The sequence below is a fragment of the Haloferula rosea genome (genome assembly GCF_016595525.1).
GTDB classification, from domain to species: domain Bacteria; phylum Verrucomicrobiota; class Verrucomicrobiia; order Verrucomicrobiales; family Akkermansiaceae; genus Haloferula; species Haloferula rosea.
In genome coordinates this window covers 227,011-411,955 of the sequence record NZ_JAENII010000003.1, presented here as the reverse complement: position 1 = coordinate 411,955, position 184,945 = coordinate 227,011, and the positions used below count along the sequence as shown (strand labels likewise).

General features: G+C 61.3%; 146 protein-coding genes and 2 tRNA genes (1 of these 148 cut by a window edge). 57 read left to right on the top strand and 91 right to left on the bottom strand.

From position 1 onward, the window contains the following. The 3 genes from JIN81_RS06160 to JIN81_RS06150 all read right to left on the bottom strand — a co-directional run. On the bottom strand, nucleotides 1-2,918 hold a 2,918-nt coding region (locus JIN81_RS06160; RefSeq protein WP_200277706.1), incomplete at its 3' end, for a family 78 glycoside hydrolase catalytic domain. 28 nt (nucleotides 2,919-2,946) lie between these two features. Beyond that, complete coding sequence (gene rhaT, locus JIN81_RS06155) at nucleotides 2,947-4,041, bottom strand: L-rhamnose/proton symporter RhaT (RefSeq protein WP_200277704.1); 1,095 nt, start codon at nucleotides 4,039-4,041, stop codon at nucleotides 2,947-2,949. A gap of 29 nt (nucleotides 4,042-4,070) precedes the next feature. Continuing rightward, nucleotides 4,071-5,501: a hypothetical protein gene (locus JIN81_RS06150; RefSeq protein ID WP_200277702.1), complete on the bottom strand. Its 1,431-nt coding sequence runs from the start codon at nucleotides 5,499-5,501 to the stop codon at nucleotides 4,071-4,073. Between the two features lie 198 nt (nucleotides 5,502-5,699). On the opposite strand from JIN81_RS06150, the gene JIN81_RS06145 reads away from it, so the two are divergent. Beyond that, on the top strand, nucleotides 5,700-6,467 hold the full coding sequence (locus tag JIN81_RS06145) for an AraC family transcriptional regulator (RefSeq protein ID WP_200277700.1): 768 nt from the start codon (nucleotides 5,700-5,702) through the stop codon (nucleotides 6,465-6,467). A 263-nt stretch (nucleotides 6,468-6,730) separates the two neighbouring features. Here JIN81_RS06145 and JIN81_RS06135 read toward each other — a convergent pair whose 3' ends face one another. From JIN81_RS06135 to JIN81_RS06085, 11 genes are all read right to left on the bottom strand, one after another. After that, nucleotides 6,731-7,816: a hypothetical protein gene (locus JIN81_RS06135; protein ID WP_200277696.1), complete on the bottom strand. Its 1,086-nt coding sequence runs from the start codon at nucleotides 7,814-7,816 to the stop codon at nucleotides 6,731-6,733. Between the two features lie 53 nt (nucleotides 7,817-7,869). Next, nucleotides 7,870-8,595 carry a 3-keto-disaccharide hydrolase gene (locus JIN81_RS06130; RefSeq protein ID WP_200277694.1) on the bottom strand — a complete coding sequence of 242 codons (726 nt, stop codon included), beginning with the start codon at nucleotides 8,593-8,595 and terminating at the stop codon, nucleotides 7,870-7,872. Further along, the gene (locus JIN81_RS06125; protein ID WP_200277693.1) at nucleotides 8,592-11,426 is read right to left on the bottom strand and encodes a family 78 glycoside hydrolase catalytic domain; all 2,835 of its coding nucleotides are present in this window, start codon (nucleotides 11,424-11,426) and stop codon (nucleotides 8,592-8,594) included. The genes JIN81_RS06130 and JIN81_RS06125 overlap by 4 nt, the downstream gene beginning before the upstream one ends. A gap of 60 nt (nucleotides 11,427-11,486) precedes the next feature. Beyond that, nucleotides 11,487-15,014: a LamG domain-containing protein gene (locus JIN81_RS06120; protein WP_200277687.1), complete on the bottom strand. Its 3,528-nt coding sequence runs from the start codon at nucleotides 15,012-15,014 to the stop codon at nucleotides 11,487-11,489. A gap of 35 nt (nucleotides 15,015-15,049) precedes the next feature. Next, nucleotides 15,050-16,141 carry a hypothetical protein gene (locus tag JIN81_RS06115; protein ID WP_200277685.1) on the bottom strand — a complete coding sequence of 364 codons (1,092 nt, stop codon included), beginning with the start codon at nucleotides 16,139-16,141 and terminating at the stop codon, nucleotides 15,050-15,052. A gap of 71 nt (nucleotides 16,142-16,212) precedes the next feature. After that, the gene (locus tag JIN81_RS06110; RefSeq protein ID WP_200277683.1) at nucleotides 16,213-16,434 is read right to left on the bottom strand and encodes a hypothetical protein; all 222 of its coding nucleotides are present in this window, start codon (nucleotides 16,432-16,434) and stop codon (nucleotides 16,213-16,215) included. 349 nt (nucleotides 16,435-16,783) lie between these two features. After that, nucleotides 16,784-19,156, bottom strand: a complete 2,373-nt coding sequence (locus JIN81_RS06105) for an alpha-L-rhamnosidase-related protein (protein WP_200277680.1) — start codon at nucleotides 19,154-19,156, stop codon at nucleotides 16,784-16,786. A 54-nt stretch (nucleotides 19,157-19,210) separates the two neighbouring features. Beyond that, nucleotides 19,211-19,561 (bottom strand): hypothetical protein, encoded by a 351-nt coding sequence (locus JIN81_RS06100; RefSeq protein WP_200277678.1) that lies wholly within the window; start codon nucleotides 19,559-19,561, stop codon nucleotides 19,211-19,213. A gap of 107 nt (nucleotides 19,562-19,668) precedes the next feature. Next, complete coding sequence (locus tag JIN81_RS06095) at nucleotides 19,669-20,439, bottom strand: PEP-CTERM sorting domain-containing protein (RefSeq protein ID WP_200277677.1); 771 nt, start codon at nucleotides 20,437-20,439, stop codon at nucleotides 19,669-19,671. Between the two features lie 224 nt (nucleotides 20,440-20,663). Beyond that, nucleotides 20,664-23,426: a sulfatase family protein gene (locus JIN81_RS06090; RefSeq protein WP_200277674.1), complete on the bottom strand. Its 2,763-nt coding sequence runs from the start codon at nucleotides 23,424-23,426 to the stop codon at nucleotides 20,664-20,666. A 232-nt stretch (nucleotides 23,427-23,658) separates the two neighbouring features. Beyond that, entirely contained in the window at nucleotides 23,659-26,382 is a 2,724-nt protein-coding gene (locus JIN81_RS06085) for a LamG-like jellyroll fold domain-containing protein (RefSeq protein WP_200277672.1), read from the bottom strand. Between the two features lie 181 nt (nucleotides 26,383-26,563). Here JIN81_RS06085 and JIN81_RS06080 point away from each other — a divergent pair, with 181 nt between their 5' ends. Next, nucleotides 26,564-27,346 carry a sigma-70 family RNA polymerase sigma factor gene (locus tag JIN81_RS06080; protein ID WP_200277671.1) on the top strand — a complete coding sequence of 261 codons (783 nt, stop codon included), beginning with the start codon at nucleotides 26,564-26,566 and terminating at the stop codon, nucleotides 27,344-27,346. Next, nucleotides 27,343-29,553 carry a LamG-like jellyroll fold domain-containing protein gene (locus JIN81_RS06075; RefSeq protein WP_200277670.1) on the top strand — a complete coding sequence of 737 codons (2,211 nt, stop codon included), beginning with the start codon at nucleotides 27,343-27,345 and terminating at the stop codon, nucleotides 29,551-29,553. The genes JIN81_RS06080 and JIN81_RS06075 overlap by 4 nt, the downstream gene beginning before the upstream one ends. Nucleotides 29,554-29,797: 244 nt before the next feature. On the opposite strand, the gene JIN81_RS06070 is transcribed toward JIN81_RS06075, so the two are convergent. The 8 genes from JIN81_RS06070 to JIN81_RS06035 form a co-directional block, all read right to left on the bottom strand. Continuing rightward, a complete protein-coding gene (locus JIN81_RS06070; protein WP_200277669.1) occupies nucleotides 29,798-33,238 on the bottom strand; it encodes a glycosyl hydrolase in 3,441 nt (1,146 codons plus the stop codon). After that, nucleotides 33,235-34,425, bottom strand: a complete 1,191-nt coding sequence (locus tag JIN81_RS06065) for an alginate lyase family protein (protein ID WP_200277668.1) — start codon at nucleotides 34,423-34,425, stop codon at nucleotides 33,235-33,237. The genes JIN81_RS06070 and JIN81_RS06065 overlap by 4 nt, the downstream gene beginning before the upstream one ends. Before the next feature lie 197 nt (nucleotides 34,426-34,622). After that, on the bottom strand, nucleotides 34,623-35,369 hold the full coding sequence (locus JIN81_RS06060; protein WP_325100854.1) for a PEP-CTERM sorting domain-containing protein: 747 nt from the start codon (nucleotides 35,367-35,369) through the stop codon (nucleotides 34,623-34,625). 272 nt (nucleotides 35,370-35,641) lie between these two features. Continuing rightward, entirely contained in the window at nucleotides 35,642-37,135 is a 1,494-nt protein-coding gene (locus JIN81_RS06055) for a BNR repeat-containing protein (RefSeq protein WP_200277666.1), read from the bottom strand. A gap of 60 nt (nucleotides 37,136-37,195) precedes the next feature. Then, nucleotides 37,196-40,465, bottom strand: a complete 3,270-nt coding sequence (locus JIN81_RS06050) for a BNR repeat-containing protein (RefSeq protein WP_200277664.1) — start codon at nucleotides 40,463-40,465, stop codon at nucleotides 37,196-37,198. 97 nt (nucleotides 40,466-40,562) lie between these two features. Continuing rightward, nucleotides 40,563-42,803 carry a beta strand repeat-containing protein gene (locus JIN81_RS06045; protein ID WP_234044515.1) on the bottom strand — a complete coding sequence of 747 codons (2,241 nt, stop codon included), beginning with the start codon at nucleotides 42,801-42,803 and terminating at the stop codon, nucleotides 40,563-40,565. A gap of 297 nt (nucleotides 42,804-43,100) precedes the next feature. Continuing rightward, nucleotides 43,101-43,571: a nucleoside deaminase gene (locus JIN81_RS06040; RefSeq protein WP_200277660.1), complete on the bottom strand. Its 471-nt coding sequence runs from the start codon at nucleotides 43,569-43,571 to the stop codon at nucleotides 43,101-43,103. Then, complete coding sequence (locus JIN81_RS06035; protein ID WP_200277658.1) at nucleotides 43,568-44,029, bottom strand: ion channel; 462 nt, start codon at nucleotides 44,027-44,029, stop codon at nucleotides 43,568-43,570. Before JIN81_RS06035 ends, JIN81_RS06040 begins: the two co-directional genes overlap by 4 nt. Before the next feature lie 180 nt (nucleotides 44,030-44,209). On the opposite strand from JIN81_RS06035, the gene JIN81_RS06030 reads away from it, so the two are divergent. Then, nucleotides 44,210-44,938: an N-acetylmuramoyl-L-alanine amidase family protein gene (locus JIN81_RS06030; protein ID WP_325100853.1), complete on the top strand. Its 729-nt coding sequence runs from the start codon at nucleotides 44,210-44,212 to the stop codon at nucleotides 44,936-44,938. 7 nt (nucleotides 44,939-44,945) lie between these two features. Here the strand turns inward: JIN81_RS06030 and JIN81_RS06025 are convergent, their stop codons facing one another. The 6 genes from JIN81_RS06025 to JIN81_RS06000 form a co-directional block, all read right to left on the bottom strand. Further along, nucleotides 44,946-46,046 carry a HupE/UreJ family protein gene (locus JIN81_RS06025; protein WP_200277654.1) on the bottom strand — a complete coding sequence of 367 codons (1,101 nt, stop codon included), beginning with the start codon at nucleotides 46,044-46,046 and terminating at the stop codon, nucleotides 44,946-44,948. Between the two features lie 8 nt (nucleotides 46,047-46,054). Next, entirely contained in the window at nucleotides 46,055-47,347 is a 1,293-nt protein-coding gene (thrC, locus tag JIN81_RS06020; protein ID WP_200277652.1) for a threonine synthase, read from the bottom strand. A gap of 9 nt (nucleotides 47,348-47,356) precedes the next feature. Then, nucleotides 47,357-48,319, bottom strand: coding sequence for a homoserine kinase (locus JIN81_RS06015; RefSeq protein WP_200277650.1), 963 nt, complete (start codon nucleotides 48,317-48,319; stop codon nucleotides 47,357-47,359). Between the two features lie 466 nt (nucleotides 48,320-48,785). After that, nucleotides 48,786-49,196 carry a BUD32 family EKC/KEOPS complex subunit gene (locus JIN81_RS06010; protein ID WP_200277648.1) on the bottom strand — a complete coding sequence of 137 codons (411 nt, stop codon included), beginning with the start codon at nucleotides 49,194-49,196 and terminating at the stop codon, nucleotides 48,786-48,788. Nucleotides 49,197-49,200: 4 nt separating this feature from the next. After that, complete coding sequence (gene mgtE, locus JIN81_RS06005) at nucleotides 49,201-50,601, bottom strand: magnesium transporter (RefSeq protein ID WP_200277645.1); 1,401 nt, start codon at nucleotides 50,599-50,601, stop codon at nucleotides 49,201-49,203. A 54-nt stretch (nucleotides 50,602-50,655) separates the two neighbouring features. Next, on the bottom strand, nucleotides 50,656-51,156 hold the full coding sequence (locus JIN81_RS06000; protein ID WP_200277638.1) for a hypothetical protein: 501 nt from the start codon (nucleotides 51,154-51,156) through the stop codon (nucleotides 50,656-50,658). 208 nt (nucleotides 51,157-51,364) lie between these two features. Between JIN81_RS06000 and JIN81_RS05995 the strand changes: the two genes are divergently transcribed. Next, nucleotides 51,365-53,182, top strand: a complete 1,818-nt coding sequence (locus JIN81_RS05995; RefSeq protein ID WP_325100852.1) for an NPCBM/NEW2 domain-containing protein — start codon at nucleotides 51,365-51,367, stop codon at nucleotides 53,180-53,182. A 21-nt stretch (nucleotides 53,183-53,203) separates the two neighbouring features. Here the strand turns inward: JIN81_RS05995 and JIN81_RS05990 are convergent, their stop codons facing one another. Further along, on the bottom strand, nucleotides 53,204-54,064 hold the full coding sequence (locus JIN81_RS05990) for a GH25 family lysozyme (RefSeq protein WP_200277636.1): 861 nt from the start codon (nucleotides 54,062-54,064) through the stop codon (nucleotides 53,204-53,206). Nucleotides 54,065-54,132: 68 nt separating this feature from the next. On the opposite strand from JIN81_RS05990, the gene JIN81_RS05985 reads away from it, so the two are divergent. The 3 genes from JIN81_RS05985 to JIN81_RS05975 all read left to right on the top strand — a co-directional run bounded on the left by JIN81_RS05985 (nucleotide 54,133) and on the right by JIN81_RS05975 (nucleotide 56,422). Beyond that, a complete protein-coding gene (locus tag JIN81_RS05985; RefSeq protein WP_234044514.1) occupies nucleotides 54,133-54,825 on the top strand; it encodes a hypothetical protein in 693 nt (230 codons plus the stop codon). Beyond that, nucleotides 54,818-56,197, top strand: coding sequence for a hypothetical protein (locus JIN81_RS05980; protein WP_200277632.1), 1,380 nt, complete (start codon nucleotides 54,818-54,820; stop codon nucleotides 56,195-56,197). Before JIN81_RS05985 ends, JIN81_RS05980 begins: the two co-directional genes overlap by 8 nt. Nucleotides 56,198-56,345: 148 nt before the next feature. Continuing rightward, a tRNA-Arg gene (locus JIN81_RS05975) sits at nucleotides 56,346-56,422 on the top strand. A 339-nt stretch (nucleotides 56,423-56,761) separates the two neighbouring features. On the opposite strand, the gene JIN81_RS05970 is transcribed toward JIN81_RS05975, so the two are convergent. The 3 genes from JIN81_RS05970 to JIN81_RS05960 form a co-directional block, all read right to left on the bottom strand. Then, on the bottom strand, nucleotides 56,762-57,679 hold the full coding sequence (locus tag JIN81_RS05970) for a dihydrodipicolinate synthase family protein (protein WP_200277631.1): 918 nt from the start codon (nucleotides 57,677-57,679) through the stop codon (nucleotides 56,762-56,764). Between the two features lie 107 nt (nucleotides 57,680-57,786). Continuing rightward, entirely contained in the window at nucleotides 57,787-60,600 is a 2,814-nt protein-coding gene (locus tag JIN81_RS05965) for a beta strand repeat-containing protein (RefSeq protein ID WP_200277630.1), read from the bottom strand. A gap of 173 nt (nucleotides 60,601-60,773) precedes the next feature. After that, the gene (locus JIN81_RS05960) at nucleotides 60,774-63,485 is read right to left on the bottom strand and encodes a beta strand repeat-containing protein (RefSeq protein WP_200277629.1); all 2,712 of its coding nucleotides are present in this window, start codon (nucleotides 63,483-63,485) and stop codon (nucleotides 60,774-60,776) included. 195 nt (nucleotides 63,486-63,680) lie between these two features. Here JIN81_RS05960 and JIN81_RS05955 point away from each other — a divergent pair, with 195 nt between their 5' ends. Then, the gene (locus JIN81_RS05955; RefSeq protein ID WP_200277628.1) at nucleotides 63,681-64,394 is read left to right on the top strand and encodes a zinc-dependent peptidase; all 714 of its coding nucleotides are present in this window, start codon (nucleotides 63,681-63,683) and stop codon (nucleotides 64,392-64,394) included. A gap of 28 nt (nucleotides 64,395-64,422) precedes the next feature. Further along, nucleotides 64,423-65,757: an arylsulfatase gene (locus JIN81_RS05950; protein WP_200277622.1), complete on the top strand. Its 1,335-nt coding sequence runs from the start codon at nucleotides 64,423-64,425 to the stop codon at nucleotides 65,755-65,757. An 85-nt stretch (nucleotides 65,758-65,842) separates the two neighbouring features. Here the strand turns inward: JIN81_RS05950 and JIN81_RS05945 are convergent, their stop codons facing one another. Continuing rightward, nucleotides 65,843-67,240 (bottom strand): sulfatase, encoded by a 1,398-nt coding sequence (locus JIN81_RS05945; RefSeq protein ID WP_200277620.1) that lies wholly within the window; start codon nucleotides 67,238-67,240, stop codon nucleotides 65,843-65,845. A gap of 3 nt (nucleotides 67,241-67,243) precedes the next feature. Further along, nucleotides 67,244-67,999, bottom strand: a complete 756-nt coding sequence (locus JIN81_RS05940; protein WP_234044513.1) for a hypothetical protein — start codon at nucleotides 67,997-67,999, stop codon at nucleotides 67,244-67,246. Between the two features lie 126 nt (nucleotides 68,000-68,125). Between JIN81_RS05940 and JIN81_RS05935 the strand changes: the two genes are divergently transcribed. After that, on the top strand, nucleotides 68,126-70,804 hold the full coding sequence (locus tag JIN81_RS05935; protein WP_200277616.1) for an endonuclease/exonuclease/phosphatase family protein: 2,679 nt from the start codon (nucleotides 68,126-68,128) through the stop codon (nucleotides 70,802-70,804). A gap of 13 nt (nucleotides 70,805-70,817) precedes the next feature. On the opposite strand, the gene JIN81_RS05930 is transcribed toward JIN81_RS05935, so the two are convergent. The 5 genes from JIN81_RS05930 to dnaK all read right to left on the bottom strand — a co-directional run bounded on the left by JIN81_RS05930 (nucleotide 70,818) and on the right by dnaK (nucleotide 78,431). Beyond that, nucleotides 70,818-71,597, bottom strand: coding sequence for a glycerophosphodiester phosphodiesterase family protein (locus tag JIN81_RS05930; RefSeq protein ID WP_234044512.1), 780 nt, complete (start codon nucleotides 71,595-71,597; stop codon nucleotides 70,818-70,820). Nucleotides 71,598-71,610: 13 nt separating this feature from the next. After that, on the bottom strand, nucleotides 71,611-74,298 hold the full coding sequence (locus JIN81_RS05925) for a hypothetical protein (protein ID WP_200277605.1): 2,688 nt from the start codon (nucleotides 74,296-74,298) through the stop codon (nucleotides 71,611-71,613). A gap of 157 nt (nucleotides 74,299-74,455) precedes the next feature. Further along, a complete protein-coding gene (gene groL, locus JIN81_RS05920; protein WP_343217932.1) occupies nucleotides 74,456-76,102 on the bottom strand; it encodes a chaperonin GroEL in 1,647 nt (548 codons plus the stop codon). 33 nt (nucleotides 76,103-76,135) lie between these two features. After that, the gene (locus JIN81_RS05915) at nucleotides 76,136-76,426 is read right to left on the bottom strand and encodes a co-chaperone GroES (RefSeq protein WP_200277601.1); all 291 of its coding nucleotides are present in this window, start codon (nucleotides 76,424-76,426) and stop codon (nucleotides 76,136-76,138) included. Between the two features lie 73 nt (nucleotides 76,427-76,499). Beyond that, on the bottom strand, nucleotides 76,500-78,431 hold the full coding sequence (dnaK, locus tag JIN81_RS05910) for a molecular chaperone DnaK (RefSeq protein ID WP_200277599.1): 1,932 nt from the start codon (nucleotides 78,429-78,431) through the stop codon (nucleotides 76,500-76,502). 334 nt (nucleotides 78,432-78,765) lie between these two features. Here dnaK and JIN81_RS05905 point away from each other — a divergent pair. After that, a tRNA-Ser gene (locus JIN81_RS05905) sits at nucleotides 78,766-78,855 on the top strand. A 205-nt stretch (nucleotides 78,856-79,060) separates the two neighbouring features. Then, nucleotides 79,061-79,471 (top strand): hypothetical protein, encoded by a 411-nt coding sequence (locus JIN81_RS05900; protein WP_200277591.1) that lies wholly within the window; start codon nucleotides 79,061-79,063, stop codon nucleotides 79,469-79,471. A 91-nt stretch (nucleotides 79,472-79,562) separates the two neighbouring features. Here the strand turns inward: JIN81_RS05900 and JIN81_RS05895 are convergent, their stop codons facing one another. Continuing rightward, a complete protein-coding gene (locus JIN81_RS05895; protein WP_200277589.1) occupies nucleotides 79,563-80,858 on the bottom strand; it encodes an MFS transporter in 1,296 nt (431 codons plus the stop codon). Nucleotides 80,859-81,038: 180 nt separating this feature from the next. On the opposite strand from JIN81_RS05895, the gene JIN81_RS05890 reads away from it, so the two are divergent. After that, a complete protein-coding gene (locus JIN81_RS05890; protein WP_200277587.1) occupies nucleotides 81,039-81,941 on the top strand; it encodes a malate dehydrogenase in 903 nt (300 codons plus the stop codon). A gap of 34 nt (nucleotides 81,942-81,975) precedes the next feature. Here the strand turns inward: JIN81_RS05890 and JIN81_RS05885 are convergent, their stop codons facing one another. Continuing rightward, nucleotides 81,976-83,208 (bottom strand): MFS transporter, encoded by a 1,233-nt coding sequence (locus JIN81_RS05885; RefSeq protein ID WP_200277585.1) that lies wholly within the window; start codon nucleotides 83,206-83,208, stop codon nucleotides 81,976-81,978. 258 nt (nucleotides 83,209-83,466) lie between these two features. On the opposite strand from JIN81_RS05885, the gene JIN81_RS05880 reads away from it, so the two are divergent. From JIN81_RS05880 to JIN81_RS05865, 4 genes are all read left to right on the top strand, one after another. Further along, on the top strand, nucleotides 83,467-84,753 hold the full coding sequence (locus tag JIN81_RS05880) for a nucleoside permease (protein ID WP_200277583.1): 1,287 nt from the start codon (nucleotides 83,467-83,469) through the stop codon (nucleotides 84,751-84,753). Beyond that, nucleotides 84,750-86,018 carry a Gfo/Idh/MocA family oxidoreductase gene (locus tag JIN81_RS05875; RefSeq protein WP_200277581.1) on the top strand — a complete coding sequence of 423 codons (1,269 nt, stop codon included), beginning with the start codon at nucleotides 84,750-84,752 and terminating at the stop codon, nucleotides 86,016-86,018. The genes JIN81_RS05880 and JIN81_RS05875 overlap by 4 nt, the downstream gene beginning before the upstream one ends. Before the next feature lie 69 nt (nucleotides 86,019-86,087). Beyond that, nucleotides 86,088-87,140, top strand: a complete 1,053-nt coding sequence (locus tag JIN81_RS05870) for a hypothetical protein (protein WP_200277579.1) — start codon at nucleotides 86,088-86,090, stop codon at nucleotides 87,138-87,140. Then, nucleotides 87,137-88,234 (top strand): hypothetical protein, encoded by a 1,098-nt coding sequence (locus JIN81_RS05865; RefSeq protein ID WP_200277577.1) that lies wholly within the window; start codon nucleotides 87,137-87,139, stop codon nucleotides 88,232-88,234. Before JIN81_RS05870 ends, JIN81_RS05865 begins: the two co-directional genes overlap by 4 nt. A 5-nt stretch (nucleotides 88,235-88,239) precedes the next feature. On the opposite strand, the gene aroE is transcribed toward JIN81_RS05865, so the two are convergent. Together aroE and JIN81_RS05855 are read right to left on the bottom strand one after the other, a co-directional pair. Next, nucleotides 88,240-89,127 carry a shikimate dehydrogenase gene (gene aroE / locus JIN81_RS05860; RefSeq protein WP_200277575.1) on the bottom strand — a complete coding sequence of 296 codons (888 nt, stop codon included), beginning with the start codon at nucleotides 89,125-89,127 and terminating at the stop codon, nucleotides 88,240-88,242. Between the two features lie 26 nt (nucleotides 89,128-89,153). Beyond that, nucleotides 89,154-90,464 (bottom strand): glutamate--tRNA ligase, encoded by a 1,311-nt coding sequence (locus tag JIN81_RS05855; RefSeq protein WP_200277573.1) that lies wholly within the window; start codon nucleotides 90,462-90,464, stop codon nucleotides 89,154-89,156. 105 nt (nucleotides 90,465-90,569) lie between these two features. Between JIN81_RS05855 and JIN81_RS19435 the strand changes: the two genes are divergently transcribed. Continuing rightward, a complete protein-coding gene (locus JIN81_RS19435) occupies nucleotides 90,570-91,691 on the top strand; it encodes a DUF58 domain-containing protein (RefSeq protein WP_200277571.1) in 1,122 nt (373 codons plus the stop codon). After that, the gene (locus JIN81_RS05845) at nucleotides 91,684-93,393 is read left to right on the top strand and encodes a transglutaminase-like domain-containing protein (RefSeq protein WP_200277569.1); all 1,710 of its coding nucleotides are present in this window, start codon (nucleotides 91,684-91,686) and stop codon (nucleotides 93,391-93,393) included. Before JIN81_RS19435 ends, JIN81_RS05845 begins: the two co-directional genes overlap by 8 nt. 7 nt (nucleotides 93,394-93,400) lie before the next feature. Here the strand turns inward: JIN81_RS05845 and JIN81_RS05840 are convergent, their stop codons facing one another. Genes JIN81_RS05840 through panC form a run of 3 tightly spaced genes read right to left on the bottom strand, consistent with a single transcriptional unit; the run spans nucleotide 93,401 to nucleotide 96,724 of the window. Beyond that, nucleotides 93,401-94,261, bottom strand: a complete 861-nt coding sequence (locus JIN81_RS05840) for a hypothetical protein (RefSeq protein ID WP_234044511.1) — start codon at nucleotides 94,259-94,261, stop codon at nucleotides 93,401-93,403. Between the two features lie 10 nt (nucleotides 94,262-94,271). After that, complete coding sequence (gene nadB / locus JIN81_RS05835) at nucleotides 94,272-95,885, bottom strand: L-aspartate oxidase (protein ID WP_200277567.1); 1,614 nt, start codon at nucleotides 95,883-95,885, stop codon at nucleotides 94,272-94,274. 14 nt (nucleotides 95,886-95,899) lie between these two features. Further along, entirely contained in the window at nucleotides 95,900-96,724 is an 825-nt protein-coding gene (gene panC, locus JIN81_RS05830; RefSeq protein ID WP_200277565.1) for a pantoate--beta-alanine ligase, read from the bottom strand. 157 nt (nucleotides 96,725-96,881) lie between these two features. On the opposite strand from panC, the gene JIN81_RS05825 reads away from it, so the two are divergent. Both JIN81_RS05825 and lpxD read left to right on the top strand, forming a co-directional pair. Then, on the top strand, nucleotides 96,882-97,517 hold the full coding sequence (locus JIN81_RS05825) for an OmpH/Skp family outer membrane protein (protein ID WP_200277563.1): 636 nt from the start codon (nucleotides 96,882-96,884) through the stop codon (nucleotides 97,515-97,517). Beyond that, on the top strand, nucleotides 97,450-98,559 hold the full coding sequence (gene lpxD / locus JIN81_RS05820) for a UDP-3-O-(3-hydroxymyristoyl)glucosamine N-acyltransferase (RefSeq protein ID WP_200277562.1): 1,110 nt from the start codon (nucleotides 97,450-97,452) through the stop codon (nucleotides 98,557-98,559). Before JIN81_RS05825 ends, lpxD begins: the two co-directional genes overlap by 68 nt. Before the next feature lie 319 nt (nucleotides 98,560-98,878). Here the strand turns inward: lpxD and topB are convergent, their stop codons facing one another. Then, nucleotides 98,879-101,431 (bottom strand): DNA topoisomerase III, encoded by a 2,553-nt coding sequence (gene topB / locus JIN81_RS05815; RefSeq protein ID WP_200277561.1) that lies wholly within the window; start codon nucleotides 101,429-101,431, stop codon nucleotides 98,879-98,881. A gap of 139 nt (nucleotides 101,432-101,570) precedes the next feature. Then, complete coding sequence (locus JIN81_RS05810) at nucleotides 101,571-103,901, bottom strand: alkaline phosphatase D family protein (protein ID WP_200277560.1); 2,331 nt, start codon at nucleotides 103,899-103,901, stop codon at nucleotides 101,571-101,573. Nucleotides 103,902-104,364: 463 nt separating this feature from the next. Here JIN81_RS05810 and JIN81_RS05805 point away from each other — a divergent pair, with 463 nt between their 5' ends. The 4 genes from JIN81_RS05805 to JIN81_RS05790 all read left to right on the top strand — a co-directional run bounded on the left by JIN81_RS05805 (nucleotide 104,365) and on the right by JIN81_RS05790 (nucleotide 107,391). Then, nucleotides 104,365-104,538, top strand: a complete 174-nt coding sequence (locus JIN81_RS05805) for a hypothetical protein (protein ID WP_200277559.1) — start codon at nucleotides 104,365-104,367, stop codon at nucleotides 104,536-104,538. 160 nt (nucleotides 104,539-104,698) lie between these two features. After that, entirely contained in the window at nucleotides 104,699-105,247 is a 549-nt protein-coding gene (locus JIN81_RS05800) for an RNA polymerase sigma factor (RefSeq protein ID WP_200277558.1), read from the top strand. Beyond that, nucleotides 105,240-106,157, top strand: a complete 918-nt coding sequence (locus JIN81_RS05795; RefSeq protein WP_200277557.1) for a hypothetical protein — start codon at nucleotides 105,240-105,242, stop codon at nucleotides 106,155-106,157. Before JIN81_RS05800 ends, JIN81_RS05795 begins: the two co-directional genes overlap by 8 nt. Nucleotides 106,158-106,317: 160 nt before the next feature. Beyond that, the gene (locus tag JIN81_RS05790; protein ID WP_234044510.1) at nucleotides 106,318-107,391 is read left to right on the top strand and encodes a pyridoxal-phosphate-dependent aminotransferase family protein; all 1,074 of its coding nucleotides are present in this window, start codon (nucleotides 106,318-106,320) and stop codon (nucleotides 107,389-107,391) included. 92 nt (nucleotides 107,392-107,483) lie between these two features. Here the strand turns inward: JIN81_RS05790 and JIN81_RS05785 are convergent, their stop codons facing one another. Continuing rightward, a complete protein-coding gene (locus tag JIN81_RS05785) occupies nucleotides 107,484-108,824 on the bottom strand; it encodes a sulfatase-like hydrolase/transferase (protein ID WP_200277553.1) in 1,341 nt (446 codons plus the stop codon). Nucleotides 108,825-109,013: 189 nt separating this feature from the next. Here JIN81_RS05785 and JIN81_RS05780 point away from each other — a divergent pair, with 189 nt between their 5' ends. After that, entirely contained in the window at nucleotides 109,014-109,490 is a 477-nt protein-coding gene (locus JIN81_RS05780) for a Crp/Fnr family transcriptional regulator (RefSeq protein WP_200277551.1), read from the top strand. Nucleotides 109,491-109,916: 426 nt separating this feature from the next. Here JIN81_RS05780 and JIN81_RS05775 read toward each other — a convergent pair whose 3' ends face one another. Beyond that, on the bottom strand, nucleotides 109,917-110,645 hold the full coding sequence (locus JIN81_RS05775) for an SDR family oxidoreductase (protein WP_200277549.1): 729 nt from the start codon (nucleotides 110,643-110,645) through the stop codon (nucleotides 109,917-109,919). A gap of 129 nt (nucleotides 110,646-110,774) precedes the next feature. Between JIN81_RS05775 and JIN81_RS05770 the strand changes: the two genes are divergently transcribed. The 9 genes from JIN81_RS05770 to mnhG all read left to right on the top strand — a co-directional run bounded on the left by JIN81_RS05770 (nucleotide 110,775) and on the right by mnhG (nucleotide 118,271). Further along, on the top strand, nucleotides 110,775-111,611 hold the full coding sequence (locus JIN81_RS05770) for an ion transporter (protein ID WP_200277547.1): 837 nt from the start codon (nucleotides 110,775-110,777) through the stop codon (nucleotides 111,609-111,611). Nucleotides 111,612-111,843: 232 nt separating this feature from the next. Beyond that, nucleotides 111,844-112,746, top strand: a complete 903-nt coding sequence (locus JIN81_RS05765; protein ID WP_200277545.1) for a universal stress protein — start codon at nucleotides 111,844-111,846, stop codon at nucleotides 112,744-112,746. 12 nt (nucleotides 112,747-112,758) lie between these two features. After that, entirely contained in the window at nucleotides 112,759-115,086 is a 2,328-nt protein-coding gene (mbhE, locus tag JIN81_RS05760; protein WP_200277543.1) for a hydrogen gas-evolving membrane-bound hydrogenase subunit E, read from the top strand. Next, nucleotides 115,083-115,502: an MnhB domain-containing protein gene (locus JIN81_RS05755; protein WP_200277541.1), complete on the top strand. Its 420-nt coding sequence runs from the start codon at nucleotides 115,083-115,085 to the stop codon at nucleotides 115,500-115,502. The genes mbhE and JIN81_RS05755 overlap by 4 nt, the downstream gene beginning before the upstream one ends. Then, the gene (locus JIN81_RS05750; protein ID WP_200277539.1) at nucleotides 115,499-115,846 is read left to right on the top strand and encodes a sodium:proton antiporter; all 348 of its coding nucleotides are present in this window, start codon (nucleotides 115,499-115,501) and stop codon (nucleotides 115,844-115,846) included. The genes JIN81_RS05755 and JIN81_RS05750 overlap by 4 nt, the downstream gene beginning before the upstream one ends. Continuing rightward, on the top strand, nucleotides 115,843-117,336 hold the full coding sequence (locus JIN81_RS05745; RefSeq protein ID WP_200277537.1) for a proton-conducting transporter transmembrane domain-containing protein: 1,494 nt from the start codon (nucleotides 115,843-115,845) through the stop codon (nucleotides 117,334-117,336). Before JIN81_RS05750 ends, JIN81_RS05745 begins: the two co-directional genes overlap by 4 nt. Before the next feature lie 59 nt (nucleotides 117,337-117,395). Then, nucleotides 117,396-117,671, top strand: a complete 276-nt coding sequence (locus JIN81_RS05740) for a Na+/H+ antiporter subunit E (RefSeq protein WP_234044509.1) — start codon at nucleotides 117,396-117,398, stop codon at nucleotides 117,669-117,671. After that, nucleotides 117,652-117,939 (top strand): MrpF/PhaF family protein, encoded by a 288-nt coding sequence (locus tag JIN81_RS19280; RefSeq protein ID WP_200277533.1) that lies wholly within the window; start codon nucleotides 117,652-117,654, stop codon nucleotides 117,937-117,939. Before JIN81_RS05740 ends, JIN81_RS19280 begins: the two co-directional genes overlap by 20 nt. After that, entirely contained in the window at nucleotides 117,936-118,271 is a 336-nt protein-coding gene (gene mnhG, locus JIN81_RS05730) for a monovalent cation/H(+) antiporter subunit G (protein ID WP_200277531.1), read from the top strand. The genes JIN81_RS19280 and mnhG overlap by 4 nt, the downstream gene beginning before the upstream one ends. Nucleotides 118,272-118,316: 45 nt before the next feature. Here mnhG and JIN81_RS05725 read toward each other — a convergent pair whose 3' ends face one another. From JIN81_RS05725 to JIN81_RS05710, 4 genes are all read right to left on the bottom strand, one after another. Further along, entirely contained in the window at nucleotides 118,317-119,078 is a 762-nt protein-coding gene (locus JIN81_RS05725) for a sulfite exporter TauE/SafE family protein (protein ID WP_200277529.1), read from the bottom strand. 63 nt (nucleotides 119,079-119,141) lie between these two features. Next, nucleotides 119,142-120,572: an SLC13 family permease gene (locus tag JIN81_RS05720; RefSeq protein ID WP_200277528.1), complete on the bottom strand. Its 1,431-nt coding sequence runs from the start codon at nucleotides 120,570-120,572 to the stop codon at nucleotides 119,142-119,144. 152 nt (nucleotides 120,573-120,724) lie between these two features. After that, a complete protein-coding gene (locus tag JIN81_RS05715) occupies nucleotides 120,725-121,591 on the bottom strand; it encodes an FKBP-type peptidyl-prolyl cis-trans isomerase N-terminal domain-containing protein (protein WP_200277527.1) in 867 nt (288 codons plus the stop codon). Between the two features lie 77 nt (nucleotides 121,592-121,668). Next, nucleotides 121,669-122,688 carry an NHL repeat-containing protein gene (locus JIN81_RS05710; RefSeq protein WP_200277526.1) on the bottom strand — a complete coding sequence of 340 codons (1,020 nt, stop codon included), beginning with the start codon at nucleotides 122,686-122,688 and terminating at the stop codon, nucleotides 121,669-121,671. Between the two features lie 158 nt (nucleotides 122,689-122,846). Between JIN81_RS05710 and JIN81_RS05705 the strand changes: the two genes are divergently transcribed. After that, complete coding sequence (locus JIN81_RS05705; protein ID WP_234044508.1) at nucleotides 122,847-123,410, top strand: hypothetical protein; 564 nt, start codon at nucleotides 122,847-122,849, stop codon at nucleotides 123,408-123,410. 20 nt (nucleotides 123,411-123,430) lie between these two features. On the opposite strand, the gene rnr is transcribed toward JIN81_RS05705, so the two are convergent. From rnr to JIN81_RS05690, 3 genes are all read right to left on the bottom strand, one after another. Beyond that, on the bottom strand, nucleotides 123,431-125,788 hold the full coding sequence (gene rnr / locus JIN81_RS05700; protein WP_200277524.1) for a ribonuclease R: 2,358 nt from the start codon (nucleotides 125,786-125,788) through the stop codon (nucleotides 123,431-123,433). Between the two features lie 312 nt (nucleotides 125,789-126,100). Beyond that, nucleotides 126,101-126,979, bottom strand: a complete 879-nt coding sequence (locus tag JIN81_RS05695; protein WP_200277515.1) for a S1 family peptidase — start codon at nucleotides 126,977-126,979, stop codon at nucleotides 126,101-126,103. A 36-nt stretch (nucleotides 126,980-127,015) separates the two neighbouring features. Continuing rightward, nucleotides 127,016-129,034, bottom strand: coding sequence for a PDZ domain-containing protein (locus JIN81_RS05690; RefSeq protein ID WP_200277514.1), 2,019 nt, complete (start codon nucleotides 129,032-129,034; stop codon nucleotides 127,016-127,018). Nucleotides 129,035-129,232: 198 nt separating this feature from the next. Between JIN81_RS05690 and JIN81_RS05685 the strand changes: the two genes are divergently transcribed. Beyond that, nucleotides 129,233-129,811: a prepilin-type N-terminal cleavage/methylation domain-containing protein gene (locus tag JIN81_RS05685; protein ID WP_200277513.1), complete on the top strand. Its 579-nt coding sequence runs from the start codon at nucleotides 129,233-129,235 to the stop codon at nucleotides 129,809-129,811. A gap of 67 nt (nucleotides 129,812-129,878) precedes the next feature. Here JIN81_RS05685 and JIN81_RS05680 read toward each other — a convergent pair whose 3' ends face one another. Beyond that, nucleotides 129,879-131,603, bottom strand: coding sequence for a hypothetical protein (locus JIN81_RS05680; protein ID WP_200277512.1), 1,725 nt, complete (start codon nucleotides 131,601-131,603; stop codon nucleotides 129,879-129,881). 158 nt (nucleotides 131,604-131,761) lie between these two features. Between JIN81_RS05680 and JIN81_RS05675 the strand changes: the two genes are divergently transcribed. Genes JIN81_RS05675 through JIN81_RS05655 form a run of 5 tightly spaced genes read left to right on the top strand, consistent with a single transcriptional unit; the run spans nucleotide 131,762 to nucleotide 137,224 of the window. After that, nucleotides 131,762-132,394: a pilus assembly FimT family protein gene (locus tag JIN81_RS05675; RefSeq protein ID WP_200277511.1), complete on the top strand. Its 633-nt coding sequence runs from the start codon at nucleotides 131,762-131,764 to the stop codon at nucleotides 132,392-132,394. Continuing rightward, complete coding sequence (locus JIN81_RS05670; protein WP_200277510.1) at nucleotides 132,391-132,885, top strand: hypothetical protein; 495 nt, start codon at nucleotides 132,391-132,393, stop codon at nucleotides 132,883-132,885. Before JIN81_RS05675 ends, JIN81_RS05670 begins: the two co-directional genes overlap by 4 nt. After that, a complete protein-coding gene (locus JIN81_RS05665; RefSeq protein WP_200277509.1) occupies nucleotides 132,882-133,625 on the top strand; it encodes a PilW family protein in 744 nt (247 codons plus the stop codon). The genes JIN81_RS05670 and JIN81_RS05665 overlap by 4 nt, the downstream gene beginning before the upstream one ends. Next, nucleotides 133,615-136,566 (top strand): type IV pilus modification PilV family protein, encoded by a 2,952-nt coding sequence (locus JIN81_RS05660; RefSeq protein WP_200277508.1) that lies wholly within the window; start codon nucleotides 133,615-133,617, stop codon nucleotides 136,564-136,566. The genes JIN81_RS05665 and JIN81_RS05660 overlap by 11 nt, the downstream gene beginning before the upstream one ends. Next, complete coding sequence (locus JIN81_RS05655; RefSeq protein ID WP_200277507.1) at nucleotides 136,550-137,224, top strand: hypothetical protein; 675 nt, start codon at nucleotides 136,550-136,552, stop codon at nucleotides 137,222-137,224. The genes JIN81_RS05660 and JIN81_RS05655 overlap by 17 nt, the downstream gene beginning before the upstream one ends. Nucleotides 137,225-137,230: 6 nt before the next feature. Here the strand turns inward: JIN81_RS05655 and JIN81_RS05650 are convergent, their stop codons facing one another. The 6 genes from JIN81_RS05650 to JIN81_RS05625 form a co-directional block, all read right to left on the bottom strand. Next, a complete protein-coding gene (locus JIN81_RS05650) occupies nucleotides 137,231-138,106 on the bottom strand; it encodes a hypothetical protein (protein WP_200277505.1) in 876 nt (291 codons plus the stop codon). Between the two features lie 4 nt (nucleotides 138,107-138,110). After that, nucleotides 138,111-139,127: an MlaD family protein gene (locus tag JIN81_RS05645; protein WP_200277503.1), complete on the bottom strand. Its 1,017-nt coding sequence runs from the start codon at nucleotides 139,125-139,127 to the stop codon at nucleotides 138,111-138,113. Next, nucleotides 139,124-139,828 (bottom strand): P-loop NTPase family protein, encoded by a 705-nt coding sequence (locus JIN81_RS05640; RefSeq protein ID WP_200277501.1) that lies wholly within the window; start codon nucleotides 139,826-139,828, stop codon nucleotides 139,124-139,126. The genes JIN81_RS05645 and JIN81_RS05640 overlap by 4 nt, the downstream gene beginning before the upstream one ends. Continuing rightward, nucleotides 139,825-140,604: an MlaE family ABC transporter permease gene (locus JIN81_RS05635; RefSeq protein ID WP_200277499.1), complete on the bottom strand. Its 780-nt coding sequence runs from the start codon at nucleotides 140,602-140,604 to the stop codon at nucleotides 139,825-139,827. The genes JIN81_RS05640 and JIN81_RS05635 overlap by 4 nt, the downstream gene beginning before the upstream one ends. 226 nt (nucleotides 140,605-140,830) lie before the next feature. Beyond that, complete coding sequence (locus tag JIN81_RS05630; protein WP_200277498.1) at nucleotides 140,831-141,469, bottom strand: NAD(P)H-dependent oxidoreductase; 639 nt, start codon at nucleotides 141,467-141,469, stop codon at nucleotides 140,831-140,833. A gap of 16 nt (nucleotides 141,470-141,485) precedes the next feature. Then, the gene (locus JIN81_RS05625) at nucleotides 141,486-144,002 is read right to left on the bottom strand and encodes an LPS-assembly protein LptD (protein ID WP_200277497.1); all 2,517 of its coding nucleotides are present in this window, start codon (nucleotides 144,000-144,002) and stop codon (nucleotides 141,486-141,488) included. Between the two features lie 86 nt (nucleotides 144,003-144,088). Here JIN81_RS05625 and JIN81_RS05620 point away from each other — a divergent pair, with 86 nt between their 5' ends. From JIN81_RS05620 to mpl, 3 genes are all read left to right on the top strand, one after another. Next, nucleotides 144,089-144,979 carry a TIGR01777 family oxidoreductase gene (locus tag JIN81_RS05620; protein ID WP_234044507.1) on the top strand — a complete coding sequence of 297 codons (891 nt, stop codon included), beginning with the start codon at nucleotides 144,089-144,091 and terminating at the stop codon, nucleotides 144,977-144,979. A gap of 75 nt (nucleotides 144,980-145,054) precedes the next feature. After that, complete coding sequence (locus tag JIN81_RS05615; RefSeq protein WP_200277495.1) at nucleotides 145,055-145,936, top strand: HAD family hydrolase; 882 nt, start codon at nucleotides 145,055-145,057, stop codon at nucleotides 145,934-145,936. A 51-nt stretch (nucleotides 145,937-145,987) separates the two neighbouring features. Beyond that, nucleotides 145,988-147,376 (top strand): UDP-N-acetylmuramate:L-alanyl-gamma-D-glutamyl-meso-diaminopimelate ligase, encoded by a 1,389-nt coding sequence (mpl, locus tag JIN81_RS05610; RefSeq protein ID WP_200277494.1) that lies wholly within the window; start codon nucleotides 145,988-145,990, stop codon nucleotides 147,374-147,376. A gap of 20 nt (nucleotides 147,377-147,396) precedes the next feature. On the opposite strand, the gene JIN81_RS05605 is transcribed toward mpl, so the two are convergent. The 5 genes from JIN81_RS05605 to upp all read right to left on the bottom strand — a co-directional run bounded on the left by JIN81_RS05605 (nucleotide 147,397) and on the right by upp (nucleotide 152,291). Further along, nucleotides 147,397-148,266, bottom strand: coding sequence for a hypothetical protein (locus tag JIN81_RS05605; RefSeq protein ID WP_200277493.1), 870 nt, complete (start codon nucleotides 148,264-148,266; stop codon nucleotides 147,397-147,399). Between the two features lie 30 nt (nucleotides 148,267-148,296). Beyond that, complete coding sequence (gene acs / locus JIN81_RS05600; protein WP_200277492.1) at nucleotides 148,297-150,249, bottom strand: acetate--CoA ligase; 1,953 nt, start codon at nucleotides 150,247-150,249, stop codon at nucleotides 148,297-148,299. Nucleotides 150,250-150,325: 76 nt separating this feature from the next. Further along, complete coding sequence (locus JIN81_RS05595; protein ID WP_200277491.1) at nucleotides 150,326-151,267, bottom strand: pseudouridine synthase; 942 nt, start codon at nucleotides 151,265-151,267, stop codon at nucleotides 150,326-150,328. 121 nt (nucleotides 151,268-151,388) lie between these two features. Further along, nucleotides 151,389-151,544 (bottom strand): small basic protein, encoded by a 156-nt coding sequence (locus JIN81_RS05590; RefSeq protein ID WP_200277488.1) that lies wholly within the window; start codon nucleotides 151,542-151,544, stop codon nucleotides 151,389-151,391. 126 nt (nucleotides 151,545-151,670) lie between these two features. Then, complete coding sequence (upp, locus tag JIN81_RS05585) at nucleotides 151,671-152,291, bottom strand: uracil phosphoribosyltransferase (RefSeq protein WP_200277486.1); 621 nt, start codon at nucleotides 152,289-152,291, stop codon at nucleotides 151,671-151,673. A 512-nt stretch (nucleotides 152,292-152,803) separates the two neighbouring features. Here upp and JIN81_RS05580 point away from each other — a divergent pair. Further along, on the top strand, nucleotides 152,804-153,370 hold the full coding sequence (locus JIN81_RS05580; protein WP_234044505.1) for a hypothetical protein: 567 nt from the start codon (nucleotides 152,804-152,806) through the stop codon (nucleotides 153,368-153,370). 107 nt (nucleotides 153,371-153,477) lie between these two features. Here the strand turns inward: JIN81_RS05580 and JIN81_RS05575 are convergent, their stop codons facing one another. The 6 genes from JIN81_RS05575 to JIN81_RS05550 form a co-directional block, all read right to left on the bottom strand. Then, entirely contained in the window at nucleotides 153,478-153,990 is a 513-nt protein-coding gene (locus tag JIN81_RS05575) for a hypothetical protein (protein ID WP_200277482.1), read from the bottom strand. 145 nt (nucleotides 153,991-154,135) lie between these two features. Next, nucleotides 154,136-154,408, bottom strand: a complete 273-nt coding sequence (locus JIN81_RS05570) for a hypothetical protein (protein WP_200277480.1) — start codon at nucleotides 154,406-154,408, stop codon at nucleotides 154,136-154,138. A gap of 73 nt (nucleotides 154,409-154,481) precedes the next feature. After that, complete coding sequence (locus tag JIN81_RS05565) at nucleotides 154,482-154,925, bottom strand: hypothetical protein (RefSeq protein ID WP_200277478.1); 444 nt, start codon at nucleotides 154,923-154,925, stop codon at nucleotides 154,482-154,484. A gap of 41 nt (nucleotides 154,926-154,966) precedes the next feature. Beyond that, nucleotides 154,967-155,665 (bottom strand): proprotein convertase P-domain-containing protein, encoded by a 699-nt coding sequence (locus JIN81_RS05560; protein ID WP_200277476.1) that lies wholly within the window; start codon nucleotides 155,663-155,665, stop codon nucleotides 154,967-154,969. 577 nt (nucleotides 155,666-156,242) lie between these two features. After that, nucleotides 156,243-156,569: a hypothetical protein gene (locus tag JIN81_RS05555; RefSeq protein ID WP_200277466.1), complete on the bottom strand. Its 327-nt coding sequence runs from the start codon at nucleotides 156,567-156,569 to the stop codon at nucleotides 156,243-156,245. Next, the gene (locus tag JIN81_RS05550; protein WP_325100851.1) at nucleotides 156,569-157,330 is read right to left on the bottom strand and encodes an ABC transporter ATP-binding protein; all 762 of its coding nucleotides are present in this window, start codon (nucleotides 157,328-157,330) and stop codon (nucleotides 156,569-156,571) included. The genes JIN81_RS05555 and JIN81_RS05550 overlap by 1 nt, the downstream gene beginning before the upstream one ends. Nucleotides 157,331-157,454: 124 nt before the next feature. On the opposite strand from JIN81_RS05550, the gene JIN81_RS05545 reads away from it, so the two are divergent. Next, the gene (locus tag JIN81_RS05545) at nucleotides 157,455-158,444 is read left to right on the top strand and encodes a ThuA domain-containing protein (RefSeq protein WP_200277463.1); all 990 of its coding nucleotides are present in this window, start codon (nucleotides 157,455-157,457) and stop codon (nucleotides 158,442-158,444) included. 9 nt (nucleotides 158,445-158,453) lie between these two features. Here the strand turns inward: JIN81_RS05545 and JIN81_RS05540 are convergent, their stop codons facing one another. From JIN81_RS05540 to JIN81_RS05510, 7 genes are all read right to left on the bottom strand, one after another. After that, nucleotides 158,454-159,287 (bottom strand): amidohydrolase family protein, encoded by an 834-nt coding sequence (locus tag JIN81_RS05540; protein ID WP_200277461.1) that lies wholly within the window; start codon nucleotides 159,285-159,287, stop codon nucleotides 158,454-158,456. 103 nt (nucleotides 159,288-159,390) lie between these two features. Then, nucleotides 159,391-160,635 (bottom strand): tagaturonate epimerase family protein, encoded by a 1,245-nt coding sequence (locus tag JIN81_RS05535; protein ID WP_200277459.1) that lies wholly within the window; start codon nucleotides 160,633-160,635, stop codon nucleotides 159,391-159,393. 123 nt (nucleotides 160,636-160,758) lie between these two features. Then, nucleotides 160,759-161,793, bottom strand: a complete 1,035-nt coding sequence (locus JIN81_RS05530; RefSeq protein ID WP_200277457.1) for a zinc-binding alcohol dehydrogenase family protein — start codon at nucleotides 161,791-161,793, stop codon at nucleotides 160,759-160,761. Then, entirely contained in the window at nucleotides 161,790-162,323 is a 534-nt protein-coding gene (locus JIN81_RS05525; protein WP_200277455.1) for a hypothetical protein, read from the bottom strand. Before JIN81_RS05525 ends, JIN81_RS05530 begins: the two co-directional genes overlap by 4 nt. Before the next feature lie 7 nt (nucleotides 162,324-162,330). Beyond that, nucleotides 162,331-163,269 (bottom strand): aldo/keto reductase, encoded by a 939-nt coding sequence (locus tag JIN81_RS05520; protein WP_200277453.1) that lies wholly within the window; start codon nucleotides 163,267-163,269, stop codon nucleotides 162,331-162,333. Next, entirely contained in the window at nucleotides 163,266-164,078 is an 813-nt protein-coding gene (locus JIN81_RS05515) for a sugar phosphate isomerase/epimerase family protein (protein WP_200277450.1), read from the bottom strand. The genes JIN81_RS05520 and JIN81_RS05515 overlap by 4 nt, the downstream gene beginning before the upstream one ends. Next, nucleotides 164,078-164,482 (bottom strand): RbsD/FucU domain-containing protein, encoded by a 405-nt coding sequence (locus JIN81_RS05510; protein WP_200277449.1) that lies wholly within the window; start codon nucleotides 164,480-164,482, stop codon nucleotides 164,078-164,080. The genes JIN81_RS05515 and JIN81_RS05510 overlap by 1 nt, the downstream gene beginning before the upstream one ends. 130 nt (nucleotides 164,483-164,612) lie before the next feature. On the opposite strand from JIN81_RS05510, the gene JIN81_RS05505 reads away from it, so the two are divergent. Continuing rightward, the gene (locus JIN81_RS05505; RefSeq protein WP_200277447.1) at nucleotides 164,613-165,065 is read left to right on the top strand and encodes a Dps family protein; all 453 of its coding nucleotides are present in this window, start codon (nucleotides 164,613-164,615) and stop codon (nucleotides 165,063-165,065) included. Nucleotides 165,066-165,318: 253 nt separating this feature from the next. Continuing rightward, nucleotides 165,319-167,442: an elongation factor G gene (fusA, locus tag JIN81_RS05500; RefSeq protein WP_200277445.1), complete on the top strand. Its 2,124-nt coding sequence runs from the start codon at nucleotides 165,319-165,321 to the stop codon at nucleotides 167,440-167,442. 102 nt (nucleotides 167,443-167,544) lie between these two features. On the opposite strand, the gene JIN81_RS05495 is transcribed toward fusA, so the two are convergent. Further along, complete coding sequence (locus JIN81_RS05495; protein WP_200277443.1) at nucleotides 167,545-168,498, bottom strand: SMP-30/gluconolactonase/LRE family protein; 954 nt, start codon at nucleotides 168,496-168,498, stop codon at nucleotides 167,545-167,547. A 122-nt stretch (nucleotides 168,499-168,620) separates the two neighbouring features. Here JIN81_RS05495 and JIN81_RS05490 point away from each other — a divergent pair, with 122 nt between their 5' ends. Then, nucleotides 168,621-169,445: a hypothetical protein gene (locus tag JIN81_RS05490; RefSeq protein ID WP_200277441.1), complete on the top strand. Its 825-nt coding sequence runs from the start codon at nucleotides 168,621-168,623 to the stop codon at nucleotides 169,443-169,445. Nucleotides 169,446-169,572: 127 nt separating this feature from the next. On the opposite strand, the gene JIN81_RS05485 is transcribed toward JIN81_RS05490, so the two are convergent. Both JIN81_RS05485 and JIN81_RS05480 read right to left on the bottom strand, forming a co-directional pair. Next, the gene (locus JIN81_RS05485) at nucleotides 169,573-171,033 is read right to left on the bottom strand and encodes a DUF1501 domain-containing protein (RefSeq protein ID WP_200277439.1); all 1,461 of its coding nucleotides are present in this window, start codon (nucleotides 171,031-171,033) and stop codon (nucleotides 169,573-169,575) included. An 11-nt stretch (nucleotides 171,034-171,044) separates the two neighbouring features. Then, on the bottom strand, nucleotides 171,045-174,272 hold the full coding sequence (locus JIN81_RS05480) for a DUF1553 domain-containing protein (RefSeq protein ID WP_200277438.1): 3,228 nt from the start codon (nucleotides 174,270-174,272) through the stop codon (nucleotides 171,045-171,047). A 233-nt stretch (nucleotides 174,273-174,505) separates the two neighbouring features. On the opposite strand from JIN81_RS05480, the gene JIN81_RS05475 reads away from it, so the two are divergent. Continuing rightward, nucleotides 174,506-174,994, top strand: coding sequence for a hypothetical protein (locus JIN81_RS05475; protein ID WP_200277436.1), 489 nt, complete (start codon nucleotides 174,506-174,508; stop codon nucleotides 174,992-174,994). Between the two features lie 69 nt (nucleotides 174,995-175,063). Then, entirely contained in the window at nucleotides 175,064-176,494 is a 1,431-nt protein-coding gene (locus JIN81_RS05470) for an SLC13 family permease (RefSeq protein WP_267907959.1), read from the top strand. A gap of 39 nt (nucleotides 176,495-176,533) precedes the next feature. Here JIN81_RS05470 and JIN81_RS05465 read toward each other — a convergent pair whose 3' ends face one another. Together JIN81_RS05465 and JIN81_RS05460 are read right to left on the bottom strand one after the other, a co-directional pair. Further along, nucleotides 176,534-177,439 carry a M56 family metallopeptidase gene (locus tag JIN81_RS05465; RefSeq protein ID WP_200277432.1) on the bottom strand — a complete coding sequence of 302 codons (906 nt, stop codon included), beginning with the start codon at nucleotides 177,437-177,439 and terminating at the stop codon, nucleotides 176,534-176,536. A 3-nt stretch (nucleotides 177,440-177,442) separates the two neighbouring features. Continuing rightward, a complete protein-coding gene (locus tag JIN81_RS05460; protein WP_267907958.1) occupies nucleotides 177,443-177,835 on the bottom strand; it encodes a BlaI/MecI/CopY family transcriptional regulator in 393 nt (130 codons plus the stop codon). Between the two features lie 91 nt (nucleotides 177,836-177,926). On the opposite strand from JIN81_RS05460, the gene JIN81_RS05455 reads away from it, so the two are divergent. After that, nucleotides 177,927-178,736: a hypothetical protein gene (locus JIN81_RS05455; protein WP_200277428.1), complete on the top strand. Its 810-nt coding sequence runs from the start codon at nucleotides 177,927-177,929 to the stop codon at nucleotides 178,734-178,736. Between the two features lie 36 nt (nucleotides 178,737-178,772). Here the strand turns inward: JIN81_RS05455 and JIN81_RS05450 are convergent, their stop codons facing one another. After that, on the bottom strand, nucleotides 178,773-179,408 hold the full coding sequence (locus JIN81_RS05450) for a LolA family protein (RefSeq protein WP_200277426.1): 636 nt from the start codon (nucleotides 179,406-179,408) through the stop codon (nucleotides 178,773-178,775). Nucleotides 179,409-179,537: 129 nt separating this feature from the next. Here JIN81_RS05450 and JIN81_RS05445 point away from each other — a divergent pair, with 129 nt between their 5' ends. Both JIN81_RS05445 and JIN81_RS05440 read left to right on the top strand, forming a co-directional pair. Beyond that, entirely contained in the window at nucleotides 179,538-179,852 is a 315-nt protein-coding gene (locus JIN81_RS05445) for a YbjQ family protein (RefSeq protein ID WP_200277424.1), read from the top strand. An 8-nt stretch (nucleotides 179,853-179,860) separates the two neighbouring features. Beyond that, nucleotides 179,861-180,367 (top strand): YbjQ family protein, encoded by a 507-nt coding sequence (locus JIN81_RS05440; protein ID WP_200277421.1) that lies wholly within the window; start codon nucleotides 179,861-179,863, stop codon nucleotides 180,365-180,367. A 4-nt stretch (nucleotides 180,368-180,371) separates the two neighbouring features. On the opposite strand, the gene JIN81_RS05435 is transcribed toward JIN81_RS05440, so the two are convergent. From JIN81_RS05435 to JIN81_RS05425, 3 genes are read right to left on the bottom strand one after another with little or no spacing between them, the layout of a single operon-like run. After that, nucleotides 180,372-181,178, bottom strand: a complete 807-nt coding sequence (locus JIN81_RS05435) for a hypothetical protein (protein WP_200277419.1) — start codon at nucleotides 181,176-181,178, stop codon at nucleotides 180,372-180,374. Next, nucleotides 181,175-182,416, bottom strand: a complete 1,242-nt coding sequence (locus tag JIN81_RS05430; protein ID WP_200277417.1) for a thymidine phosphorylase — start codon at nucleotides 182,414-182,416, stop codon at nucleotides 181,175-181,177. The genes JIN81_RS05435 and JIN81_RS05430 overlap by 4 nt, the downstream gene beginning before the upstream one ends. 19 nt (nucleotides 182,417-182,435) lie before the next feature. Next, nucleotides 182,436-183,617 (bottom strand): phosphopentomutase, encoded by a 1,182-nt coding sequence (locus tag JIN81_RS05425; RefSeq protein ID WP_200277415.1) that lies wholly within the window; start codon nucleotides 183,615-183,617, stop codon nucleotides 182,436-182,438. Nucleotides 183,618-183,854: 237 nt separating this feature from the next. Between JIN81_RS05425 and clpB the strand changes: the two genes are divergently transcribed. Beyond that, on the top strand, nucleotides 183,855-184,945 hold the beginning of the coding sequence (gene clpB, locus JIN81_RS05420; protein ID WP_200277414.1) for an ATP-dependent chaperone ClpB. 1,486 nt of this gene lie beyond the right edge of the window; the window shows 1,091 of its 2,577 coding nt (coding positions 1-1,091); it begins with the start codon at nucleotides 183,855-183,857; its stop codon lies off the right edge, out of view.

The following is a 184,945-nucleotide window of genomic DNA, read 5'->3' as shown; positions in this document are numbered from 1 at the left end:
TCGAGCCATTGATCGTCTGCGGATGCGGCCCGCCATGAGGTCGCGGGATCTTCGTCGTTGGCTTTGAACGCTTCAAAGCCGGGGATCTTCTCAGTTTCGATATGCATCGACGAGGCACTCATGCGCGCGATCCGCGACAGGTTCGGGCCGCGGAACATCGGCTCGGGGAAACTCGTTACCGGCAGCTTGGAAACGCGGAAGTCATAGGATCCCGAGCCGACCTCGTAGATCACGTAGTTCCCGACGGCAGCGCTTGCTTCCGAGCCGAGATAGCGGACGCCGTCCGCCTCCTCCGCAGGCCCGCCGCCCTCCTCGACGTCCGACTTGTCGTTCGCGGGAAGGAACACCTTCGCCCGGCTGTTGACCGGCACCTCGATATGGAAACTCGCCCCTTCGCCGTTGCGTTTCCAATTCGAAACGATCGGCCCGTAGCCCGACACGAACTCGGTGTTCGCATACGTCAGGTCGCCGACCGGGGAGGGCTTGACGAGAAAGTGGCGCATGCCGGGTTTTTCAGGATCCGGGCGAATGCCGCCGAAGCCCATGATGAAGTAGCCTCCGATGCCGGTGTAGCAGGTATGGATGCGGCTGCCGCCCACCGACGACCAGCGCTCGGGCCAGGTCGTTTCGTCCTGGGCGAGGAAGTAGCCGTAGCTCGGATGGGCTTCATCCCGGAGGAGTTCGTAGATGAGATCCATCCGTTCGCCGTATTCGGTGAAGTAGCGGGTGTAGAGGCCCTGGCCGGAACTACCAGTATCGTAGTAGGGAAATTCGTAGAGCACTTCGTCCACGAGGCGGTCGTAAACCTTCTGTTTCTCGGATTCAGGCGGCACCCCGGCGATCAAAGCGAAGGCTTGGTTGACCTGTTGGCCGTTTCCATAGTCACCGGTGGCGGGATCGTAGAACTCGTCGTGGATCGCCTTGCGCTGCACCTTAAGCCGGTCCGCGTACTTTCTCGCGTCGTCGGTCTTTCCGAGGGCCGACGCGACTTTACCGGCAGTTTCGAGCATGAAGGCGTAGAGGCAGTTGTTGAAATGGTTGGCTTCGGGCGAGTTGGCGCTGTCCCAGAAATTTCCTTTCGGCGTGCACCAATCGCCCAGACCGGGGAACTCGCGCTTGCCCCGCTCGCCGACGATGAGGCTGCCGCCGGTCGAGTAGTTGGAGTGCTCGAACAGCCAGGTCATCCAACGCTCCATCGAGTCGTAGTTGTCTTCGAGGATCTTGATGTCTCCGAGCATGCGGTAGCTCGCCCAGACGGTGATGGGGCTGTTGGCCTTCCACATGAAGAAGGGGCGATCCTGCTCGTTGACGATGGCGCGGATCTGGCCGTCGTCGAACTGTGCGTCGCGCTGATATTGAAGATACTGGTCCATGTAGGCACCGCTCTCGAAGTTCGGCAGGGCGTCGCCATACATGGCGGCCACGGTGACTTCGCCCCAGCCGCGTCGTTCGCGGTGTGGGCAGTCCATGAGGATGCCGTCGAGGGTGTTGGCGAGGTAGGTATCGAGATTGATCAGGTAGATGCGATTGAGCAGTTCGCTCGAGCTCTCGAACTTGCTGATCTGTTTGCGGTCGTTGGTGATGACGTATCCGGCGATGTCCTCGAGATCTGGTTGGTAACCCAAGCCGGTGACGGTCACCCAGCGACCACCGGCGACATTGAAGCGGTTGGTGAAGGTCCCTTCGCCGGTCTCGTCGAAGATGTATTCGCTTTTCTGGCCATAACAACTGGGCCTTCCTGGCTCGATCCTGTTGGCGACCTCGAAGGTGACTGTTTGTCCGGCTGTGCCGTTACGGAGATTGATTTCGAAGTAGCCGGTGTAATTCCGCCCCATGTCGATGAGGTGGGTGCCGTCATCATTTTTGGAAATGGCTTTCGGGGTCACCTTCTGGAACTTCACCTGAGGCTCCACCATCTGGGCGCTCAGCGTTGCAGGAATCTTGCCTTTCCAGACTCCGGCATGGGGCCATTTGGCGTCGTCATAGTCGGCTTGGTTCCAGTCGGGAACCTGACGACGTGCGTCGATTCTTTCGCCTCCAAAGTCGAGGATATCCCATGGTCCGATGTATTCGCTGTGGCTCTTCCAGCACTTCCATGAGCGGTCGGATCCCAAGACCATCGTCTCGCTTTTGTCCTGGATCACGGCCTGTGCCTTGAAGGTGAAGGGAGGTTTCCGGTACTCTTTTACCCGTGGCCAGCGCGCCCAACCGGCGGCGTGCCAAACGGCAATCACGTTGTCGCCGGGCTTCAAGTATTCGGCGATGTCGTAGGTGAGATAGGGGAGGCGCTTCTTCATGAAAGAGAGCACCGGATTCATCACGCCATCGCCGACCTTCTGACCGTTCACGTAGAGTTCGTGATAGCCGAAGGATGCGAGATGGATCGTGGCGGATGAGGGGTTCTGCGCGAGCGTGAAGTTTTTGCGAAACCAATTATGGTCGGTCATCTTCTGATCCTTCTTGTGGATCCATTGGCCTTTCCAGTCTGTGGGGGCCAGCAGACCGATGGTGAACTTTGCCGGCTGACTCCAGTCCGAGAGTTTGCCGGTCGAATCATTGACCCGAACCTTCCAGTAACAATGCTGGCCCGATTCCAGTGGGACACCGGCATAGACGCGGTGCAAGGACTCGGAATCCTCTTTGCCGCCGCTGTCCCACAAGTCGCCGCGATTGGCCTCAAGCTTCTCCAAGCTGCTGGCGACGAGCACCTGATAGCCGGTTTGCCTCTGGCCGCGCTTGTTTTCGGAGTCCACAAGTTTCCAGCTCAGTCTTGGCTTGGTGTTGTCGATGCCGAGTGGATCGACGCGGTATTCGCAGCGCAGATCGGTGGGAGCCAGGGCTCCGAATCCTGCCAAGGTGAAACAGAGAGAAAGGAGAGCCAGAATCCCGAAAGACGGTCGCGTGGATGCAGGAATCATGTTTCTTCTAGGGTTGGATCTGTGGGAATCAATGAGCGCTTTGGCCGCCGATGTAGTTGCCGTATCCGATGATGATGGTGGAAAGAACTAGAATACCCAGGCCGATGAAGAGTCGGGTTTTGGCGCTTCGGCTGGCACCCTTCCACTCACCGAGGCAGAGTCCCCAGATCGAGCTGAACAGGATGATCGAGGCCATGTGCAGCGTCCACGAACTGAACTTGTAGTCGCCCATCTGAGTCTCGCCCATCGAGTAGAAGAAGAACTGGAAATACCAGACGACTCCCGCGAGGGCGGCGAAGCCATAGTTGAAGATCAGGGGGATCTGACGGGTGTCGGAGCCATCGGGCTCTGCGGTTTCCCTTTGCTTGGCGGCAAGGTATTCGTAGCACGTACGATTTCTGATGTTCAGGATCACGCACCAGATGAAGTTGGTGGTGAATCCGCCTAACAGAACAACGATGAGCACCGGTAGACCGCTCCAGATGGCATCGGTGCCATGCTCTTTTGAGATTTCACCGATGCGGTCGCCAGCGGCGAGGCCGAAGGCGAAGCAGGCACTCATGATGCCGGAGAAGGTCGCGACGAGGATTCCTTTCCTGAAGTTGAACTCCTTGACGGTGGTCTTCTTCTGTTCCTGATCCATTTCGCTCTCTTTGGCCTTTCCTGCGAGGGCGTTGATCACGATCCCGATCACGCAGACCACCAGCCCGGCGAGGACCCAGCGACCGCTGACCGGTTCGATGAGCTTGGCATGGAACTCGCCCTTGAAGAGGGGCGGAATCAGGGTGCCGAACACCGTGCAGTAGCCGAGCGCCACCGCCATGCCCAACGACATGCCGAGGTAGCGCATCGTCAGTCCGAAGGTCAGTCCGCCCATGCCCCACATCGCGCCGAAGAGGTAGGTATAGAACCAGGTCTCACGTGGTGTCTCTCGAAGGACGGCGACGACATCCTTGGTGTTGATCAGGGCGAAGACCCATGGGGCGATGATCCAGGAGAACACGCCGGCGACCAGCCAGGCGGTTTCCCAGGACCAGCGCTTGACGCCGCGGAAGGGGACGTAGAAGGACCCGGCGGCAAGACCGCCGAGCCAGTGAAAGAGAACGCCGAGAAGGGGATTCATGAGTTTTTGGGATGAGCTTGTTGAGGGTGTTAGATAACGTTGATCACTTGGATCTCGAGGAGTTCGCCGAGTTTCTCAATCTTGTCGGCGAGATGACCGATGCCAACCGCGCAGTGGTGGGCGGGTCCTGCGTCGTTCCAGCGGTTCACGAATTCCCTCGCTCCGCATTCGAATCGATAGCGGCTGTTGGTATTGCCGATCTCAAGGATCGGGCCGGCCACCGACTCGCCTTGAGCCACCAGTAGCGCGAGCTTTCCGCTGGGGCGCTCGATCACCGAGAGCAGGGTGACGGGACCGTGTTTGACCGCCATTTCGACCGAGACCCCTTTGCCGACCTTGCCGTGATAGACTTTGAGCGGCCGCACCTTGGTCTTGCCCTCGGCGATTGCGATGTGTCCTGGTCCGTCGTGACCCATCAGCACCACGTCGTCGTTGAAATCCATGGCGTAGTATTCGGTGAATGATCCCCCGGCACCGAAGAGGTCCATGATTTTCATCGCCTGCACGTTTTTCACTTCATACTCGCCCGCCACCGGAATGCCGCGCCCGGTGAGTTGTGAACTTCCGAGGATGATGGATTCGACCGCAGTTTCGTTTTCGCTGACGCCGGTGCCCTTGTAGTAGTAGGCCATCGATCCGAGACGGTGATCAGCCACCATCGCATCGAGCGCCACCGCGGTCCTCGCTGCTTCGGCGAGGTCTTCAGCCGGGCAGTCGGATTGGACGTCGAAGACCTGATGAAATTCCGCGACTCGGTCGGCGATCTCCGTTTCGATGACATCACGCCGCCGCGCGGCCAGTTCATCGACCTCGAGGATCTCGATGTGGGTTCCGAAGACGGCGCATTGCAAGGTCACGTCCGAGTAGATGTCCAGCATGCCGCTGTAGTAGTGGCCCATCAGGCCCAGACGGTTCTCCGCCATCACCGCAGCCACCCGTGCGGCTTCCACCCAGGCATCGATCTCGTCCCAGCAAATCGGGTCGTCGTGAAGGACGCCGGTGACCTGATGGAAACGGATGCCCGCACGCTGAAGAACGTTTGCGATCTCCGGGACGGGGCAGGCCGAACAGTGGGCCAACCATTCGCCTGTCATTTTGGTCCGGTCGCCGAGAGCGTTAAAGCTGGCGTAGTCGATCGCCGGAGCGGGGGCGAGATTCAGCACGATCACGGGAACCTTGGCGCGCCGCACCACCGGCAGCACCGTCGATGACAGCGCGTAGGTGGTGACGTGCAGGAAGATCAGGTCGACATCGGCGCGGCGCAGCTCCCGGCCAGCCTCGTAGGCGCGTTCGGGGCTGTCGACGAGGCCGACGTTGACGATCTCCACTCCGAGACGGCCGAGTTTCCTGGCGACGGTTTCGAGATCACCCTCAAGGCGCTGTTTCAGGCCCTCAAACTGCGGCCAGTAGGTATCGAGTCCGATCCCGAACAAGCCGATGCGCAGAGGTGTGTCACTCATGGTCCCAGATTAGAGGGTCGCCAATCTGAAGGGAATAGTCAGGATGATCATCACCATACAGAAAATGACTTTTTTATGGAGAATTACTTTCGCTATCTCCCGACGCCTCCGGAGCTTCTGAAATGGGGCTCGGTGCTGTCGGCATCCGGTTTCACCCGGGTGCCGCCTCATAGCTCATACCCACCGGCGGAACATCCTATGGATCATGCGCTTAACTGGGATCACGGGCGTGTCATCGAAGCGCTGCAGGTGGTCTTTCTGGCGGACGGTGGTGGAGTCATCGAAACGCGCTCAACCGAGCAGGAACGGGTCGAGGCAGGCATGGTGTTTTTGATCCTTCCGAATACCTGGCACCGCTACCGGCCTGATCCGGAGACCGGGTGGGTTGAGAGCTGGATCGAGGTTCGTGGACCAGTGGTTGATGGCTTGCTTGAGAATGAGGTCTTTCCGGAAGACCCGGTTCTCCGGCAGGGCGTGTTGGGTTCCGGGATCGAAGAAGCCCTCAACCGGATTCACCTGCGAGTGGGAGCCGACGAACCGGGAAGCCAGCCGGAGTTGGCGGCCCTTGCACTGCAGGTCCTTGCCCAATGCGCACGGGTTGCTGCCGGTCCTTCGGTGCTCTCTAACATCCAGCGTGCGGTTCATCGTGCCGAACGCTACCTCAGTGATCACTACCGCGAGCCGCTGAAGATCGAGTCTCTGGCAAAAGATCTCGGCGTCGCCTACTCGCACTTCCGTCGCGAATTTCGGAAGCACACGGGCTTCTCGCCATGGCGCTATGTAATCCACCTGCGTCTGACCCGTGCCCGTGCTTTGATGGCCTCTAGCGAGGCCACCCTCGATGACATCGCCGCGCAAACCGGTTTCAGCTCCGGCTTTCATCTATCCTCTTCGTTCAAGCAGGCTTACGGAATTGCTCCCGATCTGTGGCGGATAGCGACCATGGCCAAGGGACGCGGGCTATGATATTGATGCAGGGGTACTCGTTGGAGTCCTACATCTTCAAACTGAAGTCGTGTTTCCCCGCTCCGAGGATCTTGCTCATTCTGTGATTTGGGAATTCGATCGTGATGCTTGTGTTTGGAGGAACGATATCCATCAACTCGAGTGTCCCATTCGTCGAGCATCCAGCGAGTGCACAACTTGCGTGGAAGGCGATGAGGGGAGTGGAGGCTTTGCTGAGGTTCTTGAGCTGTCCTGATGGGAGAGGTTTCGCCATCCTGATTGGTTCAATCGGGAAGTGCTTCCATGGCCTTAGCCAGTTCCTTCCGGTCGGTGTCTGAGAGTTCTTCAACTGGGTAGGGGATCCATTTGCCGCGGACCTTGAGTTTGATGACATCGCTTCCCGCCTCGAAGCGGGCTTCGGCCCTGATGCTTTCTCCATTGCGGTTCTTCCAAGTGCGGAGCGGAATGGGAATGCCTGGTTCCGGTTCTGGTTCGGGTTGAGGTTCCGGCTTGGGTTCGGCTACGAGTTGTTCCCCGGAATCCTTCGGATTGATCGCGGCACCGGTGACGAGGATCATGGCGTCGTGGGTGACCGGCTTGGCGCCGAGATACATGCCCCAGCGAAAGCCGGTTTCGCCCTTGGGTCGATCGTAGCTTCCTGCGCCCTCCAGCTTGCCGTTGAAGTAGACTTCGTAGTCGTGGCCGTTCTCGCGGACCCGGATGTGGAAGGGTTTGCCGGTCATGTTACTGGCCAAGCGTTTGTCTTCGCCGCGACGATGGTTGAGATTCACATCGCCATTCTTGTTCATGTTGATCATGACGGACCAGTCGTTGATCGGATTCTTGGCCTGGAAGATCGAGCAGTTGTGCGGCTTGATGATTGTGTAGGTGGCGACCCACTCCTGCCAGCCGTCGCCTTTCTTCCATTTGAACTCGCTGAACGCCTCGATCCGGGCGGCGAGTCCGCGGGAATTTCGGACGTTCTCCTCGTCCTTGAAAAGTCGGAAGATCTGGGTGTTTCCATCCTCCTGATACCACCTCGACCACTTGGGGAAATCCTTCCGTCGAATCACGCTGTTGCCCAGGGTGTGGATCATGATGTCTTGGATCAGGGGCCGGCGGGCATTCGGGCCATCCTTAAGGAGCTCGTGGTTGATCGAAATTCTTGCGCCTTCGAATCCGGTTGCCGAATTCTTTCCTCTGGGCAAATCGCCGCTCTCCATCACCTCTTCGAAGCTTGGGTCGCTGCCTTTCTGGGTGTAGAAATCGTCCACGTTTCCCGCGATGGCACTCGTCTGGAGAACAGCACCGGCAAGCAGCGGGGCGGCTGCGGTCCGGACTGACAAGGTGTGTGGGAATCTTCGGGTCATGTGGTGGGTGTCCTTTCGGGACTGGTTGGGGAATTGCTTGGCGAGGACTGTCTTCAGAGTTCTTTAATTTTCAGCTCTCTCCACAGGATGGTGCCTTGCTTTCCTCCGTGAACCTGGAGCCCGATGAAGCCTTTCGGATACTCGTTCTTGTCATCGACCCAGTGGGCGGCGGGCTTGCCGTTGATCCAGGTTTTGAAGACGTTTCCCTCGACCTTGACGGTGATGCGATTCCAGCCGCTGCGGTCGATGATGTTCTTGAGCGGCTTGTGCGCGGGGGACTTGAGGGGATAGAGCCAACCGCCGCATGCCTGTCCGTAGATCCCTCCGGACCAGCCACGACCATTCTTGGCGAGGTCTTCCATTTCGACCTGGGGACCGAAGACGACGTCCGTTTTCTTTTCCTTGCGAGTGCGTGATCGAACTTGAACCCCGCTGTTTCCATCCACTTCCCATTTGGTCTCACAGGTGAAGATAAAGTCGGTGTAGTCCTTGTCGGTGCAGAGGAAGGTGCTGGGTCCCTTGCTGCAGGTTCCAACGATCACGCCATCCCTGACTTCGAATTTCATGGTTCCCTGCTTTGGCGTCCACCCCGTCAACGTCTCCCCGTCGAAGAGAGAAACGAAACCTTCCACCTTCAGGTCGGGTTCCGGGTCGTTGTTGATGAGTTGGGTTTCCACTTTTGGTGTGGATGTCTGCTTTTTGACCGGGTCGGCGGTGAGCAATCCGGTGGAGCCAGCGATCACGCCGAGAAGGGCTAGTGTTGCGAGTTGTCGTTTCATGATTGAGAAATGGTGAAATGGTAGAGTCCGGACCCAACTTCGTGCTTCAGCCAGGTCTGGCGGCCTTCCTTGCTGCTGCGGGTCCCCATTTCAATGACCTCGTCTCCTTCCATGAGTTGACGGCCTTCTCGATAGGGGAAGTAGAGCGTCGCCTTCGAGTTCGGAGGGACTTCGACGCTCCACTCGAATTGATCGTCGCTGTTCTTCCAGTCACTGCGGATGGTGCCGTAGGGCGACTCCATGCTGGTCTTGGCCCACTGGAGTTCCGAGGTGAGGTGGGGTTTCAGGGTGAAGCGCTTGTAGCCGGGTTGCTCGAAGGCTGGTTCGATACCGCCCACGGACTCGTGCATGAAGGCGGTGAAGCCACCCTGCATGGGGTGGTTGAAGGAGTTGCGATAGACCTCCTTGTCCCACTCGAATTGCCGCTCGGGCCAGGTGGAGAGACCCTGGTTCATGATGTAGGCGGGCCCGGGGAAGGTGGTGTCGGTGAGCATGCGGTAGGCGAGGGCTTCCTGATCGTTCTCCGCGAGGACAGTGTAGAAATGGCGCAGGCCGTGGATGCCGCAGGAATGGTGGCCGTCGTGGAGTTCCTCGATGTCATGGAGCAGCGCGGCCATGCGATCCGCGACCTGATCTTCAGGTGTCATGCCGAAGCGGAGTGCCATCACGGTGGCGGTTTGGCTGCCGTAGTGCTGGTGCTTCGAGCCCTTGACCGGCTTGAGCCAGGTCTTATGGAAGGCGCGGTTGATGTTCTCCGCTTCCTTGAAGCACCAATCGGCATACTTCGTATCACCCATTTCGCGAGCCATCTTTCCGGTGATCTGGAGGGCTTCGTAGTAGAAGGCGGTGCCGGAAACGTGGGGATGGCATTCCATGAATTCCGGAGCAGCTTTCCGGTCCCAGCGTGGCGGGCACCAGTCGCCGAGGCCATCCGCGATGATGCCGTCCTTGTTCTTAAAGCTCCCGTAGTAGGTGATGAAATCCTTAATGTGGGGGTAGTGCTCCCTGAAGACATCGAGGTCGCCGGTGTGCAGATACATCCGCCAGGGGACGATCACGTAGGCGACGGCCCAGTCGATGTTGCCGACGCGGTTGGCGCGCTTCCCAGGGGAGACCATGGGGGGGACGCCGGGGCGATTCTTCAGGAATTTCCGGACGCGTGCATCCTTGGTCAGGCTGTCTTCGATATCCCACATGAACTTGGTGAAGAAACGGCTCATGTCGTAGCTGTAGAAGCTGATGTCGGCGGCGGCGTGGGCGTCGCCAAGCCAGCCGCATTTTTCGCGGTGCGGGCAGTCCTCGGGGATCGAGTGCCAGTTGTCTTCCAGAGTAAGCAGGCTGGCCTGATACTGTTTGTTGAGCATTTCGTCCGAGCAGGAGAAATCGCCGGTTCGGCGGATCGCGCTGCGGATCATGAGGGCCTGGATGCTGTCCTTGGTCGGTGGTTCCTTCAGGCCACTGATTTCGACAAACTGGAAGCCGGTGTAGGTGAAACGCGGCGACCATGATTCCGGCCCGCCACCCTTGCAGATGTACCAAAGTTCGTGATCGCTTCCCGGTGCGCCGCCCATGGTTCGCATGTTCAGGCTCTTGCCGTCCTTGTTGAGGACTTCCGCCGGGACGATCTTGATCAGGTCGCCGGCCTGCTGGTCGACGGTGATCTCAACCGAGCCCGCAATGTTCTTGCCGAAATCGACGATGTATTTCCCCTCGCCGCTGGGGAACACCTTGACCGGATCGAGACGATCCATCACCTGAATCGGCGGGATCAACTGCGAGCGGAGCTTGTCGTCGGGGCAGGGGGCTGGTTGCTTGATGGCGGCCTGCCATTTCGAGTCATCGAAACCGGGTTTCGACCAATCAGGGATCTCGATGCGGGCGTCGTAGGTTTCGCCCCAGTAGATGTTGTCGAAGATGATCGGGCTTTGGGCGGTCTTCCAATCGGTGGTGGTTGCGAACTCAACACGGCTGCCGTCCTGATAGTCGATCACGAACTTGGCGCGCACCGAAGGTTTGCCGTATTTGAATGCGGGGTTAAAGGCGAGGTTCTGGCCGTAGAAGCCATTGCCGAGCCAGATGCCGAGTGCGTTGGTTCCGGAGGTGAGATGCTTCGTGATGTCGTGGGTGACGTAGAGCGTGTGCTTGTTGTAGTTCGTCTGACCCGGATCGAGGAGGTTTTCTCCGACCTTGCTGCCGTTGATGTAGAGTTCGAAGTAGCCGACGCCGCTGACGTAGGCTCTGGCGGAGCGGACTTCCTTGTCGAGGGCGACTTCCTTTCGCAGCAGGGGGGAGGGGAAGGCATCGAACTTTTTCTTCTCTTGAATTTGTTCGCGGGCCGAGTGCTCTGATTTGCGGGTATCGTCCGCGTGGCCGATCCACTGGGAGCCTTCCCAGTCGCTGGCTTCGAGCAGGGCCATTTCCCACGATGCGGGGGCGGACCAGTCGCCGGGTTGCTTGTCTTGATCCCAGACACGGACTTTCCAGAAGGCGCGTTGGCGACTCTCAAGTGGAGAGCCGCCGTAGGGAACGAGAATCGATTGCGAAGACTTCACACGACCGCTGTCCCACAAGTCGCCTTTGTCTTCGGCCAGGCGCTCCGCGCTGCTGGCGACCAGAACCTGATAGGCCGTTTGGGAAATGTCGCGGGCGTTCGGGTCCACGGGCCTGAGTTTCCAACTCAGCCGAGGTGTCGCCGTGTCGAGTTGGATCGGGTTGACGAGATATTCCGTCTTCAATTCGTCGATCCCGACGTTCATCGCGGATGCGGTACCGGAAGCGAAGAGGAAGAGGATCCCCGAGTAGAGGAGAGGGATGTATTGTCTGGTTTGCATGGATAGCGGAGACAGAGGTAGGAGGGTCAATGGATGTTGGGATCTCGCTTGGACAGAGCGTCAGGGATTGGAAACTTTCAGGTGAACGAATCGCCTGCCGGCACTGCCCGCTGGAATGGTGGCGATACGATTCTCCACTTCGCTGTCTCCGGGGTTTTCCGGGTCGGTCGTTTCCGTGACGCCGTCCGCGCTCCATGAGTCAGGCAGAAGCGTATCACTCCACTCGACGGTAAAGTTCATCCCATCGGCCAGCGCGGCCTTGCTGCGGGTGTAGCGGAACTCGAGATTGCCGCCGTTCACTGTCAATGGCGTGGAAGCCAAGGTGCCTGCACCCGGATCCTGCCCGGTCGCGAACTCGATCAGGTTACTTTCCCCGTCGAAGTTCGCGTCGTAGGAATCCGCGGCGATGCCCGTTCCCGAAATGAAGGCGGGTCCGAAGTAATACTCGCGCCAGGCTTCGATCGCGGACAGGGACAGCGGCGTCGTGAATCCTGAAACCGCAAGGTTGTCCAGGAACAGGTGATGTCCCAACGCGGATCCCGCACCGCCACCGAAGGTGATCCTGATGGTCGCCGACTCTTCGACCTCGAGGGTCCGGTCGGCGAGTTCCGTGAAATAGAGATCGATCTGGTCATGGGTGTCATGGGTGCCGGGGAGCGTTCCCGCTACGTGGTTGATCTCCTCAGCCGAGGACTCGAACACGCTGCCCGTGGTCATGTCACCGCTCACGACCACCAGCTCGTAGCTCCTCGGTGCGTTGGGACGGAAAGCGAGCACATCGAAGTGGACGCCGTCGAGATTCCAGTCGGTCGGGCCGTTGTTCGTCAGGGTGAGTGTGATCTCTGCCTCTTCCACACCATTGAGGGCCGTCATGTTCGCTCCCGCTCCGGATGTCGCGCTGCTGGCGGACGCACCTCCGCCATCAAACGTCCCCCAGGTGCCGTCGCCGCTGGAGCCACGACCATCGTTGCTCTTGTCGCTGTTGCTCCAGTTCCCCTCGGCGGTGGAAGCCGCCGCCGTGGCCGTGATTCCTTGTGCGGTCACCGTCGCGACCGGAGCCGTTCCGCTGGACCATTGATCCCATCCGGCGACGACCTGCATTCCGGCTGCCGGGTCCCCGACCGTGATCGTGCCGGTGCCGGAAAAGATGGCATTCCCAAGCCCAGAGAGATCGGCAGGCGTGTAAACGCCATCGGCAACCGCAACACTTCCCAGATTCAAGCCGGCGATCGTCCAACGGTTGGTGCCCACCTTGACTTCCGTCCCGGGAGCATCCGCCACGCTGAGCATGGCCTCTTCGTCCCAGTCTCCGAGGATTTCGAGCATGCCGCCCGCGACGACCTCGATGTCGGCATCGCCCACCGCGCCGCCTTGCTCGAAGATCAGCGTGCTCCCGCCCGCCACTTCCCAGATGCCCGAGAAGGTGTTGCTACCATTTGAAATCGTGATCGAGCTGAGCCCCTGACCGCTTTCCTTTGCCTGGATCCGACCGCTTCCCCCGATCCGCGACGACACCTTGAGGCTCCGGTCAAGGGTGCTGCCACCCGAGCTTCCAAAGGTGAGAAAGCGTGTGAATCCGGAGTTCGTGATGGCTCCGCCGAGCGCATTGGTGATCGACGAACCGGTGCCGGCCGTCACATCAGCGAAGTCCCCGGCGCCGTAGCTTGATCCGCCTTCGAGAATCAAGGAGTCGATCATCGTCATCTCCCCGGAATCCTCGATCGCCCGGACCTGGAATCTTCCCCCCGCCTCGACTGTCAGGGAAAACCCGGGGAAGGTCGAGGTGCCGCTTTCGCCCCGCAGGTTGCCCGTGTTCGGAACCAGATAGTTGTATCCCGCGTGCGGAGGCAGACCGTCTGCCCACGTGCTACCGTCGACCAGGTTCACGGGGCCACCTAGTGCTGCAGTGGCCATCGGGATCGTCAACGCATAGCTCCCGCCCATGACATCCGTCACTTCCGCCGCACTCAGCGCACTGCGGTAGAGCACGACATCGTCGATCGCTCCTTTGAAATGCTCGTTTACCGGGCCGTCGTTGGCGTTGGTGTTGTTGTCATCGCCACCGATCAGGAACGGAATCGGCGAGGTCTCGTTGTAGTTGATCGTGACAGGCGATCCTTGCGCGACACCATCCACATACCACTGGCAGCTCGTCCCGTTCTTCACCATCGCATAGTGATGCCACTCGTTCGAAGGAAGGTCCGCGTAGTTGTAATCCTCGATGCTCGCACTACTGCCCGTATTGGCGAATGCCGCCTTGATCGGCATGAACTTGATGAATTCGAGGCTCTCCGAACCGGTGCCGCCATAGCGGTTGCCCACCATGATCGAATTCGCATGGGAAGAGAGATCCTTCTTCGCCCACCAGGTCCAGGTGAACTTGTCCGTGTTGGAAAGCGCGTAGGTAAAAGCCGTTGCAATGCGGTCGTTCGTGCCGTCGAAGACCACATGGCTGCCACGGGTCGCGTCGCTGCCCCACGAGGCACCATTCAGAAGCGAAGCATCCGAGCCGAATCCGGAAACGTCGGCGGTCGATGTGCCCGATCCCTCGTCGAGCGGCCAGTGAGCCACCAGGCCGGAGGTGGGGGTCGGGCTGACCAGGATCCGATCATAGCTCAATGCCTGTTCCAGGGAAATCAGTCCACCAGGACCCCTTCCTTCAAAAAGGTCTCTTTGCTCAATGATCGAGAGTGCTGTTGAGAATAGTGTGGCTTCATATTGCGTACCATCTGGGGATGTTTCAGGAAGCAAGGGGAAATTGTCCGAGTAGGTGATGATCATGAAGGCGACGTCATCGCGACGAATAAAGTCCGTGCTTCCAAGCATCGCAGGGGTGGACAGCCACCTCATGAACTCACGCATTCCTTGGAATCCACTGTCGCTACCGTTTGTGTTGAAAGGCACCTGAAACTTGAAAAACTTGTCTTTGACCGAAGGATTTCCCAGGGCCCAAAGGAGGTAATCCTGCCGGCTCCCATTGTTCTCGAACCAAAGCTCCGCTCTGGCTTCGATGGAAACCCCTTCCACGATTGCCTTCTGGGAAAAAGAACGGGAGCGTGTGCCATTGTTCCTTACGTTGCTGATGATTCGAACATCCGCATGACCATTGTTGTCCAGCCAGTCACGCAACTCCTGCAGGTCGGCATCGGACCACTCCTCCACCGGCAGGTCGCGATCTTCGCCAGGCTGATTATCGAATGGCATCACCCACTTGATAGTGCAACCGAGTCGGGATTCCTTCCTGAACTTCACGACCAACGTATCAGGCAGCGGATCCCGACGATCGCCGCCAAATCCATCATAGGCGAAATGCGTGCGGGGAAACTCGAGAACGGCATTGTTCTTGCCGTTTGGCATACACTGCACGATCTCCTTCCACTCGGCCGCGGTGTTTTTTTCAGCGCTGGGTCGCTGGGTGTCTACATTGTTGGTGTTGATCCCCTCTATCTGCTCCGCCACGATGTCCCATTGATCTTTGAGTTCGTCGTGGGAGCCTTTGGGAATATACGGCAGGCCGAACCAGACTTCGTAGCCGAAGCTCACTTGGGCGGCAAAGACCGCCATAAATATGGCAAATGCGGTTTTCATCTTTCTCATCAAGTTCATGCGGTTTATGGGGCAAATCAGGGTTGCAGGCGCTCGGCCACGCGGTTCATGAAGGCTTCGTCCATCGCCCCACGTTTGATCGAATCCTCCGCCCAGGCCACGGCGGCATCGCGGTCCTTCGACATCCAGACTTTGAACACGAGCGAAACCAATTCTTCGCGCTCCTCAGCGACGAGATTCTGCGTCAATACCCACTGGCCGGCTTTCACGGGGTCCTTGCGGGTCCACTTCACCGCCACCCGGGACCGTGTGACCGACAGTTCATCGGTACCGAGTTCCTCCAGTTGATCCAATCGTGCCAATGCCCGGTCGGGATCCTGATCCACCAGCATCCAGGCACTTTCCGCGATTGCGGTGGCCTGATCCTCCGAAGGCAAGGTCGGCACCCAGGCATCGAAGAGCGCCTCGTGATCACGCTGCAAGGTCCGGGCGACCGACTTGATCGTGAAATTCCGCCTCTTCGGCTCCTCGATTCTGCCCAGGGCATCCTCGAACATCGCACGCTCCCCACTCGCTGCAGCGCCTCGCGCAAGCGCGCAGTCGATCACATCCTGCGAAACACCCGCCAATCCCTCTTCCTGCAGAAACGCTCGAACCTCCTGCGGCGCACGCCCCGCCCAATCCTCCAGATAGAGTTCGATTCTGGAGTCCCTCCGATCGGCAGACAGTGACGAAGCGGCGATCGCACGAAGGGCCTCAGCGGGATCGAGGTGATGCCACCGCTCGAATGCCGCCAACTTCATTTCCTCCCTGAAACCCGCGGAATATTCCTCCGTGCCGTCGCTGAGCGCCAATAGCTCCCGAACTTCCTCCAGCGGGGCTTCGAGCATCAGATCATAGAGAACCTCCGACTGATCCCTTTCGTCGGCTTCCGCCAGAAGCGCATTCAGCTTTTCCGCAAGACCAGAGTGACTGCCTCCACTTGACGGCTTCGATGGGCCCCGATCGGAAGTGCGGGTTGTGGAGGGTGAATCCGTAGGGATGCCGGATATGTGATTTGTCTTCGCCATATCCGATTGAGGTCCCGAGATGAAGACAAGCGCGGCCATGCCGATCACGAGTGCGGAAACACCGAGCAGGAAGGAGCTTCTATGCTTGCCGGAGGACATGGGTTGAATGGCAGGGCGACTAGCGCCGTGAAGGATTTTACGAATGGGCTTCGGTGGTTCTTGGATTTCAATCAAGGCCTGACGATGTCTGGCCGGACGAGGCGTCTCTGAGTGCGCGGCGGGATCGTCGCTCCGATCGAAGATGAACTGGATGCCCGAAGGTCCCAATCGGAAGTCTTGGTGGCATCGGAACTGCGCATCAGGCGGGCACCGGTCCAGACTTCGTAGGCGGAGGCGTCGATCTTTCCAAGAGCGGGGGAGAGGGTCGCATCGATGAGATGGGTTCGTTTCATGGAGCTTCTTCGCCTTGGTGTCGTGGCCGGGAATTCTTGGGGAATCCGGGCAACGGTGTCAGGAGGACGGATTTGGGCTTTTGGTGAGGATTCGGAATGGAGTCATCCACCGTTGACTGTTTAACGAACGAACCCGCCAAAAGGGCATGTGGGGTTTTGTCGCTTGTTTACGTGACAGAGGGATTTTTTCCTCATGAACCGTCCGCTTCAAGCCCGGTAGAATTGGGTTATGAATTGTCAATAAAGGTTAACCCGATTTGCTGAAGGCGCCTTTCCCTGATGCCTGCAGCGGGTGACGCCAAGACGGCCCTGAGGCCGCCGTTGCCGGTAAGGGCAATTTCTCTATGGCCTACGGATTCTGTGTTTCAGCTGAAAACGTCCACGTTCCGGGTGCCACTTTGAACTTGAGGTATTTCTCATCTTCACCGCTCGGGCTAAGGCCGACAACGCTACCAACAATGGTGCCATCGTTCCACACCACCGAGCCATTGACCTTGATCGTCTTTGGCGTGATGGACGTCTTTGGAATCCCGACCAAAGCTGTGGTGTCTTGCGGCGATATCAGCTTCATGCGATAGGCTGAATCCGTCAGGTTGATATCTACGGTAATGTCACCTTTCACGCTGGGGATCACCTGTTTCAGTGTGGTGAAGTGCTCCAGGTTTGGAAGAATCTGATACTCCTTCCACCCGACCTCGGTCGGAGTGATGCCGACCATATGCTTGGCGAGGATCGTGTTCGGTGCATTCCAGGCGTGATTATAGGATCCTCCTTTGGGGAACATCTCATAGAGGGTGCTCAAGCCCTTGCGGTCAACTTGGCTTTGGTAGCGTTCCTTCATCCGCTTGAGGGCGGCGCCATAGTGCCCGGCATTGGACATGGCGTCTTCCACCATCCACTCGAAATGCGGACTGCAGAATTGATTCGGGATCAGGACGTTCTCGACGATGGCGTCATGCTTGTCTGGTCTGGCGACGCCGCTGAGAATGGCTAGCGCATTGGCGCGGTCATCCTGGAATTTCTTGGCATTGCTGCTGTAGAATTTCCCGGTCCAGTATTGGTTGTTGAAGCCCTTTTGCAGAGCCTCGATACGTTTGTCATACCAAGGGAGGTCCTGCTTTTCACCCAGCTCCAGAGCCATCTTTTTTGCGCTGTTGAGCGCCATGAAATAGAGCGAATCAAGAATCACCTTGTCGTCCACGGTTCCCTTTTGACCCCAATCGCTCCAGTTCCAGGAATCCATGGAGCGTTTCGCTCTTTTGGGTAAACCATCAGCGCCCATTTTCCAGAGGTTCAGGTAGTCGCGCACATAAGGGTAGACATCGCGAAGGGTTTCCTTGTCACCAGTGTTGAGGTAGTATTGCCAGATTCCCTGATCAACAAACTGCAGGCTCTGCGTGGGCAGTTCTCGCAGGCGCAGCGGCCCGAGTGCGCCGTAGACTCCTTCGTGGCTGTAGGCCATGGTGATCCGGATCGCCTTTTTCAAGAGTTGTCGGCCGGCATCATCCATGCAGTAGAACAAGTAGCTGGCCTGGTCCGCCACGTCGCCGATCCAACAGGCACGCTCGCGGTCGGGGCAATCCATGAAGTTATCGCGCGCACAAACGAAAAGCGTGTTGCGGCCCATCCACCAGAGGCGTTCGTAGAAGGGGTCGCTGCATTCAAATGAACCAGCTTCGATGTCACCGACACTCATCCAGCGATACTTCAGTCCCAACACCTTGACCCCGGCCGGAATATCGTAATGGATCGTGTGGCCGCTCATCCAGGAAAAGCTCTCGAAGGACTGCTTTCCTTGTTTGGTCGTGTAGTAGGCGTTGATCTGATTCAATCGGTTGTCTGTCGTGATCTTAATTTCAAGACCGGCATCGGCCTCCACCTCAAGGTAGGGAGTGATCTGTTTGTTGAACGGTAGTTCACAGGTGATGATTTCTCCTTTGCTGACAAAGGGGAATTTGGATCCAGGATAATTTTCGTAGTCTTTCAGCCCGTGGTTAACCAAAGCAGGCACATAATTTTCTTCCAGCTTGTACCAAGGAGCCGTCGGCGGAGTGCCTTTCTCGGTCGCGGCGTTCCAGTCCGCATCGGAGAACTCCGGAGAAATCCAGTCGCTCATTTCATGGCGTGCGTCATAGCGGACGCTGAACTGGACGATGTTCTTCCCGGCGTCGCAATTCTCCAGCGCATACGCAGGGTCGGCTTTGACCTTCCAGCTCCGATCTGAAATTACCTGATGGTCGCCGAAATCCGCCTGGAAAATAAAGCCCCCTTTGCCGCTGTCGATATGCGTTCCCTTGTGGGTTTCCTTGCCCCAATACCACGCCAGGACCGCAATCGTGTTTTTACCGGGATTGAGGTGTGAGGTGATGTCCACTTCTTCGTAATACGAATTGGAGGGCTTGGTTTCCGGTGGAAGCGTCCAAATTTCCTTAACCCGGTTCCATGGTATGGCCGGGCTGGACCCCCGTGCCACACTGCCCTCAAACACCACCATTTCGCCATTGATCCACATCCAGTATTTGCTGTCCGCGGAAATACTCGCGATCACCTTGTCCGGCACCTCGGTAATCTGAACCTCTTTCCGGAAAGCCACCCACGAATTGTCGGGCCCATCCTCTTCCTGCCAGATCCACTGAGCCTTCCAGTCGACCGGTGCCTCTTTCGCCCAAGATCCCATCACCGAGCAAGCGGTCAGGGCTCCAAATAGAATCCATTTCTTCATCGTTGTCTTCATCGTTGAATTCCAATTGTGTATTTGAACTGCTTCTTCCTCTTTTTAGGCCAAACGTCTCCGTTCCAGAGTCGTCCCCGATGATCTTTCCACCGACCCTTGAGGTGCCGGTGCCTTCTGTAGCGGGGGGATGCCAGAGGGGTTGGCGTAGTTGTTGGCGTAGGCCAGACCCTCATCAACGAGACGGACCACCGACGGGTTTATTGCCACTTGATGGATCGAACTGTTAGCATCGATAGCGGCCTTTCCCACCCCGGGTGGATAAACGAAGCTGTAGTCATACGAATTTTGGTCCTCGCTGAGGATGAAGAGGACGTTCGGGGGGGCGGTGTCGGCTACGGAGATGGAGACGGTGACCAGCAGGACCACGGATGCGCTGGCAGAGATGGGCTTCATGATGAGGTGATCTGGGTTTTGAAAAAGGGGCGCCCCGTCCCTCCATGACGGAGACGGGGCGCAAAAAGCTCCTGGGATCCGAATGGATCGCGGTGCTTGGAATCGCTTCAGGCTCTGCGGCGGCGAAGCAGAAGAAAGCCACCCAGTCCGCCAAGGAGGGCGGTTGATGGTTCGGGAATAGTGGCAGTGCCGATGACATCCAGCTCGGAATAACCGACACCGTTGGCTTCCTGTATAGCAGGAAAATCGAAGCGGATCGCTGCGATTCCGGTGCCGATGAGGCCGCCGCCATCACCAGTGATGTTCATAGCGCCTTGGGTATTGGCAGTCTCAAATTCAATGAATTGATTCGTGACGACGACTTGGTCGAAGACAGTGGGAGTGCCAACCAATGACATGGAGATGGTGACCCGAATATCGTCGCGGCCCGATCCGTCTCCCCAGTTACTGTAGAGGTCGATCTGGGTGATGTCGTAGCCAAGCGGACTGGCAGCGAGATCAAGATTCCATTGCCCAAATGTGTCGGGGGTAGTCACAGCCGAGCCGCGGCTCTCGGTGTTGGCGTTATCCAGAGTGTCGTTGAAGTTGCCTCCTCCTGCAGCATAGACGGAAGGGTCGTGATCGTACCAAACGCCATCACTCAAGGAGGCACTACCGACCGTGATTCCCTCACTCGCCAAGGCGTTCAGGAAGGTTGTCTGGCCCCCCGATTGGAGAAAGTCGTCGCCGGTGTAAGAAGCCAGCGAGGTCTGAAGCAGATCGGTGTTTGAAACGGTGTAGCTTGTCAGGTTTGAGGTGTTGACCACCACGGCCTGAGCGGAGGTCGCCAAGAGGCCAAGCAGCGTGCTCGCCGTGAGGGTTCTAGTTTTCTTTTTCATGAGTGATCGAGTAGCCGAGGGTTTGGTCTGGGAGGCGGAAGATGGATCTGACGCAGTCGAGTGAGAGTCGCCCTCGACTTCTTCCTATTCCATGAGGAGTGGATCGGTTAATGTCATTTTTACCTAGTTGAACAACCTGTTGTGAGACTGTTGCTGGATCGGCTTTTCCTGCGTTGGTGCCTGAAGGGGTTCTTGACGCTCTTCGCGGCGGGTAGGGAGTGTTGCTACGGGGCGGTGCTGCCAAAGACGTCGATCTCGGAATAGCCAACGCCGCCGTTCTCTTGGCCGGTGGGCCAGTCAAAGCGAATGGCGGCGATGCCGGATGCGCCGATGTTAGAGATGCTCATCTTGCCTTGGGTTTCGTTGGGTGGGTCGTAGATCTCGTTGGAGACGACAATTTGATCGAAGACGGTAGGGGTGCCGACGAGGGACATGGAGATGGTGACCTTGATCTCGTCGCGGCCCTGACCGGTGCCCCAGTTGGAGTAGAGGTCGATTTGGTCGATATCGTAGCCCGCTGGGCTGGCGGTGAGATCGAGGAGATACTCTGCGACTTCGCCGTTCTGGGCCATGGCAGCGCCCCGACCCTGAGCTCCTTCATTCTGCCACACGCCGTCATGGAGGGAGGCTTCGCCGTTTGGCGAGAGTCCCCCGAGGAAAGTGGTGTCGGTCGCCCCGGGCGCATCGTTGAGGGCCGAGCCACTGTAGGAACCGAACGCGGTCTGGAGGAGGTCGGTGTCCGAGACGGTGAAGCTAGTGGCCTCCGAATTGGTGACGGTCAGTTCCTCACCGCCGGGAGTGACGGTGAAAGGGTCGCCGATCGTGGAGAGTCCGAAGCGGTAGAACTTCCGCTCGGGCAGACTGGAATCCGAGAAGGCAACGAGACCGTCGGGATTGTCGTCACTTCCGATCTCGACCCAACTGCCGTCACTCAGATCCGTCGAAGATTGAATCACGACGGGTTGACCCTTGACGCCGAGATCCGCGGAAACCGTGATTTCATCGCCGTCGAGGATGATGCGGAAGTTGGATTCGTTGCGGTAGATTCCGGTGAAGACCTGGAAGGGCAGGTCGAGGTTGGCTGCATCCCAGGCGAGGCCGTCGATCTGGCCGGAGTAGTACATCTTTCCTCCGGAATATATGCCGGAATTATCGTAAGCGATGTTGAAACCGATGTTCGGCTGGCTTGCGCTCTTCACGAGGAAGCCAAGCTGCTGGCCATCCGTGACTGTGACCGGGTTGGCGAATGGGAAGAGGCCCCAGCGCAGGCCCGCCTGGTAGATGGGGTCGGGGCTGAGGCTCGTCTCAGCCAACAAGGTGCCGAGCGGAGCACCGCTGCCGTCCAGCTGACGCAGCTCGAGGGTCATGTCTTCTGAAGGATCGGTATGTTCGAAGGGCAAGCTGATGCCCCTCAGCATGCCGTCACCGTTCACCGTGAAGGATTGTCCGAGGCTGTCAGGGGTTGCCATCGTGTCCGTGGCATGGGGTTGGGAAAGACTGGTGGTCCAGGCCATGTCCTTGGGTTCGTCATACCAAGCTTCGATCAAGTTCAGAAGCTCGCTGGCCTTGGCGGGGTTGGACCCTGAGAGGTCGTTGGTTTCAAACGGGTCCACCGGGTCGCCGGTGGCGGTGTTGTAGAGCTGGTAGAGTTCCTCCGAGCCGTCGGGATACGACAGGAGTTTCCAGCCGTCCTTGACGACGAAGCGGGCGACGATCGTGCCCTCGGGATTCACGGGCGTTCCCTCATCGTGGGCCATGTCGTGTGCGTAGACGTCGCAATAGACCGCATCGCGGGCGTTGACGGCGTCGAGGTCCATGAGATTGATGCCCCGTTGTTCGGGGGAGGGTGGCAGATCGACGGCTGCCAAGGCGGTGGTGACCATGTCGATCACGCTGACTGGTTGGGTGATGAGCTGCGGTTCGATGGGGCCGCCTGGTTTGATCTTGTCGGGCCAGCGGACGATGATTGGTGTCCGCGATCCGGCGTCGGCGGGGTTTCTTTTTGCCTGCCCGGTTCGTCCTCCGGTGTCTTTTCTGGTGATCCAGCCATTGTCGCAGATGAAGATGATCATGGTGTTGTCGGCGATGCCGGCGGAGTCCAGGTGGTCGAGGATGGCACCCACTCCGCCATCGAAGCGTTCGACGCAGGCGTAGTACTTGGCAGTCCAGTCGAGATCCTCATGCGGGCTATCATCGACCAGGGCGTCATATTTGGCCCTCAGATACTCCGGCGGATCGAAGGGGTTATGTGGAAGGAAGGGCGCATACCAGATGAAGAAGGGGTCGTCCTCGGCGACGCAATCGTCGATGAAGTCGGTCAGTGGGACGACGGTGTTGGCGTAATTGATTTCTGTTTCACCGGCCGCCGGAGGATTCGGGATGTCGTTGACGTAGTCGACCCGGCCGATCATCAGTCCCCAGTCACCGTGTCGCCCGCCGCCATTGGCGCCACCCACATATCCAGGTCTGCTTCCGGTGTATTGGGGTGGTCTGACGCTGGTGGAAAAACTGTCCTGAGTGTCGCCTTCGGTGAACCCACCAAGCGAGTAGTGTCCGCCCCACCATTTGCCGGTTTGATAGGCACGATAGCCGAGGCGTTCGACCAAGGTGCGGGCGATCGACTGATTGAATTGAATCCGTTGGTCAACGGCTTCGTCATCGCCCTTTCCGATCAGATCATTTCCGCTGACCAGATTCTGGTGGGGAAAGGTGCCGGTAATCATTGAATGGAGCGAGGGCCGGCAGAGTGGCACGGTGTAGCCGTGGGTGAAAAGCAGGCCTTCATCGGCGAGGGCATCAATCTCCGGAGTTTCGGCCACCTGCTGGATCACAAAATCCTTGGGAACTGAAGCATCGAGAGCCGGACCTTCGACATCGTTCCGGTACATGAAGCTGTAGTCCCACCATGCCTGGTCGTCGCTGATGATGAAGATGATATTTGGCCTATCCGCAGCGTCAGCGCTGGAGAGGGGAAGAAGGCACATCATGGTGGCGATGCAGCTTGGAAGGTGGAGAAGTGAGCTTTGTTTCATTGAAATGAGATCGAGAAGACAGACGGAAATGATCCATCCATGGCGTGGCGGGTTTGCCAGGGGGGCCACTGAAGGGGCTGGGGCGCGGTAGCCGCATTCCAGCCCCTCCACGGGCAAACTCTTGAATCGTTGACCATCCGATGCGCGATATAACATCGGATGGATGCCTCGAAGTGGATCGGCGACGTCAGGGCGTCACCGTCACATCATCGATGTAGAATCCAGCAAATTGGCTGCTGCCATTGCTGACGAATTGGAACTGAATTTTGATGTTCTTTCCGAGGGCGGCGGCAGGGAGAGGGAACGAAAGTTGATTCCAGCCCAGCTCGAAACCCTCGATCTGGGTGATGGGGAAATCGCCGTCTACAATCTCGGCATCGGCGTTATCGGCATCTAGAATTCGGACGGAGCCGAAGTCAGGGCCACCCTCGCCAACGTCCCCTTCTGTATCGACGTAGCGTTGGAAGCTCAAAGTTGCTCCGCCTGCGGGAGCGGCGAAAGCAGGCGATGTGAGGGTCGCATCCGCGTCGGCGGTATAGTCGCCGGCGAGATTGGTGCCGGCGCAGTTGGAGCCGTTGGCTGCCGCTGCAGGGAAACCATTGGTGGGTGGGCCAGCTTCCCAAGCGGTTCCGTTTCCGTTGTCGGCAGCAACCCAACCTGCGGGGATGCTGGTCCCTCCCTCGAAGTCTTCGGAGAGCGGGACCGGGACATCTTCCTCGACGATGGCAAAGAAACGGGTCGTGCCCACCTTCTCGACACCGCTCAAGGTGGTAAGGGCACCTGTTGAGGGAATGTCTTCGTAGGGTGGGTTGACGAGGTCATCGTAGACGGCCCAACTCGCGACCGGCGTGCTCAGGTCGGTGGAACTGACAAGGTCATACTGCTTGCCGGCCTTGCTGTTCCATGAGAAGGCCAAGGTGCTTCCGGTTTGACTGATCTCCAGGGTGATTGTTTCGCTGGGAAGGGTGGCTAAAGCGGCGATTTCGGAAGCTGAAAGCACTTCGGCGTAGATACGAACTTCGTCGATCAGGCCGACGAAGTTCTCAAGGAGAACGTCGTTTCGTCTGCCAACCGTAAAGTTGTCGGTCACTGTATGTCCGGTGCCGAGCGGGTCATTGGCGACCTCGGTGCCGTTGACAAAGAGAGTAAGACCATTGACCGAATCCACGGTGTAAGCGAGGTGAGTCCACTCATCGGTATTGACGGGATTGGGGGCTCCCAGAACGACCGGGCTCTCCGACTGGAGGCTGACCGTTGGAGTGCCTCCGCCTACGAGCCTCAGGACGGCCCCTGCAGAACCGGCAACCCGGGTTCCAAAGACGTGTTTGCTACCCGTCAGATTGGTGGGGTTGATCCAGCATGCTGCAGTAAAATCGCTGGCCGGAATCGAGGATGTCCCCATATTGGCTGAACCGGTTCCGTTGTCCAGAGCACCTCCAAAAAGGCCCTCTGCGGTGAACCCAGTACCACCAACCAAGGTGCCGTCGTGGGTGCCGATCGAGTCGCTTGCATCGCCATCGAATGACCAGCAGTGAATCAGAAGGGATGGCATGTCCGAGACGGTGGATACCGCAAGGCTGGTGGTGTCGTTCACCTCAGGGAGCGCGTTGCCCGAGACATCGGTGATGGCCCCGGCCGTCACGTTCACATAGTAGGCCGTGTCGAAGGAGAGGTCGGCGATATCGATCACCACGGAGTCACCCTCGACTGAGGCATCGGCCGGGAGATTGAAGGTTTGCAGGATGCTGTCGTCACTGGCGAGGTGGATCGTCACCGTGCCTGTGCCGAGAGCTGCCGGTTCATTGAGCTCAATCTCAAGATCGGCTGTCGGTAGAAGATTGAGGAGGAGTTCCTTGCCGGTGTGGGCTGGTGGAGTGTCGTCGGTCGTGAAGGTGAAAGCGCTGGCATCTGGTGGAGCGGGGAAGCCGGCGAAGTCATTTCCCGAAGCGTCGTCAATCGCACCGATGGGAACGTCCAGATAGTATTCCACTCCAGTGGTGAGGGGGGAGGTGGGAGTGATGGTGAGACTCTGACCATCAAAAACGAGTTGTCCGGATGAGGTGACATCGAAGGTTTCCACCGAAGCGTCCGGGCTCACCGTGCGGAGATCGATGATGCCGGCTCCGGCCTGGATGTTCTCATTGAAGGTCAACAGGATTTCTGTGTTCGTTGGCACGTTGACGGCGCCATTGGCAGGATCACTGCTGGAGAGAGTGGGTGGATCGATATCCCCAGCGGTGGAGGTGCCGAAGACGTCGAGTTCCGAGTATGCGACACCTCCATTCTCCTGAGAGGCGGGCCAATCGAACCGAATGGCGGCAACGCCGGGAATGCTGAATCCAGAGAGTGCTGTCTTGCCCTGAGTCAGGCTGGGCGGGTTGTATTGGAAAAGAGGATCGGCGGGCGCCTGGACAAGGATCTGATCGAAATTCGTGGGGTCTCCGACCAACGAGAAGCTGACGTTGACTTGGATTCTATCGCGGCCACCTCCGGTTCCCCAGTTGGTGTAGAGGTCGACGCCGGTGATCGTGTAGCCGCTCGGGCTGGCGGTGAGATCGAGAGAGAACTCCGCAAATTCATCATTCTGGACCATGGCTGCACCACGGCCCTGGGCTCCCTCATTCTGCCATACGCCGTCGCGAAGGGACGCTTCGCCGTTTGGTGATAGTCCGCCGAGAAAAGCGGTGTCACCTCCACCGGGTGCGTCGCTCAAATCGGAGCCGTTGTATGAATCAAATGCGGTTTGAAGCAGGTCGGCGGCTGAAACACTGAAGCTTGCGGCCTCGGAGTTGGTGACGGTGGCGGTGTGTTCGGTTTGGGCGGAGACACTCGCAGGGACGAGGATGGCGAGCCCTGCTATGATGCCGGGCAGACACAAGGGGATTGTTGGGGTTTTTCGGGTTCTATTCATGGGATCAAGGTTTGCTGATCTGATGGCTGAATTCGTGCTCTGCGGCGTATTTGCGACGGTGGCTGCGCAGATGTTTGAGCTTCAGAAGGCTATTGAGTTCTGAGTTTTCTTTTGCGTGGGTTGTGGTTTCCGGGATGATGGGGATTTCTGCGTTGTCGGCGGGTGATCCTAGCTGACGCGCATGGTTCCCTATTCCGGTGGATGCTTCTTGGTTAATGGATTTCTGTTCCCTTGCAGAAACTCTTCTCGAGCGCTGAACTCCAATGGAGGGAGAGCGCTTTGGTTGGACGGACGGAGCGAGTTCAACAGGTTTGAACTCGACCGGAGGTGGAGAGAGCTGGGACGGGCAATGCCGGGCGGAGAAACTCCGGAAAATATCGGATTACCATTCGGGTGGAGTTGGAATAGGTTGGTGAGCTTTGACATGGTAGCGCGCCCCGACCCTGAGGAGACTTTTGTGCAGCTGGTGGTCTCCCACCAGGCGGCGTTGCGTGCGTTCGTACTGTCGCTCTTGCCTGGAAGCCCTGAGGTGGATGACGTGATTCAGGAAACGAATGCCGAGATTTGGAAGAAGCGGGGTGATTTCAGGATCGGCACGAATTTCAAATCATGGATGTTCTCGGTAGCGAAGTTCAAGGTGATGGCTACCTGGCGGGACCGACAGCGCCGCAAGGAGTGGGCGGTCCCGGAGGAGACGCTGGTGAAACTTGTCGAGCGAATCGAGGATCATGAGGGGATGGCGCTCGAGACGAGGCAAGTGGCTTTGAGAATTTGTCTTGAGCAATTGCGTCCCGTGGATCGGGGCTTGATTCTTCGTCGCTACGTCGAGGAATATGGCCTTGCAAAGCTGGCTGGGGAAGTGGGCCGTAGCGCGGAGAGTCTGAAGGTCTCGCTGCATCGGATTCGAACGTTGCTGAGAACTTGTGTCGGACGGAGGGTCAAGGCGGAGGAGGCGACATCATGAAGGGGATTGAGTCAGGAGATGGGAGGATCGATCCCAGCGAGTTGTGCCGGGTGCTGGCAGAACTGGAAGCGGACGAACTCGGGCGGCAAGACCGAGCCGACCTGATGGCGCTGATCGATCGATCACCAGCGGCCCAGCGGATCTACCTCGAGTATTTCGAGATGACTGCGATGCTGGAAGTCGAGGCGCGTATCCATGCCGAACAGGGAAAGATGCCCGTGGTGACAGGTCAGGGGGGGATGGCGAAGCGGATCTTCCGGCGCTCGGTGTTGGCTGCGGCAGCCATCATCATGCTCTCAGCGATCGCGGCGACCCTCTTTGTCGTGGATCGGTCCGAAGCCGGGGATCTGTCCGTATCTGCGACCGCTGGTGCTCAATGGCTGGTTGATGGTGTGTTGCGAGACCCTTCCGATGGCGAATCGTTGGTGGCCAAGGGCTCATCGATCATGGTGCGATCGGGTATGGTGGAGCTGAAACTTGCAACGGGTGTCACGTATGTAGTCCAAGGCCCTGCTCATGTGTCATTTTCGGAACCTGAGCGGGCGGTGCTTCACGATGGCTGGCTATGGGTGGATTCGGCGTCCTCGGATGAGTCGCTCGAGGTGGAGACCCCTGAACTGCTCGTCCGCGACATCGGAACTCGTTTCGGGGTGAGGGTGAGGAGCGAGGGCCCCGCCGAAGTGCATCTGATCGAGGGGAAGGTAGAAGTTCTTGCGAGGTCGACGGGGGAATTGCTTGCTTCGTTGGAACCTGAGAACCGAGCTTTTACGATTGCTCCGACCGGCGAACTGAAAGTCCTGAGTTTGGAACGCGATCCTTTTTCGGAGTTTTCCGTCCTGTCAGAAGGTCCGGTAAACTTTGCCACCACCGTGCGGAGCCAGAAGCCAGCGGGATACTGGCGGCTGGATGAGTCTAAAACTGGATACTTCGTCAATCGAGTGCCGGAAGGAGTGGTGGGTCGCGGTCAGCCGAGAGAGTTGATCGATGAACTTGGTCCTACCCCGCAGGACGGCTTCCATGGGTTTGAGGACGAGAATCGATCCGCGTTGGCGGGGCTCTCGCTCGGAACGGCACCAGTTCACGATGGAGTCCTGTTCCAAGATAATTTCACCAGAGGTGGTGGTGCCCTTGATGGCATGTTGCCCGATGTTACGATGGGATCGGTGAAGTGGGCTGCTTCTTCAGCATTTAATGGGGATGGTTCGATCAATTCCGGGAAGGGTAGTGCGATTCTGCCGTTGGTTCCGATTGATGGCGTGATCTACACTCTGGATGCGAGGGTTACGGCAAGCTCAGGTCCGAATGAGAGCTGGATCGGCATGGGCTTTGGTAGGAGCCGGAGCGCGACGCTGTTCCGAATCGGGTCGGGTGGGATGTCGGGATGTGCGTGGATCCTGCATCGCGCAGCGGATACCACCAAACCCGTGAACCGGGCGTGGCTCGGTCCCACGGTGCAGGACTGGTCCTGGCCATCTGGATCGCCTCTCGGTGGAACCATGGACATGCGGATCATTCTCGATACGACCGCTGGTCCGGGCTGCTGGACGGCGACTTGGTTCGCGAAGCGACCGGATGAGAATGATTACCGCAAGGTGCGGGATACCGAAGGCTTGATCAATGAATCGGTCTCTTGCGTGGTATTGTCTGTTCTCGGCCCAGGGCTCTCCGCAGAGGTGGAGAGCGTCTCATTGCGTGCCGACAGGCAGCCGGACCGCCGGCCGGAAGGGTATCTTGCGGATGGTCCGGCGCGGTTATCGCGGAAGGAAGGGTCGGTTTCGTGCTGGGTGCGCCGCGAGCCGGGAACCGGGAGGCCCGAGATGCTTTGGGCTGCTGGTGAACGGCGGTTGGATGGTGCTGTTCATGCCCATCTTACTGTCGATGGTCGCGCCGGGTTCTTCATGGAAAACGGTCGCTACGATGTGCTTATTGCCTCGGAGTTCCCGGTCGACGATGGCGAGTGGCACCATTTCGTAGCCACCTGGGATTCCGACTCCGTGAATCTATATATCGATGGAAGGCGGGTGGCACAGGATACAGAGTTTCGAGGGGAGCAAAGGGGGTTGCTTCCTGAGCTTGAATTTGGAGTTACCGATGCAATCTCGAAATTCGAATCATTCTCGGGCGCTTTTGACGAAGTCGCGATCTGGGACAGGTCTTTGACTTTTGCCGAAGTGGTGCATCAGTTTCGCTCGGCAAGGGGAGAATGATCGGGTGAGTCCGATCTTCATCTGTAGCAATTCGGAGGGTTCGATGCTCTGCTGAGCATTGAGGCTGTGGCCCGAAGCGCATGAGTGATCGAACTTCGAAAACCTCCTCAAGGAATTGCGGCTGGGTCGATGGTGTCTGAGGGTTGGAGCTGGTTCTCGTGGGGTGCTTGACGTTGGACTACCTGGTTCCAAGAGTAGCAATGCGGATCAATCCGTGCCGTAAGGAGCTTGTAGCCGACAAAGGTTAGAGTGGTGAGGTTACGGCGATTCGGATCACGGCCGGGCCGATGAGACCGGCGGGTTTGAGCGGGCTGTCTTTCTTGGGACCGCTCAGGGTCCAGCTCTTCCTTTCTTTCCTTGGAAGGGCTTCATCATAGCTCAGACGATTGTGCCAGGTATTGGTGACCTTGATCTCGATATGGTTCTCTCCGGCTTTGAGAAGGTGGGTGATATCCGTGCGGAAGGGAGGCGCCCAGAGGGTGTCGGCATGTTTTCCGTTGATGATGATTTCGGCAATGTCTGCCACCCGGCCAAGATCAAGGATGGCCCGCTGAGTGGCTGATAGAGCAAGCTTCTCCAACTTGGTGCGGTACGTGGCGGTGCCGGAGAAGGCTCTGGCTGAGGGATCCTTCAGGGATGACCAGGGTGTCAGCTTGTCGAGTGTCCGGTCCGGGATGTTCACCCAATCCCTGGGGAAGCCGAGGGTCCATGGTGAGTTGATGGGTTGGACGCGTGCTTCTTCGATGATGATCTCCCGCGCCGATCCGTCGGGTTTGGTGAGTTGGTAGTCGCCGTTCTGATAGGCGAGGAGGCCGGTGCCTCCATCGATGATCTCGAACTCGGGATCCGCGGGGGCGACCCACGGTTGCGTCGGGGTGGACCTTGGCAAGCCGAAGTGGGGATAGGGCTCCGCGACATCGGTGCGGGAAGTGTCGGTGGCGTCTGCCAGAGTCTTGTTGTCTCGGGTGATGCGGGTGAACGCTGGTCTGCTCTCGCCGGGGCGGAAGATCACGAACGTGGAGCCTGCGGCGGGTAGTCGAACAGGGATGCGGGTTCTGCCGTTCTGGCGCTCGAACACCGTGACGGGAGTCGTGGTATGCGTCAGGGGGTCCCAGAACTCCGGAATGCCGCTGGCGCGGAAATCGAGGGTGGCATCGAGCGGGGTGACGCGGTCCGCGGTGATGAAATAGATGTCGGTTCCCTCCGCGCGTCGATGGTTCCAGGCGAGGGGGCGCATGCCCTTGAGATCCGGTTCGATGCCGAGTTTGGTGAGGCTGTTTTCCAGATCCTCCCCCCAGATGAGTCGACCCTTGCCAAGGGGACGGTTGCCAGTTGGGTTGCCATTCCACATGGCTGAGATGAGTCGGGTGAATTCGGTGTCGGCCTGTTTGCCGCCGACGAGGCTCGGGTTCGCGAGGGGAGCATTACCGATGACGGTGGTGCCCTCTTCGATGAGTTGCTTGAGGCGTTTGAGGGTTGTCGGCGTGAGGTGGCGGCATTGGGCCTCGGGGAGCCAGATGACTTCCCAGCGGGTGCCCTCGGGAGTCTGGAGTTTGCCGTCGACGACGGATAGCCGGTTGAGAAGCACGTCCTGATTGAGGTAGTCGAAATCGTAGCCATCCGGGAAGGGGGCGTCCTGACGGGGTCGGTGGTCGAGGTCGTCGCCGAGATACCAGAGGACGTCGGCGACGGGTTGGCCCTGCTGCAGGAGGTGCTGGCAACGGGATAGGTAGTCGGTGAAGAGCGGCATGTGTTTCCACCAGGTCTGACCGCGGATGAAGGGTGAACCGATGCGGCCGCCGAAGGAGGTGCCGGGCAACTTGTCGAGCGGGTTGTGGGTGTAGGTGTGGAAGACGAGGTGGTTGATCCCGAGGGCGAAGTTCCGGTCGGCCACGTGTTTGAAGCTGAACAGGTGGTCACTCCAGTCGTGGACGATGTCGGTGAATGCTTCGGCGGCGATACGAGGTTTGCCGTAGATGTGTGCGGCGGAGACCGTCGGGTGGATGGGCTTGGTCTCGTAGCCGCCCCAGTGGGGATCGTTGGGTTGCCAGATTTCGCACATCGGAATGTCGGCCTTGCTCTGGTAGCGGAGAATGTCGCCGGGCGAGACGTCACCGATGGCGGTTTCGAAGGAGAGCTGCATGCCGCGTTGGCGGGCGAGTTCGGCGAGGCGGCCGAAGTAGTTTTCGACGAGCAGGTCGCTGATCGTTTGGCGCCAGTCGCGCAGGAACCGCTCGGTGGTCGGGTGGTCATCGACCACATAGCCGGCGAGGGCCGGGAGCCAGCTGCGGAGCGGGTAGTCCCGGCGCTCGACGAATTCCGTCTCCATCTCGGGGGTCCAGGTCTGGGTGTAGCATTCCCAGCTATCGATGAGCATGCCCTGGAGGCGGCCCTTGTCGGCGGGTCCGCCTTCGGCACTGATACGGCCGATGTAGCCGGCGAAGTGTTGTTCGGCACCCGCGGCGGAAAGCTTGTCACATTCGAATCCGGTGGCTTCCGGAGGGGCGGGTTTGTTCTTGGTGCCGGTATTGACATGGCCGAAGCGGAGGATGGTCCACGGGCCGGTCGGTGGCTGCCAGGTGAGCCGGCCTTTCGGGTCGAGGTGCTTGCTGATGTCGAGCACTGACTTGCGTGACACGGCACTGGCCGGGTCCTGAGTGAGAGGGTTGCTGCGGTGGATTTTCCGCAGTGCAAAGCCTGCCTGCGCGCGCCAGTCGTGAACTCGGGCGGTCGATGACAAGCGGAGGAAATCGAGTGCCATCGAGTGTCGGTTCTCGAAGACGAGTCGGTAGCGTCTTGATTCGGCGTCGGGAATGGCGAGGCCGAAGGGATGTTCGGGTTGGCGGTCCTGCCAGTTGGCGTAGGGGACCTGGTGGGTCACGAGATCCTGCCATCCGCTGTCAGCCATCGCTTGCACACGGATGCGTGATTCGGGGATGAAACAGCGCCGAGCCATGAGGTTTTCGATGGGAGGTAGCTCGATCGAACGAATCGTCGTGGGCTCGGCGAACTCGAACTCGACCCAGATGGGTTCTGGTTGAACCGGGATCTTGAGCGAGACCTCTTTCTTTCCGGCCAGCAGGTCGTTCCACGCGAGCTGGTTCCGGTTGCTCCTGATCCTGGTGGGATGCAGGAACTCTCCGGTGTCACCTTCCGGAGTGGGAAAGGCGAGGACGGTGATGTCGCGATAGTCGCGCCATTCTTCTGCGCTGGGCTGAGGCTGGGGAAGGTTGAGGGTCAGAGCCTTGCCGCCGGTCACTTGAGTGCGGCTCCAGATGATATGGCGCATCGCCTTGTCCGGCGTGATCCACGGGCCACCGGACATCGCCCAGCCGGGGCAATTCTGCATGGTGAACTTCAGTCCGAGTCGCTGGGTCTCGTCGGCGACATGGGAAATCATGCCATCCCAGGTCGGGCTGAGCGTCTGGATCTGTGGCTGGACGCCGGGCCATGCCCGACCGCGGCCGTGGAAGAGTTGGATGCCTTGGATGCCAGCCTGGGAAACGGCTTCGAGGTCGGTGGTGAGGAAGTCCCGGTCGACATTGCCTCCGATGAGGTGGAACCAGGTCTCCGGGCGGCTTTCGTGTGGGGGTGTGATAAAGTCTTCCTCCAGAGAGTTGGCGGAGGAAGGGAGGATGAAAGCGGCGACAAGTGCGACGAGGAAGGGGCGGGTGATGGGACTCATTTCGAAAGCCAGAGGATGGGTTGGGTGATGGCCACGTTGCGTTGGATCTCCTCGATTTCGGGGTCGGGTTTCAGTTGCTTCCATAGCTCCAGGAAGCGTGCTTCATCGAAGGCGATGGAAGCGAAGAGCAGGGCGGACTGCCGGGTTGGCCAGCCTTCCCAGGATTGGACGTCGGGCTTGTGTGGCCAGGTTGACTTGTCGGCGATGTAGGGGGCGAGGAAGTCGACGGCGCGGCGCATGCTTCGTCCCTCGGAGTCTTGATAGGTCCAGAGCTTGTGTTCCTCATCGGAAAGCACTAGGCAGAGGGTGGCCATGTTGTCGAGTTGGAAGAGGGAGTAGCCGTAGGGTTTGGTGCGGGCGAGTTCGCGGGGGAAGCTGCCGTCCGGGGCCATCTGCTCAGCGATGAAGTCCTCCCTGAAACGTCGTCGGCATTCGGTGAGGTGCTTTTCGTTGCCTGTGAACTTGGCGAAGACGGCGACTTGGAGCCAGTAGCAGACGGCATGGTTGTTCTTGGTCTCCGCTTCCTCTTTTCCGTTTCTGCTGGTGAGCATCCAGTCGGTGTAGTCCGCGAACCACTGCTTGAGCTGCTGCAGTTTCTTCGGCGGGAAACGGTTGGAGCCTGCCAGAACCTCGATGGCCTTCGGGACCTCGATCAGGTGGAGCGTGTCGATGATGCCGATTCCCCTCCCCGGGGTTTTGCCGGGGATTGCCTGAGCATACTTGAGATGAGGATTCATCCGGCTTTCGGGATCGAGAAAGAAGCTGTCGAGGAAGTCGAGGGATTGGGTGACGTAGGTCTCGTCGCCGGTGATGAGGTAGGCGGCGGCGAGGGCAGCGACGCGGTCGCGCATCTCCCGCAGGACGCGGCGGTGGCTGTCGAAGTTCTGTGGGTTGGTTTCACCGTCCCGGCGGATGTAGGGTAGTCCGTCCTCCTTTGTGGGGTCGGGCCACCAGTAGTCACCGTTGGAGTAGTAGTCATTGGGACCACCCTCACTGACTTCGGAGCGGAAGGTGGTGATGGTGAGCGGTTCCGCTTCCATGGCGACGGTGGCGGCTTGCAGGATCCGGTTGCGATCGACTTCGGCGACGAGCGCGGTGGTGTCGTGGACTTCTGACGGGAGTGAGGCGGCCAAGGAGCATGGAGCGAGGGGGACCCAGGCGAGGACGAGGTAAGCGAATCGGTTCATGCTTTTCGTCGGAGAGTAGGGGGCCGCTGGAGCAGAGTCCATTTCTTGTCTTGTTCTACCACGAAAGGGTGGTGGCTGTTGATCAAGGGACGAGCTTGTGCGGTTGGATGGGTTTGCGGGTGGTGTTCTCCACGCCTACATGAAAAAGCAACGACCCACGAATGGGCCGTTGCTTGGAAGGTGTGGATCAGAGCGAATCAGCGACGGCGACGTAGGAAGAAGATTCCCGCGCCGAGGAGTCCGAGGAGTGCGGAGCCCGGTTCGGGAATTGTGCCGCTAATGCCAACGTTGTCGACGAACAGGTGGTGACCTCCACCGGCTCCGGTTCCGCTTGAGAAGGCAAGCTGAATGATTGCAGTTTCGCCTGGGGCAAGCGTGTTATCGGCGAGGCCGGTCAGGCTGATGTCGATGTCGTCATGCTGGTTGTGAGTGTTGGGGTCGAGATCGTCGGTGAGGAGGGCTCCCCCCAGGCTCGTAATGGCATCATCAGCCGAAGTGATCACGTTGCCAATGGTGATGTCGCTGCCAGCTAGTACGTTGACAGCGTAGGTCCTTGCGGCATTTGGACGGAAGGCAACGGCGTCAAAGTGAAAATTCTCCAAGGTGACGATGCCCGTGCCGCCGTTGATGATCGTGATGGTGATTTCACCATCAGTCTTGCCATTGGTCAGAGTGAAACTTTCGTCACTCCCTGTGGTCACCGCGCTCGCGGCAGCAGGGCCGACGAATGTTCCCCAAGTTGTGTCCTTGCTCGATCCACGGCTGCCACCCTCACCCGGGGCCCAGTTGCCACCAGTCGCAGACGCCGTAGCAGTTGCGGTGACACCGGCTTTCACTCCGACGGTCGGAGCGGTGGCGCTATCCCAGACGTCGATGCCTGCGATCACAACAGCTGCAGATGAGGTGGCGGCGCCGAGCAGACTGAAGCAAGCGATGCTTGCCACGATTGAACTTGGGGTTTTCATGGTTGGCTCAGTTTTTTCTTAAGGGGGTGGTCGAGGCCAGAAATCAGCCCGATCCATGGCCAGACATTCCGAGATTAGCAGTCCCCTCGAGCTTGTCATGTCGCGGAAAGACGTGACACCTGGTGTAGGGGGGGCTTGATGGCCCGCCGGAGCCGCCCATGGGGCCCGATTTCCGCGGAGTGGGTAGCAGAAGCGCCTTTCGGTTCCGCGAAGGACGGTTGGGGGCAAGTCCGCTGGCCTCACCGTGCGCGCTATCTGGCCAACTGTGAAGGGGCCTTCAGTCGGTAATCGAGCACCTTGAGGGCAGAGGGCATGCCATCGACCGGTTCGGATTTCTGGGTTCGGATCAGCTTTTGCGGTTTCTCCTGAGAGTAGATGGACAGCACTTCCTCCGCCTCCCACCTCGTCAGGTCGGGGAGAGGGTCTCCGGCGCAGGAGGCATTGCTCGGCATGCGGATGTTCGACCATGTCCATGCAGTGCGGTCGGAATTCGCCCGGCCTTGGGCCATCGCGACCCGGTCTCCCTGACCCGAGTAGATGAGAAGCAGCGTTTGGTCCCGGGTGCCGACGAGTTTCGGTCGTCCTCCGGAGAAGGGAAGTGCCTGGGATCTCCAAACGCCGTCCTTGGTGCGCCAATGATGGTGATAGGACCTTTTCCGGGTGCTGTCGTTACGCTGGAGATGCACGACATGCACGCTGCCGTCCGGATAGGCATACTGGGCGTTCTGGTTTGAAAGATCCATCTGGGTTGGAATCGGGGAGACGACGAGACCGGGCGAGTTCAGATGGATGGATGATTTCCCGGTCCTGCCGATGACTTTCCCGTCCGAGTTATGCCATGTGCGACCATGGTCATCGCTGTAGGCGTAGCAGAGGTCGTGCTGGTTCTTCGGGTGGGTTCTGTCGAAGCGGTCTCTCCAGATCCAAGTGGCATGCAGTCGGTCGCCGGCGTATGAAAGGGTGTTCATGTAGGGGCAGCGGTATTTGCTGGATTCACCTGCTGCGGAGAAGGTGCCCAGGTCCCTGGCGATGAACTGACCCAATCCCGGCGTCCAATCCTGCCGGTCGCCATTGTATTCCTCGATCATTCCGTGGCCATTGCCCGAGGTCACCGCCCGGTAGTAGAGCATCAGGTTACCGTTCGGAGCGTTGAAGAAGCGGGGGTAGGTACACTTCTTGTCGGGGGTGACCGACCCGAGGGTGTGGAGGACTCCGCTGAAGGCAGAGGCATCCCAACGCACGGACTCGGGGTGATGAGCGACCCCGGGTTTTGAGATCCGGTAATTCAGGCGCGAGGAATGGTGATCGAACGCCATGTGGATCGTGCCGTCGATCTCACAGATGCCGAGCACCGCGGTGTTGTGGGAGTCGTTTGATTTGAAGTGATGGTCGTTGAAGCGAATCGTCTCCCATTTCCCGGTGGGCAGCTTCCGACGAGCGATGCAGAGGCGTCGCACGGCATCGAACCAGGTCGCGTACTGATAACCGCGGGACGTGACCAGTGGCGATTGTTGATGAGTCCGGCCATTCACGACATTGCCGAAGCGGGTGGCCGGGCCTGATGCGAAGCTCAGTGCCTTGGCATCGACGATGCTGGTATGAATGAGTTCAAGCTCACCCGCCTTGAGGGGGGTGAAGCACGAAAGCACCAGAGCTCCCAAAAGGATGGGGAGAGTCAGGCGCGGGCTGCGGGGCCGGGTGGTCCTGCCAGCAGTAAGAATCTGCTTCTGCGGGGTGTTGGTCATGTTCTCGGAAGATGTGCCGATGGATTTGGAGGACGAACGAACCGAGGGAGAAGGGCACATCTAATTCGAGGGTTGGGGCGAGGAAACCTGAAGGCGGACGAATCGGCGGCCGAGCGGGCTTGGCGGGACGCTTGCTTCGATATGCTGCATTCCCTCGCTCTCTGCGGCGACCGTGTGGCTCACGCCTTCGTCGCTCCAAGAGCCGTCGAGCAGGGTATCGCTCCAGACGACGGTGAATGTGAGCCCCTCGGCCATGGCATCGAGGCTGCGATCAAAGGAGAAGGTGAGGGACGTTCCTGCGTCTGTGAGAGGGGTTGTGGCCAAGGTCGATGCGTGGGGGTCCTGACCCGTGCCGAATTCCAACAGATTGCTTTCTCCGTCGCCATTGGCATCGGCCTCGTCGTCTGCCGGGCCGAGGCCGGCGGTGGTGCCGAAGTGCTCGAAACGCCAGAGTTCGAGCGGGGAGGCGTCTGCTTCGGCGGTGAATGAAATGCGCGGGCGGGTGTCGACGGGACTCTGCTGTCCTCCTTCCGACATGGTCAGGGTTGCTCGGTCGATGCCGTCCTTGGGGTCGGCGCTGTTGAGCCTCAGAAGCACATATTTCCCGCTACCTGATCCCCCGTCGTAGGCATCGTTCAGGAAAGCGCGGAGGGCTTCGTTACCCGTCGCTGAGGTTTCCACCAAGCCGAAGGGTGTGCTGTTCGTCAGAATGTTGCTTTGAAGGCGGATCGCGTCGCCGGGGTCGAGGATGCTCGTTTGACCATAGTAGTCGGAGGCAAGGACCTCGGGTGATGTGGAGACCCTGACGGCGTAGAGGTCGTTGTTGTAGAGGTCACCCTGCTTGCTCTGGTAGTTGAAGGTCAATGCACTGGTCAAGAAGGGGTCGGCCGAGTCTCCGAGGTCCGGTAGCCGGAAAACGAATACGGTGCATCGATCGACCCAAGGGGAGGATCCGCCGGTGCCGAGCAGGGTGGTGGTGGAGGATTGGTCGACGACGTCAGGGTTCTCCCGGACGCTGGCGTCCTCGGGTTGACTGATCAGAAGGGCGGCGAGAGGTGGTCCGACGCGGATGGAGCCGGATCCTGAAAATACGGGATGGGAAGCGATCAAGTTGAGGCCCGATGCGGTGTAGTGTCCGTGGGGCATGGCGATGTCGCCGAGGTTCAGTGCGGTGACGGCCCAGTGGTTTGCTCCGAGTTGGACCTGTGCCTCCGGGCTGTCGGCGACGGTCAGGGTCGACCCGGTTGCGGTTCCATCCCACTCCCCATGGATGATCAGTGAGCCATGTTCCTTCACTTCGATGCTGCCGCTGCCGATGGACTCGGGTGATTGGAATTCCAGAATGCCGGCTTCGCTGATCCAGGTGCCGGCGAAGGTGTTGGCAGGATGGGTGATGAGGAGCTGGTGCGATGAGTCAGGATCCGAGGCAGTGCTGGTGAGGGTGGCGTTGCCTTCGATCTGAGAATCGATGCGAAGGCTGCGTCCGCTGGTGCCGCTCCAGTATCCGCGAAGTTCGGAGTCGGAAGCGACGTCGATGCCGCCGTCGAGGATGCTGGTGACGTTGCTCCCGGTTCCGGCGTAGATGTTCCCACCATCGAGGATGAGGGTGTCCACCGTGGTGACGTCCGTGCCGGTGTTGCGGAGTTGTAGTTGGCCGCCGTCGAAGAGGGTGAGGGAGGCTCCGGGGAAGGTGGCCGTGGTGCCGGGTGTGCGAAGGCGCATCGTGGTGGTGTAGTGCCGGCTGAAATGGGGAGTGCCGTCCGGATCCCATGTGGTCGGGTCTTCCCACGACTGAAGGTCAACGTCCTGGGGGATGGGTCCGGTGCTGACGGGGGAGATCTGCAGATCGAGGGTGTGAAGGTTCTGGGATGAACCGGGTTCGGCAACCAGCAGGGTCAGGACGCCCTCGTTCCTCATCCGCTCTTCGTCGAACAGCGGTTCACCGGCGAAGTTCCCCGAGTCGGCGCTGTAGACGAGGCTCCAGTCATCGAAATCATTCTCTGGAGTGGCGGCATAGATTCGCGCACTCGAAGTGATCAGGTAGGCATTGCCGGATGGGTCGGTGGTGATCTTATGGCGCCCTCCGTCGATGGTGGTGAGATTCTGGTTCCAGGTGCCGCTGGTGTCGCGATGGATGTGGAGAAATTTTCCGTTCTTCCTTTGGACGACATGGACGCGGCCGGCGGCATCGACCGCTTGTCCCGCCTGGTTCACGAGGCCGGTCCCTTCCGGGTAGTCGAGGACTTTGACCGGCGGATCATTGTCATAGGTGATGGCGTCGCTGTTGGTCGTGCCGGCGATCTGGCCGGCGTTGTTCCGCCACGTGATTCCATGGTCGTCGCTGTAGGCGTACATGAAATCAAAGTTCTGATTCGAAGTCTGTCCCTCCGTCCGCCACACCCAACTCGCATGGAGGCGGTTGCCACCGTAGGTGATGCCGTTCAGGTAGCCATTGAGCTTGGTGTCGTTGCCCGCGTCGTTGGTGTAGAGGACCTGGGTTCCGTCGATGTAGACGCCGTGGCTGCTCCAGTCGTGATCGTTCTGATCGTAGGTGTAGATCATGCTTTTCCCGGCGATGGCCGAGCCTTTCCGACGGATGAGGAGGAGGTCACCATCGGGTTTCGGTGCGAAGCGTGCGTAGGTGAAACCGGTGGTGACGGAGGAGCTCAGCCCGGGCAGGCTGTCGCGAACCGCATTGAACTTGCTCGCGACCCATGCGTGAGAACCCGGATTGGTGGCGAGGCCCTGCACCGAGACCCGGTAGTTCAGGTCTTCGTTGTGATGGTCAAAGGCGAGGTGGATGGTTCCATCTCCGGGGCAGATGCCAATGGCGATGACATTGTGGGGGTCGTTCCGTGTCTGGGTGTAGTCGGTGAATACGATGGTTTCCCAGCTGCCGGATGGAAGGGCCCGGCGCCCGAGGGTGACAAACCGCTGGGCGGTGTTGGCATTGGCGTAGGAATAGAAGACGCAGTACTGGTGGCCGTTGAAGCTGGTGATGGCGTCGTCCTGGTGGGAGCGCAGATTGAGTGGCTTCGAGACGTTCTGCGGCTGTGCCCGGTCGTGCACGAGGGATTGTCCGATCCTGCTGATGGATACCTCTGCATCGAGGGGGATGATCCACAGGGAGGAGATCCAGCAGATGGCAAGCCATGCTGAGACTCTCGCGGGCTTCATGGTCGGGCTGGACATGGCGTGGAGCTTGTCGGTCAATTCCTTCTCGATCTGTGGATTTCCGCTGAGTCGAGTGGCTTCGGGGTGGAGGGGATGGCGCCCGGCAGGTCTCGATCCATGGGAAAGAGCGGGTGATTGGGTGGTGCCGGTGTGCATGGTTCTGGGGGTGGAACGCAATTCCGGCCCGGACGAAAAATCGCCGGGCCGGAAAGGAAGGGCCGTAGATCAGCTACGGAGCCTCAGTTGGTTTTATTCATGGGCCAGGGTCCCCTGTAGGAACCAGTACATAGAAGTGCTTGGTGCCGTTGGCGGAGGTGTCCGTGTAGCTACCCGAAGGTTGGTTCGTGGCATACGCGGTTCCCCAGTTGATCAGGTCGGTGGACCGATACACATCCACGTTGGAGGAGGATGTGAAGGTGATGGTCGCGTTGGTTCCCGTCTTGGTGATCGAGTCGATGACGATGGTCTCGGCCACTGGAGGTGTGCCCACGGTGATGGTTCCGGTGCCGGAGAAGTTCACGTCGTCAGGGACCGGGGCGGCGGAAGCGGAACTTCCGTAGATGCCATCGGGTTGAACCACGCCTCCGAGGCTCAGTTGACCCACGGTCTCATCGGCAGCGACGTCGACAACGCCGCCATCGATGGAGAGCGACGCAGTGTCGTCGATGGACCCGCCGTTTACGATCAGCACACCACCGTTGACGTTGGTGGCTCCGGTGAAGCTGTTGGTGCCGCGGAAATCCACGGTGCCGGTGCTGGTGCTATCGAGCGTGATACCATGAGAAGCTGCGCCGTCACGGATGTTGGCATCGATGATGACGGTGCCGCTTCCGAGGTGGACGACCTTGAGTTCGTCTTCAAGGACCACGTCGCCGTGAACCCTCTCCGGATCGTTGGCGACGTTTCCGATCTTGAAGGTGCCGGTGGCATCAGCATCGACATTGAGTTCGGCGGGGTCCACGAGGGAATCCGTATCGAAGATCAGATCGGCGGCGCCGGTGGTGCCACTCACGGTGGTGCGGAAGTTGAAGTTGGCGTCGGCGTCTGCCGTGTAGTTCAAGGAACGAATCGTCCGTGATGCGGCCATGTAGGTGTTCACCTTGCCCTCATCGTCGGCGATGGGGTCGTAGAGGAAGAGGTCGGTCTGGTTGTCGAATGCCGGCAACACATCACCCACCCAGTTGGCTGCGAGATCCCAGGATGAATTTCCTCCGGTGCGATCCCACTTGGCGGTCAATTCCTCGGTGGTGATCAGGCCGCTTTCCGCATCAGTGAAGCCGCTCAAGCTCGCGGAAATGTTGCAGGTGCCGACATCGAAGGCTTCGAAGTTGGCGCTGCCATCCAGGTTATCCACCAAGTCCTCTGGAAGAATTGCTCCCGTGATGTTGGTGAGGGTGAAGGTGGCCGCAGGGTCATTGGCGACGAAGTTTCCAAGGGCATCACGAGTGATCGCGAAGACGTCGATGGTCGCTCCCAAAAGCAGGGAAACCGGGCCTACCGCTTCTCCGCTACCATCGGCGGCAGTTTCGACGAAGAGGTCCGTGGCTGGACCTGCAAGGATATCGATCGGTGCGCTTGGGACACTGGGGATGAATGGATCTCCTGCAGTACTGGTTGCGGTGAGCGTGATGGTTTCCGCCACATCGCTAGAGACGGTGCCAAGGACCACCGAGCTGGTGCCCGTGAGGATGGTCCCGGTGGCTCCAGCGAGGATCCCTTCGCCTGAAGAGGACAGGCTGACGGTGGTATCCTGAGTCACGGCGATGGGGCTTCCACCCGCATTCTGTGCTTCGACAGTGACCGAGAAGTCGGCCCCGGCATCGGCGCTGGCGGGTGCCGAGGTAATCACCAATTTGTCGGTCAGCGAGGACGCGGTGGTCAGCGCGACGTTGTCCAGGAACAGGTGGTGGCCACCGCCGGAGCCAGTTCCGTCTGAGAAGGCCAACTGAATGATGGCGGTTCCTCCGACCTCAAGAGTCGAATCTAGTAGCCCGGTGAGATCGATGTCGATCTCATCGTGGACGGTGTGATCACCGGCGCTGCCAACGCTGGTGATCTCGTCTTCAGTAGAAGTGAAAACATTGCCGACGGTGATGTCGCTACCGGCCAGAACGTTCAGGGCGTAAGTGCGGGCGGCATTGGGACGAAAAGCATAGGCGTCGAAGTTGAACTCGTTCAGGTCAAGGTCGGTCGCGCCATTGTTGATGATGGTGAAGGTGATTTCTCCGTCCGTTTTGCCGTTGGTGAGGGTGATGTTCGAAGAGAAAAGCTCGGTCTCCGAGCTTGCAGCAACGCCCGCTGCAAAGGATCCCCAAGTGCCGTCACCGCTGGAGCCGCGGCCTGCGTTTGAGCCACCTTCTAGGGACCAGTTTTGTGTTCCTCCAACTGCAGAAGCGGTTGCGCTGGCGGTCACGCCCGTGGCGGCCACGGAAACGGTGGGAGCCGTAACGCTGTCCCAAGTGTCCCATCCGGCGACGACTTCCGCCGATGCCATGGGGGCTGAGATGATGCCCAAGGCGAGCGCCGCAGCGCCCACGGTGGGTGAAATTCGAGAATGGTGGGACGGAGTGCGACGGGGCCGTAGGCCGGACGTCCACCGAGGAGTCGGTTCGTGGGTTTTCATGGTTTAGGATACGTTTCGTGGTGCTTCGATGGGCCAAAGCGATAGGGTAGGTGTATACAAGGGAACCGATTCCTGTCTTGTCCCTCGTTTCAGGGACAAGTGTCCCAAGTTGGTCTTTGAGGGCCCAGAACATGAGGGTGGCCGGACAATTCAGTCATCGTTCGGGGCTCAGTAATTCTTCCGGTTCTCGGACTTCAGGAATTCGTCAATCAGCAGGTTGGCTTCCTGTGCCAGCAGTTCGGAGGCGGGAATCGGAGAATCCCCGGCCGGCCGAGCGAAGGTGTCGTAGAATTTCAGATCGTCGAAGCCGCCGCGAGCGGCATCCTCGATGCGAAAACCGTAGTAGATGCGTCCGATTCGTGCCCAGTGGATGGCGCCCAGGCACATCGGGCAGGGTTCGCCGGTGGTGTGAATCTCGCATCCGGTCAGGTCGAAATTCCCCAGTTTCGTGCAGGCATCGCGGATGGCGGTCACTTCGCCATGAGCGGTTGGATCATTGTCGGCGACCACGCGATTCCACCCTTCGCCGATGATGGTGCCGTCGCGCACGACCACCGCGCCGAAGGGGCCACCATCGCCGCGTTGCATGCCATTGCGGGCGAGTTCGATGGCCCGCCTCATGAAGGGCTCGGGGTTCATTCGCTCGATCCGGCTTTCAGGTTCAGACCGTGCTTTTCGAGTTGAACACGGATCAATTTACTCAGGATGGCAAAAAGCAGGGCGGCCGAGACACCGAACATCATGACACCGGCAGCGGCTTCGAGGGCTCCAAGCAAGCGCCATTCCTCGCTCATCACGACGTCTCCGTAGCCGAGGGAGGCAAAGTTGACCGCCGAGTGATAGAAGGCGTCGCGGAAGAGTTCGAATTCTCCGATCCACATGAAGGAAACGGCCCAGAGGGCGATCTGCAGCAAGTGGGCGGCGAGGACCATGAGGAGGATCACGGCCAGAGTCGTGTTGTCCCCCCATTGGCTGGCCCCCAGTGGGCGCTTCTTCGCCGCGAAGATCAGGTAGTGGATGCACGTGCTCACCAGTCCCAACTGAATGATGAAGTTGAGGATCAAGAGGGCTGCCGCGATGGTGACAAGGACGAGCATGGGGAAATGATGCAGACAATCGGCGGTGTGGAAAGAGTCCAGTTTCGTGCTGCGCGTTCCACCTTGGGAAGGAGGTAGGGGAGCTTCGGTGTTCTGCTGGGTCGGTGCCGGCGGCTCATGGCGGTTCTGATTCAGGGTTTGCAGGTTGCTGGCTCAGGCGCTAGCCATGCAGGCATGTTGGTGCGATTGGCTTTGATCCTGACGACGGCTTTCCTGCTGGTGGGCTGCGGCAGCAGTGGTGGTGGAAATACCGTGAGTTGGAAGCGTGATGAGTGGGGCCACCGGCCCGGGCCTCAGGGGTTCACGACGGTGATCATCGATGCAGGACACGGGGGGAGGGATCCGGGCGCTGTGTCCCGCCACACCGGGGCCCGGGAAAAGGACCTTGCGCTTGATACCGCCAAGCGCCTGCAGCGGAAGCTCTCGGGGAAGGTGAAGACGGTTCTGATTCGCAAGGGGGACACCTTCGTGGACCTCGACGATCGCGTGGTGAAGGCAAGCCGCAAGGATGGAGCGATTCTCGTGAGCATCCACTACAACTCGGGTCCCTCCCATGTCCGCGGGCCCGAAACGTATTATTGGCGTGTCGACAGCCACGGTCTGGCGACGCGGATCCAGCGCGAGCTGGAAAAGGTCGTGCCCGGAGAATCGGGGAACCTCGGCAAGAAGCGGCGCCGCCTCCGACTGACTCGGAACCCGGACGTGCCGTGCGTGCTGGTCGAGTGCGGATACTTGAGCAACGCCGCGGAAGCGCGGCTGTGCAACGACCCGGGCTACCGGGACAAATTGGCGTCGGCCATGGCGCGTGCGATCGTCGATCAGCAGCGGAGTGGGGATGCCGGAACCGGTCCGCGGCCACGTCCGCTGAATCAACCACCCAGCCGGCCGACGGATCCACCGGGTTCCTGATCCCTGCTCAGGCGATGCGCTGGACGAACCAGATCAGCGCGATGCCTGCGATGGCGATATTGGCTCCCGCGCGTAGCCGGTCGTAGCTGGATTTCCGGTGCCAGCCGATGGTCAGCAGCCACGCGGCCGCGAGGATGGCGACCTGGGCGCATTCCACGCCGAGGTTGGCGGCCACCAGGCGGGCCAGGAAGCCATCGCCTACGTTGACGATGGAGGCCAGCGCATTGGCGAAGCCCATGCCGTGGATCAGCCCGAAGAGGAAGACCATGAGGTAGCGCCAGCGGCTGGGCTCCTTGACGATGAGGTTTTCAACCGCGAGGGCGACGATGCTGAGCGCGATGATGGGCTCGATCCACTGGGCGGGTGGTGAGATGATCCCGGATGCGGTCAATCCCAGCGTGACCGTGTGGGCGACCGTGAAGGTCAGGGATTGCCAGAGCAGGGGGCGCAGCGAGCGCTGGAGCAGGAAGAGGGCGAGGATGAAGAGGATGTGATCGAGGCCGAGAGGGACGACGTGGCGGAATCCTTCGATGAAGGCGTGGGTCTGCGCGCCGCGGGTGGCGGGGGCGGTTTCGTTCGCCCGCGGCAGTGGCATGGAGTCGCCGGGTGACAGGGTGACGAAGCCCGAGTCTCCCAGCGATGCATCAGGCACCTCGAGGACGAAGTCCGGGGTGTCGGTTTGTGCAATCCAGATCCGGCTTTCGAAAGGAAGGGCGGTGGCTGGCTCGATCAGCACCCGATAGTAGGCGCCACCGGTGAGTCGTTCGGGGAAATCGGGCGGTGTGCTGTCGAAGTCCGGAAAGCGGTAAACGACTTCGAGCGGTTCGTCGGAGCCGTTGAAGCCCATGCAGTCGCGCAGGTAGGTTTCCGTCTCGGCTCGGAATGCCGCGTGCTCGGCAGGGGTGCGTGCGAGCAGCCAGTCGCGTGTGGGTTGTGGGGTGTCCGGTTCGCCGCGCCAGTCGGGGTTGGCATAGCCGACGTCGAAGAAGACTTCGAGCTGCCAACCCTCGGTTTGGGTCAGGACTTTGACGTAGAATTGCTCGACGACATGGGCGCGCAGGGGAAGCCCAAGCAGGAAGAGGAAGAGGAGCGAGCGCAGGACAGCCACGCCGGAGCTTAGCGCGTTTGCAGCCAGTCCTTGAAGGCTGATTCGTCGGCTCCCATCGATCCCGCCACTTTTTCCCGGTCCGCGAGGATGGCGAGACGTTCGGGGATCGCGACGCTGCCGGTTCCGAGTTCCTGCTCCATGACGTCGAGGAACTTGGCGGGATGCGCGGTTTCCAAGGTGATGGTCGGGGTGCCCGGATGGGCGAGTCGCCAGGCTTCTGCCGCGAGCAGGCCGACGGCTCCGTGCGGGTCGATCGCGTAGCCGCTTTCCACGTGGGTCCGGCGGATCATCGCACGGGTCTCCTCATCGTTGAAGGCGAGACCATCAATGACGGCTGCCATCTCATCCCATGAATCGCCGAACAGGGCCTGCATGCGGGCGAAGTTCGAGGGGGCTCCGACGTCCATCGCGTTCGAGATGGTCGACTGGCTGGGCTGGGGTTGGTATTCGCCGCTGGCGAGGTAGCTCGGGACGACGTCGTTGATGTTCGTCGCGGCGACGAACTTGGCGACGGGGAGTCCGAGTTGGCGGGCCAACAGGCCGGCGGTCAGATTGCCGAAGTTGCCGGACGGGATGACGAAGGCCGGCGGGTTGTCCAGGGTCTTCGCACTATGGATGTAGTAGAAAGACTGCGGGACGAGGCGCGAGAGGTTGATCGAGTTGGCCGAGGTGAGGTTCAGACGCTCGGACAGCTCGCGGTCGAGGAAGGCGGACTTCACCAGGCGCTGGCAGTCGTCGAAGGTGCCGTCGATCTCGATGGCCTCGATGTTGCCGCCAAGGGTGGTGAGCTGCTTCTCCTGCAGTCCGGAGACTTTTCCCTTCGGGTAAAGGATGACGACGCGGGTGCCGGGGACGTTGTGGAAGGCGGAGGCCACCGCTCCGCCGGTGTCACCGGAGGTGGCGACGAGCACGGTCAGCATGCGGTCCTCGTCGCGGGTGAGCCAGCTCATCAGGCGGGCCATGAAGCGCGCCCCGAAGTCCTTGAAGGCGAGTGTGGGGCCGTGGAAAAGCTCGAGGACGTGGTTGTCCTTGCCAATGGCGACGAGCGGGGCGTCGAACTCGAGGGTGCCATCGACGATTTCGCTGAGTGCATCCTCCGGCACATCCTCACCGAAGAAGGCTTCAGCCACGGCGTAGCCGATTTCCTGAAAGGACAGGTCCCGCCAGACCTTCCAGAAGTCCTCACCGAGGACCGGCAGGGTATCGGGCATGTAGAGGCCGTTGTCCGGTGGCAGGGAGCGCAGGATGGCTTCCTTCAGCGGGACGCGGTGGGAGGGGTCGTTGGTGGAATGGTAGAGCATCGGTCCGGCTTAGCTGGATGCCTTTTCCTCCACCACGTGCACGCCGTGTGGATTGATCTTCGAGACGTAGGTCTGGTTGCCGAGCTTGATGTCGGTGAACACTTTCGAAACGGCGGCGCCTACCTTTTGTGCGGTCTCTTCACCTTCGCACAGGGCGAAGACGGACGGGCCGGCACCCGAGATGGAGAAGCCGAGGGCTCCGGCGCCTTGGGCGGCCCGCTTGGCCTTGTAGAACTCGGGGATGAGCTTTTGGCGGCGCGGCTCGGCGATGACGTCGTGGATTGAGCGGGAGATCAGGCCGTAGTCAGACTGGATGATGCCGCAGAGCAGGCCGCCGAGGTTGCCGATCTGCTGGGTGGCGTTGGCGACGGGGATGTCGACGGGCAGGATCTCACGCGCGACCTTGGTGAGGATCTCGATGTCGGGGTGGACGACGGCGGCCCAGAGGTTGTCGGGGGCGGGGAGCTGGGAGACGTCGAGTTCGTCGTTGCTGCGGATGAAGACGATGCCACCGAGAAGGCAGGGGGCGACGTTGTCGGCGTGCCATGCGCCATCGGCCGAGGCTTCCCCGGCCATGGCGAAGGGAAGGAGCTGCTTTTTGGACAGTGGCTCGCCGATGAGTTTGTTCACCGCATAGGCGCCGGCGACGGCGGAAGCGGCGGATGAGCCGAGGCCGGAGCCGAAGGGCATTTTCTTGTGAATCTCCATCTCGATGCCGCGATCGGTCATGCCGAGGTGGCGGAGCAGATCGAGGGCGGCGACGCCGGCGGTGTTCTTTTCGGGGGCCTTGGGCAGCTTGCCGTCGTCTCCGGTGATGGAGGTGATGTGCAGGCCGGGTTTGTCACAGTGGCGGACGACCACTTCATCCCCGGGCGAGTCGATCGCAAATCCGAGGACGTCGTAGCCACAAGCGACATTTGCCACGGTGGCCGGGGCAAAAACGCGCACTTCCTGAACGGCTTCTTTGAGCATGGGGCGCGGTGCTTAGCAGCAAGGCGCAGGATTGTCGAATCCCGGGTGCGGGGATGACAGGGACGGGCTGGGGGAGGCGTGAGGGGCACCGGTCCGGATCCGCAACAGGGTCGATCGAGGATCGGACGGGTGGCGCGGGAAAGGTGGTGTTGGAACCGGTTGCAGCGGTCGGACGCCGGGGCCTGCCCCAAAGGGGCAAGATTCATTAGCCCAGGGCACCGCCCTGGGATTGGGGGGGGTCGCGGGATTGGAGCCCTGAAAGAAAGGGCGATCTATTGGGCGATGCGGGGTTTGCGATGGGATGTCGCCCCTTCAGGGCTCCGGAATGGTGCGGGATGGTTACCCAGGGCGTTGCCCTGGGCTGAGGGGTGTCGCCCCGTTGGGGCTGGGGGATGACGCCCGGTTGGGGTCGGGGGTGGAACCGAGGGGTTGCGTCGTGGGGGTGAACCGGGTCCCTTCAACTTGGCTACAGCGAGGTTTCTTCAGCTGGCTCGCTTGGGTCGGGAAGGATCTCGGCGAGCTCGAAGTCGATGATGCAGAAGCGACCGGCATGCGGGTCGTAGGTGATGTTGCGCGGCGCGGCATCGAGGTGGCGCACGCCGTATTTGGCTTCCAGCTCGGCGAAGAGTTCGGCGGCGCGCTTCTTGCTGATGTTCGGCGCCGGTTTGCCGCAGGAGGTGCTGACGAAATAGTTCTCCTCCGGATATTCCTCGAGCACCTTGGGCACGTTGGGACAGCCGCGTTTCTCCAACTCCTTGAGCACCTCGATTTCGGTGGCGTAGCGTTTGTCCGCATCCGTGCCGCGGAAGCGTTTGTGGACGCGGTTCATCCAGTCGAGGCGAACGTGGGCGCGAATTCCGTCTTTGAGTTCTCTCATGAGGTCAGAGGTGAAGAAGGGCTTGGGCGATGGTAAAGTAAATCACCATCCCGGAAACATCGACGAGCGTGGTGATGGCGGGTGCGGCGACGGCGGCGGGGTCCAGGCGGATGGCCCGGGCTCCGATTGGAAGCAGGGCGCCAACGACGGTGGAGGTGATGACTTGTGCGGTGAGGGCGAGGGCGACGGTGCAGCCGAAGCGGGCGAAGCTCACACCCTCGGGAAGCTCCGGCCGGAAGGCGGGGAGGATGAGGATGGTGACGGCGGCAATGGAGGCGCCCAGCAGGACGCCGAGGAGGGAGCCGAGTCGAAGTTCCTTCCACAGGACCTCGCGGGCGGTGCCGGGGTCGAGCTCGCCCAGCGACATGGCGCGGATGACCATGGTGGATGCCTGTCCGCCGGTGTTTCCGCCGGCGGCGACAACCATGGGCAGATACAGCGAGAGCAGGAAGACCTGGGTGAGGGTGTCTTCGAAGCGCAGCATCACGTAGCCGGACGCGATGGCCAGCATGCCGAGACCAAGAAGCCAGATGAAGCGCCGCTTGAAGTGGGTCATCACGCTGGTCTGCAGGTAGGTGTCCTCGACCTGCTCCCCGGCGATACCGGCGAGCTTCTCGATGTCCTCGGTGCTCTCTTCCTGAAGGATGTCCATCGCATCATCGTGGGTGATGATGCCCAGCATGTGGTCGAATTCGTCGACGACGGGAAGTACGACGAGGTCGTACTTCATGAGGATCTGTGCGGCTTCCTCCTGGTCGGCGGTGGCGAGGACGCGCTGTTCCGGCGGCACCTCGGCCATGATGTCCCGGATCGGAGTGTCCCATGTGTTGAAAGCCAGGTCGCGCAGGCGGACCCGGCCGATCAGGTGGCCCTTGGCATCGACCACATACATCCGGCTCAGGGTTTCGGTGTTCTCTTGCTTGTGGCGGAGGTCGTCGATGGCCTGTTTTACGGTCATCGAGGCGAGCAGGCGCCCGAAGCCGGTGGTCATCCTGCCGCCGGCGGTCTCGGGTTCGTAGCGAAGGAGGCCACGGGTGAGTTCCTCGTCCTCGGGTCCGAGCAGTCCGAGGAAACGCAGGCGGGCTTCATCACCGACGGCCTGGAGGATGTCCACGCGGTCATCGTCCGAAAGGTCGCGGAAGAGGACTTTGAGTTCCGCCGGACGATACGCGTCGAGGGCTTCCTCGATGAGCGAGTCGGGCAGGTCGACGATCATGTCGGCCGCGAGATTCGGGCCGATGGACTTCAGCAGCATGATCCGCTGTTCTTCGTCGAGATCCTGGTAGGCCAGGGCGAGGTCGGCGTAGTGGAGATCGCCAGCGACCGCGAGGACTGCGCTTTGGTCCTCGGCTTTGATGGCGCGGGCGAGCTCCTCCGCAGGCTGGATGACTGCCTCTTCCGACATGGTCGGAGCATGAGGGGCTTGTCTGTGCGGAGCAAGCCCAGCGGGTGGATTCGCTCAGCCTTTCACCCGCGCGGGTTTGGCTCGTGGAATCCTTTTCTTGTGACTGCGCAGGGCGCGGATGATGCCGGGGGCGGCGCGCACTTTGAGTTCGATGCGGTCCTGGGCGTCGCGGACCCACTGGAGGCTCAGATTGCTGGTGACTCCCTTGTTCTCGACGGGAAAGACCGCATGTCGTTCATGATGAGGTCGTTGGTGGTCGATGCGCTCGATGAGGGATTGGACCTGTTGGTCGCCGAGACCGTGATCGATCTGCTCGCGGATGGTTTCGACGAGGTAGGGGAGGTACTCGGTCTGGGTGCGGATGGTGATGCCGCTCTGGGGCGCATAGGCGGTGTCGAGCTCGGCAAGGATTTCCTCGGAGCTCGCTTCTCCGATGCGCTCGAGTTTCCGGGCACAGCGGCGGCGAAGCCACCAGGTCATGAGCAGGGCCGTCGGCCAGGCGATGAGCACGCTGGCGATCAGGAAGTTCGAAAGGTCTGCCGGGGCCTCATGCATCACCCGCAAAGCTATCCGATCATGCGCGATGAGGAAAGCCGCAAAACGGCAGGAGATTCCCGAGTCACCGGGGTGCTGACCGGGTCCGTGGGCGGTCGATATCGCGGGATATGGCGGAATCGGGTGCAATTGTCGGCCAATCGGTAGAAATGCAGGGGAATTCCACGGACTCTTGAATAAGTTGGTCGGTTGGCGTCGTTTTGGGGCCGTGAAACGACTTTTAGTGGCATTCGGACTGGGCATTTGTCCTCTCGTGACGGGGGCGATGTCCCCGGAAGAGGAGATCAAGGCAAAGGTGCCCGCGGCCTTGGCCATCCTCGAGAAATGGGAACAGGAGTCCCCGGAGAAAGGGGAGCGCAAGTTGCACATTGTCTACTGGACGCCCAAGGACCGTGAGCCGTCGCCGAAGCATCGTGAGCGTCTGACGGCGATTCTCGAAGACATCCGGGATTTCTACGCGGGTGAGATGCAGCGGATCGGGTTCGGCCCGCGGACCATCGGTCTGGATTATTCCGATGACGGGCTTCTCAACATCCATCTGGTGAAGGGCCGGAAGGACTACCCGGCCTATGGGCCAAGCTCGGGCGGGGAGATCCGGAACGAGAGTCTCCCGACGCTGCGTGCCGCGGGCATCGATCCCGGGAAGGAGACCGTCGTGATCTTCTGCAACATGTCGAACTGGGATCCGGCGAAAGGCAGGATCAATCAGAACAGCCCATATTATGCGGGTGGCTCCCACCGCAATGGAACCGCTTGGCAGGTGGACTCACCGATCCTCGAACTCGGCAGTCTGGCCAAGAAGAATCCGAAAGTCCGGGACGGGCAGTACGGGCACATCTCGATCGGTCGCTACAATTCGATCTTCATCGGTGGTGTCTGCCACGAACTGGGGCACGCCCTGGGGCTTCCCCACAACCGTGAACGACCGGACGAGCGTGAGGCATTCGGCACGGCGCTCATGGGCTCGGGAAACCGGACGTACGGTGAAGACCGTAGAAATGAGGGAAGGGGGTCGTTCCTGACTCTCGCTCATGCGCTGAAGCTGGCGGCGCATCCGATGTTCAGCGGCTCGGTGAAGCGCATGGATCAGGGGTCCACGGCGAAGATCGACGACCTGGTGGTGGAGCCGGTCGGGAAAGGTTTCAGGGTGACTGGGAAGGTGACAGCGGATCCGCCGGTCCACGCCTTGATCGGCTACATGGATCCGGCGGGTGGAGGCGACTATGACGCCACGACCTGCACGGCGGTGCCGGATGCCGATGGCCGCTTCGTCCTCGAGGCGAATGCGCTGGTCCCCGGCGGGAACCAGGAATTCCGGATTGTTGCGTGCCAGGTGAACGGGGCGAGCTCGACCTATGTGGGGTCGAACAGCCCGTGGGAGATTCCGTATTCCGTCGGGCCGTCGGGGGAAGTGGATCTGTCACTCCATCAGTCGTCGCAGTTGCTCGAAACCCTGATCGGGAAGGTGAATGCCAAGGACAAGGATGGTGCCCGTCGCGAGCTCGAGCGGCTCCGTGAAGCGGGGGTGGATGGAGGGAGTCTCCAGGCGGCGTCCACTCTGGTCGGCACCCTGGACGAACAGAAGTGGGTGGATCCGCTGACGACTGACGAGGGGGAGCTGTCGCTGACGGTGGTGAAGCCGGTCGAGGTGAAGGTCGGGTGGGGGAGTCCGGTGGTAAACCGGGTGCCGGATCCGAAGGCCCTGATCCAGGCAGGTGGGAAACTCTATGCGCGGGGTCTCTACGCTCACGCTCCGGCGGTGCACCGCTGGAACCTCGGCGGGAAGTGGATGAAGATCGAAGGGGATGTCGGATTGGTTTCGGCCGGTTCTCAGGGCAGCTGTGTGTTCGTCGTCTTCGCGGATGGCAAGCAGGTGTGGCGCTCCAAGAAGCTCCAGGGGCAGGAGGTGCAATCCTACAGCCTTGATTTGACCGGAGTGAAGGAACTTGAACTCCGGGTCGAGGATGCCGGGGACGGCAAGGGCAGTGACTGGGGTTTCTGGCTGGATCCGGTTCTTACTCGATAGCCATGGCAGGGGCGACCTGCCTCACCACCATGCCAAACCGTGGCGATCCCAGAATGCGTAGAGCTCCTTTTCGCTGCCTTTGAAGACATTCCGCTCGGTGGGCTGGGAGAGGTTGCCGAAGTAACGCGGACTGCGCCATGAAGAGGTGCTGTAGTGTTTGGCGTTGGAGCGGCCATTCTGCCAGAGCACTCCGCCATACTGCCACATCGCCCACTCGTCCCAGATGTCGTATTGCTCCATCAGCCCGTCGGGTGTCAGGTCGCCCCGGCCCATGCTGCGTTCGGTGCCGCTGGGGCCGTAAAGGGCGATCCAGTACGGTGCCCGCCGTATGATCCGCTTCTGGCTGGCGCTGGCGTTGCTCAACTGGGTCCGGAGCGCGGCACTGTTCTCAAGGTAGACAACCGGGGTGACTCCGCAGATTTTCTCGACCCGCTGGATGAACCTCACCAATCGGTCAGGGGTGGATTTGGTGTCGAAATCGCCGACGAGGAGGATCTTCCGGCGTGAGAGCCCCTGGCTGCGGGCGGTGGCGCGTACGCGGCTGACGAAGGCGTCGGCCTGAGCTTCCGGGCTGGGGCTCATGGTGACGAAGTGGTAGGCGCCGACGAGCATGCCTTCGCGGTCGGCGGAGCGGATGAAGCTGGCGAACTTGGTGTCCAGTTCGTTGCCCTTGGCGGAGCGGGCGATCAGGCCCTTTGCTCCGTTCTGGCGCATGGGGGCGACGTTGTGCTCGGTGTAGCGCTGGCCGCCGCGTTGGACTTCCTTCGGATCCCAGCCGGAAACATTGAGCACTGCGGGTGAGTCGGCCACGCTGGTGCCGCCGAAGCCGCCACCGCATTGGCAGAGAAGAACTGGGATGATCAGTAAGGAGAAGAGCTTCATCCTGAGCAGATGACCATGAATCCGCCCTCACCGCAAGAAGTGGAAAGCTTGCGATGGGAGGGAGGCTCGTGCTTGATAGGCCACGGATGGACGATCCTGAACTTGATCCTTACGCGACTCCGCACTGCGACATGGCGGACGAGGCGCCCGCGGGCACCTGGTTCGTGCAGGATGGGCGGCTGTTGTTCCGTCATGAGGCGGTGCTGCCCGAAGTGGATCTCCTGACCGGCAGGGAGGATGTGCCCTTGGTTTCCTCGACACGGGTCTTCGAGGCCACGTCCGGCGGGCGCTCGGCGTGGCTCTATGTGGGGGTGATGGCTCTGGCGGTGACGGCGGTCGCGGTGCGTCGGGCGGTGGATCTGAATCTGATCCTCGCGATTGCCGGATTGATTGCGGTGTCCTACCTGATCGGGCTTCTGGTGAAGCGGTCGGTGGCCTGTGGTGTGATCCATTTCCACATGGCAGAGCAGGAACCGTCCGGGCCGAACTGGCGCAGGTGGCTTCAGTTGGCCTTGGCGACCGTGGGGATCGGCTTCTTTCTGGGGACGGTGTTCACCGACTCACTGAAGTGGATGTTCTGGGGGTTCGGGGTCATGAGTTCGTGCCTGGTGATGCTGGTCGTGGTGCGCCTCGCCCCCGGTGGGTTGAAGTGCACCGGTGAGCACGATGGATGGTTCGTTCTCGAGGGCATCCCGGATGAAGGTCTGCGTTCTCTTGCCTGGAGACAGCATGCGGTCGACTCGTATCGGGAGCATGAGTGACTTCAATCCCTATCAGGCACCGAGCGAGGCCGCGCAAACCGAGGTACCCGGGTTGGAGGGCTTCTGGAAGGTGGAAGCCGGCGTGCTGAGTTTTCGTGATGGAGCGCAGCTGCCGAAACTCGACATCCGAAGTGGCCGACGGGACATTCCTCTAACACCTGCATCCAGTGAGTTCGTGGTCCGGACTGGGTTCGCTGGCATGCTTCCCTCGCTGATCCGCGTGGCTCTGCTGTTCGGCATGTTCGGAGGAGCACTCTTCGCGGTGTCGAAGGGATACTACAGTTCGTCGGTCTGGATTCTGGGCTCGTGTGTCATGCTCTTCGTGATTTCGGGCATTGTCGCAGAACGATGCCGTCAGCGGGTGCGGCTGAGGTGGTGGGTCGATGCCGAAGTTGAAGCCCGCGCTTTGAAGCGCCGGCAATGGGCCGCTCGATTCAGCCTGGTGGCCACCGGACTGCTTTTGACCTCGATTTTCCTGGAGGACGTGGTGCCTCGCTGGCTCGGTTGGTCGGGGCTGGCCGTGTCGTGGCTTGTCACGGTGGTGGTCAACCGCGTGGGTGGTCGTTTGGTCTGCCGTTCGGGGCGGGACGGCTGGTTCGTGCTGAAGGGCCTGATGCCGGATGTGCTGACAGAGTTGGCTTCGCAGCAGCCCGATGAAATGGAGCGGTGGCAGCAGCGCCGGACGCGGACCCGACGGGTGTTCACGGCCTTTCTCTTTCGTTCTCCTGCACGTGTCCTTGCCGGCAAGCAGGCGTGGAACCCGGTCGCGCTGCTGTTGATCATGATCTACAAGCTCACCCGGTCCAGGTTCCTGACCCGTGAGTGCTTTGCCCACTCCGAGGCCGAGGAACTGAAGTCCTCCGAGTGGGATCCGAAGCTGCGCAAGCTTTGGGACGGTTTGCAGGGTGACGAGGCGTTCGAGGGCTGGCGGCTACTGGCGAGTCGGAAGCTGGGTTCTCCGCTCGGTGACCTTCACAGTGAATGGATGACCCTGGTGAGTCCGGGGAATGAGCATGCGCTGGTTTTTGCGGTGGTCCGCCTGACCACGGCGGGGGTGGTGCAGGAAGTCCTTGAGACCACCTTCAGGAGCTGGACGGCGGATGGTAGGCTCCTTGTGACCAGCAACAGCGTGCTGCAGCGGCCACTACCGGCCAACTACGACGTGGTGAGACAGGCGGGGCCTCCCTGCAGTCTCCTGAAGGCCCACATGCGGCGTGTCGGAGGAGCGGAACTGGTGCCAGCAGCATTTCCTGATGGCTGGCAAAGGCGAATGACTGAAGACGTCGAAACGCGCCATGCATGCCTCGAAGCTGCTGGTGTTTATGGTCCGATCCGAGAGGAGAAATTTCCGGATGTGGAGCGGATGGCGTGATGTCCCGGGAGGATCGAGCAACAAGCCCACCGGGGAATGGTGGCGGGAGATCCATCCTTTCCTTGATTTTCTGAGTGAATTCCTTGACAGTGGCCCCGTTCAGACGCTTTCCTCCCGCCCGCGCCGCGAGCGGCACGGAAACAACAGAGCACCCGTAGCTCAATTGGATAGAGTGCCTGACTACGAATCAGGAGGTTAGGGGTTCGACTCCCTTCGGGTGTACCACTTTTCAAAAGCCCTGCAACTGTCTCAGTTGCAGGGCTTTTTTGTGTCCAGGCAAAGACCGATCGTGGCGTCGACACCGCGGCATGGCTGAAGTCGATGAGTATCGTTTGCCGGGGTCTGAGTTTGTCTCGCTGTGAGTGGCCTGAGTGCCCTCCAGCTTGCATCAGAGGGTTCGTGGTGCGGAAAGAGCGGAGTTGGGTCCCGTACGGGCGGGAGCGGCCCGCGGAGGGAATCTCCTGAGCCGTTGTTTTGTCGGTTCGACAGGTCAGGGTCTTCCGGCGTGGGCTTTGACGATGATTGGGTCGTGCCTCCTTTGCGAGGCCGACTCCTCAGTCGCGTCTACCGACAGGAAAGTTCCCCGAGGACGCCCATTTCGTGGAGTTTGGGGAGGAGGGCTTCGATTTGCGAAGCTGTCGGGTTGGGAATGGGTTGGCGGGCTGGGCCGACGGGGACGCCAAGGGTGCCCATGATGGCCTTGGCGGCCCCGAGGTAACCGATGGAGGCGATGGCCTCGATCATCTCGACCGAGCGACGCTGAAGCTCTTGAGCGGTTTCGAGGTCACCCTGATGGAAGGCGTCGATGAGTTCCTGGTAGAGCGGAGCGGCGAAGTTGTAGGAAGACCCGACGCCTCCTTTGGCTCCGAGCTTGAGGGCATCGATCAGATTCTCGTCGATCCCCCATGGGACATCGAAGCGACCGTCATCGGCGCCGAGGCTCTTTTCGAAGGCGTTCAGGTCGGGATTGGTGAACTTGATGCCGGCAAGGTTGGGGATGCGTGGCGACGCTTCCTTCAAGAAGGCGTCCATGGGGAACTCGACGCCGGTGAGGACGGGAATGTCGTAGTAGTAGAACGGGAGGTTCGGAGCCGACGAGGCGATGGATTCACACCAATCGACCAATGCCGTCAAAGTCGGAGGTTTGTAGTAGCTGGGTGCCAGCGCTGAAACGGCGAAGAGGTTGAGATCCTGCGCGACGGCCGCGAAGTGGCGGGCGTCTTCGAGGCAGTTGCTTCCCGCATGGGCGATGACCCGGATGCCGTGGTCGGGGGCAGCAGATGCCCATGCTTGGTAGAGGGTCACCCGTTCATCCCGGGTGAGCGAGTGGGCTTCCCCGGTGGAGCCGGTGATGAAGGCGGCATTCACCCCCTGCTTGGACAGGTGTGCCGCCTGGAGAGGGACCACCTCCGGAGCCAGTGATCCGTCGGAGTGGAAGGGAGTGTGGGTGGCTGCAACGAGGCCATGCAGGGGCGTGATCATGAAGTAGGGAAAGTAGTGTGGATGCCGGTTTGATTAAAAGGATCAAAGAAGCCCGCTGAGGGGAACCTGCAACGGGCTTCCTGATACGAGTGGGTCGAGTCGGGTGCTCAGGGCAGCTCGGTCACATGGACGCGAAGGAAGACCCGCTGGGTGGATCCGGCCGTAATGGCCGCGGTCACTTCGACCGTATCGTTGAGCGGTGCATCCTGATCGTCGGTGACGACGGTGGTGATGTCGGCGCTGACGCCATTCGGGTCCGTTTCGCCGGAGTCATTCCAATTCACGAGGTCGGAGGACCATTCGTAGGTGGCACTCAGGTCGGTGGCGAGGCTGTTGGATCGCGTGTGGCTGGCGGTCAGACTTCCGCCGCTTGCCGAGACCGGAACGAGGCCGGCGCTGAAGGTGCTGGGGTCGGTTCCGAGGAAGTTCTCGACGCCGTTGTCGACACCATCGCCATCGGGGTCGGCATCGATTCCGATGATCAGCTCATCGGTTTCCCCGGGGAAGAAGCCGCTGATCCATCCGGCGTAGCTGTTCGGGTCGCCGGGGGTGTAGGTAAGTTCGATTCCGAGTGAGTCACCGGTCAGGTCGACGCTCCAGGTGCCGATCGACCCGGTGGCGGCGGCGAAGGCGCTGTCATCGACGATGATGTCCCCACTGGTGAATCCAGTGATGGGATTGGCCGAAGTGGCGATGATGAAGCTCTCGCTGGTCTCGGCGAAGTCGGCAATCGAGTCCGGGGTGACCGCGATGGTCACCGGTCCATCGCCACCGACGAAGATGTCGATCGAGTCCGCTTGAACGAGGTCGGCGGAAGCGGGGTTCCAGGCGCCGATTTCCCATTCGTAGATGGCGTCTCCGAAGAGAGTCAGCGATGAAAGGGTGGTCAGGGTGCCAACGCTGCTGCCTGGGGCGAGGGTGCCTTCGATGTCCAGGAAGCCGTTGATCGTGCCCTCGCCCGAGATGGTTCCCTCATCCGCTGCAAATACCGTGCTCGCAGCATGGGTGGTCCCGGAAGGAATCACGAGACGCCCTGATTCGACCGTGGTGCTGCCGGTGTAGGATTGGGAACTGGTGAAGGTGACGATTTGAGTGGAGGTGTCTCCGATGCCGCCTGTCGATGGGGCGCCGATCCTGACGTTGCCACCACCGCTGATGATGGCATCGACGGAGTGATCATCGGTGCGGGTAAAGGTCAGCGTGCCTTCGTTGTTCACCGCCGTGGTGCCGAGCGAGCCAAAGCTGTCGGCGGCGAGGCTGTCACTGTCACCAGGGACGCCACCGATACGAACGGGAGTGTCCAGTGTGATGCCCAGCGGCGAGGTGAGAGCAAGATCCGAGGTGATGATGAAACCGCGGTTCAGGTTGGTCATCGCGCCGGTTGAGTCGTCGAAGCTCAGTGAGCCGTCGCCCGTGAGTGTGCCTTGAATCTTGAGACTCCGGCCGGCGCCCGCCGAATTGTTGGCGATGAGATTGGCCGGGCCAACGACCGAGATGTCATTGGTCCATGTCCAGTTGCCTTCGATTTGTGAAAGCGTGCCCGAGGTGGTGGCATCACCGAGGATGATGGTGCCGGTGCCCATCGCCGTTGCTCCATTACGGATCGTCTGGAACTCGGAATCGCCGAGGACAGTGAGAGTGCCTGAGAAGCCTGACCAGGTATTCGGTGAGGCGAAGGCGACGCCGCCACCCGTGTAGTTCCATAGGGTGCCTCCACCATCGATGACGATGTCGCCTGCTCCGGAGACATTGCGCATCTTCGCGGTGGCCTTGTAGTCGAGGAAGTCGCTGCGTGAAATGGTCAGTGTGGTGCCTGACGCCAGAGAGACAGGGCCCGCCCCGATTTCGCCGGCGGTTGCGCCATCGCCCGCGGTGATGGTTCCCATGGTCAAGGTGGTTCCACCGGAGTAGGCGTGGTCGGCCGTGAGGGCAAGGCTGCCGGGGCCATCCTTGGTCAGTGTGGCAGGTCCGATGATGGTGGATCCGCCGAGGGTGTAAGGGAGGACATCATTGTTGACCAGAATGCTGTCGGGCGAGGGCGTGCCGACGATGGTCACAGCTCCTGAAGCCGCCGTGTCGTCGAAGGTGACATTGTCGGAGTCGCTGAAGGCGGTGGGAGTGGTATCCGTGAGTTGCCAGTTGTTGGTGAGGTCATCCCAGTTGCTGTCGGTGGCTGCTGTCCAAGTGAGGTCGTCGGGGACGATGGGGTCACCGGGTTCGAATGCGCCGGTGTTGTCGAAGCGCAGGAAGTCGACTTCCCAATCGCCGCCGGTATCACCTGAGAAATTGCCGATGAACCAAGATCCGCCAGTGTTGAAACTTCCGTTTCCGCCATTGATGGGGGTCGAGAGATCGGCGTTGAGGAGGGTTTCGTTGACCCAGATGTAGTAGTTGTTGCTGCCCTCGTAGGCGATGCGGACGACTTGCTGTCCACTCGTGAAGTCCGTTCCCGAGAGATATTCGGTGAATGTGCCACCCGTCGTGCGGAACGTCACCACGTCGTCCTTGAATGAAAAGCGGGCGGATTGAGTGGCTCCGGGAGACTGGAGGGCGAGAGAGAACCACCCTTGGGACCCTTGGGTTCCTGCGGTCTTCTCAACGCTCAGCTCAAGGGTGTAGGGCGTGTCCGTGGCGAGTATGGCCCGGGTGATGCTTCCGCCGTAGTCAGTACGGAACAGTTGTTCTCCGTTGGCCAGATCCGAGGCGGCCACGCCACCGCTGTAGGTCTGGGGAGAGGTGATTCCGCTGACAGTGCCGGTAAAGAAGTCACTGGTCGAATTGCTGTCGAGGTCCTGCGACGACGGATTCACATCCATCTCGTAGAGATAGGTGAAGTCGACGGATGCCTTGCTGGAAGTGATGGCTGCCTGCCCCAGGGAAGTGGAGGAGATGAGGGCCAGGAGGATGGAGGTTCTTTTCATGGTTCGGTCGGAAGTTGTTACAAGTGGAAGATAGGTCGGCAGATGAGTGGCTTCAAATTGGCCGCGCTGGTTGTGTGTGGCCACCAGTTGGGTGAGATGGCGCGCTGGTGCAGCGGTCGACTGTGGCCGACGTGCTTGCGAGTCGGGTGCCAGGCGTGGTCTGATCCCTGCGCCTATCTCCGCCGATGAATGAGTAGGGCCACGCCAAGAATCAGCAGTAGGCTGGCCCGCGGCTCGGGGATCACGGCGACGGATCCTGTGCTCAGGAAGCTGGATGTATCCCACGAGAGACCGGGGTCGAGCGGGGCGAGGGAGTCGTCGAGAGTGAAACTTCCCGAAGGAGTGCCTGAAACCCAGTCGACCAGATCGAAGCTGTCTCCTTCGGACGGGTTGTAGCCATTCAGGTCCAGTCCGAGGATGCCATCCATGGTGAAATCCGTCAGGCCGATGAGTCGGTCGAACGAGGCGAGGCTGTTGATTTCGAAAAGCAGCAGGCCACCGCTGTTGATCCCGAGTTCGTTGTCGATGGTCAGGGTCCCCACGGAAGTTCCGGGTGCGAGCGTGCCGCCGGAGTTGATGGTGGTGGCTCCTGCGATGGACCCGGTGCCTCCGAGGGTGGCGCCGTTGGCGACAGCGACCGAAGATGTATTGGCGAGGGCTCCGGTCACGTAGAGGGTTCCTGCATTGACTTCGGTCGTGCCGGTGTAGGTGTGCGTTGTGGAGAAGGTGACCTGCTGGGTTTCCGAACCGCTGATGCCTGTGGATCCGATCCGGACATTTCCGCTTCCTCCGATGCTGGCGGAGAGGGAGTGGGTGTCCGAGCGGGAGAAGGTCAGGGTTCCGTGGTTCGTGACCGAGGCAGAACCGATGGATCCATCCGTTCCTGCGGACAGGGATGCGCTGTTGCCTCCCACGCCGCCGACCCGCACCAGTGCCCCGCTTTCGATGGTGAAGGACGTCATGGTGTTGGTTCCTGTCAGCACGAAGCCATTGTCCAGATTGTTCATGGCTCCGGTGGTGTCACTGAAGGTGAGTCCTCCGGTGCCCGAGATGTCCCCTTGGAGCTTCAGGGATCGATCGGATCCGGTTGAGTTGTTGGCGATGGTATTGTCCGCTCCGATGACCTCGATGTCGTTGGTCCATGTCCAGTTGCCCTGGATCTGGGAAAGGGTGCCGCTGGATGTGGCATCGCCGAGGATGACGGTTCCGGTTCCCATGGCGGTGGCGCCGTTGCGGATCGTCTGGAACTCCGATCCGCCACGGACGGTCAGATTGCCGGAGAGTCCCGACCAGGATCCGGCCTCATTGAATCCGAGGCCCGCGCCGGTGTAGTTGTAAAAGGTTCCTCCTCCGTCGATCACGATGTTTCCAGCTCCCGAGACATCCCTCATCCTGGCGCTGGCGTTGTAGTCGATGAGGTCGGAGCGGTTGAAGCGGAGTGTGGCGCCAGAGGCGATACTGACGGTTCCGAAGCCGATTTCCCCGGTGGTGCCCCCATTGCCGATCTCCAGTGTGCCGCCGCCGATGATCGTGTTCTGATAGTTGTTCGCGCCGGACAGTGTCAGGGTGCCGGCACCGAGTTTTTCAAGATGGACGCTTCGGGTGGAATCGTTGAATTGATTGATCCTTCCCTGGAACTCGGTGTTGACCGATTGGTCCGCGGAGATGGTGCGATTGCCGGTGGATCCAAGGTCACTACGGAAGTCACCGTAGCCGGAAAGGGATGAGATCGAGAACTTCGGTTTGGTCGTGCCGTCACCCCACTGATCACCAAAGACGATTTCACCGCGGTCAGAGAGGCTAGCACCGGTGTCCAGATGGAATCCTCCGGTGTCCGTGTTGGTGAAGCTGATCCAGTTCCCTGAGTAGCTTCCTGAAGCGGCGCTTCCTCCGCGGAGGCTCAGGGTGCCGGGTCCGATGAACTCGATTCCGGTGAGGCCGATGGTGTTCGAGCGATTGAACCGGAGTTCGCCACCGCTTTCGATGGAAACCAGCCCACCACCGAGTGACCCGGTGGTGCCGCCGTTGCCGACCTGCAGGATGCCGCCGCTGACCGTGGTGTTCCGGTGCGCGTTGTTTCCGGTCAGCGTCAGGGTTCCGGTTCCCAGTTTCTCGAGGTCGATGCCCCGCGATGCGTTGCTGCTGACGAGACGTCCTTGGAAGGTGGTGTCGGTGGCTTGGTCGACAGCTACCGTGCGGAAGGTGTTGCTTCCCCAGTCACTCCTGAAATCACCGAATCCGGTCAGGGAGGCCAGCGCGAGCTTCGGTTTGGTGGTTCCATCCCCCCAGCCGTCGGTGACGATGAAATCCCCTCGGTCGGCAAGTGAGGCCCCTGTGTCCAGATGGAAGGCGCCTGTCTGGGAGACCGAGGATGATCCGAAAGCCAACCAGTTGCCGGCGAAACTCCCCGATGATCCGGATCCACCGCGGAGGGTGAGCGTGCCGGTGAAATTGGTGGCGCTCATGCCTGACCAGTTCTTGGTGGCGGCATTGTCGATGGTGAAGCTGGTGCTTCCGGCGAGTGAACCGTTCAGGGTGATGGTGCCTGACGAGGAATAGGTCAGGTTGGCGGTCGCCCCGGTGTCCAGCCCGGAACTTCCGATCGTCAGGCTGTTGCTCCCTTGGATGGTCACGTCGCCCGCCGGATCTTCGATGCGAAGCCCGACCCATCCCAGGTTGGCCCCGAGACTTGTCGTACTCGTGCCAGTGACGGTGCTGTCCCAGACGGCCACGTCACCAGACCCCGGCGCGGTGCCGCCGACCCAGCTTCCTCCGACATTCAGGTCCGTGGCATTGTCGTCCTTCAGGATGTCCACGGCGAGGCAGGTTCCCATCGGCACGGCACTGAGGAGAAGGACTCTAAGGGGGGAGTGGTGGCGGGACATAGAACACCATTTAGAGAGCGCACGTGGGTTCTGGCAATCGGTCGTGACTGGTTTTGATATCAAACCACATTGACCCTCCATTTTCGTGATGAGGGGTTGAGAAGTTGAGAATTTGAGAAGTTGAGGGGGAGATGGGAGCACGGGTTGGTCTCGAATCGCGAAAGGAGTCAAGCATCCCGCAGGTATGGATTCCCCATGATCAGAGCAGGGATTCGATGGGTGGCGCTCATGCTGGCGGTGGTTCCGTTGGGGGCGAAGGACCAACTGACGCCGCCGGAGTCGCGCGAGACCCGGGACTTGGAGGGTTGGACGGTTCATATCGACCGCAGTCTTCTCGAGGGGGAGCATGCCGAGTTGGGAGCGCGGGCGACGCGCTTGCTTGAGGCGCGCTTGGCGGACTTGGTGCTGCTGCTGCCTCCCGACAAGGTGGAACGCCTGCGCAAAGTCCCGATTTGGCTGGATCGGCGATACGGCAAAGCGCGCGGCATGTGCTATCACCCGAACCCGAGGTGGCTGGAGGAGAATGGATATGAGGTCGAGTTGGCGAAAGGGGTGCACATCCAGAGCGCGCGGAACTTCGTGTCGAAGGGTCATCAGCAGGTCCAGCCGTGGTCGGTGCTGCATGAGTTGGCCCACGCCTATCATGATCAGGTGTTGGGTTTTGATGAACCGAGGTTGATTGCGGCGTGGAAGGCTTTTGGGAAGTCCGGCAAGTACGAGAAGTGTCGTCACATCAACCGTCGTGATGTCCGGCACTATGGATTGACCAACCAGAAGGAGTTCTTCGCCGAGATGACGGAGGCCTTCTTCGGCAGGAATGATTTCGAGCCCTTCCACAAGGCGGATCTTGAGGACAATGAACCTGAAATATACCGACTGATGGAGAGCATCTGGATTTCCAGATCCTGAGACCCCGGAGATCCAAAAACCAAACGAGATGAAGCGATTATTGATTCTGATGGCGGCCAGTCTGGTGCTGGTGGCCTCCGCCCGCCCGAAGAACCTGATATTCATCATGGTCGACGATGCCGGTGTCGGTGATTTCGGATGTTATGGAGGGAAACATATTCCCACGCCCAACATCGACCGGATGGCGAAGGAAGGCATGCGTTTCACCAATGCCTACTCCGGGAGTGCGGTCTGTGCGCCCACCCGCTGTGTGTTGATGACGGGGAAGCATCCGGGTCACTGTGTGAGGCGGGCGAATCAGAGCAAGGTGGGACTCCTGCCACTGCCGGACAGCGAGTTCACGGTGGCGGAGTCGCTCAAGGCCGCCGGCTACGCGACGGGTGGCTTCGGCAAGTGGGGGCTTGGCAATCCGGGGACGACGGGGGTGCCGGAGAAGCAGGGTTTTGATCTGTTCTTCGGTTATTACGATCAGGTGCATGCGCACGACTACTACCCCGACCACCTGATCCGGAATTCGGAGAAGGTGCCCCTGCCGGGAAACACCGGAGGGAAGAAGGAAACCTACACCCACACGCTGATTGCGGATGATACCCTGAAGTTCATTCGCGAGCACAAGGATGAGCCATTCTTCGTCTATGCATGCTGGACGCCGCCGCATGGGAAATTCGTCATCCCCGATGCCTCGGCTTTCGCCGACAAGCCGTGGTCCCAGGCGGTGAAGAATTACGCGGCGATGGTCGCCCTGATGGATACGGACACCGGTCGGGTGATGGATCTCCTCAAGGAGTTGGGGATCGAGAAGGATACGCTGGTGATCTTTACCTCGGACAACGGCCCCAATGGTCAGTTCGTGAAGCCCTTGGGCAGTGCCGGCGGGCTGCGTGGCGTGAAGCGTCACCTTCACGAGGGGGGGATCCGTGCGCCGTTCGTTGCCTGGTGGCCGGGGACGGTCGAGGCGGGCAGCGAAAGTGATCTGCTGTGCGGTCACCTCGACTGGTTTGCCACCTGCGCCGACATTGCCGGTACCAAACCCGCGCAGGGAAACGATGGCATTTCCCTGCTCCCGGTGCTGACCGGCAAGGGCGGGGTGAAGAAACGCGATGCGATGTATTGGGAGATCTATGAAGGTCCAGGGCCGTTCCAGCAGGCCGTGCGGATGGGGAAGTGGAAGGGCTATCGCCTAGGCACGAAGGCTCCGATGGAACTCTATGACCTGGGTCAGGATCCGGCGGAAAAGAACGATCTTTCCGCGGAGTTTCCTGACGTGGTGAAATCGATGGAAGAGGTGATGAAGCGGGAGCACGTGCCTTCGAAGCACTACACGGCTCTGGAAGGACCGAAGAAGCGGAAGAGGAAGAAGTAAAGGAGTGGGGTGGGGTCGACGTCCGGCCCTATTCCAAGAATCCTCTGCCCCCCTACGAGTCGAACTCCAGGGGCGAGAGATTCAATCACTTGAGCGCCTTCTTGAGCCGCTGCTTGAGCTCGCTGGCGACTTCGGGGTGGTCTTTGGCGATGTTCTTCGTCTCCGCCTCGGTTGTCCGGTGATCGTAGAGTTCAAGGAAACCGTCGCTGTGTGCGATCAGTCGGTGGGTGTTGGTGCGGATGGTTTGCCCCTTCCGATGGTAGGAGATCGCGATGGACCCTGAGGCTTGTGGGTCCTTGATCTGGGGAATCAGGCTCTGGCCATCGAGTTGGTCGGGCGTGTCGAGCTTGGCGAGATCGCAGAGGGTGGGGAAGATGTCGACGGTTTCGACGATGGCGTCGGTGGCCTCACCTGCAGATTCGACGGCGGGGTGACTGACGATGAGTGGGGAACGCAGCGACTCTTCGAAGAGCGCGTGTTTTCCCCAGATGCCGTGCTCACCGAGGTGCCAGCCGTGGTCGCCCCAGAGGACCACGACGGTGTTTTCCCGCTCTCCGGTCTCGTCGAGGGCTGCGAGGATCCGGCCGACCTGGGCATCCGCGTAGCTGACGCAGGCGGCGTAGTGGCGACGCACTTCGGTCGCGAACTCGGCGTCCTTTCGTGGGTCCTTGCCCCAGCGGTGGTATCCATAGAATTCGCCCGAGCCATGCCAGGTGGTTTTGCCTTCGGGTTTCGCGGGATGGGGAATGGGAGGGAGCTCCACGCCTTCGTAGAGCTTCAGGTATTTTTCCGGAGCTCCGAAGGGGAGGTGCGGACGAATGATGCCGACGGCGAGGAAGAATGGCGCGTCATCCTTGGCGAGGGTTTCGATCTCCTCCAGTGCCTGATCGGTGATCAGGCCGTCCGGATAGATCGAGTCCGGTCCCGGGGTGGCCTGAAGCACATCCATGGTGCCTCGCGTGACCCGGATTTCGCCGTTCGACAGGCCGTGCATGATGCCGCGCGGGTGCTTCCACGGTCCGGTGGGTTGAAGGTGACGGGTCCACGCGTTCGGGATCTCGGGTTGGGTGTCGTCATCCCAGTTGGCGCCGCCCCGGCCACCGGGGTGGTGGCTGACTTTTCCGACCGAGACCGTGGTGTAGCCGTGGTCGCGGAAGAACCGCGGCATGGATGGCTGGACCGGAGGCTCTTCGAGTTTTTTGGCTCGCGCGAAAAGGGCATCGTTGCCTCGGAGCTGGCGGTCGTAGCGGCCGGTGAGCAGGGTGAAGCGTGAGGCTCCGCAGGTCGGGGCCTGGACGTAGTGGTGGGTGAAGATCCTGCCGGTCCCGGCGAGGCGGTCGATGTTCGGCGATTGGATGTAGTCCACCCCGAAGCACTTCAGCTCCGGGCGCAGGTCGTCGACGCAAATGAGCAGGACGTTGGGTTTGGTGGGCTCGGCATGTGCCGCGCAAAGGCCGAGGATGAGGGTGAGGAGGGTTCGCATGGTTCAGGCGGTGCCAAGAATGATGTCCTTGTTGTCGAGCATGCCCTTGAGGCGTCGACGATGAAGGTGCGCATCAGCCTTGAGGAGGTTCTGGCTTTTGTCGACCTTGCAGGATGTCTTCGCGATGCCCGGGCTCTCCTCCCACTTGGTCATGGCAAACATGCCCGGCCGATCGACCTGGCAGTAGATTTCGTGATCGAACTCCTCCTTCGCGTGCACTTCGCCGTCGTGGATATGAACCGTCGGGAAGAACAATTTGTCCGGATGACGGGAGGGAAACCGCAGGGCCATCGGGTGGACTTCGTGGTCCCCCCTCTTCAGCTTGAAGACGGCGAAACCGTAGTCCGAATAGTCGGGGATCTTGTTCCAGGTTTCGGGCTCGATGCGGAAGCGCTTGTCCAGCCGCCGAAAGTCCGCGGAGCTGGGGACAAAGGAAGCCTCGAAACTGCCGACCGACTGAACTTTGAGCGTTTCGCTTGGCACGATGGAGCCGGCGGCGGGGGCGCCTCGGCCGAGGGATTTGGGGCGGGGGAAGGCGCTGTCGAGGTCATCGAAAAAGGTGCTGTAGTCCTCGAGGTTGATGAATTTCACGGCGTCCTCTCTGGATCCGGGGATCACGGGAATGGGCAGGATCATGGCGAGGTCCTCTGCCGCGGAAAACTCCATCTGGTAGGCGATGGCCTGGTGGGAAACGTCGAGCCGACGGGCGAAAATCCGGGTGTTGGCGACCCGCTGGACATTCATACTGAAACAGCACATGCGGAACATACCGGGGTCCGAAGGGGAAGCTGTCGAGGAAATCGTGACGCGTGGGGTCGGGTCGGGGCGGTCGACTTTTTGCAAGTGTGGTTCGACCTCGAGCCGAATCAGGCTTAGAGAACGCGCATGCTCCGGCTGGTCTGCCTTCTTATTTTCCTCGTCGCTCCAGGGTGGGCTGTCGGGCTGCGCGTCGCGACCTTCAACATCGAGACGCATCGCAATACCGACGGCTGGCCGGACTACGCGCTCGGGGATCCGGGGACGGTGGACCACGACTCGGTCGCCTCGATCCTGGCTCGGATCGATGCCGATGTGGTCGCCCTGCAGGAAGTCCATACGGCGGACCTGAATGGGAGCCCGAGCGAAGTTGAGCAACTTGCTGCGACGCTGGGGCTTCCCTACATCCATGCCGGTTCGAATTCAGGAAACTTCGATACCAGCTTGCGGGTCGTGTTTCTTTCCCGGTTTCCCTTCACGATGGCAGACACCATTTTCTCGCCGGCTGGAGCGAAGGAGATCGCCCGGCACTGTCCGGCGGTTGTGGTGGATGTGCCGGGCACCAACGCTGACCCGCTGTTGATCTCGGCGCATTTGAAGTCAGGCACGGGAACGGACGATCGCTTCCGGCGTGCAATCGAGATGCGGCGCTTGACGGATTACCTGTCTGCGTCGGGTTTCGAGGGGTCGGATAACTTCATTGTGCTGGGTGACTTCAATCCGTCGGGAATCAACAAGGTGTTCACCGAGTTGCCTGCGGGTCTGCCTTCGACCTTTGCTCTGGGGACGGATGTCAGCTTTCCGGTCAGCTATTCCACCAACATGGTGTCCTATTTCACTGGCCCCATTCCGACGCTGCTGGATCCACGTCAGATGAATGGCAACGACGGAACCTATGAGTTCGGTCAGACGCTCGACCTGCTGCTGGTTTCCGCGGGATTGGCGGGGCGGCCGTATGCGGCGGAGATTTACAACTCCGGGTTGGACGTCTCGAACTCCGATGGCTTGCCGAAAAGTGGCTCGCCGCTGGCGGCGTCGACCAGCTCCGATGCGTCGGATCACTATGCCGTTTTCGCGGACTTCGAACTCGACCAGGCGCTCTTCAATCTGGCGTTGGCGGGCTCGGTCCCGAGCGTGATGGAAGGGGACCCGGCCGGCACCCTGACGCTGACCGCAAGCCTGGCGGCTCCGGCGGACTCGCCTGTCACCGTCGAGTTCTCGTCAAGTGATCCGGCAGCGCTACCCATCGACAGCAGCGTGGTGATCCCTGCGGGTGCGAGTGTGGCGACCACCGGGGTGTTGACGCGCAGGAACTACGCGGCCGATGGGTCGAGGACGGTGACCTTCGCGGTGGACGCGGTCGGCTATGCGGCGGCCACGGTGGCGGCACAGCTGCTGGATTCCGATGATGGCTACCGATTCACTCAGCCCGGGGAAACCGTGGTCGAGCACTTCGACGGGTTTGATGGATCCGCGGTGCCTGCACCATGGATCTCCGATGCGGTAGGCTGGCTCGGCGTGGACGATGGGGGTCTAACAGCGACGGGTCCCCGTGCCTATGGCAGCGGCGACGAGCACGCGGTGGGTTGGCTCAGTGATGGGAGTGCCATGGTGATGGCGACGAGTGTGACGAATGATTCCGCGGTCCCACTGACCATGCTTGATCTGACCTATGCGGCGGAGCAATGGCTCTCGAATGCGGGCGGTTCGGGTGGGGGCATCGAGGTGGAATTGGTTTCCGATGGGGTGGTCGTCCCGTTGCCGTTGATGTCGTTCGCCGCGCGGACCGATCTCCCGAGTGGTCCGGTTGCCGGGGGGGATCCGGATGTTCGATCTGCGAGGGTGGCGGGCTTGGCGGTTGATCCGGGAGAGTCGTTCGATTTGCGCTTCCGTTTCGTGGTCGACGACGGAGCGGCACCGCTGCCCGACGAGGTGTTCATCAATGAGTTCCACTATGACAATGCGAGTTCCGATACGGGGGAGTTCGTGGAAGTCGTGGTGGGGCCTGGTTTTCTCGGTGCCCTCGATCAGGTCGAGTTGTTGCTTTACAACGGAAGCAATGGTGAGCTCTACGGCAGTGGTCATCTGTTGGGTGGCTTCGACGTGGGCGCTACGACGGCCGACGGCTACCGGATCTTTTCCAAGCAGATTGCGGGGATTCAGAATGGTGGGCCCGACGGCATGGTTCTGGTGGTGAATGGCCAGGTCGCTGAGTTCATTTCCTACGAGGGAAGCTTCGTGGCGACCGAGGGGCCGGCGTCGGGCATGACATCGGTCGATGTGGGTGTGGCGCAGAGCCCGAACGGAAGCCCGTCCCAGAACTCGATTGGCCGAACCGGATCAGGATCGCTCGCGGCGGACTTTTCGTGGACCCGGTTCGATGACTTGGATCACACCGATGGTGATTTGAATTCGGGTCAGACCTTCTCGCTTCCAGGTCCACCAGCACAGGGGATCGCGATCGATTCGATCGAGCTGACCTTTCTGGTGGACTCGGATTTCGATGGGGTGCCGGACGAGGAGGATGTCGATGATGACAACGACGGGATGGACGACCTCGACGAGTTGGCGTTCGGTTCTGATCCGCTGGATGCGGCGTCGAGATTCGCGGTCAGCATGGCCTTCGACGGAGGAAACCATGAGCTGAGTTTCCCCGGGACGGCGGGGATCAGCTACACGATCGAATGGTGCGATGACCTCGTGACGTGGGTGCCACTGTCCACGCAGGTCGGTAACGATGCGGAGATCACGGTGGCGCTGCCGTCGTCCGCGAATCGCCTCTTTTTCCGCGTCCGCGCGGGTGAGTGAGGCTAGCGGGATGCTACTTCGTCCAGCCGGCCTGCTGACGGATCATGCCGGGGCGGTTGGTGGTGATGAAGTCGACACCCAGTGCGGCGACCCGCCTCGCGGTGCCGACGTCGTCGACCGTCCAGCAGGCGGTAAGGCGTGGCGTGGATTTCAGAGTGGCCATGAATGCCTTGCTGACTTTGGCGGTATGTTTGAATTGCAGGCCGGTGGCATCGATCTGGTCGAGCCATTGCAGTTGCTTGGCCTCGTTGCCGCTCTTGTGGATGCCATCGAGCTTTGACACGAGATGGGCCTGGAATCGGGGCAGGTGGGTCCGGCATGCCTTGACCACCGTGGGGTCGAAGGAAATGAACATCACCCACTTCGGGTCCGCACCTGCCATCGCCTTCTTCAGGGGCTGGATGATCTCCGGGCCGCATTTGATTTCGATGAAGAAGTATTTGTTGGGAGGGAGAATCCCCAGCACGTCTTTGAGCAAGGGAATGCGTTCATTGGAAAAGGATTTTGCCTTCCAGGATCCGGCATCGAGTTGGCGCAGTCGTTCCCATGGAGTTTCCGCCACGGTGAGTTTCGAGCCACAAGTCCGCTTCGTGGTTTCATCGTGGATGCAGACGATCTTGCCATCCCGGCTTAGCCGGAAATCGCCTTCGATGCCATCGGCTCCTTCCTTCCACGCTGCCTTGAAGGCGGCGAGGGTATTCTCCGGGGCGGCGGCGGATGCTCCGCGATGGGCGATCAGAAGCGGTTGGGCATGGGCTGAAACGGCCAACCACAGCAGCAGGAAACCCCGCATGAGAGAGGAAGCATCAATCATCGTGCCACCAACCAATCAGTTCCCACCGCACTTCGCAAGGCGTGCCGGGCGGGTTGGCGAGTGCCTTGTCGACTCCTTCCCGCAGGTCCTCGGACTCCTTCGGGTCGTCCTTGCTGAGTCCTCCGCCGTAGCTGCTGGTGTGGGTGGTCTCTTCGCCGGATGAGACATGTTCGGTTCCACTCCATTGATCGATCTCCTGTTTGCGTCGTTCGCGTTCGATCAGCCGGATGGTGACGTCGATGCCGGAATGATCCCCATGCCGAAGTGCTTCGAATTCCAACCCGCGGTAGGGCTCTCCGAGTTGGTCCGCTTGGCGGAAGAAGTCGGACAGGAGGGATACCACGCGGGCTCCATCGAGTGCTTGTCCCTTCGCTTGCTGGATCCAGTTCGTCACCGGGGGGTAGCTCGCACCGGCTGGAAGCAGGGTGATGCGTTCAATGCGATTTCCCAAGGTCCCGGCCGTTTTCGCCAGGACATCTCTCACGGGGGCCTCGGTGGTTTCGAGGAAGGCAAGCAGCGGAGGTAGCGCGGATACGCCTGAGTCCTCGAGTGTCTGGCACAGCTTCGCCAGGTTCTCTTGTTGGGTCAGGTCGCCGCAGGCTTCGATCATCCGCGTGAAGTCCTGCGGGGTCATGGCGGTGACTTCCCGCTCGTGGCACTCCAACAGCTCTTTCCCGTGCTCGCTTCTCCAGATGTTGGCACATGCGATGCGCTGCTGGTTCCGTCGCTTCGTGATCTCCTGATAGTCGAACTCGTATTTCGTGGGCCAATGCTTGTGCAGGGCGGCTCCCGCAAGGTCGCACACCCTCGGGTCGGAGAATGAGAGGTCTCCCACGTTTCCGCTCATGCCGGTGCGGCGGCGCTGGTCTTCAAGCAGCAGGACGAGCAACTCCTGAGCCAAGGGGCTTGTCACTTCGGTGATGTCCGCGCCGTAGAGGCCGGTGGCCACGTCGACCCGCTGGGAGACATTCAAGCGACCCGACTCTTTCACGATGGCCTGCAGGGCGGACGCGGAATCCTGCTCGATGAGGAACTCGATCAGTTCATCGGCAAGGCATTCATTGAAGTCGCCGGTCCGCCGCCATGACTCGTCTTCAGTGAGGAGTTCGGCGGCGAGGTTCATGGCATCATCAGCGTCCTTGTCCACCAGCCAGTGAAGGGCGGTCATGGTGCCGTCGGAGAAGCGGTTCTCCTCAATCACGCGGCGAATGGTTTCTTCACTCTCGGCAAACTCGGCTTGGGCGATGGCCCTGACGTAGCGGCTGTATGCCCAGGATTCGGACGACTTGTCCAATCCGTCGAGGCATGGCTTGAGGGCTTCTTCCCGGTAGCGCTCGATCAATCGGGATGCCAGATTGCTGCCGGCCTGCCCTCCCTTTGAGACTTCTTCGATGAGGAAGGCCTGCTCGCCCTTGGATTCAAAATCGAGCCACCACTTCAGAGCGGCTTCTTGTTTGGCGGCCATCACCCTGGCCTCGCGATCCTGCTTCGGATCATCACCGAAGACGCGGATGTTGCGGGGCTCGGGGAGGGGCGTGCCGGTGATTCTCTCGATCACCTGAGTGGCCGCATCGCCGACCGTGAGGACACGGTGGGAAAAGTAGAAATTCCGATGATAGCCGACCGAGTAGGTGAGACTTCGATCGACCAAGGCGTCTATCAGAAATGGCACGGCATCGAATCCGATCTCAACGAGCTTGTCGGCCGGAGAGTCTTTCTCTTCACCGAAACTGAAGATCGAGCAGGAACCTGGCTGGGACCATTGGGCGCCGTCCTGATCGCGCAGTTGGAAGACGAGGTCCTTGATCTGCTCCTCTCGTGAGAGAGCTTCGAAAGGCTTCTCCTCGCGGGCCTTTGCGTGCGCCTTGTCCTCAAGGATCATGGTATCGAGTCGCTCAGCCATCTGCGCCGCCTGGTCGGCATACTTGCTCTTGGGGCAGAGCCGGACGATCTGGGTGAATAGGTCGAGAAGCTGTGGCCTGCTGTTGGTCGGGTAGTCGCAGGCAACAACAGCCCGCCACATCATGACATGCGCGAATTGTTCCTCCATGCGGTCGGCAAGGGTGAGATCGATTTCCTCGTCTCCGGCGGGGCCGAGGAGTTGGGGGAGCCTTGCCATGAGTTTTCTCGCTTCGGTGTTGAGTCCGCGTTGGTCGCACTCCATCGCGAGATGGAGGAGGGTCAGTGCCGGCGTCGACGGGGATCCACCGAAAGGACTACCCTGAACGAGTTCACGATCGTGGTCTCCCTCATCGTCGTTGCCAAGGTGCTCACCGAGCCATTTTTCAAAATCGAGTTTTTCGAATCCAACTCTCTCTGTTTCGTCCGTATCCGCCGGGGTCGGGGTGAATGTCAGGACCTGACGGTCGATGGTGGTGACTTCGAAGGGGGCGTCGGGTGCGGTCTCATCGCTCGGAGTGAGGAAGCCGAGCAGGTAGGTGTTCTGCTTCTTCCCGCCGCTCGAAAACCAATTCCCGGTAGCGACGCGAACCCACGGTCGATCTGCCATCGAGGGAAAATCCGCCGATTGATACCAGTCCCTGCACTCTTGGTAGGCTTTCTCCGGCAGCGGCTCCTGAGCGACTGCGGCATGGCTGGAAAGCCAGACGAGTGAGGCGAGCGGAATGCGAAGCAAGCGAGCCGAGGGGCGGAGGCAATGGAGGAAATCCTTCAGACTCATGCCCCACCATCGCGCGCCCCGGCAGGCGAGGGAAGACGAAAGCCCGGGGGTCGCAGAGCGTAGGGACGCCCGCGCGGGCAAAGAAAAAGCCGGGCAGCGTGTGCTGCCCGGCTTTGTGAGGTTCGGTGAAGCGGGCCGAAGACCGCTTCGAGGTGGCTTACATCATGCCGCCCATGCCGCCCATTCCACCCATGCCGCCGTGGTCGTGACCGTGGTCAGCACCGCCGGCTTCAGGCTCAGGGAGGTCGGTGATGACGCACTCGGTGGTCAGCAGGAGGCCGGCAATGGATGCGGCGTTCTGCAGAGCGGAGCGGGTGACCTTGGTTGGGTCAACCACACCGGAACCGATGAGGTCTTCGTAGGTGTCGGTCGCGACGTTGTAGCCTTCGGCACCATTCTTGACGCGTTCGACGATAAGCGCACCTTCGCGGCCTGCGTTCGCAGCAAGCTGGCGAAGAGGGGCTTCCACAGCGCGGGCGATGATGCCTGCACCGGTTTCTTCGTCACCTTCGAGGCCAAGGTCTCCGACATTGGCTTGAGCGCGGATGAGCGCGGTGCCACCGCCAGGAACGATGCCTTCTTCCACCGCTGCGCGGGTGGCGTGAAGGGCGTCTTCCACGCGGGCCTTCTTCTCCTTCATCTCGGTTTCGGTGGCAGCACCGACGTTGATGACGGCCACACCGCCAGCGAGCTTGGCGAGACGCTCCTGGAGCTTCTCACGGTCGTAGTCGCTCGAGGTTTCCTCGATCTGACGGCGGATCTGGTTCACGCGGCCAGTGATGGCTTCGCTGGTGCCAGCGCCTTCGACGATGGTGGTGTCTTCCTTGGTGATGGTGATGCGCTTGGCTTCGCCGAGGTCTTCGAGGCCGACGGAGTCGAGCTTGATGCCGAGGTCTTCGGTGATGACCTTGCCACCGGTGAGGATGGCGATGTCTTCGAGCATGGCCTTGCGGCGGTCGCCGAATCCAGGTGCCTTGACGGCGGCGATGTTGAGGATGCCGCGCAGCTTGTTCACCACGAGGGTGGCAAGGGCTTCACCTTCCACATCTTCAGCGATCACGAGGAGAGGACGGCTGGTCTTGGCCACTTTCTCAAGCAGCGGAAGCATGTCCTTCAGGTTCGAGATCTTCTTCTCGTGGATGAGGATGTAGGCGTTCTCGAGGTTCGTCTCCATGCTTTCGGCATCGGTCACGAAGTAAGGAGAAAGGTATCCCTTGTCGAACTGCATGCCTTCCACGACGTCGAGGGTGGTCTCGATGCCCTTGGCTTCTTCCACGGTGATGGTGCCGTCCTTGCCGACCTTGTCCATGGCTTCAGCGATGATGGTGCCGATTTCCTTGTCCCAGTTGGCGGAAACGGTGGCGACCTGGGCGATTTCCTTGGTGTCGGAAACCTGCTTCGAGATTCCGCGGAGTTGCTCCACGATCGCTTCGGTGGCCTTCATGATGCCGCGTTGGAGCGAGATCGGGTTGGCACCGGCGGTCACGTTGCGAAGACCTTCCTTGTAGATGGCTTCGGCAAGTACGGTAGCTGTCGTGGTTCCGTCGCCGGCGATGTCCGAGGTCTTGCTCGAGACTTCGCGGATGAGCTGGGCGCCCATGTTTTCGTATGGATCGTCGAGCTCGATTTCCTTGGCGACCGAGACACCGTCCTTGGTGATGGTCGGGGAACCGAACTTCTTGTCGAGGATCACGTTACGACCTGCTGGTCCCAGGGTGGCCTTGACGGCTTTGGCGAGTTTCTCGACGCCGCGAAGAAGGGCGTGACGAGCGTTTTCGTCGAATTGGAGTTGTTTAGCCATGATGTGTTGTCTTGTGAATGGTTGAATGGGGAGTGATCAGGAAACGATGCCGAGGATGTCGGATTCGGAAAGGATCATGAGTTCCTGTCCGTCGACGTTCACGTCGGTGCCGCCGTATTTTGAGATCAGGACCTTGTCGCCGACCTTGACGCTGAACTCGATGGTCTTGCCATCTTCGTCCTTGCCGCCGGTTCCGAGGCTGATGACTTCAGCTTCCTGTGGCTTCTCCTTGGCGGAGTCAGGAAGAACGATGCCGCCTGCGCTGATTTCTTCTGCGTCGAGACGCTTGACGAGCACACGTTGACCGAGTGGTTGGATGTTAGCCATGTTCTGTAGTTTGTGTTGTTGTTTGTTGGTTTGAGAATCCACCCCGCCGGAGCGGGGTGGAAAGAGGGGTTGATCAGTCGACGACTTCGGCGTCCACGACCTTGCCCTTGGCGGGCTTCGGCTCGGAGGACTCCTCGGACGCTTCCGGCTGGGCCTGCTGCACGTCGGGCATCGGGCCAGCTCCGCCAGCGGCGGCCTGGGCCTGCTGGGCGGCGTTGTAGAGTTCGGTCACCGCACCCTCGAGGGTCTCGGTGGTCGACTTGATCTGGTCGAGGTCGTCGCTCTTGAGCGCTTCCTTGACCGCATCGACCTTGCTCTGGATGCCGTCCTTGATTTCGGCAGGAGCTTCGGCAGGGAGTTCGGACAATTGCTTCTCGACCTGGAACACGAGGTTCTCGGCCTTGTTCTTGGTGTCCACGGCTTCGACACGCTTCTTGTCTTCGTCGGCGTGGGCTTCCGCTTCCTGCTTGGCCTTCTCGATTTCCTCATCGGACAGTCCCGAGGAACCTTGGATGGAGATCTTCTGTTCCTTGCCGGACTGCTTGTCCTTGGCGGAGACGTGAAGGATGCCGTTGGCGTCGATGTCGAAGGTGACTTCGATCTGAGGTTCACCGCGACGTGCGGCGGCGATGCCATCAAGGCGGAAGTTACCGAGCAACTTGTTGTCGTTGAACATCGGGCGTTCGCCTTGGCAAATGCGGATGTCCACCGCCGGTTGGTTGTCGGAAGCCGTCGAGAAGATCTGCGACTTCTTGGCCGGGATGGTGGTGTTGCGCTCGATCATCGGGGTGGCCCGTGAGCCTTCCGTTTCGATGGAAAGGCTGAGTGGGGTGACGTCGAGAAGGAGCACGTCCTTCACGTCGCCTTGCAGCACGCCGCCTTGGATGGAGGCACCGATGGCGACCACCTCGTCGGGGTTCACGCCGCGATGCGGTTCCTTCCCTGCGAGTTGCTGTGCGGTTTCGATCACCTTCGGCATGCGGGTCATGCCGCCGACGAGCACGAGTTCGTTGATCTCCGAGGAGCTGACACCGGCTTCCTTGAGGCAGTCGGTCACCGGCTTCTTGGTGCGTTCGAACAGGCTGTCGGTGAGTTGCTCGAGTTTCGAGCGGCTCAGCGAGAGCTGGATGTGCTTCGGTCCGCTTTGATCCGCGGTGATGAAGGGAAGGTTGATGTCGTAGCTCTGCGAGGACGAAAGGGCGATCTTCGCCTTCTCGGCTTCCTCTTTGATGCGCTGGAGCGCGTCGGGCTGGCCGGACAGGTCGATGCCTTGGTCGTTCTTGAACTCGTCGACGATCCACTTGATGAGCGTGTTGTCCCAGTCGTCACCACCCAGTTGGGTGTCACCGTCGGTTGCAAGCACTTCAAAGACGCCGTCACCGATCTCCAGGACGGAGATGTCGAAGGTGCCGCCGCCGAGGTCATACACGGCGATCTTCTCATCGGACTTCTTGTCGAGACCGTAGGCAAGCGCCGCTGCGGTGGGCTCATTGATGATGCGCTTCACTTCAAGGCCGGCGATTTCACCGGCAGCCTTGGTGGCGTTCCGCTGCGAGTCGTTGAAATAGGCGGGGACGGTGATGACGGCCGCCGTGATGGTTTCGCCCAGCTTGGACTCGGCGTCCGCCTTGAGCTTGCCGAGGACCATGGCCGCGATTTCCTGCGGCGAGTAGGTCTTGGTTTCACCGGCGTCCTCCACCTGAATGTGGGCATCGCCGTTGGAGGCTTCCACGATGGTGTAGGGCATGGCCTTGTCGGCTTCCGAAAGCTCGGAGAACTTGCGGCCGATCAGGCGCTTGGCGGAGAAGATGGTGTTCTTCGGATTGGTGACGGCCTGGCGCTTGGCGGCCTGACCGACGAGGCGTTCACCGGATTTGGTGAATGCGACAACAGAAGGAGTGGTGCGTGCACCCTCCGAGTTTTCGAGGACCACCGGCTCTCCGCCGTCCATGATGGCCATGCAGGAGTTCGTGGTGCCGAGGTCAATACCTAGAATTTTAGACATAAGATATAGGGGTTCGGTGTGTGTGATTGAGAGCCCGCTTGTCGGGCGCGTGATTGCCTACTCTTTCGCAGCTGCCGTGCCACCGATGGTTTGGGTTTCGTAAGGTGTTGAGGGTCATGGGTAAATGGAATATGGGCGGGTAGGACGGTGTCGTCAGGTGAGCCGGAATTTGGACAAGTTGTCGCAGCCAGGGGTGACAGCATGGCCGGGTTGTCATCCTTGTCGCACCTCGGGGCTGGGGCAGGTCCGATTGGCCGGACTGGGGGGAGGCGAGATCCTTTCAGTTTCCGGTTGCCAAGCTCAGATCGCCTAATTAGGGTGCGCGCCCTTCAAAGGGCAGGTGCCAGAGTGGTCGAATGGGCTCGCCTGGAAAGCGTGTGTGGCAGCAATGTCACCGAGGGTTCGAATCCCTCCCTGTCCGCCATTTTTTGAAGATCCGTGAGCCTCGAGCAATCAGGATGGCCGACCGCCCGGGCCTGCTTCAGAGCTTCTCTGGTGGGAATAGGGAACTTGACGCTTGCTCACGTGTGGATTCCGTAGATCTCAGGTCCTGAGCAGTGCCGATGATGCCCGTTTGGAAATCCCTGCTTGCGCGATCCCCTCGAGACCGGATCAATGTTTAGGTCATCATGAAGAACCATTTGATCACATCGACCGCCATCGCACTCATCAGCTTCGCACTTCCATCCTGCATCGTGGTGGAAGAGAACGGAAGTAGCTCATCGACTTCCGGCTCAACGAGCAATCAGCCCTCCGCGAGCCAGGCGGGGTTCACTCAGCCGCTGACGGCGACCAAGGGTTCGGGAAGTGTGACCATTCGGGAAGGGAGTCGAATGCTGGGCACCTGCCGCACCGCTTCTCCGAATGTCGAGGAGACGCGCTGGTGGAGCGAACAGGAGCAACTGGTGGTGAAGTCCCGGGGTAATCATGGACCGGCGACCGTGCAGTTGTTCGACAGCCGGACCGGCCGCGAGTTGGGTCGTGTCATGGCCTACGAGGCAGCCAATGGTCCTGCCTGGGCGCGCAGCATGGCCGAGTAGGCCGGTGATCTTGGTCCCCATGGAACGAGGTGGATGCCCACCTCGCCGATGGGACCGGCCGCTTGGGTCAGCTTCCCCGCAACTGTGTGGGTCAGGCGTCCTTCTTCGAGGTCCAGCGTGCCCACAGGAAATAGGGAACCAAGATGGCAGTCATGGCGGCTGCCTGCCACCAGAGGGCACTTTGTAGCGCTCCCTCCGAGCCGTCGCGGAGCTTGGCGAGGAGGAAGGAGAATGCCAGCGAGTAGCCTCCGTAGCCGAGGTTGAATGCGAGGCCTTTGACACTCAGCATGGTGGCCCGCTGGTCGGAGCTGGCTTCGCTGTGGAGGAATTTGCTCAAGGTGAAGCTGACGAACCCGAGCAGCGACATCACGATGATGGAGGGGATGAGCCCGAACCATGGCCATGCGGGAGCAAGGAGGAAGAGCGATGCGATGGTGCCGATGGCGGCGATGCCGAGCACCCCAAGCGGGCTGAGTCGGTGGTTCAGTCGTTTGGCAATGGCGGGGACGAACCAGTTCCCGACCGCGACGAGGGAACCGATGAATCCGAACGCCCAAGCCGGGATATCGATCAGTCGGTAGTATTCGCTGTTGATGGTGGCGAAGTTCCGGGTGACCGCGTCGATCAGCAATCCACCGATCAGGACGATGGCGATGCGCTTGGTCGTGAAGACATGGCGGGCGGTGCCGAGTGTCAGTCGGAAGGCTTTGCGGCAGCGTGAGAGGGAGTCGCCGATGTGCGGTTCGGTGACTTCTTCCAGACGCAGTGCCAGACCGAGGCAGACGAGTGACTGAAGGAACACCAGCGCCATGGGGAGACGATGGGCGAGGTCGATCGGGATGGCGGTGAGGCCGACCTTGGTCAGCCACGAGGGATCATAGAGGAGTCCACCGAGGGTCATGGCGATGAGGAAGCCGCCGGCCCGCCAGCGCATGGCGGTCGAGAGGACGTCATCCCAGAGGCTGTCACGGTTTTCTTCAGGGAGGGCATCATAGGCGATGGCCTCGTCGGCTCCACTGGCGGCGGCCTCGGAGGCGCCGGACAGGATGCGGTTGACCAGACACAGGCTGAAGAGGAGGGCCCCTCCACCCTTAGGCGCAAACAGGAGAAGCCCCATTTCGATGACCATCAGTGCCGCGGAGAGGACCAGCAGTTTCTTCCGTCCGAGCGTGTCTGCGAAGGCCCCGGATGGAACTTCTAGGAGGAAGATGGAGGCTGCCCAGGCGAAGTTGAGCAGCACGTATTGATCCAGCGTCAGCCCGAGGTCGGTGAAGAAGATGGCCAGAATGGGGTAATAGGCCCTGGCATTGTAAAGGGTCGTGAAGAGAACGAAGAGGCGCGGGTTGCGATGCTCGAAAGCGCCGCTTCGTTTGATCAGGGAGGACACGCGCGATCTATGCACCGGGAAGGGTCATCGGGCAAGATTGGCGTCGGTCCCCTCCGAATCTGGCCTTGGTGAGGCGGGCCAGGGTCGGATTTCGAACCCTTGGAGGCCCGTGAAAGATTCGCTGATGGGTTTTCGGCTTCAGGGCTTCAGTGGCCCCTCATCTGCTGGGCGGTGGAGTATATGAAAGTTTCAATCATCGGGCCGGGGTCGGTCGGCATGGCCCTCGCCTACACGTTGACGCTGCGACAACTGGCGGAAGAGATCGTGCTCGTCGGACGAGACCGAACGAAGGCCGAGGGGGAGGCGTTGGACCTGTCGCATGCTCAAGCGTTTCTTCAGGCTCCGGCCACCATTCGTGCGGGTGAGCTGGAGGATGTCGCAGCCAGTGACATTGTGGTGGTTTGTGCGTCCATTCCTGTGCCGGAGGGCATCACGGATCGGAATGCGATGGCCGAGGCCAACGCCCGCTTGATGCGGGAGATTCTCCCGCCGCTCGCCGAGATCGCCCCTCACTGCATGCTGCTGATGGTGAGCAATCCTGTCGACCCGCTGACCTCACTTGCCCTGGAGTTGACCGGGTTTCCACCGCAGCGGGTATTCGGGACCGGCACGCTGGTGGATTCGATCCGGTTCCGTGAGCTGCTTTCGAAAATGGTCGGCATTCATCCCGATGACATCCGGGCCTACATTCTGGGTGAGCATGGAGACCACCAGTTTCCGGCGATGAGTGTGGCTCAGGCGGGAGGAGAGAGAATTGAAGATTCAGCAGTCCACCGCGAGCTCTCCGCGAGGGCGAAGGGATTCGGCATCGAGGTGTTTCGAAAGAAGGGGAACACCTGTTATGCGATTGGTCTGGCGGCTGCCCACGTGGTGGAAGCCATCCTCCGTGATGAGCGCCGCACGCTGCCGTTGAGTGTGCGGATTGATGGATTCTTGGGCGTCGATGACGTTTGCATGAGCTTGCCGGTTGTTGTCGGCAGGACGGGGATCGTCCGATTGATTCATCCCAACCTCAATCAAGAGGAGGAGGTGGCCTTCCTCAAGGCAGCGGAAGTCGTGAGGGAGGTGACGAAGAGCCTTTGATCGGCTTCGGGTCGCTGCTCGGGGATTTCTCGGTCTAGGCTCTCGCCTTCCTCCGGGTCAGTTCCTCCCGGATCTCGGGGAGGATGGCGAGAGTGCTGAGGAAGATGAGGCTGGCCGAAGTCCACGCCACCCACGTCGGGGTGAGGAACTCGGCGGCGGTGAAGGCAATCAAGGGGGCGAACACGCCGCGGAGACCGGTGAGGAAGGTGTGGACGCTCATGTATTCGAGGACGCGCTCGCTGTCGGCGAAGCGGGTGACCCACAGGGTCCACAGGATGTTTCCGCCGGAGCGGGCCACGCCGTGGAGGCCGATGCCGATGCACAGGGAGAGCCAGTTTCCGCCGAGGAAGAAGATGAGGATGCCGGCGATGAAGAACACATTCACCAGCGCACGCACCGAGTAGAAGGGGAGGCGATCGAAGACGAACCCCCAGGGCACGACGCAGGCGATGAATACCACCATGGGTACTGTACTTGAAATGATGGCGACGTTCTCGGCATCCAGCCCGAAGCCATAGACCGGGTTACTGATGAACTCGACGAAGAGGGCCCAGCTGATGAGGTTGCCGAGACCGAAGACCATCCAGACTTTCAGTAGTTTGCGGAATGGAGCGTCGCCGCCGACGTGGCGGAAGGCATCGAACCATTTCAGCTGGATGGTCCGTCGCAGAACGACCGGTGCAACGGCGGTGACACATGCCGCCATGGCCAGGCAGGCTCCCGCGTAGGCCCAGAACAGTGGCGAGAAGGCGCCGTCGCGGGAGCTGATCCACGCGCCCACGCCCCACGCCACGAGTCCCGCGGCGCTGGCCCGCATCATGGCGGTGAAGGAGAAGAGTCGGCCGCGGGATTGGTCGGGGTAGTGCTTGCGATAGATCTGGGCGATCAGGGGGGTGCCCATGCCCAGAGCGGTGAAGGCGATGAAGCACCCCGAGAAGTAGCGGTTGCCATGTCCTTCCGAGAGCGCGGCCATGGCGAAGCCGTGAGCGGCGATCACCCAGATCAAGGCGGCGAGTCGGTTGACCGGTCGCCCGAGGCGTCGGGCGATCTGGACGATGAACAGGCTGAGCAGCAGGCCCACGCTGCCGGCGGAGATCATCGCCCCTTTCATGAGCGGCGACAGATCGAACACCCGGATGGCGATGAACAGGGCGAAGGTGCTCGCGGCGGTATCCACGAATCCGGCGGGCATCGCCCTGAGCAGCTCCAGTCGAAAGGTTTTTCCCCGCTGATTGAAATCTTCCTGACCGGGGATGGGCGATGGCATGGGGGCGGAGGATCAGCGCAGTGAGAGCCGATTGGAAATTGGAAAATCCCGATTTGGCGGGTTTGTGCGCTTCGGGCGGTGATTCGTTGAGATTCACGCGAATGGCGCGTCGTGTGCCTTTCGATGGGGTGGACGGTGGAATTTGGCGGAATTACGCTAAAAAATGTCGATTAATTGAGAGATGAGGTCGCTTTGATCCGAATATGGGGGCACTTCCTGCTTGTCCCCTCCGGGGGTTGGGGGGATTCATAGACCACGATGACACGCAAGCCCGACGCCCCTCTTTTGCTGCCCCGGCTCTCGCTGATGATGTTCCTGGAGTTTTTCATCTGGGGAGCATGGTTTGTGACCATCGGGGTCTATCTGAGGCAGGGGGTCGACTTTTCCGCGGGCATCGGCACGGCCTATTCCGTTGGTCCGATCGCGGCGATCATTGCTCCGGTGTTCCTCGGCTTGCTGGCGGACCGTTTTCTTCCAACCCAGGTGGTGCTGGGGATCCTGCACCTGATCGGCGGGGGCATCATGTTGATGGTTCCCTGGTCGATCCAGCAGGAGCTGGGTGGCCGTGAGGGGCTCTTCTTCTGGGTACTGCTGGGTTACATGCTCTGCTACATGCCGACGCTTGGTCTGACGAACACGCTGGCGATGCGAAACATCGAGGACTCGGAGAAGCAGTTCCCGGTGATCCGGGTGTTCGGGACCATCGGCTGGATTGCAGCGGGTTTCCTGGTGGGAACCATCCTGAAGGCGGATGCCACGGCCCTGCCGCTGCAGATTGCCGCTGGATCGAGTTTCGTGCTCGGGGTGTTTTCATTTTTCCTGCCGAACACGCCGCCGGTGAGCCGCGGCAAGAAGCCTTCGCTGGTTCAGGCGCTGGGACTTGAGTCGCTCGGGATGTTGAAGGATCTGAACTTCCTCGTCTTCGCGCTGGCGTCCCTGCTGATCTGCATTCCGCTCCAGGCCTACTATGCCTATGCGGCGACCTTCATCACGGACGCTGGATTCGGTTCCGCCGCGGGCACCATGTTCTGGGGGCAGATCTCCGAGATCTTCTTCATGTTGATCATTCCGTTGCTGTTCGCGCGATTGGGGGTGAAGTGGATGCTGGCGATCGGGATGGCCTGTTGGGTCCTGCGCTACGCCCTCTTCGCGGTCGCGGCGCCCGATTCGGTCAAGTGGATGATCTTCACGGGCATCCTCCTGCACGGGATCTGCTACGACTTCTTCTTCGTCACCGGGCAGATCTACACGGACAAGAAAGCGCCTGAGGCGATCCGCGGGCAGGCGCAGGGGTTTCTTGTCGTGCTGACGCAGGGCATCGGCATGTATCTCGGTGCGAAGCTCAACGACGTGTTCTTCACGCAGAAACTGGCCGGGGCGACCGGTGCCGATGCCTTGGCCAAGTGGCCGGCCTTCTGGTGGATTCCGGCCATGATGGCGGGTGGAATCCTCCTCGTTTTCCTCGCGGTCTTCCGGGACCGGATGAAGCCATCCGTGGATGAAACCCTGGAAGAAGCAGCTCAAACACCTGAAGTGATCCAATGAATCAACTGACCCGACGCCAAACACTGAAGGGCCTCGCCGCCTTTGCCACTGTCCAGATCGTTCCCAGTCGTGTGCTGGGCCTCAACGGTCAGACACCTCCCTCGGAAGAACTCACCCGGGGCATCATCGGCTGCGGCGGGATCTGCAGCGCCCACCTGGCAATGCCGGGACGTCTGCTCGCGTTGTGCGATGTGGATTCCAAGCACCTTGCCAATCGCATGACCCAGACGGGTGGTGAATCGAAGGGCATCACGGGCTACTCGGACTGGCGCGAACTGGTCGCGCGGGATGATATCGACATCGTCCATGTGGCGACTCCTCCGCACTGGCACGCGATCCAGGGGATCGAGGCCATGAAGGCGGGGAAGGATGTTTGGGGCGAGAAGCCGATGAGCCGGACGATCGGAGAGGGTGCCGAGATGGTGAAGGCCGCAGCGAAGTATGAACGGATGTTCCGGGTGAATACCTGGTTCCGCTTCAAGAGCGGCTTCTACGGCATGAGCGCACCGGTCCAGATGATGAAGAAGGCGGCGATGCACGATCTGATCGGCTGGCCGATCAAGGTGACGCTTTCCGCCACCACGGGCTTCAACTGGAAGTTCAACTGGGTGGGGAAACCGGGGCTCAAGGAGCAACCGGTGCCGCCTGAGCTCGACTATGACATGTGGCTCGGCCCTGCGCCGAAGAAACCTTACCACCCGCACCGCGTGCACCAGACCTTCCGCGGCTACTGGGACTACGATGGTGGGGGACTTGGTGACATGGGCCAGCACTATCTGGATCCGGTTCAGTACATTCTCGGCAAGGATGACACGTCGCCGATCTCGGTGGAGATCGATGCCGATCCTCAGGACAAGGAAGCGGTCGGTACATGGCGGCGGATCACCTTCACCTATGCGGACGGCTGCAAGATCGTGCTCGATGGGGAGAACCGGGACAAGGAAGCTGCCTTCATGGAAGGGCCGAAGGGCAAGATCTTCCGCCGGATGAAGTCGGATGTGCCTGACCTCTTGAAAAAGATCAAGGAGCTGCCGGATCCCGAGCCGATGATCACCGACTTCCACGAAAGCGTGCGGACGCGCAAGAAGTTCGCGCTCAACGAGGTGAACGGGTTCTGGTCGTGCACCATGGTGAACATGGGCAAGATCGCCCACCGTCTGAACAAGAACCTGAAGTTCGATCCCAAGACGCTCACCTTTGACGACCCGGAAGCGACGGCGCTGGTCAATCAGCCGATGCGCGGACCTTGGAAAATCGAGTATTAACTGACGCTTTCCGCGTAGCGGAGACTTGTCGAAGGGCTGGTTTCGGTCCAGCCTCCGCGGCCTAGGCCCATGGACCCTGAAGAGCGCGACGAGAGCCAAGCCACCGAGCCAGCCGGGATTGAAATCCGGGTGATCGGTGGAGGTGCGCCTCAGGGGTGGGTTCAGGTCGAACCGGAAGAAGAGGTGGTCCGGCTTGAGAACAAGGTGACCCCTCAGGTGAAGAGGACCCTCGAGGATGTCGGCCCGGCCGGTCCGGAACCCGAGCGACGCCGGCGTGGGAAGAAGATGAGCAATCGGCACCTGACGCTGGCGATGGCGGGAGGTGTCGGAGTGTTGATTCTCCTCAGTGTGGTGGTCGCGATGCAGAACCGCAATGATGGAGCTCCGGGCGAGGCGGCTCCCTACGAAGGCGTGGCGGTGGAACGGGACGGTGAGATTTCCGGGCTTGGACAGCTTTCGGCGAACACCCAGCACTATCTGGGCAAGGCCCGGGAGAAGCTCCGACGTTACCTCGCGGCCACGGAGGTGGCCGATGCCCTGCCGGTGATTCGCGACCAAGGGCGATGGGTGGAAGTGCTCAAGCAGCGTTGGGAGCCGCTTCGGATGCAAGACGCGGAGGTGGATCGACTTCAGCTGGCTTTCGCAGAAGCGGGCGACCGGGCATGGTTTTCGCTGAATGGCGAGGACGACGAGGGACGGAAAGTGAATCTGATATTCGTGCCGAAGGGTGATGAGGTGGAACTGGACTGGGCCGCTTCGTTCGGTGTCGGTGATGTGCCATTCGGCGAGCTGGATCGTATCGAACCTTCAAGCGAGGTGGTGATGCGGGTGGTGGTCGAGGCGGACCATTATTACACGTCGAGCATCGATGATGATCGCTACCGGTGTTTCAAGCTGACTCCGCAGTTCGATGAGGACTGGGTGTGGGGCTACGCCGAGATCGGTTCTCCCGTGGCGGCGCAGCTCGAGACCGTGCTGCGGGAGGACTCGATGATCCTCGAGGACAGGAAGGATGTGAGTTTGATCCTGCGGCTTCGCAAGACGCCGGAAACGGGGCGCAGGCAGTTGATCATCGAGGACGTGGTCGCCGAGAACTGGGTCCAGTGGGACGGAGAGCGATGAGTCAGGGATGGTTTCATTGCGGGCGCTGTGGCGGGCTGTTTCAGGACGCTCCGGATCAACTGTGTCCGGAATGCGGCGGGCAGCCGGTCGTGGACCCGTCGGAATTTGCCTTCGTACAGGCCGGGAAGTTGGCGAGCCGGATCCGTGAGGAACGACCCGGGTCGGCACCGGTATCGAGTGCCGGGCTGGACAGGTCGCGGACGAGCACGAAGTCGAAGGGGGTCGCGGTCTTTGTGACGGTGTGGGTGGTCTTTCTGGCAATGGTGGTCGGTCTGGTCGCTTGGATGCGGTCGGGCGGTGAGGTTCGTGAGGTCGACGGGGACAAGACCTTTGCAGAACAGCGGGAGGAGGGGCAGTTTTTGACGGAGGCTTACGGCGAGTGCTACTCCAACCTGATGGAGTTCCTCGATGCGGGTGTGCCCGAGGCGCGCTCAGCTTTCGTTCTCGACCCGGTGACAACGGTGGGGCTGATGGCGAGGGCCACCGAGCGAGTGCCGGTTCTGGAGGGTGAGGAGAGACCAAGGATGCTTTTCTTCGACCGCTTCGAGTCACCGGCGGGGCCCGCGATGGAGAGTGCTTGGGAGATGCCTGGCGGCGAGCGGGTGGAAGCCGTGTTCGTGCAGGATGAGGAGAAGGAGTGGAAGATCGACTGGCAGAACCTCAGCCGCTACTCCGCGGAGCCATGGAGCTTGTTTCTTTCAGGTACGGGACCCGACGTAGGTGAGTTCCGCGTCCTTGCCCGGCGGCGGGCGAATTCAACCGGGGGCCGGGGGGATGTTTCCCGTCTGATGCTGCTGGAACCGCGGCTGTGGACTCCGGGTAAGCCGGGTCTCAGTTCGCCGGAAGTTCGTGTGGACCCCGGATCGGAGATCGGACAGCAGCTCAAGGCGGCCTTCGCGATGCGGGAGGAGGGAGTCGGTGGCTTCGGCACCCGCATGATCGAGAAGGATCCGAAGGGGATGATCCGGCTCAGGGTGGTTCTGCGGCGCAGCGCCGAGAAGGACGAACACGGCGAATGGGGATTCGAAATCGACAAGCTGCTGGCCTGTCACTGGATGTCCTTTGACGAGCTGGGTCTGCCCGACGACGAGTAGCGCCCTCAGCCCAATCCGCGGCGCATGGCGGCTTCCGGGGTGGTGTCGGGGAACCAGAGGTTGAAGGCCTTGACGCCTTGGTGAAGGAGCATGTCCTTGCCGTTGGCGGTTTGTGCTCCCGCCTGTCCGGCAGCGATCAGGAAGGGGGTGAGAGGGGGCTGGTAGATGGTGTCGAACACCGCCTGACCGCTGCGGAAACAAGCGGGGTCGAGGGGGGATGGGTCCCCGTCCTTGAGTCCGAGCGAGCTGGTGTTGACGAGCAGGTCGCAGTCGTGGGCCAGCCCGGCCAGGGAGGCATCATCGAGCGCGCGGATCTGGACTTCGGTGGCACCACCCTGGAGACGGGCGGCGAGTTCCTCGATCTTCGAGACTGTGCGGTTCGCCAGCACCAACTTGCGGGCACCGGCGAGCACGCAGTGGGCCGCGATGGCGCCACCGGCTCCGCCACCGGCTCCGGCGATGAGGATGGCTCTATCCTTCAATTCAAAGCCGAGGGCCTCGCGGACGGCCTGTTCGAATCCATAGCCATCGGTGTTGCTGCCGCGAATGGCGTCCTCATCGAACCGGACGGTGTTGACGGCTCCAAGCATCTTCGCGGCTTCATCGATCTCGTCGCATGCGGCCAGCGCATCAAACTTGTGCGGCACGGTGACATTGGTGCCGACGAAGCCCAGCGCGCGCATTCTGGCGAAGGCTTCGCGGACTTGCCCGGGTTCGATGTCGATGGCCACGTAGCGGGCGTCGATCCCGGCCTCATCGAGTGCCGGCTGGTGCATCCGCGGGGAGGCGGAATGCTTCACCGGGTGTCCGATCACGGCCAGCTTCGCAGGCTTCTTCCCTCCCGCGTCCAACAGGTCGCGGGAGGTGAGGTCGTCGATGGTGTGAACCGTCATGGTTGGCCGTCGGGATGATCGCGCTGTTAGAGTTGTTTGGCGAAGGCCTCGACGCGGTCGGCGGAAGTTTTCTGGCCGAGCAGCGCGAGAATGTCTCCGAGGTCGGGTCCTCCGCCTTTCCCGGAAAGGGCGACGCGGGTGGGGAACATGAGCTGGCCGGGCTTGGCTCCATTGGCTTTGGCGGTGTCGCCGATGGCGGCCTTGGCGGTGTCCGCCGACCAGTCGGAGGTCTCGCGAAAGGCACCGGCGAGGGCTTCGAGGAGGGCTTTGGCCGCATCGTTCTTGCGGACTTTCTCGAGCACGTCGGGCTGAGTTTCGATCTCATCGACGAGCAGGAAATCGAGGGCGGCGGGCACTTCGGAGAGGAGTCTGACCTTTTCCTGAACCGCGGCGGCTGCGGCCGGGTAACGTTCGTCGATGGGGAGGCCGGCGGACGCGACGAAGGGTCGGGCTGCGTCGGCGAAAGCCCCGGCGTCGAGCTTGAGAAGGTGCTGTTGGTTGAGCCAGGCGCACTTCTCGGCATCGAAGCGGGCGGGCGCCCGGTTGACCTTCTCAAGGGAGAAGCGCTCGATCAGTTCGGCGGGTGAGAACACCTCTTCCTCGGACTTGGGCGACCAACCGAGGAGGGCGAGGAAGTTGAAGGTGGCGTCCGGCAGGAACCCCTGGGTCTGGTAGTCCCCGATGGCGGCGCCTTCGTCGCGTTTGGACATCTTTGAGCCGTCTCCATTGAGGATGAGGGGGATGTGGGCGTATTGCGGGGCGTCCACGCCGAAGGCTTCGAAGAGTTGAAGATGCTTCGGGGTGTTCATCAGGTGGTCTTCGCCGCGGATCACGTGGGTGATCTTCATTTCGAGGTCATCGACGACATTGACGAAGTGGAAGACGTAGCTGCCATCGGAGCGTCGAACGACCATGTCGGGTGTGTTGTCGACGTTCGTGTAGTCGATGGTGACTTCGCCGCAGACGAGGTCGTGCATGGTGATCGGCTTGCGTTCGAAGCGGAACCTCCAGGCTCCGTCGTCCTCGTACACGCGGCCCTTCTCGCGAAGCACTTCGAACCAACGGTCGTAGATGCTGCTGCGCTCCGATTGGTTGTAGGGGCCGAACTCGCCGCCCTTGGATTCGCCTTCGTCCCAGTCGAGGCCGAGCCAGCGCATGCCGTCGAAGATGGCGGCCCGGGCTTCCTCGGTATTGCGTGCCTGATCCGTGTCTTCGACACGGAGGACGAACTGGCCGCCACTCTGTTTGGCGAACAGGTAGTTGAAGAGGGCGGTGCGCGCGCCACCGACGTGGAGGTATCCGGTCGGGGACGGGGCGAAGCGGGTGCGGATCTGCATGGGCGGAAGGACGAAGGAAGAGCGGGCGGCTGACAAGGGGGAATTTGGGTGAGCTGCAATGTCGGATTGCGCGGGGGTGATGGATGGCGCAGGGTGCCTCAAGGAGTGCGTAGGAAAATTGAAACACGTGGCAGTGTGGTGCTGGGTGGTGCGGTGGCACTGGCGGCGGCCGGGGTGTTGCGTGTGGATGGCGTGCTGCTGACGCTCGGGGTGGCGGCTGCGGGCTGGGTGGGTTTCTCGGCCTTGTTTGCGGTCTGGAATCTGCGGAGGCTGAGGGTGGAGGTCGAGGGCCCCCGCGTGGTGCGTGCGGGTGAGAGCTATCGCTTGCAGGTGACTTTGCGGAATGAGCGGCGGTTTTTCGATGCCGTGGGCGTGCAGCTGCAGATTCGCGGGCCGGGTGGACTGGAAGCGCGGATGGAGGTGCCCTGGGTGGTCGCGGGAGGCCAGGCTGGCGGTGAGATTCGTGTGTCGTCGGACGGGCGCGGCGATGGCAAGGTGCTCGAATATCAGATGATCTCGGTTTTCCCGTGGGGTCTGGTGAGGGCGGGGCTGGATGGGGAGGTGGGTCACGCCCTGACGGTGCTCCCCCGGCCGATCGTGCCGGTGGAGTTGCTGGAGGGGGGCGCCGATGAGGAGAAGGATGGCCTTTTCGATCCGCTGCACCGCGAGAGTTCCGGGATGCCGCGGGGGATGCGTGAATTCCGTGCCGGAGACCGGATGCGGGATGTGTCGTGGCCGGCGAGCCTGCGGGCGGTGGCGCGTGGCACCGGTCTGGTGGTTCGTGAGTGGGATCCACCGGGCATGAGACCGAGGCAGGTGACACTGGTGTTTCACTCGTATGCGGCAGACGGCATGTTGATTCGGCCCGATCGCTTTGAGCGGGCGATTTCGCTGGCCTGGGGAGCGATGGGCCACCTTCAGGCGGCGGGGGTGGAAGTCCGGTTTCTATCGGATTTTTCGGCGTGGGTTCCGGCGGTGATCCGGAGTCGTCGTGAGCTGGGTCGGCTGGGAGATCGGTTGGCGGGATGCCAGCGGGAGGCGGCAACCGAGCGTCACGAGTTGGAAGCGAGGCTGGATGAATGCGACGGTGAGGTGTGGGTGATGTCCGACATGCCGCTGGTGTCGTGGAGCAGCGTGGTCGAGTCCCGGTCGCAGGTCCGGGTGATCGATGTGACGCGTTTCGAGCAGGGGCGGCGCCTGGCATTGGGAGGGAGGGTGCATGCGTAGCGCGGCATTGGTTCTTTCGGTGGTCGCGGCCTACGGACTTCTCCGGGGATTTCCGGAGGGTTGGCATGGCGGCTTGAGGTCGGCACTGGCGGTGGTGGTGCTCGGTCTGGGCGTCCTGACCTGGCGGCGTCGGCCTGAGCGGACTGATCCGGTGCTGGCTTCACCGACCGCGATTCGGCTGACAAGTTTCCTCGGTCTCGGGGTCGGGGTCCTGGCATTGGAACTGATGCTGTGGGGGGTGTTCGGTGCCATGCCGACGCGACTTGAAGCCGTGGCGGAGCGTTTCGATGCGTGGTTGAGGCCGGGTGGGGCAGCGCGGGTCGAGGAGTCGGAGGCAGGTGGCGGGTCTGCGCGGGGAGGTCACTGGTTGATCAACAACACGCGCATGCGGCCGCTGCCGGAGCGGACGAATCTGAAGCCGGGCAATCGGCCGGAGGTGTTCGTGCAGCCCTTGGAGCGTGCGTCGGATTTGATCGAGCGGCAGTTGTATGTCCATGCCTTCGGTCTGAGTGAATTCCGGGATGGAGCGTGGAGGATCGGTTCTGCGGAGAGCTGGGAAATTCCTGCCGGGCCGGACGGATGGGCGGAGTTTGGAGAAGACTCGCAGCAGGAGGAGATCGTCTGCCGGATGTATCATGGCTATCAGGAGAACGGTGAGAACCTGGTGCTGGGCCTTCAGGGTCTGGAGGCCGCGAAGGTGGATCAGGTCACGGAAGTGGATCGTGGGATGCACCTTTTGCAGGGACTTGAGGAAGGGGAGGACGGTTATCGCTATGATTCCCGGTCCCGGCCGACCCTGCTGGACGATCTGGTGGGAATGGAGGTTTCGATTCCGGACGAGGTGCCGTCTCGGCTCATGGAAATGCCGGACGGGGCACTGGGCTTCCGGCTCGCGGATCTCGCCCGGGTGGTGCAGGGCGAGGGGAGCCCGGTCGAGCGGTTGCTGAGGATCCGCAACCATCTGCGGACCACACTCGATTACTCCCTTGTCACGGAGAACCCCAATGACCGGGATCCCTTGGAGAACTTCCTTTTCTACGAACAGCGGGGTCACTGTGAGTTCTTCGCCACGGCGGGCGCCCTGCTGGCCCGTGCGGCGGGGATTCCCTCACGGGTTTGCTACGGATGGACCGGCGGGACCTACTACGAAACCAGTGGATACTTCGTATTCCGGACCAATGAGGCGCATGCGTGGACGGAGGTCCTGCTGGAAGGGTGGGGCTGGGTGGTGCTGGACCCGACACCAGCCGACGGATTGGCGGCTGCGGTTCCCCGGGTGGCTGATGAGGATGAACGACCTCCGGGATTCGACCATGTGTCGGACGACGGGGAGGAAACGGTGGACGGCCTGCGGATTTGGGCACCCCTTGCTCTGTTGGCCATCGGATTGCCCTTGCTGTGCGGTCTGGTGCTGCGCTCCTTCCGTCGACAGGTGCGCGCCGGAGACCAGGTGCGTCGGCGAGGTTCCCGGTCGTCAGGTTATGTGAAGGCGTTCCTGGCTGCCTGCCGAGGTCAGGGTGTGGCGACTCCGCGAGGGGCGACGCTTCGGGCCATCGGTGACAAGCTGGAGGAGCCTCCGGGGTTCCTGGATGCACTGCTGGACTATCACTACGGCACTTCCTATGAAGGCCATGAGCGGGACCGGTCCGTGGAGTCCTCGCTCGAGAAGCAGATCCGCTCGTGGGCGGCGGAACGGCGCTAGGTGGTTCTCAGCGGCTGGCGCCGCCCTGCTTCTGGTACTGGGCGTCCCGTAGCTTGCGGAGATACTCGAGGTATTTCCGCTTGGCTTCGAAGTCCGATCCATCGGCGGCTACGGTCGGCTGATGGCCGTATTTCTTCCACGGGCCGTATGGGACCTGAGCGGCCTCGACAAAGCGCCAGTGGCATTTTTCCCCCGACTGCAGGCCGAGGTAGTCGCGGACGGAAGGGGAGATGTCGATGGCCGCCGATTGGTTGGAGCGGTTCTTCGGCGGGCTGTTGCCGAAGACGTAGTGCCAGTCATCGGTGACCCAGGGTCCGCAGTCTTCCCACTGGGCGTAGCAGCTACGGCCTCCATGGTAGATCTGGACCCACTGGCCCTTGAGGCTGGTCCTGCCGGGGCGGGGATTCACACGCTTGAACCAGGGGATCACCCGCGAGGCCTCCGGCTTGTGCGAGCGGTAGGTGCGGACGTCGTTGTAGGGCAGCGCGATGTAGAATGGATTCAGCTTGGGGATGAATGCCTTCGGCCGGAAATCGGAGTTGCGATGGTCGGCGATCCGGTTCGCCGGCTTAGGGTCATCGTAGCCCCCGAAGTTCTCCATCCAGTTCTGGTCCCAGGAGGACTTGCAGTTTGGAGTGGGGTTATTCTGCGTCGGTTGTTCCCCGACCCAGAAGACCGTTGCGGTGATGTTCTGGCGCCACGGGTAGAGCTGGGCGGGACGCTTGGTTGGCTGGGGTTGGATGGGCTGACGACTGGTCGGGATGACCACCCGTGGAAGCGTGGCCGAACTCGAGGTGGTCTGGCCACACACCGGTGAGCACGCGGCAATCGCGATGCTGATCAGGGGGATCGAGTAGAGTCTGCGCATGATGGGTTAATCAGAAGCGGCGGAGGATGGTGTCTCTTTGTAGCCGTTCGTCAATGCCCGGGTAGTCTAGCGTATGGTGCAAGCCCCTCGATTCGTGTCGCCGGATCGCGCAATCGACGATCAGTGAGGCGACTGCAACGAGGTTTCTCAGCTCGAGGATGTCGGCATTCACCCGGTGGCCCCAGTAGAAGTCGCGGACCTCTTTTCTCAGGTTCCGGAGCCGGGTTCCGGCACGGCGCAGGCGGTTGTCGGTGCGGACGATGGAGACGTAGTCCCACATGAGGCGCCGGAGTTCGTCCCAATTGTGGTAAATGATGACCTGCTCGTCGGGGGGGGTGGTGTCGCCGTGCTCCCACGCGGGGATCTGAGGTGCGGTGGGGGCGTCGCGTTCCGGGCGGTAGGTCTTCAGCATGCGCTCGAGGGCCCGTCGCGCGGTGGCATTGGCTTCGAGAAGTGAGTTGGAAGCGAGGCGGTTGGCGCCGTGGAGACCGGTGCAGGCGACCTCGCCGACGGCGAAGAGCCCGCGGATGCTGGTCTTCCCATCGACATCGGTGGCGACGCCGCCGCACTGGTAGTGGGCGGCAGGAACGACCGGGATGGGTTGGGTTTCGGCGTCGAGGCCGAAGCTGCGGAGCTTTTCGTAGATGAAGGGGAAGCGCTCCCGCATGAAGCCGGCGGGCTTGTGGGTGGCATCGAGATACACGCAAGCCGCTCCGGTTTTCTTGATCTCGCGGTCGATCGCGCGGGCGACGATGTCCCGGGGGGCGAGTGAGCCGCGTGGATCCGCCTTTTTGACGAAGTCCTCGCCCTTGTCATTGATGAGGATGGCTCCCTCTCCGCGGACGGCCTCGGAGACGAGGAAGGAACGGGCTTCGGGTCCGGTTGCGGCGGGGTTGTAGAGGCAGGTGGGGTGGAACTGGATGAATTCCATGTTGGCGATGTTGGCACCGGCCCGCCAGGCCATGGCCACGCCGTCGCCGGTCGAGGAGTCGGGATTGGTGGTGTAGAGATACACCTTTCCGCAGCCGCCGGTGGCGAGCACGATGCGGTCGCTGCGGAAAATGTGGACCTCGCCGGTTTCCTTTTCCAACACATAGGCACCGATGACCCGGTCTTCGGTCACGCTGCCGAGCTTGCCGGTGGTGATGAGATCGATGGTGAAATGATTTTCGAGAATCCGGATATTCTTGGTCCTTCTGGCGGCCTCCACCAGTGAGGTGGCGATTTCGTGCCCTGTGGTGTCGCGTGCATGGAGGATGCGGCGGTGGCTGTGGCCCCCTTCCTTGCCGAGGGCGTAGCGGTCGCCTTCGCGGTCGAAATCGGTGCCGTGGGCCACGAGGTCGTCAATGGTTTCGGCACCTTCCCGGATGAGCGTGCGCACGACCTCCTCGTTGCACAGGCCGGCTCCGGCATCGAGGGTGTCGGCGACGTGGGATTCGATCGAGTCGCCGTCGTCGCGCAGGCCGTCGGGGAGGACCGAGGCGATTCCGCCCTGGGCCCAGTTGGTATTCGAATCAAGGGCGTCGCCCTTCGTGATCAGGGTGACGGTGCCATGCTCGGCAGCTCGCAGGGCAAACGACAGGCCGGCGAGGCCCGAGCCAATGACAAGGAAATCGGATTGCATGAAAGAGGGATGGGTTAGGGCCTCGCTGGGATGCCCTGGTTGTCGATCAGGCGGACCTTGTCGTAGAACACGGCGGTCGCAAGAAGACTGGGGCGGGTGAGGTCGGAAACGGGTTGCAGGGATTCGGCATCGACCAGCTGGAGGTAGTCGATGCGGTTGAGTGGGGACTCGATGCCCGATTGGGCGGTGCGCAGGATTGCCTCGATGCTGTCCGCCTCGGAGGCGCTGAACAAGGCCCGGTGGATCCGGGGGGCGTCGGCGCGTTGCGGCGGGGTGAGCCGGACGTTGCGGGATGACATGGCGAGTCCGTCGGGCTCGCGATGGGTCGGGTGGCCGATGATTTCCACCGGCACATCCAGATCGCGGACCATGCGTCGGATGATGGCGAGTTGCTGGAAGTCCTTTTCTCCAAACACGGCGTGATCCGGTTGGAGGAGGTTGAACAGCTTGAGGACGACCGTGCAGACGCCATCGAAGTGTCCGGGGCGCGTGGCTCCGCAGAGGGTGGTGGAAAGCGAGGTCTCGAGGACTTTGGTGGAGCGGTCCGGATGATACATGGATCCCGCATCCGGAACGAAGACGAGGTCGACGCCTTCGCGGCGGCAGGCAGCAAGGTCATCTTCCAAAGGGCGTGGGTAGGCGTCGAGGTCGTCGGCGCGGTCGAACTGGATGGGGTTGACGAAAATCGAGACGGCCACGCACCCATCGGGGCCTGCCACCGTGCGGGCCTGGCGGATGAGGGCGAGATGACCCTCGTGAAGTGCCCCCATGGTCGGAACCAGCACACGCGGTTTGTGATCGGAGCGACGGAGCTCATGGGGATGCGTGATGACGCGCATGGGCGCGAGGATTCGTCAGGAATCGGCCGGCGGCAAGGGTGGAGGGCGTCGTGCGGACGGGAAACTGCAGCCCGAAGTGTGAAGAAGGGCGGCGTTGACGGGTCCCGAAAATACGTTCACGGTCCCCCCAACCCCCACCCGGGAAACCATCCAATTCATGAGAATTATCCGTCGAATCACCGCTCTCGTTCTGGCACTGGGCCTCCTTGGCACCGCTGCTGCGCAGGAAGGCAAACTGAAGATTGCCACCGTGGACATGCAGAATCTGTTCAAGGAGTACCATCGCACCAACGATGCCCAGAAGCAGATCAACGTGGAGCGTGCCCGCATCCAGAAGGAGAACAACGAGCGTCTTGCCCGCATCCGTGAGCTGGACACCGACCTTCAGAACATGCGCAAGCAACTCGATGACCCTTCGATTTCCGACTCGAAGAAGCAGGAGGTTTACCGTGACTGGCAGATGAAGCAGAACGAAGGCATCGCCCTCGATCGTGAGCGTCGCGAGTTCCTCCAGCGCCGCAACCAGGCTCTGAACGAGAAGATGGTGCAGCGCATGAAGGGAATCCTCGAAGAGATCCGCAAGCTGGTGGAAGAGCAGGCGAAGAAAGAGGACTACGACTACGTGTTCGACAAATCCGGCCTGAGCACTTCCCAGGTTCCCTTCCTTCTCTACACCAAGGACGCAACCGACATCACGGCTGTGCTTCTGGAAGACCTGAACAAGGATGCTCCAGCCGAGCCTGCTGGTGAAGAAGCGGCTGCCCCGGAGGCACCGGCTGAAGGCGGAGAGTGATCCCCATTCCATTGTGGCTCTGACCCTTTCCGAGCTCGCCCGACAGGTTGATGGTGACATCATCCGGGGCGAGCTTTCTCATGTCGTCGATGGCGTGGCTTCGCTGGATGAAGCTTCTGCCTCAGAGGTGTCTTTTCTGGGCAACGAGAAGTACAAGCAGCAGTTTCTCGAGACGGCTGCAGGTGTGGTAATCGTGCCCCGTGGCGTGGAAGCCGGCCCGGCTGAAGGGGTCGCGCTGATTGCCGCGGACAACCCCTCTTACGCCTTTGGGCTGGCGGTGAAATATTTCACCTCGGCCTTTGCCCGGAAGTTCGTCCCCGGCATCCATCCCCGGGCTGTGGTCGACGAGTCGGCCAAGCTGGACCCTGCCAAGGTGCGGGTGCATGCCGGCGCGGTCGTGATGGCCGGCGCGGTGATCGGAGATGGCTCGGAGATCGGGCCGAATGCGGTCGTGGGCGAGCAGGTGGAGATCGGTGAGGATTGCCTCCTGCTGGCGAACGTGTCGATCCGTGAGCGCTGCATTCTCGGCGACCGGGTGATTCTGCAGCCCGGTGCGGTGGTGGGTTCGGACGGCTATGGTTTTGAGATGGTCGACGGCCGACATCAGAAGATCGACCAGATCGGCATTGTGGTGGTCGAGGACGACGTCGAGATCGGGGCCAACACGACGATCGATCGTGCCCGTTTTGGTCGGACGGTGATCGGGAAGGGCTCGAAAATCGACAACTTGGTTCAGATCGCTCACAACGTGCAGCTGGGAGAGCACAACCTGGTGGTTTCCCAAAGCGGACTCGCGGGCAGCTGTCGCACTGGTCAATACGTGACCATTGCAGCCCAGAGCGGGATTGCCGGCCACGTCACGGTCGGTGACAAGGCGTTGTTGGCGGGTCGGACCGGTGTCAGCGCGAGCATCGAGGGAGGCAAGATGTATGGCGGTGCACCGGCCCAGCCATTCGCCATGGAGCAGAAGCAGAAAGCGGCCCTGCGTCGTCTGCCTGAGCTGCTCAAACGCGTGAAGCAGCTGGAGAAGGGCGGAGAGTGAGCCGTGGAGCTGCGGGGGCCAGGGGGGCATCCCGTGCGCCGTCCCTTGCGCGTCGGGTGATGCGCGGCAGCGCCGCGCGGTCCAGAGGGGGCATCTTGGGAAAGAAAAAGCCGCCCGGCGGATCGGGGGTCGACCTGCCGGACGGCTAAACACACACGTTTCACAGAAACGGTGTCCTGTTCCATTGGCGGATCAGCGGACTGATCGTTCAAAGGGCCCGTTGGGGGGGGCGGACGGGCAGAGTCTCCAGAAAAGCTCGCCGGAAAGCAAAGGAATTCTGGTAATTAACTGTCAGTAATTATCCGCAACCACGAAAAACCTAGGAATTTGCGGACTTTTTGGCTGCCTTCTTGGCGGTTTTTTTGGCCGGGCGGGGTGGGAACTCGAATCCAACCTTGCCGGTTTTCGGGTCGAGCAGCAGGAAGGCGTCGAATGGGCGCTTCGTGCGTTTGGAGATGAAGCCTTTGATCAGGTCGGTCTTGCCTTCGGTCAGGAGTTTGACGGCCTGTGGCTTTTCGATCTCGCGCTCGAGGATCACCTTTCCGAGGCGCAGGCCGTCCGGATCATTCTTGGTCTTGAAGCCAGGGACGAGGTAGGCCTTTTCAGCGAGGTAGATCTTGGCTTCTTCTCCATTGATGAGCTTTTCGGTGGCGATGACCTGATCCTCGGTCAGGTCGTTGAAGTCATCCTTGTCGCTCTCGTCGAAGACGAAGTTGACCTTGAACTTGTCGTCCAGCTCGAGGGCGGCCTCGAAGGGCTTGTTGAAGCGGCTGCGGAATCCTTCGAGGGGCCCGATGAATTTGGTGGTGAAGAGCTGCTTGGCCTCCTCCTCGGTGAGGGTGCGCCCGGCGATGTGCTTCTTGGCGCGGAACTTGCAGTCGGCCTCGTAGCATTCGTAGGTGGCATCGGTTTGTTTGAGCTTGGGGGCACCGCAGGCGGGGCAGGGGCACTCGACGTCGGGGAAGACCCGGCTTTGGAGTTCTTGGGCGAGGTCCTTGGCTTTGGCGACGATGTCGGTCGTGTAGGCCTTGATTTCGGCCATGAAGGTATCGCGGTCGAGTTGACCGAGTTCCATCTGGCGGAGCTTGTACTCCCAGTCGCCTGTCATCTGCGGCGAGGCGAGACCGTTGATGTCCATTTCGTTCACCACCTTGATGAGGCGCATGCCGTTTCCGGTCACGTGGAGGGGGGAGCGTCCACCGTCACCATCGCGGGCGATGTATTTCTGGCGGATCAGGGTCTCGATGATGGCGGCCCGGGTGGCGGGTGTACCGAGACCGCGCTCGGACATGGCTTCGGCCAGTTCCTCGTCGTCGACGAGTTTGCCGGCGCCTTCCATGGCGGAGAGCAGGGTGGATTCGTTGAAGCGTGCGGGTGGCTTGGTTTCCTCTTCGAGGATCTCGATGGCCTCGGTCTGCGCGGTTTCACCGGGGGAGACGGCGGTCAGGTCATCCTTGCCGGAAGCCACACCGGGTTTCCTTCCGAGCACGGCGAGCCAGCCGGGTTTGACCAGCACGCGGCCTTCGGTCTTGAAGGTATCGACCGTGGCATCGGTGGAGATGCGGGTGAGGCGGGTGGTCTGCTCGAACTCGGCATTGGGGAAGAACACGGCGATGAAGCGCTTCACGATCATGTCGTAGAGCTTCTCTTCCGCTTCGGAGAGTTTGACGACGCGGCCTGTGGGGATGATCGCAAAGTGATCGGTGACCTTGGAGGAGTCGAAGATCCGCTTGTTCATGGTCAGCTTGGCGCCGTCCTGTTCTTCGAGGACCTTGCGGGCGTAGTCCCCGACGGGCAGGCTGGAGTTGGCGATCTCGCTCATGGTCGAGCGGACGGTGGCCATGTAGTCCTCCGGCAGGTAGCGCGAGTCGGTCCGCGGGTAGGTGACCATCTTGTGCTTCTCATACAGAGCCTGGGCGAGCGACAGCGTGCCTTTGGCGGAGAAGGGGGCTTCGCGCTGGAGGGTGGTCAGGTCGTAGAGCTGGGGCGAGCGCTGGGTGGAAGGGCGCTTCTTTTCCTCGATCGTGCCGGTCTTGCCTTCACAGCGGGATTTGATGGCGTCGGCGAGTTCGCGGTCCCAGATGCGTTCGGCCCGACCGTGTGGCTTCGAGGGGTCCCGTTTGAAGGACTCGTCGATCCACTTGCCGAGGTAGTTGCCCGCCTGCACGCCGAAGGTGCCGTGGACTTCGTAGTAGCCTTCGGGCTTGAAGGCCTGGATCTCGGCTTCGCGCTTCGCGAGGATGGCGAGAGTCGGGGTCTGCACGCGGCCGGCGGAGGTGATGTTGAAGCCGCCGTGGCGGGAGCGGAAACAGGTCAGGGCGCGGGTGGCATTCAAGCCCACCAGCCAGTCGGACTCGGAGCGACACCGTGCTGCGTCGGCAAGCGGCTGCATTTCGTCGTCGCTGCGGAGTTTTTCCCAGGCGGAGATGATGGATCCCTGGGTCATCGACTGCATCCACAGGCGCTGGGTGGGCTTGTCGATCTTCCCGATGTCCATGATGTAGCGGAAGATCAATTCACCCTCGCGACCGGCGTCACAGGCATTGACGATCCGGTCGATATCCTTGCGTTTGGCAAGCTTCACGACCTGGCGGAGCCGCGGGGCGGTCTGCTCGATCGGGTCGAGTTCGAAGCGCTTGGGGATGGCGGGGAGGACGTCGAACTTCCAGGGAAGCTTGTTCCCGTTCGGGCCGGTGGGCATCCGCAGTTCGACGAGGTGACCGACGGCCGAAGTGATCACGGCGTCGTCATTTTCGAAGTAGGCGTCGCGTGCCTGCCCCTTCTTCTCGAATTTGCCCATCACCTTGCCCAGCGCTTTGCTGAGATCGGTCATGACGGACGGTTTTTCTGCGATGATCAGTGTCTTACCCATGAAAGTGGTCGCCGTAATGGCGGTGGCGACGGACTAGACGGGCAGGGGGCAACTTGGCAAGGGGATTCGCTGGCGGTGTCCGCAATCCCCGTAGGGGATAAAAAGTCGGGGAAGCGGTCGGCGGTTCGCGGAAACAAGCTCAGCGAATGCGTTTCCCGGACTTCGGATCGATGACGATCGGCCAACCGGGGTAGGGCGAGTTGTCGGGTGCTTCCTTGGCGGGGGAAGCCCAGTAGGGCCAGTTCGCAAGGGTGGCGTGCCCGGTGGACGGACTGTAGGTGATGACGCTGTATCCGACGGCACGATCGAACAAACGGGCGGGCTCGCGGTCGATATCGTGCGGGTTGGCGACGGCGTGCAGGGTGAAGTCATTGCCGAAGGCGTCGGCGAAGTCGCCCAGCCACTTCGGATCGCCCGACCGGCGGTTCTTGCCTTCCGTGGCGGGCATCCAGCGACGAGGCCAGACATTGGCGATGGCGGGCGAGGAGATCCACCATGGGCCGTCGCGGTGGGTTTCAATGCCATACTGTCCCGTCGTGCCGAGGTGCTGGTCACCGGTAATGTGAAGGGCGCCGGCTTCCTTGAGGAGCTTCAGGCCGAGGTCACGCTTTTCCTTGGGCCAGCCATTGGTGTCGAAATCCGGCTTCGGCTCATCGTCGGGCGCGTATTCACCCGGGGCATAGACGGGGAGGGTGGGGACATACTTGTCGTGATGGATGTTCTTTGGAAGCGTCTGGGGAGCGAGCCAAGGCGACTGGGAGATGGCGACGCGGAATTGATGGCCCTCGGCGGGGTTCTTGACCCAGCGGCGCAGGAAGGCTTCCTGGCGGGGCCCAAGGAGTTCGGCATCCGGGTGGGACGATTGGGTGATGGGATCCCAGCGGAGATTGGCGGGCCAGCCATTCTCGATCTCGGCGGCGGGAAGCAGGTCCCGTGGTGCGGACTTGAATTGTCGGTCCGAGAGGATGGCGAGATCGAGCGGGCCGTAGGGGAGCCGGGTGAAGTAGACCGACATTCCGCTGCGGCAGGGTGCTGGGTCGGCGGGTTCAGGAAGGTTTCCGGTTTGGGTTCGGTGGACCGCATTGACGAATTCGACCGACATCTTGTAGCCGCCCGAATCCTGCGCTGTGTTGCCGAAGCCCTTGCTGACGTCGCTGGGGTTACCGCCCGCCCCCCACAGGTTCCCGTGAAACACATCGTGATCATCAGGGATGGTGATGGAGGGGGTGTCGCGGAGGATTTCCCGCCATGTCCAACCATGCATGGCGTATTTCCGGAGGTAGGATTGCAGCGAGCGATCATTTTCGAGCTGGTCGTAGATCAGGCCGTAGCCGCCGACTCCTTCGTAGATCTGGTCGCCGTGGAAGGTGATCAAATCGGGCTTTTGTTCCGCCACATTGGCGACGAGGTCGTTGTGTGGGAAACCGGTCGCATCGTTGCAGGAGAGCGCGGTGTGGACCAGGTCTCGGCCCTTCGGAATGGCCCGGATCGTGCCTTCCCAAGTCTCACCAGCGAGGGTGACCTTGAAGGGGCTGTCCTGGTCGGTTGGGACTTTAAGCACGCGGAAAAGCCCGGTGCGGGAGTTCGGCTCCATGTTGGTGACAATGGGTTGCCGGCCGGGCAGGGTGAGGGTGAGTTCATGCTTGGCGTTGCGGGAAAACGGAGCGCCCTGCACCAAGAGCCGAAGGGTGCCCCGGTTGTCCAAAGTGTAGGTGGTCCACAGGACCGGGCCAAAGGCCCGCTCAGGTCGGGCGATGATCTTCCCGCCATCAAGGGAGACTGCCGAGAAAGCGAAGCGTCCTTCGTCACCCCGTGTTTGGGCGATGGGTTTTCCCGGGCCCTTCCGCGCTTGGGTCAGAGGCTGGGCGGCGGGCATGCGCGTCGTTGCCATCAGAGCCACCAGGCCCTCGAGACGGGAACCGTGAACCGTGCGCACGGCACTCCCGAGTTCGCGCCCGGCTCCGTCCATCGCCCGCAGCGTGCAGCGGTACGAGGCGTCCTCCGCAGGATCCGCCTTGAACTCCAGGTAGACATTTTTGAGGGGCATCTTGAGGGGCGGCGAGTCCGCGACCGGTTCGCCAATGAAAGGTCGCCCCGAAAAATCAATCCCGGCGGCGAGTCCGGCTCCATAGATGGCCGAATCTCGGTAATCTCCGAATTTGCCCTGACGGCCGATTTCGAATCCGACGTAGCCCTCGCCCCGCGTCTCAAAGGAGATTTGGTCGACCACCGTCTTGAGAGTCATCGATTCCCGCTTCGGGCCGACCTCGGCGGTAAGGATGACGACCGAGCGGTTGCCACCGGAAAAACGATTCTCGAGACGACCATCGCGGAGCAGCCAATCTTCCGCCGGATTGCTCCAGAAATCCTTGCCCAGCCACGGACGATCCGTGCGGGGGGTAAGCACGGGCACGACCGAGTCGGCGAGCAGGGTGGTTGGCAAGAGGGCAAGCAGCCAGAGAGCTTTCATGGGCGGAAGCCTAGAGGCTTGCCTCCCGCCATGGCAACTCTGTCGAGGTCTCGAACTCAGACTGCCTTCATCCGGAGAAACCGGGCGTCCCTGAGTCGAAAGTTTGATATGATTCTGCCGATCTTCAATTTTCTCAAATTGCTTCCATTCCGCGCGCGGGAGCCCGAGTGACGGAATCTCCACGCGGCGACGCCCCAGCTGCAGGTGGAGAAATCGCCTAGATCTTGGGAAAAATGAGGTTTGCTTCTTGGTGAATCGAATATTCAAGAAACATTGATAAATAGAGAAGCAAAGTTATTTTGTATTCAGAACCATCTGGTTTTCAGGGTTTTATGTCTTGCTTTGAATCAAGTTTTACATATTTATCAGCACCGTTCACCCACACCCGCATGGTCCAGCCCGTACCCCCCAAGGTCAGGCCTACGGGATTAGAGTTCTCACCCAACCCTATTCCGACATTACCATGAGCCGAGAGGCAATCTCTTCAGGGGCTTTCATTGCGAAGCCACCCGCTGATCGTAGCGATCTCAACCGAATTCTCGACCTGGCCGGACGCCTGATGGATCGGGTCTGTACCGATGAGGATCGGGAGACCGAGGATTACCCGGACAATGTGATCGTGTTTCCCGGTTGCTGAGCGGCGCCCACTTCGCGGGCCCGATTCAGGTGCCCGGAGTGGCGTGGTGTCGGAGCGACCGACCGATCTTTCGAAACCCGTCCGTTGATGGGGTGGGTTTTGCGAAAACGACGGATTCCGATGGAATAAGTTCGGTTCGTGGGTTCTCTGAAGAGTGTCCATGAGCGAATTCGAACAACTGGTTGATGCGCATTACCAAGCGCTCTTCCGATTCGCGGTCTCCCTTTCAAAGAACCGGGAGACTGCAGCTGATCTGGTGCAGCAGACCTTCTGCATCTGGGCGCAGAAAGGGGATCAGCTTCGTGATCGCTCGAAGGCGAAGACGTGGTTGTTCACCACCCTGCATCGGGAGTTCCTGTCCCATGCGCGCCGATCGAAGCGCTTCTCTGATGAGGAACTGACTGAGGCGGTGGCAGGGCGCCTGGATTCCTCCGAGGACGACACCGACCGTCAGATGGACGGTCAACGCGCGGTGGAGTTACTTGGCGACCTCGACGAGACCTTCCGCGCGCCCATCACCCTCTTTTATCTCCAGCAGCACAGCTACAAGGAGATTGCCGCCATTCTCGACATTCCGATTGGAACCGTCATGTCGCGGATCTCCAGAGCGAAGGAGATGCTGCGCAAGCGGATGACCGCTGATCCGCTCAGTGCTCCGAAGAACATTTTACAGATCGAACCCCAAAACCTCGGCAAACATCATGGATAAGGAACAAGCCAGATTTGTTCTCCGCTGTTTCCGGCCGGATGGTGCGGATGCGGATGACAAGGACTTTGCAGCGGCGCTCCAGCTCGCCGCCTCGGATCGCGAACTCGGTGAGTGGCTGGCCGAAGAACGGGCTCAGGATGCCGCATTTTCGTCCGCCTTGGGACGGCTGGAACTGCCGGATGGTCTGCGCGAGGAGATTCTTGCGGGGCTCGCCGTGGCGCAGGGACAGGAGCTGGAAATGGATGCTTACGATGGACAGATGATCGGGGCGCTGGCGCAAATCACGCCTCCGGAAGGATTCCGCCGCGAGATTCTGGCTGCCATGGAGCAGTCGGCCCGACCTGTGGCGAAGCCGTCGCGTTCGTGGTGGCGTTTTGGAGTGCCGATTGCCGCGGCAGCCGGCATTGCGCTCGCCGTTGTGATGACCCGCCCTGACGCCACCACGCTTGGCGAAGGGGATCAGTTGACGGGGCGTGAAACCTACGTCTCTTCAGTGCCGATCTCGCACGTTGAGCAAGAGGCCATCTCGACCCTGACCTCTCCTGGTTTCACTCTGGACCTGAAGAACGCTGACCAGAAGGTGCTGTTCAAATTCATCCGGGAACAGGGGCGTGCGTGCCCGGAAGGCGGAGTGCCACGGGGCCTCGAGGGGATTCCCGGGCTCGGATGCAGGGTGCTCGATGTGGAAGGCAAGTCCGGTGCCATCGTCTGCTTCCGCAAGAGCGATGACGAGGTCGTTCATCTGGTTGTTTTCAGGAAGGGTGATGTGGACTGCTGCGACCTCAAGGAGGCGACCAAGCCTGTCATCGATCAGCATGGCAATTGGGCGGTCGCCCGCTGGCATGATTCGAAGCGGGTCTTCCTGCTCCTGGGAAAGTCCGGGACGGATGACTTGGATAAACTTTTCTAACGGACTGATCGTTTCGCGGCTTCTGGAATTCAATGGGTTTCGCACCGACCGGCAAGGTCGGTGCGTTTTTGTTGGGATCCCGGAGGTTGACCGGGGGGCGATTCTCTGAGCTTTTTGCTTAAGAAAACCTAACTACATGGTCTGTTCAGAGAGAATCCTCATGGGGCCTGGTCCGAGCCGGGTGCCGAATCGCGTCCTGCGTGCCCTGTCAGCACCCACCATCGGGCACCTTGATCCCCAGTTCGTCGAGCTTCTCGATGATACCTGCCTGAAGCTCAGACAGGTATTCCGGACTGAGAATCCCCTGACCTTTCCGGTCTCCGCAACCGGGATGGCGGGCATGGAGTGCGTGGTAAGCAATTTGTTGGAGGCGGGGGATCAGGCGATTGTCTGTGTCAACGGCCTCTTCGGTGGCCGCATGGTGGAGGTGATGGAGCGGCATGGGATCGTGGTCCATCGCCTTGATGCGAAGTGGGGCAGTTCCTTCACCGAGGATGAAGTGGCCGACGTCGTGCATCGGCATCCCCGGGCCAAGGCCCTGGCCATGGTCCATGCCGAGACATCGACCGGAGCCCACCAGCCGTTGGCAGCCATCTCGAAGATGCTCCATGAAGAGGGAATGCTGTTCATCGTCGATGCGGTGACTTCCCTGGGGGGACATCCGGTGGAGGTCGACGAGTGGCACATCGACGCTGTCTACTCGGCGACCCAGAAGTGCCTTTCGTGTCCGCCGGGGCTTGCACCGGTTTCATTCTCTCCGGCCGCGGTTGAAGTGATCGAGCGCCGGAAGCGCCCTGTCGACAACTGGTATTTCGATGTCGGCATGCTCAAGAATTACTACGAAGGGCGTAGCACGCGGGCTTACCACCACACGCCCCCGGTGAACATGATCTTCGCGCTCAACGAGGCGCTTGCGATCATTCTGGAAGAGGGCCTGGAAGCCCGCTTCGAGCGGCATGCGCACATGCACAAGCGGTTGAGGGCGGGACTTGAGGAGATCGGGCTGGAGTATGTGCCCGACCAATCGCTGCACAGCATGAACTGCGTGTGGATTCCCGAGGGCGTGGACGATGCGAAGGTGCGATCCCGCATGCTCGATACCTACGGGATCGAAATTGGAGGAGGGTTGGCTGAGATGGCAGGCAAGGTGTGGAGGATCGGCCTGATGGGGCACTCCGCCACGCAGGCCAACGTCGACCTCGTGCTGGCTGCGCTCGTGGACTGCCTCGAGTAGTGGCCTCGGGTTGCCGTACTGTAGCCTTTGACGCCATGGGCCCGCCCAGTACGGAGAGGTCGCTGGGGAGCGGCCGGGTCGGGCCGTGAGTGTTACTTCTTCTTCCCTGGGCTGCCGGGTCCCCAGCGGGGTTCCATCAGTTCCGCCTCCCAGGCATCCAGTCGGGTCAGCATCGATTGGAGGACTTCGGGCTTCTTGGTGGCGAGATCGGTGCTTTCGCCGATGTCCTCGCTCAGGTTGAAGAGCATGGGCGCCTGTCCTTTGCTGCGTGGGTGGGTGAGCTTCCAGGATCCGAGGCGCATGGCCCGGTCGCCGGTGCTTCCATGTTGCCTCCAGAACAAGGGCCGCTCGGCGAGTTCCTCCTTCCTTCCGGTGAGGTGGCCGAGGATGGAAACGCCATCGAGCTTCCAGGAATCCTCCACGGTGCCTCCGGCCAGTTCGACGAAGGTCGGGGTGAGGTCCAGCGCGATCACCGGATCGCGAACGACGGAACCCGGCTGGATCTTGCCAGGCCAGCGGACCGCGCAAGGGACACGCACGCCCCCTTCATAGAGGGTGCCCTTCTTCCCCTGAAGCGGCGTGTTGTCGGCGCCTGTACCGGTTTGGCCGCCGTTGTCGTTGGTGAAGATCACGACTGTGTCATCTGCAAGGCCTTCAGTCTCCAGGCACTTGAGGATCTTGCCCACGTTGTCGTCGAGTGAGACGATCAGCCCGGCATAGTTCTTCCGCTTCTTTTCATCGATGTGGCCGAGGCGTTTCAGGTCTTCTTCCTTCGGTTGAAGCGGGCCGTGGGGGGAGGTGAATGAGACGAAGAGGTAGAACGGCTTCTCCCTGCTTTCGCGGATGAAGCGGCAGGCGGCATCGCCGAACCGATCGGTGACGTATCCTTCCTCCTTGGTGGGGGTATTGTTCTCAAGGATCACACGGTGGGGCGAAGCCTTGTCCATGGCGTGGTAGGGACGCGACCCCTGCAGGAGTCCATAGAACCAGTCGAAGCCGCGCTTGTTGGGGTGAAATGCTTCCGGATAGCCGAGGTGCCATTTGCCGATCAGACCGGTTCGGTAGCCAAGCTTCTGGAGTCTTTTGCTCCCGAATGTCACGTCCAGAGGAAGCCCGTCCTTGGTGCCGGGGGGCAGGTTGTTGTCGTAGCCGTAGCGTTGCTGATAGACCCCGGTCATCAGGCCGGCTCTGGAAGGCGAGCAGACGCAGCCGCTCATGTAGGCGTCGGTGAAGCGCGCTCCCTCGGTCGCGATGCGGTCGATGTTCGGGGTGAGCTTCTTCATTTCCGGGCGGCACTCGGGCTGGAAGCCGAAATCGGCGTAGCCGGCGTCGTCGGAGTAGAGCACGACGATGTTGGGGGTGCGCGCGGTGGCCAGCGCTCCGGAAAGGGTGCCGAGGATAAGCAGGGGGGAAAGGTGACGGAGAGGTTTCATCTCGGGGAGTGGGTTGATGGCTGGTCGGTTCTCCGACGCGGTCGACGGATCATACATCGCCGGGCCCGAGGATCTTGCGTGAATGGCTGGCGGTCCATGCCCGGAGGCGTGAGGACGATTTCCATTTCCGCAAGGTGGGCTGGAAGCGGATGCTTGTCGGACCGTCGGGGGAGTCCTAGCGTTCCCCTCATGCGCGAATATCCATACCGACACGAGAAGGGGAAACTGCCGCCGACCTTGGCGAAGGTGGAATTTCTCGCGAATGTCGATCAGGCGGCGCTGGACGGCATTCTCTCGAACAGCAGCCTGGTCGAGTTTGATTGCGGCGAGGACATTCTCCAGGAGGGTGAGATCTCGACCGAGTTCTACATTCTCCTGAAGGGAGAGGTGGAGGTGAAGAAGGCCGGGGAGGCCGTGGCCACCCTCGCGCAGTCCGGAGAGATTCTTGGAGAGCTTCGCTCGCTGACCGGCGAGGCCCGCACTGCGACGGTCTCCGCAGCGACCCACTGTTTCCTCCTGAAGGTGAAACAGAACTTCATCGATGGGCTGTCCGAGAGTGAGCGGTCGGCCTACTACATCGTGCTCTATCGCTTCCTCGCCGAGGTGCTGGCCAAACGGCTGGAGGAAACCTCGGCTCGCTTGGCAGCTTTGGAGAAGGACCTGTAAGTCCCAGGATCGGGAACCGCGCAACTTCCATGGAACTTGGGTTCGTGAGTGAATGCCCGTAAGGCGCTCTGCGTACAAACAAAGACCGCCGGCGTCCCACGGCCGGCGGTCAAGTTTGTCAGAAGTCCCACACCCATGGGAAATCGACTGTGCTGTTACCCTTACGGTGAAGCTGCTATTGCAGCGTTCAGAGGGATAGACCCTTCAGCCTTCAAGACGTTCAAAAGAAACGGAAAGTTTTTGTGAATTTCTAGTCAGGCTCGCCAAAGTAGATGGTGGGATTGAGTTGGGGTAAGATCTTAACTGATTGAGAATGAGTTGATTGTGGTAATTCGGTTATCGAGTCAGTCTCTTCAAAACTTTTTACAGGTTTTTTGGGCAGTCCTGGGGAATTGCGGCCGACTGCAATGGGCGAGCGGAGGAGAATCAGCCCTGAAGTTCGGCTTCGATCACGTTCTCGGCGAACGGTTGGTAGGCTTCGCCGACCTGTCGTGCCATGGCGTCGGGGAAGGCGTGGAATCGGCCGTGGACCAAAGCGTCGATGATTGCGTCGGCGACAACCGATGGGGGTTCGCCGTCGGGGAGCCCGGCGCTGTCTGCCATGTCGGTGTTGATGGGGCCGGGGTGCACGCTCACGACCTGGGTGCCTTGGTCCTTGAGAACCTGTTCGAGGCTCTGGGTGATGGAGTAGGAGGCGGCCTTCGAGGCTGAGTAGGTCGCGAAACTACCAAAGGCCTTGAGCGAGGCGACCGAGTTGAGTTGGACGAGGGCGCCACCTCCGTTGTCCTTGAGGATGGGGGCGAAATGCTGGGCGACGCGCATCAGGCCGAGCACGTTGATGTCGGTTTCGAAAATGAAGTTCTCGAAGGCTTCGGCATCGAGAGGGCTGCACACCTTCAGGACACCGCCGTTGTTGATGACGATCTCGACGTCCTGAGCTTCCGCTGCCGCGGCGGAGACGGAGTCTGCGGAACTCAGGTCGAGCGCCAGTGGCACCACCCGCGAGTCCGAGGTATCGATCTCCTCGGGTTTCCTGGCGGTGGCGTAGACTTTGCCGGCTCCTTTGGCGAGGAGCGCCTGAACGATGGCTTTGCCGATGCCGCGGTTGGCTCCGGTGACGAGGGCGACTTGGTTGGTGATGGCGTTGGTTCCCATAACGGGGGACAGCTCGCACGGGAATGCCCGCGGGTCGAATTGGAATGTTCGGGTCTCACGCGGTGACTTGGACGCCGTTTTCGTGGTCTGCAACTTGCGGATTTCGGAATTCCCTGTATCTGACGGTGCATGGGTGAGAGCGAGTTGAAGTTCCTTGAGGCGCAACAGGATGTTTCGGCTCGCCGGATCGCAGTGGCACGCTGGGTCGAGTCGCGCCCGGTTCAGGGGTTCATCATCGGTGTCATTCTCTTCAACTCCGTGCTTCTGGGTCTGAAGACGAACCAGAATCTGATGACGGAGTGGGGTGCATGGCTCGTGGCTCTGGACCGAGCCTGTCTGGTCGTGTTCGTGGCGGAACTCGGCGTCAAGCTGGTTGCCTTCGGGAGGTACTTCTGGCGAAGCGGCTGGAATCTTTTTGATTTCCTCGTCGTCGCCGTCGCCTTGGTGCCCGGTTCGGGTGCCTGGTCCGTGCTGCGTTCGCTGCGGGTCCTTCGGGTGCTGCGCTTGCTGACCGTGGTGCCCTCGCTGCGCAAGGTGGTTGCCGCCTTCATTCATGCGATTCCGGGCCTGTCGAGCGTGATGGCGGTGATGGCGATCTTTTTCTACACGGCCGGGGTGCTGGCCACCCAGCTGTTCGGGGAGAGCTTCCCCGAGTGGTTCGGCTCGCTGGGAAGCAGTCTTTACACCTTGTTCCAGATCATGACGCTCGAAAGTTGGTCGATGGGCATCGTGCGTCCGGTCATGGAAACCCATCCGTGGGCCTGGGCGTTCTTCGTGCCCTTCATCATCGTGGCAACCTTCACCATTCTCAACCTCTTCATCGGCATCATCGTATCGACCATGCAGGAACTCGCACTTGCGCCGGAAGTGGGGACGACGGATCCCGAGGTGCGCAAGTTGCTTGAGAACATCGACCGGGATCTCCGGTCGCTGCGGGCAAAAATCGAGGAGGGTCCTCCCCGGTAGCTTGGTCCCAAGGGGGGTGGAGTTCATTCCGTGCGACCGTGGGGTGTCGTGCTGGATGAGGCTGGAGGTTCGGTTTTCCGGGGTGGATCCGGCACGCGACCTGCTGGGTATTAGAATGTCATGAATAACACGATATGAAATGCGCGAATTTGTTGGCGTTCTATGGAAAAGGTGACATCGTGTTCATGTGTCAGGCGCGCCCCAGAAAGCGGCGTCTTTCCTCAATAGTCCGATGAAACGCTTCCAGAAAATTCTCGTTCCCCTCCAGTTCGTCGAGTCCGATCGGGCGGTCATCACGATGGTCTCCCATCTCGCCCGTTGGTCGGAACCCTCTTCGATCACCTTCTGTCATTTCAGCCCGAAGGTGGACATTCCGGAGAGCCTGATGGAGAGCCATCCGTGGCTCCTGGAGCCCATCGACGAGAAGGCGCGTGAGCGGATGGAGAAGGCGGTGCTTGAGACCGGGCTTTTCCCGGACCCGTCAATCATCGACTTCCATGTCGAGGAGGCGAATCCGGTCTCCCGGTCGCTGGAACTGGTGATCGAGAAGGACTGTGACCTGCTGGTCACCGGTTCGGAGCGTTCAGACATCGCGGTGCGGTTGGCGCGCAAGGCTCCATGCTCGGTGTGCGTCGTTCCTGCAGCGATCCCTGAGGAGATCAGGACCACGATGGTGGCCACCGATTTTTCGGAGTATTCACGCCAGGCGTTCGAGATCGGGTCAGCCCTGTCGAGGGTGATCGGTAGTGGGGGGCCGAAGCTTGTTTACGTCAGTCAGATCCATAAGGGCCACCGATGGGGCATCCTGCCGAAGGATGAGATCGTGAAGGCGAACGAGAAGTATGCGAGGTCGAAGATGGCGGAATTCTGTGAAAGTCTCGACCCTCCGCCGGCGGAGGAGCAGAGGGTGATCCACCATCATGAGTCCGTGCCATTTGGAGTCTTGGACTACGTCAATCAGAACGGAATCGACTGCATTGTGGCGGGTTGTCGAGGTCGTGATGCGCTTTCTGCGGTCCTGTTGGGGAGCGTGGTGGAGCAGATCCTCGAGAGTTCGACCGTGCCGGTCCTTGCGGTGAAGGCCAAGGGGACGGGCCGGGGCTTCCTCGAATCCATTCTTGGGATCGGCGAGTAGCGTGACCTTCTGATGTCTCTTGATCTTCCCATTTTGTTGACGCTGCTTCTGGCAGTGGCGTCACCGTGGTGGTTTGCGGCCAGCAGAACCACTTTCCTCATCGTTGGAGGACTCCTTCACGGCGGCCATTTGCTCTACTACCTCGGGCAATTGGCGGCTGTGAGTGGAGGCGGTGATGCTCCTGTCCGGCAATCCAGCGAGTGGTTTCCAACGGATCTGATCGCATGGAGTTTCTCGGGGACTCCATGGTCCCTGCTCTTCGCGGTGATGATCACGGGCATCGGCCTGCTCATCTTCCTCTATGCGGTGGGCTATTTCGGTTCCTCTGCGAAGGCGAGCCGCTTCTTCGCCCCGTTGCTGGCTTTCGAAGCTGCCATGCTGGGACTCGTGCTGGCGGATGACAGCGTGCTGCTGTTCCTCTTCTGGGAGCTGACCAGCATCACATCCTTCTTCCTGATTGGCTTCAACCACGAGGATGGCAAAGCGCGATGGAATGCCCTGCAGGCCTTGTTGATCACCGGGCTTGGCGGGGTGGCGATGCTGGCCGGCTTCCTGATGCTCGGGAGCGAGTGGGGCACCTTGTCGCTGACCGACTGGAGGGCCGAGATTGCGGCCGGTTCGCTTCCTTCGATGGCACCGCTGATCCTGATTTTGCTCGGCGCCATGACCAAGTCGGCGGTTTTCCCGTTCTTCTTCTGGCTGCCGAATGCGATGAGCGCGCCCACACCCGTCAGCGGATTTCTTCATTCGGCGACCATGGTGAAGGCCGGCATCTATCTGATTGGTGCGTTGCATCCCTTGTTCGCCACGTCCCCTGCAATCCTCGGAACCCTGGTTGTGACGGGATCGATCACGGCGCTGACCGGTTTGATTCTGGGGTGGGTGCAGACGGATCTGAAGAAGATCCTCGCCTACACCACACTGAGCATTCTCGGGATGCTTGCGCTTCTGTTGGGCCTTGGAACTCCCGAGGCCTTGAAGGCGGCGGTTCTCGTGATGCTTGGTCACGCGTGCTACAAGGCCGGGCTGTTCATGGCGGCGGGTGCCATCGACAAGGCGGCCGGGACTCGAGATGTGCGGGAACTCGGAGGCCTCCGCGCGGTGCTTCCCGTGCTCGCGGTGAGCAGCTTCGTGCTCGCACTCTCGAAGGCGGGCTTCCCACCATCGCTGGGATTCGTGGGGAAGGAATACGTCTACAAGTTCGGCTTTGGCGGCCCCGTCCTTGCTCAAGCCCTGCTGGTCTTTCTCTTCATCATCAACCTCGGTTTGATGGCGCTGGCACTCCGGGTGGCCTTCACTCCGTTCCGCGGGGAAGCAAAGATGGTCCCCGGGTCGGTGAAGAAACTGAACGGCCTCATGATGGCCGGGCCTGTTGCCCTGGCTGTGGCCGGCCTCGTGCTTGGTGTGCTCTCACCCCAACTGCTCACTCCGGTGGTGGGGGCGGCCGTGTCCCAGATCCATGGAGCTCCCGTGGATCTGGTCATCAAACTGTGGCACGGGGTGAACCCGGCGTTCCTGCTCAGTCTTGCGACGCTCGCAAGCGGTTGGTTCCTCTATCAGAAATGGCCTTCCCACGGGAATCCCAACCTCGCTGCCCGCGCTCTGGGCGGATTTGAGTCGTTCTACAAGCTCTGCTTCGACGGCCTGATGAAGGGTTCGTCGATGCTCACCTCCCACCTTCAGAACGGCGACCTTCGCAGTTACCTCCGCTGGTTCTTCGCAGCGGTGCTGCTGTTGGTCGGGGCCAAGTGGTGGATGTCCGGGTTTCCAGCGATCTCATTGCCCGGGGGGGCGGATGAGGTGCCATGGATCGAATGGGCGCTGGTGCCTGCACTCGCGGTGTTCCTGTGGGTGACCGTGACGACGAGCTCACGGATCTTCGCCCTGCTTTCACTCGCGGTGGTCGGGCTCGCGATCGCATTCGTCTTCGCCCGCCTGGGGGCGCCGGACGTGGCCCTGACCTTGCTGTTGGTGGAAACATTCACCGTGATCCTCTTCATGCGGATCGTTGGTGGTCTGCCGCAGCTGCGCAACATCGCTCCTCCCCGCGAGCGTCTGCTGGACATCCTGCTCGCCGGCGGTATGGGGCTGATGATGACTCTGCTGGCACTGAAGGTTGCTGCGGTTCAGACCCATCCCTCGATTTCCAATACCCTTGCCGACTGGTCCTACCCGCTCGCGAAGGGGAAGAACGTGGTCAACGTGATCCTGGTCGATTTCCGGGCTCTGGACACCTTGGGAGAGATCGTGGTGGTCACGATCGCCGCCGTGGGTGTGCGCCTGCTTTGGAAGAACAGCCGGGCGTCCGAGAAGTCCCAACCTCCCAGCCAGACGCCATGAACTCGCAACTCCTTCAAATTGCCGCCCGTTTCCTGTCCTGGCCGCTGGTGATCGTGTCGCTGTGGTTGCTGTATCGGGGGCACAACCTGCCCGGTGGAGGTTTCATCGGTGGGCTGCTAGCCGCTTCCGCCTTCATGTTGTTCGACCTATCCGGAGCAGATCGTTCCAAGGCCGGGGTGTTTTCCGTGTCGCCCTTCGTGTTGATGCCGCTGGGTCTTGGTCTTGCCGTCCTCAGTGCCCTGCCGGGGCTGTTCGGTGCAGGCTTCATGACGGGGGCATGGCTCCCGGGATTCGAACTGCCCTTGCTCGGCAAGGTGCATCTGGGAACGCCGCTGGTTTTTGATGTGGGCGTCTATTTCACCGTGATCGGCTTCATTCTCCTGCTGGCTGACACCCTCAACGAAAAGGAATCATGACGACAGCGCTCGCCATTCTGATCGGTCTCCTGTTTGCCGCTGCGACTTATTGTCTGCTGCGTCGCAACCTGATGCGGGTGCTCATCGGCATCCTGCTGCTGAGCCATGCCGTGAATCTGCTCCTGATGTCGGCCTCGGCACCTCTCACGCGGAACCCTGCGATCCTTGGTCCCGACGGTCAACCGACTCCGGGGATGGCGGATCCGCTTCCGCAGGCGCTGGTTCTTACCGCCATCGTGATCGGGTTCGGCTTGAGTGTGTTTACCCTCGTGCTTGCCCGTTCCTGTTTCCGCGGGAAGGCCATCGATGACGTGAGGGATCTCGGAAAGGAGGACGGGTCATGAACGACCTGCTCGTCATTTCCCCGATCCTGGTCCCTTTGATCACGGTGATCGCGTGTCTGCTTCCCGGCCTGAGCCGCCGGGCGTCCGACACGGTTTCACTGTTTTCGGCCTTCGTGCTCGTGGCTGCCTGCGTGGGACTTTTGGTGCAAGTGGCTTCCCACGGGACACTCACACTTCGCGCTGGTTCGTGGGCGCCACCCTTCGGGATCGTGCTGGTAGCCGACACCCTGTCCGTGCTGATGCTGGCGATCAGCTCGATCGTGGCACTCGCCGTCCTGATCTATGGTGTGCGGGGAGGGGAAGAGGACAGCAGTCCCGGGCACCTGCACGTGCTGATTCATGGTCTGATGCTGGGGGTGAACGGCTCGTTCCTGACGGGGGATCTGTTCAACCTTTATGTCTGGTTCGAGGTCATGCTGATCTCGTCATTCATCCTCATGGTGCGGGAAGGGAAGCGCTCCCAGTTGCCGGGTGGGCTGAGTTATGTGTTGCTGAATCTTCTCGCTTCCGCGCTGTTCTTGAGCGGTGCGGGGCTGATCTATGGCAAGCTGGGCACGCTGAATCTGGCGGACATGGCTTCCAAGCTCGGGGCGCTCGAGGACCCGGATCTGGTCAATACGTCAGGTGCATTGATCTTCGTGGCGTTTGCTGCGAAGGCGGCGCTGTTCCCGTTCCACTTCTGGCTTCCTGCCTCTTACCACCGCGCGGCCCCGGCCATCTCGGCCTTGTTTGCCGGTCTGCTGACCAAGGTGGGAGTCTATGCGCTTCTGCGTCTGTTCACGCTCGTGTTCACGCCTGACAATGGTTTTTCCAGCACACTCATCCTCTACTTCTCCATGGCGACGATGGTCATCGGAGTGCTCGGAGCGGTGGCCCAGTATCACATCCGGCGCTTGCTCGCCTTCCACATCATCTCGCAGATCGGCTACATGACGGCGGGGCTCGCACTGGGTGGGGAGCTGGCACTTGCCGCGGTGATTTTTTACGTGATCCATCACATCGCGGTGAAGTCCACGCTGTTTCTTGTCGGCGGGGTGCTGGAGGCCCGGACCGGCACGGCGGACATCCGTCAGCATGGAGGCTTCTACAAGAGCTCCCCGCTGCTCGCGCTCTGTTTCCTGATTCCTGCGTTCTCGCTGGGCGGGATCCCTCCGCTGTCGGGGTTCTGGGCCAAGCTCAACCTGCTGCAGGCCGGCGTGGAAACCGAGCACTGGCTGTTCATCGGCACCGCTCTGGTCGTGGGCATCCTGACGCTCTTCTCGATGATCAAGATCTGGAACGAATCCTTCTGGAAGGCGCCGCCCGAAGGCATGGAGGCGGATCGGCCACTTTCCGGCCGGCCCTATCCGGCCATGCTCCTGCTGTGCGTCCTGACTCTGGTCTTCTCGCTGGGTGGAGCGTTCGTCTTCAAGCTGGCGAAACAAGCAGCCACCGAACTCTGTGATCCGTCCGGGTACCTGAATGCGGTCTTGAAAGGGGGTGCGCTGTGAATCCGCTGGCGAAAGTCTTCGGTTGGACCCGTTTCGCCGGATTCTATCTGGGGGAGGTCATGAAATCCAACCTGCTGATCGCGTGGGACGTGCTGACGCCGACCGACAAGACACGGGCCGGGATCATCGCGCTGGATCTCCCCGAACGTCTGGGAGATGGCCAGATCCTCCTCATTTCCAACCTGATCACCATGACCCCGGGCTCGCTCAGTCTTGAGCTCTCGCCGGATCGTCGGACCCTCCTGATCCATGTGCTTTATCTGGATGAGGATGTCGAAGTCACCCGCAACCACCTGCAACAAAACTATGTCGAACGTGTCCTCAAACTCGGTTGAAGCCCTGCCTGCGCCCGTGATCTGGATCGCCGCGACGATGATCGGGATTGCTGTGGTGTGCACCTTGATCCGCATCCTGCGTGGACCGACATCGCCAGATCGGATCGTGGCGGTCGACCTGCTTGCCAGTCTGGTGATGGCCGGTCTGTTGATTTCCGGGATCACTTCGGACAATCCGTTCTACCTGCAGATCACGCTTGGGTTTGCCGTGATCCTGTTTCTTGGAACGGTGGCGCTTTCCCGCTACCTCGACCGACCACGACCATGATCACGATTCTTGCTTCCATTCTGCTTCTCGCGGGCTGCTTCTTCTGCCTGCTGTCGGCTGTCGGCTGTCTGCGCATGAAGGATACCTATGCGCGCATGCACGTGGCGACGAAGGCGGTGGCTTTCGGCGGCACGATGATCGTGGTCAGTCACGCGATGATCCATCCCCAACCCGCCAGCTTCATCTTCGGGATGCTGATCATCGGCTTCTTCTACATGACGCTTCCGCTTGCCGGGCATGTGCTGGGGCGCACGACCTATCGACGCGGGATCGAGCCGGCGAAGCCATTCGTGGTGGATGAGTCGGGTGACCTTCTGCAGCGCCACAGGTAGCGGTGGCGCCCGCGCCGTGGATGATGGCGGTTTTGATGTCCTGAACTACGATTTAAATAGTAGATGGGCGGCGATGGAGACGCCGACCAGGCCGACGATGGCGCGCACGGCCTTGGCGGGGATTTTCTGGGAGAAATGCCCGCCGAGGAAGTAGCCGGGCACCGAACCTGCGAGGAGGATGAGGGCCAGTCTGCCATCGAACGAGCCGGACAGGAGGAAGAAGACCATGGCGGCGGTGTTGCACAGCAGTCCGAGCACGTTCTTGAGGGCGTTCATGCGGTGGACGTCGCGCAGACCGATGACGCTGAGGCCTGCGAGCATCATGATGCCGATGCCCGCGCCGAAGTATCCGCCGTAGATGGCCACGCCGGATTGGAAGGCGATGCCGAGACGGGTGGGCTTTTCGGGTTCCCTTGAGTTGGCGTGGTCGCCGGCCCAGCGCTTGATGGGTTCGTTCAGGAGGAAAAGCAGGGTGGCTCCGAGAATGAGCCATGGGACCGAGCGCTCGAAGACGGACTCCGGGAGGTAGAGGAGCAGTGCGGCGCCCAACAGGCCACCGATGAGCGAAACGATTCCGAGAGGCAGGATCCAGTGTTTGACTTCCTTGAGCCGCTTGCGGAAGGCCCAGACGGATCCGGGCATGCCGAAGTAGAGGGCGACGGTCGAGGTGGTGTTCGCGAGCACCGGCGGGAGCCCGGCCGCAAGCAGGGCGGGAAAGGTGAGCATCGTCCCGCCGCCGGCAATGGCATTGATGGCTCCGGCCAGCAGGCCGGAGAGCAGCACGATCCATTCGGGCGCGGTGAGCATGGCCCACTTCGCCTCCGTTGGTGGCTTGTGCCAAGTCCGGATTCCGCCGGGTGGTTGCTTCTGCTAGAAGAACAGCGCGCTGAGGAGCGTGAGCAGGACCGCGAAGAGGAGGTTGAGGGCGAGGCCGATCCGGAGCATGGTCCGCTGGCGGACGAGGCCGGAGCCGAAGACGATGGCATTGGGCGGCGTGGCGATCGGCAGCATGAATGCGCAGGATGCCGCGAGGGTGAGGGGGAGGACGATCTGTTCGACGGAGACGCCGAGGTCGATGGCAACGGCGGCAAAGATGGGGACAAGGAGCGCGGTGCTGGCGGTATTGCTGGAAAGCTCGGTGAGGAAGATCATGAAGAGCACGACGGCCCCGACGAGCAGGAAGACCGGCCACCCTTCGGCGAGATGCTGGATTTGCCGGGCGAGGAACAGACTCGCGCCGGTGACCTCGAGTACCTTGCTCAGGCAGATGCCTCCGCCAAAGAGGAGAAGGACTCCCCAATCCGTCGTGCGGTCGATGTCCTTCCAGTCGACGAGGCGGCAGGTGGCCAGCATGAGCAGGGCGGAGATGGCAATGAGTGTATCGAAGGATTTTTCGATGCCGAAGAAGCCGGATAGCTTGCTGCTGAACAACCAACCGGTGATGGCGAGAACGAAGATGCCGAGGGTGGCCAGGCGTGGGCCGGTGAAGGCGAACGGAGTGGATGTCACCTGGAACCTCGGCACTTTTCCGGGTCGGGCAAGGATGCGGAGTGTGACGAAGAGGACGGGAAGGAGAAGCGCGACGCAGGGGAGGCCGATGTGGAGCCATTCGGTGAAACCGATCTTGAGGTTGGCTGCGGCAATTGCGTTCGGTGGCGTGCCGATCAAGGTGCCGATGCCACCGATGCTTGCGGAGTAAGCGATGCCGAGGAGCAGGTAGGGGGCGATGCGTGCCATCGAGGCTTCATCACACTGGGACCTGAGGCTGGCGATGATCCCGATGGCCACGGGGAGGAGCAGTGCCACGGTGGCGGTATTGGAGATCCACATCGAGAGCACCGCGGAGACGAGAAAGAGGGCGATGGTGGTGGTGTGGAAGTGACCCCGTCCGAGCTGGAGGATGCGTCCGGCAAGCCAGCGGTCGAGTTCCTGCCGGGAGAGGGCCGCAGCCAACCCGAAGCCGCCGAGGAAGAGGTAGATCAGCGGATGGGCGAAGCCTGCGAAGCTGGCGGTGACATCAAGGCTTCCCGTCAACGAGGCGACCACGGGGACCAGAACGGCGGTGAGGGCGAGTGGAAGTGCCTCGCTCAGCCAGAGCGTCGCGGCGAGGACGAGGATGGCGATCCCGGTCCGGACTTCGTGCGCGGTTTGGTCGGCCGGCAGGTCGTCGACCGGCAGCCAGCGACGAATGGTGAAGAAGAGGATGAAGGCGAACAGCACCACCCCGATCTTTCCCCACGGGTGTGGAAATTGCAGGGGAGCATGGGACTCCCTGACGAGGGTCTCCTTGTGCCGTTTCACGACGCTTGCATGCCATCACATCGATCTGCGGTTCCCAAGTGAACTCTAACTCATGCGCTCTTTTTGCGAAGGAATGCGGAGTGGGGTACATGCAAAACGGCCGACTGCCCGCAGGGGGCAATCGGCCGTGGAATGAGGATGAGTCAGGTTGCTTACTGACCGTGTGGATTGCCCTGGGGCATCGGGAACGGCATGCCGCCAGCCGGTGGGGCGGGAGCATCCTGGATCTTGGTCAGCTCAAGTTCGAAGACGAGGGCGGTGTTCGGACCGATCTCGGCGGAACGACGCTGTTCTCCGTAAGCGAGCTTGCTGGGGATGAAGAGCTTCCACTTGGCGCCCACCGGCATCATGGAGAGGGCTTCCTTGAAGCCGTCGATGACGTTGAGGTCCATGGGGACCGGCTGACCTTCGGGCGAAGCATCAAACTCGGTGCCGTCGATGAGGGTTCCCTTGTAGTTCACGAGGAACTGCTTGGAAGGTTCGCCTTCCTTGGGTTCGACGTATTTTTCTTCGCCGCCCTTTTCGAGGATCTGGTACTGCAGACCGCTCTCGGTGGTAACGATGCCTTCCTTCTCGGAGTTCGCCTTGAGAAATTCCTCTCCGCTCTTGAGGTTGGCGGCAGCCAGTTCCTCTTCGCGCTTCTGGAGCATGTCACCGAGTGCCTGCATGGCGGCACCGAGGGCTTCTTCGGAGACGGTCGGGTCCTCACCCTTGAAGCCGTCCATGAAGCCCTTGATGAAGGTCTCGATCTCGAGGTCGTCTGCGGTGACGCCGAAGTTGCCGTAGCGCTGACCGAATTCACCGCCGGTGCGGTAACCGAGTCCGTAGGACGAGTCGGTCTTGGTTTTGGCAGGATCGGGTGCTGGGGCGGCTGGCTCGGCTGGAGCAGCGGGGACCTCGATCGGAGGTGTGACCGCCTTGGCCGCCGGTTTTTCCTCGGCGGAACCCTCTTGGGCTGCCGCAGAAAGCGATGCGGCGAGGCTCAGGGCCAGGGCGCCGGGGATGGTGTGTCGTTTCATGTCGCGGGGACGCTAGGGGTGAATTCGGGGAATGACGAATCCTGATTTGGTAATCTTTCGGGTGGGGAAAGCCGGGATCAGGGGGTGATTTTCTTCAATTTGGTGACGCGGCCGGTCTTGTTCCAGTCCTCGACGTAGAGGTTGCCGTCCTTGTCGAAGGAGAGTCCGTGGGGGGCGGTGAAGATGGCCGGGGTCATGTCCTTCGGCTCGATGGGGAACTTCGCCCACTGCTTGCGGTCCGGGTTGTCGCCGAGGAAGGCGAGGGGAGCACCGTTCTTGCCGATGATGGTGACGCGGGCCTCAAGTTCTGCCACGGCGCAGACGTCGCCGAGGATGGAGACGGCACACGGGCGGCGCAGGTTAGTGGCATACTCGCCGATCCAGTTTCCTTCCAGGTCGGTGTGGAAGAGGCGTCGGTTCTCGCGGTCGCAGACGAGCAGGCGGGGCTGGTCGTATCGCAGGTCGACCTTGAGTCCGTGGCTGGTGTTGGTGAGGACCTGTTCGCCCTTGCCGCGTCCGCCGAAGCTCTTGAGGTGCTTTCCGGAGGCGTCGAATTTGTGGATGAACTGGGCACCGTAGCCCATCGAGCAGAAGATCGAGCCGTCCGGAGCGACGGCCACGCTGGTCAGGCCTTTCCACCCGCCCTTGAGGTCGGGGGTGGTCTTGGCGGAAATCTCGAGGAGGAGCTTGCCGTCGGTGTCGATCTTGCAGACGCGCAGTGGGTTCGGGCCGGCGAGCTGAGCGCCGTAGAGGACGGTCTTTCCGTCTTCCTCGGCGATGTCCATGGCGTGGAAGCCCTTGCACTCCGGAGCAATGGATTTTTCCAGGGTGCCGTCGGGTTGATAGACGAGGATGCCGTGATCGGCATCGGTCGAGGCGTAGATCAGGCCGGATTTGTTGTCGACGACCACGCCGCCGTGGGTCGGGCCGACGTTCTTGTCGTCGGGAAGGTCATCCCAGTTGGGGACGGCTTCGTAGGTCCACGCGCCATTGCCGGTGCGCAGCGCGGTTTGCGGTGCGTCGCCGGGTTGGGTGTCGTGGTCGGGGTGGGCGAGCACGAGCGCGGGAAGAAGGCTGAGGAAAAGCGTGGATTTCATCGGCGGAGAGAACGGAGGGAACGGGCCGAAGTTTCAAGGAAATGGTGGGAATTGTTCCCATTGGCGGGGAGATCCCCGTGAAATGGCAGAGGTGCCGGGTGTCTGGTGGAAGCACTGCCATGTTGTGGCGGGCACCGGAGTCTGGTAGAGACAGGACGATGTATCATCAGGAGAGCGCGATCAAACGGAAGCGCAGCGGGCTGACGCTGCTCGTCGTCGCCATTCTCCTTGCAAGCGCGGTGGTGCTTTTCAAGGGAGGGCAGCAGCTTGGAAACGCGGATCAGACAAGGGATGCGGTCCATGTGAATGCCTTGGCGACAGCCATCGAGAATTTTTATGGTGAATACAGTCAGCTCCCGAAGGTCCCGGCCACGCTGGAATCGGATTCGGAATCCGGGATTGCCTTGCTTCGCATCCTGCTGGCGGACGAGCCGGCCGGGTCAAAACCGCAGAACCCAAGGGACATCGTGTTTCTGGCGGTGAGGGAGGCCAAGGGGGATCGAGGTGGAGTTGCGTATGCCTCTGGTGATTCAGATGACATCAAGGGCATGTTTGATTCGCAGGGTCGCCCGTTTCAAGTGGTGGTGAATACGGGTTACACCGACGTGTTCGAATTCGAGCACGCGGGGACCAAGGTGCGATTGCGTGGGAGATTCGCCGCCGTCTTCGCCGCTGGTGAGGACGGGAAGTTGGGGACGAAGGATGATTTGATCTCCTGGTAAAGGCCGAGCGGAGCGGGCGCTCAGCTTCGGCGCCTACGGCTGCTGTTCTTGCGCGTTCCGGTGCGCTTGCTCGCGGTCTTTTTCTTGGCGCCTTTGCTTGTCGTCCTGCCGGATGGCTTTTCCGATCGTCTGCCACGTGGTCGGCGGTCGTCCTTCGGTGAGCTGGTGCGTTTTTCGCCGGCGATGCAGAAGTCGACGAAGCGTCGTTCGTGATTGATGTTGGCAACCTCCATCTTGATCCGCTGTCCCATCTGATACTGGCGGCCACCCGGTCCGGTCAGGCGTGCTTGGCTGGCTTCGAAGCGCCATGGTCCGCCGCCGGGAAGGTCCTCGCGCTTGATGACTCCGCGGGTGGAGATGTCCGTGGCCTCGACCATGAGCCCCATGGCCCGGACTTCCGTGATGAGTCCTTCGAAGACCACGGCCTTGTCGGATTTGATGGTGTCTTCCAAATACTCCAGCAGCTTGATCTGCTTCGATTCGTTCTCGGCATCGGATGAAGCGCGCTCGGTATCGGAAATGTGGCGGGCGAGCTCGGTGAGTTCGGCCTGCGAGGGATTCCGGTCGGCCTGCTTCGGCGGGTTGTCGAGGAAGGGTTGGAGGGCACGGTGCACCACCAGGTCCGCGTAGCGGCGGATCGGTGAGGTGAAGTGGCAGTAGTCGCCCTTCGACAGGCCGTAGTGTCCGAGTGGGTCGGGCGAGTAGGCGGCGCGCTTGAGGGATTTCAGCAGGCCGACCTTGATCGCGTGTTCGTCGGGCTTGCCCTTGGCCGCATCGAGAAGTTTCTGGATGTGTGCCTTGTTGGTGAGGTCGCCGAAGTCGTAGCCGAAAGCCGCGGCGGTCTCGCCGTAGTCCTGGAGGCGGCCGAAGTCGGGGTCCTCGTGGATGCGGTAGATGGCGGGCTTGTTGCGGAGTTTCAGGATGCGCGCGACGTTCTCATTGGCGAGCAGCATGCATTCCTCGATGAGCTGGTGGCTGGCGGTGTGCTCGACATTCTCGATGTGGCTGGCACGGCCGTCCTCGCCGAGCTTCACGCGGATCTCCTTCATTTCCAGATCCAGGGCTCCATCCTTGAACCGGCGGGCGCGGACCTTCGATGCCATGTTCCAGGCTTCGCGCACCATCTCCTCGAGTCCGGGATAGGATCCCTTCGGGGGCTTGCCTCCATCGAGGATGGTTTGTGCCTGTTCGTAGGAAAGCTTGGCCTGCGAGTGGATCACGGCATTGCAGAACCGGCTCTTGATGACCTTGCCCTGACGGTTCACTTCCATCACGGCGCACTTGGTCAGGCGGTCGACGTCGGGCTTGAGCGAACAGAGTCCGTTCGAAAGCTCGACGGGGAGCATCGGGATGACGCGGTCGACGAGGTAGGTCGAGTTGCCCCGCTTGGCGGCTTCGACGTCGAGTGGAGTACGAGGTTTGACGTAGTGAGAGACGTCGGCGATGTGCACGGCGAGCTTCCATCCGTTCTTGGTCTTCTCGACCCAGATGGCGTCGTCGTGGTCCTTGGCGTCGGCGGGGTCGATGGTGATGACCAGTCGGTCCCGCCAGTCCTCGCGCTTCTTGACTTCCTCCGGGTCGACTTCGTCGGGGATCGCGCGGGCGGCATCGAGGACGTCATCGGGGAAGGACGTGCGGATGCCGTTGCGGTGAATGATGGACATGATGTCCACGCCGGCGTCTCCGGGCCAGCCGAGGACTTCGATCACGCGGCCATGGGGCGTCTTGTGCTGCCAGTTCTCGATCTGGACGACGACGATCTGGCCCTGCCGGGCGGTGCTGTCACCGATGAGCTCGATGCTTCCCTCGTAGGCGGAGTCGTCGGCCTTCACCCAGCCCTTCTTCCCGCCGCCCTGATAGATGCCGACGAGTTTCCCGGAGCGTCGCTCGAGGATCTTTTCGACGATGGCGTGGGTTTCCGGTTCTTCGTCTTCGGGGATGCCGCCGGTCTGGCGGTTGCGGCGGAATTGATTCGGGCTGATCTTGGGTTCGCGCAGCGAGACGAGGACGCGGTCGCCGTCGAGCGCATTGCCGGTATCCCGTCGCGGTGTGAAGATGCGCGACAGTTTCTCGAGGTCGTGGCCGGTGGCGACGTTTTCGGGGTTGGCGGCATCGGGGAAGAACCAGGCGTGTCCGTTCGGTTGGAACTTGATGGAGCCGCGGAGCTGGCCGGCTTCGGTTTCGGTGGATTCGTAGCGGCCTTTCCTGCCGGCGACGATGAGTCCTTCTTCTTCGAGTTGTTGGAGGGTTTTCCGGAGCTTGGGACGGTCGTTGGATGGGATCTCCAGTCGGCGTGCGAGCTCGGACTTGTTGAGGGACGTGTAGTCCGGTTGGCTCATGAGTTTGAGCAAACGGTCACGCAGGGATGCGGATGGCATATCAAATGATGATGAATTGTGGGTAAGGGGACAACGCAAATGAAAGTCCATGCGAAGACCGGAAATCGACCGGGTTCGGTAACGCCAAAGGGAGGCGTGGACGGACACACTTGGGTCCATGGGAAGAGCCGGACTGGATCGTCTGCTAGACGCTCTGGCATCGGCTGAACTGGCGGCAAGCTAGCGGGTCTCCGGGGAACTGCAAGGCGGAAGTCGAGCGTGCGATGCGACGGTTTTCCCGGAACCCTGACACGAAAAGGCCCCACATCCCGCGGTGGGAGGTGGGGCCGGTGAGTGAATTGGTGGTGTGGCTTACTCTTCTGCCGCGGCCTCCTCTTCCGGCTCTTCCGCTTCGGAAGGGATCTCGGGTTCAGCGTCCTTTGCCTGTTCGGCGATCTTGGCCACGTCGGCTGCGGGGAGAACGACCGGGGTGAGCTTGGTGTTTGAACCACTCAGGTTTCCTGCCGGTTTGCGCACGACGGTGATGCCGAGCAGCTTGCCGTTTGAGAGGAAGATGGGGGAGCCGATGGCGTCGGCATTCACGCGGTAGAAGGTGCGTGGCTTGGTGGTGATCCCGGAGATCTCGGAGGTGATCACCGAGGGTTCGCGGTTCATGGAATCGTCGAGCCGACCGAGGCCGATGCAGTCGTCGAGCAGCGATCCCTTGGCGGAGTTCGCGAGGTCGATGGCCTTGATTTCCACGCCGTCGGCTTCGTCGCTGTCCATCCGCAGCTTCACGAATCCGAGACCGAGATCGGTGTCCTTGAGGACGAGATCGGCGGGGATTTCGGTGCCATCGGGCATGATGACCTTGATCTCCTTCACTTCCGACTTGGCCTTCAACTTGATGGGGCCCATCGGGCTGTTGACGGTTTGGCCGTCGACGAGGGATGACTGATCGAGCTGGGCTAGGGCGGTGACGATGAGGCCGTCCTTGCTGATGAAGGTGCCGGTGGTCTCGGTGGTCGTTTCCCGGTCCTGGGCGGACAACTGCGCCTTGAGTTGGGCAGGGGCATCGCCATCGACGGACATGGAGGTCTTGGCGATCACATTGAGCCAGACCACGGAGTCGGCATGGGTTTCGTGGAGCTGGGTGGCGGTGGCGTGGAGTTCGCCGGTCGCTGCCTGCGCCGGGGCGCATGCGATGAGGGCGGGAGCGAGGAATCGGAGCATGGTGCTGTGGATGTTCATGATGAAAGTGAGGCTTGGTCGGGATGAGTTGGTGGATTACCAACGAGGTTCGAGTTCGAGGAATAGGGTGCGCGGTCCGCGTTGGACGAAGAGCACGATGCTGCGGGGTTGGGACTTGCGGAAGCTCAGCAGAGTCTCCTTGAGCTTGTCGAGCGACGGGACGGCCTCGTGGTTGATTTCGAGGACGATGTCGCCGGCGATCAAGCCGCCCAGTGCGGCCCAGCCATTGGCTTCGACCTTCTCGATGAGGACGCCGGATTCCGGTAGGGAAGCGAGGCGGCGCTGGCTGTCGGAAAGGCTGCTGGCGGTGAATTCGAAGCGGTCGTCCTTGAAGTCGGCCGGTCCGCTGTCGGGGTCGGGGCGGGCTTCGAGTTGGACGGTGAGCTTCATGGGTTCGCCGTCACGGATGAGGTCGAATTCAATCTCGGCATCCGTCGGGTAGCTGCGGATGAGTTCGGGCAGGACGCCCTGATCTTCCGGGCGGCGGGCAGGGATGACGCGGCCATCGAGCTTGAGAAGGAGGTCGCCCGGCTTGAGGCCGGCGCGTCCGGCGGGGGACTCGTCGGCGACCGAGGTGAGGCGGACGCCGCGCTTTCCTTTGACTCCGAGTGCCTTGGCGAGGTCATCGGTGATGACCTGGGCGGTGGAGCCGAGCCATGGTTTGTCGGCGGTGCGTGGACGCTGCGATTCGAGTTCCGGGCCGACTTCGATGACGGTGGCAAGCGACTCCGGTCCGCGCTCGAACTCGACGAGGACGGGGGCGGGCTCCGAGAGTTCGGAGGTGAACCTGTCGGTGAATGCCTCGAAGGCGGCCACGGTTTCGATCGCTTCGCCGTTCAGTTTGCGAATGATGTCATCCGGGCGGAGTGGTGGTTTGCCTTGTCCGGAGGGCCCGGCATTCTTCACCGAGTCGATCAGGACGCCGTGGGTGTCGTCACGTCGGCGTTCCAATGCGGAAACCTTGGTCAGGTTGCGCAGGGTGAGTCCCCAGCTGCGGGCCTCGGATTCCTTGGCGAGGGTGGGTTCGCGGAGCTCGGTGGTGAGGGTCCACGATTTGGCTTCTCCCCGGCGCAGTCCTTTGAGCGTCACCTCGGTGCCCGGGTCGGTCTCGAGGACCATGGCATTGAAGACCGGGAGGTCTTCCGGGGCGTGGCAGTCCGGGACTTCCTCGCCATTGTAGTGGGTGATGTAGTCTCCGGCTTCGATGCCAGCTTCGTCAGCGGGGCTGCCGCTCCAGACGGCGGCGACGAGGGCGCCCTTGCCATCGCCGCCCCGGCGGAGCAGCGGTTGGGGTTCGAGCCCGATCCACGACCGGGTGATTTCACCGTGCTCGATGAGTTCGGCGGCCACGGATTTGGCGAGATTCGACGGAATGGCGCCTCCGAGCGAGGCGATGCCGACCTCGTTCACGCCGATGATTTCACCGGCAAGGTTCACGAGGGGGCCACCGGAGTTGCCGCCGAAGATGACGGCGTCGTGCCCGATCCAGCGGACGAGTTCGCCGACCCGTTCGCCATCCAGTTTCATGGAGATCTGATTGCGAGGGACGATCATGGCGGTGTTTGCCACGATGCCGCGGGTGATCGACTGGGACAGCCCGCCGGGGCAGCCCATGGCGAGGACGACGTCGCCGACCTGAAGCGCGTCCGAGTCTCCGAAGGTGGCGACGGCCAGTGGTTCCTCAGGATTGCGGCGGGTGGAAAGGTCGAGCTTGATGACGGCGAGGTCGGACAGGGCGTCGGTGCCGACGAGAGTGGCGTCGACTTCTTCCCGATTGGACAGCGTGCAGAGGAAGCGGGTGCCACGGCCAGCGACGTGGTGATTGGTCAGGACGTAGCCATCGGCAGAGATGATGGCACCGCTGCCACTACCTTGCTGTTTCTTCATCCGGCCGCCGGATCCCTCTTCCATCACCACGTGGATGCGGACGAGGGTGGGGAACATGCGTTCGATGGCGGGACGAATGTCGATCTGGTCGGTTCCGGCGGAACTTTCAGCGGAGATCGGGCCGCAGCTCAGGGCCAGTGCAGCGAACGGGATGAAAATGCGTTTCATGGTTTCTTTCGTCGGCCTTAGCGGTGGTTCGGGTGGGTTTCGTGGAACAATTCCTCGGGATTTTCCGCGGGCGGCAGCGAGTTGGCGGTGATTGTGGGGCGCTGGGGACTTGCGGGCTCCCGATTTTCGGGTTTAGTTTGTCCATCGAACGTGTGGTGCCGTGGGCCCACCCGCCGTGCAAAACCATCCATTGGAACCATGAAAATCGACAATAAAACCCGTCGTCCGTCCGGCTTCACGCTGATTGAGCTCCTCGTTGTGATCACCATCGTGGCCGTGCTTGCGGCCATGAGCTTCGCTGGTGTGAATGCCGCGCTGAAAAAGGCGCGCAAGACCGAAGGCACCGTGGCCGCTGCTGCTCTCTCCGATGCGGTGGAGCGCTTCTACAGCGAATACAACCGCTTGCCTGACCTGCCGGAGAACATGCAGACCGATGCCGGTCCGGGTGTGCAACTCCTGACGATCCTGCTCGGCGACGAAGGAACCGGATCCGACAGTGAGAACCCTCGCCAGGTGGTGTTCCTCGAAGCGAAGGAAGCCAAGGCGAAGAAGGGTGGCATCGACTACGGTTCAGGCAGTGGCGGTTCGGCCCAAGGGATGTATGACCCGTTTGGCAATCCCTTCAACGTGGTGCTGAATACCAACTACGACGACACGCTGAGCTTCAGCTACGGTGGCAAGCAGTACAATCTCCGGGGCCGCAATGTGGCGGTTTACAGCGCCGGTGCGGACCAGGAAGAGGGCACGGTGGACGACATCACGACCTTCCAACGCTGATCGTTGATTCTCGTTTTTCGAAAGGCCCCGGTGCGCATCGCGTGCCGGGGCTTTTTCATTGGGTGTCTCAGCGAAACAGGGTTTCAACGCCCATGGCGGACTTGCGCAGGAATTTGGGCAGCACCTTGGGGTTTGAGGTCTTGATGAGGCGGAACATCATTCCGAGGAGATTCAGGGTGAAGACCTGATCGATCCATCGATAGCCACGCTGACGCCGGAGGAGCAGGCTGGAAAGCCAGCCGAGGGTGCGCCGCTTGAGTTTGAAGGGCTGGAAGGAGAGCTTGATGCGGTAGCGCGAGCGGACTTCGCGCGGCCATGCCCGTTTGTAGCCGCTTTTGGCGGATCGGATGCGGTCGAGGAGGGCTTCGTCGTAGGGGAGGAAATAGTAGCGCCGCGCCAGTCGGACGAGGTTGCAGAAGTCCCTCCAGTGCTCGATGTCGGTCGCGGGGAGTCCAGCGGTGCGGGCGAGTTCGATCATGCGGGGGAAGAGCGAGTAGGCGGCTTCACCGCTGCGCAGGGCGCGTTCGGGGTCCGTCACGAAATGGCGCATCAGCTTCCGGGCCGCATGGTTGATGAACAGGCAATCCCAGTAAATGTGCAGGATGGGAGGGATGCGGACCCGGCGGAAGAACAGCTTCTGCCGGGCGAACTCCTCGATGTAGATCAGGTCGCGATAGATCGTTTCCGCGTGGCGCAGCAGTTCAGCCACGGCGTCGGCCTTGTCCGGCGGGAACATCGAGCTCAGGGCGCTTTCCACGCTCGCCCGATCGCGGAAGATGCGGATGGCGAGCTGCACGTTGATCCTGACCCAGCTGTCGTCTCCGGCCTCTTCGAGAAAGGGAAGGCGGCGGAAGCGGTGCCAGCCACCGGTCTGGCACCAGACGGACATGCCGATGAGATTGCCGGACTCCTCCAGCTCGCGAGCGAAGCGTTCGCAATCGGGGCCGATCGGGGCCGGGCATTCGCCGGCGCCTTCGTATTCGCGGCGGGCCTGGAGTTCGATGATGGTGGGCTGGGAGATGCGGAAGAACGCGCGGTTGAGGGGGAGGAAGCGGAAGAAGTCGCTCTCTCCATGTTTCATGGAGACGATGAAACGCGGTGAGTCGATGCCTTCGAGTGCCCGGGCAAGCGTCTGCCGGTGCCAGATCAGGTCCCCGATGGGGTAGGCGCCGACCGTCCAGGTCCGCAGGATGAGATCGCGTTCCTTTTCCTCAAACACCGGGAGGAGGCGTCGGAGCATGGCGTGGGTCTGCTGCGGCGAGGTCAGGTGGAGTCGGGTGTGGATCGGGTCCTTCACATCCACTCCATCGCTTTCCCCGATGCGGAGGATGAGTCCGCTGAGCTCGGGGAAGTCGGTGAGCAGGCGGTCGACGAGGTCGAGGAAGTAGAGTTCGAGGGCTTCCCGGTCATCGCCGATGGCGGCGTCGATGGCGGGGGTGAGGGGGATGATGTCCGAGGTGAGGTAGATTTTCAGGTCGAACTCGTGGAGGATGGCAAAAAGCTGAGTGAACTCCTCGCGGAAGACCTCGATCCTCGCGGCGATCTCGGGTTCGTGCAGCGGGTGGGGTGCCAGGTGGGCCAGATCGTCGAGGGTGACGGCGTTGTAGCCCATGGCGCTGACTTCCGCGGCGAATCGGCGCAGATCGTGACGAATCCGGGCCCATTGGGTGCGGCGCGTTTCGCCTGTGGTGGCGAGGTGGGTGAATGGGATCTTCGACCAATTGATGCGCCGTTTTCCGTAGCCTCGGAAAAACGGACCGATGGCATCGATCAGGAACAGGCGCAGCGGCATGCTGAGGAAGGGAGCCTATGCCTGATTTCATGGGAACTCCGGGATCATGGCAGGATCGTCACCTTGCGTCCTTTGTTCGCCGAGGCTTGGTGAGTGAGAAGAAACGTGCTTTTTTAACGGTGACCGGAGCGCAGACTGCTTATCGTTGAACCAACCCCATGACGCATTCCCCTTGTCCAGAGGATCGCCAGCCTTGTGGCTTCAGCCTGATTGAATTGATCGCCGTGGTGACGATCTCGATTCTTCTGCTGGCAGTCGGGGTCAGCTTGTTCCGGAACAACCGGGCCGAGGCGGTGCAAACCTCGACGGAGCAGGTGTCCGCGCTCATCGAGCAGGGCCGCACCTCGGCGATCACGCGTCGTCGGCCGGTGGCGATGGTTTTCCTCAAGCCGGGGGATGGCGGCTTCAGCGACGAAATGTCCCGCGTCGGGCTGTTCGAGCTCGAGGGTTGGGAGGATGGCGAGGAACTCGTGGGTCGCCAGCTCCAGCGTTGGGCGGTTTTGCCCGCTGGGGTCGCTTTTTTCGGGGGGGATGTGGATCAATTGGACAACGTGTTTGATCAGTCGGACATTCGCCTCACGTGGAAGGACGGCGACGAAGCAGGCGAGTTTCCCGGGTTGGTGTTTTCTGCCCGTGGTGGGCTTCTGGCCCCGGCGGGTTCGGAGTCGGTGGTGATTTCGCTGGGAAGTGGGGTGTATCAGGGGAATCAGACGGTGGAGGCCTCGGGTGGTGGCCGCAGGGCGATCCGGATTGGTCGCGTCGTGGCCCGAGCATGGAATCTGGACGTATGAAGAGGACCCGAGCCCGCAAGCGACTGCCCGGCGTTTCGATGATCGAAACCGTCGTGGCGATGGGCGTGCTGGCGGTCGCCGTGCCTCTGGCTCTGGCGGCGATGAGCAAGGCCGGCTCGGTGGGAAGTGCGGCGCGCGCGGAAACACGGGCTCCTGCGATTGCGGAACGTTGTTTGATGGAGGTGAAGGCGGCTCGGCGCGGGGAGTCCGCGGTGCTGCCGACCTTGGAGCCTGCGGTATCCTTTCCCGGCGCCGGCCAGGTTCTGGTGCTTGGGTTCTCGCGCGATGGGCAGCTTCTTGGGACACTGGATCAGTCGAGTTTCGAGGGAGGAATGCGGGAAACCATTGATGGAGAAGACGTGAACTACGTGGCCAGCATCTCGGGGCGGTTCGATGATCCCGGGGTCACCGTGACGGTCCGGGTCGAGCACCCGGCGGTCCGCGAACGGAGTCAGCGCTCAGGGGTGAGCTTTCACACGAAACTGCCATGAGAGTTCGTTCCCCCCATGGATTCACGCTGGTGGAGATGATGGTCTCGATGGGGATCGGAACCATCGTGCTGCTGCTGGCGGTGACCAGCCTGAGATCCACGGGAGATGGCTACAATCAAAGCACCAACAGCATGGCTGCCGAGCGCGAGGCGAGGGCGGTCCTGACGATCGCGGCGGAGGATTTGTCGAAGGCGGTGACGGGGCGGGAAATGGTTTTCGGTGGCGGTGACACGGGATGGCGGAAGGATCGGCTTGGATTTCTCTGCCTGCAGCCGGCGGACGCCCAATCGGCGGACGATCGGGTGGGTGACCTGTGCGCGGTGGTTTATTATCTGAAGGATCTGCAGATGGGGCGTGATCCGGTGCGCTGCCTGATGCGGGGATTCCGCGACAGCAAGGAGACTTTTGATGCGCTTCGTGCGGGCACGGTGGCATCGCTCTACGAGCCCGCGGAGGTGGACGAGCCGGTGGCGTTCGGTGTGCTGGGTTTCGAGGCCGATCCCTTGCTGCGTGAAACCGGGGGCGAATGGGGGGCGTGGACGCGAGCCGCGGACCCGGAGTGGGACGGTCCTGACGCGGTCCGTTTGAGACTTGTGGTGGCGCGACGCGAGCTGATGGGTAAATTGCGGAATGCCGGTGATTGGGATTCAAGCCCCCTCCTTGGAAATCCAGAGGATGCGGAGGATTCTCCGGACCTCGAAGTCTACGAAGTCGTGAACGCTTTTTCGCATGAATCATAGTCGACAGAGATACCCACGCCGAGGATTCACGCTGGCGGTGGTGCTGGTCGTGATGGCCGCGATCCTGCTGCTGGCGGTGGGCGTGCTCGCCGTGGTCGGCATCGAGCGCAAGACGGCGCGGTCGTACATCGACTCGAAGCGCGCGGAGTGGATTGCGCGGGCCGGCATGGAGGATGTCAGGGCGCGATTGGGCGAGCAGACGGCGAATGATGATTACCTGATCGTCAGTCAGCCCGGTGAAGTGGACGCGGGCAGCACGCTCGATCCCTTGGACTACCTTTTTCTCGTCCGTGGCAGCGGAGGCGGCGACGACGTTGAGTATGAACTGCAACCACTCTTCAGCAGTCCGCTGGAACGGCGGACGGTCACGGATTTGAGCGCTTTGCCTCCGGTCACTGATTGGTCCGAGCCCACCTCCGCCGGGGAGATGGAGGTCCGGCCTTGGTCGGAGTCCGCCCGCATTGCGTGGATCCCGGTGGAGGATGATGCGGGCAAGGTGGTGGGACGCTATGGATTCTGGGTTGAGGACCTGCAGGCCAGGCTGGACGCCTCGCAGGCGGGTGGTGACGGACGCGTCGAGTGGCCGTTTCCTGCTCCGGGGGTGAGTGACGAGGAAGGGGATGAAGAAGCCGTGGTGAGCTTCCATGCGCTGGACCCTTCGAGAACCGGCGATGAAGAATCCAGCGAACTCGATTCACTGCTCGACGGGGGGCGTGAGGTACTGGTGTCGCCTGAATCCGCGGTGGCTGCCTTGGGGCGTGAGCCGGGCTTGGATCGCGATGATCAAGGACGACTGGAAGACCCGATGGCCGATGTGGTGGAGCGCTCGGTGGTGGCAGGGCTGCGGTCGTATGAAGAATTGCCGATCGTTCCCTTCTCGGCCGGGATTGATGAGGCTCTCACCGGGGAGCCGAAGCTGAACCTGAATGAACTGCTCGGGATGGAACGAGATCGGGCGGTGGATGAGTTCGCCCGGCATGTGGAACAAGGGCTGCCCGAGTTCGACGAGAGGGGTGGGGGCTTCCCCGATGACTACCTGCGGACCCTGGCTGCGGGGGCCTTGGACTATGCCGACACGGATGACACGCCCACCCTTGGCGGCTCTTACCGAGGGCTCGATGCCTACCCGCTGTTGAGCGAGATTTTCCTGCGCATTGGATACAACGGTCTGGAATTCAAGGATGGCCGGAAGTACATGAAATGGGAGTTTCAGGTCTTCACCGAGTTCTGGAACATGACCAGCGAGTCGGTCAGCGGACTTTGTCAGGTCAGCTACGAGAATGGTCTGGGACCAACGGGGATCGGGGTGATTCCCCAGGGACGTCGCTTCGACGATCCATCCCTGCTGGACGATCCGATCCAATCGACCCACAACCTCGAGAAGAAGGACGGGAAGTACTGGAGTCCTAGTCTCAATGTCTCGCTCGAGCCTGACGAGTATGGGGTCTTCCTCATGGCGACGGTGGAGTATTCGCTCGACGTGGGCCCGATCTCCGGGCCCGGCAGTGAGTTCATCAAGACCTTCGCATTGAGTGAACCGCTCGGAGCGGCGGGGATGTCCCTGCGCTGGAACGACGACGAGGTGGCCCGTGTCGAGCGGATCGTGCGCAGTCCCCAGAATCTCACATTCTATGCCACTCGCCAGAGTGTCGCGGTGGAGGCGGCCATTCCAGGGCACAGTTACGGCCCCTACGGCGATTTTGTGAACAACATGGGGGACCCTCGGATCGCCCACTACATCCGCAACGAAGCGGCCGGTGAGAACGCTTACCCGGAGAATGCCAGCCCCGGACGAAGGAACGTCCGGCGTGGGACGATCTACGACAGGGACTCGTCGACGAAGCCCAGACACTACGGGCGGGTGCTTCCGAGTGAATGGCCGGATGGCGGGCACAACTCGATGGTGGGATCATGGAATCCGGGGAGTGATGAGAGGTCGCTCCCGACCGACAGCCGACTGATTGGGAATCTGCCGGCGCCGGAACGGGAGAATGCGGTGCAGCGACTTTCGCAGCAGGGCCGCTTTTATTCCGCGGCGGAGCTGGGCCGGGTTTTCGACCCGGTGATGTGGCAGCCGGCTTATGCGGATTTGCCCAACCGTTCCGGTAGCGGTCGTCTGGACACCAAGACCTTGCTGGACAGCAGTCCAAGAATGCCGACCTCGCGGACCACATGGCCGGAGGTCACGGCGGCGAGCGTGCCGAGTGCGGATTACGGTGGCGGCAACACGCTGCGGATCGGGCGGACTGAGCACCAGCGGTTCCGCAATGAGGAGCAGCATGCAGTGAGACTCCTTGATCTCTTCCATGCGGGCAAATCGACCTTGCAGGAAGAGGAGGAACGGGAGTCGCCATTGGTGACCGTCGATGGTCATGTGAATCTGAATACGGCCTCGGAAGACGCGATCCGCGCGTTGGTGGCAGGGAACCTGAGGCAGGATCCGAAGATCGGCCGGGTGCTGAGCTCGAGCCACTCAAACATGCCGTGGATGGCACCGCGGACGGTGCAGTCGGATGTTGGAACGCCCGCCCGTGAGAAGGCGGCCGACTTGATTGCGGAAGCCATCATTGCCGAGAGGCCCTTCGATTCAGCCTACGCCCTGGCGATGGTGGAGGACGAGCAGGAGCGCTCCATCTGGGGGAATGAGGAGCTGTTCGATCTCGGCAGCAAGCTTCGTTGGACGGATGCGGCGGCGGAGGAGTTGTTCGCGCGTCTCTGGGAGTCGTCGACCTTGCGGTCACGCAACTTCCGCGTGTGGGTGATCGGACAGTCCATCGCTCCCACGGATGCGACCGGCACGGCCTGGCGGGACACGCCGACGGTGCTTGCGGAGTCCCGCAAGGTGTTCTCCCTGTTCGCGGATCCGGGCGAGCGTGATGCGGATGGAAGGATCCGCGAAAACAGGGTTGATGTCGAAATACTCTATGAAAACGATTTCTAGATGGGTTGCCGTGCTTCTGTGCTTTGGGTCGCTGGCCAGCGCGCAGGAAGGAGAGAAGAAGGTGGGTTTCATCCGCCTGATCCACGCTCTCGCCCCCGGAGAGGGGAAGCTGTCCCTTTTGCTGAATGGCGTGGATGTTTATCCGTCGGGCTATCAGTTGGGAAATGCTACGGGCGGCATCGGAGTGGATGCCGGACGCTGCAAGGTCGTGATCCGTCGTGACGGAGTGACGGAAGGCACGACGACGGTCGATGTGGAGGTCGGGGAAACCACTACGGTGATTCCCTTCGCGGAACGCATTCCTGCAACGGATGATGAACCGGCGCATTGGCAGATCCGCATTCTCCGGCTGAAGCAGACCAAGAAGCAGGAAGGTCGGGTCGCCACCTTCGTCTCGGTGAGTGCCCAGCCCGAGCTTGCGGTCGAGATGCGGGAGCCGGAGGGCGGTTGGACCAAGCAGTTCGTGAAACGCTTCGGTACGGCGAATCTACCGATGAACTACCCGGAGGGCTATGTGCCGCTCAGGGTGGGGGACCAGAAGCTCAGTCCCATCCCGGTCATGGATGAGGGGACCTATGTGGTGGTGCTTTTCGATGACGAGGAAGGCAAGGTGTCATCCATCAGTTTCCGCGACTTCATGCACCTGACGGCGGAGTGATTTGGTTCAGAGGCGTTGTCTGAATCGTGTCGCTTCGGCTTGAGCTGCAGGGTTTCCTGAAGAGCGAGCTGCGATGATTGCGCGATCGGCGGCCGCTCGTGCCTCCGCCGGATTGCCCGCAGCTTGCGATGCCCTGGCCATGCCGAGCAGGTCATCGACGACCTTGTCGGGTCGTCCTTGCTTGCGGTCGAGTTCGAGGGCCGAGGTGAATGCTTGATGGGCGGCCGACGGGTCGCCCATGGGGATGAGGGCTCGGCCGATGATGCGGTGGGAGTCGGCGACTTCACGGCGGTGGTCGGATCGTTGGTTGGCTTTGAGGCCCTGCCTGGCTTTGGTGAGAGCGCTTGCTGCGTTTCCGTCTTCGAGGTCGAGCCTTGCTTCGAGGTTGAGGAAGCGGCCCCGCTGTTTGCGGCCGGCGGGTCCGTAGTTCTGGAGGGTGGAAGTCAGTGCCCGTCGTGCTGCAGCCGTGTTTCCCGCGTCCGCATGGAGGTAGGCCCGCATCCAGCCAGCTTCGAGCAGCAGCTCGTTCAGATCGCGACTCGATGGGGAATTTTCGCCTGAGGAACGCAGGGTGAGCATGTAGCGATCGATGGCATCGAGGCAGTCCGCCGCGTCCGCTGGGCTGCCGTGGGCTTCGCTGACCACGGCGAGGTTGATCAGGTCGCGGATGATGCCCTCCGGATGGTCGACCGACCGGTGAATCTCAAGAGCGCGCCCATAGGCTTTTCTGGAGTCATCCAATCGGCCTTCCCGATAGGCTTCGTTGCCGTCGCGTGAGTGACTGCGAGCTTCCGCCAGAACCGTGGGTTCCTGCTCGGTGGTGGCACAGCCTGCGAAGAGGAAGGCGGCGCTCACGAGGGCGGGAAGGGAGAAGGTTTTCATGGGATCAATCATCGCTTCCGGTTTGCAGGACCTGGTCGCTGCCGTCGCTGACGCCTTGGCGAACCGGCCACATGCGGCGAACCGAGTCCATGACGTCGTCGGCCTTGTCGGCGGCATCGGCACCCTTGTGGACCATCTTGGGAATGTCGCCCGAGCTTTCCTTCACGACCTGGTTCAGGTTCTCGATCATCTCGTTGGCGGAAACGAAGAGCTTGCGGGCTTCTCCTGCGGTTTCATCGAGGGTGACTGCTCCGCTTTGCAGGCTGTCGATGAGCGGTTCGACTTTCCGGTTCACGGTGGCGGCGGTTTCATTGAACTGGCTGATTCCCGCCATCAGTCCGTGGTCCTCCGAGCGCAGGTCGCTGGCCAGTTGATCGATTTCGCTGAGGGCGTGCTGGAGTGACTTGAGGCTGGAGACGAGATGTCCCTCGTCGCTCCTCAGGTCGGTGATCAGGCCATTGGCTTGGTCGAGGGTGGAGTCGAGTCGCCCGGCCGTGTCCGGAAGTGACTCAGCCAGGGTGGCCAGACTGGTGAGGATGGGAGTGAACTTCTTTTCCAGTGACTCGACGAATTCGTCGATGGTCTTGCCGCGCGAAAAGGTGATGCGCGAGTCTGGTGCCAGTGGGGGCGCCCCGCTGTGCTCGGTGGGGAGCCAGAGTTCGATGAAGTGGTCGCCAATGAGGTTCTCGCCACGGAGTTTGGCGATCGTTTCGCCCCTGACGTAGTCGGTGTATTCGTCGAAGATCTCCAGGTCGACCTTCACCTGCCGGTTCGCCTTGAGGGAGATGCTCTTCACCCTGCCGATGCGGAAGCCACTCAAGCGGACCGCCATCCCCGGTTGGAGGCTCTCGCTGGTTTCGGCGAGCATCCAGTAGGGTTTCACGGAGCGGAACCACTCCTGCTTGAAGGCGGCGAAGCCCGTGATCGCAGCGAGGACGAGGATCAACAGGGCGACAAAGGTCTTCGAACGGAGCTCCACAAGGTGGAATCTGGGATCGGAGTCTTTCAGAAAGCGGGTCATGATGACGGTTCAAGGGTGAGGGTTTGAATGGGCTGCCATGCGGACAACTCCGAGAGATCAGGGTGCTGGTTCCTGAGGCAGGTGAGCAGGATGCCAGAGTCCGGATGCATGGCTCCGAGCCAGTTGAGGAAGTGGATGAGGCGTCCGGTTTGTGAGGGGTCGAGCTCGGCAAAGATCTGTTCGCCGAGGAGAAGCCGGAAGCCGGTCAGGTGGCAGCGGACGAGTCCGCAGATGACGCGCTCGAAGCGACTCAGTCCGTCGGCACTGAGGCGGAGTCGTGAGTGGACCCAGGCTGCGTCGAACCCGGCGGCATCGAACGCCTGGAGGATGGAATTTTCGAGTTCCTCCTCGGCAAGTCGGGCGTGGGGATCACCGTCGGCTTGCAGAGGCAGCAGGAGGTTCTCGAAAACCTTGAGGTTCGAGATCATGCCGGAGTCTCCCGCGGCGTAGCCGATGTGCCGTGAGCGAGCCTTCCAGTCCCCGGAATCGGCTGCGGGGTCGCCGATTCCTGCAAGCTGGATGGTGCCGGTGAGGCTGGGTTCCAGTCCACCGACAAGATCGATGAATTCATCGAAGGTGTGGGGGTCATCCCCGTGGACGATGGCTCCCGTGCCAGCCTGGATTGAGCAGCTGAAGGGTTGGAACAACTGCCCGTCGAGCTGACGAATCCTGAGGACTTCAGTGGATGCCGTGACGGTCATGAGCGGATGAGGTAGATGGAGGCGAAGAGCAAGTCGGCGAGCAGGAGGAGGATGAAGCTTCTCAGCACCGAGAGTTCAGCGGCTTGGGGGATCCAGGCAGGCTGTGCGGGCACGTGGATTCCGGTCGAGCAGGCGACGCTGGCGATGATGAGCCCGAAGCTGACGTTCTTGGAGAGACCGATGAGGATGTCGGAAAGGGCGATCTGTTGGAACAGCGCGGAGTAGTAGGGCAGGAGCCGCATTTCGACGAAGAGCGAGGCGAAGGCGGGGCCCACGCCGGTGGCGACGAGTTGGAACAACAGGGTCAGGGCGGGAACGGCGATGCAGCAGCCGACCACACGGGGAACGATGAGGTAGTCACCGGGATCGATCCCGAGCCGATAGAGGCTGCGGATTTCTCCGCGCACCTTCATCGCGGCGATTTCGGTCGCCATGGCCGATCCGCTCCGGCCGAGCACGATGAAGGCGGTGAGGAGTGGTGCGAATTCTCGTAGCACGACGACCTGCATCATCTTCACATTGAGCTCCACGCCGCTGCCGAGCAGCGACCGCATCTGGGAGACGAGCCCGATGCCCACCGCCAGACCGGCAATGGTCACCGGCAGCAGGGCCTGAATGCCGGTGAAGAGGACCTGCTTGTGGAAGACGCGCTGGGTGGCTGGAAAGCGAAGGACGCCGATGCGGGCGAATGCATGTGCCGCAACCCCGGTTGTCAGCTGGAAGAACTCCAGAAACGGTCTGATCAGCCGGGACTCAGGGTGGAGCGGGGCTTGCATGGTGCGGCACGGGTGAGAGGGGAACTCCCGCGTGCGCTCTGGAAGGAGGTCCGTACCGGGATGGCGCCGACCATCCTGTGCGGGCCGCCACCCTTCGTGCCGGGGGAGCAAAGGGAGGAGCTCAGGCTCCGGTTCTCACCCTAACGATGCCGCTTGAAGGAACTACGGCCTGATTTGCAAAAAGGCCGCAATCCTTGCTCGGCACGGTCTTGAGGGAAGGCGAGCCTCAGCGATGCTCGACGACTTCGTCGCGCTCGAAGCGTGCCTTCGGACGGGAGGCATACTTATCATCGCCGGACCGGTAGCCGGCAGCGCAGGCGACGCAGGTGGCGTATCCGCTGTCCTCGAGTCCGAGGATCTTGTCGTAGCTCTTGGGGTCGAGCCCCTCGAGCGGGCAGGTATCGACGCCCACCATGGCGGCGGCAGCCATGAACTGGCCGAGTGCGATGTAGGTTTGTCGTACGTTCCATGCATGCCGGCCTTCGACGGTCATGTTGTTGCAGAAGCCGTCGATCACCTTGCCAAGGCCGGTGAGTTCGTCGGGTGCCTGGCCGTGAACGGAGGCGAGACGCGTCAGCCAACGCTCGGTGTCGGCGGGTGTCATGTCCGTCCTCGCGGCAAAGACCACGAGCTTGTCGGCATCGGTGACCTGAGACTGACCCCAGGACACTTCACGCAGCTGGGCCCGTTTCGCGGTATCGTCGACAATGAAGAACTTCCAAGGTTGCAGCCCGAATGACGATGGAGCGGCGACGAGGGCATCGACCAGTGCTTCCCAAGTCTCGGATGGAATGGAGCGTGAGGGGTCGAAGACCTTGGTGGCGTAGCGCCACTGGAGGGCGGAGGTGAGCTCGGCGGGAGTCATGAAAATGGGGTGACGGTTACTGGGCGTCGAGGCTGAAAGGGAGGGAGGCGGAGGGGAAGTCCTTCAAGGCGAGCGAGAGGACGACCCCGTATTCTTCGTCGAGGCGGTTGTCTCTGGCGGTGAAACCAAGGGAGCCCACGAAATGGTTGAAGTCGCGGTGGACGGTGTATTGCTGGACTTCGAGGATTCCATCATCGAGCTCCCAGATGTGGGTGGCACCGAGTCCCCACTTGTCATTCAGACGAACGTATCCACGCAGGTCGATCCGGTTGGAGTCATCCAGGATGGGATGGTTGTCGAGGTAGCGGTTGGCGATGGAGAACTCGAGGTTCTCGGTCGGCATGAAGCGGAGGCGAGCGGACACTTCGCTGAACCCGGATCCGTTGTCGAGGACGGGGAACTGGGTTTCAAGATTCAGGGACAGCCACTCCAAGGGGCGCCAGGTGACGTCGTTGTAGAGGTTCGAGAAATTCCGGTTCAGCTCCTCGGGGTCGTCGAAGAAGCTGTCGAGGTAGGTGTCGATGTAGAGCCACTGGTAGCTCTGCCCATCGCGCCGTGTGATGAGCTGGTTGCGCATGCCCATCCGCAGGATGTTCCAGTCGGTGAAGGAGTCGATGGCGGTGTAGCGGTTCGGAGCGAGGGTCCGTGGGCGCGTGGTGAAGTTTTCCCGGTCAATCTGTGGGAACAAGCGGCCGAGGTCGTTGGTATTGAGATAGGAAAACCGGGCGTAGGGCTGGAACACATGGAGCAGTCCGTCGAGTCCCCAGTCCCGGCTGACGAATCCTCCGTAGTCCCGGCTGAGCTTCATCGAGGCTTCGGCACCTGCGTAGAAGATCGCGCGGTCGACCGTCGCTGCGGGTCCGTTGATGCCGCTGTAGTTCGAGTATCCGGCTCCAATTTCGGGGGTGAGATTGAGCCATCCGCCGATCTTGAACTGGGTGGAAAGCTCCTGATAGGTGTGGAACCGGGTGAAGCCGGGGTTGAGGAGCTGGGTGGTGAGTGCTGGAACCAGCGGGCTGCCCGGAGGCAGGGCCTGGATCTGCCTGACGAGCTGCCGCTCGTAGGTGGGCAGGTTCTGGATGAGCGTTTCGGCGGTCGCATTGCCGGGAGGCAGGGCGAGGATGCTGTTGAGCGTGCTTTGGTTGGCGGTGCCGATCTCCTCTTCGACCACGGAAAATGAAGTCTGACCCTCGTGAAGGATGGGGAGTCCGAACAGGGGGCGTCTGGATTGTTCGAAGGTGATTTCCGGCAGCCGGGTATCCGAGCGATAGAAGTCATTGGGCCGGAATCGGGCGAGGACTCCGAACAGCGAGCTGTCATCGCGGCGGAAGAGCCCCAGCGTGTTGTCCGGATTGGGATCGGTCGAGAAGGTGCGCGGATCGAAGTCCTCGAGGAAGTAGTTGTCGCTCAGTGCGGTCAGGTTGGCATCGATCCTCCAGGCGTCACCGCCTTCGAACGGCAGGTTGAAGCGCTGTTGGAGCTTCACACGCCAGCGGTCTTCATTCAGCTGGGGGCGGGGCAGGCCGGTGCGGCTGATGGTCGGGTCGAGGTCGTTGGCGTAGTAGAAGGAGAAGCCGGTGTAGTTCGGGTTGCTCTTGAGGCTTCGGCGGTCGACGAGGTCGAGCCCGGCAGCGACGCCGCGGGACGTACGCAGGTCGAAATTCCAGCGGGAGAGGAGCCAGCGGTCCTCGCCCTCGCCGAGCATGATGCCGTAGCTGTTCAGCAGGTAGGCACCCCAGTTCGAGCGGGCACCGGGGATGAAGTGGTAGCCGAGTTCTCCGTCAAGCGGCTGGGAAAAGTAGGGGAGCCAGAAGATCGGGGTATCTCCGGCATAGAGCTTCATGTTCTTGAATTCCACCCGGTCGTTCGGGAAGACGGTAGTTTCACCGGCCCGAACCCAGACGGCGGGATTCTCCACGTCGTGGGTGGTGATGCCGGCATCACGACCGACAAAGACGGTTTCACCATCGCGCTCCTCCATGGTGAAGCCATCGGCTTCGAGGAGGAGAGGGTCGACGCCGGTCCTCAGACCTGAGGCGTCGATCTTCTGGTCTTCCATGAAATAGACGACCCGCTTTCCGCGCTGGACGCCCTGTCCCTGATAGATGCTGACATCTCCCGTGAGGGTGACGGTCTTGGCGGTGTCATCGAGCACGCCGTGATTGGCGAAGATCTCAATGCCGGTTTCGGTCTTCAGCTTGACGTTGCCCTCAACGATCAGCTGTTTCTCCTTGCCGAGGTAGCGTCCCCGGTTGGCGGAGAGGCTCATGCCGGTATCGGCCACGGCGCGCACGGCCCCGCGGGACGTCACGGTTTCGGTGGCTTTGACGAAGTCGGCTCCGCCATCGAATTCAAGCTCGACCGAGCTGGGGCGCGCCGGTGCCACGTCCGCCGCATCGATCAGATCGATGTCGGTGGGGAGGGGAACCGGGGCGACAGGCCCGATGGGTGCCGGTTCGTCCTCGGCGAGATCGGGTTGCTGCGCGGAAAGGATCAGCGCGGAGCTGAGAAAGAGGGAGGAAGTAAGCCTCATCGAGGCAGGATCACAGGGGCTACCGACTCGCAAGTAAAGGTGGAAAGCGATTGCGGGGTGAAGGATGTGGGGGATGATGGGGGTGCATGGAGGGGACGAATGGAATCATGGGGATTGTCGGGGCCTCGGGCTTCCTCGGCGGGGCGCTCGCCGAGCTGGCGCATCGGCGTGGCTGGCGGGTCGTGGGGTTCAGCCGGAAGCGGAGGGAGCCCGGTGGTCCGGTGGACGAATGGAGGGAGTGGTCCGATCGGCCGGACCTGTCGAGGCTCACGGTTTTGGTGAATCTGGCGGGTGAATCGATCGCGCAGCGTTGGACGGAAGGGAACCGGGAGAAGTTTCATGCCAGCAGGGTGGGGGTGACGAACGCGGTGGTGAAGGCGATGGTGGAGGCTGACCATGGCCCGGGGATGCTGATCAATGGATCGGCGGTCGGAATTTATGGAGATCGTGGCGATGAGGAGCTGACCGAGGCAGCCCATCCGGGGGAAGGCTATCTGGCGGATCTGTGCGTCGAGTGGGAGAAGGCGGCCCAGCCGCTCGTCGAGCGTGGAGTCGATGTCGCCTGGTTGAGAACCGGGGTGGTGTTGGGGCGCGGTGGAGATGCGTGGGAACAGATGCGGAAGGTGTTCTCGCTGGGACTGGGAGGGAAATTCGGATCCGGCCAGCAATGGATGCCGTGGATCCACGTCGAAGACCTGGTCGGCGCGATGCTTCACCTGGCGCAGAATCGGGTGACGGGACCGGTCAATGGAGTGGCTCCCGAGCCGGAGAGGAACGGTGACTTCACGAAGAAGCTGGCCTCGGCGCTGAGTCGTCCGGCCTTCTTCCATGCACCTGGCTGGGGGCTGAAGCTGGGCTTGGGTGATTTTGCCGGTGCCTTGTTGGCCAGCCAGCGGGCGCTTCCCGATGCACTCCTGAAGAGCGGGTTCCGATTCAGGTATCCGTCGCTGGATTCGGCCCTGGTCGAGCTTTGCTAGCCTGCCGGCTCGATTTCGGGCCACCGATTGCGCTTGCGCAGGGACGGGTCGCCCGATTGGGTTTCTTTCAGCTTTATGGCGGCCCCACAGAACAAGATTGCGTTGGTCTTCGACTACGACCAGACGCTCAGTCCGAAATACATGCAGGATGACGTGCTCTTCCCCGAGTTCGGAATCAATCCCGAGCAGTTTTGGCAGAAGTGCAACAACCTGGTCCGCGATGCGCAGTGGGACGGTGAGCTGGCCTACCTGAAATGTCTGCTCGACTACCTCGAGATGGACCAGGTGAGCAATGCCCGCTTGAGGGAGCTGGGTGCGGGTTTGAATTTCTTCCCCGGGGTGCCCGAAATTTTCGACGAGCTGCCCGGTCAGGTGCTGTCGCCCGATCACGAGGCGGCCGGTATCCAGATCGAACACTACATCATCTCATCGGGCCTGAAGGTGCTGCTCGACGGGTCGCCACTGAAGTCCCGGGTGAAGCGCATCTTCGGCTGCGAGTTCGGTGAGAACGAGGCGGGCCACATCGCCTTCCCGAAACGGGCGATTTCCCACACCACCAAGACCCAGTTCCTGTTCCGCATCAACAAGGGGATGCTGGAATACACGCAGGATGTGAACGACCACATGCCGGCCGAGCTGAGGCCGGTCCCCTTCGAGAACATGGTGTATGTCGGCGACGGGCCGACGGATGTGCCGTGTTTCACCGTGATCACCCGGAACGGGGGACATGGCATCGCGGTCTATAATCCGGAGGATGAAAGCGGGAGGAGTTTCCGCAAGTGCTACCAGCTCAGTGCCCATGCGAACCGGGTGAAGCACATCGCGCCGGCGGACTACCGCCAAGGGAGTCATCTGTGGTTGTTGCTGAGCGAGATGGTCCGCGAGATCGCGGACCGGATCCTGCGCCAGCGGAGGGAGGAAACCGAAAGCGGAACGGTGGCGGCCCCCACCTTCTGATCCGTCGAAGGAGGAGAGTCTGTTAGGTCAGCGAGGTTCGATCAATTTTTCATGTCAGAGAAGAAGCATTTTCATTTCGTCGGTGTCTGTGGCACGGCGATGGGTTCGGTGGCTGCTGCGATGAAGCGCAAGGGGTTCACGGTGACGGGGTCGGATGCCAACGTGTATCCTCCGATGTCGGATTTCCTGCGCAGTGAAGGCGTGGATCTGACCGAGGGGTATGCGGCGGCGAACATCCCGGCGGAGGCGGACTCCATCGTCATCGGCAACGCGATCAGCCGGGGCAATGAGGAAGCCGAGGCGACCCTGGAGCGGCGCTTGCTGTATGTCTCGCTGCCCGAGGTGATGAAGGAGCATTTCCTCCGCGGCCGGAGGAACTTCGTGGTCAGCGGGACCCATGGGAAGACGACGACCAGCGCCATGCTGGCATGGTTGTTCGAATCCGCGGGGCGCAATCCCGGATGGATGATCGGCGGCCTGCCGAGGAACCTCGGCTGTGGCGCGCGTTTCACGGATTCGGATTTCAACGTGCTGGAGGGGGACGAGTACGACACCGCCTTCTTCGACAAGCGTTCCAAGTTCCTGCACTACCTCCCGGAGGTGGCGATCGTGAACAACATCGAGTTCGATCACGCGGACATCTACAACGACATCGATGAGATCAAGCTCACCTTCAAGCGCCTGATCCGGATTGTTCCGCGGACGGGCAGGGCGGTGGTCAATGGCGATGATGCCAACTGCCTCGACGTGGTGGTGGATGCGCCGTGTCCGGTGACGCGCGTGGGCTTTGGTTCGAACTGTGACATCAGGATCGTCGATGTGGACTATGCGCGCGACTGCAGTTCGTTCACCTTGGAAGGCGAACGTTACTCGGTGCGAATGCCCGGTGAGTTCAATGTGAGGAATGCGGCGATGGCGGTGGTCGCCGGTTTGCTCGGCGGGTTGTCCGTGGGCGAGATCCAGGATGGCCTCCATTCCTTCGACGGGGTGGCGCGGCGCCAGGAGGTCCGGGGTGAGGAACGGGGCGTCAAGGTGGTCGATGACTTCGCCCACCACCCGACGGCGATCCGGCAAGCGATTCAGGCGCTGCGCCAGCAGCATCCGGATGGAAGGCTGTGGGTCATTTTCGAGCCCCGCTCGAACACCACGAAGCGGAAGGTCTTCCAGCGCGAAATCGCTGAATGTCTCGCGGGTGCGGATGTGTCGATCATCTCGGCTCTACCCGACCCGGAGAAGGTGCCGCCATCGGAAAGGCTCGATCCTGCCGTGGTGGCAAGCGAAGTGCCCGGTGGGCGTGGCCGCTACATCGCCACGGTCGATGAAATTGTCGAGGCCGTGGGCAATGAGGCCGTGAGCGGCGACGTGGTCGCGGTGCTCAGCAATGGCGGGTTTGGTGGAATCCACTCGAAGTTGCTGGAGCGTTTGTCCCGCGGCGAGTGACTCCACACGGAGTCGAAAGGTCAGTTGCCGGCCAAGCGGTGATTCATGTTGATGGAGCGTCGCAGGGCGCTCATCACCTCAACCAAGGCATTGTATTCGCCGGTGGCCTCGCGGCAGTGCGGATTGACCTTTGTGTTGCGGCTGACGTGGCGACCGATCTCGCCATAGAGCTGGTTCATCTGGGTGTCCAGCAGGCCGAGCTCGGCCTTGTAGGAAGAGATCTTGCGATTCGCTTCGCCGATCATCTGGAAGGCTTCCGCAGCTTCGGAACGGTGCTTCTTGCGTTCGTTGTCGAGGTTCTCATCGATCTCGTCGAGGACGAGATTTCGCTCGGCGATGCGCGCGGCGACCTTGTCGCGGTCGATCTTCAGGGCTTCGAACTGGCTCCGAAGTTCGCTCATGCGGGCCCGGGTGGTGGCGGTGGTCTGCTCGTCTTCCCGGGACTCGGACTTGAGCACTTCGAGCTTGGTCTTGAGCCCGTCGTACAGTCGCCGGAGCCCGCGCGCGTTGCGCACGATTTCATCCCGCTCACGGGCGAGGTGGTCGAGTTCCTCGAGAAGTTCGGAGCGTTCTCCGTCGAGTTGCTCCTGCTTGGTCGATTTGTCGGTCAGCAGGGCGGCCCGCTGATGGTGGGCCTCGGTGAGCATCGACTCCGCGCTATGCAGCTTCTCGGTGATCGACGTCTTTTCCGTCATCAGCCGCCGCAGGTTCCAGTATTCGATCCCGAGTTCTTCGACGGCCTCCACGCGATTCCAGACCCGCTGGCCGAGCAATTGCTCGGCTTCGCGCAGCAGGTGCGTCTCGCTGGCCGCCTCAGCCATGCGGCGCTGCTTGCGGCTGATGCCGAAAGCCAGCGCCATCCGGGCGATGAAGTAGCGGGTGGGGGTCATCGATTTGATTTCAGGAGCCGACGGCTGGAATCAGGAGTCGGCGATGGTTTTTTTCAGTTGTTCAATGACGCTGTGGTCTTCGAGCGTCGTGGTGTTGCCGCTGACTTCGCCGGTGCTCACCAGTTCTTTCAACAGACGGCGTATGATCTTCCCGGAACGCGTTTTTGGCAAGGCTGGGGCGAAGTAGACATTGTCAGGTTTTGCAATCGCCCCGATCACCTTGCCGACGTGATCCCTGAGTTCCTTCTGCAGGGCGGGGGTGCTCTTGATGCCACCCTTCACGGTGACGAAGCAGACCACGGCCTGGCCCTTGAGGTCATCCGGGCGCCCGATCACGGCGGCTTCGGCCACCGAGGGGTGACTGACCAGCGCGCTTTCCACTTCGGCGGTGCCGAGTCGGTGGCCTGACACGTTGAGCACATCATCGAGGCGACCCACGATCCAGAAGTTGCCCTTCTTGTCACGGCGGGCGCTGTCGCCGGCGGTGTAGAGCCCGTCGTAGTCGGCCCAGTAGGTCTTCTTGAAGCGGGCCTTGTCGCCATAGATGGTCCGGGTCATCGAGGGCCACGGCTTGCGGATGACGAGGCGCCCTGCTTCGTTGGCCTTACACTCGTTGCCGGCGTCATCGAGGATGGCGGCGTCCACGCCGAAGAAGGGCAGGGTGGCGGTGCCGGCGATGGTGGGCGTGGCGCCGGGGAGTGGGGAAATCATGATCGCTCCCGTTTCGGTCTGCCACCAGGTATCCACGATCGGACAACGGCTGCCGCCGATCTTTTCGTAGTACCAGCGCCAGGCCTCGGGGTTGATCGGTTCGCCGACCGAGCCGAGCAGTCGCAGAGACGACAGGTCGTGACCATCGACGAACGAGTCGCCTGCCTTGATGAAGGCGCGGATGGCGGTTGGGGCGGTGTAGAAAATGGACACGCCGTATTCCTCGATCATCTGCCAGAAACGACTGAAGTCCGGGTAGTTGGGAGCCCCCTCATACATGACCTGGGTCGCGCCCATGGCCAGGGGACCATAGACGATGTAGCTGTGCCCGGTGATCCAGCCGACGTCGGCGGTGCACCAGTAGACATCCTCATCCTGCATGTCGAAGATGTACTTGCAGGTGGTGTAGGTGCCGGTGAGGTAGCCGCCGCTGGTATGCAGGATGCCCTTGGGTTTCCCGGTCGAACCGGAGGTGTAGAGAATGAAGAGCGGATGCTCCGAGTCGAAGGCCTTGGCCTCATGCTTGGCGGAGGCTTCCGCGGCGAGCTCGTCCCACCAGAAGTCACGCCCCTTCTTCATCTTCACGTCCTGACCGGTGCGCTTGTACACGATCACGCTCTTGACGATCTTGGTGCGGCTGAGGGCTTCATCGACGTTGTCCTTGAGTGCCACGGTCTTGCCACGGCGCCAGCCGCCGTCCGCGGTGATCACGTGGGTGGCTCCGCAGTCCTCCAGCCGATCGAGGATGGACTCTGCGGAAAAACCGCCGAAGACCACCGAGTGCACGGCGCCGAGCCGTGCACAAGCGAGCATGGCGATCGCGGCCTGGGGGATCATGGGCATGTAGATCAGGACCCGATCCTTGGCCTTCACGCCCCGAGCGATGAGCACGTTGGTGAACTTGCAGACTTCCCGGTGAAGCTGGGCATAGGTGAGCACCTGCTTGTCGCCGGGTTCACCCTCGAAAATGATCGCGGCCTTGTTGCGGCGCGGTCCACGGGCGTGGCGGTCCAGGCAGCTTTCGGTGACGTTGAGCTTCCCTCCGACAAACCATTTCGCATCGGGGGCCTTCCAATCGAGTACCTTGCTCCATGGCTTCTGCCACTCGAGTTCCTTCGCTTCGCTTGCCCAGAACTTGGCCGGTTGCTCGACCGACTCCTTCCACATCCGATTGTATTGGGCCATGCTGGAGACCCGTGCATTCTTCGCGAAATCCTTGCTAGGTTTGAAAACTTGCTCCTCGAAAGGGGTGTTAACGCTCTTTTTGCTCATCTTTTCTGGGGTTTGCGGCCACGTGGTGCGCCGGTGAAGGGCGGTAAACTAGCGGTCCAGACTGAGCCCCGGCGATTCAAAACTTCCTGCCGCGGCCGGGTTTTTTGGAACGGGATGAGGGGGGACGTCGAGCGCCGCGGGTGGAGCGTTCGTCGCTTTCGTATGGATCCTGTTTCGGGCGACGCTTGGTGACCTTTCGCGCGGTCTTTTTCGCGGTCTTTCTCGCCGTCTTCCTGGCCGTCTTGCGCGCACCCTTGGCGGGGGCGTCACGGCGATCTCCCGGGCGTCGTGCCTTGACCCGGGCCTTCCGACCGGTCGGGTTCTGGAGCAGGAGTTCGATCTCCTTGGGCTCAAGGTAACGCCATTTCCCCGGAGGAATGTCGGTCAGTTCGAAGGAACCGATGCGGATGCGGATGAGGCGCTGGACGGTGTAGCCCAGGGTCTTGAACATCACGCGGATCTGCCGCTTGTGGCCGGTGATGAGGACCACCCGGATGCGGCGTGGAGAGAGCCGCTCGACCTCCTTGGCAACCATCTTGCCATCTTCGGTGTAGAGGCCACTCAGGAATTGCCGCAGGTGTTCGTCGGCCACCGGTTGGTTGGCCGTGACGATGTACTCCTTCTCGATGTGCTTCGAGGGATGCAGCAGGGTTTGGGAAAGGTTGCCGTCGTTGGTGAGGAGAAGCAGTCCCTCGGAATCGCGGTCGAGGCGACCCACATGGTTCAGGTGTTGGAGTGAGCCCGGCAGGAGCTCGAAGACGGTTTCACGCCCGAATTCGTCGTCCTTGGAACTGACCAGTCCCCGTGGCTTGTTGAGCATCACCACGCCTGTTTCCTTGGGGGAGACGCGGCGCCCGTCGAGTTTCACGTGGTCGTCCGGGCCGACCCGCTGTGCGGGGTTGAGGCAGGGCTGCCCATTGATTTCCACATGACCTTCCTGGATGAGTTTGTCGCACGCACGACGCGATCCTTCTCCGCAGGATGCGAGATACTTGTTGAGTCGGGTGCCTTGGTCCATGGGGATGCGGTGATTGGTGATTTCGATTCTCAGCGCCCAAGCGCTGTGGGTCGATACAGAAAGGGCGCGGCCTCAGAGAGGAACCGCGCTCTTCGAAAAGGATTCGGGGAATCGAGCTGGGTCAGGCTTCACCCTTGGTCTTCGGGAGACCGATCGGGCTTTGGCCTTCTTTCCACTCGCCGCGTTGCTTCATGAGCTTGACGCGTTCGAAGCGCTTCATCACGGAGCGCTTACCTTCGGCTCCACCCTTGAGTTTGAGGCTGCTGTGCTTGGACATGAGAAAAAGTAGTTGAGGCTGATCCCGTCTGACGGGGCGCGGAAACTAGGGGGGTCGAGGGCGGATGGCAAGGGGAAAGAAACGCGATTCCAGCGCAATTCCCGGGTCAGCCCAGTGCCTACGAAATCAGACCGTTCCGAAGATCCGGTCCCCGGCATCGCCCAATCCCGGCAGGATGTACCCTTTTTCGTTCAGACAGCGGTCCAGCGCAGCGGTGAAAATCGGGAGCTCCGGGAAGGCGGATTCCAGATGCTCGACCCCCTCGGGGGCGGCGACCAGGCAGGCGAAGCGCAGGTGGACGGCTCCCGCCTTCTTCAGCGCGGAGATGGCTTCGGCCGCCGACCCGCCGGTGGCCAGCATAGGGTCGAGGACGATCACCTCGGCCTCCGCGAGATTGGGCGGCACTTTGAAATAGTAGGGCTCGGGTTGGAGCGTTTCTTCATTCCGGGCGAGTCCGATGTGGCCCACCGAGGCCTCCGGCAGCAGGTCGGCAAAGCCATCGAGGAATCCGATGCCGGCGCGGAGAATCGGGGCGAGCACGATCGGGCGCTGGAGTCTTGCCCCGGCGGTCACCTCCAGCGGGGTCTCGACGGAGGTCGGCCGCGTCGGCAGATTGGCGGTGACCTGCGGAAGCATCAACGAGGCCACCCGGCGGATCCGCTGGCGGAACTCAGCCGATGGGCATGCTCGATCCCGCAGACGGCCGATTTCTTCATGGATGAGGGGGTGGTCGCAGACTTGCAGCATGCGGCACATTCCTCTTTTGACGCACCGACTTCAATCCTCAAGCGGTGGCGGGTCGCAGTCCCCCCAATTTGGCAGACGCGAGGTCTGAGGGATGGAGGTGCCGTCCGGGACAGCACTACTTCACCCCCTCATACCGCATTCCAGCCGATAAAACGAGGTGAATCAGGGCTCCGGGTATCCGCTGCATGACGCTTGGTGAACGAGAGGCGAGTCCTCTGGAGGAAGCCTTGAAACGAAGTGACAGCGAGGGGGCATCGTGATCCAACAATGAGCCGGGGGGCGGTCAATCACAGCCAACCAGCCGGGGGTCCCAGTCGATCAAGGATGGGATCGACGGCAACGGCTGCAACCCAAGGGTGGGTGCTCTGAACTGGTCATGGGGACCCGGTCCTCTGTTTTCCCTGGTGCGGCACCGATCCCACGAGTTGCATCGACCATCTGACCGTTTGAACCTTCATGGCCGGTATGCTAATCATGGGCCGATGGCCAAGCGTGCGATGATACTTCTGTTGATGCTGCTTGGTCCATGTCGGCCGGTCTTGGCGGAGAGGAAGGATCCGTCATTGATCCAAGTCGAGATCGATGTGCCAAGCAGTGGATGGGATCTGAAACTCAAGAGTCTCCATCTCAAGGACGGGCAATTGTGGGTCGTGGGAGAACTGGTTTTGTTGAACGACAAAAGCCTGCCACGAATTTCAAAGGTCACGGATCAGCTGCCGGTTGCCGAGGAGTGGAGCAAGCTGCCTCGACGCCTTCTGATCACCGGAAAGACATGGAAGGAATCATTCTTCAACGGCCCGGACTGGAAGCGGGAGGACGCCTATGCCGCCGTCACTCGGGCGCAATTGCAAAAAGCGCTTGAGGGAAGCCGGGAAATCTACAGTCGGCCAAGGGGTTCGGATGCTCCTGGGTTCGTCGGCTTGACCCGAGCGCAGGCAACGGAGTTGGCAGGGCGGCGTGGCTTCACATGTTTTTTTGCGAATGATCCTTGGGCATCTTCCGTCACCACTGACATCGATCCGAAGCGTGTTACCCTGTTCATGAGCGGGGGGAAGGTCGTGAGGGCAACGAGGCGCTGAGTCCCAGTTCGCGGACCATTCCGTGCGGCTCGATCCGCCCGAACCCTCCAAACGGCGGCGGGGGTCGCTTCGGTTCATCGTTGGTTGGAATGTTCTGCCTCTTCCGATCACCACCCGAGGCTTGAGAAATAGCCTCGATAGAAGGCCAGACCGAGTGCGAGGACTCCCACTGCGGTCGCTGCATAGAAGGCCTTGCATGGAATGCTCCCGCTCGTTCGGCGCGCTCTTGCGGCACGCAGTGACGCAAACACGAGAAAGGCGGCGAGAGGATACTGAACCAACCCCCAAGACCCAAGTAGCTTGCCGAGTCGGTCCGATGGAGAAGGCGACCACCCGGCAGCGATCACTCTCTCTTCAATGGCCTGATAGTCGCTTGGGTTGAGCTCTGCGTCATCGTCCTTACCGTGCTCTTTACGCCAATTCGCTTCCACCTGCTCATAGGTGTTGAAGAATCCACGTCCAGTCCTCCACTTCGAGTGCGGTTCCTGCTCAGCCTTTCGTTGAATCGCGCCACCGGTGCGGTAGTTCAGGTATTCGATCCTCACCGCCGTCACGATGCAAAGCATCGAGCCTACTGCGAGCGACCAGGCAAGGAGGCTGGTGGACAAATGCAGTTTCATCTTTTTCGCTCAATCTTGGAAAACTGGCGGTGCCGTCCCTTACGACGCCACTACGGATTTCGTTGTCGCAGTCTAATCACCCAAACGGGAATTCAACAAGGAGGCCGTGAGATGTCGCCAATTTTGACTTCGTGGATCTGCCGGCTCATCGATAGAGGTCGCGCAGCTTGTCGAACCACTGATCAATCGCCTCGATCTGCCTCTCCACCTCATCAAGTTTCTCGAGAACACGTTGCGTGTCGTCCTGGCTCAACGCTGTCCGAGCGGACTCAATGTTCCGAATAGCGGGACCAATGGTGTCGCTGTCTGGTCCAACGGCGACCGCCGCGATGATCCCTTGCCGCTCCCACCACGAGCCAAGGAAGAAGGCTCCAACCATGAACACGATGATCAGAAGCGACACACCAAGGCTCTTCATTCTCTGCCGAGGTCTGAAGTGTGGCATCGGCTACGGGGAGCGCCGGTTCGCAACCGGGTTGAATTGAATAGGGTCATTTCGACTCGGGACGAGAAGCCGGGCGTCCACCACTGTCCTCTTCGTCCTTTTGGGGTTCGCCTTTGTCTTTGACTGGAAATCCTTCCTCAACTGCCTTCAAGAACTCTTCTTGGGATTCGCGCTGCCGAGCTTCCGTGGACTCACGAAAGTGCCTTTCGAGCACTTCCTTCTCCCGCGCAGCCGTCTCCGGATCTTTGTATTCAAGTGCCGCAACCGCTAAAAGTGCCGAGAGACCTCCAAGAAGAAGGGCAGAAAATATCGCAGTGATCTGCTGGACGGATCTGGATGGAGCTAGCTTCTCGTCATCATCCCCATAGCGCCGGCCTGTCCAGCCTTCGAAAATCTTCTTCCGCCACTTCTGCGGATTCGATGCGGCACAGATGGAAACCAAGCATCCAGCCGCAAAGATCAAACTACTGATGACTAGGACAAATTGCATCACGCTTTTTTGGGAACAACGTCAAAGATCACGCGCCGCAACTAGCGGGAGCGGGTGTTGAGACGGGAGTTGAGACGGGAGTTGAGGTTCACATACGGGTGACGTTGCCGACAACGAGGCTCGTGGCGGTTACTGTGGCTCGTCTTGTTCGCCTTCTTGCTTCGTCTGCGGTAAAGGCCCAGTATCGCTCCCCCGATTGGAAGCAAGATCGACGCGGAGGGCTCAGGAACTAGCTCTCCCGTTATCCTGACTGTCCCGACGACACCATCCTCTGCAAAAGACCTGTCGTCGTTGAACAGGGTGAGATTCCAAACTCCGGCTTCCCATGATCCCGTGGGCCATTCTCGAGCCCCATATGTGCCACCTGGCTGATAGCGGGAAAAATCCCAATCGACGACGCTCAACGCGGCCTCAGTGGGATTGCGCAGCGTGTAGAGCTCAACGCCACTCAATAACCCATTCCCAGCACCGATGCGGGTTCGTGAGCCATCGCGATCTAGTAGGGAAAACTCCTCTCCGGTCGGACTACGCAGGGTCAGCACCAGTTCTCCAGCATAGGAATGTGTCAACTCTAGTTCAACGGTCGACATTGCGGTGAGTGAGCCGAGGGGAATATCTGTCGAGAATGCTACCTGATCGACACGCCCCAATCCGGTGATGTTGTAATCTTTGGAAAAGAGAATAGCAGCCCCAGCAGTCGGCACACAAATCAGCGCGAGAGTGAAGAGAAGGAGGCGCATCGGATTGGTTTTTGTGGCACGACAGTATTTATTCTGTAGGTGATCCGGGGAGGATATTCAGATTGAATTTGTCCCAAGTTTGAGGGGGGATCCGTTGATCTGGCAAGGGATTTCAAGCTGCTGAGTCGGTAGATCAGGCAGTTGGAGCGGCGTCACGGAGCGGGGGTGGTGGGGTAGTGATCTACCGGCCCTCGCGGATGGTCTGAGCGGCTTCTTCCGGATACTCAGAAGAGGATTCTGCTGAATGGGAGGCAGAGCATGGAGGCTCCGTGTGCTCTGGGGAGGCGTGACGGCGTCACACGGTCGGGGCTTGGCCCCTCAATCGGCTGAGAGGTTGGTGGGGGTTGAAGAATTGGAGAACCGCGAAAGGGGCGCTGAGGGTGAGTGGAAAGTAGAAAGTATAGAGTGGAAAGTGGGGGGGCTTCGCGTGCTCTGCGGTTTTTGAGTGGAGAGTAAAAAGTAGAAAGTGGAAAGGGGGTGGGTGAGCTGCAGCGGCTTGGAAAGCCGCGCTCCTTATCTGCTGGCATCGCTTGGCCCCTGACCCCCCAGTCCCTGACCCCTTGGCCGGAATGGGGTGTTAGGTGGCTGGGGAATATTTGGGTTTGAATCGGAGGGCGACGAGATGGCTGGCTGCGATGGAGGTGCTGACGCATCCGAGCCAGGCGAGCCAGAGTTTGCTGAGGGTCCAACCGGATTTGAGCGTGTCGGGCTGGGACATGTCGTGGTGGGCTTCGATGGTGTCGCTGCTCTGCCATTCGCCGTGGATCCAGTCCCCCGGGAGGAAGTAGTCCATCCCCAGGCTGTCGGTGCAGTGGTAGATGTTTTCGGGGAACCATGCTTCCCAAGCGACCGCGAGGAGGAGGTTGAGGGTGGCGAAGCTGGCCAGGAATGCTAGGAGTCGCATCAGGTGTCGGATCTTGGTTTGGCCAGTCCGGGGACTTCGTCGCGGGCGATCTTGATGAACACTTCGTCGAGGTCCTTGCCTTGGAATTGCTCGGTGATCTGGTCGGCGGTGCCTTCGGCGAGAATGGAGCCTTCGTGAAGGAAGAGGACGCGATCGCAGACCTCTTCGATGTCGCGCATGTTGTGCGAGGTGTAGAGGATGGCGGGATGGCGCTCGCGCTGGATACGCCGCACGAGCTTGCGGACCTTGTCGGCGATGTCGGGATCGAGCGAGGCGGTGGGTTCGTCGAGGAGAAGCAACTCGGGGTCGTTGAGGAGGGCTTTGGCGAGGTTGACGCGGGTCGATTCTCCAGCGGAGAGCTGGCCGGTGATCTTGTCGGCGAGGCGGGAGATCTCGAGGAGGTCGAGGAGGTCGGCGACTTTCTGTTTGGGATGCTTCACCTGATAGAGTCGCGCGAAGATTTCGAGGTTGTGGTGGACCTTGAGGTTGCCGGGCAGGGTGGCGTAGGTGGTGCAGAAGTTGGTTCGCTCGAGGATGGCGATCCTGTGTTTGGCGAGGTCCATGCCGAAGGCGTGGATGCTGCCGTCGGTCGGGGTGATGAGCCCGAGGATCATGTTCATCAAGGTGGTCTTGCCGGCGCCATTGACGCCGAGGAGTCCGACGGTTTCGCCGGCGTTGGCTTCAAGGGTCACGCCATCGACGGCGGTGAAGTCGCCGAATTTCTTGACGATCTTCTGAATGGAGAGGAGGGCATCGCTCACGATGGAAGAGCATCGGTGCATTCGCATGGAGGTCGAGCAGGAAGCCGGATGATGACTGTGGAAAGTCTGGTCGTGGGGTGGATGGATGGAAAACATGAGGGGAAACCATCGTATGATTCCCACCATGAAACTCCGCGCATTCCGTCACCTTCCTGCCGTCCTTCTGGGCTTCGTTCTACTTCCTGCTTCCAGTGCCTTGAGTGCGGAGAAGTTGAAGGCGCTGATCGTGGATGGTCAGAACAACCACCAGGTGTGGCCGAAGTCGACCATCATGATGCGGCAGTATCTTGAGGAGACGGGGTTGTTCGAGGTGGATGTGGAGCGCACGCGCTTCATCTGGAAGCATGAGCGCGAGCAGGACTATCTGCCGATGGCGGGTGTCGGGAAGAAGGAGGGGGTGAAGAATCCCAAGCCTGATCCGGGATTTGCGCCGGACTTTTCCAAATACGATGTGGTGGTGAGCAACTTCGGCTGGAAGGCGGCGGCGTGGCCGGAGAAGACGAAGCGGGCGTTTGAGATGTACATGGCGGACGGTGGTGGACTGGTCGTGGTCCATGCGGCGGACAACAGCTGGCCGGAGTGGCCGGAGTTCAACCGGATGATCGGCCTGGGTGGCTGGGGCGGTCGCGATGAGAAGAGTGGCCCCTACGTTTACTACAATGCGGATGGGGAGATCGTCCGGGATACGAGCAAGGGTGGGTGTGGCAAGCACGGTCCGCGCAACGAGTTCCTGATCACGATGCGCGATTCGAATCACCCGATCACCAAGGGCTTGCCGGACTTCTGGACGCACTCGGAGGATGAGTGCTATTCCCAGCTTCGAGGTCCGGCGGAGAACATGACGATCCTGGCGACGGCGGCGGATACGCCTGCACTGCAGAAGGCGGGCAGGAACGAGCCCATGCTGATGGTCATCGACTACCACAAGGGCCGGGTGTTTCACACCACCCTGGGCCATGACACTCCGGCATTCGAGGGTGTTGGCTTCATCACGACCTTCCTCCGAGGTGCGGAGTGGGCGGCGACCGGCAAGGTGACCCAGCCGATCCCTGATGACTTCCCGAGCAAGGGGAAGTCGGCTTCGCGTCCATTCAAGTTGAAGGACGCCGATTGAGTCGGGGCCTCAGGCGGACAGGCGGTAAGTCCGGGTGGCGTTGCCACCGAGGATGGCCTTCCTTTCGTCAGGGCTCAGGGCGGCGACGAGGTCGCGGACGGTATCCGCCCACTCGCTGTAGGATCCGAGCCGGAGGAGGCACACCGGCCAGTCGGTGCCGAACATGACGCGGTCGGTGCCAAAAATCTCGAGGGTTTCCTCGAAGTAGGCACGGACGGTGGCGGGGTCGATCGGGTCCTCGGGAAACTCCGTGACGAGTCCGGAGAATTTCACTCCCAGCAGGTGGTCGCGCCGGGCGAGCTCCCGCATGCCGCGGCGCCAGTCTTCCTCGACCCGGCCGTTGCGTGCTTCGGGCTTGGCGAGGTGGTCGAGGATGATGCCGAGTTCCGGTACCTGATCGACGAGTTCGAGGGCGACGGGGAGTTGTCGCTGATAGATCAACAGGTCGTAGCGCAGGTCATGGGAGGGAAGCATCGACAAGCCGCGGTGGAAGGTGCCGAGCCGGAAATACTCGTCGGGCTCATCCTGAAGGACATGGCGGACGCCCTTGAATTTCTCCAGCGAAGCGAGCCGGGTGAGTTCCGTGCCGACTGATTCATCGGTCAGTGGCACCCAGCCGACGACGCCGCGGATCACGTCGGATTGGTCGGCGAGGGCGAGAAGGAAGTCGGACTCCTCCAGTTCCTGTCTTGCCTGAACGACGATGGAGCCGTCGACTCCGGCCTGCTCCGTTTCGGTTTCCAGTTCGGGTAGGAGTTGGTCGGTGGCCAGCGGCGACTTCGCGGGGATCCACGGGTATTCCTCTTTCGAGTATGACCAGAGGTGGTGGTGGGCGTCGATCATGGGTGGGGAGCGCGGGTTGGTAACCCGCTTGGGTGAAGATGATTTCTCAAGGGTATGCCGATGGGTTGGTCCGCCGGAGATGCGGGTTGCAAACCCGCGCTCCCTACGAGAATAGCGGTTTCATGTGGCGCTCGAGCAGGTTCTCGGTGACGCACTTGGCGACGGCGGTGCGGTTGGCCTTGAGGGCGTCGAGGTAGGTGTCTCCGAGTTGGGCGGCGACCTTGAATCCGACGTGCAGGAGTTGCCGGACGTTCGGGTTGTAGCCGGGGTTTTCCGGGTCGTGGCGCACGGCGCTGGTGAACTGCCCGCTGGTCCATTCCCCGACTTCCTCGCTGGTGGGGAGTTTGTCGAAGTCGATGTCGATCACCGTGGCGTAGGGTTCGCAGAGGGCCTCCTTCTTTTCGAGGGCCTTGGCATAGATCTCCTTGGCGAGCGCGAGGCCTTGGCCGCCGGATTCGGCGAGGCCGATGACTTCCTCCAGCCAATTGGTGCCCGCGGTCTTGATGTGCAGGCCGGCTCCGGTGCGGGCGAGGGCACGCTTGATCGGTGGGTAGATGGAGAATTTGTCCGAGCCGGAGTGGACGGAGAGCTTCAAACTACGAGGAAAACCGTAGATCTTGACCGCATGGGCGATGACGGCGAGGTCATCGTTGAATTCCTTCTCGAATTGGTCGATCTCGCCAACGTAGTCGACGCCCTTGTTGAAGCGGCCGGTGAACTTGGGGGCGATGGTCTGGATGGGGATCTCCTGGTCGGCGAGGGCGGCGAGGATGATGAGCATTTCCGGCGGCGTCTGTGGGTTGTCGGTCTCGTCCATGGAAACCTCGGTGACGAAGTCGGGGCCCTTCACGGAAACGATGTGCTGATGGATCGCCTTGGCTTTCTGGGTTGCCTTGAGGAACTGGTTGGCGGTTCTTTCGACATCCCCGCGGGTGATCTCGAACGGCTCGTCGATGCCCTCGATGGTGATCGTGCCGATCAGTTCGGGGTGGCGGGCGATGAAGGCATCGATCTCGGCAGGGTCGGCGGCTTCGCCGATGTCATCGGCCACATCGAGGGTGAAGAAGTCGCAGGGGGCGATGAAGCGGTCGACGGTGTCGAGGTTGATGTGGTCGGCATCGAGCAGGTAGTCACCGGTCCATCCGAGATCCGCCACGGCCGTGTCGGCCGCATCGCGCGTCGTCTGCGGTTCGGAACCGATGATGAGGTGTTCGCGGTTCGACTTGTTCCAGACGGGTGTGATGTCGATGCCAAGCTCCTTGGCGGCGATGAAGGCCTGGAGCTGGGCGTGAGCGCCGTGGGCAAAACGATCGCCAACGCCGAAGGTGAATTTAGGACAGAGTTTCATGGATGGTGAGGAGTGAAAATTGAATGGTGAAGTCGAATGAGATGGACGGCTTTGGGACGGAGCGCCGGCTGCAGCCGGCATCGTTGGAGGTTCGTGCCGGCTGAAGCCGGCGCTCCCTTCTGTCTAGCAGATTTCAATGATGGCTTTGATCGCTCCGATGTTCGGATCGGTGAACTGGGCGAACTTTCCGGGGACTTCGTCGAAGGTGATCCTGTGGGTGATCCATGGATCGGTATTGATCCGGCCTTCGCGGATGAAGCGGATGATGTCGGCGAAATCGGAGGGCAGGGCATTGCGCGAAGCGAGCAGGGTGAGCTCGCGCCGGTGGAAAACCGGGGCGTGGGGGAAGCTGAGCTCGGAGGTGGTGATGCCGACGTAGACGACGCGCCCGGTGAAGGCGGCGTAGGTGAAGCAGGACGACATGGAGCCGGGGTTCCCGGTGGCGTCGATGATGACGTCGGCCAGTTGGCCTCCTGTCAGGTCTTCCAGTCGGGTGAGGTGGGAGCCGTCGGCCTGGAACTGGAGGGTTTGGGTGAGTCCGAGTTCTTTCGTGCAGAAGTCGAGGCGGCTCTGGACCATGTCCATGACGATGACGTTCACGCCGTCCATCAACTTGAGGAATTCCAAGCAGGCCAGGCCGATGGGACCGGCGCCGATGACGAGCACGGTTTCGCCGGGCTTGGGGTTGCCGCGTTGGACGGCGTGGTAGCCGATGGCGAGGGTTTCGACCAAGGCGAGCTGGTCGTAGCTGAGGTCGTTGCCGGGGTGGAGCTTGCGGGCCGGGACGGTGAAGGTCCCCCGTCTGAGGCCGCCGTTCTTGTGCACTCCGACGACCTCGACAGCGGGGCAGCAATTGCCGGCTCCCTTTTGTGAGGTCGGTGAGCCGGGGTTGTTGATGTAGGGTTCCAGCGAGCATTTGTCGCCGGGTTGGATGTGGGTGACGTCGTCGCCAACCGCCACCACCTCGAGGCCGAGTTCATGGCCGGGTGTGCGCGGGTAGTCGAAGAATGGAAACTTCCCCAGGTAGCAGGCCAGGTCGGTGCCGCAGATGCCCATGCGGTGGGTGCGGACGACGGCCTCACCGGGTCCGGGTGGTGGCGCATCGGGCAGGTCGAGGGGGCGGATGGTTTCCGGGGCGGAGAATTCGAGAGCGTTCATGGGGTGGAGGAAGGGGGCCAGGGTTTGGTGACGCCGTAGGATTTCCGCTGGGCGGGATCGGCGAGGATGCCGGGAGAGAGGATGGTGATGAACTCCAGCTGGCACATGTCGGGGAACTCGAACTGGATTTCGATTTCCCCGGAATGGAACTCGTGGAAATCGATGACCTCAAGCGGGTCGGACACATCCTTCCAGTAGGGTTCTCCGAACTCGGTCGCGACTTCGAGTTCGGTGCTCTCATGCCGGATGTCGAGAGGCTGGCCGTCACGGGCGAGGCGTCCGGAGAATTTTCGCAGAGCGAGGAAGATGCTGTCCACCACGCCATCCTTCGTCGTGAGCTCCAATCCGGATCGCGGATTGTGGTAGCGGGTGGCGCCGGGTTCATCCGGTGAGGGAAGGAAGTGAGGGTGGTATGGTGAGTCGGTGGGAACCGGCTGCCCGATGCGCAGGTCGTCGAGGCTGAATCGTGCGAGATCCACCACCGGGGATGTGAGTGGAGGCTTCGTGGGTTTCTTGAACAGACCGAACATGGGAGCGTCAGTTGTTCTCGGGAAGCCCTTCCTGGTGGCCTTGATTCAAGACGGGTTCAAAGATCAGGCGGACGGCCCGCAGGAGGTCTTCCGGGATCGGCTGATCGATCCATTCGGCCCACTTGCGGACATTGTCGGGATTTGCGGATCCGGCGATGCAGGTGGCGAGGTCTTGGTGGGCGCAGGAGAACTGGAGGGCGAGCTGGGCGATGTCGACGCCGTGCTCGTCGCAGAGCTTCGTGGCGGCGACGGCGGCTTGTTTCACATCATCCGGTTCCTTCACCCACTCCGGTGGTCCGGTGCGGGTGAGCAGGCGTGCCGAGAAGGGTCCGGCATTCATCACGCCGAGGCCCTTGTCCTTCAACCGGGGCAGCAACTGGTCGACCAGAGTGGTGTTCTGCAGTGTGTAGCGGTTGTAGGAGAGGATGCAGTCGATCTCGTCGGCGACGTGGTCGAGGACGGTATGGAAGGTCTTCATCGGGTAGCAGGAGAAGCCGACGGCGCGGACCTTTCCTTGCTCCTTGAGCTTGAGCACGGCGGGCAGGGTTTCCTCCCAGATCTGCGGGAGCGGGACGAACTCGACATCGTGCAGGAGCAGGATTTCCACATGGTCGGTGCCCAGCCTCTGGAGCGAGGTGTGGACGGACTCCTCGACACGGCGGGCGGAGAAATCGAAGTGGCGGTCGGTGTAGCGGCCGAGCTTGGTGCAGAGCTGATAGGTATCGCGGGGGACATCGCGCAGGGCGACGCCGAGCAGAACCTCCGACATGCCGCGACCGTAGAATGGCGAGGTGTCGATGAGGTTGATCCCGAGATCGAGGGCGGTGTGGACCGCCTCCAGGGCTTCATCGAGCCGGACCTGCCGGAATTCCTGGCCCAGCGATGAGGCGCCGAAGCCAAGCACGGGGAGCTGGATTCCGGATTTTCCCAAGGGGCGCGTGTTCATGAGAGGAGGGTGTGGATGGTTTGAATCGTCTGGGCCGCGGCCTGGTCGGCATCGGGCAGGGGGAAGATCTCGGCGGACAGGTAGCCGTTGTAGCCGATCGCCTTGAGGGCCTCGATCACGGGAAGCGGCTGGCTGTGACCGAATCCCATGGCGTGGCGATTCGAGTCGGCGAAATGCACGTGGCCGATGAGGTCGCCACCGTTTTGGATGGCGCGGGCCATGTCGGTTTCCTCGATGTTCATGTGGAACATGTCGGCGAGGATGACGATGTTCTGGAGTCCGAGCTCCGTGATCCACTCCGCAGCTTGCCCAACCTGGTTCAGCAGGTTCGTTTCGTAGCGGTTGAGGGGTTCGTAGATGAAGGGCACGCCGTGCTTGGAGGCGGTGTCACCGATCGTGGCCAAGGCCTCGGCGAGCCAATCGAGCGCCTGCTCGCGGCGGATTGTGCCACCCCATTTTCCCTGCATCGATCCGAGGATGGCTGGAGCCTTGAGACTCCCGCCCAGTTCAACCATCTCCTGAATGAACTGGAGGGCGGCTTGGCGAATGCCTGCATCCGGATCAGTGAGCGAGAGCCCGTGTCTGACAAGTCCGGCACCGGTGCCAACGGCGGCGATGCCGAGCCCGTGTTCCTCTTGGAGGGTCTTGATTTCGGAAGCCGACACGGCGGTGGGTCCCGGGAGGAACAGCTCGACGGAGTCGTAGCCATGGTGGGCCGCCCGGGCGAAGCCGTCGGGCAGTTCCTGATGAAAAACGAAGGGGCCGGAAGCGGCTTCCTCGACCCGGCTCAGGGTGATGGCGGTTTTCATCAGGCGGACTCGAGGATGATGTTGCCGTAGGGAGTCGGGTCGCCGGTGCGGATGAGTCCGATCGCCTGGGGGACCTGCTTCTTGAAATCGATGTGGGGCAGCCGAGCGACGGCAATGTCGGGGATTTCCGCGAAGCTGCTGTCGAAGCGTGCGATGGTTTCCGCCGAGTTGTTGGTGGTGAACTCCTCGGCCTGCCAGATTTGGCCGATCTTGAAGTTCTGTTTCAGCAGATCGAGGACATCGAGGACGGTGGGGATGCCATGCGTTAGACTGATGTCCACGGTTTCAATCTGGGGCCAGAAGGGGAAGGCCCAGTCGGAGATCACCAGGGTGTTGGTGTGGCGGATGCGTGCGACCAGATCGAGGACGTGGGGATTCAGGATGCCGGATTGGATCATGGGCATGATCGTGCCACCGGGTAGCTCGGCAACGCAAGGGGAGTCTGTGAGGGGGGCGTCGTTGGAGTGCTCCCGGGGTCGCTTCCACCAAGCGATCGGTTGACAGGGCCGGGGATGCGTTCGACGTAGGGTGGTAATGAGCAATCTAGACAAGACTCCCGTTGTAGAAGCCCTCCGCCAGGTCGTTGCCGACTGCTATGCCATCATCGGCCTGACCCATGTCTGCCACTGGAACGTGCGTGGTCCGTCCTTCTTCACCCTGCACAATGCCTTCGAGGCTCAGTACACCGAGTTGTTTGTGGCGACGGATGAGATCGCGGAGCGCATTCGGGCCCTGGGGAGCCTCGCGCCGGGAGGTCTGGAGACTCTGGCGAAGATGTCCGGCATCGCCGAGATTGCCGAGGATGCACCCGCGGAGGAGATGGTGGCCCACCTGATCCGCGCCAATGAGAAGCTGGTCGGTGACCTGGGCAAGGCGCGGGCCGCCGCGGCGGAGGCATCCGACCACGAGTCCGAGGATCTGATGATTGCTCGCACGCAGGTGCACGAGAAGACTCTGTGGATGCTCCGCTCCTTCCTCGGGAACTGAGCAGGCGGAATCTCCCGCCGAGTGGACCGTTGGTCGGCGTGTCGTTGCGCGCCGACGGTCCGAAATCGCCAGCCGGACGTCCCTTCCACAAAGGGGATCTCCGGCTGATTTCTTTGCTGCACCGGGGGTGGCAGCGGCATGTTCCTCGAAAATGGCCCATTTTCCGGAGTCCGGGGTTGCCAAATCCGTCGAGGTGGATAGCAATTCGCGGCTCTGCGAGCTGATCGCTTCGAAATCAACCACTACCGACGCCATGACGGACCTCACTAAATACCGCAACATCGGCATCTTCGCCCACGTCGATGCCGGCAAGACCACGACAACTGAGCGTATTCTCAAGCTCACGGGTAAAATTCACAAGCAAGGTGAGGTTCACGACGGTGAGGCTACCACCGACTTCATGGAGCAGGAGCAGGAGCGCGGCATCACGATTCAGTCGGCTGCCACCACCTGTTTCTGGCCCGGCAAGGACCAGCAGTGGAAGAGCGAACCCTACCGCTTCAACATCATTGATACACCCGGCCACGTTGACTTCACCGTGGAAGTGTATCGTTCGCTGAAGGTGCTCGACGGTGGCGTCGGCGTGTTCTGCGGATCCGGCGGGGTGGAACCTCAGTCGGAAACCAACTGGCGCTACGCCAACGAATCCGAGGTGTCCCGGATCATTTACGTCAACAAGCTCGACCGGATCGGCGCTGACTTCTACCGCGTGGTGGATCAGGTCAGGAACGTGCTCGGTGCCAAGCCGCTTGTCATGGTTCTTCCGATCGGCACGGAAAGTGACTTCGTGGGGGTCGTCGACCTCCTCGAGCGCAAGGCCTTCATCTGGGATGACTCCGGCCAGCCTGAGAACTACGAGATCAAGGATGTCCCTGAGGACATGAAGGACAAGGTCGAGCAGTACCGCGCCGAGCTCATCGAAACTGCCGTGGAGCAGGACGACGAAGTGATGGAAGCCTACCTTGAAGGCAACGAGCCTGACATCGCCACCATCAAGAAGTGCATCCGCAAGGGCACGATCGCCCTCGACTTCTTCCCGACCTACTGTGGTTCGGCATTCAAGAACAAGGGTGTGCAGAACCTTCTCGACGCGGTGGTGGATTACCTGCCGAGCCCGACTGAAGTTCCCGCCCAACCAGAAGTGGACGCCGAAGGTAACGAGACCGGCGAGTTCGCGGTCGTCGACCCGAAGGGTCCATTCCGCGGTCTTGCCTTCAAGATCATGGACGACCGTTTCGGTGCCCTGACCTTCACCCGGATCTACTCGGGAACGGTCAACAAGGGTGACACCGTGCTGAACAGCTTCACCGGCAAGACCGAGCGTATCGGACGTATGGTGGAGATGCACGCGAATGACCGGACCGAGATTGATTCCGCCCAAGCGGGCGACATCATCGCCATCGTGGGTCTGAAGAATGTTCAGACCGGTCACACGCTGTGCGACGAGAAGAATCCGGCCACGCTTGAGCCGATGGTCTTCCCGGATCCCGTGATTTCGGTGGCGGTGTCCGCCAAGGACAAGGCCAACGCCGAGAAGATGGGTGTCGCCATTGGCAAGATGGTGGCGGAAGACCCGTCCTTCCGCGTCGAAACCGACGAGGAAACCGGCGAAACCATCCTCAAGGGCATGGGCGAGCTTCACCTGGACATCAAGGTGGACATCCTCAAGCGCACTCACAAGGTGGAGGTCGAAGTGGGAGCCCCGCAGGTGGCTTATCGTGAAACCATCACCAAGCCGATCAGCGACAGCTACACCCACAAGAAGCAGTCGGGTGGTTCCGGTCAGTTCGCGAAGATCGACTACACCATCGAACCTGGTGAGCCGGGTGAAGGATTCATCTTCGAATCCACCGTGGTCGGCGGCAACGTGCCGAAGGAATACATCCCAGCCGTCCAGAAGGGCTTCGAGCGTTCCATCGAGAAGGGGCCGCTTGCCGGCTATCCATGTTTGGACTTCAAGGTGATCCTTTCGGACGGTGGTTTCCACGCCGTGGACTCCTCGGCCGTGGCATTCGAAATCGCTGCCAAGGCTGCCTATCGCCAGTCGATGCCGAAGGCCGGACCTCAGATCCTCGAGCCGATGATGAAGCTCGATGTCTTCTGTCCGGAAGAGAAGGTCGGTGACGTGATCGGCGACCTCAACCGCCGCCGGGGCATGATTCAGGGCCAGGATCCGACACCGACCGGTGTCCGCATCAAGGCCGAAGCTCCGCTGAGCGAAATGTTCGGCTACATCGGTGACCTGCGCACCATGACCTCCGGTCGTGGCCAGTTCTCGATGGAGTTCAGCCACTACGCAGCCTGCCCACGCAACATCTCCGAGGAGGTGATCGCCGACGCGAAGAAGCGTGAGGAAGAGAAGCGTGCCGGCAAGTAAGCCGACCGCTCGTTGAAGAATCACAAAACCCGTCGTCCGAAAGGGCGACGGGTTTTTCTTTGGTCGTTGGGTCTGGTAGGAGAGCGCCCGACGTCGCCGCGACTACGGCTTCAGCTGAATCCGCAGCAGGCGGTCCTTGGAAGTGAGGAACAAGCACCTGCCATCATCTCCGAAGGCGACGTTGGCGGTGGCCCGGCCGCAGCGGACGCGTCCGATCAGCTTGCCCTCCGGGTTGATGATGAGCAGTCCGTCCGGGCCGGTCGTGAAGACGTTGCCCTGCGGGTCGACCTTGAGCCCGTCCGGCGAACCCGGACCATCGAGCCCTTTCATGTCGAAGAACACGCGGCCGGTGTCGAGCGTGTGGTCCGGCTTGACCGGAAAGGCGGTGATCACGGGCCGGGGGCCGTGCGAATTGTTGACGTAGAGAAGGGTCTCATCGGGGGAAAGGGCGATGCCGTTGGGGCGTTCCAACGATTGGTCGAGGAGCGTGACTTTTCCCTCGGGAGTGAGCCGGAATACCCCGCAGTAGGGGAGCTCCTGAAATGCCTTCTGGTCCTTCCTGGGGAGCCCGTACGGTGGATCCGTGAAGTAGATGTCGCCATTTTTGGCGAAGGTCAGATCGTTGGGGGAATTGAAGCGTTTGCCTTGGTAGGAATCGGCGAGCGTCCGCTTTCCTCCCTGGCAAGTGAGGATAGAGACCCGGCGGTCCCCATGTTCGCAGAAGACGAGGCGTCCTGCCGAGTCGAAGGCCAGACCGTTGGATCCGGGTTCCCGGCGGTTCTTGACGATGCCGGTGAAGCCCGAGGGTTTCATCCAGACTTCAGCCTGCTCCATGCCCTCCTTCCATTGGTAGATCGTATTCCGTGGGACGTCGGAGAAGAGCAGGCGCTGGCCTTGCTGATCCCAGACGGGGCCTTCTGCCCAGTCGTGCCCGGTGCACAGGGTTTCGACTTCGGCGTTTGGGGGAATGATCGCGTCGAGAGCGGGATCGAGGCGCTCGATGGTGTCCGCGAAGTTCGAGCCGATGAGGGCGAGTGAGAGAAATGGACGAAGCATGGTGAGGGTCTTGTGGAAATTGCCACGAGGGCAGCGTCGGGACCAGCCGGGAATCCGGGATTCAAGGCACGTCGGGGAATATGCTTGATCATCCGGGGGAGAATGGACTCGATCTGCGCACCATGAATTGTTCTTTGATCTGGAAATGCGGTGGACGTCTCGCGCTCGGTCTGGTGGCCGGGGGTCTTCTTGCCGCTTGTGGCACGGGCGGGATGGTTCCGTCATCTTCCGGAACAGAGGGCAGCAACGACCCGGCTGCCGCCGCGGCCAAGACTCAGCGTGAGTTCGAGGAATACTGGGCGAAGAAGCGGGCGGGTGGAGGTGAGGAGCCGGCTCCGGCATCCCAGCCAGCCCCAGAGGCCGCCGCGCAGCCCGAGGCTCCGGCCACTGCTCCGGCTGACTCCGGATCCCGTCAAACGGTCTCCGAATGGTGGGCCGAGCGGAGGGCCAAGAAGTCCGCCGGCGAGTCGCAGCAACCCGCCGCAGAACCTCAAGTCGCGGAATCGGCACCCCAACCTGCGGCCCAAGCTCCGCAGCAGCCGGTCGCCGAAAGCGGAAACCAGCGTCGTACCTTCAGCCAGTGGTGGGATGACCGGAAGAAGCAGAAGCAACAATCCCAGCAGGCCGGTGATGCCCAGGAGGCCCCGGCTCCGCAGGAAGCCGTCGCTCAAGCCCCCGCGGCCGAGCCGGAGAAGGAGAAGTATGTGTTGCCGATCGTCACCTGGTTCGATGAGCGGAAGAAAAAGAAACAGGGGGGTGGCTCCGATCTGTCGGGCATCGATCTGAGTGGCGACTTCCCGACGGCCGAGAGGGTCAACGACTGGGATGGCTTCGTCCGCAGTCCCTACAACAACCGCTTCGTCGATGTGAAGGGGGTGCCCAGTGGAACGCTGGTCGCCGACCCCCGCTTCGACCTCTCCGAGCGGAAGTTCTTCATCGTCCCCTGAGGACGCCGGAAACCGAGGCCGGCTTGCCCCATTGGGCTGGTCGAGGGTAGCGGTGCTTCAGGGGTGAAGACCGACCGGGTGTGAGCGGAAAGCACTGCCGTTCCGGATTCCGTGGGCAGAACGTCTGTTAGGCGATGATGTCCTTCACCACCTTGGCGGGCTCCACGCCGGTGAGGCGCTGGTCCAGTCCCTGGAATTTGTAGGTGAGGCGTTGGTGGTCGAGACCGAGCTGATGGAGCATGGTCGCGTGGAGGTCGCGGATGTGCACCGGGTTCTCCACGATGTTGTAGCTCATCTCATCGGTCTCGCCGTAGACCTGACCACTCTTGATGCCGCCTCCGGCCATCCATAGGGAGAAGCAGCGGGGGTGGTGGTCCCGGCCGTAGTTGGTCTCGCTGAGTCCTCCCTGGCAGTAGACCGTCCGGCCGAACTCACCGCCGAAGACGACCAGTGTGTCTTCGAGCATGCCGCGTTGCTTGAGATCCTGGATCAACCCGTAGGCTCCCTGGTCGACGTCCTTGCATTGGGAGCGTAGGTCGCGGGGAAGGTTGCCGTGCTGGTCCCAACCGCGGTGGAAGATCTGGACGAAGCGGGTGCCGCGCTCCAACAGGCGGCGGGCCATCATCGCGGAGTTCGCAAAGGTGCCCCGATTCTTACTATCTTCACCGTAGAGCGTGTGGATGTGCTCGGGTTCGTCCGAGAAGTCGGCGAGCTCGGGGACGCTCGCCTGCATGCGGAAGGCCATTTCGTACTGCTGGATGCGCGTCTGGATCGACGGGTCTCCCACGGCTTCGTAGGTCTTCTGGTTCATCGCGTTCAGACCGTCGAGCATCGAGCGGCGCAGATCGCGCGAGATGCCCGGGCTGTCCTTCAGATAGAGGACCGGATCGCCCTTGGAGCGGAAGGCCACGCCGGCGTGCTTGCCCGGGAGGTAGCCGGATCCCCAGAGCCTTGCCGAGATGGCCTGGACGTTCGCGTAGGGCGAGGTGTGGGTGGCATGGAGGACGACGAAGGTGGGGAGGTCCTCATTCATGCTGCCGAGGCCGTAGGAGAGCCACGAGCCGATGGATGCTTTGCCCGACTGCATGGAACCGGTGTAGATCAGCTGGTTCGCGGGTTCGTGGTTGATGGCCTCGGTGTGCATCGATTTGATGATGCACAGATCATCGACCATCTTGGCGGTCCACGGCAGGAGCTCGGAGACGTAGGCACCGGACTGTCCGTGCCGCTCGAACTTGAAGATCGAGGGAGCGAGAGGGAATGCGGCCTGTCCGGAGGTCATGCCGGTCAGGCGCTCGCCCTGGTCGGCGAGCCAGTCCTTGAGGTCCTCCTTGAAGCGCTTCTTGAGCTCGGGCTTGTAGTCGAAGGTGTCGAGCTGCGATGGGGCTCCGATGAGGGAGATGTAGATCGCCCGCTTGGCCTTGGGGGCGAAGTGCTGGAGTGATGCCAGGTCCGGAGTGGGGGTACTCGATCCGAATGCCTGTCGGCCAAGAAGCGAACCAAGTGCGGCCATGCCGAGTCCGGTCCCGTTCTTGCGGAAGAACTGGCGCCGGTTGATCGCGGAGTTGTAGTCGAAAAGGGAGTTCATCGGAATGGATGCTACTTGTTGAGGGTTTCGTCCAAGTTGAGGATCTGGCTGGCGACCAGCGTCCATGCTGCCAGTTCGGCAGGGTCGAGATTGGCATCGGGTTGGGTTTCCCCGGTGGAGATGAGTGCTTTGGCGGCTTCCGGATCGGTGCTGAAGCTCTGGTTGGCGGCGTCGAGGGTTTGCCGGACGAAGGGCCGTTCGGAGTCCTCCAGGGTTCTGGCGAGGAGACGCTGGGTGATGAAGTCGGCGCGGGCGTCGAACTCGGGATGGCTGCGGATGGCGCGCTCGGCGAGGTGTCGCGAGGCCTCGACGAACTGTGGATCGTTGAGGGTGACGAAGGCCTGAAGCGGGGTGTTCGTCATCTCCCGCTGGACGCAAGTGACCTCCCGGGTCGGGGCATTGAGAATCTCCATGGCGGGATGGGGTGCCGTCCGTTTCCAGAAGGTGTAGATGGACCTGCGGTAGAGGGCTTCGCCCGTGTCCGCCTTGTAATTGCGGGTGTTCGATTGGGGCATGGCCACGGCCGACCAGATGCCTTCCGGTTGGTAGGGCTTGACCGGAGGTCCCCCGACTTTCCCGGAGAGGAGCCCGGATCCTGCCAGCGCGAGGTCGCGGATCTGTTCGGCATCGAGTCGGTAGCGTGGGCCGCGCGAAACCAAGCGGTTGGCCGGGTCGATCTCGAGCTTGTCCGGGCTGGCGTGGGCGGACTGGCGGTAGGCTCGGGAGGTGACGAGGGTCTTGACCATGTGGCGGTAGTCCCACCCTGAATCCATGAACTCGCTGGCGAGCCAATCGAGCAGTCTTGGATGGCTCGGGCGGGCCCCCATGATGCCGAAGTCGCCGACAGTCTCGACGATGCCGGTGCCGAAGAGTTGATACCAGAGGCGGTTCATGGTGACCCGTGCGGTCAGCGGGTTGTCCTTGGCGACCAACCACCGTGCGAGGCCGAGTCGGTTGCGTGGAGCATCGGCAGGCATCGGCGGGAGGGATGCCGGCGTTTCCGGGGTGACCTTCTCGCCGACGTCCGAATAGACGCCGCGATTCAGGATATGGGCGTATGGTTCCTCGTTCTTCTCGCGCATGATGAGCGAGACGGAGCCTCGCTTCTTGATCTCCGCCTGTTCGGATTGGATGGCATTGATGCGGGTGCGGAGGACTCGTGACGGTTCGTCGATGGAATTCAGGTAGTAATCGTAGAGCGCCTTCTTCTGGGTGTCACTGCGTTGGGCTGCCGGAATGGCAAGGACCGTCTGGAGCATGGTGCCACTGGCGAGGCTCGCGATTTCACTCTCGGGAAGGAGACGGCGATAGAAGCGGAAATCCTGGAGAGCCACCTTTCCTCCTTGGAGCTTCGAGTCGTTGTTGTGACGGGAGCCGAGACGGAGTGGGACCTCGGTCTCGATGTTTCCCCCTACGGTATTCGGCGTAACTCCGGCGGGCACCCGCTTTCCATCGATGTAGATGGCCTGCGCCTGATGCCCGGACTTCGTGCCATCGAAGGTGATCATCACGTGATGCCACTTGGCTTCGGCGAGTGGTTTGTTGGCGGCGATCTTGCTGGCGGCGTGGGGCCATTGATCGATGACGTGGCCTGCAGGAGCTCCTTTCTGGAGGTAGAAGTCCCAGCCACGGAACTTGTTTCCGGGATCCATGCGGGCGATCACTGCCCCGGTGGGCTTTCCTTCGATGCGGATGAATCCGCCATACGTGATTTGGTCGGAGCGGGAGAACGAGGCATGGTCACCCAGTTCGATCGCCTTGTTGCTGACGAGTTTCGCTTGTCCGAACGGAGCTTCAACCTGATCCAGTTTGGCTGGCTTGCTCGTGGACTCTCCATCGACGATCAATTCGAGGTTTTCGGGGTCGCCATTCAGCGGGAGGTGGACGCTCAAGCTGGAATCGATCTCGTTCGTGACCTCGATCACGGCCGACTCGGACCAGCGCTCGAAATCGGAAGTCGCCGCCTTCCTCCGGTCCTTGAGTTCCTTCTGTGCGGTCGCCAGTTCGGTCTTGAGCTCTTCGTTCCGGGTGCGGTCCTGGCGCAGTGGGACGAAGATGTTGGGCGGGTGCTCGGCGTTGTTGCGATCGAGCGCGGACATCGGCGTGTTCCGGAAGAAGGCGTTGAAGGAGTAGGTGTCCTTCATCGAGATCGGGTCGAACTTGTGGTCGTGGCATGCGGCGCACCCCATGGTCAGGCCGAGCCAGACGGCGGAGGTGGTGTCGGTGCGGTCCTGCGCATAGATGGCGAGGTATTCGTCGGCGATGGCTCCGCCTTCTCCGGTGGTGGGCAGGCAGCGGTGGAAGCCGGTGGCGACCAGTTGGTCGAGGGTTGGTTCAGGCAGCATGTCGCCGGCGATCTGCTCGATCGTGAACTGGTCCCATGGCATGTTCTGTTTGAAGGCCTCGATGACCCAGTCGCGGTAGGGCCAGATGGCGCGGTAGTTGTCGATGTGGATGCCATGGGTGTCGGCATAGCGGGCGGCGTCGAGCCAATGGCGGGCGAAGTGCTCGGCACTGGCGGTGGTGGCGAGCAGGCGGTCCGCGGCAGCTTCGGTGGCTTGTTGCAGCCCCTGAGCGGCCGCGGCTTCAAAGGCGGTGACGTCTTCCGGCGAAGGCGGTAGCCCGGTGAGGTCGAAGTGGAGCCTGCGGTAGAGCCTTGCCGGGTCTTCGTCGTCGTTGGGCTGGAGCTGGTGCTCGGCCAGCTCGGCCTCGATGAATTGATCGATGGGTTGCTTGGACCACTCGCTGTCGGGCTCCGGCAGGGCGGGGCGCTCGACGGGGATGAAGGCCCAGTGGTCCTGGAACTCGGCCCCTTGATCGATCCATGCCTCGAGCAGCGCAATCTGCTCGGCATTGAGGGACTTGTGAGACTCCGGAGGGGGCATGACGGTATCCTCGTCCGTGGAGTGCAGCAGCTTGACGAGCAGGGACGCCTTGGCGTCTCCCTTGATGATCACGGGTTTCCCGTTCTCACGGGGTGCGAACGCGCCCTCGGCCAGATCGAGTCGAAGCGGCTCGTCTTCGGGCAGGCGGGTGCCTTCATCCGGACCGTGGCAATGGTAGCAGTACTCCGACAGGATCGGCTGGATGTGCTCGTTGAAGGTGACTTCCACGGGCGCACTGACGGGCACGGGTGCGGTGGGGGTCGCACTGTCCAGCGTTGCGATCGGCTCGGATTCGTTGCACTGGCTCAGCAGCACGGTCACGGCAGCCAGTCCGATGGAAGAGAGTCGTCTCATGAGGAATGGTATGAAATCGCAGATTGAAGGGTGGAAAAGGCAGAAAATTGACGGAAAAGGTGATTTATCAGCCTGGGAAGACTACCCGGACGCTCGTCTGGCTCTTTCATGGTTGCCAGCCTGAATTTGGGAACTTGGATGGCGTTTGAATGGCCTCCATCCCGAATGCCGGGGAATCGTTCCCTCCGTGCCCTCATTTGCCGGCTTACCGCGGCCCTCTGCTGGCGTCGTCGATGGTCCGCTTTCGCGAGGACCGTCGATCTGACTTCTATCTGGCAGCTCTGGCGTATGCGCAGTCGCTCTGGGTCGGGCGGAAACCGGCACAGGCGATTCTTCAACTCAATAAGGCATGGTCGGCGGATCTGATCGGCGATGAGGTGGCATTGACGCAGTTTCCAGCTCCGTATCGGGCGTTGGTGTGGATGCTTGGTCGGGATCTTGATGGAGCTTTTCTTGGAAACCCGGTCAGGCATTTCCAGCATCTGGCGACGCGGATGAGTGGGGCCAGGTCGGAGGTGAGATCGTGGCGTGCGTGGGCCTGTTTTCACCTTGGGGAAACGATCCTTGATCCCGACCTGTTCCCGCGGGATCTCCGGCAGATTGAGATGGAGGATCTGGTGATCCCGTCGGTGCCGAGGGTCATCGAGGCCCTCGCGTTGCGAGGCTGGCCGGACGAGGCGGCGCTGGTGGAGGACTTGTTGCGGTCGATGCGCAATTCCTGACGGCATTCCGTCAATTGATGCACATCCTTGCGTCTTGTTGCTGGAACTCCGGTCGATCATGTTCCCGGCATGGCTCTTGACACCCGCGCACAGTCCGCCCGGATCCTAGGATCATTTGATCGAAGCGAGAGACGAGGAATCAGGAAAACGATTGGGTGCGGCCTTTTGGCCGCACTTGTTGTTTGGGGACCGGGCCTGTTGGGTCTCGGTTGGTACGATGACCTTAGTGCTGCCGGTCAGGCATCGCTCGGGATCATGGTGTTCGCAGCAGCACTCTGGGTATCCGAGGCCATGCCGGCGTTCTCGGTCGCCCTGCTGGTGATCGGTTTGCAGATTGCCGTGCTCGGCCAACCGGGGGGAGTATTCGCGGCGGAAGGGGACACGAAGGCGTGGCTGATGTTCGTGGAACCCTGGTCGTCATCCATCATGTGGTTGTTCCTGGGGGGCTTCGTGCTGGCGCACGCGTGTTCGAAGACGCAGCTGGACCGATGGCTCGCCGGCAAGTTCCTGGGTAAGCTCGTCGGGCGACCTTCTCTGCTGGTTCTCGGGGTGATGGGGGTCACCTTTGTTTTCAGCATGTTCATGTCGAACACGGCGACGGCAGCCATGATGGTGGCGGTGACGGCTCCTGTGATCGCCGGGCTTCCCAAAGACAGCCGACTTGCGCGCGGTCTGATTGTTTCGGTGGCGGTGGCGGCCAACCTCGGTGGTATCGGTAAGATCATCGGTACGCCACCGAACGCCATTGCGGCCGGCCAGCTGCCGGAGGAGGCGAAGCTCAGCTTCGTCGGCTGGATGGGCGTGGCGCTTCCACCCGCACTGGCGCTCGGGGCGCTGGCCTACGGCCTGATCTGGAAGCTGTGGATTTCCGGTGAGTCGGCGGGGGATGCCAAACTGGATGCCGCGGTGGGAGGAGATGACCGCCAACTGCGCCACCGTTTCATCGTGATGGGCGTGTTTGCCATCACGGTGGCCCTGTGGATGGGCGGCAGCATGTTCAACCTTCCGGCATCCGTGGTTTCATTCGTGCCGATCGTGGTGCTGGCGGTGAGCGGCGTGATGGTGCCCAATGACATGCGCGAGCTGCCATGGGACGTGCTGTTGCTTCTCGCCGGTGGTCTTTCGCTCGGGGTGGGCGTCAAGGAGACGGGGCTGGCGGAATGGCTTGCCGGTCAGGTGCCCACGAACCTTCCTCCGATCGGGATTGCGGCGGTCTTTGCGCTCGTTGGATTGGTGCTTTCGAACCTGATGAGCAACACCGCGGCCGCCGCGCTGTTGATTCCGCTGGGGGCCAGTGTGGTGGGAGTCGAGGATGCGCGCCTGGTGATCATCTCGATCGCCGTCGGTTGCTCGTGTGCGATGTGCCTGCCGATCTCGACGCCTCCGAATGCGATCGCCTACAGCACCGGCCGGATTGCGACCAAGGACTTCATCCTTCCCGGGGTGATCATCGGTGCGCTTGCTCCGCTGATCGTGTTCTGGTTGAAGCTGATTTCCTGACTACGTAGCGCGCCGGGATTTCCGACCTGGGTCAACCATTCATGGGTTGGCCGGAAAGGGGTCGGCGGTGTGGCGAAGGTGGACCTCGGTGGGCGTGGGAGTTTCCCCGCCCGGGATGGGCCGGAGCAACACCATGGCGGTGCCGATGCACAGGACAAGCACGGCGAGGCCGGTGGCAAGCCAAGGTGAGAAATGGGTCCTGGGTTCCATCAATCGCACCACCCGCTGTTCGAGGCCGGACGCTTGGTTGAGCGATGGCGCGAGGGTCATGGCAGGAGACGGAACGGCGAGGTCGCAGAGGGCTTCCGCGTAGTGATCTGCGCGCGCTCCGTTCAGGACGACCATGGCATCGCAGGCGAACTCGGATTGGATCGCGTGGTGGCGGGCCAGCCACCAGACGAGCGGGTTGAACCAGTGGATGGCACAGGCGACCTCTGCGATCAGGCGCCAGAGGGGGTCGCGACGACGGTGGTGGGCCAGTTCGTGATCGATGACCATCCTGCGAACCCGGTGGGGCCAGTGGGTGCTTTCTTCGGGAAGGAGAATCAGCGGGCGGAAGATGCCGCAGGCGTGGGGTCCGGCCAAGCCGGCCCGGGTCCTCACCTCGATGCTCCGCTGTCCGAGGGAAAGCGTTTCGACGGGTCGGGAGCTTTTTCTCCAGCGCACCAGCTGAAGTCCGGCGAGTGTGAGGCGCAGGCCACAGATGCCTACGCCTGTGAGCCAGAGAATCATCCACAGGTCGGGCCCGCCGGCCGCTTCGGCTGGCATGGTCTCCGAGACGGGGGGGAGAATGTGGAATTTGGGGAGCAGTGAGAGGACTGGAGTGGCGAGGAGCAAGGCGAGAGCCGCCGCGGTCAGACGCGGTGCGAAGGCGGTGTCGCGACGGCCCACCAGCCATGCGACGGCGGCAGCGATGATGGAAAAGAGAATGGCTGAGGTGTGCATGGCTCAGGAGTTCTGCTTCTTGATCAACTTGCGAATACTGGCGATTTCCTCGTCGCTCAGGTTCTGGTCGCGCGGGTCGAGCAGCGAAGCGACCAGCTTCTCAGGTCGACCCTCGAAGAAGGTGCTCAGCAGCTGGTTCAGGGCTGACCGTTTCGCGGTCTTCTCGGAGACCGACGGTTTGTAAAGATACCTGCGGGACTCCTTGCGGTGGGTGACCAGTCCCTTCTCGTGCATGGTGGCCAGCAGGGCACGGACGGCAGAGTAACTCGGAGGGTCGGGCAGGCGCTCCTGCAATTCCTGCGCAGACGCTTCCCCCAGCTGATATAGGAGGTCCATCACCTGTCGCTCCCGGCGGGCCAAAGACTGATTCGGCGACTTGCTCACGCCGGGCACCATACGGGCTCCCGCTGGGGCTTCAAATTAAAATGCTGAAAAAATAGCATTTCGGATTGACCTCCGAATCGTCAAGTGCTGTTTTTCCAGCATCATGAAATTGAAAGAGATCAAGGAGGCGATGGAAGGCCGGTGGTGGGTGTTGCTGGTTGGAGTGCTTGGGTTGGCCGGTTGTGCGGTGCCTGTGAGTTACACCGAGCCTTTCGAGGCCCGGGGAGCGGGGAGCGCGGACAAGCCCACGGAGAGAGCGGCGGAGGAGCGTCCGGGTCTGGCGACGGGATTCGGGAAAGAGATCAAGGATGAGTGGCATCGCAAGTCCTTCGTCCGCTCCGCATCGCAACCCATCGGCACCGACGTGATCTACTACAATGATCGAGCAGGCATCGAGGCGATGACCGGCTATCGATCGAAAGTCGGAGCGCTCCAGACCGCCGCGGGGGGCACGGTGGAATGGGGGATCAAGGGAAGGGTCGGTTTCCTCCCGTCCTACAAGTCCTATTCACCTAGTAGAAAGGGGGATCAGCGCTACGTGGTTGGATCCGCGGGAGCTCCCTACTCGATCTACGTGAAGAACCGGTGCAAGAGCCAGGTGGAGGTGGTGCTCAGTGCGGATGGATTGGATGTAATCGATGGGAAACCGGCAGCCTTCAGGAAGCGCGGCTATGTGATCCCTTCAGGACAGACGCTGGAGGTCCGGGGGTGGAGAAGCGGTTGGGACCGGGTGGCCCGGTTCGAGTTCTCCAGCGTGGCGGGTTCCTACGCGAACCGCCGCCATGGGGATGCCCGGAATGTCGGCGTGATCGGTCTCGCTGTATTCGGCGAGAAGGGGGTCGATCCCTGGACGTGGATGCCTGACGAGATCGGACAACGCCAGACCGCCAACCCATTCGCAACGGCTCCCTGAACCTGCGGCAATTTCCCGGATTGCCTGTGGGTGGCGCTAACGGACCTGGTATCCGGACAGGTCGAAGGTGAAGCGGTCCTTGGGGACTGGTTGGTTGAACCGGGTCTTGGTGAAGATGGTTCGGATGCGTGACTTGTCTTCCAGCTGAACTTCGAGGGCGCGGAGTTCCTTGCGCTTCGGGTCGATGTCGAAGAATACCCACGGGATCTGTTTTCGCAGCGAGCGATCGCGCGGGCGGGCGGTCACCTGATAGATCCCGTTGGTTTCCTTGGCCTCGATGAGTTCGAACACTTTTGTGAATCCTTCGATGCCACCGTTGAGGGCCGAGTCGCCGAGCAGGGTGAAGGCCCTGGCCCGGGAGGAGTCGGCGTCCATGGAGCGGGCGCGTTTCTTCTCGAGGTCGATCAATTGGATGGTCGTGCCGTCGGAGATGGCGGTGGTCTTGGTGGGTTGGCCAAGGTCCCAGCGCATGCTTCCTCCCTTGACCATGGTCATGGTTCCGGGGGTGCTCACGGGCTTTTTCAGGGCAGCCAGCTTGCGCTCTTGGATGAAGTCGGCCTGAAGCGTCTTGATGCCGGCCTGACGGGCGAGCCACGCTTCGATCGGGCCGGTATCCACTTCGGCGTGGAGAACGGAGCAGGCGAGGGCCACGATGATGGGAAGCAGGCGCATGGATTCAGTCGGTGGTGTTTGGGTGGATTTGCCAAGAAGAAACCATTTCGGGCGGTGCGCGCTTATCGGCTTTTCATGGTCGGGCTCCTCCGAGAGGATGGTCGCGAAGGAAGCGCCTTCCACACCATCATGACCATCACGAATATCGAAACCATTCCGGGCAAAACCATCGTGGAGCACCTCGGATTGGTGCAGGGGAGCACGATCCGGGCGAAGCACATGGGCCGGGATTTCATGGCCGGCTTGAAGAACCTCGTGGGTGGGGAACTCAAGGGCTACACCGAGTTGATGATGGAGGCCCGCGAGCAGGCGACGCAGAGGATGGTCGAGCAGGCTCAGTCGATGGGTGCGAATGCGGTGGTGAATGTGCGCTTCACAACGACCACGGTGACGCAGGGGGCATCCGAGATGCTGGCCTACGGGACGGCGGTGAAATGTGAATGATGCCTGCCATGGATTCTCCGCAAACCACTGATCTGGGGGACGCGAACGGATGGTTCTACATCGTCCTGCTGCTGCTCTACACGATGCCGTTCTGGGGGCTGCTGCTGACGTGGCTGATCGGGCGCAGTGTGGAAAGGAAGCACCTGCGTGAACTCGTCGAGCGGGAGATTCACTCCCAAGGTCGGGTCGCTCTCACCGGCAAGCACCTTCCCGGCGAACGGTCGGTGGCATCGAGCGAACTCGCGGTCGGCTCGGTGGTGGTCTCGGTCGACTATTTCAAGCGCTGGCTGTCGTCGTTCCGCATGATTTTCGGAGGCGAGATGAAGAGCTATGCCTCGGTGGTCTCAAGAGGGCGGCGTGAAGCGCTGCTGCGGATGAAGGAGGCCTGCCCGGACGCGGACATGTTCATCAACTGCCGTATTGAGACCTCGACCATTTCCAACGGCCAGGGCAAGGCGGTGGGGTGTGCGGAAGTGTTCGCGTACGGAACGGCGGTGAAGTTCGAGCAGAAGTGATGGCTCATTCGGCTTCTTCCGATTCGCTCGGATAGAGGTCGGCGTTCGAGGCTTGGAATTCCGGCTTCAGGCGGAGTTGCAGGGATGCGAGGTCGACGACCTTCCATTCGGTGAACTTCCATTCGCCGCTGTTTCCATCGTGGCCGATGCCGACGAGCAGGTGCACCGCGTGGTCATTGACCTTGAGGCTCTCGGTCTTTGGCTCGAAGTAGAACGAACGGAAGCTGCTGTCCCATGAGGTTTCTTCGACCAGCTTCGGGTCGAGGTAGAATACCTTCGAGGAGGGTTGGTGGACCACGCGGATGTCGGGGTAGCCGCTTCTCTGCGCCTTTCCTTCCCGGGTTGCCGGGATGCCGGCCTCCCAGTCGTCTTCTGCATCGAGGGCGGTGATGAGGGCATCCTCGAAATGGCGTGAGACTTCGTTGATGCGGCGGTGGGATCGCGCGGGTGAGTCGTCCTTGCTGAGCGTGGCGGTGATGGTCGCGAGGTGATGGTCGAGGCGCTCGAGGAGCAGAGTGTGGACGGGGTCGTCGGGGTCGAGCTTGATGACCTGCTTGCCTGAGCTTGCCTTGAGCACGGTGGAAAAGTGGAACCGCCGTTTGCCCAGATCTTCCTCGATCAATTGCTTCACCAAGCGGGCGTCGCGCTCGGCGGACTCGCGGAGGGCCCGGATGCCGGCGGCCTGTTTGCCCTCGGTCATTCGAGGCGTCTGCGGGAAACTTCTGGGTCGGGTGAGGTTCCAGATGAAGAAGCCGATGAGTCCGGCGAGGAGGACGATGCCGATGGCGCGGCGGACTGGGGATGGTTTCATGGCTCGATGACGATGGCTTGGTCAATGAGTGCCTCGGCCATCTCGAAATCGACCCGGGTGCGCGCGTGGATCCGGCAGAGCGGATTCCCCTGGTGCACGGATTCGCCGCACTTCACGAGCTGGTCGAAGCCGACGGAGAAATCGACCGGGTCGGTGGCCCGGGCGCGGCCGGCACCAAGTTGCAGGGCGGCCTGGCCGATGAGACCTGCATCCACGGTCGTGATCGTGCCGGTGTCGGGCGCGGGAACTTCCTCGATGAGCGGGGCGGTATGGATAGTTGTTAGATTCTCCAGGTCGGCGGGTGAGCCTCCTTGGGCGGCGACCAGTTCATCGAATTTCGCTCGTGCGGTGCCGTCATCGAGGAGGCGTGCCAGTTCCTTGCGGCTTTTGGAGGTCACGGTTTCGGCGAGATCGAGGACGAGTTCGCGCAGGTCGGCGGGGCCAGCTCCGTTGAGGCAGTCGATGGCTTCGGCGACTTCGAGCGCATTGCCGACGGCCCGCCCGAGGGGTTCGGACATGGGGTTGAGGCAGGCTTGCACATCGACTCCCATTTCCTTGCCCACCGCGATCATCGAGTCGGCCAGAGCCGTGGCGTCTTCCTTCGTTTTCATGAAGGCACCGCTGCCGTATTTCACGTCGAGCACGAGTCGGTCGAGCGACTCCGCCAGTTTCTTCGACATGATGGAGGCGGTGATGAGCGGGATGGAGGCGACGGTGCCGGTGACGTCGCGCAGTGAGTAGAGCTTGCGGTCGGCGGGGCAGAAGGAAGCGGTCTGCCCCATCATGACCACTCCGAGTCGGGCGAGTTGCTGCTGGGCGTCTTCGAGGCCAAGCCCGACCTTGAAGCCGGGAATGGATTCGAGCTTGTCCAGGGTGCCGCCGGTGATGCCGAGTCCACGGCCTGAGACCATCGGGACCCAGGCGCCGGTGCAGGCGAGGAGTGGGGCGAGGGGAAGGGACACCTTGTCGCCGATGCCTCCGGTGGAGTGCTTGTCGATCACCGGCGGGTGGTCTGCGGGATGGGTGAAGGTTTCACCGCTCTCGAGCATGGCCTGTGTGAGTGCCGCGGTCTCGACGGCGTTCATGCCCTTGAAATAGACCGCCATGGCGAAGGCCGACATCTGGTAGTCGGGGACTTCGCCCTGGGTGTAGCCTTCGATGAGTGCGCGGATCTCGCCGCTGGCGAGGGACTCACCATCGCGTTTGCGCCCGATCAGGGTGGGGACGTGGGGAAGCATGCCGCCATGTTGGTAGCCTTCAAGCGGGTGTCGAGCCTGCAGCCACGGTCTGGGAAGCCGATGTGTGATAGATTTCGTGGAAATGGGCCCGCAGCAGATCGGCGACTTCGTGGAAGGTGCAGGTGGTCGGGTTCTCCGGGGCATTCAGGGTAAGCAGGGGAACCCGCTCGCGGGTGTGGTCGGTGCCGGTGAAGTAGGGGTCGTTGCCATGATCCGCGGTGATCATGAGGAAGTCGGCTCCGACTTTCGGCAGGAAGCCGGAGAGCCAGGCATCGAACTCGTGCAAGGCGGTGGCATAGCCCTCGGGGTCCCGGCGGTGGCCGTAGAGCATGTCAAAATCGACAAGGTTGGCGAAGATGAACTGCGGGCTGCCGTCATGCTCGTCCCAGATGCGCTCGATCGTCGCCATGCCGTCGGCATTGGATCGGGTGGGATGGCTCTCATCGATGCCGGAGCCGGCAAAGATGTCGGAAATTTTGCCGATGCCGATGGTCTTCACACCGGCGTCGCTGAGACGATTCAGCACCGTGGGTGGGGGCATGAGCGAGTAGTCGTGGCGGTTGGATGTGCGCTGGAAGGTTTCCGGCGTGCCACCGACGAAAGGGCGGGCGATGACCCGGCCAATCCGGATGCCTCGCTCGTCGAGCAGTTCCCGGGAGGTGCGGCACAGCTCGAGGAGCCGGTCGAGCCCGAACACGGCCGGGTTCTCATGGGCGGCGATCTGGAGGACGGAGTCGGCGCTGGTGTAGAGGATGGGGCGTCCGCTGGCGCAGTGCTCGCCTCCGAGTCGGTGGATGATCTCCGTGCCCGAGGCGGCTTCATTGCCGATAAAATGGCAGCGGCCGCGGCATTCCAATTCGCGCACGAGTTCTTCCGGGAACGATTTGAAGGTGGCGAAGGGTTCGTCGTTCACCGCGCCCATCAACTCCCAGTGGCCGGTGGTGGTGTCCTTGCCCGCCGAGCGCTCGGTGAGGTGGCAGAAGCCGGCATTCGGGTGAGTGGGAACCGTCGAGGCAGGAGAGGCCGGATTGAGGGAGCGCAGCACCTCGTGCAGGCCGAGGGATGCCAGGGTGGGGAGCTCGAAACCGGGGATACGCTCGTAGAGGTGTCCCAGCGTATCGGCACCTTCGTCGCCGAAGGTGACGGCGTCCGGAGCATGGCCACAGCCAACAGAATCGAGGAGGATACAGAGAGCACGCATCTCCCGATGGTGACTGATTCATGAACGCGTTTCAAGTGAGAGCTCCGCGAAAATGAGCCCAGATTGTTAGGAAATGCTGATCAATTCGTCCGCTGACCTCGATAACCATAGAAGAAAAACGACACAAAAATATTTGAATAAAGTAGCTGCTATGATGTCCAATGGGCAGAAACTGATGGAAGGCGACTGGATGCCTTCCGCGGAAAGGATTACAAATACCAACAACAACGAAAATCTATGGGATTGGACAAAATGACAACCAAGCTTCAGGAAGCGCTTCAGGCGGCCCAACGGCTCGCTTCGAAGTCGTCGCATCCTGAGCTGAAGAGCGTGCACGTGATGCTTGCCCTGCTGCAACAGGAGGGAGGCATTACGGTGCCGATTCTGCAAGGTGCCGACATTGACGTGACCCGGCTGAAGGCTGCGGTTGCGACGGCATTGGAAAAGGAGCCCCGGCAAGAAGGGGCATCCTCACAACCTCAGCTCAGCTACGAGCTGCGCTCTACGCTGGAGGCAGCGGATGAGGTGCGCGAATCGATGGGGGATGAGTATCTGTCGGTTGAGCATTTCCTTCTCGGCTCGCTGAAGGCGGATTCACCGGTCGGTAAGCTGCTTGGCGAAGCCGGTCTGGACGAAGCGAAGGCGAAGGAAGCGCTGTCGGCGATCCGTGGTTCACAGAAGGTGACGGATGAGAATCCGGAGGGGAAATACCAGACTCTCGAGAAGTATGGCACCGATCTCACCGAGCGGGCCCGGGAAGGCAAGATCGACCCGGTGATCGGCCGGGATCATGAGATCCGCCGGGTGCTGCAGGTGCTTTCGCGCCGGACCAAGAACAACCCGGTTCTCATCGGTGAGCCTGGGGTAGGCAAGACCGCCATCGTCGAGGGGCTGGCCCGGCGGATTGTGTCCGGGGATGTGCCGGACTCGATGAAGGGCAAGCGCATCATCTCGCTGGATATCGGCGGGATGCTTGCGGGGGCGAAGTACCGTGGTGAGTTCGAGGATCGCCTGAAGGCTTTCCTGAAGGAAGTCACGGAGTCCGACGGAGAGATCGTTCTCTTCATCGACGAGCTGCATACGATCGTCGGGGCGGGAGCGAGCGAAGGCGCCGTGGATGCGGCCAACCTGCTCAAACCCCAGCTCGCCCGTGGCGAGTTGCGCACGATCGGTGCGACCACCCTGGACGAGTACCGCAAGCACGTGGAGAAGGACGCGGCCTTGGAGCGGCGATTCCAGCCCGTGATGGTGGGAGAGCCGTCGGTGGAAGACAGCATCGCGATTCTGCGGGGCTTGAAGGAGCGGTATGAAGTGCACCACGGGGTGCG

What these genes read in the sequence shown, in the direction of transcription:
- JIN81_RS05435 (WP_200277419.1), bottom strand. Translation starts at nt 181,178, where the DNA reads ATGAAACCATCCCCAGTCCGCCGCGCCATCGGCATCGTCCTCCTCGCC.
- JIN81_RS05520 (WP_200277453.1), bottom strand. Translation starts at nt 163,269, where the DNA reads ATGAACACGCGCCCCTTGGGAAAATCCGGAATCCAGCTCCCCGTGCTT.
- JIN81_RS05780 (WP_200277551.1), top strand. Translation starts at nt 109,014, where the DNA reads ATGCGCGAATATCCATACCGACACGAGAAGGGGAAACTGCCGCCGACC.
- JIN81_RS05940 (WP_234044513.1), bottom strand. Translation starts at nt 67,999, where the DNA reads ATGTGCTGTTTCAGTATGAATGTCCAGCGGGTCGCCAACACCCGGATT.
- JIN81_RS05635 (WP_200277499.1), bottom strand. Translation starts at nt 140,604, where the DNA reads ATGCAAGCCCCGCTCCACCCTGAGTCCCGGCTGATCAGACCGTTTCTG.
- JIN81_RS06050 (WP_200277664.1), bottom strand. Translation starts at nt 40,465, where the DNA reads ATGCACACCGGCACCACCCAATCACCCGCTCTTTCCCATGGATCGAGA.
- thrC (WP_200277652.1), bottom strand. Translation starts at nt 47,347, where the DNA reads ATGCTCTACCATTCCACCAACGACCCCTCCCACCGCGTCCCGCTGAAG.
- nadB (WP_200277567.1), bottom strand. Translation starts at nt 95,885, where the DNA reads ATGCAATCCGATTTCCTTGTCATTGGCTCGGGCCTCGCCGGCCTGTCG.
- JIN81_RS05695 (WP_200277515.1), bottom strand. Translation starts at nt 126,979, where the DNA reads ATGAACATCCACAGCACCATGCTCCGATTCCTCGCTCCCGCCCTCATC.
- JIN81_RS06055 (WP_200277666.1), bottom strand. Translation starts at nt 37,135, where the DNA reads ATGACCAACACCCCGCAGAAGCAGATTCTTACTGCTGGCAGGACCACC.
- JIN81_RS05885 (WP_200277585.1), bottom strand. Translation starts at nt 83,208, where the DNA reads ATGCCATCGCCCATCCCCGGTCAGGAAGATTTCAATCAGCGGGGAAAA.
- JIN81_RS05825 (WP_200277563.1), top strand. Translation starts at nt 96,882, where the DNA reads ATGAGAATTATCCGTCGAATCACCGCTCTCGTTCTGGCACTGGGCCTC.
- JIN81_RS05515 (WP_200277450.1), bottom strand. Translation starts at nt 164,078, where the DNA reads ATGAAAACCGCCATCACCCTGAGCCGGGTCGAGGAAGCCGCTTCCGGC.
- JIN81_RS06040 (WP_200277660.1), bottom strand. Translation starts at nt 43,571, where the DNA reads ATGAACCCCGAGCCCTTCATGAGGCGGGCCATCGAACTCGCCCGCAAT.
- JIN81_RS05805 (WP_200277559.1), top strand. Translation starts at nt 104,365, where the DNA reads ATGAGCCGAGAGGCAATCTCTTCAGGGGCTTTCATTGCGAAGCCACCC.
- JIN81_RS05800 (WP_200277558.1), top strand. Translation starts at nt 104,699, where the DNA reads ATGAGCGAATTCGAACAACTGGTTGATGCGCATTACCAAGCGCTCTTC.
- JIN81_RS05740 (WP_234044509.1), top strand. Translation starts at nt 117,396, where the DNA reads ATGAAATCCAACCTGCTGATCGCGTGGGACGTGCTGACGCCGACCGAC.
- JIN81_RS05575 (WP_200277482.1), bottom strand. Translation starts at nt 153,990, where the DNA reads ATGAAACTGCATTTGTCCACCAGCCTCCTTGCCTGGTCGCTCGCAGTA.
- upp (WP_200277486.1), bottom strand. Translation starts at nt 152,291, where the DNA reads ATGCTGCAAGTCTGCGACCACCCCCTCATCCATGAAGAAATCGGCCGT.
- JIN81_RS05670 (WP_200277510.1), top strand. Translation starts at nt 132,391, where the DNA reads ATGAAGAGGACCCGAGCCCGCAAGCGACTGCCCGGCGTTTCGATGATC.
- JIN81_RS05685 (WP_200277513.1), top strand. Translation starts at nt 129,233, where the DNA reads ATGAAAATCGACAATAAAACCCGTCGTCCGTCCGGCTTCACGCTGATT.
- JIN81_RS05640 (WP_200277501.1), bottom strand. Translation starts at nt 139,828, where the DNA reads ATGACCGTCACGGCATCCACTGAAGTCCTCAGGATTCGTCAGCTCGAC.
- JIN81_RS05540 (WP_200277461.1), bottom strand. Translation starts at nt 159,287, where the DNA reads ATGATCGACGCCCACCACCACCTCTGGTCATACTCGAAAGAGGAATAC.
- JIN81_RS06095 (WP_200277677.1), bottom strand. Translation starts at nt 20,439, where the DNA reads ATGAAAAAGAAAACTAGAACCCTCACGGCGAGCACGCTGCTTGGCCTC.
- JIN81_RS06065 (WP_200277668.1), bottom strand. Translation starts at nt 34,425, where the DNA reads ATGAACCGATTCGCTTACCTCGTCCTCGCCTGGGTCCCCCTCGCTCCA.
- JIN81_RS05960 (WP_200277629.1), bottom strand. Translation starts at nt 63,485, where the DNA reads ATGTCCCGCCACCACTCCCCCCTTAGAGTCCTTCTCCTCAGTGCCGTG.
- JIN81_RS05565 (WP_200277478.1), bottom strand. Translation starts at nt 154,925, where the DNA reads ATGCAATTTGTCCTAGTCATCAGTAGTTTGATCTTTGCGGCTGGATGC.
- JIN81_RS05855 (WP_200277573.1), bottom strand. Translation starts at nt 90,464, where the DNA reads ATGCAGATCCGCACCCGCTTCGCCCCGTCCCCGACCGGATACCTCCAC.
- JIN81_RS05845 (WP_200277569.1), top strand. Translation starts at nt 91,684, where the DNA reads ATGCGTAGCGCGGCATTGGTTCTTTCGGTGGTCGCGGCCTACGGACTT.
- mpl (WP_200277494.1), top strand. Translation starts at nt 145,988, where the DNA reads ATGTCAGAGAAGAAGCATTTTCATTTCGTCGGTGTCTGTGGCACGGCG.
- JIN81_RS05440 (WP_200277421.1), top strand. Translation starts at nt 179,861, where the DNA reads ATGGATTCTCCGCAAACCACTGATCTGGGGGACGCGAACGGATGGTTC.
- JIN81_RS05925 (WP_200277605.1), bottom strand. Translation starts at nt 74,298, where the DNA reads ATGAGTCTGAAGGATTTCCTCCATTGCCTCCGCCCCTCGGCTCGCTTG.
- JIN81_RS05950 (WP_200277622.1), top strand. Translation starts at nt 64,423, where the DNA reads ATGAAGCGATTATTGATTCTGATGGCGGCCAGTCTGGTGCTGGTGGCC.
- JIN81_RS05485 (WP_200277439.1), bottom strand. Translation starts at nt 171,033, where the DNA reads ATGAACTCCCTTTTCGACTACAACTCCGCGATCAACCGGCGCCAGTTC.
- JIN81_RS06150 (WP_200277702.1), bottom strand. Translation starts at nt 5,501, where the DNA reads ATGAGTGACACACCTCTGCGCATCGGCTTGTTCGGGATCGGACTCGAT.
- JIN81_RS05875 (WP_200277581.1), top strand. Translation starts at nt 84,750, where the DNA reads ATGAATCAACTGACCCGACGCCAAACACTGAAGGGCCTCGCCGCCTTT.
- JIN81_RS05750 (WP_200277539.1), top strand. Translation starts at nt 115,499, where the DNA reads ATGACGACAGCGCTCGCCATTCTGATCGGTCTCCTGTTTGCCGCTGCG.
- fusA (WP_200277445.1), top strand. Translation starts at nt 165,319, where the DNA reads ATGACGGACCTCACTAAATACCGCAACATCGGCATCTTCGCCCACGTC.
- JIN81_RS05475 (WP_200277436.1), top strand. Translation starts at nt 174,506, where the DNA reads ATGGTCCGCTTTCGCGAGGACCGTCGATCTGACTTCTATCTGGCAGCT.
- JIN81_RS05725 (WP_200277529.1), bottom strand. Translation starts at nt 119,078, where the DNA reads ATGCTCACCGCGCCCGAATGGATCGTGCTGCTCTCCGGCCTGCTGGCC.
- JIN81_RS05605 (WP_200277493.1), bottom strand. Translation starts at nt 148,266, where the DNA reads ATGACCCCCACCCGCTACTTCATCGCCCGGATGGCGCTGGCTTTCGGC.
- JIN81_RS05595 (WP_200277491.1), bottom strand. Translation starts at nt 151,267, where the DNA reads ATGGACCAAGGCACCCGACTCAACAAGTATCTCGCATCCTGCGGAGAA.
- JIN81_RS05480 (WP_200277438.1), bottom strand. Translation starts at nt 174,272, where the DNA reads ATGAGACGACTCTCTTCCATCGGACTGGCTGCCGTGACCGTGCTGCTG.
- JIN81_RS05570 (WP_200277480.1), bottom strand. Translation starts at nt 154,408, where the DNA reads ATGAAGAGCCTTGGTGTGTCGCTTCTGATCATCGTGTTCATGGTTGGA.
- JIN81_RS05765 (WP_200277545.1), top strand. Translation starts at nt 111,844, where the DNA reads ATGAAACGCTTCCAGAAAATTCTCGTTCCCCTCCAGTTCGTCGAGTCC.
- JIN81_RS05790 (WP_234044510.1), top strand. Translation starts at nt 106,318, where the DNA reads ATGGGGCCTGGTCCGAGCCGGGTGCCGAATCGCGTCCTGCGTGCCCTG.
- JIN81_RS05530 (WP_200277457.1), bottom strand. Translation starts at nt 161,793, where the DNA reads ATGAACGCTCTCGAATTCTCCGCCCCGGAAACCATCCGCCCCCTCGAC.
- JIN81_RS05655 (WP_200277507.1), top strand. Translation starts at nt 136,550, where the DNA reads ATGAAAACGATTTCTAGATGGGTTGCCGTGCTTCTGTGCTTTGGGTCG.
- JIN81_RS05755 (WP_200277541.1), top strand. Translation starts at nt 115,083, where the DNA reads ATGAACTCGCAACTCCTTCAAATTGCCGCCCGTTTCCTGTCCTGGCCG.
- JIN81_RS05970 (WP_200277631.1), bottom strand. Translation starts at nt 57,679, where the DNA reads ATGATCACGCCCCTGCATGGCCTCGTTGCAGCCACCCACACTCCCTTC.
- JIN81_RS05990 (WP_200277636.1), bottom strand. Translation starts at nt 54,064, where the DNA reads ATGAAGCTCTTCTCCTTACTGATCATCCCAGTTCTTCTCTGCCAATGC.
- JIN81_RS05525 (WP_200277455.1), bottom strand. Translation starts at nt 162,323, where the DNA reads ATGTTCGGTCTGTTCAAGAAACCCACGAAGCCTCCACTCACATCCCCG.
- JIN81_RS06015 (WP_200277650.1), bottom strand. Translation starts at nt 48,319, where the DNA reads ATGCTCAAAGAAGCCGTTCAGGAAGTGCGCGTTTTTGCCCCGGCCACC.
- JIN81_RS05510 (WP_200277449.1), bottom strand. Translation starts at nt 164,482, where the DNA reads ATGCCCATGATCCAATCCGGCATCCTGAATCCCCACGTCCTCGATCTG.
- JIN81_RS05455 (WP_200277428.1), top strand. Translation starts at nt 177,927, where the DNA reads ATGAAATTGAAAGAGATCAAGGAGGCGATGGAAGGCCGGTGGTGGGTG.
- panC (WP_200277565.1), bottom strand. Translation starts at nt 96,724, where the DNA reads ATGCGCGTCATCACGCATCCCCATGAGCTCCGTCGCTCCGATCACAAA.
- JIN81_RS06135 (WP_200277696.1), bottom strand. Translation starts at nt 7,816, where the DNA reads ATGACCCGAAGATTCCCACACACCTTGTCAGTCCGGACCGCAGCCGCC.
- JIN81_RS06080 (WP_200277671.1), top strand. Translation starts at nt 26,564, where the DNA reads ATGGTTCCCTATTCCGGTGGATGCTTCTTGGTTAATGGATTTCTGTTC.
- JIN81_RS05690 (WP_200277514.1), bottom strand. Translation starts at nt 129,034, where the DNA reads ATGAAACGCATTTTCATCCCGTTCGCTGCACTGGCCCTGAGCTGCGGC.
- JIN81_RS05890 (WP_200277587.1), top strand. Translation starts at nt 81,039, where the DNA reads ATGAAAGTTTCAATCATCGGGCCGGGGTCGGTCGGCATGGCCCTCGCC.
- JIN81_RS05955 (WP_200277628.1), top strand. Translation starts at nt 63,681, where the DNA reads ATGATCAGAGCAGGGATTCGATGGGTGGCGCTCATGCTGGCGGTGGTT.
- JIN81_RS06090 (WP_200277674.1), bottom strand. Translation starts at nt 23,426, where the DNA reads ATGATGTGCCTTCTTCCCCTCTCCAGCGCTGACGCTGCGGATAGGCCA.
- JIN81_RS05930 (WP_234044512.1), bottom strand. Translation starts at nt 71,597, where the DNA reads ATGCGGGGTTTCCTGCTGCTGTGGTTGGCCGTTTCAGCCCATGCCCAA.
- JIN81_RS05450 (WP_200277426.1), bottom strand. Translation starts at nt 179,408, where the DNA reads ATGCGCCTGCTTCCCATCATCGTGGCCCTCGCCTGCTCCGTTCTCCAC.
- JIN81_RS05665 (WP_200277509.1), top strand. Translation starts at nt 132,882, where the DNA reads ATGAGAGTTCGTTCCCCCCATGGATTCACGCTGGTGGAGATGATGGTC.
- JIN81_RS05495 (WP_200277443.1), bottom strand. Translation starts at nt 168,498, where the DNA reads ATGCTTCGTCCATTTCTCTCACTCGCCCTCATCGGCTCGAACTTCGCG.
- JIN81_RS05560 (WP_200277476.1), bottom strand. Translation starts at nt 155,665, where the DNA reads ATGCGCCTCCTTCTCTTCACTCTCGCGCTGATTTGTGTGCCGACTGCT.
- mgtE (WP_200277645.1), bottom strand. Translation starts at nt 50,601, where the DNA reads ATGTCGGAAGAGGCAGTCATCCAGCCTGCGGAGGAGCTCGCCCGCGCC.
- JIN81_RS05445 (WP_200277424.1), top strand. Translation starts at nt 179,538, where the DNA reads ATGACCATCACGAATATCGAAACCATTCCGGGCAAAACCATCGTGGAG.
- JIN81_RS05465 (WP_200277432.1), bottom strand. Translation starts at nt 177,439, where the DNA reads ATGCACACCTCAGCCATTCTCTTTTCCATCATCGCTGCCGCCGTCGCA.
- JIN81_RS05705 (WP_234044508.1), top strand. Translation starts at nt 122,847, where the DNA reads ATGTATCATCAGGAGAGCGCGATCAAACGGAAGCGCAGCGGGCTGACG.
- JIN81_RS06045 (WP_234044515.1), bottom strand. Translation starts at nt 42,803, where the DNA reads ATGGCATCGGCGGAAGTCGTCGCCGGATGGGACACTTGGGACAGCGTT.
- JIN81_RS05745 (WP_200277537.1), top strand. Translation starts at nt 115,843, where the DNA reads ATGAACGACCTGCTCGTCATTTCCCCGATCCTGGTCCCTTTGATCACG.
- JIN81_RS05645 (WP_200277503.1), bottom strand. Translation starts at nt 139,127, where the DNA reads ATGACCCGCTTTCTGAAAGACTCCGATCCCAGATTCCACCTTGTGGAG.
- JIN81_RS06035 (WP_200277658.1), bottom strand. Translation starts at nt 44,029, where the DNA reads ATGCTCGTCCTTGTCACCATCGCGGCAGCCCTCTTGATCCTCAACTTC.
- JIN81_RS05980 (WP_200277632.1), top strand. Translation starts at nt 54,818, where the DNA reads ATGAGTGACTTCAATCCCTATCAGGCACCGAGCGAGGCCGCGCAAACC.
- JIN81_RS05545 (WP_200277463.1), top strand. Translation starts at nt 157,455, where the DNA reads ATGAAACTCCGCGCATTCCGTCACCTTCCTGCCGTCCTTCTGGGCTTC.
- JIN81_RS05810 (WP_200277560.1), bottom strand. Translation starts at nt 103,901, where the DNA reads ATGAAAGCTCTCTGGCTGCTTGCCCTCTTGCCAACCACCCTGCTCGCC.
- JIN81_RS05715 (WP_200277527.1), bottom strand. Translation starts at nt 121,591, where the DNA reads ATGAAACGACACACCATCCCCGGCGCCCTGGCCCTGAGCCTCGCCGCA.
- rhaT (WP_200277704.1), bottom strand. Translation starts at nt 4,041, where the DNA reads ATGAATCCCCTTCTCGGCGTTCTCTTTCACTGGCTCGGCGGTCTTGCC.
- JIN81_RS05425 (WP_200277415.1), bottom strand. Translation starts at nt 183,617, where the DNA reads ATGCGTGCTCTCTGTATCCTCCTCGATTCTGTTGGCTGTGGCCATGCT.
- JIN81_RS05785 (WP_200277553.1), bottom strand. Translation starts at nt 108,824, where the DNA reads ATGAAACCTCTCCGTCACCTTTCCCCCCTGCTTATCCTCGGCACCCTT.
- acs (WP_200277492.1), bottom strand. Translation starts at nt 150,249, where the DNA reads ATGAGCAAAAAGAGCGTTAACACCCCTTTCGAGGAGCAAGTTTTCAAA.
- JIN81_RS05915 (WP_200277601.1), bottom strand. Translation starts at nt 76,426, where the DNA reads ATGGCTAACATCCAACCACTCGGTCAACGTGTGCTCGTCAAGCGTCTC.
- JIN81_RS05900 (WP_200277591.1), top strand. Translation starts at nt 79,061, where the DNA reads ATGAAGAACCATTTGATCACATCGACCGCCATCGCACTCATCAGCTTC.
- JIN81_RS05865 (WP_200277577.1), top strand. Translation starts at nt 87,137, where the DNA reads ATGAGTCAGGGATGGTTTCATTGCGGGCGCTGTGGCGGGCTGTTTCAG.
- JIN81_RS05880 (WP_200277583.1), top strand. Translation starts at nt 83,467, where the DNA reads ATGACACGCAAGCCCGACGCCCCTCTTTTGCTGCCCCGGCTCTCGCTG.
- JIN81_RS05935 (WP_200277616.1), top strand. Translation starts at nt 68,126, where the DNA reads ATGCTCCGGCTGGTCTGCCTTCTTATTTTCCTCGTCGCTCCAGGGTGG.
- JIN81_RS05505 (WP_200277447.1), top strand. Translation starts at nt 164,613, where the DNA reads ATGAGCAATCTAGACAAGACTCCCGTTGTAGAAGCCCTCCGCCAGGTC.
- topB (WP_200277561.1), bottom strand. Translation starts at nt 101,431, where the DNA reads ATGGGTAAGACACTGATCATCGCAGAAAAACCGTCCGTCATGACCGAT.
- JIN81_RS05870 (WP_200277579.1), top strand. Translation starts at nt 86,088, where the DNA reads ATGGACCCTGAAGAGCGCGACGAGAGCCAAGCCACCGAGCCAGCCGGG.
- aroE (WP_200277575.1), bottom strand. Translation starts at nt 89,127, where the DNA reads ATGACGGTTCACACCATCGACGACCTCACCTCCCGCGACCTGTTGGAC.
- dnaK (WP_200277599.1), bottom strand. Translation starts at nt 78,431, where the DNA reads ATGTCTAAAATTCTAGGTATTGACCTCGGCACCACGAACTCCTGCATG.
- JIN81_RS05840 (WP_234044511.1), bottom strand. Translation starts at nt 94,261, where the DNA reads ATGCGCAGACTCTACTCGATCCCCCTGATCAGCATCGCGATTGCCGCG.
- JIN81_RS06110 (WP_200277683.1), bottom strand. Translation starts at nt 16,434, where the DNA reads ATGAAACGAACCCATCTCATCGATGCGACCCTCTCCCCCGCTCTTGGA.
- mbhE (WP_200277543.1), top strand. Translation starts at nt 112,759, where the DNA reads ATGTCTCTTGATCTTCCCATTTTGTTGACGCTGCTTCTGGCAGTGGCG.
- mnhG (WP_200277531.1), top strand. Translation starts at nt 117,936, where the DNA reads ATGATCACGATTCTTGCTTCCATTCTGCTTCTCGCGGGCTGCTTCTTC.
- JIN81_RS06145 (WP_200277700.1), top strand. Translation starts at nt 5,700, where the DNA reads ATGGATCATGCGCTTAACTGGGATCACGGGCGTGTCATCGAAGCGCTG.
- JIN81_RS05965 (WP_200277630.1), bottom strand. Translation starts at nt 60,600, where the DNA reads ATGAAAAGAACCTCCATCCTCCTGGCCCTCATCTCCTCCACTTCCCTG.
- JIN81_RS05620 (WP_234044507.1), top strand. Translation starts at nt 144,089, where the DNA reads ATGGAGGGGACGAATGGAATCATGGGGATTGTCGGGGCCTCGGGCTTC.
- JIN81_RS05430 (WP_200277417.1), bottom strand. Translation starts at nt 182,416, where the DNA reads ATGCTTCCCCACGTCCCCACCCTGATCGGGCGCAAACGCGATGGTGAG.
- JIN81_RS05535 (WP_200277459.1), bottom strand. Translation starts at nt 160,635, where the DNA reads ATGAAACTCTGTCCTAAATTCACCTTCGGCGTTGGCGATCGTTTTGCC.
- JIN81_RS06070 (WP_200277669.1), bottom strand. Translation starts at nt 33,238, where the DNA reads ATGAGTCCCATCACCCGCCCCTTCCTCGTCGCACTTGTCGCCGCTTTC.
- JIN81_RS05615 (WP_200277495.1), top strand. Translation starts at nt 145,055, where the DNA reads ATGGCGGCCCCACAGAACAAGATTGCGTTGGTCTTCGACTACGACCAG.
- JIN81_RS05625 (WP_200277497.1), bottom strand. Translation starts at nt 144,002, where the DNA reads ATGAGGCTTACTTCCTCCCTCTTTCTCAGCTCCGCGCTGATCCTTTCC.
- JIN81_RS05795 (WP_200277557.1), top strand. Translation starts at nt 105,240, where the DNA reads ATGGATAAGGAACAAGCCAGATTTGTTCTCCGCTGTTTCCGGCCGGAT.
- JIN81_RS06085 (WP_200277672.1), bottom strand. Translation starts at nt 26,382, where the DNA reads ATGAATAGAACCCGAAAAACCCCAACAATCCCCTTGTGTCTGCCCGGC.
- JIN81_RS05680 (WP_200277512.1), bottom strand. Translation starts at nt 131,603, where the DNA reads ATGCCGCTGCGCCTGTTCCTGATCGATGCCATCGGTCCGTTTTTCCGA.
- JIN81_RS05945 (WP_200277620.1), bottom strand. Translation starts at nt 67,240, where the DNA reads ATGCGAACCCTCCTCACCCTCATCCTCGGCCTTTGCGCGGCACATGCC.
- JIN81_RS05470 (WP_267907959.1), top strand. Translation starts at nt 175,064, where the DNA reads ATGGCTCTTGACACCCGCGCACAGTCCGCCCGGATCCTAGGATCATTT.
- JIN81_RS06120 (WP_200277687.1), bottom strand. Translation starts at nt 15,014, where the DNA reads ATGAAAACCGCATTTGCCATATTTATGGCGGTCTTTGCCGCCCAAGTG.
- JIN81_RS05775 (WP_200277549.1), bottom strand. Translation starts at nt 110,645, where the DNA reads ATGGGAACCAACGCCATCACCAACCAAGTCGCCCTCGTCACCGGAGCC.
- JIN81_RS05770 (WP_200277547.1), top strand. Translation starts at nt 110,775, where the DNA reads ATGGGTGAGAGCGAGTTGAAGTTCCTTGAGGCGCAACAGGATGTTTCG.
- JIN81_RS05710 (WP_200277526.1), bottom strand. Translation starts at nt 122,688, where the DNA reads ATGAAATCCACGCTTTTCCTCAGCCTTCTTCCCGCGCTCGTGCTCGCC.
- JIN81_RS05650 (WP_200277505.1), bottom strand. Translation starts at nt 138,106, where the DNA reads ATGAAAACCTTCTCCCTTCCCGCCCTCGTGAGCGCCGCCTTCCTCTTC.
- JIN81_RS06000 (WP_200277638.1), bottom strand. Translation starts at nt 51,156, where the DNA reads ATGCATGAGGCCCCGGCAGACCTTTCGAACTTCCTGATCGCCAGCGTG.
- JIN81_RS06105 (WP_200277680.1), bottom strand. Translation starts at nt 19,156, where the DNA reads ATGAAGAAATGGATTCTATTTGGAGCCCTGACCGCTTGCTCGGTGATG.
- JIN81_RS05590 (WP_200277488.1), bottom strand. Translation starts at nt 151,544, where the DNA reads ATGTCCAAGCACAGCAGCCTCAAACTCAAGGGTGGAGCCGAAGGTAAG.
- JIN81_RS05630 (WP_200277498.1), bottom strand. Translation starts at nt 141,469, where the DNA reads ATGACTCCCGCCGAGCTCACCTCCGCCCTCCAGTGGCGCTACGCCACC.
- JIN81_RS05580 (WP_234044505.1), top strand. Translation starts at nt 152,804, where the DNA reads ATGCTGCTTGGTCCATGTCGGCCGGTCTTGGCGGAGAGGAAGGATCCG.
- JIN81_RS05555 (WP_200277466.1), bottom strand. Translation starts at nt 156,569, where the DNA reads ATGCGACTCCTAGCATTCCTGGCCAGCTTCGCCACCCTCAACCTCCTC.
- JIN81_RS06125 (WP_200277693.1), bottom strand. Translation starts at nt 11,426, where the DNA reads ATGCAAACCAGACAATACATCCCTCTCCTCTACTCGGGGATCCTCTTC.
- JIN81_RS06130 (WP_200277694.1), bottom strand. Translation starts at nt 8,595, where the DNA reads ATGAAACGACAACTCGCAACACTAGCCCTTCTCGGCGTGATCGCTGGC.
- lpxD (WP_200277562.1), top strand. Translation starts at nt 97,450, where the DNA reads ATGCTCCAGCCGAGCCTGCTGGTGAAGAAGCGGCTGCCCCGGAGGCAC.
- JIN81_RS06115 (WP_200277685.1), bottom strand. Translation starts at nt 16,141, where the DNA reads ATGTCCTCCGGCAAGCATAGAAGCTCCTTCCTGCTCGGTGTTTCCGCA.
- JIN81_RS05660 (WP_200277508.1), top strand. Translation starts at nt 133,615, where the DNA reads ATGAATCATAGTCGACAGAGATACCCACGCCGAGGATTCACGCTGGCG.
- JIN81_RS06100 (WP_200277678.1), bottom strand. Translation starts at nt 19,561, where the DNA reads ATGAAGCCCATCTCTGCCAGCGCATCCGTGGTCCTGCTGGTCACCGTC.
- JIN81_RS06075 (WP_200277670.1), top strand. Translation starts at nt 27,343, where the DNA reads ATGAAGGGGATTGAGTCAGGAGATGGGAGGATCGATCCCAGCGAGTTG.
- JIN81_RS05490 (WP_200277441.1), top strand. Translation starts at nt 168,621, where the DNA reads ATGAATTGTTCTTTGATCTGGAAATGCGGTGGACGTCTCGCGCTCGGT.
- JIN81_RS06010 (WP_200277648.1), bottom strand. Translation starts at nt 49,196, where the DNA reads ATGAGAGAACTCAAAGACGGAATTCGCGCCCACGTTCGCCTCGACTGG.
- JIN81_RS05675 (WP_200277511.1), top strand. Translation starts at nt 131,762, where the DNA reads ATGACGCATTCCCCTTGTCCAGAGGATCGCCAGCCTTGTGGCTTCAGC.
- rnr (WP_200277524.1), bottom strand. Translation starts at nt 125,788, where the DNA reads ATGCCATCCGCATCCCTGCGTGACCGTTTGCTCAAACTCATGAGCCAA.
- JIN81_RS05460 (WP_267907958.1), bottom strand. Translation starts at nt 177,835, where the DNA reads ATGGTGCCCGGCGTGAGCAAGTCGCCGAATCAGTCTTTGGCCCGCCGG.